Consider the following 230,686-nt stretch of genomic DNA (forward strand, 5'->3'; position numbering starts at 1 on the left):
ACAGCGAGGAGAACGGCGTGTGGAAGCGCACCGACCAGGACCTCACCAGTGCCACCCGTGGCGATGGCGGCATCTATTCCTCGATCGACGACCTGGCGAAGTGGGACGCCGCGCTGTACGACAACCGCCTGCTCAGCAATGCCTCGCGCAAGCTGGCCTTCAGCCCGCACGCGAAAGTGGTCGGCGAGCCCTATGAAGCCAGCTACGGTTTCGGCTGGCGCATCACCGGCGACACGCTGTGGCACTCGGGCGAGAGCATCGGTTTCCGCAACGTGATCGTGCGCTGGCCGAAACAGCATCTCACCATCATCCTGCTCAGCAACCGCAACGACCCGGAACCGTATCGCACGGTGCTGGCGATTGCCGAACCTTTTCTGCATTGATGAAAACATCGACGCCACGGCTTTGTTTTCCCCGGGGACCAGTGCGCTTTCGCGGGAATGATGAGCAATGAGCGGACTCCCCTACCCCGTCATTCCGGCGCAGGCCGGAATCGCTCTTCAACAAACGAAACCGGCTTGTCGCAACTTTCGTCACGCGGGTGGGTGCGATCTCAACGCGTGAAGCCAGTGCGATTCCGGCCTGCGCCGGAATGACGTAGTGAGGAAGGTTCGCGGTTGGCGGATCGTCCGTATACCTTAGCCTGCCCCGGAGTTCATGCTGATGCACTATCCGTTTGACTTGCTGTTCGCAAATCGCCGCCTTGCATGCCGCAGCGCATTGCTGGCGCTGATCCTCCTGCTCGCTGCCTGCGCGCATGCGCCATCGCGCAATCCGCTGGCCACCTGGGTACCGTCGCCGAACCAGGACCTCCGTCGCCCGGTACTGATCGTGGTGCATTTCACCGAGCAGCATTCGGTGCAGGAGAGCCTCGACACGTTGCGCACCAGGAACAGCGGCGGCCCGGTCAGCGCGAACTACCTGATCGGCAGCGACGGCCACATCTACCAGCTGGTGTCGGACGAGCGCCGCGCGTGGCATGCAGGGCCGGGCCACTGGGGCACGATCACCGACCTCAACTCCGCCTCGATCGGCATCGAGCTGGACAACGACGGCCACACGCCGTTCGCGCAACCGCAGATCGACAGCCTGCTGCGGTTGCTGACCGACCTCACCACGCGCCTGCGCATCCCGCCCGCGCAGGTGATCGGGCATCAGGACCTGGCACCCGCGCGCAAGCCCGATCCCGGCCCGCTGTTCCCGTGGAAGCAGCTGGCCGATGCCGGCTTCGGACTATGGCCGCGAGGGACGCTGATCGATCCGCCGCCGGGCTTCGATCCGTGGATGGCGATGGGTCTGGTCGGCTATCCACTGGAAGACCGCCCCGCCGCGGTGCATGCATTCCACAACCACTTCCGCGGCATCGGCGGCGACACGCTCGATGCCGACGACCTGCGCATCCTCTACAACCTGACGCAGCAGATCGAATCCGGCAGCAATACGCGAACCGCTGGCTAGAACGCCAGCACCTGATCCGTATACGTTTCTATCAACGCACTGAATGGCCGGTTGTCTTGCGTGTAGAGCAGTGCGCGATGCTGCAGCACATGCGCAGGCACCACCAATGGCTTGTCGCCGACTGGCGGCAACGGTGCACCACGGTCCCAGCCGTCCGGCAACGGCGACCAGAGCAGTTCGGCGGAAAGTGTCTGGCGGCGAAAATGCAACGCCTGCACCACCTTGCCAAACGGCACATCGGAATGATCCAGCTCTCGGTTCATCGCCGCGGTAAGCCGGGACGGCACATACCAGTTGTCCGCATCGGACAGCACCCGGTCGCCACAGACGAGTTGCACCCGCCTGTAACGCACCGGCTCATCCGCGCCGATGCCGAGCTTGGCACGGAAGCCATCCGGCAGTGGCTTGTCCACGCCCTGCACGCGATGCGCCACGATTTTCGCTTCTGCTGCCAGATGATGCGCGCCGCACCAGCGTTCCAGCGTCAGCGTGGCACTCGGATGGCTCAGCAGATCGGCATTCAAGGTCTGCAGCTCGGCCAGCGCCTGCGTGCGGCTGAGTGGTGTATCCGGCCAGTCTTGCGCGGGCTCACGAGCCGCGACGGGCAACGCGTATAGCCATGACAGCATGATCGCGCCAATGCCTATGATCGACAGTTTCATGACGTTCCTTGTAGCCAAGTGGCCCTTATCGAGTCTGATGGATGAAATTGTCATCAGTGAACAACCCTGACTCAGTTCTTAGCCTCTCGGCGTAGCACGTATTTACCGGCTCTCCGATAGAAACACGCAAGGACAAGCGAATCGCATAAGCCTATTACCCAAACTCGCTGAAATACGGCTTGATCGCAATTGTTGAGAATTACACGAAACTCCTGCCTCCATCCCCAAGGCAAGCTACTGATTGGCGCAGCTCCTTCGTGTAGAACGAGGTCGATACGCAATCCTTGAGCGTAAGTCTTGGATAACTTTTTTCTCAGCGCAGTGACGGGATCGAGCTTGAAATGCGTGAACCCTGATCTTCCACGGCGAACTTTTTCCTCGATAACTGGATCCGTAATCAACGAAAGCTCAAAGCCTTTTCTAATACCCGACACATTGCAGACGACATCTGGGAACGGAGGCTCTAGCTGTTCTATGGATGCAGGCAAAACTGACAGACCGGCAATTCTTATAAATTCATCGAAAACATCACGCTCGAATTGCTTGTCTGTATTAGGCATTAGAGCCCCTTCGCCGCCTGCGCCACCGCGCGGAACAACGCACGACCCTTGTTCATCGTCTCCTCCCACTCGGCCGCGGGATCGGAGTCGTAGACGATGCCGGCGCCGGCCTGCACGTGCAGGCGGCCGTTCTGAATCACCGCGGTGCGGATCGCAATGGCGGTGTCGGCATCGCCCCACCAGCCGATCCAGCCGATCGCGCCGGCGTAGATGTTGCGCTTGTACGGTTCCAGCTCCTGGATGATTTCCAGTGCGCGGATCTTCGGCGCGCCGCTGAGCGTACCGGCGGGGAACGTGGCCTTGAGCACGTCCATGTAGCTGAGGTTCGGCTTCGCCGTGCCCTGCACCTGCGAGACGATGTGCATCACGTGCGAGTAGCGCTCGATCGCGAACGACTCGCTCACCTCGACGCTGCCGGTTTCGCTGATGCGGCCGATGTCGTTGCGGCCCAGGTCGATCAGCATCACGTGCTCGGCACGCTCCTTCGGATCGGCCAGCAGTTCGGCTTCCAGCGCCTGGTCCTCTTCCTCGTTGGCACCGCGCTTGCGCGTGCCGGCCAGTGGGCGCACGACCACCTTGCCGTCCTTCAGGCGCGCGAGGATTTCCGGCGAGGAACCGACGATCTGCGTGTCGCCGAGATCGACGAAATACATGTACGGCGAGGGATTCAGCGCACGCAGTGCACGGTAGACGTCGACAGGACGCGCATTGAAGCCGACGCTCAGGCGCTGCGAGGGCACCACCTGGAAGATGTCGCCGGCGCGGATGTATTCCTTCGCGCGCTCGACCATCGCTTCGAACTCTTCCTTGGTGAACGAGGATTTGAAATCGCCCTCGTCCAGCGCGGTCGACTGCGTGAGCTGCGGATACGAGGCGCCGCCCTGGCGCAGCCGGTAGACCAGTGCATCGAGCCGGCGCTGCGCGCCGGCGTACGCCTGCGGCTCGGACGGATCGGCGTGCACGATCAGGTACAGCCGACCCTTGAGGTTGTCGAATACCGCGACTTCCTCGGCCAGCATCAGCAACACGTCGGGCGTACCCAGCTCGTCGGCACGATCCCACTGCGCCAGGCGCGGCTCGATATAGCCGATCGTCTCGAAACCGAAGTAGCCGACCAGGCCGCCGCTGAATGCGGGCAGCTGCGGCAGGCGCGGCACGTCGTACTGCTGGCGCAGCTTCTCGATCTCGGCCAGCGGATCGTCGAGGTGACGGCGCTCGGTGATCTCGCCCGAATCCTCCACTTCCAGCTCGTGACCGCGCAGGCGGTATACGCGCTTAGCCGGCAGGCCGATGATCGAATAGCGTCCCCAGGTAGCGCCGCCTTCAACCGATTCGAACAGGAAGGTGTACGGGCCATCGGCCAGTTTCAGGTACACCGACAGCGGCGTATCGAGGTCGGAAAACACCTCGCGCACCAACGGAATGCGCGTATGCCCCTGGGCAACCAGCGCGTCGAATTCGTCTCTGGAGATCACGTGGGGAAGTCCGGATGGCCAAACGAGGGAGCGGCCATTGTAGGTGAAGCCGAGGCCTCAGCCACTCAAACGCTGGCGCGGCATGCCGTGCAGCTGCAAGATGAAGGCCACGCCGCTGCCGTCGTCGAGATTGCGGGCCGATGCCACGCCGCCATGGCGCTCGGCCACCAGTCGCACCACGTACAGGCCCAGGCCCAGGTGCGGCGCATCGCCAGGGGTGGCCTTGCCGCGCAGGCTGACCAGCGAATCGAACAGACGGCCCTGCATGGCCTCGGGCAGCAGCGGCCCCTGGTTGGCCAGCTCGATCTCGGCGCCGGCATCGATGACGCGCAGGCTCAGCCGCAGCCAGCCCTGCTCCGGCGTGAACGACAGCGCGTTGTCGAGCAGCTTGTCCAGCGCCTGCGCGATCAGCTCCGGCGCGCAATGCAGGTGCAGCGGCGCATCGGGCAACACGCAGTCGAGCCGGCGCGAACCGATCAATGGACGGTACGCATCGGCGCAGCCACGCACCACGTCGCGCAGGTCGACGTCCTCCGGCTCGGCCGCCATGATCGAACGCTCCATCCGGCTCGACTCGCTCATCGCGCGCACCAGCGCGCCGAGCCGCGCCACGCCGTCGCGGGCACGCGCGAGATAGGGCTGCGCCTCGGGCGGCAACGCCGCATGTTCGAGGTTGTCCAGCGAGGACTTGACGATCGCCAACGGCGTGTTGAGCTCGTGCGAGAGCTTCGAGGCCAGCGTGCGCAGGTAGTCGGTGTAGCCGCCGACGACCTCGAACAGGCGCTCGAAACTGCGCGCGAGGTCGCCGATCTCGTCGGTGGCATCGGTCATCGGAAAACGGCCCTGCTCGAACAGGCCATCCAGACGTCCATCGTTGAGCTGCGCCCGCTCGGCGGCGTTGCGCAGGCGCCCCAGCCGCAGACTGAGCCGGGTGGCGAACGCCAGCAGGATGCCGCCGGCCACCAGCAGCACGCCGAAGCTGGTCAGCAACAGGCCGAGCAGGGCGCGGTTGGCCAGCAGCGGCACGATACGGCTGGCCTGCTCCAGCAGCAGCACGCCGTCGATCTTGCCGGCATGCTCGATCGGCACGGCGGCCGTGAGCACCACGCTGCCGCGCTCTTCGCCGCTGCGCCAGACGCTGACTGGCTTGCCGGTGCTCGCCGTACTGACTTCGCGGGTATCCAGCCGCGGCACATCCTGCGCCCACAGGTTGGCGTCCTCCAGCCGCGTCGCCAGCAGCGAACGATAGATCAGCGAAGCGAACCAGCCCGGCTGGCCATCGCTGCCGGGCGCCGTGTCGAGACGGCCGCTATGCGCCAGCAGCCAGCCCTGCGGCGACAGCACGCGCGCCTGGACTCGATCCGGCGCAAGTTTTGCCAGCTCATCGGAAAGCGTGCCGGAGAATTTCAGCAACGGGCGCGTATCGGAACCCATCGGATCACCACCCACGCTGGCGTCGTATACGCCCACGCCCAGCGCGGACAATGGCAGGCTGCGCGACAGACGCAGCTCGACCCGGTAACCGCTGCCATCCTCCTGCCATTGCGCGGTGATCAGGTCGGGCAGGCCGGCGACCGCCGGATCGAGCGGCCGCGCCGTAAGCGGTCCCGGTGCCGCGCTGGCCAGAAGATAGCGGCGCTGCCCGGCGGCACTCGCCAACGTCAGGATCAGGTGATCGGCCGCCAGCGCATTCGCGTCGTCGCCATCGGCGCGGGTGCGCCGCGTATCCGGCACGTCCACATACAGGTACATCCCATCGTCGTCCTCGGCCAGCAGCAGCTTGCCCCGCTGGTTCGATGATTGAATCAGCGGCTGGCTCCACGGCGTCAGCGGCGCCCAGTCGTCACCGTAGCCATCGACCGTGATCGGGTTCGGCGCCTGCTGCACGTACCAGCCCTTGCCCTGCTCCGGCGCCACCGCCCCGGTCACCACCAGGCTGCGTGCCACTGCGCGCGCCGACGCCAGCAAGGCCTGCGCCTGGCCTTCGCGCAGCAGCGTTTCCATCTGCCGCACATACAACCAGCCCGCGATCGGCAGGGCCAGCGTGCACAGGGCCACCAGCAGCAGTTTGCGGCGCAGGGTCATCGTGCAGCCACGGACATCATCGAGGTATCCGGTCAGTGACCATGCGCGGGCAATGCCGCTGTCGACGCCACATCTCGCAGGTAACGCGAGGCCACCACGACCCGCATGAAGTCGTCGAGCAGCGGACGGCGTGCGGGATCGGCATCATCGAAGGTCATCGACCAGCTCAGGCGGACGCCGCTGTCCTTGCCCGGGTCGCAGAACACCACCACGTCATCGACGTGGTCGCTACCCTGGTAGACCGTTGCCTCGCACGGCATGCCCGGATGCTTCACGGTCAAATCCGTGACCTTCGCGGCCGGATCGGCCTGCAGGAAATGCTTGCGGTCAGCCTGGACTTCCGCCGCCAGCGTGGGCAGCTTGCGCGGCGTCACGTTAAGCACCATCACCCGCTGCGGCTTGCCGGTCCACTCGCCCTGATAGAGCACGGCATCGACGCCGATGGCCTTGGCATACGTGCAGCAGTCACGCGTCCAACCGGCCGGCGATGTGGTGGCAATCGCCCATGCCGGCGCATCACCGTCGCGCGCGCCACGTGCCAGCACGTTGTCGGCCGCAGCAGGTGTGGCCGCCTGCGCCACCACGGCCAGCGCGCACAGCACCAGCATCAGGAATACGCGCGGCATCACCGCGTGCTGCATCACGGCTTCCACCGATAGCCCACGCCATGCACGGTTTCGATCGCGTCGAATTCCGGCGCCACCGCGATGAACTTCTTGCGGATGCGCTTGATGTGCGAGGTGATGGTCGCGTCGTCGACGACGAGTTCGGCCTCGCGCATCAGCTGGTCGCGGTTCTTCACGTGGCCGGGGAAGCGGATCAGCGTGTGCACCATCCAGAATTCGGTGACGGTGAGCGGCACTTCCTCGCCATTCCAGCTGATCCGCATGCGCTCGGATTCCATCTTCAACGGGCCGTGCTCGATCACGGTTTCACTCGAAGCCGGCGCCTTCAACGATTCGATGCGACGAAACAGCGCGGCAATGCGCGCGGCCAGCTGGTGCAGGCTGGTGTCCTTGCTGAGGTAGTCGTCGGCGCCCAGGCGCAGGCCGGAGATCACGTCGAAATCCGAATCGCGCGCAGTGAGGAAGATGATCGGCAAGGTGGCGGATTTCGCGCGCAGTTCGCGACACAGGTCGAAGCCGCCCTCGGGTTCGTCGCCGAGACCGATGTCGATGATCACCAGTTCCGGCAGGCGCATGGCGAACGCGCTGGAGGCCTCCTGCCGCGAGCCGTAACCACGTGCGTCGTAGCCGAAGCGGTTCAACGCCTCGACGTAGTTGGCACGGATCAGCGGCTCGTCCTCGACGATGGCAATGCTGCGGCCCATGGTGTGCTCCCTGATGATGTGCGCGCAGCGTGCTATGCGCAGCGCCACTGCGCAAGCCATACGGCATCGGTGCCCGCGTTTTGCCACAAGCCAGCGGCAAGCCGGCCCGATTGCGCCGGCACCAGCGCCGCAACCGGATGTTTGATGTGAACCATGCACCACGCATGGAGCCGGACGATGTCGAAAGCCGAATCCACCGAACGCGATCCGAACGCGGAACTGCGCAGCTTCGAACCCCTGCGGGTGACGCTGGCGCTGGGCGCCCTGCTGCTCGGCCTGATCCTCGGCATCCACTGAATCGGAGTGGATGCCATGCATACGAACATTTTCAGGTTTTCAGCCGTGGAAGGCTTGGGTGCGTCCGGCGCGAAGGGAATCGCGCCGGACGCGGGGCAGGAAGATCCTGACCCGGATTGGCGGCCCATCTAACCCGTCACGGCACCGGTATTCCGTCCGACATGGTGGTTCCTTTCCCCTCCTTGCGAGGGGATTTTTTTGAATCGGGCGGCATCTGAACATCGATTCAGCATATTCATGAAACCACCGGGAACCAAACCGGGGTACCCCGGTCAGAACTAGTGATTGGTGCAGTTCCATTGCCGTGGAACGTGCCGATACGGTCGTGACCCCTCCCTCCGATGCGGCCGTATCGGCACACACCAATCCATGGTGTTTCCTCTCGCGTCATCCGACGACGTTTATCCCGGCGCAGCCATTCTCCGCGCCGGGATTTTTATGAATGACGTTCAGCCGACCGCCTGGCGCATGACGGCGGGAATGCTCAAGCGATCGCCTGGCGCATGGCGGCGATCTCGGCGCGGTAATCTTTGGCGTGGAAGATCGCCGAGCCGGCGACGAAGGTGTCGGCGCCGGCCGCGGCAATCGCGCCGATATTGTCGGCGGTGACGCCACCATCCACTTCCAACCGGATCGCACGACCGCTGGCCTCGATCCGCTGGCGCGCCTGACGCAGTTTTTCCAGCGTGCCGGGGATGAATTTCTGCCCACCGAAACCGGGATTGACCGACATGATCAGGATCAGGTCGAGCTTGTCCATCACGTAGTCGAGGTAATCCAGTGGCGTGGCCGGATTGAATACCAGCCCGGCCTGGCAGCCCGATTCCTTGATCAGCCCCAACGTGCGGTCGATATGCTCGCTCGCTTCGGGATGGAAACTGATCAGGCTGGCGCCGGCCTTGGCGAAATCCGGCACGATGCGGTCGACCGGCTTGACCATCAGGTGCACGTCGATCGGCGCCGTGATGCCATAACCGCGCAGCGACTGCAGCACCATCGGGCCGATCGTGAGATTCGGCACGTAATGGTTGTCCATCACGTCGAAATGCACCCAATCGGCACCGGCGGCCAAGGCCGCAGCAGTGTCTTCGCCCAGTCGCGCGAAATCGGCGGCGAGGATGGACGGGGCGATGATCGGGGTTTGCTTGGTCATGAGGATGCCTGGATGAGGGTGGCGAGGGCGCGAAAACCAACTTCAAGTCTGCCACGACGAAATATCCGGTGCCGCCGCTTTGCTCCTCCCCTGCGATCAGGGGGAGGTTGGGAGGGGGTGCTTTTGACTTTGGCGCGCGAAGAGCAACCCTTCCCTGACCCTCTCCTGCTTTGCAGGGGCGGGAGAACCTCTTGCCTATTTGAACCCGCGCTGTTCCTTGATGCGGTCATAGGCAGCGTTGATTTCGCTGGCGCGTGACTCGGCCTGCTTGCGCATCGCCTCGGGCAGGTCGCCGAGGCGATCCGGGTGATGTTCGGAAATCAGCTTGCGGTAGGCACGCTTCACCGCGCGGTCGTCCGCACTGCGCTCGATGCCAAGCACGGCATACGGGTCCGGCCCCTGTGTCGCGCGCTGCGGCGGCACATAGCCGCCACCGGCCGAACCATGCCCCTGTCCGTAACCGTATCCGCGTTGGCCGCCGGCATTCCAGGCGTAACCCTTCATGGCCATCAGCGCCATCAGCTCCATGTCGCTGACCCGCAGCGCGAACGCGAGCTGGCGCAGGATCGCCATCTTTTCCGGTGCCGGATTGCCTTCGGCCAGCACGGTCTCGATCACCACGTCGAGCACCGGGAACGCATGGTCGCGGCGCATGCCGACCCACAGGCGCAGCTCATTGATGGTGCGGGTGACATCGAACTCCGGCTGCTTGCCGATGTTGAAGCTGACCGCGGCCTGCTTGCGCTGCTCGGTATCGAGCCCCATCCGCGTCATCAGCCGTTCGGCCACCGCGATCTCCGCCTCCGACACGCGGCCATCGGATTTCGCCACCGCGCCGAGCAGGGTGAACAGCGGCCCCACATAGCCGCCAGCTTCCGGCGTGGCGTTCTTGCGCTGGCTGTGGCGCAGGTTGTCGAAGATGAAACCGATCACCGCACCGGTGACCGCGCCGGGCACGTGGCCGAGGATCAGGCCGAAGAAGGCGAACCACAGCGTGTAGGAGAAGCTCATGGACGTGCCTGGGACTGTGGCGACTGCGCGCTGTACCAGCGCGCCAGCGCGTCGAGATCGGCATCGCTGACCGGGCCGATCGCCGCGCGCATCAGCGGTACGTCGCGGCTGCCGTCCCGATAATGCTTCAAGGCCGCGCGCAGATAGTCCAGCTGCTGGCCGGCCAGGTTCGGCGCACCGGGCATGACGGCATGACCGGTCTCGCCATGGCAGGCCGCGCACAGGCCCAGCCGGCTGGGTCGCGCCGCTGCAACGGTCTGGCTCCACGCAAGGGCTGGCATGGCGGCGGACAGGCACAGCGCCGCTATCAGTAAGGTTCGCATCGGCAACACATGGGGATGAAGGCGGGCAATTCTAGCAGTGCTGGCTCTTGCGGCCGGCCGCTGCGACTTTCCGGCATTCCTGGCCGCAGCGGCTAGAATAGGCAATCTCCCCTCTGCGGAACCCTCGTCGTGCCCACCACCCTGCCGCAATCGCACCTGCCTGGCCTGGAACTGATCCATCGCGGCAAGGTGCGCGATGTCTACGCGTTGTCCGACGATCGGTTGTTGATGGTCGCGACGGACCGGCTGTCGGCATTCGACGTGGTGCTGCCCAACCCGATCCCGGGCAAGGGCGAGATGCTCACGCAGATCTCCAATTTCTGGTTCGGCAAGACCGCGCATCTGGTGCCCAACCACCTGCTCGACGTACCGCTGGCCGACGTGCTGCCACCCGGCACCGATCTGGCGCTGTACGAGAAGCGCGCGGTGGTGACGCGGCGGCTGAAGCCGGTGCCGGTCGAGGCGATCGCGCGCGGCTACCTGATCGGCTCGGGCTGGAAGGATTACCGCGCCACCGGTTCGCTGTGCGGCATCCGCCTGCCCGAAGGCCTGCAGCAGGCGCAGCAACTGCCCACGCCGATCTTCACGCCATCGACCAAGGCCGCCGTCGGCGACCACGACGAGAATGTCAGTTATGACGCCGTGGTCAGCACGGTCGGCGCCGAGCTGGCCGGCCAGGTGCGCGATGCCACCCTGGCGATCTACCAGTGGGCTGCCGCCTATGCGGCCGAACGCGGCATCATCATCGCCGACACCAAGTTCGAGTTCGGTACCGATGCCAGCGGCAAGCTGTACGTGATGGACGAGATGCTGACGCCGGACTCCTCGCGCTTCTGGCCTGCCGACGAATACCGTGTCGGCATCAGCCCGCCCAGCTACGACAAGCAGTTCGTGCGCGACTGGCTGGAAACGCAGGACTGGAACAAGACCGCGCCGGGCCCGGTGATTCCGGACGAAGTGATCGCACGTACCGCCGCCAAATACGCCGAGGCACTGCAGCGGCTTGCCGGCATCCAACTCGACTGACCAACCGGAGTGGGCATCATGCGTGACATGCAGAGCTGGCTCGACAGTTACAGCAGCGACCATCAGAACCCGACCAACAAGCTGTTCCACTGGGTCTGCGTGCCGCTGATCGTATGGTGCGTGATCGCCTTGCTGTGGACGATTCCGGTGCCGGCTTCACTGGCCCGCCCTGGCGCATGGTCCGTGCTGGTAATGGTGCTGGCGTTCTACTGGTACTGGAAACATTCGCACCGACTGGCCGTTGCGTTGCTGATCGCGTTCGCCGTGATGGGCGTGATCACCAATCTGCTGTTCAGCCAGCTGGGTGGTTCATCGCTGCGCTGGCTGGCCGTCGGCGTGTTTGTCGTCGCCTGGATCGGCCAGTTCATCGGGCACATCTTCGAGGGACGCCGGCCGAGCTTCTTCACCGATCTCGCCTACCTGCTGATCGGCCCCGCGTGGCTGATGGCCAAGCTGCTGCGCAAGCTGGGATTCCAGAAAGCCGTATGACGACCCTGCTCACCCTGATCAGCAGCCTGCTCTGGTGGGTGCTGTACAGCAGCATCGGCGCACTGTTCTTCGCCCTGATCGGCTGGTCGGTGCTGCGCTGGACCGAACGCTGTGCGGTGGTGTTCAACCGCATCTACCTGGCCTGCCTGCTGTGGACCATGATCGGCCTGCTGTTGGTCGTCGGCGTGGCCGCGTACGAAGGCCACCTGCATCCACCCTATGCGGCGCTGCTCAATTCAGGCCTGCTGCGCTGCGCGCTGGTGCTGGACATGCTGGTCGGGACGATCCTGCTGTGGCGGCTCACCCCGCGCGTCGATGCGCACCGCATCCGCCCCGGCAGCGCGTGCATGGCGGTAGCCGCGATCATGGCGATCAGCTTCGGCATCGCCACCAGCCTCGCCTGACCGACGCCGAAGCGCCGCCGGCGGATGCCACGGCCACTCAATGCATGCCGTGCATGATGGCGCTGAAGATCATGACCAGCACAAAGCCGGCCACCATGAAGACCAGTTGCACCAGGCCGGCCCTGGTGTAGCCGAGACGACCGCCGGTTCGAGACATCAGCAGACGGTCCACCGCCCAGGCACCGACCATGAAACCCACTGCCACGACGGTCGGCAGGCGATACGTGTCGTCCGGCAGCAGCATGCCCGAGACGACCACCGCTGCCGCCATCGCCACCAAGGTCAACGCGAGCACAGCGATCGAGCGCGTGTACGACGGCACGTAGCCGACCACAATGCGGAACGCCAGGCACAGCAGCAGCGCGCCCAGCAACAGGTCGATGACGCACAGGACGAAACTGCCAAGCATCCCCACATTGGCCAATGCGTCGAACAACGAAGTACCCATAAATCCCCTCCCCCTTGATGCAGCAACGCACCACGCCCCCGCGCGGTACGATGCCGCCAGCCTAGCCGATCCCGATGCGACCGGCAGCAACGCCGTCTCCCCGCGCGAGATCCGGGTGCGCTATATCATCGGACCGCTTACGAGATGTCCCATGAGCCTGCGCAGCCTGTTCGTCGACTTCAACAGCTACTTCGCCTCGGTCGAGCAACACGAGGAGCCGACCTTGCGCGGACGGCCGGTCGGCGTGGCACCGGTGGCCGCCGAAACCACCAGCCTGATCGCCGCCAGCTACGAGGCGAAAATGTTCGGTGTCGGCACAGGCACCCTGGTCCGGGATGCGCGACGGCTGTGCCCCGATATCCAGATCCGCGTCGCACGGCCGGAGCGCTACGTGTACTGGCACCACCGCCTGATCGAGGCGATCGACCACGCCATTCCGATCGCCCGCGTCGGCTCGATCGACGAGGTGGCCTGCGAACTGGTCGGCCGCCAGCGTCGGCGCGATGTCGCCGAAGAGATCGCGCAACAGGTGAAGAACGAAATCGCACTGGCCGCACCCGGCGACGCGATCCGCTGCTCGATCGGCATCGCACCGAACGACTTCCTGGCCAAGACCGCGTCGGACATGCGCAAGCCCGACGGCCTCACCGTGATCGAGCTGGCCGACCTGCCGCACGCCTTGCACGGACTGGAACTGCGCGACCTGTGCGGCATCGGCCACTCGATGGAAGCGCGCCTGCACGAAGCCGGCATCACCACCGTGGCCCAGCTCACCGCCGCCGACAAGCATCGGCTGCGGCATGCCTGGGGCGGCATCGAAGGCGAGCGCATGTGGGGCCTGCTGCGCGGCGCCTGGTTGCCGACCGCGCCCACCGAACGCGGCTCGATCGGCCATTCGCACGTGCTGGGCCCGGAACTGCGCACGGCCGTCGGCGCGCGCGCGGTGCTGAAGAAACTGCTGGTGAAGGCTGCGATGCGTATGCGTCGGGAAGAAATGCTCAGCGGTGCGCTGGCGGTACGCATCCGCTTCATCGGCCATGAGCAACGCTGGGAACGCGACCTCGCCTTCGACCCCACCGACGACAGCCGCGAACTGCTGCGGCTGCTGAACGGCGTGCTGGACAGCGGCAACCGACGACGCCCGCTGCCCGGCCCGGCAAATGCCATACCGCTGTCGGTCAGCGTGACCCTGCTGCGGCTGGTGCCGCGCGCACAGAGCAGCGGCTCGTTGTTCGCACCGGCCGGGGACACTGGCCTTGTTGATGCATTGGTCGACCGCATCAACGCGAAGTTCGGCTACAACAAGGTCTACTTCGGCAGCATGCAGCTGGCGCTGGAACACGATGCCGCGCCGATGCGCATCCCGTTCAACCGCGTTCCCGATACGAAGAGCGAGAACGAGGCCACGCACGAGAGCGATGCCAGCCACAACGCACTGTGGCTGCAGTCACTCAATCGCTACAAGGTGCTGGCCGAGGGCGAGCATCGACGGCGCGATCGCGATCGCAAGGATGGCTGATTCCCGGCCATGGCTATCGCTTGAATCACCGTTGCTCATGCATCCTCTCCTCCGTTGCGGGAGGCGACAGTCTGCGGCCTCACGTTGCGTGAGGGTCAAACGGCATGCGGTCGAGCTGCCACGATACTTACGCCGCGGTGCGCCGGGACTGTTGTCGCGGCTTGCCGCGCGTGGCTGCGGCATCCTCGCGCAGGCATTCCTCCAGCCGCGTCAATACGGGCAAGTGCTTGGTGCGAAGCATGACCAGCGCGGTCTGGATGCGCGCCTGGCGCGCCGGTATTTCGCGGATGGACAATGCATCGCGCTGCGGAAAAACTTCCAGTACCGAGCGCGGCACCAAACTCACTCCCACGCCGGCCGCAGCCGCGGCGAAGATCCCGTGATACGAGGCGAATTCCAGCATCCGCGCGGGCACGATGCGCTGCGCGTCCAGCCATTGCTCCAGCCGGCGCCGGTAGACACAGCCCTGGCTGTGATACACCAGTACGGTACCGTCGGCCATCCGCTTCGGGTTCTGCAGCATTACGCTGTCGCGCGCCGCCACCAGCACCAGCTCCTCCACGTATAGCGGCACGCTGCGGAAACGCTCGTCGTCCACCTCGTCGCCCACGATCGCCGCATCCAGTGCGCCGGCCTGCACCTCCGCCACCAGCCCGCGCGAGGAGGCTGTCTGCAGATTCACCCAGATGTGCGGATGGCGGCGGTGGAACTCGGCCAGCGGATAGGGCAGCCGGCTGGCTGCCACGCTCTCCATCGAACCCAGACGCAGACGACCGCCGGTTTCGCCGCTGCGCACGGCCACGCGCGCCTGCTCGGCCAGCTCCAGCATGCGGCGCGCGTAGTCGACCAGCTCCTCGCCCTGTGCGGTGAGGCGCAGGCGCTGACCTTCACGGTGGAACAATTCCACACCCAGCGATGCTTCCAGCTGGTGGATGCGGCTGGTGATGCTGGATTGCGCACGGTGCAGTCGCGCCGCTGCACGACCGATGCCACCTGACGCCACCACGGCCTGAAAGGTTTCCAGTTCACGCAGGTCCATGATCGTTTTTTCCGATTGGTATATTCTAAATTATTCGCTTTATACGATGAATCGGCAAGCCTAGCATGGGCGCATTCCGTTCGTACCGGAGGCTTTATGCGGCCCCCCATTCATCTCGCCATTGCCGGCATGACCGTACTGGCCCTCGCGCTGGGCATCGGCCGTTTTCTGCTTACGCCGCTGCTGCCCCTGATGCAGGCCGATGCCGGGCTGAGCCTGATCAGCGGAGGCTGGCTGGCCTCGATCAACAACTTCGGCTACCTGCTGGGCGCCCTGTTGTGCACGGCACTGGCGATGCCTCAGCGCGCCATGCTGCGCATCGGCATGCTGATGGTGGCGCTGGGCACGCTGGGCATGGGGTTCGTGCCTTCGCTGCCTGTGTGGCTGCTGTGCCGTTTCGTGGCCGGCATGGCCGCCGCCATGCTGATGGTGCACGGCATCGCCTGGTACATGGCACACCTGCGTGCGCATGGACGTGTCGGGCTGGAAGCGCTGCTGTACAGCGGCCCGGGCATGGGCATCGTGGTCAGCGGCGTACTGGTGGCTGCACTGCACGGGTCAGGCCTGGGTTCGGCCCGCTGGTGGCTGATCTTTGGCGCAGCCAGCGCGCTGGCGACCGCTCTGGTATGGCGCACGCTGGATGCGCCACGTCACGCCACCGCGGCGCCGACCCCGACACCTGCGGGCGGACACGGGCCGGCGTGGCCGCTGGTGGCTATCTACGGCCTGTTCGGCTTCAGCTACGTGATCCCGGCGACCTTCCTGCCGCTGATCGCCGATGCGCAGCTGCACCTGCCCGCGCTACGCGAGTGGTTCTGGCCGCTGTACGGCGTGGCCACCGTGGCGGTGACGATGCTGCTGGGCGCCCTGCCTGCGCCGCGCAGCAACTACTCGGGGCTGGCCGGCTGCTGCCTGTCGATGCTGCTGGGTACCCTGCTGTGCCTGTACTGGCCACAGCTGGGCGGCCTGGTGTTGGGCACCATACTGCTCGGCGCGGCGATCACGCCGGTAGTGATGTTCGCGATGCGCGAGGCGACCCGGCTGGCACCGCGCGACCCCACCCGATTGATCGGTGCACTGACCACCGCTTTCGGCATCGGCCAGATCGTGGGACCCCTGGTGGCCGCCAGTCTGGCGCAGCGGCACGGCTTTGCCATGCCGCTGGAACTGGCTGCCCTTGCCGCGGTGATCGCGCTGCTGCTGGCGTTGACGCGCATGCGGCAGGCCACAGGCATGTCAGCCAGTACGCCGCTGCCGCTCATCGCGACAACAGAACCCGTGCATTCGCCTGACGCACCGCTTCGGCAAAGCCATCGAACGGGATATCGGTAATCCCCACCAACCCGATATGGCTGTTCTCGCCATCGAGCAGGCGGCCGGTCACCGGCTGATCGGTGTACTGGAACCAGTGTGCGCCGACCATATCCGGGTCGCTGGCAGCGGCAGCGACGAAGCGCGCATACGCCTCGCCACGCTGCTGCTCGTTCCACACCGACACCACGCCCTTGCCGAACGGACCGCGGTCGTCCGAGCCGAAGTGGAATTCGCTGATCAGCACCGGCTTGTCGAGCTCGTGCATCGCTGCCGCATCGAAGCCGTGCTGCGGCAGGTCCGCGTACACGTTGAAGCTGACCACATCGCAGTACTGCGCGCAGGCGGCGACAGCTTCCGGCGTGTTCACCGCGAAGCGGCCACCAAGGAACAGATGGTGCGGATCATGGCGGTGGATCGCCTCGGCGACCACGCGGAAATAGGTGTCGGCATATTCGCGTAGCCACGCGCTGTAATCCTCGGCAATCGCCGGATGCGCCTCGTCCGGATTCGGCGGCACAAACCCCGGCGCCTCCAGCGCGTCCCACGACGCCAGCGGAAGATTCCACGCACCACCCAGCTTGATCGGGTCGCTGTATTTTTTCTTCAGCATGGCGATGAACGCCTGTTTGGCCGGGCTGTTCGCATCGCCACGCAAGGTACCGGTCGCCAGTCCCCAGCGACCCTGCGGCCCCTGGCCCGCCCAGGCCAGCTCGTTGTCGGCGAAGTAGCCGAGCAGCCATGGATCGTCACGCACGTTCGCGGTTGCTTTCACCACAGCCTGTTCGGCGGCCTGCACAAAGCGCGGGTCGAACGGGTCGGGCATGCGGCCCCAGTAGTCGTAGCCGCTGGCGACGTTCGCATAGTTGCCCGCGATATTGATCGAGCGCGTATACGGCAGCCGGTGCACCGCTCCCAACGCATCGTCGCTCCAGTTGCCGACAGTGTTGAAGCCCCAGGCACGCAGGCGATCCAGCGTGCGTGTGCGCCATGCGGCCAGCCAGTTTTTGCCGTCGACGCGATACAGATTCGCCGCGTAGAAATCGAACCAGCGCCCGTGGTTGTAGCCGATACCTGTGCTGGCGCCCTGATCGGCCCGGCGGCTATCGCCGCTGCCGTAGAACGGTGCCCACTCGCCGCTGTCCGGCGGCAAGTCCCTGAACATGAACTCGCGACCTTCGACATAGCTGCGGCTGCCGTCGGCGACCACGGCGTTGACGCCAAGCGAGAAGAACGCATGGCCGTCCGGCGTCACCAGCCACCAGCGGCCGCCCAGTTTCTGGGTGTGGAACCAGCCGGTCCGATCCAGGCCGTGGACATCCAGACGTCCGCCATAGCGATCCCGATCCTTCGGCAGTTCACTGACCTGGATCGCGCCAGCCTTCGCCTGTGCCGCACGCAAGGCCTCGTCCGAATCGACTTTCTCCGGCCAGTGCCCACGCGTGTACTGCCCGTAGCGATCGACGATGCCGGCATAGGCATCGTGCAAGGCCGCCTCACCGGCGGCCGTCTCGACGCGCCCCAGCAACACAGTCTGTGCCGCCTGCGGCGCGGGCATGCCAATGCGCACGGCATGCACCTGGTGCAGGTCCAGCGTGCCTTCCACCGTGGTTGCCAGCAAGGTGCTGTGGCCGGCATCGTCGAACGGCATCGGCGGCCCGACCTGCATGCCGAACGCGCGCGGAGACACGGCATGGAGTGGGATCACCAACGCCTGCGGTGATCCGGGCGGCAGGCCGACCGTCGCATGCAGATGCTGGCCCGCGCCGGCACCGTCGATATCGATATCGAGCGTCACCGCCCATGGCATGGCGTTCTGCACGCCAACGCGCAGTTCGCCACGCGATGACCAGTCCCACGTTCCGCTGGCGGGTGTGATGACGATCTGTGGATGCGCCGCCGCCTGGAACGCATACCGTTGCTGCGTCACGCCGATGCTGGCGTGCTCGGCAGAACCGATTCGCTGCACCCGGTCAAGCGTGATACGTGATGCGGCATCGGAACCGGCCAGGTCGATCACCCCGGGTGACGCCGCATGGCAGGCGCTCAGCCCGCAAAGACACAACCAGATCAGTGCAAGACGTCTCATCAGCAACCATCCTTCGTGTCAAACCTGCGGGAGGCCTCAGCCCCGACGACTCCCGTTTTATTGCCGGCCACAGCGTCGCGGCTGAAGCAGCTCCCGCAAAGGCCACCAGCGGGAGCGCCGCCTTTACTCTTCATCAGGCGTGGTTTGAACCATCCATCGAAAGCCCGCACGAGACTTGCATGGGACCATGAACTCCCGCCAGGGATCAGGGATGCCTGCGCGTCCAGCGCTGCCAGCCGTAATAAACCGGCACACCCAGCGCGATGATCGCCAGGCTCATGCCCGCGTCGGCGGGCTTCGCGATCGCGGTGGCGGCAATCACGCACAGCACGGTGACCACGAACACCAGCGGCAGCAGCGGAAACAGCGGCACGCGATACGGTGCCGGCTCGTCTACAAACTTCCAGCGATACCAGAACAGCGTGCCGATGCCGAACGCATGGCCCAGCCATTCGCCCACCGTGGTGTAGTCCACCAGCTGGCCGAAGCTGCCCCACAGCACGAGCACCACGGTCCACACGCCCAGCAGAACCAGCGCGATCTGTGGCGCGCGCGTGCGCGGATCGATGTAGCCCACCGCGCGAAACAGCAGGCCGTCCGCGCCCATCGTCTGCAGCACGCGTGCGCCGCCGGCGATGGCGATACTGCAATAGCCGAAGGTGGAGCAGGCGATTCCCACCGCCATCAACCTGGCGCCACCGGCGCCGAACAGCCGGCTCATCAGGTCCGCCGCTGGTGCCTGGCTGGCGGCCAGCCCGGCATGGCCCAGCCCGGCGAGATAGGCCACGTTGGCCAGCACGTAGCACAGCACGACACCCACCATGCCCAACGCCAGCGCACGCGGCAACGTGCGCTGCGGATTGCGCACCTCGCCAGCCAGGTCGTTGAGGTAGTGGAAGCCGCCGTAGGTGAACAGCACCGGCAGCAGTGCGCCCACAAAAGCGCCGTCAGCCACCGGATGCACCCTATCCACCGCCAGCACACCACCCAGATGCCCATGTGCCAGCACCAGCCCCGCCACGACCAGCAGTGCGATCGCCGCCAGCTTCAGCACCGCGAAAATGTTCTGCATCAACGCGCCGGCACGGATGCCAAACAGGTTCACTCCCACGATGAACACGATCGCGCCCACCGCCGACGGTTTGATCCACAGATCCGGCAAGCCGACCGCGCTGCAGAAGTAATCGGCGAACGTGGTGGCCACCGCCGCCACGCTGCCGGGGTAGTTGATCAGCGCCATCGTCCAGCCGAACAGGAACGCCGGCAACACGCCGAACGCCTCGCGCAGATAGAGGTAGATGCCACCCGCATGCGGTCGACGTGACCCCAGCTCCGCATAGCACAGCACCCCGGCCAGCGTGAGCAGACCGCCCAGCGCCCACAGCACCAGCAGTGGCAGGCCCGAGCTGGTGCGCTCGGCGACGGTGGCTGGCGTGCGGAAGATGCCCGCCCCGATCACACCGCCGATGACGATCATCGCGGCGTCCCAGGTATTCAGGCGACGGGCATAGGCATTGGCGGGTTCGGTCAGCATGGGCACTACCTTGCCATTGTGGGCGGTGGTTCGGCCAGTACCGCATGGCATGCACATGTTTCGCCGATCAGTGCAGGGGAGCGGCTGCCCTCCGGCAAATTGACAATCGCCAGCCACGCCGAAACACTATCGACGGCAGCGCGCCACAGGCTGCCGGTTTGTCGTGCAGCGACCATTCGCTGCGCCATCGTTGTCGAGGGGTGCTGCAGCGGATGCTTATCCGCCACGCTCGGCATGCGACTCCATCGCAAGGGCGCCCTTTCCATTGATTGGAGGTGTCGCCATGTCCACTCACGCCGCCGCTCGCCGGCTCGCCCTTGCCACATCCGCGGATTACCCGTCCGTCCAGCCCGACGATGCCGGTCTTGCCGCATCGCTGGAATACCTCGGCATCCAACCGGTCGTCTGCGTATGGAATGACCCGGACATCGACTGGTCGACGTTCGATGCCGTGCTGATCCGTACCACCTGGGATTACTTCAAACATTACGCGTCGTTCCTGCAGTGGCTGGATCGGCTCGATCAACTGGGCATTCCCACGATCAACGACAGCCAGCTGCTGCGCTGGAACAGCGACAAGCGCTACCTGCTCGAACTGGCACAGCACGGTGTCGGCATCATCCCCACCCGGCTTGCCGGTGGGCGCGAGCTGCGCGACATGCTGGCGGATATGCAAGGCCGGCAGGTGGTGATCAAGCCAACGGTCAGCGGCGGCGCCTGGCATACGCTGCGAGGCATCGTCGGCGACGAGGCCTTCGCCCAGGCCGTGGCGCAGCTGCCGCTCGAATACGACTACCTGGTGCAGCCGTTCGTGCCGGAAATCGTCACCGACGGCGAGTGGTCGCTGCTGTATTTCGCCGGAAAATTCAGCCACGCCGTGATCAAGTACCCGGCATCCGGCGACTACCGCGTGCAGGGCGAATACGGTGGCAGCGCCGAACCGGTCCTGCCGAGCGCAGCGACACTGGCCGCCGCCGAACGTGCGCTGGCCGCGGTCGCCGAGATCGGGCATGGCGATCACGCGTACGTGCGCGTCGACGGCGTGATCTGCGCCGGCCAGTTCCTGATCATGGAACTGGAGCTGATCGAGCCGTTCCTGCATCTCGCCGTGCGGCCAGCGGCGGCCGAAAGCCTTGCGATGCAGATCGCCGTGCGGCTGGCCCGCATCCATGAGCGGCAAACCGAGTCAGGCTGAGGAGTCCATGATGTCCGGCACAGCGCAAGCCAGCGAAAACCTGTTCTCCTACGGCACGCTGCAGGACGAAGCCGTCCAGCTCGCGACGTTCGGACGCCCGCTGCCGGGCAAGCCGGATGAGCTGCGCGGCTACCACTGCACGATGCTGGAGATCCGTGACACGCAGGTGATCGCCACCAGCGGTGCCACGCACCATCCCATCATCCATCACACCGGCGATCCGACCCACACCGTGAAGGGCACGGTGCTGTGCATCACGCCGGACGAACTCGCACACGCCGATGCCTACGAGGTCGACGATTACCGGCGCACCCGCGTCACGCTCGCCTCCGGTCGGCGTGCATGGGTATACGTGCAGACCGACCCAGGCTCCACGTGAATGGCTGGAGCCTGCATGCCTGCCCGCGCAACGCAGGCAGGCGCGCAGGCTCTAGAATCGGAGCCACCCCCTCGATCCACCACGTGCCCGCCTTGTCCCGCAAAATCCTGCATATCGACATGGACGCGTTCTACGCATCGGTGGAGCAGCGCGACGACCCGTCGTTGCGCGGCAAGCCGGTGGCGGTGGCATGGCGTGGCGCACGCTCGGTGGTGTGCGCGGCGAGCTACGAGGCACGCGTGTTCGGCGTGCGTTCGGCGATGCCGGCGATCCGCGCGGAGCGGCTGTGCCCGCAGCTGGTGTTCGTGCCGCCGGATTTCGTGCGCTACAAGGCCGTATCCCGTCAGGTGCGCGAGATCTTCGCGCGGCATACCGAGCTGATCGAGCCACTGTCGCTGGACGAGGCCTATCTCGACGTGACCGTGACGAAGACCGGCCTGCCTTCGGCCACGGCCACCGCCGAGGCGATCCGCGCCGCGATCCGCGAAGAAACGCAACTCACTGCATCGGCCGGGGTGGCGCCCAACAAGTTCCTGGCCAAGATCGCCTCGGACTGGAACAAGCCGAACGGTCTGTTCGTGATCCGCCCGCAGCAGGTCGAGGTGTTCCTCACACCACTGCCGGTCGGCCGCCTGCCCGGCGTCGGCAAAGTGATGGAGGCAAAACTTGCCGTGCTCGGCATCAACACGGTCGGCGAACTGCGCGCGCATGCGCTGGCGGAACTGGAGCAGCGCTTCGGTCGCTGGGGCCGGCGCCTGCATGAACTGGCGCGCGGCATCGACGAACATGCGGTGCAGCCCGAACGACCGACCTTGCAGGTTTCCGCCGAGGACACCTTCGAACACGACCTGCTGCTGGAAGAACTCGAACCGCACATCCGCCGGCTCGCCGAGAAGGCCTGGGCCGGCCACCAGCGCGAGCAGGGTCGTGTGGCACGCACCGTCGTGCTGAAGCTGAAGACATCGGATTTCCACACGCTCACGCGCAGTCTCACTCCCGCCGCACGCCCGCAGTCGGCGACCGAACTGGCCGACATCGCCTGTGCGTTGCGCGAACGCGTGGAACGTCCTGTCGACAGCCGCTACCGGCTTGTGGGCGTGGGGTTGGCCGGCTTCGTGGAGCAGGACAGTTATCAGGCTCAGAGCGATCTCTTCGACATCGCCACGGAATGAGTCCGGCCGCTCGCGGCATGCGTGCACTTCAATTGCCGATCACAAATCCGCTACGCTGCGCCGCGCGCGAACTGCCACCAGTGGAGTACACGATGCACCTCGAATTACCCAATGTCCGCATCCAGTCGATGAAGGACTTCGTCAAGCACTACCTGATGATCGTGCTCAGCATCCTCACCGCGCTGGGACTGGAGGCATGGATCGAGCATGCACACCACACACATGCAGCGGAGGCGGCGAGCCGGCAGATGACGGCCGAGCTGCGCCACAATCTTGCCGAGACACGCGATTCGCTGCGGCGGAACGACGCGACCCTGCAGGCTGTCGGGAAGCTCGACGCCACGGTCATCGCCGACCTGAAAAGCGGCCTGCCGGCTGCCACCATCAACCAGCACATCCGTGCACAAAAAGCGGGTTTCCTGCTCAATCTGAATTGGCCAAGCCTGCCTTCGTCAGCCTGGGATGTGGCTGTGGCGAATCAGTCGGTGAGCTGGATCGAACCGGCCAGCCTGAAGAGGTATTCCGCCGCCTACGCAGCCCAGCGTGAATTGAACGACTGGGTGCAGCACGACAGCATGCTGATGCTGGACATGCCCAGGGTGATCAATTTCAAGACCGACCTCGACCTGGACCACGACGTCGATCCCCAGGCATTTCTCTACACACTGCAGCAGCTGAATACGACCAACACCAGCCTGAAGAACAACCTGCAGGAACTGGAGAAACATCTCGTCGATGCCGTGCCGGACGAAACGGCCGCGGGCCAGTAACCGAACCGCGCCGGGCTGACGCCTCCATGTTCGCTCAGTCCGCAGCGGGCAGCGTGTACTCGAAATCGTAGAAATGCTGGCCGCCGGTGATCGTGATCGCCAGTGTGCCGGCCAGCCCCTGCAGCTCATCGCTGCCCGAATCGGGCACCACCGTGATGATCAATTGCGGCGTACCGCGCGTCATGATGCCGCTGTGCTGCAGCGCGAACGCGCCGCTGCGTCCATGCAGCGTGCCGCTGACCCGCTCCAGCGCGACATAGCCGGCCGAACCCTCGATCGCGGTGCGGGTGGCCAGCATCTGGCCCTTGCCGGTCGCCGCAAGGTCGCCGTGATACTGCTTGTCCAGCGCCATCCGGCCGATGCTGGCATCGCCGACACTCTCTTCGGCCGGCTGCGGGATCATCTTCACTTCGAACGTGCCGCTGGCATGCATGATGGCAACTTCCCGTGGTGTGCAAGGCGACCAGGCGACTCTGACAGGCTCAACCGGTCTCGTTGGCAGCACTATATTCTCCTGCCTGGCAGGCATTCCATGCGCAACCCCTCAGGGGCCTGACACCGTGCTGGTACCGGATGGAGACGCGCTGTTCTGGGCAGCACGAAAACTTGCCGCCATGAAGTGCCTGGGGACGCCGTTTTCGGCCGGGGTTCTCTTCAGAAAGGCTGCCGCGGCAGCATCGTGTTTCAGGTAAGTGTCGAGGAAATTCATCGTGTAGCGCGCGACCCAGGCGTAACTCGTGTTGGCGTCATCCTGTCCGTAGTCGGCCACCTGATCTTCGGCAAAGCGCTGCGCACTCTTCCTGCGTCGAAACATGGAGCTGAATTCCCCGTGCGCCATGCCCACCATGTTGACGGTGAAGAGATCACCGTGCGTCCAGGCGTTCAGAATGTTTGGTCCCACCCTGTCCGCTGGAGGACCGTCATGATATTTCTCGAAATCTTCCAGAAAGTTCGGGTATTCCGACGTGAAGAAAGCAAGCGGAATGTCCATCCGCTCGGCATGAACATCACCGGCTTTCTTCACGAGTCCGGGAAAATAACGCATGCTGCCGTCCATCTCTGCCAGGGCACCGATGCGGGAATCCCGTGCCGCGGCAAACAGGCTCGATATGCCTCCCCAGCTCCAGCTCACCACGGCGACCCGGGATAGATCCGCATCGGGAAGCGTTCTGGCAAACGTAATGAGAAACGAGATATCGCCGGCCTGCGCGTTGATCCCGCCCAGATCGTCCGTCATGTCGCGCGTCGACACGCCCATCGACGGACTCGCCAGAACCACGTAACCGTGACTGGCCAGGTACTCGCACAGATCAGCGTTCTCCCAGGAAACAGAAGAATCGCTGGGCGCATAAATCAGAACCGGATAATGACCTTCTGATACTTTCGCTTCCCATACCGCCAACAGCGGGGTATCGAAGGACGTCTTCAACAGTGAGCGCCACCGATTGTCTTTTTCATCCGGGGCATTGAACTGGATCTCCGTGTCGGCCAGCCGGACATAATCCCCAACAGTCATCGGTTTGGCTTGGCTTTTCAGCGCCGGATACCAGATCAGGGTTTGCAACGGGCGGGCACCATCCTTGATGGACGGCTTTCCCGGGCTCTTGGGCGCCGAAGGGAAGCTGCGGGAGTGATCGTATTGATTCACCACCTTCAGCCCTACCGGATACGGACCCGGCTTTTCCAGGAACCGGAATGAAGACGCCTGGGCAACCGCGGACATGGAAATGAGGCATGCGCACAACGCAAGCAAGATGACCGGGATTTTGGGTTGCACAGTAGCTTTCCTTCCAACGCGGTCGTGGGGGGAGCACCTGCCGAGGGTGGCGAGCCCGACCCGCCGATGCACGGCGCGTCGGACGCAACTCAGCTGAGCCGCCGCGAGATCGCGAAGAACGCCAGGTTGCCCAGGCCGGTGGCGCCAGCCAGCACGGCGACGAGGCCGGGGGTGACTTCCTGCCAGTTGAACCACTGGATCAGGCCGAAGCCGACTGCGACCGAGACCAGCACGATGCCCCAGCGCAACGAGGAGTTGCGCCGACGCAGAGCCTCGTCGCGCAGGATCGAATTGACCAGATCCTCGGAACCGCCGGCATTGACCATGTGCCGGCGCACCATGGCGTCGACGCAGACCTTGATCGAGTAGGCAATGCAGATGAACAGGCTGATCGGGATGAAATCGCCGAAATTCATGGGGCTCTCCTTGGGTTGATGGCGAAATGACTGGCTGTCGAGACCATAGATACGGCCACCCTCGCGACGGTTGCAGCCATCCACTTGCAACCATTGGGGCGATGCGCGTATCCCTTGCGGCATGGAAGACATCCGCAGCAGCCCGGACCGCGAACTGGTCGACGCCGTGCTGGCCAACCGGCCGGGTGCGTTCGAGCGCCTGGTCCGCGAGTATCAGGGCCTGTGCTGGCACATCATCCACCGGATGGTGCGCCACCCCGAGGACGCGCGCGAGCTGTGCCAGGACACCTTTCTGCGGGTACATCAGTGCCTGCACCAGTATCGTTACGAGAGCGCGTTGAAATCGTGGATCGGACGCGTGGCCTACACGATCGCGCTGCGTCATCTGCAGCACAAGCGCATCCCGCTGCTCGAAAACACCGACGACGGCGATGACTATGCGCTGGTGGAAAACATCGGTGACGGCTTCGACCTCGAAGCCGCCTGTGCCGACGAGGAAACCATGCAGCACCTGCATGCCGCCATCGAGACGCTGCCGCCATTGCAGCGCACGGTGCTGACGTTGTATTACCTCGAGGAAATCACGATACCCGAAATTGCCCGGATCACCGGGCTGGCCAGCGGCACCATCAAGAGCCACTTGTTCCGGTCACGACTGCGCCTGCGCGGCGCACTCGAAGCCCGGACCGGAGTTGCAGCATGAACCACGACATCGACGACACCATCCCGCCCTTCGACGACCCGGCCCGCGAACGCGAATGGCTGGCGCAGGAACGCGCCATGCGGCGCGAGCGCCTGCACCTCGATCCCGCAGGCGATGATACAAAAGCCTTGCGCTATCGCATGCTGGCGCGTGCATTGCGGCAACCGCCGCAGGAATCCCTGCCATCCGATTTCGCCCGGCACGTGGCCACCTTGGCCGGCGCAGGCATGACGGCCAAACCGACTTCCGGCACCCGCTTCGAACTTGCCCTGACGATCTCGCTCGTCATCGCCTTCGTGCTGGCCGGCGGCTGGGCGACAGTGATCTACGGCAACGCGTGGCTGCCCTCGATCAGCGCGACACTACCCGCGCCCGATCCATCGGCCATCCGCTGGCTGCTGGCTTTCGCCGGTTGCATCGGCATGTCGTGGCTGCTGGGCTCGTGGCAGCAGCACAGGCATGGGCGCGACTGACACCTGAGATATGCGCCGGCCGATCACTCCACTCAAAGATCCAGCACTGCATCCAGTCCGCGGTGCAAGCCAACCAGCCCCGGCACCTTGCGGATCGCCAGCAACGCGCCGCCGACATAAGGCTTCGCGCTGCTGCCGGCGTTATGGCGCAGGCTCAACGTCTGGTCCGGCATGCCGAAGATCGTCTCGACCCCGATCACGAAACCCGGCAGGCGCAGCGCATGCACCTGGCTGCCGGCCAGCGTGCCGCCACGCGTCTCGCGCACGCCGATGGTCTGCTCCAACGGCACCTCCAGCGTCGGCTGGCGCACCTTGCCCAGCCGCCCGGCCAGTTCGCGCACGGTGCCGCTGGGCGCATCCGGCTTGCCGGCCGAGGCGTAGTCGATGATCTCCCATTGCGGGATCAGCTTCGCCGCCATCTCGGCAAACTTGATCAGCAGCACCGCGGTCAACGCGAAGTTGCCGCAGGCCAGCACGCCACGCTGCCGTTCGCGCGCCAGCGCATCGATCTGCGCGTAATCCTCGTCGGTGAGGCCCGACGTGCCGACCACCACATGCGCGCCGTGTTCCAGTGCGGCAAGGATGTTCGCCTTCGCGCTGTCGGGCCTCGTGTATTCGACGAAGACGTCGCAGGGCTGCGTCAACGCTTCGGCCGCGCTGGCAAAGATTGGCGTCGCCAGTCGCGACTCGACCAGCACCTCGCCGAGCTGCTGCCCGGCGTGCTTGCGTGCCACCGCGGCGACCAGCGTCAGATCATCGGCTGCAGCGATACCGCGGGCCAGTTCGGAGCCGGCCCAGCCGGTGGCGCCGGCGACACATACCATCAGTGACATGACGACCTCGTTCTTCGTGATGTGATCGCGTCAGAGTAATCTGGTGGCGAGGAATTGTCCTGCAAGACAAACCAGCGAATCGAGCATGACCATCAAGAATCAGCCGCTGTCGATTGCCGTCCTGCTCGGCTCGGTGCGTCATGCACGAATGGGCATACGCGCAGCGAAGCTGGTGATGCAGGCGCTAGCAACGCGCGGCCATGAGGCAGTCCTGGTCGATCCGATGGAAGTGCGATTGCCCCTGCTCGACCGCATGTACAAGGAATATGCACCAGGTACGGCACCCGAAATGCTGGAGAACCTGGCCACGCTGTATCGCCGCGTCGACGGCTTCCTGATCGTCAGCGGCGAATACAACCACGGCATCCCGCCGGCGATGAAGAACCTGCTCGATCATTTCCTCGAAGAGTATTTCTGGCGACCGTCCGGCATCGTCTGCTATTCCGCCGGCCAGTTCGGTGGCGTGCGCGCGGCCGTCGCCCTGCGTGCCACGCTGGCCGAACTGGGCATGCCGAGCGTTCCCAGCGAGTGCGCAATTCCGCGTATCGCTTCATCGCTCGACGAAGACGGCCACGCGCAGAACGAACATGTCACGCACACGCTCGATCGCTTCCTCGACGAATTCCTCTGGTATGCCCGTGCCCTGAAGCGCGAACGGCTGGACGGTACGCCGTATTGAATGCGCAGGCACAACCGGTAGAAGCGGACGGCAGCTGGTGCCTGTACCTGATCGAATGCCGCAATGGCAGCTATTACGCCGGCATCACCAATCGCCTCGACGCACGCTACGCCGCACACGTGGCCGGACGCGGCGCTCGCTACACCCGCGCCAACCCGCCGTTGCGGTTGCTGGGCTTTCGCAGCTATCCGGATCGCGCCAGTGCTTCGCGTGCGGAGTGGGCGATCAAGCAGTTGCCGCGAGAGAAGAAGCTGGCGTTTCTATTTGCCCATTCGCCGGAACAGTTGCCGATACCAGCAGTGATCTTTTGATCAAATCCAGTCAAAGGTGGTCCGAATAAGTCTTCGCCGTCATTCCAGCGGAAGCTGGAATCTAGTGTCTTCGGCGAATTGCAGCGGCACTGGATCCCAGCTTTCGCTGGGATGACGAATTATTCAGACCATGCCTAGCCAGCACTTTGCACACGTCACCTCAATACCCGATCACCTCGCCATCCTTGCGCATCTCGGTGGCGCCCCAGTACACGTGCTGTTTGGCGTCGAACATGATCGCCTCGTAACCACCGAAGTTGCCGGTGCCCGGCACGACCTTGTAGCCGCGCCTGGCCAGTTCAGCCTTCACCGCGGGGTCGAAGCCCGACTCCATCTCCACCGTACCGATGCCCTGCGACGCTTCGCCAGTGGGTTCGGCGTTGCCGTAGTGACGCCAGCGCGCGGCATCGCCGGCATCCTGCACGTTCATGCCGTAGTCGATCATGTTGGTCAGCACCTGGATGTGGCCTTGCGGCTGCATGTCGCCGCCCATCAGGCCGAACGCCATGTACGGTACGCCGTCCTTCATCACGAAGCCGGGGATGATGGTGTGGAACGGTCGCTTGCCGGCGGCGTAGACATTCGCCGCGCCGGGCTTGAGCGAATACAGCTCGCCGCGATCCTGGAACATGAAGCCCAGGCCGTCGGCGACCAGGCCCGAACCCATGCCGCGGTAGTTGGACTGGATGATCGACACCATCATGCCGTCCTTGTCGGCGGTGGTGAAATAAGTGGTGTCGCCGTTGAACAGCTTCGGATCGCCGGGTCCGATATCCGGATTGGCGTGCCCGGGATCGATCAGCTTGCGCCGCTGGTCGGCGTAACCCTTGGACAACAGACCCTTCATCGGCACGTCGACGAAGCGCGGATCGGCGTAGTACCTGGCCAGATCTTCGTAGGCGAGGCGCTTGGCTTCCAGCATGGTGGTGAGTGCATCGGCGCTGCCCACGCCCATCTTCTTCAGGTCGAAGCCCTTGAGCAGCTGCAGCATTTCCAGCGCGGCGAAGCCCTGCCCGTTCGGCGGCAGTTCGTAGACGTCGTAGCCGTGGTAGTTCACCGATTGCGGTGTCACCCACTCGCCGTGGAAGCCGGCAAAATCCTCGTAGCGCAGGTCGCCGCCGATGCGCTTGAAGTAGGCGTCCATGGTGTGCGCAATCGCGCCCTTGTAGAACGCATCGCGGCCACCCTGCGCGATCAGCGTCAGCGTGCGGGCCAGGTCGGGATTGCGGAACACCTCGCCTTCGGCTGGCGTGTGGCCGTCGATCAGATAAGTGTGGCGCGCATTCGCGCTTTCCTCGATCAGCCCGTGCCACCGGTCGAACGCCGCCATGTTGCTCTTCCAGTACTTGGCAACCAGCTGGGTGACCGGGAAACCCTTCTGCGCATAGCCGATCGCCGGCGCCAGGTCGTCGGCCAGCGAGAGCTTGCCGAACTTGTCGTGCAGCGCACCCCAGGTATCGACCGTGCCCGGCACGGTGATCGGCAGCGAGCCGACGGCAGGAATGTGATCCTCCGCCGGCAGGCCGGCCTTGAGATAGGCCGCCTTCACCTCGGCCTGCATCTTCGCCAGGTCGCGGCCCTTCGCTGACGGACCGGAACCGTTATAGCCGTAGAGCTTGTGCGTTTTCGGATCCCACACGATCACGAAGCAGTCGCCGCCGATGCCGTTCAACACCGGCTCCATCAGGCCGAGCGCCGCATTCGCCGCGATCGCGGCATCCACCGCGCTGCCGCCCTTCTTGAGGATGTCGATCGCGATCTGCGAGGCCAGCGGCTGCTCGGTCGCCGCCATGCCGTGCTGGGCCAGCACCGGCGAGCGCGAGGCCCAGGGTTTACCTGAGTAGCGATCGCCCCGGCCGACATCCGCACTGACATTCGTCGCGGCCGCCAGCCCCACCAGCAGGGCGGCGGCAGTAGCGATCCGGATCTTCGAAAGACGCATCACGATTCCTCCGGAGCGACCCTGCATTTATTTCACTACGACGGTGCGACTCACTTTTTCTTCGGCAGGTACAGGTCGGTAATCGTGCCTTCGTACACTTCCGCCGCCATGCCGACCGATTCGCTCAGCGTGGGATGCGGATGGATGGTGAGGCCGATGTCGGCCGCTTCGCTGCCCATCTCGATCGCATGCGTGATCTCGGCAATCAGGTCGCCCGCATGCACGCCGACGATGCCGCCGCCGACCACGCGATGGGTTTCCTCGTCGAAGATCAGCTTGGTGAAGCCTTCGGTGCGATCGATGCCGATCGCGCGGCCGCTGGCCACCCACGGGAACTTGCCCACGCCGATCTTCAAGCCCTTTTCCTTCGCCTCGCGCTCGGTCACGCCGACCCATGCCACTTCCGGATCGGTGAAGGCCACGGACGGGATCACCCGCGCATCGAAATAGCTCTTCATGCCGGCCACGACTTCCGCCGCCACGCGCGCCTCATGCGTGGCCTTGTGCGCCAGCATCGGCTGACCGACCAGGTCGCCGATCGCGAAGATGTGCGGCACGTTGGTGCGCATCTGCGCGTCGACGTTGATGAAGCCACGCTCGGTCACCGCAACGCCAGCCTTGTCGGCGCCGATCTTGCCGCCGTTCGGCGAACGACCCACCGACACCAGCACGCGATCAAACAGCGTGCTCGCCGGGATGCTGTCGCCTTCGTAGCTGACCTCGATGCCCTTCTTGGTCGCCTTCGCCTGGACCACCTTGGTCTTCAGGTGCACGCCCTTGAGCTTGCCGCCGAGACGCTTGGCCAGCGGCTTGATCAGGTCGGCATCGGCGCCGGGGATGAGCTGGTCCATGAACTCGACCACGGTCACTTCGCTGCCAAGCGCGCCGTACACCGTCGCCATTTCCAGGCCGATGATGCCGCCGCCCACGACCAGCAAGGTCTTCGGCACGTCCTTCAGTTCCAGCGCACCGGTGGAGTCGACGATGCGCTCGTCGTCCCACGGGAAGGCGGGCAGCTTCACCGACTGCGAACCGGCGGCGATGATCGCGTTTTCGAAACGGATCAGCTTCACGCCATCCCTGGTCTGGACTTCCATTTCGTTCGGCGATACGAACATGCCCGCGCCTTCGAGCGTCCGCACCTTGCGCTGCTTCGCCATCGAGCGGAGGCCGCCCGTGAGCTGGCCGACCACCTTGTCCTTGAAACCGCGAAGCTTGTCGATGTCGATCTTCGGCGCTCCGAAACTGACGCCGTGCGAGGCCATCGCGGCAGCCTCGTCGATCACCGCGGCCGCGTGCAGCAGCGCCTTTGACGGGATGCAGCCCACATTGAGGCAGACGCCGCCGAGCGTGGCATAGCGCTCCACCAGTACGGTGTCGACGCCGAGATCCGCGGCACGGAACGCGGCGGTATAGCCGCCGGGGCCGGAGCCGAGCACGACCAGCTTGCATTCGATATCGGCCTTGCGTCCTGAGGCGCTCGCCGCCGATGGAGCCGGCGCAGGCTTGGCCGGAGCCGGAGCGACAGCAGCAGGCGCAGCAGCCTTGGGCGCTTCCGCTTGCGGAGCCTCGGCCTTGGGCGTTGCGGCATCACCGGCCACTTCCAGCACCGCGATCACCGCACCTTCGGAAACTTCATCGCCCACCTTGAGCTTGAGCTCCTTGATCACGCCGGCGGCGCTGGAAGGAATCTCCATCGTCGCCTTGTCCGACTCCAGCGTGATCAGGCTCTGTTCCTTCGCCACGGTGTCGCCGGCTTTCACCAGTACTTCGATCACCGGCACGTTGTCGTGACCGCCGATGTCGGGAACCTTGATTTCGATCGTGTTGGCCATCGTCGTCTCTCCCGGTCAGAGCAGCAGGCGGCGGATGTCGCCGAGCTGGGTGGCGAGGAAGGACGCGAAGCGCGCGGCGAGCGCGCCGTCGATCACGCGATGGTCATAGGACAGGGACAATGGAAGAACCAGCCGCGGCGCGAATTCCTTGCCGTTCCACACCGGCTTGGTCGCTGCCTTGGAAACACCGAGGATGGCCACTTCGGGCGCGTTGACGATCGGCGTGAACGCGGTACCACCGATACCGCCCAGTGAGCTGATCGAGAAGCAGCCGCCGGACATCTCGGCCGGGCCGAGCTTCTTGTCGCGCGCCTTCTTCGAAATCTCGCCGAGTTCGCGGGCCAGGTCGAGCAGGCCCTTCTTGTCGACGTCGCGGATCACCGGCACCACCAGGCCGTCGGGTGTATCCACCGCGATGCCGATATGGAAATACTTCTTGAGGATCAGCTTCTCGCCGGTCTCGTCGAGCGAGGCGTTGAACTGCGGGAACTGCTTCAGCGCCGCCACCACCGCCTTCATCTGGAACACCAGGGGGGTGACCTTGAGCTCCTTGTTCTCTTCGCCGAGCTTCTTGCGGAACGCCTCCAGCTCGGTGATGTCGGCATCCTCGTGCTGGGTGACGTGCGGGATCATCGCCCAGTTGCGCGCGAGGTTGGCACCGGAAATCTTCTGGATGCGCGAGAGCGGCTTTTCCTCGATCTCGCCGAACTTGGCAAAGTCGACCTTCGGCCATGGCAGCAGATTGAGTCCGCCGACCGAGGCGGATGCGCCGGCGACCGGACGAGCGCCGGAGGCGAGCGCATGCTTCACATACGCGCTGACGTCCTCGCGCTGGATGCGGCCACCGCGACCGCTGCCCTTCACCTGCTGAATGTCCACGCCCAGTTCGCGCGCAAATGCGCGGATCGCCGGGCTGGCATACGGCGCGTCGCCCGGCATCACGATGCTGGCGTCGAGCGGCGGACGCGCCGCGGGGGCCACGTCGCCTTCCGGTGCGTTGCCCGGCTGCACGCCCTGTCCGGCGATCGGCGCAGGCTTCACCTCGACCGGCGGCGGCACGGCAGCCTTTGCAGGCGCTGGAGCCGGTGCGGCGGTTTTCGGTGCCTCGGCGGCAGGTGCAGCGACGGCGCCATCGGTCTCGATGATCGCGATCACCGCGCCCTCGGACACTTCGTCGCCCACCTTGAGCTTCACTTCCTTCACCGTGCCAGCGAACGGCGCGGGAACTTCCATGGTGGCCTTGTCCGACTCCAGCGTGATCAGGCTCTGCTCCTTCTCCACACGGTCGCCGGCTTTCACCAGCACTTCGATGACGGGTACGTCGGCATGACCGATATCGGGGACAAGGGCTTCTTTGAGATCGGCCATGGGGGCTCCTGCGATGACAAGGGCGTACCGCTCGGGGATGGCGGACGCGAACAAGGCTTCAATCATAGCGAAGCTGTACCGATTCGTATTGCACAAAGCGCCGCAAGCCCGTGCCGGCGCCAACCATGCGCACGCGTATGCATGACCTTGAGCGCACGCATGCCCCCTGTCGATCCCCTAATCTGAGGTCCAGCCAACACCGCGCCGGGCGGTACAAGGAAGCCAGCCATGCTGACGATTCGGGACCTGTCGAAAACCTACGCGAACGGAGTGCGGGCATTGCGCGGCGTGTCGCTGGATATTCCCAACGGCATGTTCGGCCTGCTCGGCCCGAACGGTGCCGGCAAGTCGTCGTTGATGCGCACGATCGCCACCTTGCAGGACCCGGACGAAGGCACGATCAAGCTGGACGACATGGACCTGCTTGCCGACAAGCAGGCCACCCGCCGCCTGCTCGGATACCTGCCCCAGGAATTCGGCGTGTACCCGAAAGTGTCGGCCGAGGCGATGCTGGATCACTTCGCCGTGCTCAAGGGCGTCACCGTGAAGCGCGAGCGGCGCGAACTGGTCGAGGCGCTGCTGCGCCAGGTGAACCTGTGGGACGTGCGCAAGCGCAAGCTGGGCACCTACTCCGGCGGCATGCGCCAGCGCTTCGGCATCGCCCAGGCACTGATCGGCGATCCGCGGCTGGTGATCGTCGACGAGCCCACCGCCGGGCTCGATCCGGAGGAACGCAACCGCTTCCTCAATCTGCTGGCCGAGATCGGCGAGCGGGTGGTGGTGATCCTGTCCACGCACATCGTGGAGGACGTCACCGACCTGTGCTCGCGCATGGCGATCATCGGCCAGGGCCAGGTGCTGCTGAGCGGCGAACCCTTGGAAGCCATCCGCAGCATGGACGGCCGCGTGTGGCGGCGCACGATCGACAAGGCTGAACTGGACGGCTACCGCGCCCGCATGAACATCCTGTCCACCCGCCTCGCCGGCGGCCGCACCCTGCTGCATGTGCTGGCCGACGCGCAGCCCGAGGAAGGCTTCGAGGCCGTCGCACCCGATCTGGAAGACGTCTATTTCGGACGCCTGCGCGCGCAGGCCGCCGCCAGGGCTGCCTGACGCCAATCGCCGTTTCGGCAGTCTTCCAATACAGGGACGGGAATACCGATGTTCTTCGAGATACTTCGATTCGAATTGCGCCAGCAGCTGAAGGCGCCGCTGTTCTGGGTCATCGCCGCCGTGTTCGGCGCGCTCGCGTTCACGCTGGTAAGTACCGACGCGGTGATCATCGGTGGATCCAGCGGCAATGTGTTGCGCAATGCGCCGCTGGTGATCGTCAAACTGCTCAGCGTGCTCACCATACTCAGCATGTTTCTGGTGACCGTATTCGTCGCCGGTGCCGCGCTGCGCGATTTCGACCAGCGCACCGCCGAACTGTTCTTCACCACGCCGATGAGCCGTGGTGCCTACCTCGGCGGACGCTTCGCCGCCGGCTATCTGGCTTCGCTGGCGGTCATGCTGGCCTGCGCATTGGGCATCGCCCTCGGCGGCATGATGCCGTGGATCGATACGCTGCGGCTGGGTCCGGCCAGCTGGCATGGTTATGCGTGGGGATTCGGCATCATGGTGGTGCCGGACATGCTGTTCATCGCCGCGCTGCTGTTCCTGCTGGCCAGCACCACGCGTTCGCTGCTGGCCACCTATATAGGGGTGATCGTCTACTTCGTGCTGCAAAGCATTGTCGGCCAGCTGACCAAGGACGTGAACAACCACTTCGTCGCCGCCATGCTCGACCCGTTCGGCGGACGCACCGTGGGGCTGGTCACCCGCTATTGGTCGGCTTATCAGTCCAACCATGAACTGCCCGCGTTGACGGGCGTGCTGCTGTTCAACCGCTTGCTGTGGACCGGCGTGAGCCTGGCCATGTTCGGCGTCACCTTTGCCTTGTTCCGGTCGGATCGCGAGGGCCTGCAACTGCCGCGGCGCAAGAAGCGCGCGGAGCCGCCGATCCTGCGCCCGCAGGCCGGCAGCGCCACGCTGACGCTGCCCAAGGTGCGGCTGGCCGACAACCTGCGAGCCCATCTGCTCCAATTGCGCACGCAATTCGCCTTCGACACGCTCGGCGTGCTGCGCGGCGTGCCGTTCCTGATCATGCTGGCGCTGGGCGTCGCCAACCTGTTCGGTGTCTTGCTGCTGTCCGGACAGATCTATGGCACCGCGACCTGGCCGGTCACCCATCAGGTACTGGAGGGCGTGCGCGGCAGCTTCCAGTGGCTGCTCTTCATCATCATCACGTTCTATGCGGGCGAACTGGTGTGGCGCGAGCGCAGCCAGCGTTCGGCCGAGGTCACCGACGCCTTTCCGCTGCCGGACTGGATTCCGCTGATCGCCAAGCTGGGTGCCCTGCTGGCGGTGATCGTGGTGTTCCAGCTGGTCGGCTCGCTAGTCGGCATCGGCTGGCAGCTGGCGCACGGCTACACCCATCTGGAGCCGGGTCTTTATCTGGAAACGCTGGTGCTGGATACGATCCCGTTCGCGCTGCTGGCGGCACTGGCGCTGTTCCTGCAGGTGCTGTCGAACAACAAGTTCCTCGGCTACCTGCTGACCATCCTGTGGTTCGTCTGCCAGATCGGCTTCGGCCTGCTTCACTGGGAACAGAATCTGTACAACTACGGCAACGTGCCTTCCACGCCGTATTCGGACATGAACGGTTTCGGGCATTTCCTCAAGGCCGCGCTGTGGTTCGATTTCTACTGGGCCAGTTGCGCCATGGTGCTGCTGGTGCTGGCTGCGCTGTTCTGGGTGCGCGGCACCGGTCAGGCGTGGCGCGAGCGGATGCGAGAGGCACGCAAACGGCTGCATGCGCCAGCGAAGATCGTGCTCGGACTCGGCCTGCTCGCCTTCGTAGGCAGCGGCGCGTGGATCTACTACAACACCAACGTGCTCAATCATTACCTGAGCAGCAGCGACAAACTGAAACAGCGCGCCGAGTACGAGAAGAAGTACGCGAAGTACAAGGATCTGCCGCAGCCGCGCATCACCGCGGTGAAGGCGGATGTCGACATCTATCCGTACCAGCGCAGGCTGGAGATCCGCGGCCACTACACCCTGGTCAACAGGCACGACACGCCGATCAGCGAACTGCACGTGAACTACACCGACGGCTTCAGGCTGAAGTCGCTGAACTTCGCACCACATGACACGGTGAGCAACGACAAGGAGCTCGGTTACACCATCTACAAGTTGAAGACGCCGCTGGCACCGGGTACGTCGATGAACTTCGACTTCGATCTGGAATACGCCCCCCAGGGCTTCACCAACAGTCCGGAAGGCACCTTCCTCGCCTACAACGGCACCTTCTTCAACAGCGGCGTGCTACCGCAGTTCGGCTACCAGACGGATGCGCAGATCACCGACCGCAACGACCGTCGCAAGTACGGTCTGAAAGGCGATGCCGAACGCATGCCCAAGCTGGGTGACGAAAAGGCACGCGCAAATACCTATCTCAGCAACGACGCGGACTGGATCAGCTTCGACACCACGGTTTCCACCGCGGCCGACCAGATCGCGGTGGCACCGGGCTATCTGCAGAAGGAATGGACGGCCGACGGCCGGCACTATTTCCACTACTCGATGACTCAGGACGGCATGGACCAGCCCATGCTGCCGTTCTTCTCGTACCTGTCGGCGCGCTATGCCGTGAAGCAGGTGCCGTGGAAAGGGGTGGATATTTCGGTGTACTACAACCCGGCGCACGCATGGAACGTGGACCGGATGATCCAGGGCGCGAAGGACGCGCTGGACTACTACGATGCCCACTACACGCCGTACCAGTTCCGCCAGTTGCGCATCCTGGAGTTCCCGAACTACGCCAGCTTCGCGCAGTCGTTTGCCAACACCATCCCGTTCTCCGAGTCGATCGGTTTCATCGCCGACCTGCGTGACAAATCGAAGATCGACTATGTCTACTACGTCACCGCGCACGAAGTGGCGCACCAGTGGTGGGCACACCGGGTGATCGGCGCCAACATGCAGGGCTCGACCATGCTCAGCGAATCGCTGGCGCAGTATTCCGCGCTGATGGTGATGAAGCAGAAATACGGCGCCGACCAGATGCACAAGTTCCTGAAGTACGAACTGGACAGCTACCTGGCCGGCCGCGCCACCGAGAAGCTGGCCGAGGAGCCGCTGGCGAAGGTGGAGAATCAGCAGTACATCCACTATCGCAAGGGTTCGCTGGTGTTCTATGCGCTGCAGGATTACATCGGCGAGGACAAGCTCGATGCGATGCTCAGGCAATTCCTGATCGACAAGGGTTTCCAGCAACCGCCGTACACCACGTCGCAGGAGTTCATGGATGCACTGGCCAAGGCCGCCGGGCCGAAGTGGCAACCGTTGCTGGATGACCTGTTCTGGAAGATCACCCTGTTCGACAACCGCATGACCGAGGCCACTGCGAAGAAGCTGCCGGATGGCAAGTACGAGGTGACCATGAAGGTGCATGCCGGCAAGGTCTACGTCGACGGCACCGGCAAGGAGACCGATGCCACCCCGGACATCCCGATCGACATCGGCGTGTTTGCCGCACCCGCCGACGGCAAGGACGGCAAACCGCTGTACCTGAAGAAGCAGATGGTGGCGAACGGCGACAGCACGATCACCGTAACGGTCGACGGCAAACCGTTCGATGCCGGCATCGACCCTTACAACGAACTGATCGACCGCGTCTCCAGCGACAACCGACGCCCGGTGACCCTGCAATAGTCGAATGATCCCCGGCAGGCGGCAAACGCCGCCTGCCGGATCACAAGCCGCCCTGGTTCACGGATAGTTTCCGCAAGCGGTGGCCGCGCGGTTCAATGCGCATCCGGGTCGCGCAGCATCTGGCGCACGGTGCGCAGCGAACACACCTCCCATAGCGCCACCAGCACCAGCACGGCCATGGTCGCCATGCCGAGCGATGCGACGGACCAGTGCCCGATGGCCAGGGTCAGTGCCGCCAGCAGACCCAACCCAAGCAGATGCGACAGCGGCAGGTTGGTGTCATTCACTGTCTTTTTGAACCATGCATTGCCGAGCAGATACAGCGCCGGACCGCCGAGCAACACGGCGCCATCGACCATGCCGGCTTGCTGCGCCGGTTCGTGCAAGGTCAGCTTGTCGGCCACCGCGCTCACGATGATGCCGGCGACGATCAGCAGATGCAGATAGGTATACGCGATGCGCGCGGTGCGACCCGGATCGGCCGACTGACGAATCGCCCGGCTGCCGCGCTCCGCACCCAGATCGAAATAGATCCACCACATCGCCACGCTGCCGACGAAGGCACTGACAAACATGAGAAGCGCCTGTGGCTGCGACAAGGCGTCGGCAAAGCTCGACCCGGTCACCAGCACCGATTCGCCCAGCGCGATGATCACGAACTGGCTGCAGCGTTCGGCCAGATGACCACCATCGATATCCCAGTCGGTGGTGCTCGACCGACCCATGCCGGGTACGTAAAACGCCATCGCCGGACCAAGGTATTCCAGCCCCAATGCGGCAATCCACAACAGCCAGCGCAGCTGGCCGTCCTGCCATCCACCTGCCAGCCACAGTGCGCCGGACAGGACGAGCCAGACCGTGATGCGCTGAAAATTGCGCTTGTTCGCCGGCGCGGCATTGCCCAGTGCCCACAACATGAACAGCGTGCGGCCCACCTGCATGAACACGTAGGCGCCGGCAAACAGCAATCCACGCGCACCGAACGCCTCGGGCAGCGCGATCGACAGCAACAGCCCGGCCAGCATCAAGGCCAGCAACAGCAGCCGCACCAGCGGACGTTCCGGATCCAGCCAGTTGGTAACCCAACTAGTGAACACCCACACCCACCACACCGCCAGGAACAGCAGCAACACCTGCAGCGTACCCACCACATTCAGGCCATGCAGCAAGGTGTGCGACAGCTGGGTCACCGCGTAGACGAAGACCAGATCGAAGAACAGCTCGATATTGGTGACTCTGACATGCTCGCTGGCACCACGTGCACGCAGCAGGCCGAGTCCTGGCGAACGGGCTGAAGAGGGAATGCTCACGATGCGGCCTCCGGCATGTCCGCGCATTTATCGCACGGTACGCCGAAGCTCGCCATGCCGGCATGACTCAGCGCCGCTCATCCTCGATGTTGCTGACCTTGCCATCGACAAGGGTCACGATGGTCACATGATCGCCACGCCGGTACTGCCACTTTTCGCCGGTGACCTCCTTGGTCGTCGCCGACGCAGCGCGACTGCGGCGTCCACGACCACTTTTGTGAGTACTGCCGTGCGAACTGCCGTTGCGTGAACCATGACCGCGGGATTTGTACGACGGCTTGCCCAATAGCTCGGTGACCCGCACGGCGCTGTCGCCGACACCCAGCACCTGATTGCCCACACGCAAGCTGCTGGACGCCTGTACCGCGGCGCTGAGCGCGAACAAGGCGATGATGAGACGAATCCGCATGACCTGCTCCCTGTGTCTGGATGAAATCCGGAAAACCCTTTCCGTGGCGCGGCTGTCACCTCAGTTGCGACGTTCCTCGATGCGATCCTCGATCGAGGCAACCTTGCCGGCAATGATCGTCACGGTAACCACATGCCCATCGGCGCGACTGAATTGCCAGCGCTCGCCTGTGAACGCACCGAATTCGTTTTCCATGCGCTCCTTGTAGATCGGCGCACCCAGCAGCTCGATAGTGTGTGCGGCGGTATCACCCACCGACAGCACCTGCTGGCCGATGCGCAGGGTTTCGCTGGCACAGACACCCAGGCTCAGAACCAGCAACGGAATCAACAGCAGACGACGCATACGACACTCCTCGAGTCCCTGGAGACGTTTCAGAAGCCGGCACCCGGCTGGGCCAGATAAAGCACCTCTTCCGGCGTGCTGGCTCGGCCAAGCACGGCATTGCGATGCGGAAAGCGGCCGAAGCGCGCGATCACGTCATGATGGCGCCGAGCATAATCAAGAAATCCTGCGAAACGCACCTGCTCGCGGACCGGTGCATCGCGGCATAGTGCCTCGAACAATTCCACCGAACGCCGCTGCAGGGCCATATCCTCGGCGTGTTCCAGCGGCAGGTAGGAAAACACCCGCTGCAACGGAGGCAGTTGCCGGTCGTCACCACGAGCCAGACCCGACAACGCCACGCGTTGTGCGCTGGCGTCCTGCGCCCACGCGCGCCGCTCACCGCGATAGAGATTGCGCGGAAACTGATCCAGCAGAATCAGCCATGCCAGCCAACCCGACGGCGTGGCTGCCCAGTCACCCAATCGACCAGCCGCTGCGGCTTCTTCCAGACTTCCGAAGCGGGTGCGAATCTGCGCATCGAATGCCTCATCGACATCAAACCAGTGTTTGACGCTCGTTTCGGCGAACCAGAAATCAAGCACATCACGCGCAGCAGGGAGCATGGCTGATCCGTCAGGAACGGGCGCTGCCAGCCAGGCTGTGCATATCCAGATGAATGCCATGCAGGCGCGGCAACTGCCGACGCAGCGCCAGCGCCGACTCGGCAGGCATGCCTGCGATGGCCTGCTCGAACGCGTGCAGCAATGCGCTCTCATGAGACGACAGGACGTGGATCCAGGCACCATCGCGCCGTGCAATGCTGCGTACCAGCCAACCGGCCACATGACGCTGCACGACGCCACGCCAGCTGCCGTGCTCACGGGGGATGCCACCGCTGGCGCGCAGTTGTGCCTGCAGGTCGGTAATCAGCTGCTCCAGCGTATGCACGTTCTCGCCCAGCACCATTCGCAACCCCGGCTCGCAACGCGCGGCGGCGTGCCGATACAGCAGCTGCAGGTCGATGCTGCACCGGAGCAGGGCATTGCAGGTGGCTTGCGGGGGATGCAATGGCATGGCTGCACCCTGGCTGGACGATGGCTGGATCACGACACCATCGTCGTCCATGGTGACTTAGCCGGAGATTAACCCGGGGCGATCAGGCCAATCGCGGTCAGCCGGCAGCGGGCTGTTGCAGCCAGCTTCACTGGCCGATCTGCAGCAGGTCGAGCGGCCGGCCGTTGCTGCCGCGCACGCCCTGTTGCAGCTCGGCCAGGCGCTGGATCGAGGGGCACAGGGCCTCGACCTGCGGGCGCAACGCCTGCATCCGCTGCTGCAGGCGCGGTTGCAGGTCGGTGGCCAGCGTCGCGGCACGGTCACGCAGGCTTGCCGCCGTCTGCATGTCACCGTTCAGAGCCGCATTGATCGCCTGCTGGCCGAGATCGGCCGCCAGCAGCGGCACCAGGTCCGCCGCGATCTGGTTCATGTACTGGTCGATCGCATCACCCTGCCAGTCATGGGTGCTGTGACTGGCTGCGATGCGCTGCTTGAGATCGCTGGCGTGAGCGGCCAGACGGCGTTCGAACTCAGCGCGGGTGGCATCGCTCAGGCCGATGCCGGCAACCTCGGCGTGCAGCGCCTGCACCGCCATGTCCACCCCGTGCTCGCCCACTGTGCGGACCCGCGGCGCCAGCGCGCGCAATTCACGTTCGAACAGCGCCAGGCGATCCTGATCCTCCGCATTCAATGGCACGGCGACGCCATCGGTACGCAAGGCACCCTGCTGCAGCTCGACATGGAACGGTGCCGGCGATGGACGATCGAACAGCAGGCTGTCCGGCTTCAGCGTGACGTCGTAGCTGCTGCTGGCATGGCAGGTGGTTGCAAACTCCTGCGCGTGAAGAGGCAGCATGCCGAACAGGAGTACGCACAAGGCAAACGCAGAGATTGGGCGCATCAGGAAAATTCTCGCCAAACAGGTCGTCCAGCGATAACTGCCCGCTCGCCAACCGACGCTGAATCCCGGGATCCGGTCATGCGAGAACACCGCTGCACATGCGGGTATCTGGTCAACCGTACGGATCGCTCGGATACCAGCCAGGCAAGTGAGCCGATGCCGTTCTTCGTGGCGCACCGGTCAATCCCGTCGCTTGAACTGCGCACGCACCGCCGGCCGACCCAGCTGCCACGCCAGCCACAACAGCAGCGGTATGGCGAGCACTTTCAGTGCCAGTCCGACCTGCCAGGTTCGCTGGGCGCGGTTGATGATCCAGACTGCCATCTCGCCCAGCTGCGGCTGGGCCAGCGCGTGCTGACGGGCAACCTCGAAATCGCCCCAGTGCTGCAGCATCAGCACACCGGTGACCAGGGCCCACAAGGCGAGCAGAACGGCCATCGCGCGCATGGTCGGCCGTGCCCACGTTTGCCGCAGGATGCAACCTGCGCAAACCACGACAACGCCCACTGCGGCCAGCAGGTAGGCGTACTCCGCATGTTGCAGATACTGCACGCAACCCAGCGCAGCGATCAGCAACAATACCCACGGCGCGATGGCCCAGACCGCGAAACGCCGCGCCGGCGAAGGTTCGACACGCACCGGCATCAGGACTTCGCCTGCAGCAAGGTGAATACGAGCAGACAGGGAAGACGGCGCATGACGAAGCTCCAACAAAGGGGGGGAAGCAGAAAGGAAATACAGCCTCCAAGTTTACGCGCACAAAAAACGAAAGGCGCCACGCGGCGCCCTTCGTCATCACATCATGTCTGCCGAGCAACGCTACGGCATCAACGCGGCTCGATGGTGAACTTGCCCACCGAAACACCCAGGTTGACGCCCTCGCCGGTACCGGCCAGCGCCAGCGAGGTGGTGCCCTTGGTCAGCACCTGCGCGGTCGAACTCTTGACCACGCCGGCCTCGGCGCCAGCCTGCGCATAGTCGCCGTAGACTTCGCGAATGCCGTGCACATTGCTGATCTCGCCCTTGCCGTCATTGATGCGGTACTTGCCGGCGGTGAGGCCGCCGCCAACCACGCTGATCTTGACGTTGGCGCTCTGTCCGTTGTCGCAGCGGATGGTGCCGTTGCCTTCGGCATGCTTGTAGATCAGCGACCAACCGGCCAGATTGAACCTGAGATGGCACTTCACCGTGGCCTCGTCAGCATGAGCACTGGAAACCGGCAGCGCCGTCGTCGCTGCCGCACAAGCCAGAACCAGGGCAGCCATTCCAAAAGTACGTTTGATCATTGTCATCTCCTTGAATGAAATTCCCGACGCAGAGTCGAACGTGCCTCCCCTGAGGACCGGCACGCCACTGCGTGGTGGTGGCAGCGTGTGCACCATGGTGTGACAACCGCGTGCAGAAGCATGAGCGCCCGTTCAGGTTTCCAGCCTTGATGCTTCGCTAACAGGTGTCCGTGCAGACTGCCGGCAGTCCCGCAAGGCCGTAGCGCGGCTTGTGGGATGGCGGAAACACTGCCTAGACTCGGCATGGCTCCGGTGCCGTAACACAGCGCAAGGAAAACCATGGTCAAGTATTCACTGGTGGGTTATGACGGTTCCGACGCCTCCCGGCGCGCCTTTCAGTTCGCCATCGATCTGGCTCGCTGCAGCGGCGGCCGGGTGCGTGTGGTGTCGGTGCTGCAGGTTACCGAAGGTGGCGCCGATGCCTCCACCTTGATGATGGCCGACTCCGGCACGCAACGCGTCAAGGAGCTGCTGGAGGAACTGACCGCGATCGTGCCGGATGCCGCCAGCCTGGTGGATGTCGAGATGACTTACGGCAGCCCCGGTGACGTGCTGCTGGGCCAGATCGATCTGCACGGCGTCGATCACATCGTGATCGGCCATACCGAGCGCGGCGCCCTGGCGCGCTGGCTGCTCGGCTCGGTATCCGGCAATGTGCTGGCGCGTGCCCACGTGCCGGTGACGGTGGTGCGCTGACGCAGGCGTTGCCTGAAGCGAGGCCTGCCGGACAGCAAGTCGGCGCGCGTTAATCCCCCACCGGCGCCGGGACCGTATCCTCTGCCATCCACGTCATGGGACGATGTCACACGGGACGCCCGCTTGAGCTATTCCAACGCCCTGCCCTGGACTCTGGAGAGTCTTGATTTCAGCCGCATTGATCTAACGCGTGTGCGCCACAACGAGGACCTGTTCTTCCTGTTGTGCAGTTCGTCGTTCGTCGAGAGCGGCTCCGATCTGTATACGCGGAACCTGATCGAACATTTCGCCGACGATCAGGAGCTGCAGACTTGGCTGCGCCAGCACTGGGAGCATGAGGAACTGCAGCATGGTCGCGCACTGACCACCTATGTGCGCAGTGTGTGGCCGGAGTTCGACTGGGACCGGGGGTTCAAGGCGTTCTGGGACGAGTACGGTGCCGTGTGCACCGCCGAGCAACTCGAATCCTGCCGCGGACTGGAGCTGGCGGCACGCTGCGCGGTGGAAACCGGCACCGCCAGCCTGTACCGCGCACTGCACGAGATCACCGACGAGCCGGTGCTGAAACAACTGACCAACCACATCAAGAGCGACGAAGTGCGCCACTACAAGCACTTCTACCATCACTACCGGCTGTACCGGGAGCGCGAGGGTTTCGGTCGCTACAAGGTGTTCCGCGCGATCCTGCGCAGGCTCAACGAGATCAAGGGCGAGGACAGCAGCATCGCGCTGCGTCACGTGTTCAATCAGTGCTATCCACAGCACCAGAACAACGAGACCGAATTCCGTCGCATCAGCGACCGCGCGCAAGGATTGCTGCGCCGGCACATTCCGGCCGGGATGACGGTGAAGATGTTGCTGAGGCCGCTTGATCTGCCGGGACCGCTGCAGAACCTGCTGGAAAAGCCGCTGGCGCGGATCAGCGGAAAACTGTTCCTGCACTGAAGCCTGCCGGCGCCTTCGCACTGAACGCGCAGCCGAGCTGCTCTCGGCAGGCGGCCTCTTCAGTTGCCGCCTGCCGGCGGCATGTTGTCGCGGGCCATGACATCGGCATGGCGCCGGGCTTCCTTCTCAAGCTTGAAACGCGCCAGATCCAGCGGTCGAATCTGCTTGATTGCGCAAGGTGGATAACCGCGGGTCGTCAGTATCTTGTCGAAGCCCGCCGATACTTCGTCCGCAAAGGAGGTGAACCCGATCCCGTTGGTGACGGTCAGGCCACTGCAGGGCCAGGTGTCCAGCAGGAACGCACGCGTGGGCCGGACATAGACCACCAGCTGGGTATCGCCGAGTGGCTCCCATGAGTAGACCGAGTCCCCCGGTACCAGGCGAAAGCTGCGCACCGGCGCATCGGCAGCGGCCACGTAAGCGGCCTGTCGCTGCTGCATGTCCTGGGCAGACGGCATGCTGGAACAGGCGGTGAGCAGGCCCGCCAGCACACAACCGGTCAATGGCAGGCGCGCCCTGGACTTGACTGCGAAATCCGCCACCCGGGTGCCCATATCACTGCCTGCCAGCCGCCGTCTCGCGCGGCTTTTCGTCGATCTGGCGCTGGGCCTTCTGCGCGTTTCTCAGACGGGCCACATCGATCGGGCGGATCTGCATGATGGTGCAGGGGAAGTAGTTGCGCCCGGTCAGCACGTGATCGAAACGCACCGATACATCATGGAAGCTGGAAGTCAGTCCGATCACGTTCGCAAACGTCAGGTTCGGGCAGTTGTCCACATCGAGCAGCCACGCCTGGTTGGGACGGACATAGACCGCCAGCTGCTGGTTGCTCAGCGCCTCCCACGAATACAGCGGGCTGAAGAAGTGGAAACTGCGCACGGGCGCGCCGGCCGCTGCTGCATATTCGGCTTGGCGCTGAGCCTGGCGCTGCGCATACGGCACGCTGCTGCAGGCAACAAGCAGTCCGGTACCGAGCAACCCTGTCAACAGATGAATGGATTTCATGGCAGGACCCTCTGCGGATCAGGTTGAATGGATCTGATTGATAACGCACCACCCGACCACCGGAATACACCGATTTACTTCTTTTTTCCCTTGCCGACACTGGCCCACTTGGACGGGTCGAAGCCGCCGACTTCGTAGACCAGGGTCTGCTTCTTCTCGCCATCGGCGAAAGTCACATCCATGGTGATCTTCTTCGCTTTCTGCAGCATGGCGATGAAGCCCTTGTCGTCGACCATCATCAGTGCTGGTTCGCCGGTCGATGGCGCGAACACCTTGATGTGCGTCGGCTTGCCATCCACGGTGGCGGCCAGCATGCAGTTGCCGCGACAGACGAAACCGGGCTTGCTGCCATACAGGAAAACGCTCTGGCCCCAGCTGGTGTGCCGGCGCAACACCAGCTGCACCCGATCGTTGCCCGAGGGCTGGCTGCTGACGATGGTGGCAGTGGACTGCGTGCCGCCCGCCATCGGCGACACCTGATACAACCACAACGCGGCCAGCCGGTTCTTTTCGCTCGCCTCGGTGTAACGCTGCTCGATCTCGGGCAGGGTCTGCTGCACTTCCTTCGCCGCAGCGCTGCCCGGATAGCGGCTGACGATATCCTTGCCCATCGTCACCGCCATTTCGTCGTTGTGGATGCGCAGCAGTTGGCGGTAGGTATCGAGGTTGCGTGCCGCGTCGGCTGCCTGGGCCTGGGCCTGTTGCTGCGCCGCGGATGGCGCCGCGGTGCCCCCCTGTTGCGAACAGCCGACGAGCAGCAGGGCGCCACACAAGGTCGCGGCGACGTAATGGATAACGGGCTTCATCAGCGACACACCGATCGGGAACAAGCCGCTAGCTTGGAACGAGGTGGCCGGATAACGCAACCGTCAATCCGGCGACCCGAAGCGCTCACGCAGCGCCGCCCGGTAACGCCGGCTGCACGGAATCTTCACGCTGTCACGCATCTGCAGACGGGCGTCGCCAGTCTCCAGCGGCTCGATCTCGGCGAGGTAGTCGAGATTGATGAAATAGCTGCGGTGCACGCGCACGAAGCGCGCCGGATCCAGCCACTCCTCGATGCCGGCCATGGTCGCGCGCAACGGATAATCTCGACTGCGCACGCGCAGGTTCACATAGTTGCCGGATGCCTGCAGCCATTCGATCTCGCTGGCGGCGAGCAGGAATTCCTTGCCCAGCTTGCGCACCAGGAAACGCTCGGGCCGCTCCACCGGTTCCACCGGCGGGCCTTCGTCAGGTTCGGCCAGCAACTTCGCCTCGCCTTGCTGGCGCAGCAGCCACAACCGCGACAGGCAGATCATCGCGACGATGACGAAATAGCTGCGGATGTCCTTCAGGTATTCGTAGCCGAAGTTCGGCCACCACGCACCGAAACGGTAGTGCCAGCCAACCATCCCGTAAGCCAGCTTGCGCAGCCCGACCATTCCGGCCACGTGCATCAGGCTGAACGCCACGCTGGCCAGCAGATGCCGCGGCAGGCTGTGGCGCCACGTATCGAAGCGGAACGGCCAGCGCCGCTCCACCACCTTCACGAAGGGGATCAGCAGCAGGATCAGCAGCGAGCTGCTCGACTCCCACACCCACGGTTCCCAGGTCGCCGTGCGGGCATGGTCGATCCGCGCAACGATGCCATTGAACACCGTGTTGAGGGTGTACAGCGCCACCCAGAAGGCAACCTCGACCGAGGGGCGCCAACGCTGAAAATCCCTGTATCCGACATCCGCCTGCTCGTTCATGCCGGCGATTCTACGTGGCCGTGGCGAAATCCCCATGCGTCCCGTCCCACACCGTAGTCGGTTCGTCCCTGACTGCCCGCCATCCGTCACCCAACGCTGGGATTGGCGGTGACGCAGGCCCATGCTGTCCGCTGTCCATCCCGTCCGGAGCGATACGATGAAAAGGCGCGACTTGCTGAAGGCTGCCGTCACCCTGCCCCTGCTGCCCTTGCTGATGCGCAGCGGCACGGTCCTGGCGCATGGCGCCGGCACCCTCGCGACCACCTTGCGCTCACGGGTACGCCCGGGCCAACCGGGGTGGCCCACGGTCGCGGAATGGGGGCAGCTGAAACGGCAGGTCGGCGGCCGGCTGCTGAAGCTGGAATCGCCATTCGCCCCTTGCGGCGCGACGCAGCCGGACAGCGCCTGCACACAGGTGCTCAAGCAACTGGACAACCCGTTCGCGGTAGGCGACAACCCGGCACTGACCCAGACCAGCGGCTGGGCCGATGCCTGGGCCTCGCAACCCAGCGCCTGGGCGGTGGCGGCGGAAAGCGCCGCCGACGTGGCCGCAGCCATCAACTTCGCACGCCAGCATCATCTTCGGCTGGTGGTGAAAGGCGGCGGCCACAGCTATCAGGGCACCTCGGACGCGCCGGATTCGCTGCTGGTGTGGACGCGCCACATGAACCAGGTGAGCCTGCACGATGCCTTCGTGCCGCAAGGCTGCGCCGGCCTCGTGCCACCGCAGGCGGCGGTGAGCGTGCAGGCGGGCGCCATGTGGATCGACGCCTACGACGCCGTAACCACCCGCGGCGGCCGTTACGTGCAGGGCGGCGGCTGCACAACGGTCGGCGTGGCCGGGCTGGTGCAGAGCGGTGGCTTCGGCAGCTTCTCGAAGCGCTGGGGCACGGCAGCGTCCAACCTGCTGGAGGCGGAAGTCGTCACCGCCGACGGCCAGGTACGCATCGCCAATGCCCGCACGAATCCGGAGCTGTTCTGGGGCCTCAAGGGCGGCGGTGGCGGCAGCCTGGGCGTGGTCACGCGGCTGACCCTGCGCACCTTCGAACTGCCCGGGTTCTTCGGCGCGGTCAACCTCACCATCAAGTCCGACTCGGACGCAGCCTATCGCGCCCTGATCGCCGAGGCGGTGGGTTTCTACCAGCGCGCTCTGTTCAATCCGCACTGGGGCGAGCAGATGAAATTCTACGGTGGCGACACTTTCGAAATTTCCATGATGTTCCAGGGCCTCACCCGGCAACAGGCCGAACAGACCTGGGCGCCCTTCCTCGACTGGGTACATGCCCGCAAGGATTGTCGCATCACAAAACCGTTCCAGGCGCTGGCGGCGCCGGCCCAACATCTCTGGGACGCCGAATTCCTGCGCAAGTACCTGCCAAGCGCTATCGTGTCGGACGACCGGCCGGGCGCACCCCGCGATCACATCCTCTGGGCCGGCGACCACGACCAGGTCGGCTGGTTCATCCAAGGCTACCAGTCGGCCTGGCTGCCGGCTTCGCTGCTGGAACCTGGACGGCAGGCACAGCTGGCGGAGGCCTTGTTCACCGCGTCGAAGCACCGAGGTTTCGCCCTGCATTTAAACAAGGGACTGGCCGGCGCACCGGCCGACGCGATCGCCCGCGCCCGCGACACCGCCACGCATCCGCAGGTGCTGGACGCCTTCGCTCTCGCCATCAGCGCCAGCGGCGACGACCCCGCCTTTCCCGGCATGCCGGGCGCGAAACCCGACCTGGCCATGGCGCGACGCATGGCGACGGCTATCGACAAGACGATGGATGCGCTGCGCGCCGTGGCGCCGGATGCAGGCTCGTATGTCTCGGAAAGCGACTACTTCCTGCGCGACTGGCAGCAGGGATTCTGGGGCGGCAACTATCCGCGCCTCGCCGCGGCGAAGCGCAAGTACGACCCGGACGGCCTGTTCTTCGTGCACCACGGTGTTGGCAGCGAAGCATGGAGTGCGGACGGCTTCACGCGGATCGCGTGATCCGATGCGATCCTCGGCGGCGGCTCAGGATTCGCTGCCGAGGATCGAGTCCAAATGCTCGATCCGGCTGATCTGGTCGAGCCAGATGCTGTGGTTCCATGTCGGCGCTTGCGGCCGTTCCAGACGCACCTCGGCATTGACGCCCTCGCGGCCGGCATGATCGCGCAACACTTGCATGCTGGGGCGCACACTTACCACGCCTTCGCACACGCTGCCGTCCTTCAGCACGATCGACACGTGGCCGTTGCCCTGCAGATCGGCAACCAGCGACTCGAGGCGGCGGATCTCGGCCGGATCGACATAGACATGTTCGGCATATTGGGCCATCGCAATGACCTCCTCGATAATAATCCTCATCCACTCTGATCGAGGAAAGGGCAAGCGCGAGTGAATTCGGCAGGAGCGCATCCGCCATGCCTTGCCGTCCTTGGGATCATGGCAAGTAGTGAACTGAACCGTGGGACAATGCGCGCCCTGCCCGGATCTCCAGATGTCTTCTCCCTCCGCCCCACGCCAGGATTCGCTGCTGCAGCACCGCGCGTTCGTCGCGTTCTGGTTCGCCCGCATCGCCTCGAGCTTCGGCTTCCAGATGCTGTCGGTCGCGGTGGGCTGGCAGATCTACGCGATTACCGGCCGCGCGTTCGACCTGGGCCTGATCGGACTGGTGCAGTTCGTGCCGTCGGTGTTGCTGGCGCTGCCGGCCGGGCATGTTGCCGACCAGTTCGAACGGCGCCGCATCGTGCTGCTCGGACAGGTCGTGGAATGGATCGCGATCGTCCTGCTGGCTGCGCTCACATTGCTGCACGGCATCCACGAGATCGGCATCCTCGCGCTGGTGTTCGTGATCGGTGTGGCCAAGGCGTTCGAGTTTCCGGCGCTGCAGTCGATGCTGCCCGCGCTGGTGCCGGCGTCGATCCTGCCGCGGGCGATGGCCGTGAATGCCTCGGCCGGCCAGGCGGCGATGATCATGGGCCCGGCGCTTGGCGGCCTCCTGTACGTGGCCGGGCCGGGTGTCGTCTATGTGGTGGCCGCCGTGCTGTACCTGATCGCCGCCACGTTGATGAGCCGGCTGCGTTATGAGCAGGCACCCCCAAGGCGCGAGCCGGCCACGCTGAAGACATTGTTCGCCGGCGTGCATTTCATCCGCGAGCGCAAGGACGTGCTCGGCGTGATCTCGCTGGACCTGTTCGCCGTGCTGCTTGGCGGCGCCACCGCGCTACTGCCGATCTTCGCCAGGGACATCCTGCACACCGGCCCGTGGGGGCTTGGTCTGTTGCGCGCGGCACCGGCGGTGGGTGCATTGCTGATGTCGCTATGGCTGGCGCGGCACAACATGCAGCGGCGGGTAGGCGCGATCATGTTTGCCTCGGTAGCCGGCTTCGGCGTGGCCACCCTGATCTTCGCCGTATCGACCACCTTGTGGCTGTCACTGCTTGCACTGTTTGCGCTGGGTGCATTCGACATGGTCAGCATGGTGATCCGCGGCGCACTGGTGCAACTGGACACGCCCGACGACATGCGCGGACGGGTCAGTGCCGTCAACGCCATCTTCATCAACACCTCCAACCAGCTTGGCGAATTCGAGTCGGGCATGCTGGCCGCCTGGCTGGGCGCGGTGAACGCCACCGTGCTCGGCGGCGGCGGCACGCTGCTGGTGGTGGGTCTGTGGATGGCGATGTTCCCGACCCTGCGCCGGCGGCAGCGGCTGCATGTCGAAAATCCTGCACCGGACCCGTCCGTAGCGGATACTCTCTGACGCTTGAGCCCGGCGGGACGCCTGTCTCCGCAGAGCCCGAGCATCATGGAGCCGTACCGTGATCACCACTTCGCCGACCGAATTCCTCGAAGCCTTCGCCACGCTGGCACCGTTGCCGAACGCCGCGGCAACCGCGCGCGCGGCGTTCCTGGTCGCGCCGGCCGAGTTCGCGCTTGCAGAGGAATCGGCGCGCGACAACCGCTACATGGACCTGAACCTCACGGTCGACCCGTTGAAAGCGCTGGCCCAGCACAGCGCGCTGGCGCAGGCGCTGCGCGCGGATGTCCCGGTAATCACCTTTCCCGGCAACCCGGCCACGCCCGATGCCGTGTTTCCAAACAACGTGTTCGCCACTGCCCCGGGCCGGTTGATCATCGGACGCATGCGTCATGCGGTGCGTCAGCGCGAGGCGGAGCGTCACGACATCCGCAACTTCTTCGGCGAAGTGCTGGGTTACGACGAAGTCGACTTGTCCGGCTGTGACGACCTGGTCGCCGAACTGACCGGCTCGCTGATCATCGATCGCGCGCGCGGGATCGGCTACTGCGGCCTCAGCGAACGCTGCGACATGGCTGGCGCGCAGGCGATGCACAAGGCGTTCGACCTGCGCCTGACATTCTGCTTCGAGCTGGCCGAATCCGAATACCACACCAATGTGGTGCTGACCTTGATGGCTGGCCGTGCCACGATCATCGCCGCCGATGGCTTCCGCGATCCGGCCGTGCCGCAGGCGATCGCCAAGGCCTACGGCAACCGCGCGGTCTGGCTCACCCCGGCGCAGAAGCAGGCGTTTGCCGGGAATGCCATCACCCTGTCCGACGAACGCGTGTGGATGAGCGCCTGCGCCGCTGGCGTGCTGACCGACGACCAGCGCGAGGCCCTGGCCGACTACGGCTTTGCCGTCGGCGCGGTGGAGCTGGGCGAGATCGAGAAGGCCGGCGGCAGCCTGCGCTGCTGTGTGGGCGAGATCTACTAGAACCACATCGCTGCGCCGACGCGCGCCGCGTTGTCGTTGCACGATTTGCATCGGCGATGCATCCTCGCCGGATGCCGTCGATACCCTGTCCATCGACACCGCACCCGCGATGCCTGCGAACGACCCGCTACATCGCGTTCGTGACCGGCGTGCTCGGCTTCTGCACGATAGCCGCCGCGACAGCTGCCGGCGGTCGCACCTGGGCCAACCCGCTCGATATCGACTACCGCTACAACTACGAGCAGATGAACGAGGGCATCTCGTACCGCACCGGCGCGGACCCCGCGATCGTGCGCTACAACGATGCGTACTACCTGTTCCTGACCCTGGCCGATGGCTACTGGCGCTCGAGCGACCTCGTGCACTGGCAGTTCGTGCAGCCGGATCGCTGGCCGTTCGACGGCCCGGTGGCGCCGGCCACCCTGGTCGCCGATGGCAAGTTGTTCCTGATGCAGGCGGCGATGGAGCCGCGGCCGCTGCTGTTTTCGACCGATCCGGCGCATGGCCGCTGGCAGTTCTGGACGCGCCTGCTGCCGCCTGTGCCGGGCGCGGTATGGGCCGGCCACGAAAGCGAAATGAAGCCGGGCGATCTGCCGCCGGGGCCGTGGGATCCGGGCCTGTTCCGGGATCGCGACGGCAAGGTCTACCTTTACTGGGGCTCGTCCAATATCTTTCCACTGTACGGCGCCGGGCTCGACCTCGCGCTCGACCGTGCCGATCAGGGCGAAGGCAAGCGGCTGGCCTTTCTCGGCAAGCCTGCCGCGCTGCTCAAGGCCGACCCGGCCGCGCACGGCTGGGAGCGTTTCGGCCAGGATCACACCGACACCGGCATCGCGCCCTATGTCGAGGGCGCATGGATGAACCGCCACGGCGACCGCTATTACCTGCAGTACGCCGCGCCCGGCACCGAGTACAACGTCTACGCCACCGGCGTTTACATCGGCAGCAACCCGCTGGGCCCGTTCACCTATGCGCCGTACAACCCGGTCGGCTACAAGCCCGGCGGCTTCGCCACCGGCGCCGGTCACGGCTCGACCTTTCAGGATGCCTACGGCAACTACTGGAATACCGGCACGATGTGGGTCGGCCTCAACTGGACCTTCGAGCGGCGCATCGAACTGTTTCCTGCCGGCTTCCATTCGGACGGCCAGATGTGGGTTGACACGCGCTTCGGCGACTTTCCCCAGCGCATGCCCGATCATGCCCTGCGCGAAGGCGAGAGCACGTTCACCGGCTGGATGCTGCTGTCGTATCACAAGGCCGCGAGTGCGTCGTCGCAGTTGCCGGGGCACCCGCCATCCGCCGCCACCGACGAAAATCCGCGCACGTTCTGGGCGGCGGCGAACAACGCAGCCGGGCAGACGCTCACGCTCGACCTCGGCGGCCCGCGCACGGTGCGTGCGGTGCAGGTGGACTACGCCGACTACCAGTCCGGCCGCTACGGCGACGCACCGGACATCGTCACGCAATTCCGCCTCGACGGCTCGCTCGACGGCAAGCAGTGGATCACTCTGGCCGACCTGTCCCACGAAACCCGCGACCGCCCGAACGCCTACCTCGAACTCGACCAGCCCGCGCGCATCCGCTATGTGCGCTACATACACGGCCATGTCGGCGCGCGCACCCTGGCGATTTCCGACCTGCGTGTATTCGGCAACGCCGACGGACGGCCACCGCCGGCGCCGGCGCTAGTCTCCGCACGCCGCCTTGCCGATAGCCGCGACGCCGAGATCGTGTGGAAGCCGGTGCCCGGCGCGGTCGGCTACAACGTGCGCTGGGGACTCGCTCCCGACCGGCTGCACGAGACTTACCAGCGCTTCGCCGACCAGCCGACCCGGCTGGAACTGCGCGCGTTGAACAAGGGCGTACGCTATGCCGTGGCGGTAGAGGCGTTCGACGAACGTGGCGTGTCGAAGCTGTCGCGGATCGCCGTGCTGGAACCCTGAGCTTGCGCGGATCCGTGCACTGCGCTCTGATGCATGGATGATCACCGTCCACCATCTGAACAATTCGCGCTCGCAGCGCATCCTGTGGCTGCTGGAAGAGCTCGGCGTGCCGTACGAGATCAAGCGCTACCAGCGCGATCCGAAGTCCATGCTGGCACCGCCGGAATTGCGTGCGATCCACCCGCTGGGCAAGTCGCCGGTGATCACCGACGACGAAGTCACGCTGGCCGAATCCGGCGCGATCGTCGAATACCTCGCCGACCGCTACGGCACCGGCCTGCTGATCCCTGCACACGGCACGCCGGAACGGCTGCGCTGCAATTACTGGCTGCATTACGCCGAGGGTTCGGCGATGCCGCCTCTGCTGCTCAAACTGGTGTTCCGTCGGGTCGAAACCGCACCGGCGCCATTCTTCGTGAAGCCGATCGCCAAGGGTATCGCGCACAAGGTGATGAGCAGCTTCGTCGATCCACAGCTGAAGCTTCACCTGGATTATCTGGAAAGCGAGCTGGGCAAGAGCGAATGGTTTGCCGGCAACGCATTCAGCGCGGCCGACATCCAGCTGAGTTTTCCACTGGAAGCCTTCGCGGCCCGTGGCGGACTGGACGCCCGCTACCCGCGACTGACGGCATTCCTGCAGCGCATCCATGCACGACCGGCGTACCAGCGCGCGCTGCAGAAAGGCTGCGAATACCAGCTTGGCGGCTGAGTCCGTACTCCATAGCTGAACAGACAACCTCAGCCACGGCCGTTGTCCACACGCTGCTCACGATCTCGCTGGCAACCTGCCATCTCAGATAGCGAGGAGAAGACAGATGCGTAATCACGATATCGAGCGCCATATCCGTGACGCAGGCGAACATGCCGGCGAACGTGTGCGCCAGTATGCCGATGGCGCCGCCGGCACCGCACAGAGCCTGTTCGATCGTGGCCGCAGCCTCGGCGAACGCTTCGGCAGGCGCGGCAGCCGCTACGGCCAGCGACTGACCAACGCCGCCGAGGATTTCGCCGACGAGGCGAACTATCACTATCGCCGCCTGCGCCGCCAGGTGAATCGCCATCCGGCTGCCACCGTGGCGATCGTCGCGGGAACGATCGGCGCGTTCCTGCTGCTGCGCCGTGCATTCCGCAGCAACGACGAGGAATAGCCAGCCTCGGCCTGATCCGCTCCGGACCGAATGACCCAGGTCATCGACAGGAATCCGCCATCGGCGGGTTGCTTGTTTGGACGTCCATATTTCCCTGCAATTGCGGACTGGCCGCCCTTGATCCTGCCGTTTGCGCACGGCACGGGCCAAGTAAACCACTGCTAAGCTGGGCGCTCGTGCCCACCCTTGGCAGCCTCATGCCCTCGAAAGACATCGCGTTCCATCATCCGGTTGCGTTCTGGCTGGGTTGCACCGCGGTGGTTGCCGGTGTGCTGGCGCATCTGCCAATGCTGGTCATGGCTGCCCCGATGCATTACCACCTCGCCGGCATGCCGATGGATGGCATGATGCGGATCGGCATGGCGCTGGTGCCGCTCGGTGTGCTGCTGGCGGGCTACGGACTGATGCCACGGATGGCACAGATGCGACGAGCCCTGCATCCCGACCGCAGCCCGCTGCCCTTCCATGTCGCCGACAGCGTGCCGCTCAATCATGAGCACTGGAAACTGGTGGCGGTGCTGACCATTGCGCTGGCGGTGGACGTGATGAAGCCGGCGACGATCGGTTTCGTGATGCCGGGCATGTCGGCCGAATACGGCATCAGCGCCTCGACCGCCGGATGGCTGGCGCTGTCGGCATTGACCGGCACCGCGGTCGGCTCGATCGTGTGGGGCCGGCTGGGTGACCTGTTCGGCCGTCGCTCGACGATCCTGCTGTCGGCACTGATGTTCATGGGCACTTCGATCTGTGGCGCGATGCCGGCATTCGGCTGGAACCTGCTGATGTGTTTCATGATGGGCGCCGCTGCCGGCGGCATGCTGCCGATCACCTTCACCCTGATGGCCGAGATGATTCCGACGGCGCACCGCGGCTGGCTGCTGGTGGCACTGGGCGGCATCGGCACATCGGCCGGCTATCTGCTGGCCTCGGGCGCCGCGACGCTGTTCGAGCCGAGCTACAGCTGGCGCGCACTCTGGCTGCTCAACTTGCCCACCGGCGCGTTGATCGTCCTGCTCAACCGTTACATTCCCGAATCGCCACGCTTCCTTGCACTGGAAGGTCTCGAGGACCAGGCGCTTTTGGTACTGCAGAAATTTTCGGGTGGTATTGCACCGCTGTATCCGGATGTGCGGCACGCGCTGGAAAGTGCCCGGCTGGAGCAGCAGGTACCGGCGAGAATCAGCCTGCGTCAACTGCTGCGTGGCCGCCACGCATCCATCACCTGGGGCTTGATGCTGTGCGCGATTGCCTGGGGACTGGTGAACTTCGGCTTCCTGCTGTGGCTTCCCGGCAACCTCGGCAAGCTGGGCATCGATGCCCAGGGCAGCAGCGCGCTGCTGGCACGTTCCGCGATACTCGCGCTGCCCGGCGTCGGCGTGGTGGTGGGGCTTTACCAACGCTGGAGCAGCATACGCACGCTGGTACTTTTCATCGGACTGACGGCGCTGGCCCTGCTGTTCTTTTTCGCGATCGACCTGGCCGACACACACTCCGCCACCGTCACCACGGTAGGCACCGTGACGCTGCTGCTGAGCGTCAGCGGCGTGATCGCCACCCTGATTCCGTATGCGGCGGAAATCTATCCGGTGCACCTGCGCAGCACAGGCGCGGGGCTGATCGCCGGAAGCTCGAAGTTCGGCGGCATCCTGGGAGCGGTGCTGGGCGTGCTTGGTCTGTTCGGTCATTTCATGCTGTCCGCCCTGCTGATCGCGCTGCCGATGGCCGCGGCGGCCTGGATGCTTGCGCGCGGCGGCATCGAGACACGCGGCCACGGGCTGGAGGCGATCCAGGATGCGTTGTCCGAATAATTTCGCGAGCGGACGCCAGCGCAACGCCCGGCCAGCCTGGCGATAATCCGGACGGCCGAGGCGTCTAGCGCTCGATCTGCCTCATCGCCACGATGCTGACCGCAACACGACGATTCGGAGCCAGGCAGGCACGCAGCCGATTGCCCGACAGATCCGGGCATGTCACCAGCGGGTCGGCGGCACCACGACCTTCGGTGGTGATCACCTCGTCCGAGACACCGTGCGCGACCAGATAGCCGCGTACGGCCTCGGCACGCCTGCGTGACAGGGCGTCGTTGTAGGCATCGCCACCGATGCGGTCGGTATAGCCGACCAGATGCACGGCACGGATATCCCTGATTCGATGCAGCCGCTTCACCAGCCGGTCGAGCTGGTCGCGCCCTTCGTCGCTGACACTGGCGATATCGGACTTGCCGAACGCAAACACGGCGTCGGCCGAAAGATTCATCCGGCTTGTTTCCAGTGCAGGCGCGGGAGTCGGCGCTGCCTGCAAGGGTTGTGCGGGCGCGGAAGGCTGCATGACCCATCCCCTGGGGCCGCAGCAGGCCGCCAACAACAAGGCTGTCGCGCTGACGCTTGCCAGCACGCACCGACGCATGATTTTTTGCATGGCCTGTGCCCTCGGGCTCGTGATCTTGCCGGCCTTGCCTCCCTGCACCGGAATGGCCTCCAGCCACAGGCCAGCGTAGTCAAAAGCCCGTGAATGGACGGACAAAGTCCAGGCAAAAATCCACCCTGCCGGGCAAAGAAAACCCGCCGGTCAGCGGGTCTTCAGAAAGCTCACACCGTCAGCGGATTGGGCTTGTCCGGATCGAGCTTGTACTCCTTGATCGCCCGGCTGACGTCCTTGGCGTTCATCTTGCCGTCCTTCGCCAGCGCGGCCAGTGCGGCATGGGCGATCCAGTAACGATCAACCTCGAAGAACTCGCGCAGATGCGCGCGGGTGTCCGAGCGGCCGAAGCCGTCGGTGCCGAGCACGGTGTAACGCATGCCGTCGGGCACGAAGGCGCGGATCTGGTCGGCGAATTCGCGCACGTAGTCGGTGGCGGCGATCGCCGGCCCCTGACGGTCACCAAGCAGGCCAGTGACATACGGCACGCGCTGCTCGGCTTCCGGATGCAGCCGGTTCCAGCGTTCGGCATCGAAACCGTCACGGCGCAACTCGATGAAGCTGGGGCACGACCAGATGTCGGACTTCACGCCGAAATCCTTCTCCAGCAGTTCGGCCGCCGCGATCACCTCGCGCAGGATCGTGCCGGAGCCGAGCAGTTGCACGCGCGGCTCGCCCTTCTTCGGCTTGCCACCATCCTTGAACAGATACATGCCCTTGATGATGCCGTCCTCGACGCCTTGCGGCAGGTCCGGATGACTGTAGTTCTCGTTCATCACGGTGATGTAGTAGTAGATGTCCTCCTGCTCCTGCATCATCCGGCGCGTGCCGTCCTGCAGGATCACCGCGACCTCGTACGAAAAAGTGGGGTCGTACGACTTCACGTTCGGGATCGCACCGGACATCAGATGCGAATGGCCGTCCTCATGCTGCAGGCCCTCGCCGTTGAGCGTGGTACGCCCCGCGGTGCCGCCGATCAGGAAGCCGCGCGAACGCATGTCGCCGGCGGCCCAGCACAGGTCGCCGATGCGCTGGAAACCGAACATCGAGTAGTAGATGAAGAACGGCAGCATCGCCTGGTTGCTGATGCTGTAACTGGTTGCCGCGGCCATCCACGACGCCATGCCGCCGGCCTCGCTGATGCCCTGCTGCAGCACCTGGCCCTTCTGGTCCTCGCGGTAGTACAGCAGCTGGTCGGAATCCTGCGGCTTGTATTTCTGGCCGAACGGCGCATAGATGCCGATCTGGCGGAACATGCCTTCCATGCCGAACGTGCGTGCCTCGTCGGCGACGATCGGCACCACGCGCTCTCCCAGCTGCTTGTCGCGCAGCAGCAGGTTGATGCCGCGCACCAGTGCCATCGTGGTGGAGATCTCGCGCTCGCCGGTACCCTTGGTGATCTGCTCGAATGCAGCCAGCTCCGGCGTCTTCAGCTTCGCCTCGGCCTTGCGCCGGCGCTGCGGCAACGCACCTCCGAGTGACTTGCGGCGATCCAGCATGTACTGCACTTCCGGCGAATCCTTGCCCGGGTGGTAGTACGGCACGTCATGCAGCTTGTCGTCGCTGATCGGGATCTGGAAGCGGTCACGGAAATGCCGCACCGAATCGTCGTCCAGCTTCTTCTGCTGATGGGTCGGGTTCTGCGACTCTCCGGCCGCACCCATGCCGTAGCCCTTGACCGTCTTGGCCAGGATCACCGTCGGCCGGCCCTCGGTGTTCGCTGCCGCATGGTAGGCCGCGTAGACCTTGTGCGGATCGTGGCCGCCGCGATTCAACCGCCAGATGTCGTCGTCGCTGAGGTTGGCGACCATCTCGCGCGTCTCCGGGTACTTGCCGAAGAAATGCTCGCGCGTATACGCCCCGCCGAACGCCTTGCACGCCTGGTACTCACCGTCGACGGTTTCCATCATCAGCTTGCGCAGCACGCCGTTCTTGTCGCGCGCCAGGAGCGGATCCCAGTAGCTGCCCCACACCACCTTGAGCGCATTCCAGCCGGCACCACGGAACACGCCTTCCAGCTCCTGGATGATCTTGCCGTTGCCGCGCACCGGACCATCGAGCCGCTGCAGGTTGCAGTTGATCACGAAGATCAGGTTGTCCAGCCCCTCGCGGCCGGCCAACGAGATCGCGCCGAGCGACTCCGGCTCATCGGTCTCGCCGTCCCCAAGGAAGCACCAGATCTTGCGGTCGCTCTTCGGCACCAGGCCGCGGTGCTCCAGATACTTGAAGAACTGTGCCTGGTAGATCGCCTGGATCGGACCCAGGCCCATCGACACGGTCGGCACCTGCCAGTAATCCGGCATCAGCCACGGATGCGGATACGAGGACAGCGCGCGGCCCTTGCCGACCACTTCCATGCGGAACAGGTCGAGCTGGTCCTCGGCCAGACGCCCCTCAAGGAACGAGCGCGCGTAGATGCCTGGGCTGGAATGGCCCTGATGGAATACCAGGTCACCCGGATGATCGGCGCTCGGTGCGCGCCAGAAATGATTGAAGCCGACGTCGTACAGCGTCGCACTCGAGGCGAAACTGGCGATGTGGCCGCCCAGCTCCCCCGGCTTGCGGTTCGCACGCACCACCATCGCCATCGCGTTCCAGCGGATCAGCGAGCGGATGCGCCATTCCATCGCGGCATCACCCGGCATCTTTGCCTCGTTGCCGGGCGCGATCGTGTTGACATACTCGGTGGTCGGATTGAACGGCAGGTAGCCACCCGAACGGCGGGTCGAATCGACCATCCGCTCAAGCAGGAAATGCGCGCGCTCGGTACCGTCGTGATGGATCACCGCATTGAGCGAATCCATCCACTCCCTGGTTTCGGTGGGGTCGATGTCCTGATTGAGGATATCGTCGAGCTGATCCATTGAAGATTCTCCGCGGCGCCGTTGCGGCGCCAAACTTGAGGGGACTCCCGCCGTCGGGGATGCGGCAGGTCAACGTCCGAGTTTAGCCGTCGTGGCACTGGAGCGCCAAATGGATGTCCATTCGCAGGCGCACGGACCGCCATCGCACCCCTTGGCAGAGGCGCGATGGCGTCGGTCAACTACGCCGCTCGACCTGAGCGGCGCGAATCTGCGCATCCACCGCGGCGATCGATGTCATGTTGACCACCCGGCGTGCCGACGACGCCGGGGTCAGGATGTGCGCCGGCTTGTCCAGCCCCATCAGGATCGGGCCGATCGCCACGCCATCGGTCATCACCCGGACCATGTTGTAGGTGATGTTGGCGGCATCGAGGTTGGGTAACACATACAGGTTGGCGCGGCCGGTCAGCGTGGTATTCGGGAACATGCGGTGGCGCAAGGCCTCGTCCCACGCGGTATCGGCCTGCATCTCGCCGTCCATCTCCAGCTTCGGCATGCGCGCCTTGAGGATCTTCCATACCTGGCGCATCTTCGCCGCGCTGGGATTGTCGTGGCTGCCGTAATTGGAGTGCGACAGCAAGGCCACTTTCGGCTCGACGCCAAACAGCTTGAGGCGATACGAAGCCTGCAACGTCGCCTCGGCGATCTGCTCGGCCGTGGGATCGACCTGCACATGGGTGTCGAGGAAGAACCAGGCGCCCTTGTCGTTGATCACGCCGGTCATCGCCGAGGTGCATTGCACGCCCGGATCGAGACCGAACACGCTGCGCAGGTAGCCGAGCTTCTTGTGGAAGCGGCCGACCAGGCCGCAGATCATCGCATCCGCCTCGCCGCGTTCGACCATCAGCGCCGAGATCAGCGTGGGCCGCGAACGCAGCAGGTTCTTCGCCGCTGCCGGCGACACGCCGCGGCGCTCGGTCAGCGCGTGGTACTGCTGCCAGTACTCATTGAAACGCGGATCGTCATTGATATTGGTCAGTTCGAAGTCGACGCCGGCGCGCATGCGCAGGCCGAGCCGCTGGATGCGCGTCTCGATCACGTCCGGGCGACCGACCAGAATCGGAAACGCCAGCCTCTCGTCGATCACCGTCTGCACGGCGCGCAATACGGTCTCTTCCTCGCCCTCGGCGTAGACCACCCGCTTGCGGTCGGCGCGCGCACGCTCGTACACCGGCTTCATCAGCAGGCCGGTGCGATAGATGAACTGGCCGAGTTTCTCCTTGTACACCTCCATGTCGACGATCGGGCGCATGGCGACACCGGAATCCATCGCCGCCTGTGCCACCGCCGGCGCCAGCATCACCAGCAGGCGCGGGTCGAACGGGCGCGGAATCAGGTAGTCGGCACCAAAGGTCGGCACGTCACCGCCGTAGGCGCCGGCCAGATCACCCGCCTCCATCCGCGCCAGCTCGGCAATGGCGCGCACGCAGGCCAGTTTCATCGCCTCGTTGATACCGGTGGCGCCCACATCCAGCGCGCCGCGGAAGATATAGGGGAAGCACAGCGCGTTGTTGACCTGGTTCGGATAGTCCGAACGACCGGTGGCGATGATGCAGTCCGGGCGCACCTTCCTGGCGTCTTCCGGCGAGATTTCCGGATTCGGATTGGCCAGCGCGAGGATGATCGGCCTGGCCGCCATCGTCGCGACCATCTCCGGCTTCAGCACACCGCCGGCAGACAGGCCGAGGAAGATGTCGGTGCCCTCGATGATCTCGGCCAGCGTGCGCTTGGCGGTGTCGCGCGCGTAGCGCTGCTTGTCCGGATCCATATGGTCGCGGCCGGTGTAGAGCACACCCTCGCGATCGTAGGCAAGGATATGCTCCGGCTTCACGCCCAGCGCCACCAGCATGTCGAGGCAGGCGATGCCGGCGGCACCGGCGCCGGCCGTGGCCAGCTTCACGTCCCCGATCTTCTTGCCGACCACTTCCAGCGCATTCAGCACCGCCGCACCGACGATGATCGCAGTGCCATGCTGGTCATCGTGGAATACCGGGATCTTCATCCGCTCGCGCAGCTTGCGCTCGACGATGAAGCACTCCGGCGCCTTGATGTCTTCGAGATTGATGCCGCCGAAGGTCGGCTCCATCGCCGCGATAATGTCGACCAGCTTGTCCGGGTCGCGCTCGTTCAGTTCGATGTCGAACACGTCGATGCCGGCGAACTTCTGGAACAGCACACCCTTGCCTTCCATCACCGGCTTGCCGGCGAGCGGGCCGATGTCGCCCAGTCCCAGCACCGCCGTGCCGTTGGTGATCACCGCCACCAGGTTGCCTCGCGCGGTCATCTCGCTGGCTGCGTTGGGATCCGCGACGATCGCCTCGCAGGCATAGGCCACGCCGGGCGAATAGGCCAGGGCGAGATCGCGCTGGGTCACCATCGGCTTGGTCGCGGTGACCTTGATCTTGCCGGGGCGGGAGTGGCGGTGGTATTCGAGCGCAGCTAGGCGGAGGTCTTCTGGGGTTTCCATGGGGTCGCTGGAAATGAGGGGAGGAGAGGCCACGGCAGGGCGAACCGGCATGTTAGCACCGGCTCCGCCCGCATCACGCCCATCATCGACGTTGCCAGACCACGGCAACAACCTGTTTACAGGCCCTGCGACAACTCGTCAGCCTGCACCCGGTTCATGTGGATGCCGTTGATGAAGACCGAGAAGGCCAGCTTGCCAGCCAGCCCGTGCACGTGCTGCATCCAGGGCGGCAGCCAGCGCGGCGGCAGGATGGCACCGGATTCGAAGTGCGGCTGCAGCGCGATCACGTCGTGCAGGGTCAACTTGCCGGCAAACAGATGGCGCAGCAGATCCATCCGCTGCTGCTTGAATGCCCAGCGGAAGAACGTGTGCACGGTGAGCAGGCCAGACAGGTAGACATTGTCCTTCGCAAAGGCCGCGCCACCGTCCGGTGGCACGCCGCGGAACACCCGCTGGGCCGAGTGGAAGCTGTCCGCCACGTTCTGGCCGCAGGCGCTGAAATACTTGTAGACCTCGACGAAATCGGCACCGTTCAGTGCCATGTCGATCGCCAAGATGCGCAGGCTGATGCGTTTGAGCCGGGCGATGTCGATCGCCCCGGACATCAGCTCCGCGAACACCGCCAGCCCCTCCTGGGTCGCGGTGACACGCGGTGAAGTACGCGCCAGTGAAGCCAGCAACGGCTGCTGGCGGCCATTCAGCGCGGTCAGCGAGTGCACAAACGCCTCGTGGGCGAGCAACTGATGACGATCGTATTCGCTGAAACGGGTGCCACCGCGCAAACGGATGCGGGTGGCGCCGGCCGCCGCCTTGGCGGTGAGCTCCGGATCGACCTCGACGCTGATCATGCCGGCACCGAAGAACGCGTCAAGTGTGGTCGCCAGCTCATTGCGCAGCTCGTCGGCCGGCATCTCCACGCTGCTGTCGTCGGCCAGCAGGTCGGCACCCAGTTCATCGGATAGCTCGACAAAGTAGTGCGCGGCGTCGAGATTGCTGCGCTGACTACCGGGAATCAGGTCACCCGGCTTGCCGTACAGCGCAATCGATGGCGCAGTGACGCCTGACGTACCCACGGCCTCCAGCATCTCGGCCGCGACGCGCCACGATTCGGCGGTGCGCCGCAGGTAGTCGCCGATGGGATCGGCTTCCGACGGGCCACCATCGCCCGCCTCGCGTTCGATCGCCTCCAGTTCGGCACGCGCCGTCCCCAGGTCGGGCCGTTTGTAGGTCACATCCGGCAAGGCGAACTGGCCCCGGCCGTAGGCCGCAATCATGCTGTCCTCCAGCGAGGCCGGCCACGCCACCGTCGGCAGGATGCGAATGCCCTTCACCGCCGCAAGCAGGCGCTGGTCGAGCATGGCGTAACGCTGCAGTTCGGGCGCGATGGCGCTGGCTGGCGTGCTCATCGCGCGACCCCACGCAGGGCGTCCACGCGCTGAATCAGCTCCATGGCGATCGGGTCGGGCCTGAACGCCGCCAGGAAACTGCGCGAACTGGCCGGAATGAAGGTGAGGTTGCGGCCAAAGCGCGAGTCGGTGCGCAGCATCACGGTGACGCGGCGCGGATTGGTCATCGTGGTGGCGTTGACGTTCATCACGTCGCTCAACGCCACGCGGATCTTCCCGCCACGGTTTTTCACCACGAGCCAGTCGCCGTCCAGCCAGACCTCGTCCAGCAGGTCATGCAACAGGGTGCGGTAAAGCACGAACATCACGCCGACCATGAACAGCGGCATCAGCATCAGCGGAAGGAATGGCGGCGACTGTTCGTCCGTACCGGCATGGGCCGCCGCCCAGAACTGCACGCCGAAGATGGTCAGCACAAAGCCGATCCACAACACCGGAAAGACCCGCTTGTAGAAAAACGTGAGCGACGATGACAACCGACGCATGCCTGCACCCCGCAGCAACGATGCCGCGATACTAGATGCTTTGCGGCGCGCCGTGCACAGGCCCGGGAGCCAACGATCATCCGAAGCGGCAATCAGTCCCGCTCGCGCTGCCCGCGATGCCCGTGCGGCCGCTCGCTGGGGCGGCCGCCGCGCTGGCGGCGCAGCCGCGCTTCGAGCGTGGCGGCCTGCTCCTCGCGCTCGTCGTGCAGCTTGAGGTAATTGCGCCAGCGCCCCGGCGCCAGCTCGCCGGTGTCCAGCGCCACCTGCACCGCACAACCCGGTTCGCTGCCATGGCCGCAGTCGGCAAAACGGCAGCGCTCGGCCAGCGCCTCGATGTCGGCGAACAGGTCGAGGTTTTCCTCGCCGGTGAGCTTCAGTTCGCGCATGCCGGGCGTGTCGATCAGGCAGCCGCCGCTGGGCAACTGCAACAGTGCGCGATGGGTGGTGGTGTGGCGACCGCGGCTGTCATGGCTGCGCACCTCGGCGGTGGCCATGCGTGCCGTGCCGAGCAGGGTATTGGTCAAGGTGGACTTGCCGGCACCGGAGGAACCGACCAGCACGGCACTGTCGCCTGGCTGCAGGTACGGCGCCAGCTGGGCCACGCTGGCCGGATCCTTGCCGTTCAATGGATGGATCGGCGTGCCGTCAGGCAGTCGCGCGCGCAGCGCCTCGATCTGCGCGGCCGCGTCGTCGCGAATATCGAGCTTGCTCAGCAACACCACGGGCTGCGCGCCGGAATCCTCGGTCAGCGACAGATAGCGCTCGATCCGCGCCGGGTTGAAGTCGCCGTCCAGCCCGGTCAGTACCAGCACGTAGTCGATATTGGTGGCGATCAGCTGGCGCTCGTAGCGCTCGCCGGCCGCCGCGCGCGACAACACCGTGCGGCGCGGTGCCACGGTGACGATATGCGGTGGCGTGCCGCCCTCCACTTCGACGAAATCACCGACCACCGGTCGTTCGGCCGGGTCGATGCCGCGCTTGAGGAAGCGCCCGTCCGGCTGTGCCCCGAACAAGGTTTCGCCATCATGCAGCTCATAGCCGGCACGATGCTGCGCCACCACCCTGGCCAACCGCAGGCCGGCAGGCGGCAGCACGTCGCCGCGCCAGCCGATGCGCCGCAGGCGTTCGATCGTTTCGGCATCACTCATTCGGGGGAATCGGTGGGCACGGTCCGGCGATTATGCCTTGCCCGCGCATGGCCCGCCGATGAACCGGGATTTGCCACGGATGGCGCTCGCGCTGCACTGCATCACGCTGCTAGCATCGACCTGCCGGTGCTGATGCCGGAGCCAGACTACTGAAGGATGCCGGCGTTGGCCTCGATCACACCCAGTGCGCACCTGGCGGACGTGCGCTATGAAATCCGTGGCGCACTGACCCGGCGCGCGCGCGAGCTGGAGGCTGCCGGCCTCGACATCATCAAGCTCAACATCGGCAACCCCGGCCGCTACGGTTTCGAGGCGCCGGCGCATCTGCGCGAGGCGATCGCCAGCCATCTGCACGAGAGCGAGGCCTACGGCCACGAACAGGGACTGGAAGCCGCCCGCGAGGCGATCGCGGCGCAGCAGCGTGCACGCGGCGCCACGGGCGTCGAACCGGAGCGCATCTTCATCGGCAATGGCGTCAGCGAACTGATCGATCTCAGCCTGCGCGCGCTGCTGCAACCTGGCGATGAAGTGCTGCTGCCGAGCCCGGACTACCCGTTGTGGAGCGCAGCCACCATCCTCAACGGCGGCCAGCCGCGCTACTACCACTGTCTCGCCAGCCACGGCCACCTGCCCGATCCGGACGAGATCGAGGCACTGGTCACCCCGCGCACCCGCGCACTGGTACTGATCAATCCGAACAATCCGACCGGCGCGGTCTATCCGCGCGCACTGCTCGAGCGCCTCGTGGCGATCGCCGCACGGCACCGGCTGCTGCTGCTCGCCGACGAGATCTACGACGAAATCCTCTACGACGGTGCGAGCTTCCAGCCACTGGCCGAGGTGGCCGGCGAGCTGCCCTGCCTCAGCTTCGGCGGCCTGTCCAAGGTGCATCGTGCCTGCGGCTACCGGGTCGGCTGGATGAGCCTGTCCGGCGATCCTGCACGCAGTGCGGCCTACCGCGACGCGTTGCAGTTGCTCGCCGCGCTGCGGCTGTGCGCCAACGTCACCGCACAATGGGCGGTGCTGCCGGCCCTGCATGACGCGCCGACGATCGGCACGCTGACGGCGCCCGGCGGTCGCCTGCACGAGGCACGCCGCGTGGTGCTGCAGGCCGTCGCCGCCAGCGAATACCTGGAACTGGTCGCGCCGGCAGGTGCGCTGTATGCATTCCCGCAGGTGCGCGCCGACCGCTTCGCGGCTTTCAACGACGAAACGTTCGCCCTGCGCCTGCTGGAGGAGGAATCGGTGCTGGTGGTTCCCGGCACCAGCTTCAACGTGCCGCACAGCCGCCACTTCCGCTTGACCTTGCTGCCGCCGCAGGCACAGTTGCGCGAAGTGTTCGTGCGGATCGAGCGGGTACTGACCCGGATGGCGCGCGAACAGTCGCCGCATGCCGCCGCCGCAGTGGCCTGAGCCACACCCGAGCCGACCGCGCATGCTGCCCGCCACCCCGTCACTGCATTACCTCGCCCTGGGCGACTCCTACACCATCGGCGAGGCCGTCGCCGCCGACCAGCGCTGGCCGGCCGTGCTGGTGCAACGTCTGCGCCGGGCCGGAGTGGTGATCGACGATCCGCAGATCGTCGCCGTCACCGGCTGGACCACGGACGAGCTGGCGCAAGGCATGGACGAGGCGCCGCTGACCTCGCCGTACGACCTGGTCACCCTGCAGATCGGCGTCAACAACCAGTACCGCGGCCGGCCGGCGGACGAGTACCGCCAGCAGTTCGCCAGCCTGCTGGCACGCGCCATCGTCCTCGCCGGTCACCGCGCCACGCGCGTCGTCGTCGTGTCGATCCCGGACTGGGGCGTCACCCGTTTCGCGTACGAGCAAGGCCGCGACAGCGCTCGCATCGCCAGCGAACTGGACAGTTACAACGCGATTGCCCGCGACGAGGCCGCGCGCGTCGGCGCGCATTTCGTGGACATCACCGGCATCTCGCGCCAGTCCCCCCTGCTCGTCGCCGACGACGGCCTGCATCCCTCGGCCGCGCAATATGCGTTGTGGGTCGATGCCATCCTGCCGGTGGTGCGCACGGCACTGCGCACGGCACACTGAACCGCTCCACGGCAACCGTCCTGCAACCTGTTCGCCATCCCGCGGTGACCTTGCGCCTGCAAACTGCAGCCCCGGCATCCACCGGGAGTACGCGCCATGACCACCCTCCGCTGCCGCAGCGCCTTCATCTCCGACGTGCATCTGGGCACACCTGACTGCAAATCCGCCTACCTGCTCGATTTCCTGCGCAAGCTTCGATGCGAGAAGCTCTATCTGGTCGGCGACATCATCGACATGGAAGCGCTGGCCCGGCGTGCCTGGTGGCCGGCGGAGCACAGCGCGGTGATCGCCGAGGTGCTCGACCTGGCGCAACGCGGAGTCGAGGTCATCTACATCCCCGGCAACCACGATGCACCGATGCGTGGCCTGCATGGCCAGAGCCTGTGCGGCGTGCGGATCGAACTGGACGCCGTGCATGTCGGCATCGACGGGCGCCGCTACCGGGTCAGCCACGGCGACGAGTTCGATCCCGAACAGATCGGCCGCGGCTGGATGCAGCACGTCGGCGAAGCCATGCATCGCTTCATCTGCTGGAGCAACCGCCGGCTGCACGTGATGCGACAGCGGCTGGAGCTGCCCTACCTGCCGCTGTCGATCATCGTCAAGTCGCACATCGGCAAGGCCCTGGCGTATATCCGCGCCTACGAGGAGCGCGTCGTCAGCGACACCCGCGAACGCGGTTTCGACGGGCATATCTGCGGACACATCCACTTCGGCCATGTGCGCGAACTGGACGGCGTGCTCTACCTCAACGACGGTGACTGGGTGGAACACTGCACCGCCCTGATCGAGGACCACACCGGTGCGATGGAACTGATCCACTGGAGCGAACAACCCGCCGCCCTGGGCCGGGCCAGCCGCGAACTGGTATGGCCCTCTCCGGCGGCCGCCCTGGCACTGGCGCCGCTGGGCGTCTGCCGCCGCGACTTGGGCGAACTGCATCGGGCGGCCTGAACCGCGCCCACCTTGAAGGCCGGCCAGATCACCGCATATCGGGCGGCGTATCATTGTCTTCTTTGCCGGAGCATCCCATGTCCCTCGACAGCACTACCCGCGAACGTATCGAAACCCTGCTCAAGGACCACCGCGTGGTGCTGTTCATGAAGGGCAACCGCCAGCAGCCGATGTGCGGCTTCTCCGCCGCCGCCACCAACACGCTGAACGAACTGCTGCCGGACTACCACACGGTCAACGTGCTGGAGGATCCGGAAATCCGCGAGGGCATCAAGGCCTACGGCGACTGGCCGACGATTCCGCAGCTGTACGTGGAAGGCGAACTGGTCGGCGGCGCGGACATCATCCGCCAGATGTACGGCAGCGGCGAGCTGCACACCCTGTTCGGGGCAGCCGCGCCGGACCGCACGCCGCCGCAGATCACCATCACCGACGCCGCCGCCGAGGCGATCCGCCAGGGCACCGCCAACGCCGAAGGGCTGGCGCTGCATCTGGAAATCGGCCCCGACCACAGCGCCGGCTTCCAGCTCGCCCCGGCCGCCGAGCACGACATCGTCGCCCACGCCAACGGACTGGACGTGCACTTCGACCCGGCCAGCGCGCAGCGCGCGAAAGGCATCGTGATCGACTGGGTCTCCACCGTTCAAGGCGAAGGCCTCAGCCTGAAGTTCCCCGGCGCGCAGGAGATCAAGTCGCTCAGCGTGCAGCAGCTCCAGATGCGCCTTGCCGCCAACGACATCACCCTGATCGACGTGCGCCCCGCCCAGGGCCGTGCCCAGGCTGCTCCGCTGGCGCAGGCACGGGTGCTGGAAGACGAAGGCTTCGAAAGCCTCGCCGCGCTGCCGAAGAACACCCCGCTCGCCTTCATCTGCCACCACGGCATCTCCAGCCGCGGCATGGCCGAGCGCTTCGCCGCCCACGGCTTCAGCGACGTACACAACGTGGAAGGTGGTATGGACGCATGGGCGCGCGAAGTGGATTCGAGCGTGCCGCGTTACTGATCAGGACACCCCTTCCAAAATGAAGAGCGCCCGTGAAGGCGCTCTTCATGATGGTGACGCGGGGCGTATCACGCCCGTTGGACCCTACCCCTTGAGTGTAAACAGCTCACTCTCCCGGTTGAAACACTGTGCGTCCCGGGTCGCAATACCGAAAACAGCATTTCCGGCAAATGTTCGCGGACGCGCACCCAGGGGCAGCACATCGAGCAGCATCACCAAATACTTCGCAGGCCACTGTTTACAACATCGAAGCGGCATGCATTCCTGTACTACAGGGAGTAATCGCGCCGTACCCAACTAATGACAGTCAGTCAGCAGCGGAGAACGCGTGCAGTTCCACGTTCAACCCGTCAGGCCCACCACCCTGCAACAAGTGGCCGTGTCTAAACACCGCAGCCAGTCAGTATCCCGCAGGGACATAGCGGAACCTTTGCATCACTGAGCCGTGATCGAAGATCACCCGCCGAACCTGATCCCGGCTCAGACGTTCGCGCCACTGATTCGCACGGCCGGCGCGGAAGAATGGTGCATCGGCACGAGGCGCCTCGCGAAAACCGGATTGACGCTCCATGCCTTGCAGTTGATTGAAGCCGGCAAAGCGTATGGCGCGATCCAACCTCTCACGATCACGATCCAGGCCAATCAGCCTGGCTACTTTGAGGAAGACCTTAGCCGGCTTCTCGAGCATGTCCTCGTAACGCACGATGAGCACCTTGGGTCCCGCGGCATCCGCCCAGCTGCTCACGTGCCGCGACCAGTTACCGAGCAGCTGGCTGACGAAAAGCGCATCATTTGCCGTGGCTACGTCATCATTGCCAAGCCGCTCGATTGCCTCATCAAGACTGAGGGAAAAATGTGCCGACATGCTGATGGCGACATCCAGTGGGTTACGCACTACATAGATCGCACCCGCTGTGACATCGGGGTTGTGCAGCGGGTAGCCTGAGAAGCTGCCGTTGAGATTGTGGGTCTTGACGAAAGCGGTACCCCTCGCGCGCGCCGCAATCAATGCATGCACCTGCGGGCGCACCTCACTCAGGCGATCGATATCCATCGAGGTGGAGTCGCATCCCGCCACCTCACTGAAACGATATGGCAGTGCCTCGTCATCGCCGTAACGCAGCCACTCGTCGAACGGCAGCGGCGCAGGTGAATTGGCAAGCAGGTTGGCGAGGAACGCACGCAACCACGTGTTGCCGGACTTCGGATAAGAGGCCAACCAGACGATGTTGCCCATGCCGTGCACCTATTAAGACGATCCTCGTGGATCCATGATTCCGCCGCATATGGCCCAGGCAGAACCTACATGCCTGTCTGCCGATGCCGATCGCCTTCGTGTTGCATGCCACGAAGGCTCACCCCTTGGGTGTAAACAGCTCGCACTCACGGTTGAAATCACCGATCGCTCCGACCAGATCAGCCACCGCCGCCCGCTCGGCCTCGCTGAGGTCGGGATTCCAGGTGTCCAGAATCAGCACCACGCGGGTCTCGCTGCTGTCGTTCCAGGCTTCGTGTTCAAACGTGTCATCGAAGGTGACGCAGCGGCCCTCCTGCCAGACATGGGTCTCGCCACCCACGCGCAGGGCGCAGTCGGATGGCACGATCAACGGCAGATGTGTGACCAGTCGGGTATTGGTGACGCCGCGATGCGGCAGGATATGCGTCCCGGGTCGCAATACCGAAAACAGCGTTTCCGGCGAATGTTCGCGGACGCGGGCCAGCGGCAGCGCATCGAGCAGTGCGGCAGTCTGCGGGCAGCGTGCCGCATGCTCGTCGTAGCGTTCGCCATGACGATGGAAGAAATAAGCATCCCAGGCAGCGGCCCCGGTACCGGAGGATCGCAGCAGGTCGGCTGCATCCTGCGGCGAATCCGTCTGCAGGAATGACTCCAGGTCCCGCGGCTGCGCCAGCACCGTACGCAGTTCCTCGCGGATCGCCGCGGTGCTGGCCTCGAGTTCCGCCATCCAGGGAAAGCGTTCGCGCGGGTAGTACGGCTGGCTCGGCACGCCCGGGAAATACAGGAACTTGGGCTGTTGCCGTGCATCGGGCAACGATGCGTCCTGCTCGCCGAGGTAGATGACGAGGCATTGTTCCACTCTGACGAGTTCCGACTTGCCGTAACGCTGACGCAGGGGCTCAAGCACGCTGTCGAACAGGCGACGCCGGCCCGCATCGACATACTGTATGGCCTGCTTCACGGCATCCCGGTATTCGGGTGCCGTTGTCTCGTCGCTGAGCCAGCGCCCCCGCGCCTGTGCCGCGTTGATCGCCATGAAAGAAGCCACCAGGGCTTCGTGGGTCTCGCCCAGTTGATCCAGCAACATGCCCAGGCGCAAACGCGCGACGAACATGTTTGGTGCAAGCGTGAGTCCACGACGCAAGTCGGCAACCGCTCCGGGGAAATCGCCGCCGGTCATTCGCGCCACACCCAACTGGTGCAGCGTGACCGCATCCGCAGGATGCACACGGTCCGCGCTGACCAGCAGCTCGATGGCCTGGTCCACCGCGCCACTGGCAAGCCGGATATTGGCCAGTTGCCGCAGCGCTTCGAGATCATCGGGATGGGTCTCGAGCAGCTGTGCATAGGAACGCTCTGCCTGCCCCACGTCTCCTCGACTCAGCCCCGAGCGGGCTTTCTCACGATGGTCCGCGACGCGCTGATCTGACTCGTTCTTCATTGCTTGATTCACTGCCGGATGGGCCGCGGACCTTGAATACGGCGCCGCGGCGAGCTGAACTAACCGGCATAATACGCGGTGACGCATTTCCCTGCCGTGCCGGGAATGCCCGTTCCGGAACACGGCTTGCGCCCGCTGCATGGACGCCGGGTCGCCACTAGCCGCCTGAGGTCAAAAAGCAGACATGATTCCTCGCCTACAGGGACTGAGCCCCGCCGCCCGCGTGAACATCATGGTCGCCGGCGAAGCGCTCGAGACAGGCCGGGTGGACGAAGCCGAGCGCCGCCTTGCCGACGCTGTCGCGACGGACCCTCAACATCCCGAAGTCCTGCGCATGCAGGCCGGCATCCACAGCCTGCGTGGCCGCCCCCAGCAGGCCATCAGCACAATGCGCCAGGCGCTTGCGCAACGCCCGCAGGATGCGCTGTACCACAACACCCTGGGCACCCTGCTCGGGAGTGCCGGCGACTATGACGCGGCGATCACCTCGTTGCGCCATGGCTGCGAGCTGCAGCCCGACCTGGCCATCGCCTGGTACAACCTCGGCGTGATGCTGACCCGCTCCGTGCGCAATGACGAGGCAGCGAGCGCCTTGCGTCGTGCGGTCGCGCTGGCGCCGGACCACGTCGGCGCGCGCGCGCTCCTGGGCGACATGCTGCGCACCCGCGGCCATACCGGGGAAGCAGAAGCGGAATACCGCAAGGTGCTCGGGGAGCGGCCCTGGACAGGCATCGCGTGGTGGGGCCTCGCCGACTTGCGCACCGTACGCTTCAGCGATGACGACGTCGCCCACATGCAGGCCGCATTGCAACAGCCGCGTGCCAGCGAAGACGACCGCATCGCGACGGGTTTCGCGCTGGCCAAGGCCCTGGACGATGGTGACCGGCATGCCGATTCGCTCACGGCGCTGGCCCAGGCCAATGCGATTGCCAGGCAACGGCAACAGTGGAACGCGGGTGCCTTTTCCGCGGGGATGACGGCCATCCGGCAGGCCTTCACGCCACCGCCTGCGGCCGCCGCGGAGCCACTCGGCAAGGAAGCCATCTTCATCGTCAGCCTGCCGCGATCCGGTTCGACCCTGGTCGAGCAGATCCTCGCCTCGCATTCGTCGGTCGAAGGCGCCGGCGAACTGCCCGACCTGCCGCTGGTCCTGGCCGAGGAATCGCGCCGTCGCGGCGCGCCGTTCTCGCAATGGGTGAGCGCGATGCAGCCGGCCGACTGGCAACGCCTTGGGCAACGCTATCTGGAGCGTACCGGCCACTGGCGTGGGCAACGCCCCGTGTTCACCGACAAGCTGCCGAACAACTGGATGTACATCGGCGCGATCCGCGCCATGTTGCCGGGTGCACGCATCGTCGCCTGCCGGCGCGACCCGCTGGAAACCTGTTTTTCCTGCTACCGCCAACATCTGGCCGGAAGCGAGTACACGCGCACCTTCGACGACGTAGCCGCCTTCTGGCGCGACTTCGACCTCAGCGTCCGCCACTGGCATGCGCTGCATCCGTCGCACGTGTTCGAGCATGAGTACGAGCAACTGCTGGCCGATCCGGAAGCCCACATCCGTCGATTGCTGGATTTCTGCGACCTGCCGTTCGAGCCGACCTGCCTGAACTTCAACGAGAACCGGCGCGAGGTGCGTTCGCCCAGCGCCACCCAGGTGCGCCAGCCACTGCACGACACCAGGCGCGCGCCGCGCTACGGCGCCCTGCTCGATCCGTTGCGTGCGGCGCTCGGGCTGCCGTCATGGCAGCGTGACGACATTCCATGACCATCACTTCTGCACCGGCATCCGATGCAAGCGAGCGCCGTCTGGCCGCCTACGAACGGCAGCGCGCGCAGGGTCGCATGCAAGCCGCCCAGCGCGAGTTGCTGGAGGCTCTCGTCGGTGCGTCCGAAATGGAATGGCTTACTTGCGCACGTGCACTCGTACTGCGCAATGACACCGGTACGGCGCACGCCGTATTGTCTGCCGCGCTCGTTGCGCATCCCGACTCGATTGATCTGCGTTTCGCGCTGGCCGGCATCCTGCAGCAACGCGGTGAACCGGCTGAAGCCGAAGCCCTGCTGCATGAGCTGCTTGTGCGACAGCCGGCGCACGCTGCAGCCACCTTTCTGCTAACGACCCTGCTGAGTCAGCAGGGTCGCATGCACGCCGCGGCTGTTGTCATGCGCAGCCTGTTCGCACACGCGCGACAGGATGTCGACACGGTCATCCGGGCGGTGGAAATGCTCGACGATATTCAGCGGACAGCAGATGCCGCAGCCATCTGCGAGGCGGAGATCGCTGCGGGCTCCGGCGATCCGCGAATCCATGCCTATGCCGGCATGCTGGGTATCCAGCTTGGTCAATTCGAACGCGTGCGCGAGCGATATGCCTTCGCTCTCGCGCACAGCCCGCAAGCCGTGGAATGGAATATTCCGATCGGCCTGTCGAGCCTGCAACGCTACAAGGACGACAGCCATCCAGATTTCGAGCTGTTCCGGGGCGTGCTGCAGCAACCGGGCCTGGGCGAGAAGACACGCATCACGACGCTGTTCGCCCTGGGCAAGGCTCACGACGACATCGCCGACCATGCGCAGGCAGCGCACTATCTGCGCCAGGCCAATGCACTTGCCCATGCGCACTCGACCTGGTCACGCAAGCGCTGGCGACGCCTGGTCGAGGCACGCCTGGCAGCCAGGCCACTTCCATTCCGGCTGACCGCCCCGGGCGAGTGGACGCCGCTGTTCATCGTCGGCGTGCCACGCTCCGGCACCACCTTGCTGGCCGAATTGCTCGCGCGCCATCCGCTGGTCTGCAATCGCGGCGAGCTGGGCTGGCTGGCGACCGTGGCCCGGCGGCTCGAACAGGCCGGCGCCAGGGAACCGGCCGCGTTTGAACAAGCCGCAAATACCTATGCAGCCCAGCTTCGCCAGGACGATTCCGACGCGCGCTGGTTCATCGACAAGCAGCCGCTGAACCTGCTGCACATCGACCTGATCCTCGCGCTGTGGCCAAACGCACGCATCATCCACTGCCGACGCAATCCGCGCGATACGGCGCTGTCGCTCTGGTCGCAGTCGTTCCACGACCCGGCGCACGACTATGCCTACGACTTCGGCGATATCGCCGCGCTCATCCAGGGCTGCGAGCGCCTGCATGCGCAGGCGCTTGTCCGTCATGCCGCGTCGATCCATACCGTGCGTTACGAGGAACTCATCGCTGCCCCCGGCTCCTGCCTGGACGAGCTGGAACGCTGGCTCGGATTGCCTAGACACGACCTGCTCGCCACCCCGAGCCCCGACCATGCGATCAGCACCGCCAGCGCATGGCAGGCACGCCAGCCGATCCATGCGCGCTCCGTGGCGCGCTGGCGTTCCTACGCGCCCCATGTCCCGGAACTGCTGCGCCTCCGGGACAAATGATTGACCGCAGCACTTCATGCCCGCCAGCATGCCATTCCAGCGTCGAAACATGCTGCAACGACGACACCTCTCCCATGACCAAGACCCGACATTCCCCGACGTGACGCCGACGCTCCCTCACCCCGACATGGCCGAGCGCTTTCGCAGCGCGCAGACGCTCTGGCAGCAAGGTCAGACGGGCCCTGCCCGCGCCTTGCTGGATGACATCCTGGCCCATCATCCGATGCATCCTGAAGCCGTGCCGCTGCTCGCCAGGTTGCTGCAGAGCCAGGGGGAGCTCAATGCCGCCAGCCAGCTGATGGCCGACCTGTGTCGCCATTCGGGCCTGGAGGCAGCGACCACCGTGCACTGTGCCCGGTTCATCCAGCAATGCCAGCGCCAGCAACTGGCCGCCACCGTGTGCGAAGAGGCTCTCGCCAGCGGCAACGCCAGCGCCGAGCTTCATGTGCTGGCGGGCAATCTCGCACGGGAGCTGGGTGAGTTCGATCGCGCGCGCACGCACTACATCGCGGCGCTGGAAACCGGCGTCGACCTGGATGCGAACTTCGTGCTCGGCGCGCTTGCCGCCACCCGTCGCTATACCGACCGGGCCGACCCCGACTTCGCGCGCTTCATCACGCAGTTCGAAAACGCCGCCGCCTCCCTGCACGCACGTGCGGTGACCGGCTTCGGTCTTGCCAAGGCCTACGACGATATCGGCGACTATGCCGATGCCGCGCAGACCTTGCGGACGGCCAACCGGCTTTCGCGAGAGGCGCAACCATGGTCGCGCGAGGCGTGGGCGTACTGGCTGGAGGCCCGACTGCAGGCGCGCACGCTCGAAACACCGTTGCCGCCAGCGCCCGATTTCGTACCGGTCTTCATCGTCGGCCTGCCGCGCAGCGGCACCACCCTGGCGGCGACGCGACTTGCCGGGCATCCGGACCTGCGCGACCGCGGCGAACTGCCGATGCTCGACTTCATCGCCCAGCAATTGCAGTCCGGCAACCTGCTGCGCGACCCTGGCGCCCTGCGCCAGGCCGCCGAGCTCTATCGGGTGCACGCCATCCAGGACGATCCCCGCGTGCGCTGGTACATCGACAAGAACCCGAACAACTTCCGCTACCTCGACCTGATCGCCGTGCTGTTCCCGCAGGCCCGGATCATCCATTGCCGGCGCGACCCGCGCGATACCGCGTTGTCGATCTGGTCGCAGAGCTTCGCCCATCCGCAGTACGGCTTCGCCAGCGACCTCGACGACATCGCCGATTTCATCCGCGGCCATGACCGGCTGATGCAGCATTGGCAGCAACGTCTGCAGGTGCCGGTGCACGGCCTCGACTACGAAGCCATGGTCGCCGATCCCGTAGCGGCGCTCGGCGCGCTGCGGGATTTCATCGGTCTACCTGCCTCCGCCGCAAAGACGACGCCTTCCGCGACCACGGCGACTACCGCGATCAGCTCGGCCAGCGTATGGCAGGCACGCCAGCCGATCTACGGCACGTCGGTGGGGCGCTGGAAAAACTATCTTCCCTATGTGCCGGAGCTGGCACGGTTCTGAGTCGGGCCACCAGCGGCCTATCTGTCCCTGACCGCAGCGGCGAACCGTTCGGCACGATCCAGCGTGACCTGCAGACCGGGCAGTACCCGGTTGATCAGATCCTCATGCCGGCGCCACTTGTCCGGAGCGGGCTCGGTCACGGTGTAACGCGAAAGCGGCAACGCACCGTCGAGCGGGCGATCCCAGTCAAATCCAAGCTCGCCGCACAGCCGCGCCACCTCCGCCGCAGGGTCGGCAAGGAACGCGTCATAGCGTGCAACATGGCAACGTTCCGGCGGCAGCGCATCAAGATCATCGAGCAGGATGCGTGTGGTGGTATTCCACTGCGCAGCCACGATCTCGGGCAATGGCCGCCCGATCAGGTCACGCCAACCCGGCACCAGCAAGAGGGACCACGGCAAGCCCGTCCAGCCTGGAAGATTCGGATAAGTACGGAACCCACCGGACTGCCACGCCTCGATCATGCTGCTCAGGGTCTCGTGCGGATCACGGTGCAGGTAGACGAACCGGGCTTCCGGGAAAACCTTCGCCAGGAACGGTATGCGCAATGCGTTCTTGGGTGTTTTCTCGAGCATCCGAACCGGTCGCTGTTCCGGCGCCTTGCCATCCCTGTCGTGCAGATCCGCGAGAAAACGGCGCCGCAATGCCTCGATCAGTTCCGGCGATGCCGCAGCTGCATCGAGCCGGTTGGAGTCATAACCAAGCTCGCTTGCGCCCAGGCCAGGGGTGCCTTCGATCAGCGCGTGACTCTCACGGCCGATCGTGTAAAGCCCCGGGGCTTTCGCCAAGGTCTCGAACAACAGCGTGGAACCGGAACGGGGCGGCGAAACGATGAATACCGGGCGGTCATAGAGTGGGTCGCGGCCGCTTTCACCCGCTCGTGCCCCGGGCATGGCGGAGATGGCATTCTGGCGCAATTCATCACCGCTTGAGTCGCGATTGTTATCGGCAATCGCCACCGACAGGACCATGAGCCGCAGCGCCACCACCAGCGGCGAGTCATTGATCAACCGCAGCGACGCCGCGGAATTTTTCAGCCACTGTTCGTACGAGTTCAACGTTTTGCGATAAGCAGGCAAACCAGCCGGATCGGTGCCATATTCCGACCATAACGCCTGCCATGCGGCAAGAAAGCGCGATGTCACCTGTTTTGCCGGCTCAAGTTGCGGATGCGGACGCACTTCATTCAGCAGAAAGGTGATGTGCTCCCGCATCTCCCAGGGAGTCATGACCGCAGGTAGATTGACCGATTCGTAGCGCAGCACGGGGTGCAGCTCACCGGTCGGTGCAACAGCCTCTGCATGCCAGCCCTCGGGCACGTGGTTGCCCGGCATCTGTCCGTCCCTGACCAGCTCCCCGAACTGGTCGCTGCCGACGGTGTCAGCCACCAGATGAATCCGTTCGTCGTCGGCACCATTGATCACTTGATGCTGCCGCCAGGTATCGAAAATCCAGCACTCGCCCGGCCCCATGTTCACCTCGCCTTCTCCGCATATGAATCGCACGGTCGGTCTGGTCACGATGGGCACATGCACGCGTGCGCGTGCGCGCCAGTAATAGTTGATGTCGAAGTGCGGAGTGACCTCGGCATGGCCCGTAAGCTTCATCAGGCGGGTTCGTCCCCATACAGCGCCAATGCGCGACAACACCTGCATCAGGTATGGGCTCTGCAAAAGATAGGGCGTAGGCCGCATCACACCCGCGAAGGATTCGTTGTCAGGGTCGCCATCGGCTGCAATCAAAGGCAACCACAAATTGCCGGGATACTTCTGCGGATGCTCATGCCAGGCGTCTTCGCCAAACGCTGCAATCTCCTTCGCGAGCATCTCGGCATCGAATTGCAGTGGCAACTGGATAAAGGGAACTGGCAGTTTCACTGATTGTATCCACTCGAGTTGATTGAGCTGTGCGCCATCGGCGCGGAATTGAACGAGCTTTTTGTCGCAGCAGCCGCATGGTAATCGATGATTTCATCACCATGGCTGTGTAACAGGCGTTTCAGCCACCCAGAAATGAAACGGCCATCATGCTTGCATCAAGCAACTACCTGTTGATCGCCTGACGCAACGGCTGCAGCTGTTGTTCGTAATTCCGCCATTCCTCGAAGAAACGCGTATGGATGGGCTCGCGTACCTGCGACAGGCTCAGCGTGGCTACCGCCGCCTTGTTGCGGGTTATGTCGATGCAACCCGCTTCCCATTCCAGTCCGCAGTAGGCAAGCACCCTGCGCGTCATCGTCTCCGGATCACACGTCAGTTCACTGTAAGGCACATCGAAAACCTGCCCGGGCATGGCTGCATGCCAGTGATCAAGCACACGGCGGTACTGCAGATAATGCTCCGCCAGCGCGTGCAGATCGTAGCCCCATGGCAGCAAGTCGCCCATCACCTGTGTGCGGAAGTTGGAGAAGCACACGTCCATCGGATCGCGTACCAGGTTCAGGATGCGTGCCTGTGGCAATGCACGATGGATCAACCCGGCAACCATCCAGTTGCGTGGCAACTTGTCGATGAAGAATCGCGCACCTTGCGCGCGCCATTGGGTCTGCTCCAGATAGCGACGCCCGATCTTGGCATAGTCCAGATCGGGCAATCGTTGCACGATGTGCTCATCCAGGGTTATGCGGTGGTCGGCTACCCAGCGCAGCTGCAGGCTGAACTCGTTGAGCTCGCCGGCGGATGTCACCTGCGAATGATTGCTGAGTACACGCTCCAGCAAGGTAGTCCCCGAGCGTGGCATGCCGATGATGAAAATCGGTTGTGGCCCGTCGTGAATCACGTCGCCGGCTTGCAGGAACTCTGGTGTACAGCGATCGATCAGGCTATCGAACAGACGCCATGCGTGTTCCGGATCGTGTTGCTGGCGCGCATACATGATGGCATTGGCGCGAGCCAATGAGTCCCATGCCTCGTCATAACGGGCAAGATCTTCCAGTTCCTTGTAAAGCGCGAACTCGAGTGCGCCATGATCTTCCGTGCCCTGCTCGACTTCCTGCAGGCGTTGCCTCAGATCGTGCAGGTGATTGTCCTGCAACGTCTGTTTGCGTGCCCGGGACAGCGCCAACGCTGCCTGCCCGTGACATGGCGACAGACGCAGGCAAGTGCGCAGTTCGGCTTCCGCCTCGTCCATGTGCCCATTGAACATCAGCTCCTGCGCGCGCTCGAACCGGAACTCGACCGTACCCATGCCCGCGGCAGCGGCTCGATTGAACAGCGCCAGGGCCTCCGGATGCTCGCCAAGCAACTTGCGCGCGATGGCCATTTCCGTCAGGACGGTGCCATCGTTCGTTTCTGCCAAAGATGGATGATCCAGACAGTGGCGCGCCGCCACCGTTTCGCCGAGCTGTCGCAATGCTTGGGCTGTCTCGACAACCAAGTTGCCGTCATTCGGCAGGTTTCGCGCCACGGTCAGTGCGTACGACGTGGCATCACGAATCCGGCCCTCGGCCTGCGCTACGCCGCTCAGTGCCAACAACGACGGGGTATGTCCTGGATCGCGCTGCAACAGGGATTCCAAGGCAATCCGCGCTGCCGAAATCTGCCCGTCGGCGAGATAGCGTTGCGCCCGGTCCCAACGGCGCACGGTGGAATCATTCATCAGTGGCACATCCGGCGCAGTCTTTCTCTTGGCTTGGTAAACGACACGGTAACTTCGAGCGGCCCGGCAAAAGCAGCGGCGCTGCGGGACCCACACTTGCAGGCGATACTAATCAAGGAGCCGCGTCAGCTGAATACCCCCAATGCTTCAGCATCGGTTCGAGTATCGGCAGCACCGGCTCGAATTCGCGACGGTAGCGGGTCCAGCGGTTCAGGCCCTTCCGGTTCACCGGCTCGATGACCTGGCTGTAACTTGGCGTCGCGATGTAGCCCTTGTCACGTGCATGCCGGTCGAACTGCAACATCGGGGTGGCATCATCCAGTTCGAGAAAATCCGCGATGCGCCGTGTCTGTGCCGGGAAGTCAGTCACGAGTTCCTCGTAGCGCGATACCAGCACTTTCGGCCGGAAGATGTGTTCGTCTTCCAGCCAGCACTCCATCGCCTGCACGTAGGCCGCGGCCAGCCGCTCGAGACTGGCACAGGCCGCCCCCAGGATGCTGGACCGGAAATTCTGCATGTAGCAGCTCAACATCACATCGCACGGATGACGCAAGGCCAGGATGAACTTCGCTTCGGGAAAGAGGCGGTGAATCAAGGGCACCCACATCATGTTCAGCGGGTTCTTGTCGACCAGCTGTGCGCTCCAGCGCCGCTGGATCGTCTCGGAGACCATGATCAGGTAGCGCTTGCGCAACTCGTCGCAATCGCGCTGCTGCAGCAAGTCGAGATTCGACAGGATGCCCGGGTGGTGATTGCGCAGCTTGTCGGCCAGCCGGTTGAAGAACGGATTCTCGTCCATCGACTGCAGGCCCGGATGCGCATCCAGCATCTGCTCGAGCAAGGTCGTGCCGGAGCGCGGGAATCCCACGATGAACACCGGTGAATTGCGCGCATCCGGCGCGATCAGCCGCGCCCAGCGAGCATAACCTTCGGCACTTACCCTGGGAATCGCCGCCGGCAAGGCCTGGGCACCGGCTTCAAAGTGCTCCGGTGAGGCATGCGCGAGCTCCGCCGCCTGGATCGCATGCGCGCTCCGCAGGGACTGCATCGCGAGTCCCGTCTCGCCCAGCTTGTCATACGCCCTGGCCAGGTCGAAATGGTGGGTGTAGTCGTTCGCATGCCGTGGGCCGCCACGCTCCAGCAATGACCGGGCCGCAACCACATCACCGCCACGCAGCGCCAGCGTGGCCCCCAGGTGGTCAACCTCGCCGCGGAGTGTCGCGCCGGATGTCGTCGCACTCACGGCGGCAACCGACTGCAACATGGCCTCGGCATCGGCCACCCGGTTCAATCGTTCATAGATACCACCCAGCAGCAAGCGAGCCTCGAAATGGGACGGGTTCCTGTCGACCAGATCTTCCAGCAACTCTGCCGACGCCGGGGCGTTGCTCAACAGGTTCAGCTGCCTGGCCAATTCCATCTGCAAGGCGTCGTCATTGAGGGGCAGCCAGTTGCGCCATGGCTTCAGCAGATCGTGGGCTCCCTGGAAATCCTGACTCAGACTGCAGGCGCGCGCCGCATGAATGCGTGCCAACGGCAGATGACGATCGAGTTCGAACGCGTCGAGCAGCATCTCCCGAGCCGCCAGATAATCGTGGCGATCCAGCAGCATCAGGCCCAGCTGGATTTTCGGATTGATGTTGTGCGGATCCCGCTGGATCGCGGCCGCATAGGCAGCCTCCGCCTCCGGCAGCGAACCTGTCTGGTGCAGAGCCGTGGCGTAATTGCACAGGTGCAGGCTGCTATCAGGGAACAACTCGGTCAGATGATGGTAGATGGTTGTCGCCTCGGCCAGACGCCCCTGGTGTTGCAGGCTCAGCGCGAGCAATACCAGACCGTTTTCATCATGCGGCTGCCCGCGCAATTGTGCACGGCACAGGCGTTCCGCCTCGAGCGGGTTGCCGGCCGTCATCGAGGCGACGATCAGTTGAGTGGATTCTGGGGTCATGGCATAAAAAGGGCCGCGTGATTGATTCACGCGGCCCTCAAGGTTAACGCAGGTTTCGCTGGTTTAGAACTTGACCGTCACGCGAGCCCAGAAATAACGGCCCATCAGGTCGAAATCGCTCGGATCGGTATTGGCGTTGAGCGTGTTGTTCGCATAGAGCATCGGCGGTTGCTTGTCGAACGCGTTGTTGACGCCGAAGTCGATGCGCGTGTTGATCGGTTCGATGTTGTAGCCGAACGAGAAGTCGTTGTACGTCGTCGAACCGTACTTGTACACGCCACCCTTGATCGTGCAGTAGCTACCCCAGTAGCAGGTGCCGTCCGGGAACACGTCCTGCGATGCCTGCTTCGAACCCATCTGGAAGCGGCCGATGTAACGCAGACGCCACGAAGCGCTCCAGTTGCCCATCTGCCAGTCCACGAAACCCTGGGCACGCCAGCGGGGGAACAGGCAGGTGCCGGCACCCGGGCACGAGGCCTCCGGCGCCGAACCGTACGACAGGAAGTGACCGGCATCGTGGAAGACGACATCGCCATCCGTACCCGGCGCGGTATCCTGGTTGTAGTACTTCAGGTAGGTGGCGTTGAGGCCGACGGTGAACTGGCCGAACGCGAACTGCGGCAGCTTGTAGTTCAGCGACATGTCGACGCCGCCGGTGCTCAAGGTACCGAGGTTGGCCGTGGGCTGCAGGATCGAGATGATCTGACCCTGACTCACACCCGAAGCGGCACGATTGATCAGCGGGCAGTACGCCGTCTGACCCGCACTGCACAGGTTCAGCACTTCCTGCGCGTTGACGCTGGTGATGTCGTCGTTCAGATACAGGTGCCATACGTCGACGGTCGCCGACAGGCCCGGTGCCCAAGACGGGCTGTACACCGCACCCAGGTCGAACGTCTTGCCCTGCTCCGGCTTGATCGGGAAGCCCGCGTACTTGGAGCCGGAAATGATCGCGTTGAGCTGCGTGCCGGTGGCCACGTTGTTGTTCTGGAACGTGCCGTTGGTCGGCACATTCACGCAGGCCGGGTCGACCGGGGAACCGGTGTAGTGATCGCAGGGATCAGAAGCAAGCTTCGGCGCCGAACTGGCCGGTGCGCCATAGACTTCCGAAATGTCCGGGGCACGGAACACCTGCGACACCGTGCCACGCAACAGCAGGTCGTCGATCGGCTTGTACTCCAGCGCGAACTTGAAGTCGTTCGTGCTGCCGAAGGTGCTGAAGCGCGAGTAGCGATCACCGATCGTGATGTTCAGCGACCTCACGCCCGGCAGGTTGGACAGCACCGGGATGAAGGTTTCCGCATACACTTCCTTCACGTTGTAACCGCCCGCCAGGCTGGAAGCGCACTGGCTGCCCAGCACGCAAGTACCGGTGGCCGGGTCGATGTTCAGCAGCGGGTCGACGATCGTGGTGAGATGTTCCTGGCGATAGTCGGCGCCAGCAGCCAGCTGTACGGTACCGGCCGGCAGGTCGAACAACCCACCGTTGACACCGACATGCCAGACCTTTTCCTGGCTATACGAGTCGCTGACCGCGGGCACGCCGGACGCCCGCAATGCCGCTACGGAACCCGGCGAGTTCAGGTCGAACGGGTTGAACTGCAATTGGGTCTGGCCGACACCCTGCGGGCAGGCCGCCGGAGCTGCCGCCGTACCGCAGGCCAGCGTACCGCCAGCCGTCATGTACGACGCACCGGTATAGAGCAGATTGCCGTTGGGCAGGCCACGGGTCGTGGTGACCAGGTCCTTATGGCCGTAGTCGAGACCGGCATCCCAGTTCCAGGACTGGCCGAAGACCGAGAAGCTGCCCTTGAAACCGGTGTTGAACTGGCCGTTGTTGGCGCCGAAAGCCGCGGAGCGGTTGCCCAGCGACGTAAGACGCGCATTCATCGTGGACTGGCCCTGGGCGTATTCCGTGCCGAACTGGTTCCAGTAGTTGCTCGCCGAGATGTCCGCACCATAGGGACTGCCGTACACGGCCGGTGCCAGCTGGAATTCGGACGACGTCTTGTTGAAGTACGCGTTCAAATAGGCCTGGACGTTGTCGCTCAGGTTGTAGGTACCCATCAGGAAGGCATTGGTGCGCTCCTGCGGGGTCATGATCAGGTTGACCGTCGCGTAGTTGTACGTGTCAGCGTTCGCGCCGTGGTTCTGGTAGCAGTGGTAGTTGGCCGTGCTCACCACCTGGCTGTTGGCACCCGGGTTCAACGCCACGTAGCCGCAACCGAACGTCGACTGCAGGCCTGCCGGCAGCTGGATATGGCCATACGGCGAGGAGGACGAGCCACCGATGTTCGCCGTGGGCGGCTGCGGTGCAGACGGGCCGGTGCCGTTGGTGCCGTAGAGCGAAATCGAGTTCTTGGAGAACTTGCGGTTGGCGGCTTCCACACCATCCTGCTTGTTGTACTCGATGCCGCCCATGATGCTTCCCTTGTCGGACGTCTGTCCGAAAGTGAAGGTGTAGCCTGACTGGTCGCCGTCATTGTGGTCGGACTCGCCGACGTTGGCGGTGAACTGGGCGCCCTGATAGTCGTGACGCAAAATGAAGTTCACCACGCCGCCGATCGCATCGGAACCGTAGGTCGCCGAAGCGCCGTCGGTCAGCACTTCGATGCGCTCGATCATGTTGGCGGGGATCGAGTTCGGATCGGTGTTCAGCACGCGCTGACCGTCGACCAGGATCAGGGTGCGAACCGAACCCAGACCGCGCAGGTTGATCGCGGTGCCGCCGGTGCCGCCGCCGTTGTTGACCTGCGGATTGACAGCACCGCCGGTCATTGCCGGCAGCTGCTGGACCAGGTCACCCAGCGTCATCTTGCCGGTGGCCTCGATCTGCGCACGGTCAATGGTGACGACCGGGTTGGAAGTTTCCAGGTCGACGCGGCGGATCAGCGAGCCGGTGACCACGACCGTCTGCAGCGACTTCGCCTTCTGCTGATCGGGCTGACTGCCATTGTTGGTGGTGGACTGGCTGCTCGTGTCCTGGGCAAATGCCGTACCCGACGCGCCAACCGCAATGACAGCACCCAGCGAAAGCGCCAGGCGGACTGCCGAAGAAAGTTTTGTGACCCCAAGTTTCATAAAGACACCCTCCGATTAATTATTGCCATGGGTCAGAAAACGTTCTGCCCAAAAAACTGCAACTTGGCCCGATCTCCCAAGCCGACGAACTTCAGACCCGCGAACTCCTGTCCCATGCCGACAATAACAGGTAAATAACGCTACATGAACACGCAGCATATCTTTCGCCGCCAAGTCATAACTTGTGGCAGTGAACCGCTCGTGGCGTCATGGCTCCCATCAACCTGCGCAATCCAGTTCAAGGACCTCGGTCTTTATCATGCTTGCTTTACGTATTGTCAACAAATTTTGTACAAGCAAGAACTTGCGATACGCCGAGAGTCTAGGCTCATATTTGGTCCACGCTTCAGTCATACCCCCTGCTTAACCATTGAACCAACGTGAAAATGGCGTTACCAACGCCTCACTTTCATTACGCAAAATAATGCGATTTGACTATCTGGTCATGAACTTGTTATCCGTTCAGATCCGACTCAGATCCCCCAACCGATCACTCCGCTTCCGTGTCTTCCTCGAAGCGCAGATGTTTCACGCTGCGTCCGTTGCGGCGCACCAATTTGAGTGCCTCGATGCCGACCCGGATATGTGCCTCGACGTACTGCGAGGTAACGACACGGTCGCTGGCCTCGGTCTTCACGCCTTCCGGGATCATCGGCTGATCCGACACCAGCAGCAGTGCACCGCAGGGAATCCGGTTGGCGAAACCGGCGGCGAAGATGGTGGCGGTCTCCATGTCCACCGCCATGCAGCGGGTGCGCCGCAGATAGTCCTTGAAGGTGTCGTCGTGTTCCCACACACGGCGGTTGGTGGTGTAGACGGTGCCGGTCCAGTAGTCGTGGCCGAGGTCGCGGATCATGGTGGACACCGCGCGCTGCAGCTGGAACGCCGGCAGCGCCGGCACTTCGGGCGGCAGGTAGTCATTGCTGGTGCCCTCGCCGCGAATGGCGGCTATCGGCAGGATCAGATCGCCGAGCTGGTTCTTCTTCTTGAGTCCGCCGCACTTGCCCAGGAACAGCGCGGCCTTCGGCTCGATCGCACTCAGCAAATCCATCACGGTGGCCGCATTGGGGCTGCCCATGCCGAAATTGATCAGGGTGATGCCATCGGCCGTGGCGTTCGGCATCGGTCGGTCACGCCCCTGCACCTCCACTCCGTGCCATTGCGCGAACAGTTCCACGTAGTGACCGAAGTTGGTCAGGAGGATGTGTTCACCGAATTGTCCGAGCGCCGTACCGGTGTAGCGCGGCAGCCAGTTGGAGACGATTTCTTGCTTGCTTTTCATGTGAAGTGCTACCTGTACGCGTTACCGGCGACGCCGCGCCAGCTGGATGCCATATCAAGATCGCCGCATATTAGAGGCTGTTCATGGCCGACGGGATTGCCATCCGGTTCGCCGGACGATCAGACCCGAGCAACTTTCGGCTGACGCCGCAGTCCCTTGTTGCGTGTTATGTTCGGATTGCCATTCATGACGGGGGGACACGTGATGCGGATGGGCTTGGCCATTGATGCTTCCTGCGACTTGTCGCAGGAGTTCCTGCAAAAGCACAACGTCGCGATCATGCCGATCACCGTGAAAGTGGATCGCGAGACCTTCATGGATGACCGCAGGCCCGAGGAGCTTCAGCGCTTCATCGACCGCCGGCTTGGCAGCCGCAGCCACTCCGCGGAAACCGAGCCCTGCCCGGTAGAAGAGATACAGAAATTGTTTCTCGACAGGCTGGTGCTGGAGCAGGACTGCGTGTTCTGCCTGACCATCACCGCCACGCGCAGTCCGATCAACGAACATGTGAACCGCGCCAGCTTCGCGATCCTCAAGAACTATCGCCAGGTACGCGAACAGGCCGGCATCCCCGGCCCGTTCATGATGCGTGTCGTCGATACCCGCAACGTCTTTGCGGGAACCGTGCCGGCCATTTACGAAGCAGCGCGGCTGATCGCCGCCGACCAGCCACCGGCCACGATCCGCGAACGCCTCACCCATATCGCCAACAACAGTTACGGCTACATGCTGCCGCGCGACCTGATCCACCTGCGCAACCGCATCAAGAAGCGGGGCGATCGCAGTGTCAGCCTGTTCAGTGCGATGGTCGGTACGGCGCTGGACATCAAACCGTTGCTGCGCTGTTTCCGCGGCGAGACCGGGCCGGTCGGCAAGGTGCGCGGCTTCGAGCATGGTGCCGAAGTGCTGTTCGGCTATGCCACGCAGCGGGTACGCGCAGGCCTGCTGGTACCGGTGATGTGCGTCAGTTACGGCGGCGACCTGGCCGTGCTTTCGCAGCTGCCAGGCTACGCGGCCCTGCGAACAGCCTGCGAGGAAACCGGGGTCGAGCTGATGGAAGCGCCGATGAGCATCACCGGCATGGTCAACGTGGGCGAAGGCGCCGTGACGCTGGGCTTTGCCGCCGAGGAACACGTCGCCGAGTTCTAACGACAGGCTCAGAATCCGTCGTTGAGAAACCCGCCGTCCACCGCCAACACCTGGCCGGTGATGTAGCTGGCCGCCGGCAGGCACAGGAACGCGATCGCGGCGGCAACCTCCTCCGGCTCGCCGATCCGCTTGAGCGGTGTGTGATCGAGTACTTCATCCAGATAATCGACATCGGCCAGCGCCGGCTCCGAACGCTGCGTGCGGATGTACCACGGCGCCACCGCGTTGACGCGGATGCCGTCCACTGCCCATTCCGCGGCCAGGTTGCGGGTGAGCTGGTGCAAGGCTGCCTTGCTCATGCCATACGGTGAGCCGGTGCGCACATGGGTGATGCCGGAGACCGAACCCACATTCACGATCGCCGCATTCGCATGCTGCACCAGTTGCGGATGCGCCAGCCGGCACATCTCGAACGCGGACAACAGGTTCTGCCCGAAGATATCGATCACCTCGTCCGCGCTGTAGTCGAGAGTGGCTTTCGGTTGATTGCCACCGGCATTGTTGACCAACAAGGACAGCGGCGCACCCAGATCGGCGATCCAGTCGAACACGGCGAGGCGCTCCTCGGCCTCGGTCAGGTCGGCGCCGAACGCCAGCACCTCGACATTGTCGAATTCGTCAGCCAGTTCCACCCGTACCTGTTCGAGGTAGTCTTCGTCGCGCGCCACCAGCAGCAAGTCGGCGCCCAGCCCGGCCAGTTCGCGCGCGGTGGCGTAGCCGATGCCCTTGCTGGCACCGGTGATCAGAGCGGTGTGGCCTTGCAGCTGCCAGGCGTCGATGCGGCTGTTCATCCGTGCAGCTTAAAACGTCGATGCCGGCGCGCCTAGCGCGAGTGCGGCATGTCGACATGATCTCCTTGCCTGCATCCGCACACAGCAGGACACTCCTCGCCTCAGCCACATGCGAGAACCGCCATGAAGACGCTGCCGCTCCTGTTTTGCGTACTTGCTCTGGGCGCATGCTCCGGCAAACCGCCGCAACCCCAGGCCAGACCGGCTGATGTCGCCACCCCGTTCGATGCCTTGAATGCGGACGAGCAGCGTGCCAGGGATGTGCAGAAGGTCGTCGACAAGCAGGCGGAAGAACAGCGCAAGCAGATCGAGGCGCAGGAGCAATAAGGCCACCTGGTTGCGCCCTTCAGACACAGCCAGGAACGGAACGGCCCTGATCACGGCTCAGTGCGGCGTGCACAGGCAGTCCGCATAAATGTTGGGCGTACCGGCCTTGGCGCTGCGCAGCAGCTGCAGTTCCGGCGCCAGTGCTGGCAGTTGGGCGAACCAGTTCGGCAGACGAATGCCCCAGGACTGCATCAGGTGCACGCTCGCGTTGTGATTGAGGTCGATCAGGAAGCGCGCGAAGCCGCCCAGCGGAGCCTCCTGATAACGCACCGGATAGTCCTTGCCCAGCTTGGCCAGGCTGGCTGCATCGGCGACTGCATCACCCAGGCCGCCGAGCTGGTCGACCAGACCGCGGTCGAGTGCCTGCTGCCCGGTCCACACTCGACCCTGCGCAATCGCATCGATCGCGTCGTAGTTCTTGCCGCGCGCCCTGGCCACCTTGCCGACGAAGTCGCGGTAGCCCTTGTCGATGATTGCCTGGATCACCGTGCCGACCTTCGGATCGAGCGGGCGGGTGATGTCGAATGCGCCGGCCATCGGCCCTGTGCTCACACCATCACTCTGGATGCCAAGCTTGGCCAGTGTGTTGGGCACCGTGTAATACATGCCGAAGATGCCGATCGAGCCGGTGATGGTGTTCGGCTCGGCGAAGATGCGGTTCGCATTCATCGAGATCCAGTAGCCGCCACTGGCCGCCACGTTGCCCATCGACACCACCACCGGGATACCGGCGTCGCGCGTCAGTTCCACCTCGCGGCGGACCTGCTCGGCCGCATACACTTCGCCACCAGGAGAGTTGACCCGCAGCACCAGCGCCTTGGTCTTGCGATCCTCGCGTGCCGTGCGGATCAAGGCCGCGGTGGATTCGCCTCCGATCGAACCGGCCGACTGCTTGCCACCGGCAATCTCGCCCTCGGCCACCACGACCGCCACCCCCGGCGCAAACAGCTTGCCGTCGCCCGGGAGACTGGCGGCATAGCGCGCCAGATCCACCTGGCGGAAGCTGTGCCCCTTGTCATCGGCGGGCACGCCTTCCTTGCGCAGCATGGCGATGAGCTCGGCACGCGTGGCCAGGCCATCGACGAGGTGTTCGTTCACGGCGAGCTGGGCCAGATCGCCCTGGGTACTGGCAATGGTCTGCGGCAGGTTGTCGATGTCGGCGCGCAGCGCAGCCGGATCCAGCTTGCGCAACGCGGCCACTTCACCGAGGTAGCTGTCCCACAACCCGCCCATCCAGTAACTGTCGGCCTGCTTGGCCGCGGCCGAGGCATGGTCGAGGATGTACGGCTCGGCCGCGCTCTTGAATTCGCCGACGCGGAACAAGTGCACGTCGACGCCAAGCTTGTCGAGCAGGTCCTTGTAGAACAGGCGGTAGTTGGCCAGCCCGGTGATCATCACGCCGCCCTGCGGATCGACCAGCAGGCGATCGGCATGCGCCGCCAGGTAGTACTGACCCTGGTCCAGATTCACCGCCCACGCGATCACCGGCTTGCCCGCCGCGCGGAAACGATCCAGCGCCGCGCCGACTTCACGCATGGCGGCAAAGCCGTCACCCTGTTGCAGGTCGTCCGGCAGCAGCAGGATGCGGCTGATCCGCTTGTCCTTCGCCGCCGCATCGATCGCGCCGACAAGGTCACGCAGCTGCACCTGCTTCGGATCGTTGCCGGACAGGCCAGTCAGCGCGCGCTGTAGCGGATCGATGCTGTACTGCTCGACCAGTTGCCCTTGCGGCTTGATCACCAGCACGGTGTTGTCCTGTAGCGTGCGCTCGATCCGGCTGCCAGCCGTACCGGCGGCCAGCAACAGCAACAGCACGGACAGCAGGCTGAAAAACACCAGATTGATGATCACCAGCCTGACCACATTGATGCCGCGCCCGAGCTTGCACAGGAAAGCCCAGAAGCCGTTGCGGCGGGGCGGCGGGAGCGGTGGGGTCATGCGTGATCTTCCAAGGGTGATGGCAACTAGCGTAGCCGCTCAGGCGGGCGCCGACATAGTGGCTGCGACGCGGCGCCAGCGTTGCTTCCATGCGCTGCGCCAGAAACGAATGAACAGCATTGCCGCCGCCACGGTCAGGCCAGCGATCAGGCCCATCCACATGCCGCGTGCGCCCATGCCGTGATGAAACGCCAGCCACCAGCCCACCGGCATGCCGACGATCCAGTAGGCAAACAGCGTGATTGCCATCGGTACCCGAGTGTCCTTGAGGCCGCGCAGCGCGCCGTTGGCAGCGACCTGGATACCGTCGGAAAACTGGAACAATCCCGCCAGCATGATCAACTGCGCGGCCAGCGCGATCACCTTCGGGTCGTGCGTATACAGCGTGGCGATGGCATGCGGCAGGCCCAGCATCAACGCCGCCGACAGCAGCTGGCTCAGCAGGGTCAGGCCGATCCCGCAGAAGCCGGCGTAGCGCACGCCGCGCTCGTCGCCGCGGCCGACCGCGTTGCCGACCCGCACGGTGATCGCCATGGCCAGGCCTAGCGGAATCATGAAGAACAGCGAGGCGATATTGATCGCCACCTGATGGCTGGCAATCACGTCCTCGCCCAGCGTGGCGATGATCAGCGCGGTCGCCACGAACAGTCCGGCCTCGGCCAGCAGGGTCACCGCCATCGGCAGACCGATATGCACCAGCGCACCGATCCGCCGCAGATCCGGCCATTCGAAATGATCGAACAGGCCGAGCCCACGATAGTTGCGCCGAATGATCACATAGATGCCGAACGCCAGCATCTCCAGCCACAGCACCGTAGCCGTGGCGACACCGCAACCGTGTGCACCCTGCGGTGGGATACCCAGCTTGCCGAACATCAGCACATAGCCCAGCGGCACCAGCAGCACCAGACCGCCGAGGCTGAAGTACATCGACGGCCGGGTCAGCGACAGGCCTTCGGACAGCCCGCGCAGCGCGAAATAGCAGGTCAGCGCCGGCGCACCCCAGCTGATCGCCTGCAGGAACCGCTGCACGTCATCACGCAGGCTCGGTGTCACCCCGATCAGGTCGATCAGCGGCGCCGCGTGGCGTACCGCGAACCACAGCAGCACGCCCATCCCCAGTGCCAGCCACAGCGCCTGCCGGAACACCGCACCGACTTCATGCCGGCGCCCGGCGCCATCGAGCTGCGCCACCGATGGCGGCACCGCCATCATCATGCCGATGCCGCTGACGATCGCCAGCGACCAGATGCTGGCACCCACCGCGACCGCGCCGAGCACATGCGCGCTGACGTGCCCGGCCAGCACAGCATCGATCACATTGCTGCCGATCGCCGCCAGCTGGGCGCAGATCAACGGCAAGGCGAGACGCACGGTAGCGCGCATCTCGTGCGCCAGGCGGGCGCGTTCGGGACGGAAGGGTTTCATCGGCACAGCAGACTCCAGGGCCGGTCATTCTACCTGAGCCATTCGTCACGCTCGTCCGGTCGCCTCCGTGTGCGAAGATCGCTCGCTGTAAATAACGGGGACCGCCATGAAGCAGCTGACCAGTTACGAAGGACTGCACTGCGCCAACTGCGGCGCCTCGATGCAGGGCGAGTTCTGCCACGAATGCGGCCAGTCGATCCACAGCGTGCTCAAGCCGATGCACGGGATGATCGAGGAGACGGTGGAGACCGTGCTGCACATCGACGGCCGCATCGTCCACACGCTGCCACCGCTGCTGACCAAGCCCGGCTTTCTCACCCAGGAATATTTCAGTGGGCGCCGGGTGCGCTACATCGCGCCGTTCCGGCTGATGTTCGTGCTCTGCCTGCTATCGTTCTTCGTGTTCCACCTGGCGATCGACCAGATCAGTGACAAGGTCGGCGCCCACGGCTTTCCACTGGTGAACGTGAATAACGCGGCGATCGAACATGCCACCACCCCGGCGAAAGTGCGCAAGGCACTGCAAGAGCAATTGGACGGACTGCAGAGCGCCCGGGCAACCGGCGTGCTGTCACCGACCATGCTGGATCAGACCAACGTCGCGGCGCGGGATCTGCGCCAGAAGGCCAGTCGACGCCTGGTCGAGCTCGGTGCCTCCCCGATATCGGCCGCATCCATCGCCGCTCCCCTTCCCGCCGTGGTGGCGAAGCCCTTGGACAACGTGGAGGCTACTGCTGCCCCATCGGATGATGCCCACAAGCCCGTCAGGCAGGAATCGAGTCCGGTTCGGATTGCCTGGCTGCCGGACGTGGCCAATGCGCGCCTGACCGAGCTGGGCAAGCACGTCCAGGACAACATGCGCGCGCTCAGGGGGAACGACCCGGCAGCACGCCAGGACGCCCTGCAGCGGATGATCGGCGGAGTCTTCAGTGCATTGCCGCCGACGATGTTCGTGCTGATCCCGGTGTTCGCGATCCTGCTCAAGTTGTTCTACGTGTTCCGTCGGCGGTTGTACATGGAGCACCTGATCGTGGCCCTGCACAGCCACGCGTTCATGTTCCTCAGCCTGCTGCTGATCACCCTGACCGGCATGCTGTCGACCTGGCTGCGGCCGCACGCCGCCTGGACCGGCTATGCACTGGGCTGGATACAGGCACTGCTCATGCTATGGGTGCCGACCTACCTGCTGATCATGCAGAAACGGGTTTACCGCCAGGGATGGCCGATGACCGTGCTGAAATTCTGGTTCGTCGGGTGGTGCTACTTCTGGCTGCTGATGTTCGCACTGGTGGTCGCCGGTGCCTTGGGCATGGCCCACTGAAGCCACTTTCCCGCTACGACATGGCGGGTTTTGCACAGCGTCATCGGCCTGTCAAGGCGACCGGGTGCAGTTTGTCAATTACGTGAACAGCAGCTGGACGATATTTACATATCATTGAATATAAACGTGTTTTTTGCCTGACCAAAACTTCGTCAGGGTGTCGCAAAAGGCTTCAGGACGCCCTTTGAAGCCCCCCCTCCCCGCCCCATCCACAGACTTATCCACAGCTCTTGTGGATAAGCGCAAAAATCTCCCGAAGTGAGCCACTTACCCCCGGTTTCTCGATTGCCGGGCAGAAAGTGCGCGCAAGCCCCGTACAAGACTTTATCTGGCCGCGCAGAGGCGCTGCAGGCGGCCCGGTTACACTGGCCCGCCCACGAGGTAGCCATGCCCGCCGTCCTTCGCGTTGCCCTGCCGGTACCCCTGCCGACCCTGTTCGACTACCTGCCGCCCGCAACCGGTGAGGCGCGCGCGGGATGCCGGGTGCTGGTGCCGTTCGGCCGCGGCAAGCAGGTCGGCGTGGTGGTGGCGATCGAGGCCGAGGCTGCGGTCGGCAGCAGCCGGTTGAAACAGGTCATTCGCCTGCTCGACGACACGCCACTGCTCGATGCCGAGCTGATGCAGACACTGGCCTGGGCCGCCGACTACTGGCTGGGCGCGCCAGGCGAAGCGTATGCGAATGCATTGCCATTGGCTCTGCGCGAGGCGAAACCGCTGCCGGCGCTGGGCGACGAATACTGGTCGTTGAGCGTGGCTGGCCATAGCGCCCACGACGCCGGCAGCCGGCGCGGCGGCAGCAAGGCGCTGCTGGCGCTCCTGGCCACCGGTCCAATGAGCGCACAGGAGCTGACCGAATGCCTGCCCGGCTGGCGCGCGACGGCGCGCCGCCTGGCCGACACCGGCCTGCTCGAACGTAGCGAGCGACCACCACTCAACCCACGTTTGCCTGCATCGTTGGCACCGCAACTGAGCGAGGAACAACAGCAGGCCGTCGCGGCCGTCGCCGCCAGCCTCGGCCAATACCAGCCGTTCCTGCTTGATGGCGTCACCGGCAGCGGCAAGACCGAGGTGTATCTGGCGCTGATCGAACAGGTACTGGCGCAGGGCAAGCAGGCGTTGCTGCTGGTGCCGGAAATCGGGCTCGCACCACAGACCGTACGGCGCCTGCGCGAGCGGCTCGGGGTGGCGGTCGAAGTGCTGCACTCCAACCTGTCCGAAGGCGATCGCGCGCGTGCCTGGCTGCGCGCCCGCAACGGCAGCGCGCGGGTGATCCTCGGCACCCGTTCGGCGGTGTTCACGCCGCTGCCGCGGGCCGGGCTGATCATCGTCGACGAGGAACACGACAGCGCCTACAAACAGCAGGATGGCTTCCGCTACCACGCCCGCGACCTGGCCCTGGTGCGCGCACGCACGCTGGGCGTACCGGTGCTGCTGGGTTCCGGTACGCCGTCGCTGGAATCGCTGGCGAACGCCACGGCCGGCCGTTATCGCCACTTGCACCTGCGCGCGCGACCCGGCGCGATCCGGCCACCGCAGGTGCAGATCATCGACATGCGCGCACAACGTCTGGAGCACGGCATGTCGCCGGCACTGCTGACGGCGATCGCCGAAACGATCGCGCGCGGCGAGCAGGCGCTGGTGTTCCGCAATCGCCGCGGCTACGCCCCGGTACTGCTCTGCCACAGCTGCGGCTGGCATGCCGACTGCCCACGCTGCGATCGGCCGTTGACCCTGCATGCGAGCCGCCGCCAGCTGCGCTGCCATCACTGCGATTACCAGAGCCGCATGCCGGCCGCCTGTCCCAGCTGTGGTGCCGGCGAGCTGAAGCCGCAAGGTCAAGGCACCGAGCGGCTGGAGGAAGCGCTGATCGCACAGTTCCCTCAGGTACCGGTACTGCGCGTCGACCGCGAGACCACCCGCCGCCGCGATGCGTTCGAACAACTGCTGGCCACGCTGCAGGACGATCAGCCGGCGATCCTGGTCGGCACCCAGATGCTGGCCAAGGGCCACGACCTGCCCAACCTCACCCTGGTGGCGATTGTCGGCGTGGACGAGGGCCTGCACAGCGTGGATTTCCGCGCCGGCGAGCGGCTGGCACAACTGGTCGTGCAGGTGGCCGGACGTGCCGGGCGGGCGCGCAAGCCGGGCCGCGTGCTACTGCAGACCCACCAGCCGGAACATCCGTTGCTGCGCAGTCTGTTGGCACAGGGCTACGCCGCCGCCGCACGTGAACTGCTGGCCGAGCGCCGGCAGATCCAGCTGCCGCCTTACAGTCACCAGGTGCTGCTGCGCGCCGACGCGGTGCAGCGCGAGCATGTCGACGCCTTCCTGGCCGATGCCCATGCCGCGTTGCCGCTCAACCATCCATTGCAGGTCGCCGGCCCGATGCCGGCGCCGATGCCCTTGCGTGCGGGCCGCCAGCGCGGTCAGTTGCTGCTCGAGGCGGCCAGTCGTCAGACGCTGCACGCGATGCTGCGGTCATGGCAGCTGGCCCTGATGACCTTGCCGTCGGCACGACGCGTGCGCTGGTCGCTGGACGTCGATCCGATCGATCTGTATTGACGCCTTGCTTTACTCCACGCCGGGTTTCAACGAACCGGGCTTCACCAGCCAGCGCACCGCCAGCACACCCAGTTCGTAGAGCAGGCACATCGGTATGCCCAGCATCAGCATCGAGGTGATGTCCGGTGGCGTGAGCACTGCCGCGATCGCAAACGCACCGACGATCGCGTAACGCCTGCCGCTGCGCAGCTTCTGCAGGTCGACCACACCGATCGCAGCCAGGATTACCACCGCCACCGGCACCTCGAAGCACAGGCCGAACGCGAAAAACATCAGCATCACGAAGTCGAGATACTGAGTGATGTCGGTCATCATCTCGACGCCATGCGGCGTTACCGCGATGAGGAAGCGGAACGCCGCCGGCAACACCAGGAAATAGGCGAACGCGCAGCCGACATAGAACAGGCCCATCGCGGCCACCAGCAAGGGCCGCGCCAGCCGTTTCTCGTGCTTGTACAGGCCGGGACTGACGAACGCCCACAGCTGGTACAGGACCACCGGCATGCTGATGAACAGCGCGGCATAGAAGGCCAACTTGAGCGGCGTGATGAAGGGGCTGGTCACACCGGTGGCGATCAGGTGCGCGCCCTGCGGCAGACGCGCCACCAGCGGCGCGGCCAGTTCGCTGTAAAGGCGGTTGGCGAACGGCACCAGCGCCAGCAGTACGAGCAGCACCGCGGCCACCGACTTGAGCAGGCGCGTGCGTAGTTCCAGCAGATGCGAGAACAACCCCTGCTGCAGATCTTCGGTGACCGTCGACTCGGATTCAGGTGCCGCCATGCGGAACTCCACTGCTGGCTGACGGCGTGGTCGACGGCTCACCAAACGGCAGTTCCGCCTGCACCTCGCGAGCCGTTTCAACCTGGCCTGCATCGACCGGTTCCGTCGCTCGCGGCGCATCCTTGACCGGCTCGTCCTTGAGCATCGCGGCGGCATCGGCGAGCGGCTCGTGTGCCTGCTGCAAGGTGTCCTTCATGGCGTGCTGCGCTGCCTCCGCCTGCGCAGCGGCCTCGCGCGCGGTGCGCCGGATCTCCTCGATCTCCAGTTCGCGCTCGACCTCGGCGCGCACATTGTCCCAGCCGCTACGCACACGCCGCAGCAGGGCACCGGCAGTACGTGCGGCACCGGGCAGCTTTTCGGGACCGAGCACGATCAACGCGATCAGGGCGAGCAGCACCAGTTTGCCGAGACTGATCTCGATCATCGCCGCGCTCCGCCCGCCGCGCGCTTACTTGGTTTCGCTGGAGTCGCGCTGACTCTGCGTGGTGCCAGCGCTGTCGGCCGCTGGCGGATCGGCACGCAGTTGCTCCGCCGCCTTGCGTGCGGCCTCTTCCTTCTGCTTGGCCTCGTCGTCACCGCTGAGGCCTTTCTTGAAGTCACGGATCGCGGCACCGAGATCCGGCCCAAGGTTGCGGATCTTCTTGGTACCGAAAATCAGCAGCACGACCACCAGCAGGATGAGCCAATGCCAAATACTGTCAAAACCCATGATCAACCTCGTGGCAGATTCCAGCCAGACCATCTCGGCGCGCATCGCGCCGACACTTCCCGCCAATTATCGCGAAGTGTACTCCTCAAGGCGATCGCGGAAATCGACCACCGGTCCGGGCACGTTGCTTACACCGCCCTCGAAGATGCGTCGCGGTGTGATGCCGGCACCATAGACCGCCTCATTCGCGTCGTAGTCGATGCGCAGCGCGGCACCATCGATCGCCACGCCGGCAAACAGGCCGCGCGCACGCGAATAGGAGTAGATCTCGGCCTTCATCTGCTCGTCGGTGGAGGCGCTGGTGGTGCGGCCGACCGGGCCGGCTGCCGCCGAGGCGTCGGCACCGAGCGTGAACTTGCCGCGCACGATCGAATCCACGCCGCGCTGGGTACGGAACACCAGGATCACGTCGGTCGACGACACGCCAGCCTGGAAGCCCACGCTGCCGCCGGTCATGCTGATGAAGCTGGGATTGGACCAGGTGCCGTCCGGGCTCTTCACGGAGATCAGGCCCTCGCCACGGCGGCCTCCGAAGATGAAACCGACCTTGAGCATGTCGGGAATCACCGCGATCGCCTTGGCATCGCGCAGCAGATCCTGCGGAATCGCCTTGTCCGGCGCCTGCATGATGTCGTTGAGCACGCGCACGGCATTCTTCGCACGCACCAGCGGCGGATCCTCGGCATGCACGGCCATCGCCGGCAGCAGCAGGATCAGACCGGTCAGCAACAGACGGTGCAAGGGTGTCTTGAACATGGCTAGCTCCACGGATTCGGAATGGGGAAGCGCGCCGCGGCGCGCCAGGGCTTGTGGCAGACTCCACGGCTGATCCAGCCATGACTGCCACGATGCCACGCAGCAACCACTATACCGACGTTGCCGGCCATTCCCACCCGCCGGCCGTTCCGTCCGTTCAGGCAGGCGTGCTGCTGGTCAATCTGGGCACGCCGACCGCACCGACGGCGCAGGCGTTGCGCCCGTATCTGGCCGAGTTTCTTGGCGACTCGCGCGTGATCGATTATCCGCGCTGGCTGTGGTGGCTGATCCTGCACGGAGTGATCCTGCGGACCCGTCCGCGGCGTTCGGCACACGCATATGCACGAATCTGGACGGACCAGGGTTCGCCACTGCGATACGGCAGCGAGGCCCTTGCCGCCAATCTGCAGGCCGAGCTGGACCGGCAGCATCCCGGCAAACTGCGCGTGGCGCTGGCGATGCGCTATGGCGAACCATCGGTGGCGCACACGATCGAGCAGTTGCAGCGCGAAGGCGTGCGCCGGCTGCTGGTGCTGCCGCTGTATCCGCAGTATTCGGCCACCTCCACCGGTTCGGTGATCGACGCCGTCGCCGACACGTTCAAGACGCTGCGCTGGCCGCCGGAACTGCGTGTCGTCAACGACTATCACGACGATCCCATGCATATCGACGCCCTCGCCACCCGTATCGAACGCTGGTGGGCGACGCATGGCCGTGGCGAGAAGCTACTGCTGTCGTTCCACGGCATCCCAGAGCGTTATGTACGACTGGGCGACCCGTATGCCGAGCAATGCCAGCGCACCGCGAAACTGCTGCGCGAACGACTGCAGCTGAGCGAGGAACAGCTGATCGTCAGCTTCCAGTCGCGCGTGGGCCGCGAGCGCTGGCTGCAGCCGTACACCGATGCCCGCGTACGCGAACTTGCTGCCGCCGGCGTGAGGAAACTCGACGTCGCCTGTCCCGGCTTCGCCGTGGACTGCCTGGAAACGCTGGAGGAGATCGCGATGCAGAACCGCGACTTCTTCATCGCCGCTGGCGGCGCGACGCTGCGCTATATTCCCGCACTCAACGACAGCAAGGAACAGGTGCACAGCCTGGCTGCACTGGTACAGCGGCATACTCTCGGCTGGCCCGAAGGTTCGGCAGCGTCGTGATCGTCCCCACAGAACGCCGCATCACCCTGCCCCATCTCGAACTCGGTGCGCAGACATGGGGCGAGGCAACGCTGCCCCCGTTGCTGGCCCTGCACGGCTGGCTGGACAATGCCGGCAGCTTCGCCCTGCTGGCACCGCTGCTGGCCACACGCTACCGCGTGATCGCCCTGGACCTGCCCGGTCATGGCCACTCCGGTCATCTGGGCACCGGCGCCGGCTATCACTACCTCGATTACGTGCAGACCGTGCTGGCCGCCGCCGATGCCCTGCAGCTGGATCGATACAGCCTGCTCGGCCACTCGCTGGGCGCAGGGGTGGCTGCCCTGGTCGCCGCTGCCATGCCGGGGCGGATCGAACGGCTGCTGCTGATCGAGGGCCTCGGTCCGCTCGGTGACGATGGCTCGCATACCCTGCAGCGCTTCCGCGACGCGCTCACGCCTCGTGGCGACAACGGCAAACCGCTGCGGGTATTCCGCAGCATCGAGCAGGCAGCCAGCGCACGCAGCATGGTCAGCGGCCTGCCGGCTGAATTGGCCCGCCCCATCGTCGAACGCGGGCTGATCGAAACCGAAGGCGGCTGGCGCTGGCGCAGCGATTCGCGACTGACCCGGCCCAGCCCCGTGCGACTCGCCGAGACGCAGATTCATGCGCTGCTGCGCGGCATCGAGGCACCTGCCGCGCTGCTGCTGGCGCAACCGGCAACGTCCTACCTGCCCAACGCACCGATGCAGGCGCGTGCCGATTGCGTGGCGGACATCGGCGTCAGCCACATGGCCGGCGGCCACCACCTGCATCTGGAACATCCCGCCGCCGTCGCCGACTGGATCGACGCAGCAACATGACGCAGCATCCGCACATGTAGTGCCGCCGCCATTCGGCTATCGTGCATCTCCCACCGCCCTGCAATGCCCCATGGATCAGTCACCCGCCCTCGCCGCCCCGCGCCACCGCGCCGCCCTCAATTTCATCTTCGTCACCGTGATGCTGGACATGCTGGCGTTCGGCATCATCATCCCGGTGTTGCCGCACCTGATCGTGCAGCTGATTGGCGGCAATATCTCGCAGGCGGCGGTATGGGCAGGCGCGTTCGCCACCTTGTTCATGCTGATGCAGTTCGTGTTCTCGCCGGTGCAGGGCGCGCTGTCGGACCGTTTCGGCCGGCGCACGGTGATCCTGATTTCCAGCTTCGGCCTCGGCATCGACTTCATCGTGATGGCGCTGGCGCCGGTGTTGTGGCTGCTGTTCGTTGGCCGTGCGGTATCCGGCATCTGTGCGGCAAGCTTCTCGACCGCGAATGCCTACATCGCCGATATCACACCGAAGGAAAAGCGTGCCGCCGCGTTCGGCATGCTGGGCGCCGCGTTCGGCATCGGCTTCATCATCGGCCCGGCGCTCGGAGGCTTTCTTGGCCACCTGCATATCCGCTTGCCGTTCTGGGTGGCGGCGGTGCTGTCGCTGATCAATTTCTGCTATGGCTACTTCGTGCTGCCCGAATCGCTGCCGAAGGAAAAGCGCAGCGCGCGTTTCGACTGGCGCCATGCCAATCCGTTCGGCGCGGTGGTGTTGCTGCGCCGCTATCCGCAGGTGTTCGGGCTGGCCACGGTGTTCTTCCTGATCAACCTGGCGCAGTTCTCGCTGAACTCCACCTACGTGCTGTACACCGATTATCGCTACGGCTGGGGGCCGCAGGCGGTGGGCTACACGCTGGGCCTGGTCGGTCTGTGCAGCGGCTTGGTGCAGGCGGTACTGGTGCGCCGGCTGATGCCGAAACTGGGCGAGCGGCGGATGATCCTGGCCGGACTCGTGTTGTGCGTCGTCGGCTACGTGTTCTTCGGCCTCGCCTCGGTGGCATGGCTGTTCCTGCTCGGCATTCCGTTCCTGTGTCTCGGCGGGCTGTCCGGGCCACCGGCGCAGGCGATGATGACGCATCAGGTCGATCCGCATGAGCAGGGCCGCCTGCAAGGTGCGCTGACCAGCCTGGCCAGCCTGGCCGGCATCTTCGGCCCCGCACTGTTCGCCAACCTGTTTGCACTGTTCATCAGCGACCACGCGCCGGTGCAGCATCTGCCCGGCGCGGCATTCGTGCTGGCCGCGGCCCTGCTCTTTGCCGCGGCACTGATCGCCATGAAGGTGACCCGTCACGTACCTGGCGCCGCATCCTTGGAGGCCGGCGAGATCGTCCCCACTCTGCCCTTCAACGAATTTTCGTCCGAACCGCTTCCCCACGTACCACCGGAGCAATCCCCATGACACTGTCCATGTATCAGGCCGCCGTCCCCGTCTTCATCCGCGCGCTCGGCAATCTCAAGCACGTGCTGCAGAAAGGCGCGGAACACGCGAAGGCGAAGAGCGTCACCGACGAAGTGCTGCTGCAGACCCGGCTGATCCCCGACATGCTGCCGCTGGTCAAGCAGGTGCAGATCGCCGCCGACATGGCCACGCGCGGCACCGCCCGCCTGGCCGGCGTCGAGCCGAAGTCGTTCGAGGACAACGAGACCACGCTGGAGCAGCTCTACTCGCGCATCGACAACGCGATCGAGTACGTCAAGACGTTCAAGCCCGAGCAGATCGACGGCAGCGAAGGCCGCACGATCGTGCTCAAGATGCGCAGCGGCGAGATGACGTTCGAGGGCCAGGCCTACCTGCTGGGCTTCGTTCTTCCGAACGTGTTCTTCCACTGCACCACCGCGTACAACATCCTGCGCGAGGCCGGCACCGAGATCGGCAAGATGGATTTCATCGGCCAGGCCTGATTCGAACAGGCTGCTCCGACGCGGGTGCCACGGCCATGGCCGTGGCACCCGTTCCAACCGTCACTGCAACGCGATATCTGCGAAAATCCCGCGGCTGATTTCAGTTTCCGGATTCCCAGGCCCATGTTGCGACTGACCGACCTCAAGCTGCCGCTCGATCACACCGAGGGCATGCTGACCAGCGCGATCCTCGAGCGGCTGGATATCGAGGCCGCAGCGCTGACCCGCTACACCGTCGCCCGACGCGGCTACGACGCACGCAAGCGTGGCGCGATCGCGCTGATCTACGCGCTGGACATCGAGACGTCACGCGAAGCGGAGCTGCTGCGACGGTTCGCCAGCGATCAACACGTCCAGCCCACGCCGGACACCAATTACCACGTTGTCGCCCAGGCACCGTCTCGGCTGGAACATCGCCCGCTGGTGATCGGCTTCGGGCCCTGCGGCCTGTTCGCCGGGCTGATCCTGGCGCAGATGGGTTTCCGCCCGATCATCCTCGACCGCGGCAAGGAAGTGCGCGAGCGCACCAGGGACACCTGGGACCTGTGGCGCAAGCGCAACCTGCATCCGGAATCCAACGTGCAGTTCGGCGAGGGCGGCGCCGGTACGTTCTCCGACGGCAAGCTGCACAGCCAGATCCGCGATCCGCTGCATCACGGCCGCAAGGTGCTCACCGAGTTCGTCAAGGCCGGCGCGCCGGAGGAAATCCTCTACGTCAGCAAGCCGCATATCGGCACGTTCCGGCTGGTGACGATGGTGGAGAACATGCGCGCCACGATCGAATCGCTGGGTGGCGAGATCCGTTTCAGCCAGCGTGTCGACGACCTGCTGCTCGAGCCCGGCGCGGACGGCCAGCAGCAGATCCGTGGCGTGACGCTGGCCAGCGGCGAGCAGATCCGTACCGACCACGTGGTGCTGGCGGTCGGCCACAGCGCGCGCGACACTTTCGAGATGCTGCACGCACGCGGTGTCTATCTGGAAGCCAAGCCCTTCTCGATCGGCTTCCGCATCGAGCATCCGCAATCCGTCATCGACAGTGCACGTTTCGGCCCGCAGGCCGGCCATCCGATCCTCGGCGCCGCCGACTACAAGCTGGTGCATCACTGCAAGGGCAGTCACGAGGGCAACGGGCGTTCGGTGTACAGCTTCTGCATGTGCCCCGGCGGCACCGTGGTCGCCGCCGCCTCCGAGCCGGGCCGCGTGGTCACCAACGGCATGAGCCAGTACTCGCGCAACGAGCGCAACGCGAACGCGGCGGTGGTGGTCGGCATCGATCCCGCCGACTTTGCGCCATTCGACCCCGCATTTAATGAAAGCGGCGGCAGCCCGCTCGCCGGCATCGCCTTGCAGCGCGCGCTGGAAAGCCATGCCTATACCCTTGGCGGCGAAAACTACAGCGCGCCGGGCCAGCTGGTCGGCGACTTCCTCGCCGGCCGTGCCTCGCAGGAGTTTGGTGACGTGCAGCCGTCGTACAAACCCGGCGTGACCCTGGGCAGTCTCGACAGCGCCCTGCCCGGTTATGCGATCGCCGCGATCCGCGAGGCATTGCCCGCGTTCGAGCGCCAGATCCGCGGCTACGCGATGCACGACGCCATCCTCACCGGCGTCGAGACGCGTACCTCCTCGCCGGTGCGGATCAAGCGCGACGACAGCCTGCAGAGCCTCAATACCCGCGGCCTCTATCCCGCCGGCGAGGGCGCCGGCTACGCCGGCGGCATCCTGTCCGCCGCTGTCGATGGAATCAAGATTGCCGAGGCAGTGGCACTGAGCATGACGGGCATATCGAAATCATGACGTTGTCATGCATTCGCAATTGAGGATGCCAAACAACGATTGATTGCAGCGCCAGGTGACCCTATCTAAGGCGAATCCCCAGTCACCGCTGCCTGCGGCGGTCACGTTTCCCGAAGGTGCTCCCATGTCCACGCAAGCCACTCCTGTACCGGTCCGCATCGATTTCGTCTCGGATGTCTCGTGCCCGTGGTGCGCGATCGGGCTCGCCTCGCTGCAGCAGGCGCTGGCGAAACTGGATGGCGCGGTCACCGCGGAAATCCACTTCCAGCCGTTCGAGCTGAACCCGCAGATGGCACCGGAAGGCGAGGATGCCACCGAGCACCTGGTGCACAAGTACGGCAGCACGGCGGCGCAGATCGACGCCAATCGCGCGGCGATCCGCGACCGCGGCGCGGCATTGGGTTTCACCTTCAACATGGACCGGCGCAGCCGCATCTACAACACCTTCGATGCGCACCGGTTGCTGCACTGGGCCGAACTGGAAGGTCGCCACCTCGCATTGAAGCAGGTGCTGTTGCGCGCCTATTTCACCGATGGCGAGGACGTCAGCGCGCATGACACGCTGGCGCGACTGGCCGGCGAGGCGGGCCTGGATACCGGGCGTGCGCAGCAGATTCTTGCCAGTGACACCTATGCCGACGAAGTGCGTGCACAGGAGCAGTTCTTCCAGAGTCGTGGCATCCACTCGGTGCCGGCCACCATCATCAACGGCCAGCACCTGATTTCCGGCGGCCAGCCGCCGGAGGCGTTCGAGCAGGCGTTGCGTCAGATCACGGCAGACGCATCACACTGACCGGCCCATTGGCTCATTTGTCGTCGACGCGGATTTCCAGCCATTGCCCGATCGGCGCCGGATATCCCAGCAGATAGCCTTGACCCATCTCGCAACCCATCGCCAGCAGGGCGCTGCGCTGGGCCTGGGTTTCGATGCCTTCGGCGATTACCTGGATGTTCAACGCGCGTGCCAGTGCGAGGATCGCCGCCACGACGGTGGTGCTGTTGGTATTGTGATCCTTGTCCAGTTGCTGCACGAACGCGCGGTCGATTTTCAGCACGCGCAGCGGCAGCGAATGCAGATAGCTCAGTGACGAATAACCGGTACCGAAATCATCGAGCGCGGCTCCCACGCCGACCGTCCGCAATCGATCGAGCGTGGCACGAACGCGCTCGGGGTTGTCGAGCAGTGCGCCTTCGGTGACCTCGAAGATCAGGCGCGTGGGAGGCAGGCCGGTGCGTTCAAGCAACCGGATCAGCCGCGCATCGAAATCCATGTGGCGCAAATGCAGTGCCGAGACATTCAAGGTCATGAACGTGTCGCCCCGGCCGTGCTGCATCAGATGGCGGCAGCTGAGTTCGAACATGTGCCAGTCGATCGTCTCGATCAGCCCGCTGTCCTCGGCAATCTTCATGAAATCAGCCGGCCTGAGCAGGCCTTGCCGCGGATGGTTCCAGCGGATCAGCGCCTCGTAGCCCACCACCTCGCCGCCGTCGAGCCGGCAGATCGGCTGGAAATACGGCTCGAACTGATCCTGCTGCAATGCCTGGCGCAGTTCGGCCTCCAGCGCCAGCACATCGACCACATTTTTCGCGAGTGTCTCGTCAAACATCTCGAAGCGTTTGCGACCGAGTTCCTTGGCCCGATACAGCGCAATGTCGGCATCACGCAGCAGTTCGTCGGCTGCATGGTAATGATCATCGCCGATCGCGATACCCACGCTGGCGGTAGGCTGCAGCTCCTTGCCGACAACCAGCATCGGAGCCCCGAGTGCGTCCAGCACGCGTTGCGCCACGGCTGCGGCTACCGACGGAATCTCGACCTCCTCCAGCAGGATGGCGAACTCGTCACCGGCCAGCCGGGCCACCAGGTCGGGGTGGCGTACGCAGCCGGCGAGGCGCATCGCGACCTCCTTCAGCACCTCGTCACCGGCCAGATGCCCGAGACTGTCGTTGATGATCTTGAAGCGGTCGACATCCAGATACAGCAGCGCACAGCGGCGATGCGGATCGTGCCTGATGCTGCCCAGTACGCGATCGATGCGATCGCGCAGGTAGCCGCGGTTGGGCAACCCGGTCAACGAATCGTGCATCACCTGATGCCTCAGCTGATCCTGGATGCGTTCGCGCTCGCTGATTTCCTTGCGCAGTGCCTGCGTGCGCTCTTCCACCCGATGCTCCAGCTGCTCGTAGGCGCGCCGCAGCGATTCCGCGGAGCGGCGGCGCATCAGGCTGTTGGCGACCTGCGAGGCCACGAAGCTCAGCAATTCCTGATCCGCGGGCCCGTAGACGATCGAGGGACTGTAGCTCTGCACCGTCACCAGCCCGATCACCTCGTCGCCGACGATCAGCGGTACGCCCAGCCACGACATCGCAGGCGCGCCCGAACGCCCCGGCGCCACTTCACCCTTGCGCACGAGTTCCTCGATGTCCGCATTGTTGGCCCACAGGGCGGTGCCACACCGCAACACGTATTCGCTCAGGCCACGCCCCAGCGGCCGCTCCTCAGGCGGCGCCATGACCGCATCCACCGAGTAGGGAAACGTCAGCCGCTGGCGGTCGTCGGAAAGCAGGGCAATGAAGAAGTTTTCCGCGTTCAGCAGCTCGCCGACCACGGCATGCACGCGCCGATAGAACTCGCCCTGGTCGATATCCGCCGTGGCCAGCTGGGCGATCTGAAACAAGGCCGACTGCAGATGCTCGGCGCGCTGCCGCTCGACAATTTCCAGTTGCAACCCGCGATTGGCATCAGCCAGCTCCAGGGTGCGCAGCTGCACCTGCTGCTCCAGATCCGCCTTGGTCTGTTTGCGTTCCAGCGCGGTGAGGATGTGACTGCCGACAAACTGCAGCAGCGTCAGATCCTCGTCTGAAAAACCGATGTCCTCGCGATAGCTTTGCACCACCAGCGCACCGCGTGGCCGACCGTCACGCAACATCGGCACACCCAGCCAGTCGTAGCTGTCCGACCCGATCAGTGCGACCGGCCCGGATACCTGGGCGAGCAGTTCCTCGGTATCACCCATGCGCGCATTGCCATCCCGAATCACGTACCAGGTCAATGTGTGCTCGATCGTGCTCAGCGGCAGATCCTCACCAACCTTGAACACGGATGGGGACTCGACATCGACGAAATACAGGAAGCGGATCGTGTCCTGCTCGGCGTTGTACAGCACGATGAAGAAATTTTCCGCGTACATCAGCGTGCTGACGATCGCATGGATGCCGCGCAGCATGTCCGGCATGTCGCGCGCGGAGCCGGCCAGATCGGAGATCGCGAACAACGCACGTTGCAGCGCCTCGGAACGTTCCAGCTGTTGATGCGAATGCTGCAGGTCGGACCATTCCAGCGCCCGACGCAGATGCTGGCCGGCAAGCTGCAGCGCCGCCACCAGCTCGCCGAGAAAACTCGCGGCATCATGCCCGGGCCAAAGGGTGAGCATCAGCAGCGCCGGCTCGGGTTGCTGGCACAGGCGAATCGCGACGCGATGCTGGTCCGGATTCCAGCAGGGCTGCCCGGACTGGCTGGCGTCGTGCAGCCACGACCAGTCGGCTGGATCCATGCGGGTAGGAGGAACACTGTGATGACTGGTTGGCTGATCCAGTCCCCACAACACGCAGGCAGCTTTGCAACCCGACCCGGCCTGCGCCAGACCCGCAATCACCCCGGCCACTTCATCCGGAGTATGGGCCGCCGTGAGGCGAGCCAGCCATGTCAGCTGCAATGAGCCTTCGGACAACGTCGACTCAACAGCATCCGCGTGCTTCATCGATAGAGTTCCCCCAACCCGGCCCCCAGCACCCGGTGATCAGCATACCCTTCAATCCGCACGACAAGGCCGGCATCGAGGCAGGCATCAGCGTGCCTCGATGCCCGGGGACAGGCAATACCGATAAACTGTCCTATTGCATTCGGCAAAATGTGTTCCTGCACTACGCGCACGCTGCTGCTACCTGCCGGCGCGCTCCGGCGGCCGACCGCATTCCTGCCGGTTCCACGCATAACCCGCACCACAGGTTCCACCCATGCTTGCCGACACCACCAAAGACGCCATCCGCGCCGCCTATGCACGCCTGAAGGACGGGCTGCCGGGTTTTCGCGCGCGCGCGTCGCAGGGCAGGATGATCGCCGAGGTAGCCAAGGCGTTCGGCCAGACCGGCGGGGTCGCCGTGATCGAGGCGCCGACCGGCACCGGCAAGTCGATGGCTTACCTGATCGCCGGCGTGGAAGTGGCGCGCTTCCAGAAGAAGAAGCTGCTGATCGCCACCGCCACGGTGGCATTGCAGGAACAGCTGGTGCAACGGGACATTCCGTTGTATCTCAAGCTCAACAACATCGAGGCAAAGGTCGCGCTGGCCAAGGGGCGCGGCCGCTACCTGTGTCCGCGCAACCTGGCGATGGCGACGAACAGCCTCAATGATTCCGGACAGATGGGCCTGGCCGGTTTCGATGCCGATCTCGCGCTGTGGGCGAAGCCGCCACAGCCGCGCGACAAGCAGGCACTGGGCAAGTTGAGCACCGCTTTCGACAAGGGCGCGTGGAACGGCGACATGGACAGCGCCCCGGATGTCGTCAGCGATCTGCTGCGCCCGATGGTGACCACCAGTGCCGGCGGCTGCACCGGACGCAAGTGCGGGCAGTTCATGGCCTGCCCGTTCTTCGCCGCGCGCCGCGCGGTGGACGACGCCGAGATCATCGTGGCCAACCAGGATCTGGTGCTGGCCGACCTCACCATGCCAGGCGAAGACGAAGCCAGCGGTGTTCAGGCATGGGGCGGCGTGATCTTGCCGCGGCCGGACGAGACGCTGTACATCTTCGATGAAGGCCACCACGTGCCCGGCAAGGCGATCGACCGCGGCGCGTCCGAGGTCTACATGAATGTGACGGTACGCCAGCTGAGCCGTCTCGGCCGGCAGGTGCACGCGGCGTACTCGCTCACCGACAAGGAAACCCTCGGCAAGCTCAGCCTCGACAAGGGCGACGAGAAACTGCAGGAACTGAGCAACGCGCTGGAGGAACTGGAAAAGGAGATCCGTCTCGGTTGGCTGCCCGATCCAGCCGAGACCGAGCCGATGTATCGCGGCTCGCTGGGCCAGTTGCCGGAACGCTGGGTGGAACACGCGCGAGTGCTCAGCCTGCTCACCGGCGAAGTGCAGCGCTGGCTCACTGCGGTGCGCCGCGCCGTGGTCGAGATGACCGACGGCGGCCCGACCCAGGAGGCGTTGTCGCGTGAGTTGGGCATTGCGCTGGAACGCATCGGCAAGCAGGCCAGCTGCTGGCGCGCGTGGGCCAGCGACGATCCCGGCGATGCGCCGCCACTGGCGCGCTGGGTCACCCTGGGTGGCGATCAGCAACTGGTCTGCCACGCCTCGGCCGTGTCCGCCGGCGGCCTGCTGCGCAGCGTGCTGTGGGGCAACGCCAGCGGCGTGGTGATGACCTCGGCCACGCTCAGTGCAGGCGGCAACTTCCGCGGCTTCGCCGATGCGGTGGGTCTGCCAGACGATGCGGTGACACTGAGCCTGCCTTCGCCCTTCGACCTCGCCGCGCAGGCGCGACTGGAGGTGCCGACGATGCGTACCCTGCCCGATGCACGCGAGGCGCATGCCGAGGAAATCAGCGAATGGCTGGCCGACAACCTCGACTGGGAGGGCGGCAACCTGGTGCTGTTCACCTCACGCGTGAAACTCGATCGCGTGCTGCAGAAGCTGCCGATCGCCCAGGTGCGCAAGGTGCGCGCGCAGGGCTCGCTGGGCAAATCGCAATTGATCGCGGAGCATTGTGCCGACGTCGAGGCAGGCAAGGGCAGCACGCTGTTCGGTCTGGCCTCGTTCGGCGAAGGCCTCGACCTGCCTGGCAAGCTGTGCGAAACGGTGGTGATCACCCAGCTGCCGTTCGCGGTGCCGACCGACCCGGTCGGGGCGACCTATGCGGAGTGGCTGGAATCGCGCGGGCGCAATCCGTTCATCGAAGTGAGCATTCCCGAAGCCACGCGCCTGCTCACCCAATATTGCGGCCGCCTGATCCGCAACGAAACCGATCGCGGCCGTATTGTATTGCTCGATCGCCGCGTGGTGACCAAGCACTACGGCAGCAGCATGCTGAAGGCACTGCCACCCTTTCAACGCATCATCGAGCGAACCCCATGATCATCCGTCTGCAGGATTGTCCGCCACAGCCGTGGAAGAACGGTCTCGGCAGCACACGCGAAATAGCCGTCCAGCCGTCCGGTACTGGCAGCAACGATTTCCTGTGGCGGGTGAGCATCGCCGAAGTCGACAGCGCCGCGCCGTTCTCCAGCTTCCCCGGCATCGACCGGCAGATCGTGCTGCTCGACGGCCACGGTTTCACGATGACGCTGGACGATGGCCACACCCATGCGCTGACCACGCCGTTTGTTCCTTTCGCGTTTGCCGGTGAAGCCAGGGTAGCCGTGTCCCTGATCGATGGCCCCACCCGCGATTTCAACCTGATGGTGCGGCGTGAGCAGGCGCGCGGCGACGTGCAGGCGTGGCAGCAGCCGGGTGAACAGCGGCCCGATCCGTCGACCGTGCTGATCTATTGCGCCCGCGGCGTGATCGAGACGGCTGAAGGCCTGTTGCACGCCGGCGATGCGTGGCGACCTTTGCCGGCGAGTCCGGTCACGCTGCGCGACGGTGCGCTGGTACTGGCGATCCGGATCGAACGGCACGCCGATTGACGGATAGCGCGAGACGCTCGCCTATACTCGGGCAACCCCTTCCGCGAGGTACCTGTCATGTCCGTGCTGATTCTCGGCCTGCTGATCTTTCTCGGGATGCACTCCCTGCGCATTTTCGCCAACGACTGGCGCAACCGGCAGATCGCCCGGCTGGGCGAGAAGCGCTGGAAGGGTCTGTTCGCGCTGGTCTCTATCGTCGGCTTCGTGCTGATCTGCTGGGGCTTCGGACTGGCGCGGCAACACCCGGTAGTGCTGTATGTGCCGCCGCCGGCACTGCGCCACCTCAATGCATTGTTCACCCTGATCGCGTTCGTGCTGTTCTTCGCTGCCCGCGTGCCGCGCAACCATCTCAAAGCAAAACTCCACCATCCCCAGGTACTGGCGGTAAAGGTATGGGCCTTCGGCCACCTGCTGGCCACCGGCATGCTGCACGACGTGGTGCTGTTCGGCGCGTTCCTGTTGTGGGCAATCGTGTTGTTCGCCGTATCGCGGCGACGCGACCGCGTGGCCGGCACGGTCTATCCGGCCGGCTCCGTGCAGGGTGACGTGCTGACCGTGGTCATTGGCATCGTGGTCTGGGTCGTTTTCGCTCTGTGGCTGCATCTGTGGCTGATCGGCGTGAATCCCATGGCCTGATCCGATGGCCCGACCCACCGGCATGTCCCGATGAGCCGACTCGCAGCATGAACGGCGAGGGTGGCAAGAGTCATCTGTGCACCCGGTGCCAGCTGCGCTAGAGTCCGCTCATCCAACCTGCGCGAGGTCGTGTCATGGCCGCTTTCCTGCTCTGGCTGTTGCTGCTGGTGTTCTGCTGGCCGATCGCGCTGCTGGCGCTCGTGCTGTATCCGATCGTGTGGTTGCTGTTGCTGCCGTTCCGATTGGTAGGTATCACCGTGGGCGCCGTGTTCGCCTTCCTCGGCGCGCTGATGCTGCTGCCGGCACGTGTGCTGCGCGGCCGACCGGCCTGATCGCAGCGGTTTCGATCCGATCGAAACATGGAAAAACCTTTCTCGCCTTCGTGCGAGCGCAACCGCGAACCGATCCTCGACGTATTGCGCCGGCATTTTGCCGATCGCCGGCAGGTGCTGGAGATCGGCAGCGGCACCGGCCAGCATGCGGTGCACTTCGCCGCGGCATTGCCGCAGCTGGACTGGCAGAGCTCGGACCGCGCCGAGAACCTGCCAGGTATCCGCGCATGGCTGGACGAGGCGGCGCTGCCGAACACACCGGCACCCCTGGAGCTCGATGTCATCGGCACGTGGCCAGCTGGGCACTACGATGCGGTATTCAGTGCCAACACCCTGCACATCATGGCGTGGCCTGAAGTGGAACGAATGTTCGCGCAACTGCCCGATATCACGACGCCCGATGCCACGCTGATTTTCTATGGCCCGTTCAACCATGCAGGTCGCTACAGCAGCGACAGCAATGCCGCCTTCGATCAATGGCTCAAGGCGCGCGGCGAGCACATGGCGATACGCGATGCCGAAGCCATTGACGCCCTGGCAGGCAGGGCCGGCTTCAACCTGATCGACGATGTCGCGATGCCGGCCAACAACCGCTGCCGCGTGTGGCGGCGCCAGCGCGGGTAAGCACCCGCCTGCACAACGTGCCTGCATGAATTCGCCGAACCGGGTACAAAGGCGGCATGAAGTCAATCGACACCTTGACCCCCTGCCCCTGCGGCAACCCGGCCGGCTACACCGAATGCTGCGGCCCCTTGCACGATGGCATCACCGCCGCCGGCACGGCCGAGCAGCTGATGCGCTCGCGCTACAGCGCCTACGTGTTGCGGCGCGAGGATTACCTGCTGGCGACCTGGCATCCCGATACACGCCCGGCGTCCCTGCGGCTGGCCGCACAGCAACCGGCACCGACCTGGCTGGGGCTGGAGATCCGCCACCGGCAGGCCATCGACGACGATCACGCCACGGTGGAGTTTGTCGCCCGCTATCGGCTCGGCGGCGGCCGTGCACAACGACAGCACGAGATCAGCCGCTTCGTGCATGAGCACGGTCACTGGTTCTACCTCGATGGCGAGCTCGGAAACTGAAGCGGCAGACGAAGCGACTCAAAATCCCCGCACCCCTGCCTGATGCAACCGCTGCGCCTGCGCACGCACGTCGGGATGCGCGAAGAATTCGGCCAGCCGATCGGCACGGCCTGGACCGATGCCATCGAGTGACTGCCAGTCGCTCGCGTCACGGACGCTCAGCGTGGCCCAGTCCGGCAACGCCGCGCCCGCGCTGGGTGGCATGCCGAGTGCGCGCAGCCAGAGTGCGAACGGACGCTGGCGGGCAGCAGCGAAGGTCTGTGCCAGTGCACTGGCACGCGTCGGGCCAAGGCCGGGGACGCTGGCGAGACGGGCCGGAGTCAGGCTCATCCAGTCGAGCAGGCCGTGGATCAGCCCGGCATCAATCAGCGACTGCCAGGTGTCGGCACCAAGACCATCCAGTTGCAGGCCCTGCCTGCCGCCCAGCCACAGCAGCCGCGCGCGGAACTGCTGCTCGCAGCCTGGCGCGGCCTTCCAGCAACTCAACGGATCGTATGCCTGCGGATCAGGTGGCGTGACTGGCGCACGCTGCTGCGCACGCCACACCACCGATTGCAGGCGTGGAATGGTCAGACCGGCCAGCACCACCTCGACCTGGTCGCCAGGGCGGATATCCAGCTCCCGCCAGTGTGCCATCGAACCCACGCTGACACGTTGCACACGATGGTCGTCCAGCTGCACCGGCTTCAGCTCCAGTACCGGCGTGATGCGGCCACTGCGACCCACCGTGAAGTTCACAGCACGCACCTCGGCCAGTGCCGACGCCGCCGGATATTTCCAGGCCACCGCCCACGTCGGCGGCGTGGCCGGCCAGGTTGATGCCGGTGGCCGATGGCCCTGGCGCACCACCGTGCCATCGGCGGCAAACGGCATCGCGTGGCGATACCACGGTTCGCGCCACTGCCTGACCTCATCCAGCGTCTTGACCGGATGGGTGTACGCCGCGCTGTCGACCAACCCCATCGCCGACATGCCGGCCAGCCGTGCCGGCATGTCGGCCGGCCCTGTGGGCCAGTCCCAGACGAACAGGCCGATCTTCGCGGCAGTCTGCGCATCCAGCGTGTCGCGCGCGAGCGCGCCGGCCACCATCGAGCGGGCATTGCTACCCCCATCGTTCACTTGCACATGGCCGGGAAGGCGCCAGTAGAGTTCGCCCTGCAGCACCACGCGCGCCGGTGCGGGCGGCAGGTGTTTCGGAATCGCGTCGATGCGATGCGCGAACGCCGTCCAGTCCGAGCCATGCAGGCCATCGCCGCGGCTGGTCGCCTGCTGCAACCGGCCATCCAGATACAGCAGGGTGACCGCCACGCCATCGACCTTCGGCTGCACCCACAGATCGCTCCCGTCGCGTGCCTGCATCCATGCCGCCAACGCCACGGCATCCGGCAACTTGGCCAGCCCGGTCTGCGCCACCGGTGCACGCACACGACCGCTGGCATCGGCCAGATGGGCCAGTGGCGTCGGTGCCTGCGCCGGAAAGCAGCCTCGCCAGTGCGCCAGGCGCTGCAGCGCCTGATCGTAGACGGCATCATCGACCGGCGACTGGCCGTCGGCCCGGTACGCGTGGTTCCAGCCGTCGAGCCGGTCGCGCAGCGCCGTCATCTCCTGCCGTGCCTGCGCCGGCGACCAGTCGGGGCAATCGGCCGCTCGGGCGATGCCAGTGGCAAACAACGCGAGGCCGATCATCGGCAACAGCCTTTCCATGCGCATGCATCACTCCGATACGTGGACATTGCAAGCAGGCTAGCCAGCTGCCAGCCGCACAGGCAGCCGACGATGCCGATGGCGCGCGTAGGCATCGACCTTTGGCGGGATGCTATGTCGGAGACGAACCTGCAAAGTGCAGCATCGTCTCACCCGTGAAGTGGCCATTCGGTCCAAACCGGCGCTCCACCATCACGCCGCGACCGTCGTGACCGATCGCCACCACGGTGCTGGCACGCGTACCGTATGTCTCGCCGCGAATGAACGCGGCCGACAACCATCGCTCACGTTCCAGCCCGATGCCGGTATCCGGCAGCTGCACGTCCGGCGCGACCTGCTCGTCGGCAAGCGCGGCGAACAGCGGTGCGAAATTCATCTCGTCGCCCGTGCCGATCCAGTGCTGCAGGCGTTGCATCAAGGCACGCGTCTTCGGCCACGGCGTGTTGAAGTCGGCGTTCGACAGGCCGTGCACGCCGGGCGTGATCGGCTGCGCACGCGGCTCGGGTCGGTTACCGATATAGAACGCCGCGTCACTGTCGAAGGTGAGCAGGTTGAACGGGCGGTAATCGCCGGCACTACGCAGCAGTTGCCGCGCGTGCGCCGGCGCGTCCGCATGGCCATTGAGGTAGTCGGTCGCCAGCAGGCCACGTGAAACACCCAGCTGCGGATCGCGCGGATCGCGTACGTTGGTCACCACGCAGCAGCGCCCGCTGTCGGTGACGCCGAGCCAGGTACCGCCGGCTTCGAGATCGCGTCCGCCGGTGATCGGTGCGTCATCCCAGCGCGCCAGCGCCGCGCTCGGGCGTGCATGGAATTCGTCGCGATTGCCCGCCAGCAACAGGCGCCAGCGCGGGTGCGCATTCCAGGCAAATGCAATCAGGCACATCCAGGAAACTTACGCCACACGGGCCACCTCGGCCAGAGCCGACTCACTGAGCATCTTCGCGATCGAGCCAGCGGCCTCACGCCCGTCATGCACGGCGCGCACCACCAGGTCGGCGCCGCGCATGTTGTCGCCGCCAGCGAACACCTGCGGGTGGCCGGTCTGGAAGGGCAGCCGGCCAGCGCCGCCGGCGCGGATGCGGCCGCTGGCATCCAGATCGATGCCGTATTCGGCGCACCATGCCGGCGGACTTGGGCGGAAACCGAACGCCTGGATCACCACGTCGGCGCGCAGTTCGGTTTCGCTGCCCTCGACATGGCGCGGGCGCGGCCGTCCATCGCCGTGGTCGACCAGCTCAGTGGTCACCACACGCACGCTGCGCACCCTGCCCTGCTCGCCGAGCAACGCCAGCGGCTGGCGATGGAACAGGAAGTTGACGCCCTCCTCGCGGCTGTAGGCCACCTCGCGACGCGAGCCGGGCATGCTGGCTTCGTCGCGCCGGTACACGCAGGTCACCGAGGCGGCGCCAAGGCGCACCGAAGTGCGGTTGCAATCCATGCCGGTGTCGCCGCCGCCGAGCACCACCACATGCTTGCCGTTGAGGTCGAGCGCAGGCGGTGCCGGCTGGTCGTCGAGCAGGCGGTTGGCGTTGGCGATCAGGAACGGCAGCGCGTCATGCACGCCATCGAGTTCACGGCCGGGCAATTCGCCATCGACAAAAGTATAGGCACCGGTACCGATGAACACCGCGTCATAGTCGGCGAGCAGGCTGTCGAACGCGATGTCGCGACCGATTTCCACGTTGAGATGAAAGCGCACGCCCATGCCTTCGAGCACCTCGCGACGGGTACGCACCACGGACTTGTCCAGCTTGAACGGCGGGATGCCGAAAGTGAGCAGGCCGCCGATTTCGCGCTGGCGATCGAACACATCCACCGCGATGCCGGCGCGACGCAACCGATCCGCGCACGACAGGCCGGCCGGTCCGGCGCCGACCACCGCCACGCGGCGGCCGGTTTCGGTCACGCCCGACAGATCCGGGCGCCAGCCCTGGCGGAAGGCCTCGTCGGTGATCGAGCGTTCGATGCTGCCGATGGTGACCGAGCCGAAGTCGGTCTGCTCCAGCGTGCAGGCGCCTTCGCACAGGCGATCCTGCGGGCATACGCGGCCGCAGATTTCCGGCAGCGGATTGGTTTCGTGCATAAGCGTCGCCGCCTCGAACAGGCGTCCCTCCTGCACCAGCTTCAGCCAATCGGGAATGTAGTTGTGCACCGGGCATGCATGTTCGCAATACGGGTTGCCGCAATCGAGGCAACGCTCGGCCTGACCCACCGCTGCGGCCGGCGCGAAATCGCTGCTGATCTCGCCGTAGCCAAGCACGCGGATCGCGACGGGCACGGCCTTCGGCGGCTGTCGCGGCAGATCGAGGAAGCGGAACAGCTTGTCGCTCATGCATTCTCCCTGTTGCAGCAGGCTTGTGCCCCCTCCCCTGCTTGCAGGGGAGGGTTGGGGTGGGGTTCGCTTTTGATCTTCCCGCCAACCCGAGCAACCCCCTCCCGACCTCCTCCTGCGAGCAGGGGGAGGAGCAAGGGCAGAGCAGCGCAGGCGCTCATGCCGCCCTCCGCAATTCGTCGGCCAGCGCGGCCAGGCTCGCCGCCTTCGGTTTGACCAGCCAGAAACGCTGGAGCAATCCCCGGAAATCGTTCTGCAGATGCCGCGCCCAGGCGCTGCCGGTGAGTTCGGCATGGCGCGCAATCAGGCCGCGCAGATGCTGCATGTAATGCTCCATGCCTTCCGGCGTGATGCGCACGATGTCGACCAGTTCGTGGTTGTAGCAGTCGACGAAATCACGCTGCAGGTCGAGCACGTAGGCGAAGCCGCCGGTCATGCCCGCACCGAAGTTCAGTCCGCACGAGCCGAGCACGGCGACCACGCCGCCGGTCATGTACTCGCAGCAGTGGTCGCCGGCGCCCTCGATCACCGCCAGCGCGCCGGAGTTGCGCACCGCGAAGCGTTCGCCGGCGCGACCCGCGGCAAACAGCTCGCCACCGGTGGCGCCATACAGGCAGGTGTTGCCGAGAATGGAAGCATCCTGGCTGGCGAACGGCGACTCCGGTGACGGCCGCACCAGGATGCGGCCACCGGTCATGCCCTTGCCGACGCCGTCGTTCGCCTCGCCGGTCAGGTCGATATGCACGCCGCCGGCATTCCACGCACCGAGGCTCTGCCCCGCACTGCCTTCCAGCTGCAGGGTGATCGGCTCAAGCATGCCGTGATCGCCCCAGCGCCGCGCCACGTCGCCGGACAGGCGCGCCCCGATCGCGCGATCGGTGTTGGCGATCGCATAACGGAATGTGCCACCACTGCCCAGTTCGACCAGCGGTGCAGCATCGACCGAGATGCGCGAGGCCAGTGCAGCTTCGTCGCGCATGGGGTTGCGTGCCTGCGTGCAGGCATTGTCCACGTCCGCGCTCAGGCCATCGCTGGCGATCAGCCGCGACAGGTCGACCTGCCGCTGCACCGGCGTGCTGCCTTCGGTCTGGCTCAGCAGGTCGCTGCGGCCGACCAGCTCGCCCAGGCTGCGCACGCCGAGTTGCGCGAGATGACCACGCACGTCTTCGGCGACGAAGCGGAAATAGTTCATCACCATCTCGGGCAGGCCGATGAAATGCTCCTTGCGCAGCACCTCGTTCTGCGTGGCCACGCCGGTGGCGCAGTTGTTGAGGTGGCAGATGCGCAGGTACTTGCAACCCAGCGCCACCATCGGGCCGGTGCCGAAGCCGAAACTCTCGGCACCGAGCAGCGCCGCCTTGATCACGTCGAGGCCGGTCTTCAGGCCACCATCGGTCTGCAGCCGCACGCGGCCGCGCAGACCGTTGCGGCGCAAGGTCTGCTGCGCCTCGGCCACGCCGAGCTCCCATGGCGTGCCGGCGTACTTGATCGAGGTGAGCGGGCTGGCACCGGTGCCACCGTCGTGGCCGGAGATGGTGATCAGGTCCGCGCCGGCCTTGACCACGCCGGCGGCGACCGTGCCGACACCCGCATGCGAGACCAGCTTCACCGAGATCAACGCAGTCGGGTTGATCTCCTTCAGGTCGTGGATCAGCTGGGCCAGGTCTTCGATTGAATAGATGTCGTGATGCGGCGGCGGCGAGATCAGGCCGATGCCCGGCTTCGCATAGCGCAGCCGCGCGATCGTCGCGTCCACCTTGTGGCCGGGCAGCTGGCCGCCTTCGCCGGGTTTCGCGCCCTGCGCGATCTTGATCTGCAGCACTTCGGCATTGATCAGGTATTCGGCGGTGACACCGAAGCGACCGGAGGAGACCTGCTTGATCTTCGAGGTCTTCTCGGTGCCGTAGCGCGCCGGATCCTCGCCGCCTTCGCCGGAATTGCTGCGGCCGCCGAGCCGGTTCATCGCGATCGCCAGCGCTTCGTGCGCTTCCGGCGACAGCGCACCGAGCGACATGCCGGCCGAATCGAAACGCTTGAGGATCGCCTCGACCGGTTCCACCTCGTCCAGCGCAATCGCCGCGCCGGCGGCATGCGGCAGCAGCAGGTCGCGCAAGGCGGACGGCGGTCGCGCATCGACATGCTGCGCATAGCGGCGATAGTCGGCCATCGCGCCGGTACGCACGGCGGTCTGCAAGGTGTCGATCACGTCCGGGTTGTACATGTGGTACTCGCCGCCGTGCACGAACTTGTAGATGCCGCCGGCACGCAGCGGCTGCGCCTCGTTCCACGCATCGGCCGCGAGCAGGCGGGCATCGTGCTCGAGCTCGGCGAAGCCGGCGCCACCGATCCGCGACGGCGTGCCGGCGAAGCACAGCGCGACGACTTCCGGCGCCAAGCCGACGATCTCGAACAACTGGGCGCCGCGATAGCCGGCGATGGTGGAAATGCCCATCTTCGACAGGATCTTCAGCAGACCCTTGCGGATGCCGCGACGGTAGCTGCGGCCGATCTCGCGCGGCGCGCCATCGCCACGCTTGATGTAGCCGTCGCGCCCCAACTCGAACAGGCTCTGGTAGGCCAGCCACGGATAGATCGCGGTGGCGCCGAAACCGATCAGGCAGGCGAACTGGTGCGCGTCGCGCGCGGTGGCGGTTTCCACCAGCAGATTGCACTGGCAACGCAGACCGTTTTCCACCAGATGCGCGTGGATTGCACCCACCGCCAGCAGCGCATGCGCCGGCAGCGTGTCCTTGCCCGGATAACGGTCGGTGATGAACACCATGCCGGCGCCGGCGCGCACGCCCTGCTCCGCCTCGCGACAAAAGCGGCGCAGCGCCGCTTCCAGCCCTTCATTCGGCGGATAGCACAGGTCGACCTGCACCGTCGCATCGACGAACTGCGGCAATGCCAGCAATTGGCGCAACTTGCGCTGCGAACAGATCGGTGAGTTCAGCAGGATCTGTTTCGCATTCTCCGCCGACAGCTCGAACAGGTTGCCCTCGCGGCCGAACTGGGTGACCAGCGACATCACCAGCCGCTCGCGCAGCGGATCGATCGGTGGATTGGTGACCTGGGCAAAGCCTTCGCGGAAGCGGTCGAACAGCGGCCGGATCTGCCGTGACAGCACCGCCATCGGCGTGTCGTCGCCCATCGCGCCGGTGGCCTCGGCTTCGGTCTCGGCGAGCACCTTCAGCACACTCTCGCGTTCCTCGCGGCTGAGTCCGTAGAGCTTCTGGTAACGACGCAATTCGATTGCCGGCAACGGTTCGGCCGCCAGGCTGGGGTCGATCAGATCCGATTCCAGATAGCTGACGCCGGCGCGCAGCCAGTCGCGGAACGGCGCGCGACTGCGGTTGATCGCGTCGATGTCGGCATCGTGCAGCAGGCGCTTGCCGGCGAAGTCTACCGCCAGCATCTGGCCAGGCCCGAGCCGGCCCTTGGCCACCACGCGCGAAGGCGGCATGTCCCACAGGCCGGCCTCGGAGGCCACGATAAGATGGTTGTCGTCCGACAGCGCCCAGCGCGCCGGGCGCAGGCCGTTGCGATCGAGCGTGCACACCGCGTAGCGGCCATCGCACATCACCAGCCCGGCCGGGCCGTCCCACGGCTCGCTGTGCAGCGCGTAATACTCGTAGAAGCCGGTGAGGTCCTCGTCCAGATCCTCGCGCGCCGCGTACGCCGGTGGCACCAGTACGCGCATCGCGGTGAGCATGTCCAGGCCGCCGGCGAGCAGCACTTCCAGCGCGTTGTCCAGGCTCTCGGAATCCGAACCGTCCTGGCGCACCAGCGGGCCGATGTCGGCGAGATCGACCAGCGGCGAGCGCAGCACCGCCTCGCGCGCCTGCATCCAGCGGCGGTTGCCGCGAATCGTGTTGATCTCGCCGTTGTGCGCGAGCAGGCGAAATGGTTGTGCCAGCCGCCACTGCGGCGTGGTGTTGGTGGAGAAGCGCTGATGGAACACCACCGCATCGCTGGCCAGCGCCGGATGCCGCAGGTCCGCAAACACCTCGCGCAACTGGCCCGGTGCCGCCATCGCCTTGTAGCCGATTACCTGCGCGGACAGGCTCACCACATAGAATTGCGGATCATCCACGAGCGCTGTTTCGGCACGCCGCCGTGCACGGAACAGCGCGCGCTCGAATGTATCGTCATCCATCCCTGCCGCGGCATTCACGAAGACCTGGCGCACCCTTGGGCAAGTGGCGCTGGCCAGAGGGCCGCATGCTTCTGCATTGACCGCCAGCTCGCGCCAGCCAGCCACCGTCAATCCAGCTTCGGCGAGATGCTGCTCGAATACCGCCACTGCCGTGGTGCCGTCGGCTGGATCAAGGAATACCAGCCCGGCGGCAAAACGTTCGGCCGGCGCAAAGCCGGCTTCCGTCGCCATGGCACGCAACCACGACGCCGGTCGATGGACCAGCACGCCGCAACCATCGCCGCTGATGCCGTCGGCATTCACGCCACCGCGATGGGAAAGTCTGGCCAGCGCAGCAAACGCGGTGTCGACCACCCAGGCGCTGGCGCGCCCATCGATCTGCGCAACCAGCCCGAAGCCGCAGCTGTCGTGCTCGAAAGCCGGGTCGTACAACGTCTTGTTGTCTGGCTGAGCCATCTTGCCCCCGCGGCGAATGGATGTGCTGGGCATGCGCAGCCTGCAGTGCCATGGGCACCGTCGCTGCACACGTGGTGTGACCCGACTAAAACACATTTGCTGCGTCGCGTCAAAACAATTTGGACGGCTATACGTTTTTGCGTCTCTTCGTTCATTCAGGCAATGCTTGACCGGCCCGGGCGGACCGACGGCGGCACTCGCCTCAACTCTCGTCACTCGGCAGCAACGAAGGCAGCCGCCATCGACCGGCAGCCCATGGGACTTCTCGCTTGCTCGCTCCCATCGCCCGGCTCGGTGATAATCGCGGCATGCCCAACCCTGTCCGCTCCTTCCCTGCGTTCATTCCCAGCCTGCTGGCCAGCGTCGCCCTCGCCAGCGCCGTCATGGCTCCACCGGCGCTGGCACGCCAGGACAGCCAGAGCAAGGCCGAGCAAGCCCAGGCGAAGCAGAAGCTGGCCGACCTGCGCAACAAGATGGAGGCGCTGGCGAAGCAGCAGGCCGACACCGCCGCGAAGCGTGACAATGCCAATGCGGAGCTCGCCAGGCAGGCCAATGCGCTGGCCAGTGCGGCGCGGGCGGTGCACCAGACCGACACTGAACTGGCCGCCAAGCAGCAGCAGCTGGATCAACTGGAACAGCAGCGCACGGCCTTGAAGCAGAACCTGGACCGCCAGCATGCGGCGATCGCCGACCTGTTGCGTGCCACCTACGCACTCGGCCAGGGCTCCGACCTGCGCCTGCTGCTGGGCGACGAGGACGTTGCCCGCATCTCGCGGGCGCTGGTGTATTCGAAATACTTCCAGCAGGACCGCGTGCAGCGCGTACAGCAACTGATGACCGACCTGGCCAAACTGCAGGATCTGGAAAGCGCGATCACCACGGAACAGCAGGCGCTGCAGGCGACCAAGGCACAGCGCGAGCAGCAGGCGAGGACGCTGGCGCAGCAGCGCGCCGCCCAGCAAAAGCTGGCGGCCGAGACCGATGCGCAATACAAGGATCAGGCTGAACGGCTGGCCGCCCTGAAACAGAACGCGCAATCGCTGAACAACCTGGTCGACAAGCTGCAGAAGGCGATCGACGAAGCCGCGCGCGAGGCGGCGGCCCGCGAGGCCGCAGCGCGCGAGGCCGCTGCCAGGAAGCATCCCGGACACAAGCTGCCGCCACCGCCGGTAGAGGTCGGCAATGCCAGCGCGAACATCCGCGGCAACCTGCCCTGGCCGGCCAGCGGCGTGGTCAACAGCTATGGCAGCGGCGTGCTGATCAAGGCCAATGGCGGCAGCGAGATCCACGCCGTGGCCCGCGGCCGGGTGATCTACGCCGGCTTCCTGCGTGGCTACGGCATGCTGGTCATCATCGACCACGGCAACGGCTGGATGAGCATGTACGGCAACAACGAGACCATGCTGCACGGCGTCGGCGACCAGGTCGAGGCCGGTACGGCCATCGGCACGGCCAGCCCGCCCACCGGCGTCAACACCGGCGTCTATTTCGAGCTGCGCAAGGGCGGCCAGCCGGTCGATCCGCGCAGCTGGCTGAGCCAGCGCCGTTGACGCCACCGCCGCGGCGCCGCAGGCTAGCGCCATGCCATACACGAACGGTGGCGGGATGAATTACGCCACCGTTCGGTTGTCCAAGGCTATGGTCCACCTCTTCCGCCGCGCCGCCGTGCGGCACCCGCTTTTCGTACGGAGTCACCCGCATGCGTCTTTCCCACCGTAGCCCGATCGCCTTGCTGGTGGCCATGCCACTGCTGCTGACGGTGCCGCGTGCGTTCGCGCAGACCGCGCCGGCCAGCGCCACCAGCCTGGCCGCGCCGCCGGTCGATCTGCCGGCTACCCACAGCAGCGCTGCTGCCCCGGCCCGCGCCAGTTCCGTTGCCGATCAGGCTGCCAACCAGGTTGATCTGGAGGACATTCGCAATTTCAGCCGCGTCTACGAGGTGGTGCGCCAGGCCTATGTCGAGAAAGTCGACAACAAGACCCTGATGAAGGCGGCGATCACCGGCATGCTCAGCGGGCTCGATCCGCACAGCGAATACCTGGACAAGGACGGCCTGGCCCAGCTCAACGAGGACACCACCGGCCAGTACAGCGGCCTCGGTATCGAGGTGATGCAGGAGGATGGCGGCCTGCGCATCGTCTCGCCGATCGACGATACCCCCGCGGCACGCGCCGGCATCAAGGCGGGCGACAGCATCGTCAAGATCAACGGCACGCTGATCGACCCGCAAAACGTCGACGAAATGTTCAAGCAACTGCGCGGCAAGCCCGGCAGCAAGATCAGCCTGACCATCGCGCACCAGAACAGCGACAAGCTGATCGACCTGAACCTGGTCCGCGAGAACATCGCCATCAGCAGCGTCAAGGTGCGCGAGCTGGAACCTGGCTATGCCTATATCCGGATCAGTCAGTTCCAGGACGATACCACCAGCGATCTGGACAAGAAGCTGGGCGCGTTGATTGCAAAAAACGGGGCGCCGAAGGGCGCGGTTCTGGACCTGCGCAACAATCCCGGCGGCCTGCTCAACGCAGCGGTGGGTGTCAGCGACGACTTCCTCAACTCCGGCGTCATCGTCACCACCCGCGGCCGGCTGCAGGACGCCAACCTGAGCTTCAGCGCGCATCCCGGCGACCTGCTCAACGGCGCACCGATGATCGTGCTGACCAACAACGGCACCGCTTCGGCCGCCGAGATCGTCTCCGGCGCGCTGAAGGACAACCATCGCGCGCTGATCATGGGCCAGCGCACGTTCGGCAAGGGCGTAGTGCAGACCGTGCTGCCGCTCGACGCCGACCATGCGGTGAAGATCACCACGGCGCGCTACTACACGCCGAACGGCACCTCGATCCAGGCCGAAGGCATCAAGCCCGACATTCCGCTGGCCGACCTGACCGTGAGCAAGGCGGACAGCGCTCCGGTGCTGATCAGCTCCGAAGCCGACCTGCCGAACCACCTGGCCAACGAGAACGCCAAGGCCGGCAACGACATCAACGACGACGGCAGCAGCGCCGATGGCAAGCTGGCGACCAGCGATTACGCCTTGTCGCAGGCACTCAATGTGCTGAAGGGCATGGCGCTGGGCAAGACGGCCACGAACCGCTGATGCTCGGTCAACGGGCGCTGCCAGCCGGAACAGTTGCACTCCGGCTGGCCAGCTGATCGGCCGACCAGCCGCCGCCGAGCGCGCGGATCAGCTGCACGCTCGCGCGCAACTGCTGGGTATCCAGGCTGAGCAGGCTGATCTTCGCGTCCAGCGCCGCGGTCTGCGCCTGGGTCACGTCGAGATAGCTCACCGCGCCGGCCTTGTACTGCACCATCGCCATGTCGAGCGAATGCTGCGCGGCATTCGCCGCATCACGCTGGTCGCCTCGTGCCACGCCGAGGTGGTCGATCTGCGCCAGGTTGTCCTCGACCTGGGCGAACGCATTCAGCACCACGCCCCGGTAGGTCGCGCCGGCTTCGTCGGTGGCCGCCCTCGCAGCGCGGACCTGCGCCTTGCGATAACCACCGTCGAACAGGGTCTCGAGCAGGGTCGGGCCGATCGCCCAGAAATGGTTCGGCGCGTTGAACAGTCCAGGATAGGCGGCACTCTGGAAACCGCCCTGCATGCTCAGGCCTAGCGAGGGGAAGTAGGCGGCCCGGGCGATGCCGATCTGCGCGTTGGCGGCGGCGGTCCGCCGTTCGGCCGCGGCAATGTCCGGCCGGCGCTGCAGCAGCAGCGAGGGCACGCTGGCGGGAACCTGCGGCAGCTCGATCGGTGTGGTTTCCGGCGCCAGGGTGAACTGGCTGGCCGAGGCACCGACCAGCACCGCGATCGCATCCTGGATCAGCGCGCGTTGCGCCAGGGTCTGCGACCACAGCGACTTGGCGCTCGAGAGCTGGGTCTGCGCGCGTGCCACGTCCAGCCCCGAGACGATGCCGCCACTGTGCAGACTCTCGGTCAGCTGCAGGGCCTTCTTGAAGGCGTCGGTACTCTGCCTGAGCAGGTCGATCTGCTGGTCCAGCCCGCGCAGCTGCATGTAGTCGTCGGCGAGCTGCGCCTGCAGGCTCAACTGCGCCGAAGCCAGGTCGGCAGCCGCGGCCTGCGCGGTGTCCTTGCCTGCTTCGACTGTGTTGCGTACGCGGCCCCACAGGTCGAACTCGTAGTCGACTTCGGCGCCCACGGTGAAGGAGTTGTAGTTCGCCGGCGAGGCATTGGGTCCGGTCAACGGGCCGCGCAGGGGCTTGGTATCCGACTGGTGGTCACGCTGGCCATTGGCGCTGGCGCCAATCTGCGGGAACAGTTCGGAACGTGCCTGGCGCGCGAAGGCCTGCGCCTGCTGGTAATGCGCCAGCGCGGCGGCGAGATCGGCATTGCTGGCCAGCAACTGCTGCTCCAGCTGGTCCAGCCGCGCATCGTGGTAGAGCTGCCACCAGTGGTCGCGGGGCAGTTGATCGGATGGCTGCGCCTGCTGCCACGGACCGCTGCTCCGATCGGTGGTGTCCTGGTAACTTGCCGCCACCGGCACCTGCGGCACCTTGTAGGCAGGCGCGAAGTTGCAGCCTGCCAGTGTCAGCGCGAGTGCTGCAGCAAGGAGACGGCGGTCAGGCTTTGGCATGGTCATTCGCCGCTTTCGGCTGGTTGTCATGCTGGCTGTCGGCGATCTTCACGGCGTCGCCGTCGTTGAGCCCGTCCGGCGGACTGTCGATCACCTTGTCCTGCGCGCCCAGGCCGGAGCCGATCTCCACCGTCTTGCCGTAGTCACGCAGGATGGTGACCTGCCTGAGCGCCACGCGATCGCCGGCGCCCACGGTCGCCACGTGCAACCCGCTGGCGTCGAAGATCAGCGCGCTGGCCGGAATGCGCAACGACTGGCGGTCGCCGCTGAAGCCGAGGCGGACGCTGGCGAAACTGCCGGGCATCAGCTTGCCGTCGGCATTGTCCACGGCGAGCTGGACCAGGGTGCTGCCGGAACTGGCATTGACCGCCTGGGCGGACGCATCGAAACGGGCGGCGAAGGTGCGGCCGGGATATTCCGGCACGGCGAGCGTGGCGTCGACGCCATGCGCGACCGACGGCGCGAAGTTCTGCGGCACCTGCACGTAGACGCGCAGCTTGCTCACGTCGGACACCACGAACAGTGCCTGCCCGCTGCTGCTGCCGGGATTGATCAGCGCGCCGACGTCGGTGTTGCGCGCGGTGACCACGCCGTCGAACGGCGCCACGATGCGTGCGTAGCCCTTCATCGCCTCGATGCGATCGACGTTGGCCTGCGCGGCATTGGCCATTGCGCGCTTCGCGTCGTAGTCGCCGGTACGCTGGTCGACGTCCTGTTTGGATACCGAATCGGAATCCAGCATGGCCTGCCAGCGCTTGGCCGTGGTCGCCGCCAGTGCCTCGTTGGCCTTGGCGCTGGCCAGGTCGGCCCGGGCCTGCAGCAACTGCTGGTCCAGGTCGGGTGTGTCGATCTCGGCCAGCAGTTGGCCGGCCTTGACGTGCGTGCCGATGTCCGCTTTCCACGATTTCAGGTAACCGCCCACGCGTGCATAGATCGGCGCCTGGGTGTAGGCCTCGATGCGGCCGGGCAGCTCCAGCGGCATCGAACCGGCGCTGGCGTCGGGCATGATCGCGTTCACGGTGGGCGTCGCGTGGGCGTCGGTCCAGGTTCTCAGCTCGCGCGCCTGGCTCAGCCGCGAGATGACGCCGAAGGCAACGACCACGACGATCACGATCAGCGCGATCAGGCCGGCGAGGCGCAGGCGCCCCGGCGCGGGCAGCGTGGGAGCGGGATGATTCAAATCAGACATGGACGGGCTCTCCCGAGGGAGTAGGAACGGTGGCGTGGCCGTCGCGCGCATGGATGATGCGGAAGACCACGGGAACGAAAATGAGGGTGGCGCAGGTAGCGAAGATCAGGCCGCCGATCACCGCGCGGCCGAGCGGGGCGTTCTGCTCGCCGCCCTCGCCCAGGCCCAGCGCCATCGGTGCCATGCCGATGATCATCGCCAGCGCGGTCATGCAGACCGGACGGAAGCGCACGAAACCTCCTTCCAGCGCCGCCAGATGCGCATCGCCGGTCGCGGCGAGCCGCTCGCGGCAGAAGCTCACCACCAGGATCGAATTGGCCGTCGCCACACCCATGCACATGATCGCGCCGGTGAGTGCCGGCACCGACAGCGGTGTATGCGTGGCGAACAGTATCCAGACGATCCCGGCCAGTGCGGCGGGCAGCGCGGTGATGATCACGAACGGATCGGCCCAGGACTGGAAGTTGACCACGATAAGCAGGTAGATCAGCACCAGTGCACCGAGCAGGCCGAACAGCAGGCCGGAGAAGGAGTTGTTCATCGTCTGCACCTGGCCGAGCAGATCGACGTGCGCGCCCTTGGGCAACTGCTCCTTGGTCTGGTCGAGCAGCTGCTGGATGTCCGACGACACGCCGCCCAGGTCGCGGCCCTGGGTGCTGGCAAAGATCTGCACCACCGGCTGGATGTTGTACTGGTCGACCACCGCATTGGTGTTGTGCCGGCTGATCGTGGCCAAGCCGCCGAGTACCTGCGGCTGGCCGTTCTTGCCGGTGATCGAGAGGTTGTTGAGAGCCGCCAGCGAATCGAGCTTGTACTGCGGCGTCTGCATCACGATCGGATAGGAGATGCGGTTCTGCGGGTTCAGCCAGTAGGTGGGGGCGACCTGGCTGGAACCGGCCAGATTCACCACCAGGCTGTTGGTCACGTCACCTTCGGTGATGCCGAGCAGCTGCGCCTGGGTGCGGTCCACGTCGATGTTGAAACCGGGGTTGGCCTGCGACTCCTGGATGCGCGCATCGACCACGCCGGGAATGCGGCGGATCTTCGACAGCAGGCTGTCGGCATAGGCGAAGTTGGCCGGCAGGCTGGGTCCGCGGATCTGCACATCGACCGGCGCCGGCGAGCCGAAATTGAGGATCTGGCTCACGATGTCGGCCGGCGGGAAGGAGAAGCTGACGCCGGGGAACTGGTGCGGCAACTGCTCGCGCATCGTCTTCACGTATCCGGCCGTCGGGCTATGCCCTTCGTTGAGCGCGATCTGGATGTCGCCGTCGGCCGAACTGATCGTGCCGGTATTGTTGTAGGTGTTGTTGATGCTGCTGCTGGACAGGCCGATGTTGTCCACCAGGGTGCCCAGCTCGGCGGCCGGGATGATCCGCTTGACGCTCTGCTGGATCTGCGCGAACAGCTTCGCGCTCTGCTCCAGCCGTGTGCCCACCGGGGCACGCACGTGCATCAGGATCTGGCCGGCGTCGACGTCGGGGAAGAAGTTGCGCCCGAGCATCGGCACCAGCGCGAACGACAGCACCACGAAGGCGAGGAAGCCGGTGACGAACACGCGCTGATGTTGCAGCGCCAGCGCCAGCAGGCCGTGGTAGCCGCCGCGGATCTTCTCGAAGCGGCGCTCGAAGCCCTGCTGGAAGCGCGCCAGCGGATGGGTCGAGCGCTGCTCCTGCAGGTGGTTGCCCTGCTCGTCCATATGCGGATGCAGCAGATACTTCGCCATCGTCGGCACCAGCGTGCGCGAGAGGATGAACGAGGCGATCATCGCGAACATCACCGCTTCGGCCATCGGCACGAACAGGAAGCGCGCCACGCCCTCGAGGAAGAACATCGGCACGAACACGATGCAGATGCACAGCAGCGAGACGAAGGCCGGCGTGACGATCTGCGCGGCGCCGTCGAGAATCGCCGGTTCCACCTGCTTGCCGTTCTCCAGATGCCAGTTGATGTTCTCGATGGTCACCGTGGCATCGTCGACCAGGATGCCGACCGCCAGCGCCAGGCCGCCCAGGGTCATGATGTTGAGCGTCTCGCCGATCGCCGACAACGCGGCGATCGAGGCGAGGATCGCCAGCGGAATCGACACCGCGATGATCACCGTGGAGCGCCAGCTGCCGAGAAAGAGCAGGATCATCAGGCTGGTCAGTGCAGCCGCGATGACACCTTCGCGCGCCACGCCGGTGATCGCCGCGCGTACGAAGATCGACTGGTCGCCGATCGGCGCGATCTGCAGGTTGTCCGGCAGGGTCGCCTTCGCGTCCTGCAGGCGCTGCTTGATGCCCGCCACGATCGCCAGGGTGGATGCCGAGCCGTTCTTCAGCACGCTCATCAGCACCGAGCGCCCGCCGTTCACGTGCACGATATTGGTCTGCGGCGGGCTTCCGTCCAGCACGTGGGCCACGTCGCGGATGTAGATGGTGGTGCCGTTGACCGTCTTGACCGGCAGGTTGCCGAGGTCGGCCAGATCGTTGGGCGAGTTGTTGAGCAGCAGGGTGTATTCGAACGTGCCGATCTTCTCGGTGCCGACCGGCACGATCAGGTTCTGCGCCGCCAGCGCGGTGGCGACGTCCGCCGCCGACAGGCCGCGCGCCTGCAACGCAGCCGGATCCACGTCGATCTGCACCTGGCGCGTCTTGCCGCCATAGGGGTACGGGACCGCGGCACCGGCCACCGTGACCAGCTGCGGGCGCAGGATGTTCAGGGCCTGGTCGCCCAGGTTCTGCTCGCTCAGCCCCTTGCCGGACAGCGCCAGCTGGATGATCGGCACGGTCGAGGCGTTGTAGTTGAGGATCAGCGGTGGCGTGATGCCGGCCGGCAACTGCTTGAGCAGGGTCTGCGAGACTGCGGTGACCTGCGCGTTGGCGGTGGCGACGTTCACGCCCGGCTGGAAGAAGATCTTCACGATGCCGAAGCCGGCGATCGATTTCGCCTCGATGTGCTCGACGTCATTGACCGTGGTGGTCAGCACGCGCTCGTACGGCGAGGTGATGCGGCCTTCCATCTGGTCCGGCGACAGGCCGGTGTACTGCCACACCACGGCGATCACCGGAATGTTGATGTCCGGAAAGATGTCGGTCGGTGTTCGCAGAGCGGAGAGCGGTCCGATGATCAGGATCAGCAGCGCGAGAACGATGAAGGTATAGGGTCGCGATAACGCGATCCGCACGATGCCCAGCATGGAGTGTCCAGCGAGAATGTTGCGTAGCGTCAAATTTTGACACGCCGCACCTCGCCGGTACCGATTCGACGCATGAAGATATTTTCATATTCGGCAGGCGCGCAGCGCAGAGCACGCAACGATTCGGTGGAATCGAAATAGCCACGCACTGTTTTCGCTATATCGCCTAGACGCCTGCGACGCGGCAATGCAGGCTCAGCCGCGCGCCATGTTCGCTGTCGGCGATCTCGAGCGTGTAGCCATGCAGGCGGGCGATGGCACTGACGATGCTCAGGCCCAGTCCGGAACCCGGCGTGCTGCGGCAGCTCTCCACGCGGTAGAAGCGACGCGTTACGGCAACACGCTGGCCGACCGGAATGCCCGGCCCGCTGTCGCTCACATCCACCCATGGACCATCTTCGGCAGCTCGCGCGCGGATATCCACGCGACCGCCGGGTGGCGTGAACTTGATCGCGTTGCCGACCAGGTTGCTGAAGGCTTCCAGCAGCAGGTGACGGTCTGCCCGGACCGGTGGCAACTGCGGCAACTCCAGCTCCAGTTGCTGACCGCGATCTTCGGCCAGCGGCAGATACAGCGCATGCACTTCCTGCAGAACTTCGACCAGGTCGATCTGGTCGAATCCGGCGCGACGCTGCTGGTTCTCCAGTTCCGAAATGCGCAGCAGCGCACGGAAGCGGTCGAGCAGCGCGTCGGTGTCGACCAGGCACGCCTCCAGCATCGAGCTTTCGCTGCTGTCGTCGCCAAACTGCTGCTGCAGGCGATAGATCCGCGCACGCAACCGGGTCAGCGGCGTACGCAGGTCATGCGCGATGTTGTCGCATACGCCCTTCACTTCACCGAGCAGGCGCTCGATCTCGTCGAGCATCGCATTGACGATGCCGGCCAGCATGTCCAGCTCGTCGCCACGCCGACTCACCGGCAGGCGTCGGGCCAGATCGCCCTGCATGATGGGCAGCGTGGCTTCGCGAATGGCATGGATGCGGCGCAACGGCCCGCGACTGAGCAGCCAGCCGCCGAGCACACCGGGCACCACGGTCAGCGAGATGCCCCACAGCAGTGCCTGCAGGATGATCGTGCCGATCCGGTCGACGATGCTGGTGTCCCGCGACACCAGCAGGATGCGACCGTCACCCAGGCGCACGGCGGCCGCACGCACACTCACATTCGAACGACCATCGGTGCGTGCCAGGCCTTGCGGCACGATGACCACCGGGCCATTGACCACCACGCTGGGCGGCAGCGCCGTGATGATGCCTGCCAGCGGTTTTCCGTGGGCATCGAACAGTCCCCACGCATTGAGCCGCCGTGTCTCCAGCGAGACATAGTCATTCAGCGCATGCTGTCGCGTGGGCTCGTCGAGCATCGAGAAATAATCCGCCTGGCGCCCGATCAGCTCGTTGGAAACGCGAGTCAGGTAACTGGCTGCCTGCCAGTGGATAAGACCGATCACCACGATGCCCCACAGCGCGAAGAACGCGCCGTAGATCAGGATCAGGCGCGCGGTGGTGGAACGCCAGTTGTCAGTCAGTCTGCGCAAGGCTGTATCCCGAACCTCGGACGGTATGGATCAGTGGTGCATGGCCCGCGGCATCGATCTTCTTGCGCAGGCGGCCGATATGCACGTCGATCAGGTTGGTGCCGGGATCGAAATGGAAACCCCATACGGTCTCGAAGATCATCGTGCGGGTCAGCACCTGTCCCGCATGGCGCATCAGGAACTCCAGCAGCTTGAACTCGGTGGGCAGCAGCGACAACTCCGTGTCACCTCGACGTGCCACATGCCGCATCAGGTCAAGCTCGAGATCGGCCACACGCAGCAAGGTCTGCTGCGCCTGCTGGCGATGCCGCCGCAGCAGCACATCCACGCGCGCCACCATCTCGTTGGGGGCAAACGGCTTGGTCAGATAGTCGTCGCCGCCGGCACGCAGACCGCGTACGCGCTCATCCACATCGCTGAGCGCGCTGATCATCAGCACCGGCGTGGCAATGCCCTGCGCTCGCAGCTGGGTGATGACGCTGAGACCATCGAGACCGGGCAACATCAGGTCCAGCGTGATCGCGTCGTAGCAGGGGTCCGCCGCACGCGCCAGACCTGCATGCCCTTCCGCCACGCGGTCGGTATCGATGCCATGGCCGGCCAGTTCCGCCGCGATCTCGCGCGCCGTGACGTCGTCGTCTTCGATGACCAGGATGCGCGGCATCGATCACTTACCAAAGTGCAGTACTGAGAGCGAGCATAACGACAAATCGGCAGGATGGCCGATTTGCACGGCGACAGCCGCCCATGGGGTGAGGCACATGGATGTGCCGAATGAAACGGCCTCCCGAGGGAGGCCGTTCGACGTGACGCTCGGAGGGACCGCTCAGGCTGTGAACAGCCCGCGCATCTTCTTCATCGCATTCGCCTCGACCTGACGGATGCGCTCGGCGGAGACACCGTATTCGTCGGCCAGATCCTGCAGGGTCGCCTTGTCGTCGTCGAGCCAGCGGCGCTGGATGATGTTGCGCGAACGCTCATCCAGATTCTTCAATGCGCTCGACAGCGTCGACATCTGGTTGTCGGCATCGTCGGCATCGGCCACGTTCTCGTACGGGTCGGCACCTTCGTCGATCAGGAACGCCGCCGGTGCCGGCTTCGCATCGTCGTCGGCGTCGGCCGGCGCCTCGAAGCCGATGTCGCGGCCGGACAGGCGCGATTCCATCTCGCGCACGGTCGCCTCGGGCACGCCCAGATCCAGCGCCACCGTGCGCACCTCGGCCGCGTTCATCCAGCCCAGGCGCTTCTTGCTCTTGCGCAGGTTGAAGAACAGCTTGCGCTGCGCCTTGGTGGTGGCGACCTTCACGATGCGCCAGTTCTTGAGGATGAACTCGTGCATCTCGGCACGGATCCAGTGCACCGCAAAGCTGACCAGACGCACGCCCTGATCCGGGTCGAAACGCTTGACCGCCTTCATCAGGCCGATATTGCCTTCCTGGATCAGATCGGCCAGCTGCAGGCCATAGCCGCTGTAGCCGCGCGCCACATGCACCACGAAACGCAGGTGCGACATCACCAGCTTCTTCGCCGAAGCCAGGTTGGCCTCTTCGAGGAAGTCGCGCGACAGCTCCTGCTCCTCTTCGGAACTGAGGACCGGAATCCGGTGCACCGCGGAGATATAGGCGTCCAGGCTGCCCACGACGCTCGGCAGCGGAAAGTTGGCGGTCACCAAGGCTTGTGACATGGGTGGAACCTCCTGAATGACGTCGAAGTTTAGCACTCGGGTAGTTGGAGTGCTAAAGCCTCGATTGGTTCAGCCCGGAAGATTCCGAGCTATAATGAACCGTATAGTATATATATTTACACCCATTGTCCAGCCCTTCAGTCACCCCGACATGTGGGCCCCGCAAGGCCATTCAAGCGGGCGGGAAACCGCCCTGCAATACCGATCGCGGCGGAAGAGACCAGTCGATCGGTGTCTGGCCGTTGGCTTCGAGATAGCGATTCGCGGCGGAGAAGTGGCCGCAGCCGAGAAAGCCGCGATGCGCCGACAGCGGCGACGGGTGCACCGAGCTCAGCACGCAGTGCCGGCGGGTATCGATCAATTGTCCCTTGCGCTGGGCATAGGAGCCCCACAGCAGGAACACCAGGCCTTCGCGTTCGCGGTTGAGCGCATCGATCGCCGCATCGGTGAAGCCTTCCCAGCCCTTGCCCTGATGCGAACCTGCCCGGCCATCCTCGACCGTCAGCACGCTGTTGAGCAGCAGCACGCCACGATCGGCCCATGGCGTGAGGCAACCGTGGTCGGGCCGCGCGATGCCGAGATCGCGCTGGATTTCCTTGAAGATGTTTTCCAGCGACGGCGGCACCCGCACTCCTGGCCGCACCGAGAAGCACAGGCCATGCGCCTGGCCCGGACCGTGATACGGATCCTGGCCGAGAATCACCACCCGCACCGCATCGAACGGGGTGTGCTCGAATGCCGCAAAAATCTCCGGACCGGGTGGATAGATCCGCTTGCCGGCCTGCTTCTCCGCGCGCAGGAACGTCGACAGCGCCTGCATCTCCGGACGCAGCAGATAGTCGCCCAGCCGCGACTTCCATGATGGTTCCAGCCTGATCTTCTCCGGCATGATCCGCTCGTCGCTCATGCGCTGTTCGCGTGCTCACGCAGGTGTTTCGCCACACGCAGCTGGAACAGCAGCTTGGTGATCAACAGCTTTTCCTCGACCGGTTTCTCGACCAGGTCGTTGGCACCGGCCTGAATCAGGGCGGCCTGATTGGCCGGATTCTCGTCGCCGGTCATCACCAGCACCGGCAGCCGGCCCTTGCCATAACCGAACTCGCCGCGGATGTGCTTGAGCAGGTCGCCGCCGGTCAGCTCACCCTTCAGGCTGACGTCGGTCAGCACCACATCGGCACCGACCCAACCCAATGCGCGATCGGTCTCCAGCATCGCCAGCGCATCCTCCACGCTGACCACGTGGCGCACGGTGAGGCCGATCTTCTCCAGCATGCGCCGGGTTGCCAGAGCCACCACGCGGCTGTCTTCGACGTAGAGCACGGTGCCCTCTGCCGTGGTCTGCGGGCCGACATAGCCGCGGATGAATGCGGCCAGCGCCTGGAAACCCAGCGCCTTGTCGAAATAATCGGTGACGTGCTCGCCCAGCGAACGCCGGTGCAGGCGATCCTCGACGTCCCCCGAGACCACCACGATCGGCACATAGGCCTGCGGCGCCGACTCGCGCACGAAGCGCGCCAGCTCCAGCCCGTCCATGTCGGGCAGGCGCAAGGCGATGGTGATGAAGTCGAACACGCCTTCGCCGAGCACCTGCTGCGCATCGGCGCCACTGCCGCAACCGACCACCTCGACGCCGGGCAATTCGGCCTGCAGTACCCGGGTGATCAATTGCCGCACTACACGCGAGCCGTCGACCACCAACACGCGCGGCGCCTCGGTGAGCAGACGGCTGCTGATATTTGTACTCATTACCCTGCTCATTCACCTGACCCGTGGCGATCCTTGCGATGAACCTGCGACCGCACCCCCTGCGACCGCTTCCACACAGATAGTGCACGGACCGCAACAGCAATGGCTGCGATTCACATCACCTTCGGCAGTACCCATCATCCCAACTTGCGCAACTGCCATGCGCTGACCAGTCGCGCGCCCAGCCAGCCGAGCGCGGCGGCCGTCAGCGGAACCGCGAGCAGCAGCCACAACGGCAGGCCACCGACCTGCAGCTTGCCATCATAGGCCCGGCTCAACTGCGCCACCGGACCGGCCAGCGCGAACTCGATCAGCACCGCCAGCAAGGCTGCCAGGATGCCGCTGAACAGGCCATACCAGATGCCGGCGTACAGATACGGCCGGCGCACGAACGCACTGCTGGCACCGACCAGCAGCAGCACACTGATCTCTTCGCTGCGACTGGCGATGTCCACTCGCACCGTATTGCCGACCACCAGCAACGCGGCCAGTGCCAGCAGCGAAGCCAGTACCAGCACCACGCGGTTGCCGACGCCTAGCAGCGCGTCCAGCCGCTGCCGCCAGCTGCCGCTGTCCTGCACCAGCTCGACGCTGTGCATGCTGCGCACATCGGCGACCAGCTGCTCGATCGCGTTGGCAGTCGTCCCGGCCTTGGGCTGCAGTTGCAGCACGTAAGGCAGCGGATTGTCGTCGAGCGTCTGCAGCGCGCCGGAGAAACCCTGCATCTTCGCCAGCTCGTCCATGCCCTGCTGCGGCGTTTTCACCGTCACCGAAGCCACCTCGGCACGGTCGCCCAGTTGCCTGGCCAGCATCTGCGCCTGCTGCGCATTCTGACCAGGCTGCATGAACACGCTGATCGCCTGGCTCTGGCCCAGTGCCTCGCCCAGCTTCTGCACATTGCCCAGCAGCAGGTAGAACGCCAGCGGCAAGGCCAGCGCCAGGCCCATCACCGCCATCGTCAACAGGCTGCCGAGCGGACGTGAGGCGAGCCGGCGCAGACTCGACGCCGCGCTCCAGCCGTGATGCTCCTGCCAGCTGCCGAGCCGACGACCATGACTGTGCTCGTTGCGCGGTGGCGCGTCGGAGGCCGAGGCGCGGACAGTCGCGTGGATGTCTTCGGGCGGCGTGTTCACAGCACCTCCTGCGCAGCCAGATCGGCCACCAGCCGACCGTGGTCGAGCACGATCACGCGTTTCTTCATGCGCTTGATCAGTGGCAGGTCGTGACTGGCGATCAGCACGGTGGTGCCCACCTGCTGGAACTCGCCGAACAGGCCCATGATCTCCACCGCCAGTTGCGGATCGAGATTGCCGGTCGGTTCGTCGGCAATCAGCAGGGATGGCCGCGCCACGATGGCACGGGCAATGCCGACGCGCTGCTGCTCGCCGGCGGACAAGGTATCCGGCAGCTGACGCTCGTAGGCAAGCAGACCGACCTTTTCCAACGCCGCGCGAACCCGCCGGGCGCGCTCGGGCCTGGCAATGCCACCGATCACCAGCGGCAGCTCGACATTGGCGAACACCGTGCGCTCCATCAGCAGACGGTGATCCTGGAATACCATGCCGATTTGCCGGCGCCATTTCGGGATGCCACTGCGGCGAATCCTGGAGAGATTCTTGCCGTCCATGCTGATCGTGCCGTGCGAAGGCCGCTCGATCAGGCCAAGCAACTTGAGCAGGGTGCTCTTGCCGGCACCGGAATGACCGGTGACGAACGCCATCTCGCCCGTCGGCACCTCGAACGAAAGCTGCGAGAGTGCTTCGTGCCCGCCCTCGTAGCGCTTGCTGACTTGATCGAAATGGATCACCGCGTATCCCCGCACCTGCGTGGCGTCATACCAGCTGCAAGGATAAGGGAAGCCGATGCCAAGATGCGGACTTCGCACCATCGTCGATCGCCGTGGATTCAGCCCACGACGATCGTTGCGCTCAACGGCCGGTGAACAGCCTGGTCAGCCGGCGGAACAGGCCCGGCTTCTTCGGGTGAGCGTGGCCAGCGGTGATGCCGGCGGTGACCGCCACCTGCCGTGACGGCCGGTTGCCGGATTCGCCCGCATTGCGCTCGCGCGGCGGACGACGCTCGCCACGCGGGGCGCGGTTACCTTCCGCGACGGCAGCGGTGTGCCCCGTCGTCTCGACACCGTCGGTCGGCGCGCCTTCACGGCGGCGGTTACGTCCGCCACGACGACGACGCGGCTTGCGTACGCCATCGGCGGCCGGAGTCGCTTCGGTCGCATGCACTGCTGCCGCCACCGGCTGTTCGGTCACAGCCTCGACACTGCGGTCGGCGACGGCGGGCTTGCGCTCGCGCGGCGGACGCGAACCGGTACGGCCGGCACCGCTGCGCTCGCCACTGCGGCTCGCACCACCCGTACGGCGCGGCTTCTCGCCCGGACGCGGCGGCACCACGTCGCCGAACGCGGCGCTGTCGGCCGCGGCATTCGCGGCGAATTCGGCGTCAACCTCACGCGGCTTCGGCATCACCAGCAACGCGGGATCCATGCTGGCAACCGGGATGCTCTGGCCGATATACGTCTCGATCTCCGGCAGCGACATCGCATACAGGTCGCAGGCAAAGCTGATCGCGTCGCCCTCGGCACCCAGACGGGCCGTGCGGCCGATGCGATGCACGTAATCCTCGGCGTCGTGCGGCAGGTCGTAGTTGAACACGTGGCTGACCGCGGGAATGTGCAGGCCGCGCGCGGCCACGTCGGTGGCCACCAGGATGTCCAGCTGGCCGTCCTGGAAACGCTGCAGCAGCTTCTGCCGCTTCAGCTGCGGCACGTCGCCGGAAATCGCGCCGACACGGCAGCCATGGCGCTTGACCCGCTCGGTGATGCGTTCGGCAGCCGCCTTGGTGTTGACGAAGATGATGCTGCGGCTCGGCTTGGCGCGGTCGATCAGGTTCAGCAGCAGCGGCATCTTCTCTTCCTTGGCCGGGAAGTAGACCAGCTGGCGCACGCGATCGGCGGTGACGTTGTCGCTCTCCACCACCAGCTTCTCGGCCTCGTGCATGTGCTCGTAGGCCAGCTCCAGCACGCGATGGCTCAGCGTGGCGGAGAACAGCAGCACCTGACGCTGCTCGCGCGGCGGCAGCTTGCGGAAAATGAAGCGCACATCCTTGATGAAACCGAGGTCGAACATGCGGTCGGCCTCGTCGATCACCATCACCTCGACGCTGTTGAGGCTGAAAACCCCCTGCTTGTGGTAGTCGAGCAGGCGGCCGGGCGTGGCGATGATGATGTCGCAGCCATCCTTCAATTGCTGGCGCTGCTTGTCGTAATCGACGCCGCCGTAGATCAGCGCGGTGCGCAGGCCGGTGTGACGGCCGATCGCCTTGGCGTCCTTCTCGATCTGGATGGCCAGCTCGCGGGTCGGTGCGATCACCAGCGCGCGCGGGTCGCTGTCCTTGCGGTCGGCCACGGCCGGCGTGGTCAGCAGACGGTTCATCAGCGCGACCAGGAAGGCGCAGGTCTTGCCGGTGCCGGTCTGGGCCTGGCCGGCGACATCGCGGCCGGCCAGCGCCAGCGGCAGGGTCATTTCCTGGATCGGCGTGCAGCGGGTGAAGCCGCTGTCGTCCAGGCCCTGCTGCAGCAGCGGTTGCAAATCGAAATTGGCGAAGAAAGTGTCGGTGAGTACGGTTTGTGACATAGGGGAGTGGAAACCTTGCCTGACGGCGGCGTGATGTGCTGTGCCGCTTCAGACGCCGGACGTCGGCGGAGGGCGGTGCAGGACGGGTGCGCGATGCGCAGCGAAGCGGCTCAATGTCAGGGTCAACAAGGTCGCGCCGCGGCTGGCGACGCCGTATTTGCCGGCGGTCTGACGGGCAGCTTTGCAAGCTGCCCTTGAATCGTGCCCGGAGTTGCGCTGGAATGAAGACCTGCCGCCATGGCACCCCTTCTTTCCTGCCCAACCCGCGCTTCATGGGCGCCTGAGTGTAGCTGATGAGGGCACCCGGCGTCTGTACGGGCGGGAATCGACGGCCTGCCAGCCGCTTCCATTTATCTTGTTTTTTCGCCCTTGCCCCCCATCTGTCATCCACGCATTTGTGCCCCCAGCCACGGAGATCCCCGGTGAGCGACCTGATTACCCATGTGAACGACGACGCCTTCGAGCAGCAGGTGCTCAAGTCCGAAACCCCGGTGCTGCTGGATTTCTGGGCGGAATGGTGCGGCCCGTGCAAGGCCATTGCGCCGATGCTGGACGAACTGGCCCAGCAGTACGAAGGCAAGCTGCGCATCGTCAAGGTCAACATCGACCAGAACCAGCAGACCCCCCGCACCTATGGCGTGCGCGGCATCCCGACCCTGATGGTGTTCAAGAACGGCAAGGTCGAGGCGACCCAGATCGGCGCCGTCAGCAAGGGCCAGCTGACCCAGATGATCGACAAGGCCATCTGACCCACTCGTTGCAAACCCGCTGTGTGGAGCCGGCCCGGCTGAGTACGACCGACTCACGAGGCTTTACGCCGATACGCGGCGGGTGCTAGATTCATCGCGTCCGTCGGGACAGTCCTGTCCCCTTGCGCCCTCCGCGCGACGCACACCCTCCCTCCTGTAATTCAACGGCGCCCCGCGAGGATTGCCCGTGTCCGATACCGAAAACACCATGTCGAACGACGCCAAGAGCGCCGATACCAAGCCTGTTGCCGAAGGCAAGCCCGAGCCGCGCCCACGCGCGCCGCGCCGCACGGCCGCAGCGATCGCGGCGGCGAATGCCGAAAAGGCAGCGCATGCCGATAAACCCGCCGCACCCGTACCAGCCCCGGCGGCAGCCGAGCGTCCGGTGCCGGCGCCTGTCCCGGTGCAGGCCAGTATTCCCGTGACCGCGGCGACGCAGGGCAACGAATCGTCGCCTCCGCGTGCCGCACAGGAACAGCGTGAACCCGGCGCCCAGCCCGGCCGCAACCCGGATCAGGCGCCGAGCCAGCAGCAGGGCCAGGGCCAGGGCCAGAACCCGAGCCAGGGCCAGAACCCGAATCAGAGTCAAGGCCAGGGCCAGAATCAGGGCCAGAACCAGAACAACGCTGGCCGCGAAGGACGCGATGGCCGCGGCCGGCGCCGGCGCAACGAGCGCGGCGGCAATCCGCAACAGCCGCGCCCGCAGGGCGGCAACCAACGCCCCAACCCGAACGGCCTGCCGGTGGATGACGACAACGCCGATCCGGGCAGCAACGACCGGGTGATCAACCTCACTGAGCTCAAGCGCAAGAACGCGATCCAGTTGCTGGAATTCGCCGAGTCGCTGGGCGTGCATGAAGGCGTCGCCCGCGCGCGCAAACAGGACGTGATCTTCAACGTGCTCAAGGCGCACGCACGCTCCGGTGGCGGCATCTGGGCCGAAGGCGTGCTGGAGATCCTGCAGGACGGTTTCGGCTTCCTGCGCTCGGCCGACGAGAGCTACCTGGCCGGCCCGGACGACATCTACGTGTCGCCCAGCCAGATCCGCCGCTTCAACCTGCGCACCGGTGACTACATCACCGGGCGCGTGCGCCATCCGAAGGAAGGCGAGCGTTACTTCGCCATGCTGCGCGTCGACGACATCAACGGCGATCCGCCGGAGGCGTCGAAGAACAAGATGCTGTTCGAGAACCTCACCCCCCTGTTTCCGCGCAAGGCCTTCAAGCTGGAGCGCGGCAACGGGTCGAGCGAGGACATCACCGGCCGCATCCTCGACCTGATCGCACCGATCGGCAAGGGCCAGCGCGGCCTGATCGTCTCCCAGCCGAAGTCCGGCAAGACGATGATGTTGCAGAACATCGCCCAGGCAATCACCTACAACCACCCCGAAGCGCACCTGATCATGCTGCTGATCGACGAGCGCCCGGAGGAAGTGACCGAGATCGCCCGCACCGTGCGCGCCGAAGTGATCTCCTCGACCTTCGACGAGCCGGCCGTGCGCCACGTGCAGGTCGCCGAGATGGTGATCGAGCGCGCCAAGCGCCTGGTCGAGCACAAGAAGGACGTGGTGATCCTGCTCGACTCGATCACCCGCCTCGCCCGCGCCTACAACACCGTGGTGCCCAGCTCCGGCAAGGTGCTCACCGGCGGTGTCGACGCCAACGCGCTGCAGCGCCCGAAGCGTTTCTTCGGCGCCGCGCGCAACGTCGAGGAAGGCGGCAGCCTGACCATCATCGCCACCGCGCTGACCGAAACCGGCAGCAAGATGGACGAGGTGATCTACGAGGAGTTCAAGGGCACCGGCAACATGGAAGTGCACCTGTCCCGCCGCATCTCCGAGAAGCGTGTCTACCCGGCGATCGACATCAACCGCTCCGGCACCCGCCGCGAAGACCTGCTGATCGAGCCGGACATGCTTTCCAAGATCTGGATCCTGCGCAAGCTGCTGCATCCGATGGACGAGCTGGCCGCGATGGAGTTCATGCTCGACAAGATGAAGAACACCAAGTCCAACGACGAGTTCTTCAACTCGATGAAGCGCTGAGCTCATCCGTTCGTATCAAGCAGAAAGGCCGGCGCATGCCGGCCTTTCTGCTTTCACGCACTTGCGGAACCTCCCTGCTTCGGCTGGAATCGACCAGCTCTTTAGGGGGAAACATCCAATGCTTTCGCGTATCGCATTGCTTGCACTTGGGTTGTTGTTTGCTAAGCAGGCCATCGCCGACGGTAGTCAACAATTCCAGCCACCGATGGCTTGCCAATATCAAACCGTATTGATGCACAGGCTTGCGTTGCAAAGCGCCTTCGACGTGCCACCCGAAATCAATGCGCTGATGGTGAACGTGATCGACGGCAAGCTGCCACAGGTCCGTCAACAACTGAGCACGATGTCAACGGCCGATGCCGCGCGATGGAAGCAGTCCGCCCTGATCATCGCAGCCTATGCCAACAACTCCACGATCGTGAAAGGTCTTCTGAACGACGGTGCCGCAGTAGATGGCAGCGGATGGATGCCCGACCTCAAACAAAGCTTCCACGATCAAGCTGTCGAGGAGATCCGGAAGGACCCAAACTGGGAGACGAACCCGAGGCCCGACACGGGTTTTAAGGAAGCGGCCGTATTGTCGTTCCCGGTCAAAGCCGGCCTCGACGGCACTGCGCTGATTATCGCGGCCAGATGCAACGACATCGCAACACTCGACGTGCTGCTGCACCACCATGCCGATGTTGACGTGAATCCATTTCCAAATGGGATGAATGCATTGGAAGTAGCTGTATCCCTCGGGAATACGGCTACCGTGCAGCGCCTGCTTGAACACGGTGCCGACGTCTGCATCGAGGATCGCTTGATCCACCAGCGCCAGCTGGAGCGAAAAATGAATCACTTCTCCACAATTGCTGATTGGGGGCGTCGGAGAAAACTTCCTGGCAATGTGGTTGCCAGTCTGACTTGCCCGGCATTTGACTCGGGCCACGGCGAAAACCGTCGGTGATTTCTGCCACGCAGGCCGGCTACCGCCTTGCGGATCAAACGGGGGAGCCATCTGTACCGCCCCGTCCAATTATTTGCCGCTACCCCCTTTTCGTTGTCACGCAACACCCCCATAGTGACTCGCTCATCCAGCGAGGCTTTGCCCGTGTCCATACCCAGTGCCGTCAAGAGCACCCCGATCCGGGACCGCCAGCAACTCACCGACTATCTCGCCGCGGGCGAGAAGCCACGCGAGGCATGGCGCATCGGGACCGAGCACGAGAAGTTCGGCTTCCTCACCGACACCCCCGAATCAAGTCCGGGGCAGGCTCTGCGGCCACCCACCTTCGAGGGTGACCGCGGCATCAAGCTGCTGCTGGAAACCCTGGCCACCCGCTACGGCTGGGATGTGGCCCGCGAGGGCGAGAACCCGGTGGCGCTGTCGCGCGACAAGGCCTCGATCACGCTGGAACCGGCCGGCCAGCTGGAGCTGTCCGGCGCGCCGCTGGAGACCATCCACCAGACCTGCTGCGAGGTGAACTCGCACCTGGAAGAAGTCCGCTCGATCGCCGACGGCATGGGCCTCGGCTTCCTCGGCATGGGCTTCCAGCCGAAGTGGCGCCGCGACGAGATGCCGTGGATGCCGAAGGGCCGCTACAAGATCATGCGCGAATACATGCCCAAGGTCGGCTCGCTCGGCCTGGACATGATGACTCGCACCTGCACCGTGCAGGTGAATCTGGACTTCTCGTCCGAAGCGGACATGGTCAAGAAGTTCCGCACCAGCCTCGCGCTGCAGCCGATCGCCACGGCGTTGTTCGCCGACTCGCCGTTCACCGAAGGACGTCCAAACGGCTATCTGTCGTATCGCTCGCATATCTGGACCGATACCGACCCGCACCGCACCGGGATGCTGGACTTCGTGTTCGCCGACGGCTTCGGTTACGAGCGCTACGTCGACTACATCCTCGACGTGCCGATGTACTTCAGTTTCCAGGACGGCAAGTACATCGATCTGGCCGGACAGGATTTCAAGCAGTTCATGGCCGGCGAGCTGCCGATGCTGCCGGGCACGCGCGCCAGCATGAAGGACTTCGCCGACCACCTCACCACCGCGTTCCCCGAGGTACGGCTGAAGCAGTACCTGGAAATGCGCGGCGCCGATGGTGGACCGTGGAATCGCCTGTGTGCGTTGCCCGCATTCTGGGTCGGCCTGCTGTACGACGACGAGGCGCTGAACGCCGCGTGGGATCTGGTCAAGGACTTCAGTCGCGAGGAACGCCACGCGCTGCGCGACGGCGTGCCGAAGCATGCGTTGAAGCTGCCGTTCCGCAATGGCACGGTGCGCGACCTCGCCGCGGAAGCGTTGAAGATCGCCGGCCACGGCCTCAAGCGCCGCGCTCGCCTCAACAAGCACGGTGCCGACGAGAGCATCTTCCTCGAACCGATGATCGAGATCGTGCAGGCCAACCAGACTCCGGCCGAACGCAAGCTGGAACTGTTTCATGGCGCGTGGAACGGCAGCGTCGACCCGGTGTTCCGCGAGTTTGCGTACTGAAAGCACCGGCACCACTGCGCCGAAAACTCCCCCATAACGTCATTCCGGCGTAGGCCGGAGGAGCTTCACAACAGCGCAGCTGGTAATCGCATTTAGCTTAGCTGGCCGCATACGGCCCCGTGACGAAATGCGATAACCGGTTTCGTGCTGAAGCGATTCCGGCCTGCGCCGGAATGACGGCATGTGAGGCTCTTACGCTTGAGCCAATGCCACCCGAATCAGGAAGCGGTCGCCTCCACGAGCGTCCATGCGACGGACTCGCCGGCTCGCATCGGCTTGCAGGTGGATCCGGCCAGCGGATATTCATCCGGCACGATCCACGGCGTGCGTTCGAGTGCAATGCGATCCTGATTGCGCGGCAGACGGTAGAAGTCCGGGCCATGGAAGCTGGCAAACGCTTCGAGCCGATCCAGCCGGCCGGCCTGCTCGAATGCTTCGGCATACAGTTCCAGCGCTGCATGCGCCGTATAGAGCCCCGCGCAGCCGCAAGCCGACTCCTTCGCCTCGCGCGGATGCGGCGCGCTGTCCGTGCCGAGGAAAAAATGCGAATCCCCACTGGTTGCCGCTTGCAGCAGGGCAGCGCGATGCGTCTCCCGCTTGAGGATAGGCGCGCAGTAATTGTGCGGACGGATGCCGCCCTCGAACAGCGCGTTGCGGTTGAGCAACAGGTGATGCGCGGTGATGGTGGCGCCGATGTTGGCTGGCGCGCCGCTGATGAAATCCACTGCGTCGCGGGTGGTGATGTGTTCCAGCACCATGCGCAAGCCCGGGAACCGCGCCTGCAGCGGCAGCAGGTGGCGCTCGATGAAAACGCGTTCGCGATCGAAGATGTCGATGTCCGGATCGGTGACCTCGCCATGCAGCAGCAAGGGCAAGCCGTGCCGCTCCATCGCTTCAAGTACGGGATACACCCGCGACAGCTCGCGCACGCCGGACTGTGAATTGGTGGTGGCACCCGCCGGGTAATACTTCACCGCAAAGACGCTGCCGCTTTTTTTTGCGCGACCGATCTCCTCGGCCGGAGTGTCCTCGGTGAGGTACAGCGTCATCAGCGGCTGGAAGCGCATGCCCGCCGGCAAACTCGCCAGAATCCGCCGGCGATAGTCTTCCGCCTGTGCGACTGTCGTCACCGGCGGCTTCAGGTTCGGCATCACGATGGCCCGCGCAAACCGCTGTGCGGTATGACCGATCACCGAAGCCAGTGTCTCGCCATCGCGAAGATGCAGATGCCAGTCATCGGGACGGGTGATTTCAAGACGCGTGGGGGTCATGGCTTGCAAACTCAGGATGGCAGATATGGAGAAAGGGCACAGCGAATATCACGGTGGTGCGCGTGACGGGCGCATGCCGGGTAGCCTTGGCATGGCGCCAACATCATGCACGGGATACCTATGGTATCGCGCCCACCCTGATTTGTTTCGACCACGATCCACGGTCTCGACACGCATCGTGCTCGGAAGTTGCTGTCGTGCCTTCACCATCATCATGTCGAGACAAAGGCTGACGCCTGGGCGCCAATGCAACCATCTCTGACTCGTGCCGCGCACTGCTGTCAGAAGCTGTCAGCAATGGCGACGGAATGACGGTCGGACTGCTGGGCTTCGCTCGGCTCTGCGGGCATCATGATCTGACTGTTCTCCCGCCGTGGTTGCAGTCATGTCATCACGTTCCACCGTTGCTCCGGTCGCGCTCGCGGTCGCCATGCTGCTGATCAGCATGGTCTCGTACCAATGTGGCGCGTCGCTGGCCAAGCATCTGTTCCCGCAGGTCGGCGCGCAGGGCGCTACCGCCTATCGGCTGGGGCTCAGCGCGCTGATCCTGCTGCTGTGGCGACGGCCATGGCGTCGGTCGGGTAGCGGACGCGACTGGCGAGCACTATGGGGCTACGGCCTCTCGATGGGCGCGATGAACCTGGTGTTCTACATGTCGCTGCGCACGATCCCGCTGGGCATCGCGGTGGCGCTGGAATTCACCGGACCACTGGCGCTGGCGCTGTTCGGCTCGCGGCGACTGCTCGACTTCGTCTGGATCGCACTGGTGGTGGCCGGGCTGGCCCTGCTGCTGCCGCTGCGCGGGCAGGTGCGGGCGCTCGATCCGGTGGGCGTGATGTACGCGCTGGCCGCCGGCGTGGGCTGGGTGCTGTACATCGTGCTGGGGAGGAAGGCAGGGGCGGCCTGGGGCGCGGACGCGGTGACGCTGGGCACCTCGATCGGTGCCTTGCTGGCGATTCCGTTCGGTGTCGCGCATGCAGGCAGCGCACTGCTGTCGCCGGCGCTGTTGCCGTATGCGCTCGGTGTGGCGGTGCTCAGCTCGGCCCTGCCGTATTCGCTGGAGATGATCGCGCTGACCCGGTTGCCGGCGCGCACGTTCAGCACCTTGTTGAGCCTGGAGCCGGCCGTCGCGGCGGTGGCCGGCGTGGCATTGCTGGGCGAACGGCTCAGCCTGCTGCAATGGCTGGCCATCGTGGCGATCATCGTGGCAGCGGCGGGTACCGCGTTGAGCGTGCAACGACCCACGTTGACCGAGCCGCTGGCGAACTGAAAACCACCCAACCCGGCAACGCTGCCAGTGAGCGCAGTCGGCATCCGGGATCTGCCCGTGCGTGCCGGGCTCTGCATTCCACCTGCATTCCCTGCGACTTGTTAGGCTTGGATGGCGCCTTTTGCGCCTACCCCATCTACCCTGCTTCATCCTCGTGGAGAGTCCCCATGCCACTGGTTCGCATCTCGCTTCGCCGCGGCAAGTCGCCCGCTCACATCGCCGCCCTGCGCAACGGCATCTATCAGGCCATGCGCGAAACCTTCAACGTGCCGGAGCACGACCGCTTCATCCTGGTCAGCCAGCACGACGCCGACGAATTCGACTACGACCCGAATTACCTCGACATCGCCCGCAGCGACGATCTGGTGATCGTGCAGATCACCTGCAACAGCGGCCGCACGGTGGAACAGAAGCAGGCGCTGTACCGGGGTATCGCCGAAAATTTTTCCACCGACCCCGGCCTGCGCTCCGAAGACGTGTTCATCAATCTGGTCGAGGTGGCGAAGGAGAACTGGTCGTTCGGCAACGGTGTCGCCCAGTACGCATAAGCACCAAGGGTGACGATTGCTCCCGGCGATAAATGGACCTCGTGGCGTCATTGCGCCTGCGCTTTACATGACAGTGCTCGGATCCCGCGCATGTCGATCTTTCACGTGTCGTTTACGCTCGAATCAGCATAAAAACACGAGCAGCGCAAAAACATGCACTCCGATGTGTGGTTCGCCGCGTCAGGGACATGCCAAACGATCCACTGTAGCCGTCGCTCCACCTCACGCCGGGGAAGTGCATGCCACGCCGCGATTGTACAAACCGGAACCCGGGAACAAGGCGCATCAGGCCACTCTACGTATTCGCCACGACACCAGCACTATGGCTGTCGATGCTGCCGGCAAGCGCCGTCTACGCCACATGCACCAGCAATGCACCGACGAGCGGAAGCACGATCACCTGTAGTGGTACAGGCATTGCGCCGGTGATTGCGCAAACAGGTAGCAGCAATGTCACCATCAACATCAGCCAGGGCGTGAATTTCGCCGACACGCGCACTCTCAGCCCGGTGGCCTTCAGCGTCGATCATGCAAGCCGGATCACCAACAACGGCGCCCTCGCCCTCACCGGTGGCGGCGGCACCGGCACCAATCGCGGCGCCGTGCTGCTGGGCGTCGGCGACAACAACAACCTCACCAACGCCAGCCAGGCAAGCATCACGACGACTGGCACCTACAACGACGGCATGGCCGCGAATGGCAACTTCAACACGCTGACCAACAACGGCACGATCAGCACGACAGGCCCCAATGCCTATGGCATGACGGCCGCCTGGGGCCAGACGATCTTGGGCCAGGCGAACAACACCCTGATCAACAACGGGTCGGTGAGTACCTCCGGCAGCAATGCGCGGGCGATGTCCATCCTTGGGCAAAACGGGGTGATCACCAATACCGGTTCCTTGCTGACCACCGGCGCGAACAGCCCCACCGCCTACCTGCAGGGCAACAACGACAGCCTGGTCAACAGCGGCACGATCCAGGCGCAAGGAACAGGGTCGGACGCGGTTTTTTCCAATACCGTCGGATCGAGCTTCACGGCCAATATCCAGAACCTCGCCGGCGGGAAAATCATCAGCCAGCAAGGCGCCGCGATACGCACACTCAACGGCGCAAGCACCATCGTCAACGCTGGCCTGTTGCAAAGCACCGGTGTCGCGGTGCAGATGGGAAACGGAGTCAATACGCTGATCCTGCAAACCGGGTCGGTGATCACCGGTTCCGCCGATGGCGGCAGCGGCAGCGCTCCCAGCACGGTCATCCTGCAAGGCACCGGGAGTGCCACCAACGCGTTCACCCATTTCGAGACACTGCTGGCACAAGGCACCGACTGGAACTGGAGCGGCACCGGCGCATTCAACACGGCGCTGGTGCAAGGCGGCACGTTCAATCTCAGCGGCACCGTCAGCGGCGCGGGGTCAGCATCGGACACACTCACGTTCGACAACGCCAGCGTGACCGGTGTCGGCGGATTCACGCATTGGGAATCGGTCGCCGTCACCCACGGCACCCAGCTCACCATGGATGGAACCCTGGTGGTCGGTGATGCCACCTCCGGCACGGGAAACGTCACGATCGACGCCGGCAGTACGCTTCTGGCCGGCAACGGCGCCAACGGCGGCATACAACCCTTCGCGGCAGGCCAGCTCGTGAATGTAGCCAATGCCGGCACCATCGACCTGACCAACGGTGGCATGCCTGCGGCCAACACGTTCACCATCGTGGGCAACTACACCGGCAATCAGGCCAATCTGCTGCTCAACACGGCGCTCGGTGCCGACAATTCGCCTTCCGACAAGCTGGTGCTCAGCGGCGGCACGGCCGGCGGAAGCACTGATATCCATGTCACGAACGCGGGCGGCTCCGGTGGATTCACCGCCACCGACGGCATCCTCCTGGTGGAAGCCACCCATGGCACAACGATCGCGCCGACCGCCTTCGCACTCAACGGCGGACAAGTGCAAGCCGGCGCCTATACGTATTACCTGTTTGAGGGCGGCGTAAGCGCGGGAACATCGCAGAACTGGTACTTGCGCTCGAGTGCACCGCCTGCACCGCCGCCACCGCCTGCTGCCCCTGCCCCTGCCCCTGCCCCTGCCCCTGCCCCTGCTCCTGCTCCTGCTCCTGCTCCGGCTCCTGCTCCGGCTCCGGCTCCGGCTCCGGCTCCAGCTCCGGCTCCAGCCCCCGCTCCGAGCACGCCAATTGCCGCCATGGGTACGCCGGCACTGCCGAGTCCCGTACCTGCCGGCGATCCGCCAACGCCGCTGTTCCGTCCCGAAACCGCGCTGGATTCGAATATCCCTGCCTTGACCAGACAAGTGGGCCTCACCCAACTCGGCACCTTCGACGAACGGCAGGGCGGACAACTGCTCGTTGCCGGCGACGGTCTGCTGCCTGCCGCATGGGTACGCGTCATCGGATTGCACAATGACCAGGCACAGGAAGGCGCGACAGCATCGCGCTTCGACGGCAACCTCGATGGCATCCAGGCCGGCCACGACCTATACGCACACGCAGGCGATGCCGGAGATCGCGACCATGTCGGCGTGTTCATCGGCCACACCCATGCCGATGGTCGCGTCGACGGGGATGTCGGTGGCTTCCCGAATACCCGCGCCGGTGATCTGAGCATGGATGCCAACAGCGTGGGTGCGTATTGGACACACATCGGCCCGGCAAACGGCTATATCGACGCCGTGCTCATGCAAACCTGGCTGCATACCTCGATCGATTCGGTCCAGGGATTCCACAACGACACGCACGGCAAACTGTTCACTGCCTCACTGGAGGGCGGCAAACCACTGCAAATGGGCCAACAACTGACCCTTGAACCCCAGATGCAAGTCATCTGGCAACACATCAACACCGATGCGTTCCAGGATCCGGTATCCACCGTTGCATTCACGCCCATGAACGCGATCACCGGGCGTATCGGCCTACGATTGCAGGGCAACATCGTGCACGACGAGCAGGTATGGCAGCCGTACGTGAAGGCCAACCTATGGCGCGATTTCCATCGCACCTACAACACCGTCTTCGCCGGCGTGGATGCCATCCCCACCAACCTGGCAAGCACCGCCTTCGAATTCGGCGGTGGCGTCAGTGCACATCTGACGCGCCATATCAGCCTGTTCGGCGAAGTGAGTTACCTGACCAACCTTGACACCGTGCATCGCCGCAGCGTCGAGGGAAACCTCGGCTTTCGCGTCATATGGGGAGGTGCCGACGTGTCGCGTTGATTCCGCGAACGCCCCATAGCCAGCGTTGAAACCGACATGGGACCGAGTCGACCGCGTGTCCATGATGGGCTGAAAGCAAGTGGCATAAATTGCCTGTACCTACTCCCCGCACAGCCACCGCGCCGCGTCGATCGCGTAATACGTGAGGATCGCATCGGCACCGGCTCGTTTCATCGCCATGAGCGACTCCAGCACCACCGCCTTCTCGTCCAGCCATCCATTCTGCGACGCGGCCTTCAGCATCGCGTACTCGCCGCTGACCTGGTACACGAAGGTCGGTACGCCGAACGCATCCTTCACCCGGCGCACGATGTCGAGGTACGGCAGGCCGGGCTTCACCATCACCGCGTCTGCTCCTTCTTGGATATCGAGTTCGACTTCGTGCAGTGCCTCGTCGCTGTTGGCGACGTCCATCTGGTAGGTGTGCTTGTTGCCCTTGCCGAGGTTCGCCGACGAACCCACCGCATCGCGGAACGGGCCGTAGAACGCGGAGGCGTATTTCGCCGAGTAGGCGAGGATGCGGGTGTGGATGTAACCGACTTCTTCCAGCGCGTCGCGGATCGCGCCGATGCGGCCGTCCATCATGTCCGACGGCGCCACGAAATCCATGCCGGCCTCAGCCTGCGCCAGCGACATCTTGATCAGCGCCTCGACGGTGGGCTCGTTCATCACGTAGCCGGTGTCGTCGATCAGGCCGTCCTGGCCGTGCGTGGTGTACGGATCGAGCGCGACGTCGCCGATCAGGCCCAGCTCGGGATACTCCGCCTTCAGCGCGCGGGTGGCGCGCTGCATCAGCCCGTTCGGATTCCACGCCTCGGCGGCGTCCTCGCTCTTCACTGCCGAACCCGGCGAAGGGAACAGCGCCAGCGCCGGAATGCCGAGCCGCACGCACTCGGCGGCCAGCTTCAGCAACTCGTCGATCGACAGCCGGTCCACGCCCGGCATCGACGGCACCGGCTCGCGCTGTCCCTCTCCTTCGATCACGAACGCCACCATGATCAGGTCGCTCGCCAGCAAGGTGTGCTCACGCATCAGCGCGCGGGAGAAGGCGTCGCGTCGCATGCGTCGCATGCGGATGGCGGGGAAGCTCATGGCAGATCCTGACGGGTGATATCCCGTGCATTTTAGGCCACAACCCCTGCCTGCGACCGCGCTGCGGCATCGCCTGCAACCTTGCGTTCGTCGATTCGATCGACCACGACACTTTATCGTCACGTTTTCGGGTGCACCCTCGGCGTCCAGGCCGCCGTTCCCCACCGGAGGAAGCATCATGAGCAAGACCACCACACCTGCCGCCCCGACTGCCCACTGGCGCCAGCCGTCCAGCGCCCGCTACCTGGGGCGGCATGCACCGGATGCGTCGCTCGACGTGACCCTGGTACTGCGGCGCAAGAACCCGCTGGGCACGATGGCTCCGCCTTCATCACCCGCCACCCGGCATGCCGATTTCGAAACGCATTACGGTGCCGATCCGGCCGATGTGGACCGCGTGCGCAACTTCAGCCGCCAGCATGGCCTGCAGGAACTGGCCTGCGAGCCGGGACGGCGCACGCTGCATCTGCGCGGCACGGTGCAATCCCTGCAGCAGGCGTTCGGTGTGCAGTTGGGCCGTTACCAGCTGACGCCCGGCGGCACGTCCTATGTGGGCTGCACGCAGGCGCCGACCCTGCCGGACCCGTCCATCATCGCCGTGCTGGGCCTCGATCAGCGCCCGGTCGCACAACCGCATTTCCGCATCGCGCAGGCGCAGCCTTCCACGACCTACACCCCGCTGCAGGTCGGCCAGCTGTACAACTTCCCTGCCGGCACCGATGGCAGCGGCCAGACCATCGCGATCATCGAGCTCGGCGGCGGTTATGTGCAGGCCGACCTGGATGCCTATTTCAGCGGACTCGGCCTGGCGACACCGTCCATCAGCGCGGTTTCCGTCGATGGCGGCAACAACCAGCCCGGCGGCGACGCGGATGCGGAGGTGATGCTGGACATCGAAGTCTCCGGCGCGTTGGCACCAAAAGCCGCGCTGGTCGTCTACTTCGCTGCGAATACCGACCAGGGTTTCTACAACGCGATCTCGCAGGCTGCGCACAGCACCACCCAGCCGGCCACGGTGATGTCGATCAGCTGGGGCGGTCCCGAGGACAGCTGGAGCACGGCGTCGCGCAATGCGATGGAAACCGCGCTGGAGGATGCCGCCTCACTTGGCGTGACGGTGACCGCGGCGGCCGGCGACAGCGGCTCCGGCGACGGTGAGAGCGATGGCCAGCCGCATGTGGATTTCCCCGCCTCCAGTCCGTCGGTGCTGGCCTGCGGCGGTACCGAGCTGCTCGGCAGCGGCAGCACGATCAGCAGCGAAGTGGTGTGGAACGAGACGGCCGGCAACGAGGGCGCCACTGGCGGTGGCGTGAGCACGGTGTTCGCACTGCCCACATGGCAGGCGACATCGAAGGTACCCACGGCAACGGGGGGCTTCGCCGGACGCGGCGTGCCCGATGTCGCCGGCAACGCGGACCCGCTCACCGGCTACGCCGTGCGCGTCGACGGCCAGGACGAGGTCATCGGCGGTACCAGTGCGGTCGCACCGTTGTGGGCCGCGCTGGTGGCACGCCTCAACCAGCAACTCGGCCACGCGCTGGGCGCGGCCAATGCCGCCCTGTACGGGGTCGGCGGCAACGCATTCCGTGACATCACCCAAGGCAACAATGGCAGCTACTTGGCCGGTTCCGGCTGGGATGCCTGCACCGGACTGGGCAGCCCGGACGGACAGGCCCTGCTCGGTGCGTTGCAAGCCGGGTCGGCCAGCCCCGCACCGGCACCCGTGCCTCCCAGCCACAAACCCAAACCCGGTGGCAGCAAACCACCCGCCTCCGGCGGCAAGAAGCACAAGGGCAAATCGTAGGATCGCCCGGCAGCGAACGGGGCAACCGGCATCCCGGATGCAGCGGGTGCTGGACGCTGGCCGGCATTCACGGCAGGCTTGCTGTTTTCCGCGTCGTCCCCTGGAGTCCCGATGCACGTTCCCGCCGCCCCCACCCTGCTCGTCGATCTCGGCGGCACCAATGTCCGTTTCGGGGTGGCCGATCCATCACGCGACAAGCCGCTGCTGACCGACAGCATCCGGCGCTACCGCGTGGCCGAGCATGATTCACTGGTCTCCACCGCAAAACAGTACCTTGCCGACACCGGCCTGCACGTCAGCCGCGCGATCGTGGCTGCCGCCGGACGCATCGTCGACGGCGAGACGGTCAAGGTCACCAACAATCCCTGGGCGATCTCCGCCCACCAGACCGCCGCCGCGCTGGGTCTGGAATACGTGCACCTGGTCAACGATTTCGCCGCGCAGAGCATGGCGGTGACCCTGCTGCAGGGCGACGACCTGGTCGACGTCGGCACGGTACCGCGCCCGGTGATCGGTGCCGAGGACGAGCAGACCTTCGCCATCGTCGGTCCGGGCACCGGTCTCGGCGTCGGCGGCCTGCTGGTACGCGGCGGTCATTGCAGCGTGCTGCAGACCGAAGGCGGCCACGCCGGTTTCGCAGCACATTCGCCGGAAGACATCGCGATCCTCAACTATCTCAACCAGAAGTACGGGCGCGTCTCGAATGAACGGCTGATCTGTGGCCAGGGCCTGGTGAATCTCTACGACGCGATCTGCCACATCGTCGGCGCGCGGCCCGACGACCTCAAGCCCGAGGACATCACCGCGCGCGCCAAGGAGGACGGCTGCCCGCTGTGCACCCGTACCGTGGAAACCTTTGCCGGCATCTTCGGCAGCGTCGCCGGCGACCTGGTGCTCACGCTCGGCGCGTGGGACGGCGTCTACCTCACCGGTGGGCTGATCCCGGTCCTGCTGCCCTGGCTGGAGCGCGGTCGCTTCCGCGAACGCTTCGAGGCCAAGGGCCGCTTCCGCGACATCATGGAGAAGGTACCGACCCAGGCGATCATGAATCCCGAACCGGGCCTGCTCGGCGCGGCCGCGCTGAGTGTGATGGAATCGGGACGGTCGCTGCTGCCGCGCCGCTGAAACGCACACCGACGGACGCCCTCATGCCGCGCAACGACACCGCGTTCCTGTTCGACCTCGACGGCACCCTCGTCGACAGCGTCTACCAGCACGTGCTGGCGTGGAAGGAAGCGCTGGATCGTGAAGGCGTGGAGCTGTCGGTGTGGCGCATCCATCGCAAGATCGGCATGAGCGGCGGCCTGTTCGCCAACATCCTGTTGCGCGAGACCGGGCTGGAAATCACCGAAGATCGCCTCGAACGCCTGCGCCAATGGCATGCGGAGGCATTCAACCGCCAGCACACGCAGGGATCGGTACGGCCACTACCCGGCGCACGCGAATTGCTGGCCTACCTCACCGAGCAGCAGATCCCATGGGCGATCGCCACCAGCGGACGCATGGAAACCGCCGCGCACAACCTGGAAGCACTCGGCGTCGACCCGTCGAAAGTGCCGGTGGTGACGCGCGACCAGGTGCGTCACGCCAAGCCTGATCCTGACCTGTTCCTCGCCGCCGCGGCGCGCCTCGGCGTGGACATCCATCAATCACTGGTGGTCGGCGACAGCGTGTGGGACATGCTCGCCGCGCAGCGCGCCCGCGCGCTTGGCGTGGGCCTGCTGAGCGGAGGCTACGGCCACGCCGAACTGCAGCAGTCCGGCGCGTTCCGCGTCTACGACGACCCGGCCGACCTGCTATGGCATATCGACGAGGTTGCCGCGCGCGACTGACGTCGTTTGCGCTGTCGCGACGCAGAAGCGTGGATCAGCCCGGCGCCAGCAACGCGTCCAGATCGCCCTGGTCGAAGCTGAGCTTCTCGCGACTGCCGCCACCTTCGAGCACGGCGGCAGCCAGCTCGGCCTTGCGCAGCTTCAGCTCCTCGATGCGCTCCTCCACTGTGCCGGAGGTGATCAGGCGGAACACGAACACCGGCTTGTCCTGGCCGATGCGGTGCGCACGATCACTGGCCTGCGCTTCGGCAGCCGGGTTCCACCACGGGTCGTAATGGATCACGGTGTCGGCGGCGGTGAGGTTGAGTCCCACGCCGCCGGCCTTCAGCGACAGCAGGAACAACGACACCTCGCCACTCTGGAAGCGCTGCACCGGCTCGGCGCGGTCGCGGGTGTCGCCGGTGAGGGTGACATAGCGGATGCGTCGGCGATCGAGTTCGGCGGCAATCAGCTTGAGCATGCCGGTGAACTGCGAGAACAGCAGTACCTTGCGACCTTCATCGAGCAGGGCCGGCAGCATGTCCATCAGCAACTCGAACTTGGCTGACTCGTGCACGCCGCGCGCGGCCTCCAGTTTCACCAGGCGCGGATCGCAGCAGACCTGGCGCAGCTTGAGCAGCGCATCGAGCACCACGATGCCCGAGTGTGCGATACCGCGCTGGGCGATCACCTCGCGCAGTTCCTCCGCCAGCGACAGGCGCAGGCCTTCGTACAACTCGCGCTGGCGACCCTCCAGTACCACGCGACGGGTGATCTCGGTCTTCGGCGGCAGTTCCTTCGCGACCTGGGCCTTGGTCCGGCGCAGAATGAACGGCGCCAGGCGCAGGTTCAACCGCTGCTGGCAATCCTCGTCGTGCTGCTTCTCGATCGGTACGCGGTAGAAACGGCGGAAGGCGCCCTCGTCGCCGAGCAGCCCGGGCACGGCCAGATCGATCTGCGACCACAGCTCGCCCAGATGATTTTCCAGTGGCGTGCCGGTGAGGCAGACATAGCGCGAGGTGCGCAGGCTGAGCAGCGCGCGGCGTGCCTGAGTGCGCGGATTCTTCACCTGCTGTGCCTCGTCCAGCACGATCAGCGCAAAGGGCTGTTTTCTCAAGGTGACCACGTCGCGCGGCAGCAGCGCATAGCTGGTCAGCACGATATCCTGCGCACCGAGCTGGATGAATTCCTCGGCGCGTTGCGGCCCGTGCAGGGTCAGCACATGCAGGCCTGGCGCGAAGCGGGCGATCTCCGACTGCCAGTTCGGAATCAGGCTGGTCGGCACCACGATCAGCGCCGGCTGACTGAGCGCACCGCCCTGCTTCAACGACAGCAGGTGGGTAATCAGCTGCAAGGTCTTGCCCAAGCCCATGTCGTCGGCCAGCACACCACCCACACCGGCCTCGGCCAGGGCGTTCAACCAGCGCAGGCCCTCGCGCTGGTACGGGCGCAACTCCACGGTGAGCCCGTCCGGCACCACGTCGCTGGCGCGCTCGGCGGCATCGCGCAGGCGCGCCGCGAAACCACGCAGCGAGTCCGACGCCTCCAGCGTACCGCTGCCCGGCATCGCCTCGACCAGTTCCTCCAGTCGCCCGGCCTGTACGCGTGGCAGATGCAGTTTCTTGCGCGGTTTCTCCAGATATTCGGCCAGCGGCGCCAATAGGCCGCGCAGCTCCTTCAGACGCACCGGCACACGACGACGTGCGTCGACCGGCGCGTACCACACGGCGTCTTCCGGCTCGTTCGGCGCCGGGCTCAGGTTCAACTGATGCTCGGCCAGCGCCTGCGCCACGGCGGACAGCAGGTTGTGCCGCTGCCCGTCCAGCTCGATGCCGATTTCCAGATCGAACGCGTGGTCATCGGCGTCCTCCACCGCATGGCCGTACCAGCGCACCGGACCTTCCAGCACCTCGAACGGGAAGCTCGGCGCGTACTCGACCTGGAAATTCTCCGCCTCGAGTTTCGGTCGCAACGCCAGCCAGCGCGCCGGCGTGTTGACCTCCAGCGCACCGGCATAACCGGTACCGGGGAACAGCCACGCATCGTCGGGCAAGGTGTCGGCCACATCCCAGGGCAAGCCCTCGGTGTCCACGCCCGGCGTGAGGCCCGTGCGTTCGAGCTGCTCCATCGCGGACAACTCCTCGGCGCGACGACGGGTGATCTCGACCAGTTGGCCGTTGCGCACGCGACGTACCAGCGGCTCGCCGCCACGACCAGGCAGGCGCTCGCCGGCATAGTCGAACGCCAGCCGCGCATAGCCCAGCGGCGGCGTGCCGGCAGCCAGCCGGGCGTGCCGGGTCAGCGCATGCAGGACCAGCACCGGTTTCGGCGCCAGTTGCGAGCGACGCAATTCGCCGAATACCTGCGGCAACGGCACCCGCGTCGCCAGCCGACTGCCCGGCAGACGATTGCGCAGCCGGCGACCATGCTCGTGCTTGAGCGGCGGCAGTTCCAGCCAATGGGTTTCCTCGGCCGCCGCATCGAACAGACCCACGGTGGCGCGTTCGGCATCGAGGTACCACAGGCCATCGAGGCGCAACAGACGCTGGCTGTGCGGCAGGACCGGCAGCAGACGCTGGCTGCCGTCCGGCTCCATCTGCCAGTGCCAGTTGAGCTGGTGCGACTTGCCACGCGACAGCCGCAACCCGGCCAGACCGCCGAGGAAACACGGTGCAGTGTCGAGGATCTCGGCCAGCAGGGTGTCACCGACATGCCCACTGAGCCGTGCATAGCTGCGGCCCTTGCGCACATTCTGCGGCAACCCGAGCATGGTGGCGGCAAGCCGCTGCTCGTGCGGCTGCAAGGGCGACTGTGCAAGATGCCGGCTGTCCAGCGGCACCGGCCGCGCGTAGCGACCATGCTCGGCCACACTGAGAAGCACCGGCGCCACGTCCAGCCTGGCGAAAGCGGCCCCCTCCTCCGGCATCACTTCCAGAAAGAAACCGAGTACGCCGCGATCCTCGACCACCACCGGTTTCGGCGCGGCCAGCAACCGTCGCCATGCCTGCGGCAAGGCTTCGTCGTCGCCGGCTGGCGATGTATCGGCGTGCTGCTTCTCGTCCGGTTGCTGCATGCGCATGCGATCCGTGGCGACAACCAAAACATTGAGCTTAGCAGTGCCTGAGCTCCGTGCGACATCGTCTGGCGGGCAATATCGTCAGCTCGTGCTGCCGCTCGCCGGAAGAATCAGGCGGTGCCGAACAGGCCGCGCGGATATTCCGGTTTCTGCTCGCGCGCCATCAGCGCCTTGAGCCCGTTGACCGGGGTGACCTCGCCGTGCAGCACGGCGCGTACACCGGCGCTGATCGGCAGATCCAGCCCGTGCTTGTCGGCCAGTCGCGCCACTTCGTCGGCGGTGAGGATGCTCTCCACCACCTGGCCGATCCGGCGCACGGCCTCGTCGATCGCGATGCCTTGTCCCAGTGCAAGACCGAGCCGGCGATTGCGTGAAAGATCGCCGGTGCAGGTCAGCACCAGGTCGCCCAGGCCGGACAGGCCAATCAGGGTTTCCGGCCGTGCACCGAGCGCCACGCCAAGGCGCAGCATCTCGTTCATGCCCCGGGTGATCAGGCCGGCGCGGGCGTTCAGGCCAAGCTCCATGCCGTCGGCGATGCCGGTGGCGACGGCCAGCACGTTCTTCATCGCGCCGCCCAGTTCGGCACCGAGCATGTCGCCACCGGAATACGCGCGCAGGTTCGGCGCATGCAGCAAGCCGGCCAGTTCGTGCGCGAACGCACTGTCGTCCGAATGCACGGTGACCGCACTGGGCAAGCCAGCGGCCACCTCGCGCGCGAACGACGGGCCGGTGATCACGGCCGCGGCACGGCCAGGCAACCGGGCGGCAACCAGTTCATGCAGGAAGCGTCCGGTGCCCGGCTCGAAACCCTTGGTCGCCCACGCAATTGACGTACCCGCGTCCAGCAGCGGTGCCAGCTCACCCAGCATCGAGGCGAAAGCATGGCTGGGCACCACGATCAGTACGATTCCGGCACCGCGCACGGCGGCAGCCAGGTCACCGACGTAATCCAGCTCTGCCGGCAGCTCGATATCGGGCAGGTAGCGCTGATTGCAACGGCTTGCCGCCATCACCGCCAGCGCAGCGCCATCGCGCCCCCACAGTCGGGTCGGCACCCCGTTGCGCGCCGCCAGGGCCGCCAGCGCGGTGCCCCAGGAACCGGCACCGAGGACGGCCAGAGTCGGACGTTCAGCCATGTCGGATCGATCAGCTGTTGAGCGTGGCCGGGGGCTGCTCGCCACCCATCATGCGGCGCTGCTGTTCGGCAAACAGCGCGTCGAAGTTGATCGGCTGCAGCAGGAACGGCGGGAAACCACCTTCGATCACCATCGAGGAGATCACCTGACGTGCATACGGAAACAGCAGGTTCGGGCAGTAGCTGCCGATGATCCCGGCATGGTCCATCGCGTTGAAACCGGAGACGCCGAACAGGCCGGCCTGTTCGACCTCCGCCAGATAGGCGGTGCGCTGGCCAACCGTGCAGGTCAGCGTGAGGCTCAGCACCACTTCGTACAGACTGTTGCCCAGATCGGTCGCCTTCTGGGACAGGTTCAGCTGCACCTGCGGCTGCTCCCGCTCGTCGATTTCCTGGAAGATCTGCGGCGCATTCGGCGCCTCGAAGGAAACATCCTTCACATAGATCTTCTGCAGCACCAGCTGCGGCTGGTCGTCCTGGCCGTTGGCCAGGTCATTGGTGCCTACTTCTGCCATCGGGAATCCCTCGAGTTCGGTCGGTCAAAAGAGGTCGATTGTTCCATACATCCCCACGCGGCGCACGCCGGGCGGAATCCTGTATCCCCGGAAAGATTGCGCACAGCCTTGTTTTTCTGCGAGAATACGCGGCTCGCCTCGATCGGCCCGGAGCTTCCGGGTAGTCCGCCACGCGGTACGGACCTCACGATCATGCGTGGCAACACTCTCCAGCATCGCGTGGCGCACAGCGCCGCTGGGCCGATGTCACCCTGGCTAACGGGTGCTAAACCGACTTTCAAAGCCACGGCTTCTGAAGTCATTCAACGGAGGCAAGTCATGGCCCGTGTATGTCAAGTCACCGGTAAGGGTGTGCAGAGCGGCAACAACGTCTCGCATGCCAACAACCGTACCCGTCGCCGCTGGTTGCCGAACCTGCATGAGCGTCGTTTCTGGGTGGCCAGCGAAAACCGCTGGATCAAGCTGCGTGTGTCCAACAACGCCCTGCGCACGATCGACAAGAATGGCATCGAAGCCGTGATTGCCGAGATGCGCGCCCGCGGCGAAAAGGTCTGAGGATCAAACCATGGCTAACAAGACCCAAGACAAGATCCGCCTGATCTCCTCGGCCGGCACCGGCCACTTCTACACCACGCAGAAGAACAAGAAGAACACGCCGGAAAAGTTCGAGTTCAAGAAGTACGATCCGGTCGTGCGCAAGCACGTGATCTACAAGGAAGGCAAGATCAAGTGACCAAATGGCCCACGCGCGCAGCGCGTGGCTAGCCATTTGGTCATCCCTGCGAAGGCAGGGATCGCTTTTGCTTTTGCTCCCGCATCTGCATCAGCGACACTGATGCCCAAGAAAACCCGCCCACGTGGCGGGTTTTCTTTTTCACGCTTGCCGCCAGCGCGACGCAGCCGGCATCATCCTGCGATGACCTCGAACCCGGCCTTGTTCCCCAGCCTACTTGGCGAGCATTGGCACCAGCTAGCCACGCCCGTACAGCAGATGCATGGCAACGCATCGCATGTGCTGGCGCGCGGCGCAGCTGACGTGGAAGGCTCCAGGACGCTGCCCATCCGCTGGCTGCGGCACCTGCTGGGGCTGCCGGAGCCCGGCCTGCAGCAACCACTGGAAGTGACCATCGAGCGCCATGGCACACGCGAAATCTGGACGCGCCGCTTCGCCTGCAAGCACATGCGCTCGGTACTCGATCGCGTGACCGACTCGCCGCTGCTGAGCGAACGACTCGGTCTGATCACTCTGCGTTTCGAACTGCTACGCGATGACAAAGTCATCGACTGGCAACTGCGCGGTGTGCAAATGTTCGGCCTGCCGCTGCCGCGTGCGCTGTTCGGCAAGGTGCTGTCACGCAGCGGTGCAGAGGACGGTCGCTACGCCTTCCACATCGATACCCGGTTGCCATTGCTCGGCCGTCTGGTCGCCTATCAAGGCTGGCTGGAGATCATCGATGGCGACTGAAGATGGGCCGGTCATCGTGTTCGACGGCGTCTGCCTGCTGTGCAGCCGCTGGGTCGACTTCATCCTGCGGCATGACCGTGATGGTCGCTTCCGGCTTGCCGCGATGCAGGGTCGTCACGGCAGCCATCTGCTGCAGTCGCATGGCCTGTCCCCGGACGATCCGTCGTCGTTCCTGCTGGTGCAGGACGGCCGTGGCTATACCGATACGGATGCGATCGCACACGTGCTGCGCCAACTGGGCAGTGGCTGGACGTTTGTCAGCGGCTTGTTGCGCGCCGTGCCGCGGTTCCTGCGCGACCCGGCCTATCGCTGGATTGCGCGGCACCGCTATCGACTGTTCGGGCGACGCGAGCAATGTCGTTTGCCTGACGCCGCGCATGCCGCACGGTTTCTGGACTGATTCCACTCAATCCAGCACCTCCAGCCCGGTACGCAGCGCATAGCCAGCGAAACCGTCGGTCAGCTGATCCAGGGTGAGCAGACCCATGCATGGCTGCGCACCTTTCGCCGTGACCAGACCATCGGCCAGCCGCCGCGCCAGCACCACGGCAGGTGTCACCGGTACCTGTGGGCCATCGCCCGCCGCCGCATCCAGCCACCAGCGCAGCCGCAACGGCACGCCATCGATACCGGAGCCGGTGACTTCCACCACCATGCCGCCGACATCCGAGCCGAAACGGATGAAGCGTTCACTGAAGCGGCGCAAGCGTGGCGCGTAGGCGGCGAGATTGCGGATCAGCCCCAGCCGCACCAGCCACGCCGCACACCAGGTGCCGCCCTGCAGCAGCGGCAATTCCAGCCCGGCGCGGAACAACACCGTGCGCGCCTGCGCGTAACGCACCGGAAACAGCTCCAGATCCGGGACCTCGCAAACGCCGACGCGACGACGCCCGAACGGAAACAGCTGCCGCTTGCCGGACATCCAGCCATGGACATGCTGCCAGCGACCATCGCGCCAGACCCGGATCGGCCGCCCGCAATAGCCGAGGATCGAGGCCACCGTGGCATCACCACGCGGTGTGCGATTGCCGGGATTGATCGCGTGCTCGATCGACTGCAAGGCACGGAAACGCGGCAGCAACGCATCGACCACGGCACTGCTCAGCGCCGGCACGCTCGACGCACCGCTCACCAGCAATCGGCCGGCTTCGCGGGCACGCTGGTCCAGGCGCCCGATGCCGCTGACGAAATCGCGGCCATCGGCCAGGTCGATATAGTCGCTGCTGCAGGCCAGACAGGCCTCGGCGACCCGATAGTCCTGGCCCTGGAACGGGCCGGCGGTATGAATCACCAACTGCGGCGCCAACCGCGCCAACGCTGCCGGCAGGTCGAGACTGGTGGCGTCGAGTGTGGCGACCTCTGCTGAGGTATCCCCGAGCTCTTCGCACAACGCTTCCAATGCCGGCCGCTGCCGTCCGGTCAGTACCAGCCTGAAACGCGTATCGCCCGCCAGCCGTCGCGCGATACGCGAGCCGAATACACCCGTAGCGCCAATCAAGACTACTCGTAAAGCCATACCCGTTCCCTGAGAAATACTCGACACGCGTTGCCTGTTGGCTATTTCCCCCAACTCTCGCACGCCTGCAGCTCCGCGCAAAAGAAAAGCCCGCCATGCGGCGGGCTTGTTCCGATTGCTTAGGTGGTTGCGCGATCAGGCTGTTGCGACTGCGTAACCCTTCAGCCGCTGGGCGAAGTCCTGCAGCGCGCGAATGCCACTTTCCTCGGCTTCGTGAATCCACTGCTGCAAGCCCTTCAGCGCCTGCTCGGCGCCGCGCTGCTCCATCAGGGCGGCGAGGCGGTTGCGGAAATCGCACACGATGCTCAGGGTGGGGCGCTTGGCCAGTACGGCCTGCATGCGCTCGCGACCCTCGCTGTCCAGCCAGCGGCCACCGTCGGCCATGGCCAGGCGGATGCGACGCGGCATCGACTTCAGGCTTTCACCGGCATGCAATGCTTCGTCACTGAGGGTCGGCACGATCACGCCACGATAGAAGTCGGTCATCGCCTGGAAGCGGTGGGTCAGCACGGCCTTCAATGTCTCGGCATCGGGCAGGCGCACGTTCGGGCGCACGTCGAGCGACGGCGCCACGCGCAGCACCTTGGCCAGACCGATCGCGCGCAGACCGCAGATCGCCGCCCAGCCGATGTCGAACTCCCACTTGCGCAGGGCGAACTTGGCCGAGCTTGGGAAGGCGTGGTGGTTGTTGTGCAGCTCCTCACCGCCGATCCAGAAACCCCAGGGGATCAGGTTGCGTGCGGTGTCGGCGCTCTCGAAATTGCGGTAGCCGGCCCAGTGGCCGATGCCGTTGACGAAGCCGGCGGCCCAGAACGGAATCCACACCATCTGGATCGCCCAGAGCAGTGCACCGATCACGCCGAACAAGGCCAGGTTGATCAGCAACATCAGGGTCGGCCCCCAGTACGGGTGCCCCCCGTAGACCTTGTGTTCGACCCAGTCATCCGGTGTGCCGCGACCGTACTGCTCCATGTCCTGCTTCGACTCGCAGGCGTCGCGGTACAGCGAAACGCCGTCCCAGAACACCTTCTTGATGCCGTAGATCATCGGGCTGTGCGGATCTTCCTCGGTCTCGACCTTGGCGTGGTGCTTGCGATGCACCGCCACCCACTCGCGGGTGACCATGCCGGTGGTCAGCCAGCCCCAGAAACGGAAGAAATGCGCCAGCACCGGATGAAAATCCACGCCGCGATGCGTCTGGCTGCGATGCAGATAGAGCGTCACGGTGAAGATGGTGAGCTGGGTCACGATCAGCAGGTAGACGACCATCTGCACCCAGCTTGCGCCGGTGAGGCCGTTGTTCAGGAAATTGAGCACTGCATCGAGCATGGAAAGCACCGGGTAAGGGACAGATTCAGTCTAGTCGAGGGGTTTCCATACCCGCCAGCATGGCCTAGCCCACAATAGTAGCAGCCCGTCAAGGGGGAGAAGCTAATACGTCGTTAGTTCACGCACCCGACAATCGCCTGTTGTCTAAACAGTGGGGGCGCCGTGACAATCACGCAATGATCTTGCCAACCGACGTGTCCGCAGCACCAATGCTGCATCTGGACCAGCTCAGCCGCCGCCGCGCCGGCCGACCCGCCGTGCAGAACCTGAGCCTGACGTTGCCGCGCGGCCAGGTGCTGGGCCTGCTGGGCGTCAACGGTGCCGGCAAGTCGACTACCTTGTCGATGATTGCCGGCGCGCTGCGTCCGGACAGCGGCAACATCCAGCTGAACGGCATGGATTTCCTGGAGCAGCCGGAACTGGCGCGCGAGCTGATCGGCTGGCTGCCCGAACGTGCCCCGCTGTGGCCGGAACTGACGGTGAGCGAGCATCTCGACGCACATGGTCACCTGCGCGGCCTGCGTGGTGCCGTGTTGAAGCAGGCCCGTGCGGCGATCATCGAACGACTGGAACTGCAGCCACTGGCCCGGCGCCTCGCCGGCGTACTGTCGCAGGGCCAGCGCCAGCGCCTCGGGCTGGCCTGCGCACTGCTGCACAAACCGGCTCTGCTGGTGCTTGATGAACCGGCCAATGCGCTCGATCCGGTGCAGGTTGCGGCACTACGCAGCCTGATCCGCGAACAGGCCGCCGCAGGCACCACGGTCATCCTGTCCACCCACCTGCTGACCGAAGTCACCGCCGTGTGCGATCGCGTGGCGATCCTGCACGACGGCACGCTGCGTCACGATGGCCCGGTGCACAGCGACGATCACGCGGCACTGGAACGCAGCTTCTTCGAGATAGCGATGAACAGCCACGCCCAATCGGCGCACGCCGCATGAGCCATGCCCTGACGAACACGGTCGCCGTGACACGACTGGAATGGCGCCGGTTGCTCGTGCGACCACTGGCCTGGGTGCTGGCGGGGCTGACCCTGGCCTGGCTGGCATGGAATTTCACGCTGATGCTTGGCAGCTTCCTTTCCTCGCAAATCCAGCGCGCCGCGCAACCGGATGGCCCGGGCTTTGTCGATCTGGTCGGCGTCCCGCTGCTGGGCCAGCTCGCCCAGCTGGCGTTCCTGGTGGTGCCGTTGATCACCATGTCGGTGATTGCCGGCGAACGTCGCAATGGCACATTGCCGCTGCTGTTCGCCGCCGGCGTGCCCGCCTGGCGCATCGTGCTGGGCAAGTATCTTGCCGTGCTGGGCTGGCTGCTGCTGTGGCTGCTGCTGACATTGGCGATGCCGCTGGTGCTGTTGCATACCACCCATTTCGACTGGGGCAAGCTGGGCGCCGCCACGCTGGGTCTGGCGCTGATGCTGGCGGCCCTGGGGGCAGTAGGCGTCGCCTGTTCCGCGTTCGCCTCGCATCCCGCCCTCGCCGCCGCCGCCGCGCTGGTCATCGCGCTGGCGCTGTGGAGCGTGAACCTCGGCGCACAGATGGCCGGCATCAACGGTGGCGCCATCAACTGGCTGGCCATGAGCAGCCACCTGCAGCCGCTGTTGCGCGGACTGGTATCGACCACCGACATCGTGTGGTTCGTACTGCTGATCGGGCTGGCGCTGGCCCTGGCCTCACGCCGACTGGCCGCCGACAGGGAGCGTGGCTGATGCGCAACCTGTTCAGACGTCTGGATGGCTGGCTGTTCGCGTTGCTGCTGTTGCTGGCAGCGGCCGCCATCGGCTACCTCAGCACGCGTTATGCGCACGAGGCCGACTGGACCGCCAACGGCCGCACCAGCCTGTCGGCCGAAAGCCGTGCCGTGCTGGCGCAGCTGCGCGGGCCGGTGGAGATCGTCAGCTATGCGAACCCGCAGGGCAACCTGCGCCAGACCGTGGCCGGCTTCCTGCAGCGCTATCAGGCGGTGAAGCCGGACCTCAGTCTGCGCTTCGTCGATCCGCAGCTGGACCCGGCCAAGATGCGCGAACTGGGCATCACCGTCGATGGCGCGCTGATCCTGCATTACCAGGACCGCGAGCAACGACTGGACGAGCTGTCCGAACGCAGCCTCACCAATGCGCTGGAACGGCTGATCCGCGGCAGCGACCGTATCGTCGCCTTCGTTACCGGTGATGGCGAGCGTCGCGCCGACGGCCAGGCGAACGCCGACCTTGGTACCTTCGTGACCCAGCTGGAAGGACGCGGCATGCGTGCGGTGCCGCTGAACTTCACCCAGGTCGCCGACGTGCCGCAGCACACCGACCTGGTGGTGCTGGCCAGCCCTGCACTGGCACTGCCATCGGGCGCGGTACAGGCACTGGTCCGCTACGTGCAAGGTGGCGGCAACCTGCTGTGGCTGACCGAACCGACGAATGACGACCTCGGCCTCGCTTCGCTGGCCACGGCACTAGGCGTGCGCGTGCTGCCGGGCGTGCTGGTCGACGGCTCCGGCGCGGCACTGGGCCTGCACGACCCGCGCCTGATCGCGCTGGGTGATTACCCGCCGCAGGCGATCACGCGCGGCTTCACGCTGACCACCCTGTTCCCGCAGGTGTCCGCGCTGGCGCAGGTGACGCAGGCTGGCTGGGCGGTCAAACCGTTCCTGCGTTCCAGCGCGCAGAGCTGGACCGAGTTCCACCCGATCGACAATGCCAAGCCCTCGGACATCCGTTTCGACGCGACCGCGGGCGAACTGAAGGGACCGCTGGATTTCGGCTTCGCGCTGAGTCGGCTTTCACCCAGCCCCGACAAGAGCGAGCAGCGCGCGGTGGTGATCGGCGACGGCGACTTCCTGTCCAATACCTTCCTCGGCAATGGCGGCAACCATGCACTGGGCGAGCGCGTGTTCGACTGGCTGCTCGGCGACGACAAGCTGGTCGACCTGCCGCCGCGCGGTGCGCCGGACCGTCTGATCGAGATCTCGCAGGCCGGGCTGAACACGATCAGCCTCGGCTTCCTGCTCGTGCTGCCGCTGCTGCTGCTGCTCATCGGCGGTCTGATCGTGTGGCGTCGGCGCCGGCGCTGAGCCATGAAGCGTGCCACGCGCCAGCGCCTGTTCCTGCTGCTTGTTGTGGCCGCGCTGCTGGCGCTGGCCGGCTGGCAGCTGCGGCGCGATGCGCAGACTGACCCCGGCACTCTGCTCACGCTTGATCCGGCCAGCATCGACCACGTCACTCTGACTCTGCGCGGTTCGCCGCCCATGCATTATGAAAAGCGTGACGGCCATTGGTGGCGCGTCGATGGCACGCCAGCGCGGGCCATCGACGGGCGTCTGAATGAACTGACCGACACCGCTGCGGCACACGTGCTCAGCTGGCGCCCGGCCAGCGACTTCGATCCCGCGAAGATCGGCCTTGCACCCCCGCAGGCCGTACTCGAGCTGGATGGACATCCGCTGGAGTTCGGCGAATCCTCGGTCACCGGACCACAGCATTACGTGCGTGTCGGCCAGCGCGTTGCGCTGATATCGACGCGCTACATGCCGCGGTCGCCGGCCCTCCAGACCACCGAGCTGCACTGAGCCGCGGAACCGTCCTTGCCTGAACTGCCCGAAGTCGAAACCACCCGCCGCGGCATCGCGCCGTACCTGATCGGTCGACGCGTCACCGGCGTGATCCTGCGCCGACCCGATCTGCGCTGGCCGATCCCGACCGAGATCAGCACGCTGCTGCCCGGCCAGCGCATCGATGCCGTGGAGCGGCGCGCGAAATACCTCCTGCTGCACACCGAAGCCGGCAGTGCGCTGCTGCATCTGGGCATGTCCGGCGTGCTGCGCGTGCTGCCGCCGGATGCACCGGTCGGCAGGCATGACCATGTCGACATTGCGCTGGAACGTACGCCGACACAGGCGCCGCGCATCCTGCGTTTCACCGATCCACGGCGCTTCGGCTGCCTGCTGTGGCAGGCGCCTGGCGAGGTCCACACCCTGCTTGCGAACCTCGGCCCGGAGCCGCTCACCGATGCTTTCGATGGCGACCTGCTGTGGCACCTCTCGCGCGGTCGCACGGCGTCGGTGAAACTGTTCCTGATGGACAACGCCATTGTCGTCGGCGTGGGCAACATCTACGCCAGCGAAGCGCTGTTCGCCGCCGGCATCGATCCGCGCCGCGCCGCCGGCTCCATCTCGCGTGCGCGCTATGCGCGACTCGCCGCCGAAGTGAAGCGCATCCTGGGCTGGGCGATCGAGCGCGGCGGCACCACCTTGCGCGATTTCCTCAATCCCGACGGCGCGCCCGGCTACTTCTTCCGCGAGCTGAACGTCTACGGCCGTGCCGGCGAACCGTGCCATGTGTGCGGCACGCCAATCAGGCAAGTCGTGCTGGGACAACGCTCGACGTTCTGGTGCCCGCGCTGCCAACGCTAGGCGACGCGACGGACTTTCATTTCGGCCAGTTGAACTCGACGTAGGTGTTGTTGAAGTCCGGATGCTCCAGTCCACCGCCGAGATGCACGGTGACGCCACCGGGAACGCCCTCGATGTCCAGCGACTGGCCTTCGCTGAAGTGCGCACCGAGCGCTTCCAGCTCGACCAGCCGCTCGCACAGCAGACCGGCACGGTCGATCGCGCGATCGGGCACCTGACGGATGCTGATGTCGGGGCGGCCGAACTTGCGCATGCCGCGCGTGTGGATCCATGAATGATCCGGCGTATCCTCGTTGTCACGGAGGATCAGCAGATGGTTGCGGATCGGCGCGCCGTCCCGAATCAGATACTGCCTGCGCCAGGCATCGGCATCGAGCAGACTGAGGGTCTGCGGATCGAGAATCGCCACGCCACCCATGTCGAGCAAGCCGGCAAGTACGCCCAGGGTATCGCGCAGATAACCCGTGTCCGCGCTGTCCTTGAGCCTGCCGCGCACGATCAGCACTTCAGGCGCATCGAGTGCGCGCCGGTAGGCTTCCGGTGCATCGTCCTTGAACATGCGGCCCATCGCACCTTTCAGCGGATAGCCATCCCACTGGCGCAGCGCGCTATGGTAGTGGTTGTTCGACTCGATGCCCGCCGGCAGGCCGGGACTGCCGTATGGCTCGGATGGCACGCGCACCGCATCGAACTTGCCGAACACGTAGAACTGCAAAAAGATTTCCTCGGCGCTGGGCTGCCAATGCGGACGTTGCCAGGCGGGAAGGGGAGTTGGAGCGTTCATGGGGTTCCTTGATGATGGGCGCCGCTCAACGGTTTTCGCCAAGCGGCAGTACCGACTGCTGCAGTTCGATACGGCCGCTGCCTTCGCTGATCTTCTTGAACTCGGCGCGACTGACCGAGACGTAACGATCGTTGCCGCCGATCTCGACCTGCGGTCCCTCGGTCACCGCGCGCCCCTGTTCGTCCACCCGCACTACCATAGTGGCTTTGCGGCCGGTGTGGCAGATCGTCTTGATCTCCTCCAGGTTGTCGGCCCAAGCCAGCAGATAGCGGCTGCCCTCGAACAGCTCGCCGCGGAAATCGGTGCGCAAGCCGAATGCCAGCACAGGGATGCTGAGCTTGTCGACCACGTCGCTGATCTGCCACACCTGCGCCTTGGTCAGAAACTGTGCCTCGTCGACGAACACGCAGTGCAGCGCACCGTGTGCAGCGATGTCGGCCTCGACCAGCGACAACAGGTTTTCGTCAGTGCCGAACCGCCGCGCGTTCGCCTTCAGGCCGATCCGCGAGGCGACCACGCCCTCACCGTAGCGATTGTCCAGTGCCGGAGTGAGGATGAGCGTGCGCATGCCGCGCTCGTGATAGTTGTAAGCGCTCTGCAGCAGCGTGGTGGTCTTGCCGGCATTCATTGCCGAGTAATAGAAGTACAACTTGGCCATGACGCCTCCAGGAGCAAGCGTGACATGGTACTGCGGTCACCACCGCATAAACGCAGCGGATGACCCGAATCATGCGATCACGGCCGAATGCCGCGTCGCTGCACGCGCAATGCAGGCTAGTTGCTAACCACCAGAATCCGAATCGCGCTCGGGTTTCTGCACCACTTCCGGGTCACCCACCACCACATGCCCATGCAAGGGTCTTTTCAGCTCCCATTGCAGATCTTTCAACCGCGCGTATTGCTCCGGATTCCACAGCATCGGATCATACATCCTGCCAAAATCGACATGTGTGCCACCCATCAGGTCCTGCAGGCTTCCGGCGCCCCCGTCCTTGAGTATGCTGTATCCGTTCCCGGCAAAGCCGGTGCGGCTGCCGGTGACACTGAGCATGCCCCTGCTCAATTTCAGCCTCAAGCGATCCAATCCCTGCTCATCGGAATATTCGTCATAGATCTCGCGTCCTATGACGAGTGCCTGTTCGCGCTCCGTCTGGCTGAGCAAATGCCAATACAGTTCTCGCTGCACCAGCAGATCGCGGTAGTTCCGATCCGAGGCCAAGTCCATCCATGCATAGGCACGCGGCCGATCCGCGCCGATACCGTCGCCACTCCAATACATCATCGCCACCATGGCCTGCGATACCTTGTCGGCATAGCTTGCTGCCTTGATGAAGAGACGCAGGGCCAGTGCCTTGTCACCGTGCTTGTAAGCCACGATGCCTGCATTGCGATAGCGCTGATCGGGATGGCTGTCACGGACACTGAACAATGCATCCTCGAGTGCATTCACTCTTGCCAGTTCGACGCGCGTAGGCTTCACCGCCGAATCGGCATTCGCTTGCCCCATGGCCACACCGGTCCACGACAGCATCAGCCACGCGCCGATGACGCAAGAAACTTCCAGCTTCCCCATGATTTCCTCCTTGAGCCACGTTGATAGCGAACCCCGTTCGCAAACAGTCGCTCCCTTGGTAATGGGGAGTGCATGGTTTGTCGTACCGGCAGAATATTGCCGCCGGCGGTGACGCCGTGCAATAAATCAGACTTTGTCCAGTGGCGTGTTGCCGCCCGTGAACTGCGCGTGCGCCTGCGCCAGCCGGTACTTGTGCTCGGCACGCCAACGCCGCCAGTCGCGAAGACCGCAGATCGCGTAAACCAGCTTGAACAGTTGCAGGCGCCACAACACCTTCGGCGTGTCGAACAGGTCGCCGGCGAGCATCGAGATCACGCCCTGCTCCAGCTGCCAGGTGTTGCGCGGCTGACGAAACATCTGCTGCATCACCGGCCCGTTGAAGCGGTAGATGAAGAACGAGAAACGCGCCATGCCGGCGCGTTGACGCTTCTCCAGCTTGCGCAGCAAAGTCATCTCGCGTTTCGGCTTACGCAAGGCCTGATCGACCACGGCGACCGCCTGCTCCGCGCCACTCATAGCCAGATAGACGCCGGAGGAGAACACCGGGTCGAGGAAGGCAAACGCATCGCCGACCAGCACCCAACCCGGACCACCCATCTGCGTGGAATCGTAGGAATAGTTGCCGGTGACGCGCACTTCGTTGCCGATCAGCTCGGCGTGCTGCACGCGCCGCCACAACGCCGGGTTGAGTTTTAGCGTGTCGAGCAGGAACTCGACCGTGCGCCCCTTGCGCTGCTTGAGGTAATCCGGCCTACATACCGCGCCCACGCTCATCACGCCGTCCGGCAGCGGGATCATCCACATCCAGCCATGATCGAAGCTGTAGATGCTGATGTTGCCGGCGTCTTCGCCGGGCCGGTAGTCGGCACCGCGGAAATGGCCGAAGATCGCCGCGCTCTGGTGCTGATCGTTCTTGCGCCGCAACTTGTTCCTTGTCGACAGCAGCGCATCGCGGCCACTGGCATCGACCACGTAACGCGCCTCGATACCGTAGCTGCGACCATCGTCGGTCTTCACGTCCAGCCAGGTCTCGCGCGGGCCACGCTGCTCGACCCGTATCACCTCGTGCCCCTCGCGCGCATCTGCACCGCATTCGCGCGCGTGCTCGTACAGCATCTGGTCAAAGTCCTGTCGCCACACCTGATACGCATGCGGCGGACTCTGCCCGATCGCGCGGGCAAACGCATAGGTGTTGTAGCCGCGTTCGTTGTCCGCCTCGAAATCCGCGCCAGGTTTGAATACGCCCAGCGCACGCACCTTGTCCAGCACGCCGAGCCGCTCGAACACCGGCAAGTTCATCGGCAGCAGCGATTCGCCGATATGAAAGCGCGGATGACGCGCCTTTTCCAACGCGATCACCTTGTAACCGCGGCGTGCCAGCAGCGCGGCTGCCGTGCTTCCGCCGGGGCCACCGCCGATCACCGCCACATCGCACTGTTCGACTGTCTGATCTGTCATGCCCGCTCCGCCCGGCGCCGTCACCCCGACAGCGTCTCCCGCGCTCAATTATGACGCAAGCGGTCGGCCAGCCAGCAGGGCTCTGCTACCATCGACCGCCGCCTCACGTATCGCCTCGATCCATGCTCAATCCGCAACAACTGGCCGCCGTCGAACACTGCGACAGCCCCCTGCTGGTGCTGGCCGGCGCTGGTTCCGGCAAGACTTCGGTGATCACGCAGAAGATCGCGTACCTGATCGCGCGCAAGAAGCTCAGCGCCTCGAAGATCGCCGCGATCACCTTCACCAACAAGGCCGCGAAGGAGATGCGCGAGCGCGTGGGCAAGCTGGTCAGCGCCGAGGACGCCGCCGCGCTCACGGTCTGCACCTTCCACGCGCTGGGGCTGAAGTTCCTGCAGATCGAGCATGCGCGCGCCGGTTTGCGCCGCGGCTTCTCGGTGCTGGACGCGGACGACAGCGAGGGCATCGTCAAGGAACTGTCCCCGAAGGGCGTGAAGCCGGACGTGCTGTTCGGCATCCGCAATCTGTTGAGCCGCGCCAAGAACGGCGGCCTGTCGCCGGAGGAGGCTCTGGCCGCCGCACGCAGCCCGCGCGAGCTGGAAGCGGCGACGATCTACGATCTGTACCAGCAGCGCCTCGCCGCGTTCAACGCGGTCGATTTCGACGACCTGATCCGGCTGCCGCTGCGCATCCTGGAAAGCGACGCCGAATGCCGCAGCGCCTGGCGCGAGCGCCTGCGCTACCTGCTGGTGGACGAGTACCAGGATACCAACGACGCGCAGTACCGTCTGCTCAAGGCGCTGACCGGCGAGCGCGGCGGGATCACCTGCGTGGGTGACGACGACCAGTCGATCTACGCCTGGCGTGGTGCGAACCCGGAGAACATCGACCAGCTCGGCCGCGACTGGCCGAGCCTGCGTGTGATCAAGCTGGAGCAGAACTACCGCTGCGGCAAGCGCATCCTGCGCGCGGCGAACCAGCTGATCGCGAACAACCCGCACCTGCATGACAAGAAGCTGTGGAGCGAGCACCCGGAAGGCGCGCCGATCCGCGTGCTGGAATGCAAGGAGGCCGAGCACGAGGCCGAACGCGTCGCCGCGATCGCCACCACGCTGGCGGAGAAGCACAAGGCGCGCTGGCATGACATCGCGATCCTGTATCGCGGCAACTTCCAGGCGCGGCCGCTGGAGAAGGCGCTACGGCTCGCACGGATTCCCTACCACCTCACCGGCGCGCTCTCCTTCCTCGATCGCGTCGAGGTGAAGGACCTGCTGTGCTACCTGCGCCTGCTGACCAATCCCAGCGACGATGCCGCCTTCCTGCGCGTGGTCAACGTGCCGAAGCGCGAGATCGGCTCGACCACGCTGGAGAAGCTCGGCCAGATCGCACAATCGCGGCATTCATCATTGCTCGATGCCACTCGTAGCGACGGCGTGCTGCGCCAGCTCACCCCGCGCCCGGCCGCAGCACTGGCCTCGTTCGCGAACCTGCTCGACGAACTGCGCAGCGCCTCGTTGCACGAGAGCGCCGCCGACCTGGTCGAACTGATCCTCAAGCGCACCGGCTACGCCGCGCAGATCGCCGCCAGCACGCCCGATGCCAGCGTGCGCGAGCGCAAGCTCGGCAACCTGAAGGAACTCGCCGACTGGTTCCGCGCGATGCAGAAGGGCGGCAATTCAGCCGGCGACCTCGCCTCGCAACTCGCCCTTTTGAGTCACGCCGACCGCGACGAACCCGGCAACGCGGTGCGCATGATGACCCTGCACTCGGCCAAGGGCCTGGAGTTCCGCTTCGTCTTCATCGTCGGTTGCGAGGACGGCACCCTGCCGCACGAAGGCGCGATCGACGAGGGCCGCATCGACGAGGAACGCCGCCTGATGTACGTCGGCATTACCCGCGCCAAGGAATTGCTGACCCTGTCATGGTCGGCGAAAACCAAACGCTACGGCGAGATCCACAACAACCAGCCCAGCCGCTTCCTGCACGAACTGCCACAGGCCGATCTGCACTGGCAGGGCAAGGACCCGGAGGCGGACAAGGAAGCCGTGCGCGAGACCGCTGAATCGCATATGGCGAAGATTGCCGCCATGCTGGCAAGCAACTGAGTTGACGATAGCCAGACATCCTTAACTCTTCCCCGTACTTGCAGTAGCCAGGCATATATCGCATCGCAGGCGTGGTCGGCCTGAAATTGCAACACCTGGCTCAGCCGATGGAGTGTCTGCGCAACTGGATCCCAGGCGCACCGACGTTGCAACGCTGCTGCAAAACCAGATGCATTCGAAAACCAACCTGGCGGGCGAAGCAGTACTCGCCACAGATCGTGCTTGTCTTGTCGTCGGGCTATTTCATGACACCGAGACCGTCATCGGCAAGTTGTCCGGGAACTGAGAGGAGCCTGTATCAGATTCGTGCAGTCATACCGCAATTCAGCAGGCACGTAACACATGCGTACAAAAAACCGGGGCTCCTCGCGGAGCCCCGGTTGCTTACACCTTCAGGCTATACAGCTTAGAACTTCTGGGTGTACTGGACGTAGATGTAACGATCGATGTCCAGCAGCGGATCCACGGCGGATGCGCTGTTGGCTCCCTCCAGGTACGCTTCGTAGGAAGTCGGCGGCTTCTTGTCGAAAATGTTTTTCACGCCAACCGAAAGCCTGCCGTTCCACGGGAAGCTGTAACGCACCTGCGCATCGTTGAATACGATCGCGCCCTTGCGGTTCGCACCCACATCACCCCAGCTCTTGCCCTCGTAGTTCGGCTGGTTGCACTCGACATCGGATTCCCAGCACACATCGCGGTAGGCACCGAAGTAGCGCATGCCCCAGGTCGCGCCCCAGTTGCCGAGCGACCAGTCAAACCCGAGGTTCGCACGCCAGCGCGGCAGACCGAACTGGCCCACATAACCCAGCACCTCGGCACCCGTCGTGCTCTGCGTGTCATAGGCCTTCAGGTAGTTGGAGTCCAGGCGAACGCTGAACTTGCCGAAGCCGAATTCCGGCAACCGGTAATTCACACCGAAATCGTAACCCTCGGTCCGCAGCATACCCAGATTGATGTTGCCGCGGCTCAGGTTTTCCACCTGATAAGTCGCGGCATTGCGGCTGAAATCATCGCAGTACGAAGCGACGTTCTGCACATAGCACTGACCCAAGACGTAGTTGGCGCTGAGAGCCGTGATCTTGTTGTCGATGCGGATGTTGTACCAATCCACGCTCACATCCAGCCCCGGCACCCACTGCGGGCTGAATACCAGACCGGCAGTACGCGTGGTGCTGAACTCCGGCTGCAGCTTGTCGTTACCCACACCGGCGTTGAACGGCGAGGTGCTCTGCGTGTTCGGCGCAGTAATTGGCAGACCCGTCGTGGCCAGCTGGCGGAAACCGGCCGGTACGCCAGCGGCAGCGCAGCTGGCTGCCACGGCGGGGTTGGTCGCCGCCGCACCGAAGCGGGCATCGCACGGATCGGTGTACTGGTCGAACGTCTGCGAACCACCACCGAACGTATCGTCCAGCGTCGGCGCACGGAAGCCCTTGGCGTAGGTACCCCGTACCAGCAGGTCGTCGATCGGCTTCCAGACCAGGCTGTACTTGTTGTTGGTGGTGCTGCCGAAATTGCTGTACTTCGAATAGCGGCTGGCGACGTCAAACGACAGTTCCTTCGCGCCCGGCAGATCCTTCAGCACCGGCACATTGAACTCGACGTAGAACTCGTTGGTGTGGTACTTGGCATTGGTGCCGCCACCTGCCAGATCCGTGCTCCAGCCGGAAGAGGACAGCTGATCGGGGCGATCGTAACCGGAGATCTGGCGGTGTTCGAAGCCCGCCGCGGCACCGAGCGGGCCGGCTGGCAGATCGAACAGGCTACCGGTGATGTTGGCTGTGTAGTCCTGCGACAGGCTCTGCTGGGTGCTCTGACCCATGGTATTGACATACTTCAGGGCTGCCGGTGTCGAGTTGCTCGGACCGCCAAGAATGTCGAACGGCACGCACGTGTCGAGCGAAATCGGGCTCGCGGCCGTACCGCACTGCACCACGCCAGCACCATTGAGGAAGGACGGCCCAAGCGCCTGGGTCAGGTTGAGCAGGTTGAGGTTACCGGTGGTGGTCTCGGTCACATCGTACTTGTTGTAGTCGAAGCCGACGTCCCAGTTCCAGGTGCGCTGGGCGACTTCGAACACGCCTTCGAGAGCGCCGTCAAAGTGATACGACTTCACGTTGCTGTCGGTGACGCGCGGCAGCTCGATGGTGCGACGATAGAAGAACAGATCCTCGCCCGGCAGCGGATTGTAGTAGCTGTCGCCGCTGATATAGACCGGGTGGACGGGCTGGCTCTGGCTGTTCAGCGGGTAGCCGGCGACCTGGCGGCGATTGTCGCGCTCGGCATACATCGCATTGGACTTGAACGAGACATTTTCGTTGAAATCGTAACGCCCCGAGGTGAAGATCGACTTCAGCTCATTGGGCGGCGTGAACATCATCTGCTGGGTCGGATTGAAGTAATCGTCCTCGGTCAGACCGTTGTGGTAGCTCGTCAGCTGGTTCGAGGGGCCTTCGGCCACACCGACGCCGTTCCACGTACCCGTGTGATTACGCACAAGGTTGACACCAGTCGGACCGCCGGTAGCCGTAACCTGACGGATGCGGCCCCACGGGCCAGTTCCGCTCAAGCCATCTTCAGCATGGTTCGGGCCATAGGTGTAGGCGGTGAGATCGCGGCTCTTCGACCAGACCACACCACCCTTGGTCATGTTGGCACCGAACATCAGCGAGGACTTCTCGCTGGAGGTGCCCAGGGTAAGGGCGTAAGACTGCTGGGTACCGTCGCCACTCTCGTTCTCGCCGACGTAGGCGGAAACCTCAGCACCGTCGTAGTGATCCTTCAGGATGATATTGACCACACCCGCAATGGCATCGGAACCGTATACCGCCGATGCGCCGTCCTTCAGGATGTCGATGCGCTCGATCAGCGATGCCGGAATGGTCGACATGTCGGTGTAACCCGCCAGGCTGCTCGCCCAACGCTTGCCGTTCACAAGAACCAGCGTGCGGTTTTCGCCGAGATTGCGCAGGTTGATGTACTGGCCACCCTGCTCCGAGTTGGAGATCAGCACGGCAGCCTTGCTGAACGTCGGAGTGCCCGCGATCGAGAGGTTCTGCAGGATGTCGCCGACATTGACCAGGCCTGTCTTCTGGATGTCAGTCTGGGTCATGGTGAACACCGGCTGCGCGGTCTCCACATCGACACTGCGAATGCGCGAACCGGTGACCGTCACGGTCTCCAGCCTCTTGGCTTTCTCCGGGCTGGCCTGATCGCCACTGTTGTCCTGGGCGAACACCGAACCGGCCGCCATGAAGGTGCCGACGGCAAGCGCAATGCGCACGGCAGACGTAAGCTTGTTATCGAGCAAATACATAAAGAAACTCCCCGAACTGCAATTAGCAAAACCTCCGAAGTCGTCCCTGCAGGGACTGGCAAACGGAGAACTTGGTGATACCAACCAACATCCTTCGTTGGATCTTGCGAAAGACGGTCCGAACTCGTCATCCGCCTGGCTTTGTGCCGCTCAAAACGTAAATACTTTCGATTCTGAGCTATGCGAAATCCTGCTCCTTCCGGAGCATGCTTAACTGGAATCAAATATTGATTTAACTTCCGAGCGACTGGACTAAATCGGCTCCCTTGCCGCCTTCAACTTCCTCGCATTGACCGCTTCTGCCTGTTTTCCCTGCAGAATATTCCTGCGTGCGGCCAATGCTAGCGCCCATGAATCAGCAGGCGCCTGGCACACAAATCGGCATCCATGATGCAAAAACCAGCAGTTCCACGCCGCTGGTCGACTCATGACGGGGTAGTTTTAACATGCGATCGAAAGATCTTGCAACATTTTCTTCACACGCACGTAAGATTGTGGCCGGTCCGTTCCTGCAGGCCGCGAAAAGACCGTCAGTTCGAGGGACGCTCAGATCAGCCTTTCTGCTACCAACTCACTCTTCAGATAGGCGTAGTAAACCGGTGCAGCGATCAGGCCGGGCAGGCCGAAGGCGGCCTCCATCAGCAACATGGCGATCAGCAGCTCCCACGCGCTGGCGTTGATCTGGGTGCCGACGATGCGCGCGTTGAGGAAGTACTCCAGCTTGTGGATCAGGATCAGGAAGCCGAGCGCGGCGACGGCAACCCCAAGCGATACCGACAGGGCGGCGACGGTGACGGCCGTGTTGGACAGCAGGTTGCCGACCACCGGCAGCAGGCCGACGATGAAGGTCAGCACCACCAGCGTCTTCGCCAGCGGTACGTGGATGCCCAGCAACGGCAGTGCACCGAGCAGGAAGATCGCGGTGAACGCGGTATTGATCAACGAAATCTTGATTTGCGCGAACACGATGTTGTGGAACGCCTCGGCCAGCCGCTGGCAGCGCTGACCCAGTGCTGCGGCCAGCGGACCGACCTGGTGTGCCGGGCGGGTGCGGCCAAGCGCGATGATCGCGCCGAGCACCAGTCCGATGAGGATGTGCACGAACACCCGCACTGCGCCCTTGCCGGCCAGCTGCAACGTCGCCGCATGTTTGCGGGCCAGCTCGACCGCGCCCTCGCGCAAGTCATCGACGCTGTCCGGCAGATGATCGACCACGATCGATGGCAATTGCTGACGGGCCTTTTCCACCAGCGGCATAAGCTGCTGCTGCCAGAGCAGCTCGGGATTGCCAATCTCGCTGCGGAAAAAGCTGATCGCGCCGAGAATCAGCAGGATCAACAAGCCCACCACGATCGCCCCCAGTGCCGCGACCACCAGCACCCGCGCACGCTCGCCGGAGATGCGCTTGCCCAACAACGGTGCCACCGCCTGCACCAGTTCGTAGACCAGCAGGCCGGACAGCAACGCCGACAGCAGGTGCAGTTCGATGACGGACAGCAACGCCGCCGCCGCCAGCAAGTAGCTCGCGTAGCGGATCACCGATGATTGCTCGCGCGATGCAGTCGTAGGGGAATTCATGCAGGTCGCAACCGTGAGTGGCAGGAGCACCAGTCTGTCAGCAGGCCACGAAAGCCGCCAACTCCGCACGACCAGCCCTGACATGCGGCTGTCGTAAACTCCGCGCATTGTCACGGCCTTTCACTCAAGGATTCCCGCATGTTCGTTCGTTTGCCCTCGGCCCTGGTCGTATGCGCCCTGCTCGTCGGCTGTGCCACCGCGCCATCGCACCCCGCCACGACGACGCCACAGACTCAGCCACCGACGACAATCCCCGCGATCGCTGCCAACGACAATCTGAATGCGGTGGCATGGACCCAGACCGCGATCGAGCACGACCTGATCTACCTGCAGACCTACCGTGACGCCGAATCGCGCCTGCTGGCCGCGCTGCACGACAGGCAGTGGGATGCCTTGGGCAAGGCCGATCGAACCACACCAATCAAGGGTCTGAAGCCGGCCGTGGTGCTGGATATCGACGAAACCGTGCTGGACAACTCGCCGTATCAGGCACGCGTGATCAGGAGCGGCGGCGAGTTCAACGAGGCCGACTGGGCAGCCTGGTGCAAGGAGGAGCAGGCCCGCGCCATGCCCGGCGCGGTCGAGTTCACCCAGTTCGCCGCAAAGCACGGCATCGCGGTGATCTACATTTCCAACCGAGCCAAGGATCTGGATCAGGCCACACTGGCCAACCTGCGCAAGGCAGGATTTCCGGTGAGCGGCCCGGAGGCCTTTCTCGGCCTCGGCACGGTGCTCGACGGTTGCGAACAGGTCGGCACCGAGAAGGGCTGCCGCCGCCAGCTGATCGGCCAGCATTACCGCGTGCTGATGCAGTTCGGCGACCAGATCGGTGACTTCGTCGACGTGCTCGCCAACACCGCCGACGGCCGCCGCAAGGCGGTCGCCGACTACCTGCCGTGGATCGGCACCCGCTGGTTCGTGCTGCCGAATCCCACTTATGGCTCCTGGGAGCCGGCGCTGTTCAACAACGACTGGAGCGCCCCGGCGCAGCAGCGGCGGCAAGAGAAGATCGACGCGCTGCGCTATCAGTGATCATGTGCGAAATATATTTGTTGTATATCATGTACTTACATAAATAAACAAAAGCGTTGCCTTAACTTTAACGAACAAATAATATCTGCCTGCCAACACCTGCTGACCAAAAACTTTGCAGGCAAGGCCATTTCCCTTCCGGCTCAGCCGGATTTCCCCGTGAGGCCTGTGCCCGCGGGGTTTTCTTTATGTGCCGCAGCAACTTTCGGCGTGAAATCCTGCGCCCGGTCTTGTTCCCTGTTGCCACGACCCTTACCCTGCCCGCTCACCGCGCCACATCGGCGCCTTCCCTGCCCGTCGCCCTATCGCGAGAGCCTTCCATGCGTCTGCCCACTCTTCGTCATGCCCTGTTGCCGCTGTTTGCCGCGCTGCTGCTGAGCGCCTGCCACGGCAAGGACGATGCCTCGCAACCAGGCGGCAGCACGCCGGAAGCCGCCCTGCAAGGCTCGATCGACCTGCTCAAGGCCAACGATCTCAATGGCCTGTGGAAGCACGCCCTGCCGCCGGCCGACTACGCCAACCTGCGCGCGGACTGGAGCAAGCAGCGGCAGAACGCGGAACCCATCACCGCGGAGGATCGCGCCAAGTTCGCCGAGACGATGCAGCAATTCACCGCGCCCGACGCCGAAAACAAACTGTATAGCGAGCTGCAGCCGAAGCTGACGGCGATGGAACAGCAATACAAGGACCAGTTGCCGGTGCTGATCAGCGTCGGCGAAGCCTTCGTGAAAAACGGTATCGCGCAGAACAAGAGCCTCACCGACGCACAGAAGGCCCAGACCAGCAGCGCGCTCGATGTGCTCACGCCATGGGCACAACAGACGCCATGGTTCGACCAGGCCAAGGCCAAACAGGCCGTCGGGGTGGCCGTGACCACGGCGCGCAAACTGGACCTCAAGAACCCGGACCAGCTGCGCAGCATGAATTTCGACACCGCGATGGCCAAGTATTCGACCGGCTTCAGCGGTGCCAAGCAGTTGTTGGCGATCTACGGTCTGTCGCTGGACGACACGCTGAACTCGGTCAAGCTCACCCCGGTATCCAGCAGCAACGGCCATGCCGTGGTGAAGATCGACTACACCCTGCTGGGCAAGCCGCTGTCGACCGAATCGACGCTGGTACAGGAGAACGGCCGCTGGTACAGCGAGGACATGCTGAACAACGTACGCAAATCGCACCAGCAGGTGAGCCAACTGCCGGCCGGCAGCGCCAGCGCACCGGCTGCTGCCGGCACCGCGCCCACTAAAGACTGAACATCGCAGCCGTTAGAATAGACGGATGCAGAATATCCATACCGCGGACTCCCCCGTACGCCAGCGCGCCCCCTGGTGGTTCAACCTGGCCGGGCAACTGTTGCAGCCCTGGGTGCGCATCCGCCGCGACCCGGCCGAGCCGGCCGCCCTGCTGCAGGCCGGCGTGCCGGTCTGCTATGTGATCGAGCGCGACGGCTTCTCCGACGCGCTGATCCTCCAGCGCGCCTGCCGCGAAGCCGGCCTGCCCAACCCGATGCAGGCACTGTCCGGCACTCGCCGTCGGCGCTCGGTGTTTGCACTGACGCGGCGCGACGGCTGGATCTTCGGCCGCAACCGCAAGCGCGCGCCAAACGAACCGTTGCGACAGCTGGTGCGCTCGCTGGAAGGCATGCCGGAACGCGACATCCAGATCGTGCCGGTGTCGATCTACGTCGGCCGCGCGCCGAGCCGTGACAGCGGCTGGTTCCGTGTGCTGTTCTCGGAAAACTGGGTGATGGTCGGCCGCTTCCGCCGGATGCTGGCCTTGTTGCTGAACGGACGCGACACCGTCGTGCATTTCTCCGCACCGGTATCGTTGCGCAGCGTACTGGCCGAATCCGGCGAACTCGCGCCGGAACGCTTCACACGCAAGATCGCGCGGGTGCTGCGCACCCACTTTCACCGCATCCGTGCCGCGGTGATCGGACCGGATCTGTCGCACCGGCGCACCGTGGTCGATGCCGTGCTGAATGCCGAACCGGTGCGTGCCGCGATCACCGCCAGCGCGGCCAAGGAAAAAATCAGCTACGCCAAGGCCTGGCGCAAGGCGCACAAGCTGGTCATGGAAATCGCCGCCGACTATTCGCACCCGGTGGTGCGCTCGGTGTCGTTCCTGCTGTCGAATTTCTGGAACAAGCTGTACGACGGCATTGCCATGCACCACTTCGACAAGGCCCGTGCCGCCGCGCCCGGTTACGAAGTGGTCTACGTACCCAGCCACCGCAGCCACGCCGACTACCTGCTGATGAGTTACCAGCTGCACGTGTCCGGCGTGGTGGTGCCGCATATCGCCGCCGGCGTGAACCTCAACCTGCCGGCGATCGGACCGATCCTGCGTCGCGGCGGTGCGTTCTTCATGCGCCGCAGCTTCACCGGCAATCCGCTGTATTCGGTGGTGTTCAAGGAGTACATGGCCCAGCTGATCGACCGCGGCGTACCGATCGAATACTTCACCGAAGGCACCCGCTCACGCACCGGCCGCCTGCTGGCGCCACGCGGCGGCCTGCTGTCGATGACCGTACGCGCCTTCCTGCGCGCGCCGCGCCGACCCGTGCTGTTCCAGCCGGTATACATCGGCTACGAGAAACTGATGGAGGGCAAGAGCTACATCGGCGAGCTCAGCGGCAAGCCGAAGGAAAAAGAATCCCTGCTCGGCCTGTTGCGCGGGCTGAAGGTGCTGCGTCAACGCTATGGTCATGTCGCGCTGAACTTCGGCGAGCCGATCGAACTGACCCCGCTACTGGACGCCGCCAGCACCGACTGGCGCGCCGCCAGTGCCGACCCGGATGCCAAGCCCGAATGGCTCAACGGCGTGGTCGACCAGCTCGCCGAAAAGATCCAGATCAACATCAATCGCGCCGCCGACGTCAATCCGATCAACCTGCTCGCGCTCGCCCTGCTGGCTACGCCCAAGCACGCGATGGCCGAGAGCGACCTGCTGGCCCAGCTTGAGCTGAGCAAGGCGCTGCTGGAGGAATTGCCGTATTCCGATCGCGTCACGCTGACCCCGATGAACCCGGCCGGGATCATCGCCTACGGCGAGCAGATGGGCTGGATCCAACGCGTGCAGCACCCGCTGGGCGACGTGCTGACCGCCAACGGCGAGCAGGCCGTGCTGCTCAGCTACTTCCGCAACAACGTGCTGCACCTCACCGCCGCCGCCGCATGGGTGGCGTGCTGCTTCCTCAACAACCGGCGCATGTCACGTGCCTCGGTGCTGCGGCTGGGCCGGATCATCTACCCGTTCATCCAGGGCGAGCTGTTCCTGGCGTGGGACGATGATGGCTTCGGCACGCAGCTGCAGGCCACGATCGACTTCTTCGTGCGCCGCGGTCTGCTCGAATCCACCGGTGATGGCCGCGTGCTGGAACGCGCGCCGGGCCAGGACGACAGCGCCTTCCAGCTGAAGGTGATTGCACGCAGCCTGATCCAGGCATTCGAGCGCTACTACATCACCATCGCCGCGCTTGCCAAGAACGGCCCGCACACGATGACCGGCGCCGAACTCGAGAACGCCTGCGCGCTCACCGCACAACGATTGAGCCTGCTCAACGAACTGTCGGCACCGGAATTCTTCGACAAGGCGCTGTTCCGCGGCTTCATCCAGAAGCTGCGCGAGCGCCGCGTGGTGTGGACCGACGACGCCGGAAAGCTCGACTACGACAGCGCACTGGACGGCATCGTACGCGACGCCCGGGTGATCCTGTCGCGCGAGGTGCGCCATTCGATCCTCAAGATCACGCCTGGCGGCAACGAGAAGGATATGTCGCAGGGCAACGTCGAAGAAGCGCGTCTGCAATCGGGGCTTGCTGAGACAGCAAACATCAGTGAAGAGCTGCACGAGCGACATGTAATCGCCGAACAGCAGGAACATGCGCCGATGGATAGCGAGAAATCCTGAGCGTGCTATGCATGGGATCTGGATTCCTTCTACTTGCCGAATCTCATCGACCGCACACAACAAGTACCCATTTCCAGCATCCTTCAGAAACCATCGCCTGCTGGTTGCATGGCATCGACATGGACCGACACCATGCAACCAGCAGTTGATCAGAAGCTGTATTGCGCACCCGCACTAAGCACACTGGCCCTGGTGCCCCCTCCCGCGATCTGGCCGTCCAGATTGGCGAACCACGACCAGTGGTTATCCAGCATGGTGCTGAGGCCTATGCCGATCCAGCCTGAATTCCGCGGCGAATTCACGCCTTCCAGTTGAAACGTTGCATCCGGCGCACCGGCATAGGCGGCGGTGAAGCCAAGATCGCTACCGGCCAGGATGTGCTGGTACAAGGCAAAGCCCTTGATCGACATCTGGCCGCCATTCCAGATCCAGTGATAGGCGATACGTGCACCGATCTGGGCATTGCTCTGATTGAAGTCTTTACTACCTGCCGCTATGCCAAAGCCACCCGCACCCTGCTCGGCAATCGTGCCACGCGAAAGATATCCATCACCCAATGACACGAATGGCGTAGTCGTCCACGCGTCCGATCGGGCGTTGTAACCTGCCTCCAGATAGGCCGAGTCCATGCGGTCATGGCGCGTGCTGTAGATAGCCGCTGGCGTGGTGCCGAGATCTGCCCACCGACTGACGGTACTGGAAATCGAGTCCTGACCAAGCCGACCGGAGAGGTACACGTTGTTCTGCGCCCACTTGCCGTACAACATCCCGCCCGTACTGCGCGAACTGCTGGTACCGCCCTGCATGGTGTAGGTGGAACCAAGGCGGTTCCAATCCAGCCCGGCACCGAGGTTGAAAGAGTCGGAAAGAGCAACATCGTAGCCAATGACGGCCCCACCACCCGTGTAGCTGCCCGTGGCGTAACCGCTGCGCGCGATATCGCCACTCGCACCGGTACCCTGGAACCACGCACCCTGCTGCGAACCGCCATTACCGATATCGGTCAGGCGGTCGGCCACTGTGCGATTCACGATGCCGGCCTGTTCGAACGTCAAGCCTTGCGACGATGCCAGCAGCTGACCGGACAGGCTGTTGATCGATGCTGCCGCTTCCGCAATCGAATCCACACGCAGGAAGTCGCCAGCGGCGTTGAGGAACGCCTGATGTGCCACAGGATCGGACACCGCCCAAGTATTCGCCTGGGCCAATGCCGTCTGGATGTGGTGTGCTGTCTGCTGTGTCGTGGCGACATTCGGCATCGATGCTTTTGCTACATCAGAAACCGATTGATTCGTAAGAGTTACATCGACATTTAATGGTGTATAGCTCAAGCTGCCAGTGGTGAATACCCCACCCTCAACTGTCAGCGATCCGAACTGACCGAACACGCCGAATTCGGTCTCCAATAACGACCCATTGCTAGTCGGATACATGCTGGGCAAAACAACCACCGTGGCGCTTGAGTTGTTTAGAGTCGCTCGTCCTTGGACTTGTACACTCCCCCCGTTTCCCCCCATCTGAAAGATGGTGTTTGCCGTTGAAGACGTCGTGTAGTTACCGCTGATCTGCAGCATTGAAGCGTTCGATGGCGGCCGGGTATCGACGATTCCGCTACTCGTGATGTTTCCCATGACGAAACCCGACGCTTGCAACGTTGCGCCTTGAGCTACTGATATAGCTGATGTACTCAGCATACTCACCATATTCTGCGTGATAAATGTCCCGCCGTTAACCTGTATGCCGCCAGTGAAACCATCGCTCCCGGTAATCTTGAGCGTGCCACCATTCACCGTAAGATTGCCAAAACCATCCGATCCGGTCAGCGTGAGTGAACCACTACCGTCCAGCTGAAGGCTGCCGGTGCCGCTCATATTGTTGGAGAACGTCGCCGATTGGCCAACAGGAATGTTCACGTCGAATACGCCCCAATTGAGCTGACCGGGACCATTGACCGCCGCAGCCGCATTCACGAGTCCATAGCCGTACAGCGCGGGGGTGTTCTGTAAGAGTGGGGTGGCTGTCCCCAACAATGTTTCCTGCACGTTCGTCGCCGTGAAGAACGGGAAACGCTGCCACACCAGCGCCGCCACGCCGGTGACCACCGCAGCAGCGCCTGAGGTACCGTCCCCGGCTCCCGTCGAGAACACCGTACCGGTTACAGGTGTGAAGTAGGTGTAGCCAGGAGCCGCCAGGCACCATGATGCCGCCACGCCGCAGGCGTTGGACGTGGAATCAAGGCCCGTCACCTGCCCGCTGGAATTCAATGCCACGTTGACTACGGTGAGCCAGTTCTGTTGGAGACTTGTCTCGTAATAGGGCAACGCCGATTCCACACTGGGCTGCGCGTTGCCATTGTTGCCGGCCGCCCAGACCATCAGCTGGCCATTGCCGGCAGTCGAGGAGAAGGTCGAGTAGTCCTGCGTGACATGGGAATCCGTGGCAGTGACACTGGTGATCGGCGTACTGCTGCCATAGGAGTTGTTGATCAGCTTGACGCCCTGTGCGGTCAGATCGGACAGTGCCTGCGGTACCAGATTGAGGTCGACGTTGCCTGAGCCGTCGCCCACCCGCGCCATATACAGCGAGGACTGCGGCGCCACGCCACCGTAGTTGTAGGACCCGCCGGAACCGTCCGCGTTCGCCGTGCCGCCGATGATCTCGGCCATGACCGTACCGTGGCCATAGGGGTCCTGCGGCGTCGTATTGGTGGGATCGACGTAGTCCTTGAACCAAGTGATGCGATTTACGAGTGCGGGATTGTCTGCTTGCACACCCGAATCGAGAATGCCTACTTCCACGCCCTGCCCCTGATTACTGGTCGGACTACCGCCGATCGCCCACGCCTGCGGAACGTTTTCCGGATCAAGCTGGCTGGGGTTGTAGTAAGACGGCGGCTGCGCGGGCGGTGGTGCGGGCGGTGGTGCGGGCGGTGGTGCAGGCGGTGGTGCGGGCGGTGGTGCAGGCGGTGGTGCAGGCGGTGGTGCAGGCGGTGGTGCAGGTGCGGCGGGAGTCGGCCGGACATTGCTGCCGCCTCCGCCTCCGCCTCCGCAAGCTGTCAATGTACTTGCCAACGCAATTGCCACTGCGAAAGCGACTGTATTGTGACGGTCAAGCAAGCTCATCGATACAGCTCCATGCTTTGAATGTGTGGATGCAGAACGTCGCAAGACGTGCAGGCTTTGTGCGGTATCGACAACAGGCGAAATCGGGATACGCGCACTCCTCAGCGCCCGATTGCTGTTCGCTGTTGGTGATATGCACTTTGCAGTTAGTGGACGGAATTGACGCAGCGGTTTCAGCGCAAGACAGTTGCCAGGAAGTGCCCCCGCAAGACTGAAGTCGACTTTCTTGCCCGACGACGTGTATCCCGGCGCTGGCATGAGTAGTGCGAGGCTGAAGCATCAGCAGTCGATCCTTCGAAATCCCGGAATGAAATAAACAGACGGAAGTGGCCCGTTTATCCGATCTAATTCGTTTCCCTAGGTACTCATCGCCCGTCACACCGCGCAATCGACCCGACTGGTTCACCTGGAGGGCAAACCAGCGAGGTCAAAACTGGGTGAACTCATGCCGTAAGTCCCGCACTCTCGTGCTCGTGCAGTGCTTACGTATACCGCCCTGTTTCCTGCGATACAGCGCAAATTTAATGCGCCAATCGAGGCCCCTGTTTGATCCAATATGCTACACGGTTACATGATCCGGCAATATCCGCGACGAGGCCATAACTAAGTCGCAAATAAATGCGAATTACAGTGAATTCCGCATTATTTTTCGATACACCCGGAATGCCAACCCAAAGACATAAGCAGATACTGCCTGCTGCCTGCCCAGCGCGAAAATGAAAACAGGTTCTGATTGCACTACCGCTCCGCATCAAGCAGCGTTGCTCGCGCAATAAATATATCGGCCAAAAAACGTTCCCGACAAACCCGAGGCACTCTTCATCCTCAGGGTCACTTCTGGCCGCAGCAAGAACGAATCGAGCACGGCGATATACCCACCGCGCAAGATGCAATGCGACTGCCAATGGACGGATCGCCGTCCTGAATGTCGGGGTGACGCAGATCGCCAAGCATGCTTAAGATGGTTGCCTATCCTACGGAAAGACCATCCATGACCATGCGCCGTGCACTCGTCTTTGCTGCCATCGCCCTGTCGCTACCAGCCACTGCGATGGCCACCGACGCTACGATCCATCGCGACGTGAGCGTGCTGCACTGCGCGCGCCTGCTCGACACTGCCGCCGGCAGGATGCTTGGCGAGACGAGCGTGATCGTCGACAACGGTCGCATCAAGGAGCTGCATGCCGGCGCGGTGGACATCGAGCCGTATCGGAAAGATGCCGTCGCGGCCGGTGGCTCGTTTCAGTACATCAACCTGCCCGACTCGACCTGCCTGCCCGGCCTGATCGACAGCCACGTCCATCTGACCATGCAGTTCAGCCGCTCCACCTACAGCGACAAGTTCCGCCTCAATCCCGCCGACTATGCGATCCTGAGCACGGTCTACGCCAAACGCACGCTGATGGCCGGCTTCACCACGGTGCGCAATCTCGGCGACGAGCACAACGAATCCATCGCGCTGCGCAATGCGATCAATGCCGGCACCGTGCCCGGACCGCACATCTTCAGCGCCGGCCAGTTCATCGGCACCACCGGCGGCCACGCCGATCCTACCAACGGTTTCCGCATGGATCTGGCCGGCGATCCCGGCCCGAAGGACGGCATCATCAATTCGCCCGAAGATGCCTGGAAGGCGGTGCGTCAGCACTACAAGGACGGCGCCGACCTGATCAAGATCATGCCCTCCGGCGGCGTGCTCGATGAAAGCAGCAGCGCCGACAATGCGCAGATGACGATCCCGGAGATCCAGGCCGTCGTCGCCGCGGCGCACGACTATGGCTTCACCGTGGCAGCGCACGCGCATGGCGCCGAGGCGATCCGCCGCGCCATCATCGGCGGGGTGGATTCGATCGAGCACGGCACCTTCATGGACGACGCCGACATGAAGCTGATGAAGGAACACGGCACCTGGTATGTGCCGACCATCATCGCCGGCAAGTTCGCCGAGGAAAAAGCAAAGGAAGGCTGGTATCCGCCGCAGGTCACCGCCAAGGCGGAACAGGTCGGGCCGATCATCCAGGCTACCGCCGGCAAGGCCTACAAGGCCGGTGTCAAGATCGCGTTCGGCACCGATGCCGGCGTCTATCCGCACGGCGAGAACGCGAAGGAGTTCGAGTACATGGTGCAGGCCGGCATGCCACCGATGTTCGTGCTGCAGGCCGCCACCATGCATGCCGCCGAACTGCTGCACAAGCAGGACCAGTTGGGTCGGATCGCGGTTGGCCGCGGCGCCGATGTGATCGCGGTGCCGGGCAATCCGCTCGATGACATCACCACCATGCAGCATGTCAGCTTCGTGATGAAAGACGGCGTGATCTACAAGGAAGCGGGCAAACCGGTAGTCGAGTAACCCATGCATCGACGGCTCCCGTTGCAGGTTGGGGCAACACGCCACTGGAGAAGGTCGGTTTACAGAGGAAACCGGCCCGATCCTGTAGCATTACGCCCATGAACGAACAGCCCAAAACCACCCATTTCGGCTTCCGCGATGTGCCGGTCGGCGACAAGCAGAAGCTGGTCGGCCAGGTATTCACCTCAGTCGCACGCAGTTACGACCTGATGAACGACCTGATGTCGTTTGGCGTCCATCGGCTGTGGAAGCGCCACTTCGTGGCCGTCAGCGGCGTACGCCGCGGCGATCGCGTGCTGGACCTGGCCGGCGGCACCGGCGACATCGCCGCCCTGCTGAAACCCGTCGTCGGCGACGAGGGCGAAGTCGTGGTCGGCGACATCAACGCGGCGATGCTCGGCGTCGGCCGCGACCGCATGACCGACCGCGGCCTGGTCTCCGGGCTGCGCTGGGCGCAACTCAATGCCGAAGTATTGCCGTTTCCGGACAACTCGTTCGATGCGGTGACGATGGCGTTCGGCCTGCGCAACGTCACCGACAAGGACAAGGCGCTGGCCGACATCTGCCGCGTGCTCAAGCCCGGCGGCCGCCTGCTGGTGCTGGAATTCTCGAAGGTACAGAGCGAACTGTTCGGCAAGCTCTACGATTTCCACTCGTTCAAGGTATTGCCGAAGCTCGGCCAGCTGTTCGCCGGCGACGCCGACAGTTACCAGTACCTGGCCGAGTCGATTCGCAAGCATCCGGATCAGGAAACGCTCAAGGGCATGATGGAGCGTGCCGGCTTCGGCCGCGTCGAAGTGCGCAACCTCAGCAACGGCATCGTGGCGATCCACCGGGCGTACAAGCTCTGACACAACCGGTTCGCGCACCGACCTCATCAAAATCGACCGAGTCGAAGTCCATGCCGAACCGCTACCGCCTGCTTGCCGCCACTGCCGCCGCCATCGGCTGGCTGGCACTCGCGCTGCAATTGCTGCTGTCGATCCAGCTGACCAGCGCCAGCGGGCAAGGCGCGCTGACCGGCGTGTGGCTTTATCTCGGCTACTTCACCATCCTGACCAATGTACTGGCGGCAATGGCGCTGACGGCAGCTGCGCGCGGATTGCACGGGGCAGTCACCCGCTTCTTCGGGCGCGCCGATGTGCATACCGCGATCGCGATGAGCATCGTCATCGTCGCGGCGATCTACAACCTGTTGCTGCGCCAGCTGTGGCACCCGCACGGCTGGCAGATCGTTGCCGACAACACCTTGCACGTCGTGATGCCGGCGTTGTTCCTGCTGCACTGGTGGCTGGCGATTCCAAAGGCAACGTTGCGCTGGTCGCAGGTCATCGTCTGGCAGGCGTACCCGGCCGTGTATTTCGCCTATGTGCTGATACGCGGCGCGGTGAACGGCTGGTATCCGTATCCATTTCTCGACGTCACCACGCTCGGTTACCTGCACGTGCTGATCAATGCGTGCGCGGTGCTGCTGGTGTTCGTCGTGGTGGCATTGCTGCTGGTCTCACTGGGGCGCCGACAGGTGCAGCGATCCATCAAGGTCGCTGCATTGCCGCCACAGCCCTGACACGACGAGCGTATCAGCCTGCCGGTGCGCGTAGATCCTGCAGCACCGTGCCGCCGGACTTCCTCACCTCGTCCTCGTGCTCCGGGTCGCGCCAGGTCTCCTGCAACGCATCCGCGTACCAGCGACGCATAGCCGGCAGCTCGCGCAGGCGCTGCGCGTAAGCGGCGGCCGCATCGTCCATCACCAGATGGTAGGTCTGGATGCGAAAAGCCACCGGCGCGAAGAAGGCATCGACGGCGCCGAATGCACGGCCCGCCAGAAACTGTCCGCCGAAGCGAGTGAGCCCTTCGCCCCATAACTCGTTGACACGCGCGATATCGGCGCGCAGCGCCGTCGGCCAATCATCCGGCAGCCGCATGCGCAGGCCGCAGTTCATCGCGCAATGCGTGCGCAGGCCATCAAAGCCCGAGTGCATCTCGGCGACGGCGCAGCGCGCCCAGGCGCGCGCCTGGGGATCGGCCGGCCACACGCCCGGATGCCGTTCGGCCAGGTATTCGGCGATCGCCAATGAATCCCATACCACCGTATCGCCATCATGCAGGCATGGCACCTTGCCATTCGGCGAGAATGCGCGGAAGGCGCTCCAGCTCGATCCCGTACCGGGCGCGAATTGCACCAGCCGCTCGTGAAACGGAATGCCTAGTTCGCTCAGCAGCACCCATGACCGCAACGACCACGACGAATAGTTCTTGTTGGCGATATGAAGCTCGTACATCCGCGGTCCTCTGCTGTATCGCTCAGGGATTCAACCAGGCTTGCGCACCTCGGCGGCCCCCACCGACGGTACCACCGTTGCAGAACGCCTGCGCGCATTCGCGAGCACCACACCGGCCACGGTGACCACGCCGCCAACGAGGGTCAGCACACCGGGACGCTCGCCCAGCCATACCCAGCCGATCAGCACCGCGATCGGCGGCGAGAAATAGATGAAGCTGGACACCTGCGAAACAGGGGCACGACGCAGTGCCGCGTTCCACGCCAGGTAACCGACGAAGGTGGGCGCGATGCCCAGCCACAGCAACGCGGCGATATGCGACCACGGCGCGCTCGTCAGCGCATGCGGCAAACCAGTGCCGAACGGCAGCGCGCCGAGCGTGCCGGCGAAGAACGTGAACGCGGTGACGCCGATCATGCTGTTGCGCGCGAACAACGGCTTCTGGCCCACAAAATAGATCGCGCACGCGAGCACGCTGACCAGCACCAGCGCGGCCATCGGCTCGAACTTCACGTCCTTGCCGCTGGCCAGCACCACCAGTACCACACCGACAAAGGCCACGCCGAGACCGGCCAGCGTACGCGGCGGCAGGCGTTCGCGCAGCCAGACCGCCGAGACCGCCGCGGTGGCCGCGGGCACCAGCGAGATCAGGATCGCCGCGGTGCCGCTGGCGATGCGCGTTTCCGCGTAGTTGAGGCACAGGTGGTAGACGGTCAGCCCGATCACGCCGAGCAGGGCCAGCTGCGGCCAGTCGCGCCGTGCCGGCAGTGGCACCCGCTTCACCACCAGCAGCGCCGCGAAACACAGCGAACCGATCGCCAGCCGCGCGAGCGCCACTTCGCCCGGCGTGAACGAGGCCAGCGCATAGGCAATCGCGGCATAGGCCGACGACCAGGTCAGCAACGCGATGCCGATGTAAAAAAGTGCACGCCCGTCAAGGCGCTCCGAGGTGTCCATGCAGGCGAATTCCGGTGTGGGGAAGTGCGCATCCTAGTCTTGGCGATGGCGCCGAGGAATAATGCATCGAATCGCTTTCCCGATGTTTCGCCGTCGAACGAATCAACCAGCAAGCAACCCTGCCTTGGAATCGAAAGTCATGGACACAAAGCCGGAACTGGACAGCAAGGACTGGCAATTGCTGGAGGCGCTGCAGCTGGACGCCCGCCTGGGCTATGCCGAGCTGGGTCGCAAGGTACGGCTGTCCGCGCCGGCGGTGGCCGAGCGGGTGAAACAGCTGGAGGAAGCCGGCGTGATCAGCGGCTATCGCGCCACAGTCAATCCGAAACGGCTGGGTTACGGGATCAGCGCGATGATCCGACTGCGCTGTGATGGCATCACCTGCGCGCGCATCGGCAGCCTGGTGGCCGACATCCCCGAGGTACTCGAGTGTCGGCGCCTGGCCGGCGAAGACTCCGCCCTGCTACATGTGGTGGCGATGTCGATCAACCACCTCGAATCGGTGCTCGACCGCCTGCTGAAAACCGGTGCCAGTACCAGCACCACTACCCTGATCGTGCTGCAGACGCCGCACGAGAACCGCCCGCTGACGCACGCGATGTGGAATGCCGCGCACGCGATGTCGAGCATGTGATGCCATCCTCAGGTGCCACGTACGCCTGCGAATTTGGACGTCCGGCCAACCACCCAGTACTTTTGTCACGGTCGCCGTCGTAGTCAGGCACGCATACTCCGTCACTGGTTCGTTGAGATGGGGTTCCCATGCGCCACCTGATTTCCCTGCTGCTGGCCGGCGCGCTTGCGCTTGTGCCGTTGACTCCCAGCCATGCCGACGAGGCGCCTGCGGCAACCAAGGCCAGCACAGACAAGCACCATGGCGCCGGTGACGCCAAGGGTGACGCCAAGCCCGCCGATACCGAAAGCGCCATCCGTACGCAGCACAGCGTCAGTATCGGTGGCCATACGATCAAGTACACCGCCACGGCGGGCACGCTGATCATCCGCGACGACAAGAACGAACCGCAGGCCAGCGTGTTCTACGTGGCGTACACCGTCGATACCGGCAAGCCCGGGAAGCGCCCCGTGACCTTCCTCTACAACGGCGGCCCCGGCTCCTCCAGCGTATGGCTGCACATGGGTTCGTTCGGCCCGATGCGGATCGAGACCGGCAGCCCGGAGGCAACCGCGCCGCCGCCGTACCACCTGGTGCCGAACAACGACAGCCTGCTCGACAAGACCGATCTGGTCTTCATCGACGCCGTCGGCGCAGGCTATTCGCGCCCGCTCGGCAAGGCCACCGGCAAGGACTTCTGGGGTGTCGATCAGGACATCTCCGCGTTCAGCCGCGCGATCCAGCGCTACGTCAGCATCAACCAGCGCTGGAACTCGCCGAAGTTCCTGTACGGCGAAAGCTACGGCACCACCCGCTCCGCCGCACTGGTCGATGCGCTGCAGGACAAGGGCATGGCGTTCAATGGCGTGATCCTGATGTCGTCGATCCTCAACTACGGCATCCGCATCCCCGGTTACGACGAAAGCTACGTCGGCTACCTGCCGAGTTTCGCCGCGGCCGCGTGGTATCACGACAAGATTCCAAACAAGCCGGCCGACCTGAAAACCTTCCTCGACCAGGTGCGCGCCTGGGCCGCAGGCCCGTATGCCTCCGCGCTGGCGCAGGGACAGAACCTCCCGGCCAGCCAGGTCGATGCGATCGCGACCCAGATGGCCGCGTATACCGGCCTGTCGGTGCAGTACGTCAAGGAGGCCAACTTGCGCGTCGACCCCAGCCGCTTCCGCAAGGAACTGCTGCGCGACCAGCGCCTCACCCTGGGCCGCTACGACAGCCGCTTCACCGGCACCGACCCCGATGCGGCCGGTGAGACACCGGACTACGACGCCTCCGACGCCGGCATCAGCGGTGCCTTCGTCAGCGCGTTCCACGATTACCTGGACCAGCAGCTGCACTACCACAGCGATCTGGATTACCGCCCCACCTACGGCGAGATCATCAAGACCTGGGACTGGAAGCACAAAGCCGCCGACATGCGACGCCCATTGCCGCTGGCGTATGTGGCCGGCGATCTCGCCCATGCGATGCGCACCAATCCCAACCTCAAGGTGCTGTCGGTCAACGGCTACTACGACTTTGCCACGCCGTTCTTCATCACCGAATACGACCTGGCGCACATGAACCTCGACCCGTCGCTGCGCGGCAACCTGCAATTCCTGTACTACCCCTCGGGACACATGATCTATCTCAACACCGACGCGCTGAAGCAGCTCAAGACCGATCTCGTCCCCTTCTACGACCACGCCGCTCCGCAGCGCTGATACGGAACTACCTACCATGCGCCTATCCCGTTTCTCTCCGTTCGCCCTCGCGCTGCTGCTGATCTTCGGCAGCCCTGCCCACGCCGACGATGACGCGCCGAAGGATGCCGCCAAGACGGCGCAGGCCGACAAGGACGGCAAGAAGGACGAGCTGCCGGTTCCGCCCGAACGCAGCGTGGTCAGCAAGCACAGCGTGCGCATCGGCAACCGCACGGTCAGCTACAAGGCCACCGCCGGCACCCTGCTGATCAAGGACGACAAGGACAAGCCGGCTGTCAGCATGTTCTATGTGGCCTACACGGTCGACGGTGGCAAGCCGGGCAAGCGGCCGGTGACCTTCATGTACAACGGCGGCCCCGGCTCCTCCAGCATGTGGCTGCACATGGGCTCGTTCGGTCCGGTGCGTGTGGCCAACCGCGGCGACCAGCCGATTCCGCCGCCGCCGTATGAAACCGTGCCGAACGACTACAGCCTGCTCGACAAGACCGACCTGGTCTTCATCGACGCGCCGGGCACCGGCTACTCGCAACTGGTTGGTGCCGCCAAGGGCAAGGATTACTACGGCGTGGACCAGGACGCCGACGCGTTCGCGAAGTTCATCACCCGTTACGTCAGCGACAACCATCGCTGGAACTCGCCGAAGTACCTGTTCGGCGAGAGCTACGGCACCACCCGCTCGGCCGTGCTGGTGAAGGTGTTGCAGGAACAGGGCATGGAATTCAACGGCGTCGTGCTGATGTCCTCGATCCTCGATTTCAACGTGTGGTCCAGCACCGGTGTCGACCACGCCTACATCGTCAACCTGCCCAGCGAAGCGGCGATCGCCTGGTACCACAACAAGGTGCCCAACAAGCCTGCCGACCTCGCCAGCTTCCTCGCCGGGGTGCGCCATTTCGCCAGCACCGACTACACGCTGGCGCTGGCCAAGGGCGATGCGCTCGAACCGGCCGAGGCCGACCGTATCGCCAACCAGTTGAGCCAGTACATCGGCCTGTCGCCGACCTACATCAAGGAAGCGAACCTGCGCATCGATCCCAGCCGCTTCCGCAAGGAGCTGCTGCGCGACCAGCGCCGCACGGTCGGCCGTCTGGACGGCCGTTTCGAAGGCATCGACCCGGATGCCGCCGGCGAGACGCCGGATGGCGATGCCGCCAGCGACGCTGCCACCGGCGCCTATCTGGCCGCGTTCAACCAGTACGCCGCCACCGAACTGAAATACACCACCGACCACACCTACCTGCCCAACAACTACGGCGTGATCAACCGCGGCTGGGACTGGAAGCGCAAGGAAGGTCACGGCTTCACCCAGGCACCGTACGTCGGCACCGACCTGGCCGCCGCGATGCGTCGCAATCCGCACCTGAAGGTGTTTTCGGCCAATGGCTACTACGATCTCGCCACGCCGTTCTATGCCACCGAGTTCGACCTCGGCCATCTCGGTCTCGACCCGGCCATCAGCAAGAACATCGAATTCGGCTTCTACCCGTCCGGGCACATGATCTATTTCGACGTGGATGCACTGAAGCAGGTCAAGGCGGATCTGGCGCGCTTCTACGACGAGACTGCGCCACAATCCTGACTAGTCTCCACCAACTCGCTCGATGACGCACAAGCCCACCGACCCGCAACCGCCGGTGCCCGACGAGGCACCGGCCAATCCCGAACGCCGACGCCTGCTCGGCAGCATCGCGCTGGCCGGCGCGGCGCTGACCCTGGGTAGCTGCCGGCTCGACGGCAGCCGTGCGACGGCGTCCGGCAGCAGCGAACCCTCGGCCGATGCACTCGACGCCCTGCTGCGCCGGCACATCGGGCATGTAGTGGTGCTGTACGCCGAGAACCGCAGCTTCAACAACCTGTTCGCGCACTACCCGGGACTTGCGCAGCCGCTGAAGGATCTCGGCTCGCCCGAATATCGCCAGCGCGACCGCGATGGCAGCCTGCTCGATACCCTGCCACCGATCTGGGGCGGCCTGGCGCCGCATGCGCAGACCGTCGATGGCAGGCACTACCAGATCGACGAACACGCCATCACCGGCCTGCCCAACCGCCCGTTTGCACTGCGCACGCCGGAGGGCGCATCGCTACCGCAAGGTGTGATCACCCGCGACCTGGTGCATCGCTTCTACGAGAACCAGCTGCAGATCAACGGCGGCAGGAACGACGGCTTCGTCGCCTGGGGCAACACCGGCGCGATGGTGATGGGCCATTACGCCGACAGTGCAGCCAACCTGCGGCTGTGGCAGCTCGCGCGGCAATACACCTTGTGCGACAACTTCTTCATGGGCGCCTTCGGCGGCTCGTTCCTCAACCATCAGTACCTGGTCGCCGCGCAGCCGCCGTTCTACCCGAACGCGGACCAGCGGCCCGGAAAATTCCAGCTCGCCCAGATAGAAGGTGACGATCCCACCGGGATCCGTCCGGTACTGACAGAGAACTCGCCGCTCAGCGCGATGCAGGGCCGCGCGAAATTCGCCTCGCCCGACGCGCTGACACCGGACTTCTGGGCGGTGAACACGATGGGTCCGGCCTACGCGCCAGCCCATACCCACGCCAGGGACAATCCGCTGCTGGCCGATCCCGACAGCCCGACCACCCTGCCGCCGCAGGTGCACCGGACCATCGGTGATGCCCTGTCGGAAGCCGGCATCGACTGGGCCTGGTACGCCGGCGCCTGGCAGCTCGCGCTGGACGGCCATGGCGACGGCGACCACCACGTGTTTCCGGAGGTCCCGAATTTCCAGATCCACCACCAGCCGCTCAACTACTTCCGGCAGTTCGCACCCGGCACGCCGGCGCGGCAGCAGCACCTGCGCGATGCCGGCATCGGCGAGAGCGCCGACAGCAATCACTTCATCGCCGCGATCGAGGCCGGCACGCTGCCGCCGGTGTCGTTCTACAAACCGCAGGGTGACCTGAACATGCACGCCGGCTATTCCAGCGTGGAGGCGGGCGACCGCCACCTCGCCCAGGTGATCGAGGCGCTGCAGAAAAGTCCGCAATGGCCACACATGCTGGTGGTAGTCACGGTGGACGAGAATGGCGGATGGTGGGATCACGTGGCGCCGCCCAGGGGCGATCGCTGGGGACCGGGCTCGCGCATCCCGGCGCTGATCGTGTCGCCGTTCGCGAAGAAGGGCTTCGTCGATCACACCATCTACGATACCGGCTCGATCCTGCGCTTCATCACCCGCCGCTTCGGCCTGCGGCAGCTGCCCGGCCTCAAGCTGCGCGACGAGGCGATGATCGCCGCCGGCGGACCGCCGCCCGGCGATCTCACCGCGGCGCTGCAATTCGACGCTGGCTGATCGCGTCTCCTCAGCTCCATCGCCTTACCGGAACCATCACGATGCGCGAGATGTACCCCGAGATCGAGCCGTACCGGACCCATCGCATCGCGGTCGATTCGCTCCACACGCTGTACGTGGAGGAATGCGGCAATCCCGCCGGCCTGCCGGTGATCTTCCTGCACGGCGGCCCCGGCGCGGGACTGGCGGCCTATCACCGACGCTTCTTCGACCCGACGCGCTACCGCATCGTGCTGTTCGACCAGCGTGGTGCCGGGCGCTCCACGCCATTTGCCGATCTCACCGACAACACCACCTGGCACCTGGTCGCCGACATCGAGGCGATCCGCGAGCAGCTCGGCATCGAACGCTGGGTGGTGTTCGGCGGATCGTGGGGTTCCACGCTGGGACTGGCCTATGCGCAGGCGCACCCCGAGCGCGTGCTCGGCCTGGTGCTGCGCGGCATCTTTCTGTCCCGGCCGGCAGAGATCGGCTGGTACTTCGAGGAAGGCGGCGCGTCATGGATCCTGCCGGAGAAATGGCAACGTTACGCCGCGGCGGTCCCGCCGGAGGAACGCGGCGAGATGGTGGAAGCCTACTGGCACCGGCTCAACTCGGACGACGAAGCGGTACGACTCGCCGCGGCACAGGCCTGGGGCGCGTGGGAAGGCGGCGGCATCACGCTGGAAGAAAGTCCGGAAACCGAGGCGAGCTTTGCCGCGCCCGACGTGGCACTGAGCCTGGCGCGCATCGAGGCGCACTATTTCCGCCATCACGGCTGGCTCGAACCCGGCCAGCTGCTGCGCGACGTGGCGAAGATCCGCCACATCCCCGCCACCATCGTGCACGGCCGCTACGACATCATCTGCCCGGCGAAGAGTGCGTGTGAACTCGCTGCCGCGTGGCCGGAAGCCGACTTCCACATCGTGCTGGCCGGACATGCCGCGTCGGAACCGGCGATCGTCGATCAACTCGTGCAGGCCACTGACAAGCTGGCCGATCGCTACTGCTGACCTTAAATTTGCCTGTACCGACCTTGCGAAATAAGTGGGCACATCTATGAGTTGCGAGGCACCCTGACTGGATTCGGCCTGCCTAGGCGAAGGCATACGAGCAACCCCATACGGCTGGCTCATCATCGGATTGCCCAGTACCACCACTACAGCCAGTGCGTTTCACCGCACTGGCCTTGCGACGCTCACGACGGCCACGCCTCAGCAAGGTCGACGCCAAACGCTGCAAGCTGTTGTGACCTACTTGTGCGGCAACATTCATTGCCCGGCGCACGTGCCCTCGCGTCGCGACAATCACAACCGCCGAAGCGATTTCAAAGTAAAACATCATGTCGCCCGCAAACACAAAAGCGAAATCAATCGAAGCAATTTGCGCAAAGGCAATCGTGAGGATCAACAATCCGGCGAAAAGGACAACGCGCCTGAAAGTGAGCTGCCCAAGAAAAATCGCAACCGCCACGACCAGGTTCAACCATAGCCAGTCACCCAGCGCACATGGCCAATCAATCGTCAGTTTTCGCCACAAATCCATCTACATCTCCTTAGATCTTCGCCACATCAGCGGCATCAACCCTAAAGCCCAAACGTTCATGCAGCCCTTATAGACGACCGGAAACACTCACGCTACAGCCGCGTTCGATCGGCAACTGAGAATCGGGATATTGCCTGGACATATTCAGCACAGGCGGCCACGGACACGTCGATGGCATACTCAGCGCTTTCGGTTTCCCCTTTGTGCCGGAGTTTTCCATGCGCCTGCTTTCCACCGTTGCCCTCAGCGCGTTCGTGCTGCCGCTGGCCGCCCATGCCGCCGACCCGCACTCCTATGCCCAGCCCGAACAGGTGGTCGTGACCCATCTGGATCTCGATCTCAAGCTGGACTTCCCGCACCGGCAGCTGGACGGCCAGGCCACCCTGAAGCTGGACTGGAAGAACCCGGAGGCACCATCGCTGGTGCTGGACACCCGCGACCTGAAGATCGCGAAGATCGAGGCGCTTGCAGCCGACGGCAAGACCACGCCGCTGAAATACGCGCTGGCGCCGTGCGACAAGCAGCTCGGCAGCAAGCTGACCATCGCCACACCGAATCACCCGGCACAGGTGCGCATCGTCTACACCACCTCGCCGGATGCTTCCGGCCTGCAATGGCTGACCCCGGCGCAAACGGCTGACAAGAAGCTGCCCTTCATGTTCTCGCAGTCCGAGTCGATCCATGCGCGCTCGTGGGTGCCGCTGCAGGATTCACCGGCGATCCGCTTCACCTATGACGCCCACGTCAGCGCGCCGAAAGACGTGCGCGTGGTGATGAGTGCACTCAACGACGCGAAGCATCCGTTGAATGGCGACTTTTCGTTCGACCAGCCGCATCCGATTCCGTCCTACCTGCTGGCTATCGGCGCCGGCGACATCGCGGCGAAGGAAACCGGCCCGCGTTCGGCCGTCTATGCGGAACCCTCCGTGGTCGACAAGGCTGCGCACGAGTTCGAGGACACCGAGAAGATGATCGCCACGGCGGAGCAGCTGTACGGTCCGTACCGCTGGGGCCGCTACGACATCCTGGTGCTGCCGCCGTCGTTCCCGTACGGCGGCATGGAAAATCCGAACATGACGTTCGCCACGCCAACCGTGCTGGTCGGCGACAAGAGCCTGGTCTCGCTGGTCGCTCATGAGCTGGCGCACTCGTGGTCGGGCAACCTGGTCACCGCCGCATCGTGGCGCGACATCTGGCTCAACGAAGGCGTGACCACCTACGTGCAGGGCCGCATCACCGAAGCCTTATACGGCAAGTCGCTGGCCGACGAAGAGGCGCTGCTGTCCGCCCGCTCGCTGCAGAAGGAGATTGGCGGGATGCCGGCCAATTCGCAGAAGCTGGCACCGGATCCACGCGGCATCGGCGCCGACGATTCGTTGTCCGACGTCGCCTACGACAAGGGCTCGTGGTTCCTGCGCACGCTGGAACAGCGCTTCGGCCGCGCCACGTTCGACAACTATCTCAAGGGCTATTTCGACCACTTCGCTTTCCGGAGCATCACCACCGAGCAGATGCTCGACTACATGAAGCCGAACCTGATCGAGAAGTACCCGGGCAAGATGAGCTGGGACGAGGTGAAGGCGTGGGTCTACAGCGCAGGCATCCCGAAGGATGCACCGCTGCCCGATTCGCCGCGCTTTGACGCCATCGACCACGAGCGCACCGCCTTCCTCGGCGGCCAGCTGGCCGCCGGCAAGCTCGATGCGAAAGGCTGGAACACCCAGGAATGGATGTACTTCCTCGACCGCCTGCCGGACGCACCGCCGCTCGCCAGAATGCAGCAGCTCGACGCTGCCTGGCACCTCACCGGCACGCCGAACGCCGAGATCGGCATGCGCTGGTACAGCCACGCGATCGCTGCCGGCGACAAGGCCGTCTGGCCGGCCGCCGCCGAGCACATGACGCGCATCGGCCGGCTCTACCTCACCCTGCCGCTCTACCAGGCGCTGGTGAAAACGCCGCAGGGCCTGGATTACGCCGAACAGGTATACGCCAAGGCCAAGTCCGGCTACCACCCGCTGACCCAGCAGGCAGTGGAAACGCTCTTCGGCAAGGCGAAGAAAGCCGCCAGGTAGGATGTCCATCGTGCGCCAGCCCTGCAGGGCTGGCGCACTGCCCGTCCGATCCACTCAAGACATCAAATTCAAGGCATCCGTCATGCTCTCGTCCGCAACCCCCTCTGCCACGCCATTGTGGAAACGCATGCTGCTGCGCCGGCTGAAATTCCTGGCGTGGCTGGCCGCGATCCTCGCCATCGTGCTGGGCGGCAGCTACCTGTTCGCGCCACAGTTGCTGATGCGCGCGAACTTCGCGCGCGAGGCGATGGCCGCGCATCTGGAGAAGCATTCGGTGCAGGCCGGCGACACGCGCTGGGTGTACTACGAAGGCGGCGACGGCCCGACCATCGTGTTGCTGCACGGCTTTGCCGCGAACAAGGAGGTCTGGCTGCAGACGGCCAAGCTGCTGACGCCGCATTTCCATCTGATCATCCCCGACCTGCCCGGCTGGGGCGAGTCATCACGCAATCCCGATGCCAGCTACAACGTCGACGCCCAGGCCTCGCGGCTGCAGGCCTTTGTGCAGACACTGGGGGTGCAGGGCTTCGTGCTGGTCGGCCATTCGCTGGGCGGCGCCGTGGCCGGCGTCTATGCGACCGAACACCCGGAGCATGTCCGCGAACTGGCGCTGCTCGATGCATACGGCTTGAAGTTCAAGGAGAACGCATTTGCCCGCGAGGCGATGGCCGGCAGGGACCCGTTCCTGTTCGACGACCGTGCCGGCTTCGAACGCGCCACCGCGCTGGCCTTCGAAAAGCCACTCGACCTCCCCGGCCGCTTTGTCGATGTGCTGATCAAGCGCAACCAGCGAGACCGCAGCTTCATCGAACGCAATTTCAACGAACTGCGCGACCCCTCCCAATACCTCGCGCTGCAGAACCGGCTGGGCCAGCTGAGCATGCCGGTGCTGGGCCTGTGGTGCCACGACGACAAGATCGTCGACATCTCGGCGCTGGACAGCCTGCGCAACGGCCTGACCCATGCCCCTGCCATCAGCACCAGTACCCTGAACGGTTGCAATCACATGCCGATGCTGGAAAAGCCCGAGGAAACCGCGCAGATCCTCACCGGATTCACGCTATCGCATTGAATCAGCCCGTATAACCGGGCGCCCGGCACACGCCTGGTTATATGGGAGTCAGCTTTCCGATGCAGATCATTGTGAATTGCTGATGACAACATGGGAGAATGACGGCATGGCCCCGAGAGTTGGCGTGCTTTCATGCAAGAAAACGAAATCATGCAGCAACCCATGAAACGAAACCTGGTGCGTACGGGCGTGGATGCCATCGTGCGGATGTCCGCCACCCGTGCCAATTACTGGACCGAAGTGGGCCTGGATATCGCACTGTGCCTGCTGCTGCTGACGGAAGGCTGGCGCCTGCATGACGGCACCCCGCTGGGGGCGCTGCTGGCGTTCGGGCTCGGCCTGCTGGCTTTCAGCTTCATCGAATACTTCTTCCACCGCTGGATGTTCCATACACGCATCCCGCTGTTCGAACAGGGTCACCGCATGCACCATGCGCAACCGCTCGGCTACGACTCGCTGCCGTTCTTCCTGCCATCGGCGGTGCTGCTGTGCCTGACCGGCCTGCTCGCGTTGATCATGCCGACTGCTCTTGCGTTGCTGATGGCCGGTGCGATGACGCTGGGCTACATCGCCTACGGACTGAGCCATTTCACCATCCACCACGTGCGCTTCAAGCAACCGCTGCTGCGGCGCTGGGCGGCCGCCCATCACGTTCATCACTACCACCCGGACAGCAATTTCGGTGTCACCACGCCGCTGTGGGACGTGCTGCTGGGCACGCGTTACGTGCGCCAGCCGCGCAAGGTCTGAGGCGACTTGTCATTCCCTGCGGGAGCAAACCGCTCCCGCCATCGTCCTTCAGAGAATCCCGGGGATCAGCGCCTTCACCCGGTGCATGTAGTCGGCGTAGGCCGCGCCGAAGTGCTCGCCCAGCCAGGTTTCCTCCAGCCGCAGCTTGCGCCAGAACGACATGAACATGATGGCGAACCCCAGCAGGGCACGCCATTCGCCGATCAGCACCACGGTCCCCAGCAGGGCGAGCAGGATGCCGGTGTAGATCGGGTGGCGCACGTATCGGTAAGGCCCGCGCTCGATCAGTTCGTGGTCCTGCTTCAGCTGCACCTCGCTGCTCCAGTTGCTGCCCAGGATGTAGCGCGCCCAACAGGCAAACAGCACGCCGGCCACGATCAGCAGCAGGCCGGCCAACGCGATCGTGTACGTATCCGGCAGCAGGCGATGGCCCAGCACGGTATGGTCAAGCCACGGCGTGGGCCACATCAGCAGGATCGCCACGATGATCGGCAACCAGTACTTGAAAAAGCGCGGCAGTGCCGGCTCCGCACGCGTTGGCCGCTTCAGCCGCCGTGCACTCCATAGCCAATAGGCCAGAAAGAACAGCCACGCTGCCACGGCCATCGTGGTAAACGAGATATGCATGGGTCAGCCCTGGGTGACGGTGTCGTGTGACATGCTTGCTTTCCGTACTTGACGATGCTGCACAGCCCGTCGCGATCGACCGCCAGCAGCCAAGACCCTGTCCGCACTTTCTCAATCGGCGACGTCGTCGATCAGCCGGTCGAGTTCCGCCTTCAACACGGCGCCATGCTGGCGCAGCCAGTCGCGCTGTTCGCGCCAGTCGGGGAACAGATTGCCGACCTGTGCCCAGAAGCGCGGCGAGTGGTTACGCACCTTGAGATGACACAGCTCGTGCACCAGCACGTAGCGCAACGCGGCCGGGGGCGCCAGAGCCAGCGCGAGGTCGAGATTGATGCGGTCGCGGGTATCCAGGCTGCCCCACAGACTCTTCATCGGACGGATCTTCAGCGCAGTCGGCGCCAGCCCCAGCTGTGGCACGTAACCGGCCAGCCAGCGCGAAACATCCCGGCGGATGAGCGACTCCAGATGGGATGCGAGCAGGCCGCGCGCGATCGGCAGTGCGCGGGTATGCGGCCGCGGAATCACCAGGGTCAGCCCGGTCGCATGGGGCTCGATCTTCGGATAAGCCCCCTCTGCCCAATCCAGCTCGGCTGTCTCGCCACGCAGCGGAAAATTGCAGGGATAGCCCAGACGCAGCGGCGGCAGCGGCTTCACGATCAGGTGCAGTTCGTCGAGCTTCTGCTCCAGCCAGTCGGCGTGGCTGCGCAGGAACGCACTGACCTGAGCCGGGTGCGTGCCGTACGGATAAGTCACCCGCGCACCCTTGGGCGTGACGGTGAGTCGCAGCCGGCGCGCGCGCGGATGGGCGGCCTTCAGCACCCGGATGATGCTGCCGCCTGCCGTCGCCAGTTCCAGCCAATCGCCTTCCAGATGCTGCGCCATAAGCCTGCCGTTCGTACCTCGGCCTGTCTGGGTGTCAGTGGGGAGTCCGCACGCACGCAAGCGGGCGGACGCCCAGTATGGCGCGGTGACGGGTCAAACGGGAATGGATTTTTCGTTCAGCTATCGGCAGGACGCGGCAGCCCGAACCACTCCTCCAGCTTGCCCAGCAGCCGCTCCAGCTCCAGCGTCAGCAGGGCGAAACTGGCGTCCATCTCGGCGTGGGCGTCCTGCTGGCTGTCGCCCAGCTCGTCCATCACCACATCGAGGAATTTCAGTTTGCGGATGATCAGGTCCTCGCCCAGCACGAAGCTGAGCCGCTCATCGAACGTGAGACCGAGCAGGAAGACCTGCTTGCCGTTGCGCAGATGTTCCTTGACCTCCTCCGCATCCAGATCCTGCCGGCGGCAACGGGCGATGGCGCCAGTGGCGGTGGCCGGATCGCGCAATTCGCACTCGTCACCCAGGGCGAGCCCAGCCGGCAGGTTGCCGTTGGCCAGCCAGTCGGTCATCAGCACCCGCGGGCCTTCCTCCGGTGCCAGCGGCACCGCCGGGAAACTGCCAAGCGCCTCGCGCACCTGGGTCAGCGCGTTCTCGGCCGACTTGCGGCTGGAGGTATCCAGCACCAGCCAGCCGTTCTTCTTGTCGACATAGGCGGACATGCGCGACTGCCGCACGAAGGCACGCGGCAGCAGCTCGGTCAGCAGGTCCTCCTTGATCCGTTTGCGTTCGCGGCCACCGACCTTGCGGCCTTCTTCCTCGGCGATCTTCTGCACCTTGCGATGCAGTTCGTCGTTGATCACCGCGGCCGGCAGCAGTTTGTCCTCGCCGCCGACAGTGAGCAAAGTGCACTGTTTCACCGCATGGGTCAGCGGCATGTCCTCGCCGCGCCCGGCCGGCGGCACGAAGCCCTTGGTGAACATTTCCAGCGGCCCGCACGGACGCAGGCGGTGTTCGGCCAGCACCTCGTCGAGGCGGTTCAGATCGGTGGCTACAGCGGGGGAAAAACGGAACAGCGTGAGATTGCGAAAGAACATTCAAGATCCGGATGAGTGCTGCCAGGAGGCAGGTGGTTTCGCCGTCATTCCGGCGAAGGCCGGAATCCAGTGCCTTGATAAAGACCAAAGACGCTGGATCCCGGCCTTCGCCGGGATGACGGCCGTGAGGATGTCAGGAGCTAACGGCAGCGACTGCCATAGCCACGGTATCGAGATTGGCACGGTTCAGTGCGGCAACGCAGATGCGGCCGCTGTCGAGTGCATAGATCGCGTACTCGTCGCGCAACCGGCGCACCTGCGCCTTGCTCAGGCCCGAGTAGGAGAACATGCCGGCCTGCCGGTTGATGAAGCTGAAATCCGGCGCGCCGAGCGCGGCCAGCTTGTCGACGAATCCCGCACGCATCGCATGGATGCGTGAACGCATCTCGCCCAGCTCCTGCTCCCAGCGTATGCGCAGCTCGGCACTGCCGAGTACGCCAGCGACCAGGCTGGCGCCGTGCGTAGCCGGACTGGAATAGTTGGCGCGAATGGTCTGCTTGATCTTCGACAGCAGCCGCGCCGCCTCGTCGCGATCGGCACCGACCATCGTCAACGCACCGACGCGCTCGCCATACAACGAGAACGACTTGGAGTACGAATTGGCGACTACGAACGCCTCGATCCCAGACGCCGCGAGCAGGCGCACGGCGGTGGCGTCGGCATCGGTACCCTGATCAAAGCCCTGGTAGGCCATGTCGACGAATGGCAACAACCGGCGCTCCTTGAGCAGTGCAATCACCTGCTGCCATTGCGCCGCATCCAGGTCCACGCCGGTGGGGTTGTGGCAGCACGCATGCAGCAGCACCACGGTACCCGGCTCCAGCTTGCCGAGATCCTCCAGCATGCCGGTGAAGTCCAGGCCATGGCTGGTCGCATCGTAATAGCGGTACTCGAGCAGCTCGAAGCCGGCGGTGCGGAACACCACGTGATGATTGCCCCAGCTCGGGTTGCTGATCGCGATCTTCGCGCCGGTGCCGGCCACCTGCTTCAGCAAGTCAGCTGCCACCCGCAGCGCTCCACTGCCTCCGACGGTCTGCGCAGTGACTGCCCGGCCAGCGGCCAGCAGCGGTGACCCGACACCGAACAGCAGTTGCTGGGTGAGCTGGTTGTACGCCGGCAGGCCGTCGATCGGCAGATAGCCGCGCGGTTTTGCGGCGGCAACCAGCGCCTGTTCCACCTCACGTACCGACGGCAGCAGCGGAATGCGGCCCTGTTCGTCGATGTAGATACCCACGCCCAGATTGATCTTGCCCGGACGGGGATCGGCCAGATAGGTCTCGGTCAGGCCCAGGATCGGATCGCCCGGGGCCATTTCAACGGATGCAAAGAAGGACACGGCGGGTACTCAATGGGTGGGGTGGAGGGGAGACGGAATGTTCAAGCTTGCGTGGCTACGGTCTCATCGACTGCGTCGGCAGGCCATGAGGGTGCTACGCCGGGCTGCGCACCCAGTGTGGCGAAATCGAACAGGGTACGGTCTACCAGCTGCGAAGGTGACACATGACCGAGCGCGCGGAAGACGTTCTCGCTGCGCCCAGGCTGCACCTGCTCCCATTCGGCCAGCATGCGCTGCACCGCCTTGCGCTGCAGGTTGTCCTGCGAGCCGCACAGGTTGCACGGAATGATCGGAAACCTCCGCTGCGCCGCGTACTCGGCGATATCGGCCTCCCTGCAATATGCCAGCGGGCGGATCACTACATGGCGGCCGTCGTCCGAGCGCAGTTTCGGCGGCATCGCCTTCAGTTGTGCCTGATAGAACAGGTTGAGGAAGAACGTGGCGAGGATGTCGTCGCGATGATGGCCGAGCGCGATCTTCGTGATGCCGTTGGCGGCCGCCCAGCTGTACAGCGCGCCGCGGCGCAGCCGCGAGCACAGGCTGCACATGGTCTTGCCGGTCGGGATCACCCGCGTCACCGTGCTGTAGGTGTCCTGCTCGATGATGTGGAACGGGACGCCGCGCGCCGTCAGGTACCCAGGCAATACGTGTTCGGGAAAATCCGGCTGCTTCTGGTCCAGGTTCACCGCGATCAGCTCGAAGCGTACCGGCGCCTTCGCCTGCAGCTGCAGCAGCATATCCAGCAAGGTGTAGGAATCCTTGCCGCCGGACAGGCATACCATCACCTTGTCGCCGTTCTCGATCATGCGGAAATCCGTGATCGCCTGCCCCACCTGGTGGCGCAGGCGCCGGGTCAGCCTGTCGGCCTCGGCAGCTGGCGTGCGGGAGTGATCGGGATGGGCGGACATGACGGTCAATCGGGCGGAGAGAACTCCCATTGTAGCCGGCTGGCCGGCCGACTTCCGGCGACGCCAATCGGCGCTAGACTAGGGTAGTTCTCCCTAGCCGTCGCGACACGCCACACAGGTTCAGGCCATGCAGGTTCAGGATCACGCCGAAATCGTCCATCTGCTCGCCGAGCTGAAGATGGAGCACCGCGATCTCGATGCGGCGATCGAGCAGTTGGCCAGCGCGATCGGCCGTGACGAATTGCAGCTGACCCGGCTGAAGAAACGCAAGCTGCTGCTGAAGGACCATATCGCCCGGCTCGAAAGCAAGCTGATTCCCGACCTCGACGCCTGAGCACCGCCCGCCCATCCCGCCACCAGAATCCCGATGAGCCGACTCATTCCCATCCGCCTGCATGACGAACATGTCGTGCTGGAACCGCTTGGTCTCGATCACGTACCCGCACTGGAGGCCGCTGCCGCCGATGGTGCATTGTGGAATCTGTGGTTCACCAGCGTTCCGGCGCCGGGCCACGCACGCAGCTATGTCGAGAAAGCGCTGCAGGGACAGGCCAGCGGCCTGATGCTGCCATTCGCCGTGCGCGAGAAATCCAGCGACACCATCGTCGGCACGACCCGCTATTACGACTTCGTACCGGAACTGCCGCGCGTCGCCATCGGCTACACCTGGTATGCGAAGCGCTGGCAGAAAAGCCATGTCAACACGGCATGCAAGCGCCTGCTGCTGCAACACGCGTTCGAATCGCTGGACTGCGTGGCAGTGGAAATCCATACCGACAGCCGCAACCTCGACTCGCAACGCGCCATCGAGCGCCTCGGTGCGCGCCGCGAAGGCGTGCTGCGCGCCCACAAGCGCCGGCCTGACGGCTCATTGCGTGACACGGTCTGCTTCAGCGTCATCGCCGGCGAATGGCCGGACGTGAGCCGCTGGCTCGACATGCGGCTGAGTCGACTCGTCTCGCCGATACCGGCACCGCACTCTCCCGTCAAAGCAGCCGATTGACCAGGCGGTCGAGGCGGGTGCGGTTCAATCGCTTCAACTGCTTGCGCACCTCCGCCGGGTAATGCCGCGGACTTTCCAGCGCGAGATGATCCGATAGCCGGGTGGCATGCCGCTTCAACGCGGCCCATTCGGCCTGATGTTTCGCGTGCAGCAGGCGCGCGGGGTCGCGCAGCAACAGGCCGTTTTCCAGGTCCAGCGCCCAGGCACGCGGGTTGAGGTTGTTGCCGGTCAGCACGGCCATGTCGTCATCGACGAACAGGCCTTTCAGGTGATAGCTGTTGTCGCCGTCATGCCACAGGTGCAGGTTGAGCTGGCCACTGGCGATCTGCCGTCGATGCGTTCGCGCGTAGCGCCGCAGGTTGTTCTCGTACAGGTACGGCAGCAGGCCGATCGTCTTGAACGGCTGCCCCGGCGGAATGTAGAAATCGTTGGCGGTCTTGTCGCCGACCATGATGTCGATCGTGCAGCCGCGCCGCAACAACTGGCCGAGCACGACGCGCACCGGCCTGGGCAAGTTGAAATACGGCGTCAGCAGGATCACGCGCTCGCGCGTACTGCGCAGCAAGGCCAGCAAGGTGTCATTGAGTTCGTTGTCGTTACGGCCGAAACCAAGCAGCGGTGTCACCGCCACCTCGGTCGATCCCGTTGCGTCGCGCACCACGTCATAACGGGCCTGCTGCAGGGCCTGGCGGAATTCGCGGATCGGCGCCTGCAGCGTCCGCGTGGCAGGAACATCCGGCACATTCAGCCGGCGCACCGCGTCGCTCTCGACGAAGCAATGCTGCACGAAACCGGCCATCGCATCGGCCAGCCCGGGATGGCGCAACAGGTGATAACGATCGAGCCGATAACGCCCGTGCCGCTGCAGATATACATCATTGATGCTCGCGCCGCTGTACAGCACGGCATCGTCGATCACGAAGCCTTTCAGGTGCAGCACGCCGAAGAGTTCGCGGTTCTGCACCGGCACGCCGTAGATGTCGACGCCGGGGCCGAGCCGCGTGGCGTACTCGCGGTACATCCCCGCGTTGCCTTCGCTCTTCTGCTTGCCGATCAGTCCGCGCTGCGCACGATGCCAGTCCACGAAGACGGAAACCTGCAGCGCCGGATGACGCGCCTTCGCAGCGTACAGCGCGTCCAGCACCTCGCGGCCACCTTCATCATCCTGCAGGTACAGCGTCACGACCACGATGCGGCGCGTGGCCCGTGCGATGAGTTGCAACAGGGTCTGCCGGAACGCCGCCGGCTCGGGCAGCACCTCGATCGCGGTGGCCGACACCGCAAACGCCGGCAACGCTTCCAGCCATGCCTGTGCCTTGGGCTTGCGCAGCGGTGAAAGGAGGCGCTGCGCCAGGCGGCGGGGGGTGGTCATCAGCTTGTTCATGGGTGGCATGGCATCCGCAACGACACCCATCATCGCAAACCGTCGCGCATGCGCCTACCCGTAGTCGTCCGGCGGCCAGCTAATGCGGCTTTACCTCGATCGTCGCGGTCATGCCGGCGGCGAGTACCAGGTCGGGCGGCAGATGATCGTCGTCGATCGCGATGCGCACCGGCACGCGTTGCGCCAGCCGCACCCAGTTGAAGGTGGGATTAACATTGGAGAGCAGGTCGCTCCCGGTGGGGTTGTCGCGGTCGCCGATACCGCGGGCGATGCCGGTGATGGTCCCCTTGAGATGCACGCCGCCGCTCATCAGGCGGATGTCGACCGGATCGCCGATGCGCAGCTGGGGCAGCTTGGTTTCCTCGAAATAGCCATAGATGTAGTAGCTGTGGCTGTCGATCAGCGCCAGCCGCGGGCTACCGACCGCAGCGTAATCGCCCGTACGGACATCGAGATTGGTGACATAACCGTCCACCGGTGCGCGCACCTCGGTGCGGGCGAGGTTGAGCCTGGCGGTGTCCAACGCAACCTGCGCCTGCTGCACGGCGGCCAGCGCCTGTTCGCGTGCCGCGTTGGCCTGGTTGCCGCCGGCCTGTGCCTGCTGCCAGCTGGCACGGGCGGCTTCGGCGGCGGCAGCGGCGTCGGTACGTGTTTCCTTGGCAATCACGTCACTGAGCTGCTGGCGCCGCGCAGCCTGCTGCTGGCGCATCTCGAACTCGGTCTTGCGCGCGGCGGCGGCGGCCTGCGCGGCATTGATATTGGCCCCGGCGGCACGTGCACTGGCCTCGGCAGCGGCGAGGTTCGCCGCTGCCTGCGCCACGGCGTACTTGTAACGGTCAGGGTCGATCACAAACAGCACGTCGCCCTTGTGCACGGCCTGGTTGTCGATCACCGACACCCTGGTCACCAGCCCGGATACATCCGGCGCGATGCGCACCACTTCCGCGCGCACACGGCCGTCGCGTGTCCATGGCGCATACAGGTAGTGCTTCCACAGTGCATGGCCGAGCAGCAGCGCGATGACGACGACAGCGGCGGTGATCAGGAAGCGCAACAGCGATTGGGTTTTCATGGAATGACTCAGCGGATCAGCAACAGTCCGGCAACGCCGAACAGACAGACGAACAGGGCAAGACGGAACAATGACGGATGCCAGACATGGCGGTACAGACCGAAACGGCCGACCACCATGTCGAGCAGCACCATCAGCAGCAGGCAGCCGATGAACACCGGCAGCAGGCCGGGCATCAGCACGCCGTAGATCGCGACTTCATGCGGCATCGGCAGGCTCCGGCGAAGGTGACGGGATGTAAGCGGCGAGTGGCGACTCGTCATCGCGCAACGCACTGCGCAGCTGATACAGATGCTGGCGAACCACCTGCGCGGTGACCGCGACGGCGATCGCCTCGCGCACCGCATCATCGGCTTCACGCCAGCGCGCTGCATCAGGCTGGCGATACAGCCGGGCGACAGCCTGCAACGCCTTGTTCGCGGCGACGCGCACCATCGAAGTGATGTCGTGATCGTCAGCCAGATCCTGGCGCAGCTCCAGCACGGCGCGACCACTTTCCTGCACCGCCAGTCCCCACGCCAGCAGGCTGCGCGACTCCGCGCTGCCCGGCCGCGTGTACATCACCACCTGCTGAAACAGGTCGCGGCTGACGCTTTCGAAGCGCCATGCCAGACCTTCCAGCGGCGCGGTCGCGGCCAGCGCCACCTGTTCGCGCAGCCGGCGCACCTGGCGCGTACGCTGCCAGCCGGTACCGGTCACCTTCGGTACGAACACGAAGGCGAGACCCGACAGCGCGAGGCCGGCAACCTGCGCGATCGCGTCGTTGAAGAAGTGCTCGGGGTCGTACACCATCGGATTCTTCAGCGCGAGGATATAGACGAAGCCGAGCGTGTAGCCGGCACCGACGCCAGGCAAGGTATCGCGCGTGCTCAGGTACGGGCCGATCAGCAGGAATGCGGCGCTGGCAGCGATCAACGTGATGAATCCGTCGCTGCCCGGCAGCAGCCCGAATACCACCACGAACGCGGCGAGCATGCCGGCCGCATAGCCATACAGTGTGTGCGTGGCGGCGCTGACCGGGTTCGGCGAGGCCGCCAGCAGTCCGCTGAAGATCGTCGCCAGCAGCATCGCGCTGGCACCGAATGCCCAGCCACTGGCCAGCCAGAACGCACTGAGTGCCGCCATGGTGAGGAAGGTGCGCAGCACGGCGATCGCCGCGCCCGGAATGTCGTTGCCACGCTGGAAGTGCACCCGCTCCACGCTGCCGCGCGTCTGCGTGCCTCGCAGCGAGCCCTCCAGCGCGGCGAAATCGCGCAGCTCGACCGCGAAGCGCTGCGTCAGCGCGGCACCGGTGTCGAATTCCAGCTGCGCCGCTGGTTCGGTCAACGGCGTGCGCAGGGTCGCGGCCAGTGCCGGCAACTGCGCCATGCACTCGGTCAGGCGTACCGCCAGTACTACCGTTTCGTGCTGTAGTGCCGGTTCGGGCGAGAGCGCACTGCCGATCGGCCGATACAGCATGATCAGGGCATCCGCGACGGCATGGCTGCCGCTGCGTTGCAGTCGGTTGATCAGGTGGTGCAACGACTGGAAGCTGGTCGCGGCCGACATGTAGCGCTGGTTGAGCAGTCGCATGCGGGTGCTTCGCGCGTGCACCTCCGGATCTTCGAAGATCACCGACGCGCGCATGTCTTCCAGCCGTACCGCGCTGCGCACGAACGCCAGATGTGCCTGTTCCATCTGTGCACGCGGGATGCTGCCGCCGGTGCTGCCGCGCACGAAGTCGATGAACTGCGCGAACTGCGTGCGCGCGCTCTGGCGCAACAGCAGGCGAAGTCGCTCGGGAAACACCAGGTCGCTGACCACGGCAGCCACCAGGATGCCGAGCAATACTTCGCTGACGCGCATCACCGCCGAGTCGAACACATTGAGCGGATTGTTGATCACCGGCAGGGTGACGATCGCAGCCGTGTAGCCAGCCAGCACGAAGCCGTAGGACATGAAGTTGCGGTACAGCGTCGCGCCGCCCGCACACAGCGCCACCCACAGCGACAGGCTCAGCAGGAACAGCTCGCGCTGCTGCGGAAACAGCGACATCAGCGCCAGGCCGAACAGGCTGCCGGCGAGCGTACCGATCGCGCGGTAGAAACTCTTTGCCAGCACCATGCCGCTATGCGGATGCATCACGATCGAGACCGTGATCATGGTGGTCGAGGGCTGTTCCAGCTGCAGCCACATCGCCAGCCACGCCGCGATGTAGATCGCCAGCAGGGACTTGCCGACAAAGATCCATGCCCCCCGCTCGCCGGCCAGGAAATCCGCCAGCCATGGCCAGCGCGCCGATGCCGGCACGGATTCGCTGGCAGGAACGGTCGACATCGCTCAGGCCTGCTCGAGCTGGTCCAGGAACTTCTTCAACAGCTTTTCCAGTTGCACCAGCTCGCGCGGTTGCAGACCGGCAGTCTGGCGCTCCAGCAAGTTGCAGATGTCCGGCAGAAAGCCCTCGATCATCGCGATGCCTGCCTTGCTCAGGGTGAGTGCAATCTTGCGACGATCCTCGTCGCTGGCGGTACGTTCGATCAGCCCCTTGTCACACAACTCATTCGTCAGTCGCGTGATGTTGGCGGACTTCTCACCTGCCGCCTCCGCCAGCTGCGATGGGTTCAGCGTATACCCGTCGGTGCCGTACAGCATCATCAGCAGGTTGTATTCCGGGTGATTGATTCCCCACGGCTTCAGCAGCGCGTTGGCGTCATCATGCACGCGCTTGTGGATGTGCTTGATCAGTCGCACCAGCACCGCGGGTTCGCGCGGGAACGCCGGGTGCTGTCGGCAAGTGATCGCCAGGCGCTGCTCGGTGGAAAGAAAACTGCTCATGGGAATGCCCGGTTGTTGTTATTTAATACATAAATGTAATATCTACATGTGTATATTATGCCGATCCACGGACAGGTACAAGTTCGTCCTCGGCAGACACGAAAAAGGCGCCTCGGGGGCGCCTTTCGATTTCGCATGCTGTTCAGTTCAGCCGCTATGTATCGGGAAAGTCTGTGTGTTGCCGGGAGCAGAACCGGAGTTGGCCGGCGCGTTTGGCGGACGGCCCGGATTGATCGTGTGCGCACCGCACTGATAGGCACCCCACGGTTGCGAGCCGTCGCTCGGCTCGGCCAGCGGCTTGATGGTATCGGCATGCATCTTGGCGGCCTCGTTGCGCGCCATCACTTCGAGTTCGTCGCGCACGGTGATGGTGTTGCGGTCGACCGGACCGACATGGTCCATCACTGAGACAGTGACCTTGCCCAGATCGCGGCAAGCGGATACGTCACCGCTCCATGCCGTGCGGACATTCCTGGCGGCATCGTCCAGGGTGATGCCCCAGCTGCAGGCACCAAGCAACAACGTGGGGACGAGCAACAACAGGGTCTTGCGCATGGGTAACTCCGCAGCAGGGGACTTGGATATGACAGAGACCGGGTCTTGCCGACCCAGCCTCCATCCTAACGCGAGGATGTGCCGGCGTGCTGTACGCCGGCTTACTTCCTCATTTCACCAGCTTGCCGTCGGCATCGATCACCTGGACGTCGCCAAGGTTCAGTGCACGCACCGGCGCCTCGATCTTCTTGAGGTCGCCGATGATCACCCAGGTCATCGCTTCGGGCTTGACGATCTCCTTGATGGCGGCTTCAGCAGCAGCCGGAGTGACCTCCTCCAGATGCGACTTCATGGTCTGCACATAATCGTCCGGACGGTCGTACTGCACGATGCCGCCGATCGCACCGAGCACGGCGCTGGTGGTTTCGTAGCTGCCCGGCAGCGCACGCACGCGCTGGTCCTTGATCTTGGCGATCTCGGCGGCGGTCAGCGGCTTGTCGCCGATCACCGCACGCGCTTCCTTCAACACCTCGGCCGCCGACTCGGCGGTCTTGTCGGTCTGCACCGGCGCGAAGAACAGGAATGGCCGCTGGCCCTGCGCATCCATCAGCATGCTGTTTGCGCCATACGCCCAGCGCTTGTCCTCGCGCAGGTTCATGTTCAGACGCGAAGTGAACGTGCCACCGAACGCACCGTTGGCCGCCTGGATCGCCAGGTTGTTGTCGGCGCGGGTGGAAGGCGCCAGCAGGCCGGCAAGGATCAGCGATTGCGGTGCGTCGGCACGGTTGATCAGGAACACCCGCGGCTGGGCCTGGGCCGCCACCTTGGCGATGTTCTTCTCAGGCACCGCCGTGGCGGGAGCCTTCCAGTCGCCGAACACGGCATCGAGCTGCGGGATGATCTGCGCCAGCGTGGTATCACCGGCGACCAGGATCTTCACGTTGTCCGGGCGCAGCCAGTCGTGCTGGAACGCGACCAGATCCGCATCGGTCAACACCTTGATCTCGTTCTCGGTACCCGAGCCGGTGAACGGGATGCCATAGGCGTGATGCTCGCCATACAACAACGGCGGCAACGTGCGCAGAGCCAGTCCGGTGGGCTGGGTTTTCTCCTGCGCAATACCGGCCAGCCACTGGCCGCGCACACGGTCGATGTCTGCCGCCTTGAATGCCGGGTTGCGCACGATGTCGGCAAAAAGGCTCAGCGAAGGCTGCAACTGATCGTTCAATGCATTGAGCGAGGCGACGCAGCTATCCAGGCTGCAACCCACGTTGGCGATCGCACCCAGCCGCTGCTTGCGCTTGGCCACTTCCACCGAATCGAGATCCGTCGTGCTCTCGTTCATCAGGCGGGAGGTGAAGCTGGCGGTGCCGAGCTTGCGGCCCTGATCGGCGGCGTAGCCGGCATCGAACAGCAACTGCACCTGGGTCACCGGAATGGTGTGGCGCTCGGCCAGGATCACCTCGATGCCGTTCTTCAACTTGCCGCGTTCGAGCTTGGGAAAGCTCAACTCGGGGAACTGGCTGACCTGCGGCACGCCGGCGCTGCGATCGAGATCGCTCTTGCCCACGCTGTAGGCATGCTTCGCCGGCAGCTTCGGCTGCGGACGACCGCTGGCCGCGCCCAAGGCAACGACCTTGGCGGCTTCGGCGGCCGGATCGAAACCCTTGTCGGCAGGCAGCACGGTAAGCAGGTAATCGCCCTTGCTCAGCCACTTGTCGGACGCTGCCTTGACGCTGGCGATGCTGGCTGCTTCGGAACGCACGAGATCCTTCTTGTAGGCCCCCGGATCGCCACGGTAGACCTGCCCCTCGGCCAGGATCACTGCCTTGCCACCAAAGCCACCGACCTTCTCCAGACCGCGCACGAAGCCGGCGCGATTGGCCACTTTGGCGCGATCCAGTTCATCCCGGGTCGGACCGTTGGCGAGGAACTGCTTCAGCTCCTCATTGATCACCGCCTCGACCTTGGCCGGGTCGACACCCTGCTTCACGTCGACCTGGATCTGGAACTGGCTGGCCAGTGCAAATTCGCTGATACCGGCGGAAACGTCATCGACCAGCTTGTCCTGATAGACCAGGCGCTGGTACAGCCGCGAGGTCTTGCCACCGCCCAGTGCTGAGGCGGCGAGATCGAGCTGGATCGCATCGTCGGTACCCAGCTGCGGCACCACCCAGGTACGGATGATGCGCGGCTGCGACACATGATCGTGCTGCACGCCACGAGTGGATTTGGCGAGCGGCGTGATCCACGCCTGCTGACGCGCCACCGCGGGACCAGCCGGAATGTCGCCGAAATACTTCGCGGCCTTTTCCTTCGCTTCTGCCAAGGTGATGTCGCCGGCCAGGATCAGGGTGGTGTTGGCCGCACCGTAATTGCTGTGGAACCACGACTTCACGTCGTCCAGCGAGGCAGCGTTGAGATCGGCCATCGAGCCGATCGTGTCGTGCTGGTATGGGTGGTTGGCCGGATAGGTGTTGGCCAGGATGTTCTCGTCGACGCGGCCATACGGGCGGTTTTCGCCCTGGCGCTTTTCGTTCTGCACCACGCCACGCTGGGTGTCGAGTTCCTTCTGACCGATCGCGCCGAGTAGATGGCCCATGCGGTCCGACTCCATCCACAGCGCCATGTCCAGCGCCGTGGTCGGCACGGTCTCGAAATAGTTGGTGCGGTCGAACCAGGTGGTGCCGTTCATGTCGGTGGCGCCGGCCTTCTCGAACGGCTCGAAATAGGTGCCCTTGTGGTTCTCCGAGCCGGAGAACATCAGGTGCTCGAACAGATGCGCAAACCCGGTCTTGCCCTTCGGCTCGTCGGCGGAACCGATGTGGTACCAGATGCTCACCGCCACCACCGGCGCCTTGTGGTCTTCATGCACCACCACGGTCAGGCCATTGGGCAGGGTGAAACGGGTGTAGGCGATATCCGGAATCTGGTTGGATGCCGTGGCCGCTGGAGCTGCCAGCGCCGGCAGCACAGCGGCCGTAAGGGTAAGCAGTCCCGCCAATAGCAGGACCATGGGTTTCCTCGTCACGATGAACCTCCTGTTTCACGGATGTGACCCTTGAGGCTAGCGGCGCGAAGGATCAACCGCAATAACTTGCGGCAAGGCTCTGCCCGTTGATTGTCCGGCTGTCCGGGCATGCCTGTCCGGCTGTCCGCGGACAGTGAAGTCATCCCGACAGACGAGAATATATTATTTATTATCAATTACTTATGATAACTTCGGACTTGGCACGGTGATTGCTCTCCATGACTACAGGGACCTACCCCTTCATCGGAGAATGACCATGAAATTCGAAACCTTGATGTTGCGCACGCTGTTCGTTGCCTGCATGGCCGTCTGCTCGCTGATCATGGGCGCCATGCTGACCACTACCCCGTCCGCCGTGCAGCTGGCAGCCAGCCGCAGTGTCAGTTCCGTCCTGCTGTCGGCACCGAGCAGCTGTGCGCTGCCGCCGGACGGCGTGGTCTGCCCGCGTCTGAATGGCTGAATTCGCTGCGCGAATCACCGCCAGGCGCTGCGGGCACGCGATAATGACCGGATGTTGCATGTCATCCTGTTCCATCCCGAGATCCCGCCGAACACCGGCAACGTGATTCGCCTGTGCGCGAACACCGGCGCCGCGCTGCACCTGATCCGACCGCTCGGTTTCGAGCTTGATGATGCGCGGTTGCGCCGCGCCGGACTGGACTACCACGAGTACGCCCGCGTCACGGTGCATGATGACCTGGCCGGCTGTCTCGATGTGATCGGCACGCCTCGTGTGTTCGCCTTCACCACCCGCGGTCGGGTCGCCCACATCGATGCGCAATTTGCCGACGGTGATGCCTTGCTGTTCGGTTGCGAAACCGCCGGCTTGCCGAAGGAGATGCTGGAGACGATCCCCGCCGAACAACGCCTGCGTCTGCCGATGCGTGCGGACAGCCGCAGCCTGAACCTGTCGAACACGGTCGCCGTGGCAGTGTACGAAGCCTGGCGCCAGCTCGGCTTTGTCGGTGCCGCAGACGTCCAGCAGGGCTAGTACGCGGCCGCCGGGCTACAATCGCCGGATGAATTCCGTCACTCCCAATTCCTGGTTGCCGCAACCGCTGCGCAAGCTCGCCGGCCGCGCGCTGGAAACCGCGCTGAACCACACCTTGTCGCTGGATCCGGACACGCAGCAGCGGCTTGCCGCGCTGAACGGCCGCAGCGTGCAGCTGCATCTGCGTGGACCGGAAATCGCCCTGGCGGTGACTGTCGAGGACGCACGTCTGCGCGTCGGGCCGCCGCAGGACGACAGCCAGCTGCGCGTCGCCGCCACACCGGGCAGCCTGCTGGCGATGATGTTCCGGCGCGATGACGACGGCATCGCGCCGGGCAAGGTGGAGATCGCCGGTGACGCCGAGCTGGCGCGCCGGCTGGAGAAACTCGTCAGCAAGTTCGCCCCGGATTTCGAGGAGGCGTTCGCCCGCACCTTCGGCGACGTGCTCGGCGTGCCGCTGGCGAAGGCCGTGCGCAAAGGCTTGGCCCACGCCCGCGAAACCGCCACGCATCTCACCGAAGACAGCGCCGACTGGCTGCGCGACGAGGCGTACATCGCGCTGGCGCCCGGCGAAGTCGAGGGCTTCCTCGATAGCGTGGACCACCTGCGCGAACGCAGCGAGCGGCTGGAGTCGCGCGTGCAACGATTGATCCAGCGCCTGCAAGGCAACGCCGCGTGACGCCGCTGAGGGTGGTGCCGCGGCTGCTGCGGGTCGCCTCGGTCCTGCTGGCGTACCGCCTCGACGAGCTGGTCGACGCTGCGCATCTATACCGTCCGCTGAAACTGCTGCGCCCGCTGCTGGCGCGTCCGCGCGCGAACGTGGCGCTGCTGCCACGCGGCGAACGCTTGCGGCTGGCGCTGACCGAACTGGGGCCGATCTTCGTCAAGGCCGGCCAGGTGCTGTCGACCCGCCGCGATCTGGTCCCGGCCGACATCGCCGACGAACTCGCCCTGCTGCAGGATCAGGTCACGCCGTTCCCCGGCAGCGAGGCACGCGCGATCGTCGAGCTTGAACTGAAATCGCCGATCGGTTTGCTGTATGCGTCGTTCGACGAAACCCCGCTGGCCTCGGCCTCGATCGCCCAGGTGCACGCGGCCACGCTGCACGATGGCCGCGAGGTAGTGGTGAAGGTGCTGCGACCCGGCATCGACGCGCAGATCGCGCGCGACGTGAAGCTGCTGCGCTCGCTCGGCGAGCTGGCCCAGCGCTGGCATCCGAACGCCGACAAGATCCGCCCGCTCGATGTCGTGGCCGAAGTCGAGAAGATGCTTGAGAACGAGCTGGACCTGCAGCGCGAAGGCGCCAGCGCCAGCCTGCTCAAGCGCAACTTCGACAGCGGCGTGGATCTGTACGTGCCGGCCGTGCACTGGGAGCTGACCGCACAGCGCGTGCTGACACTGGAACGCGTGCACGGCATCAGCAGCGACGACATCGCGGCGATCGACGACGCCGGCCTCGACCGCAAGGCTCTCGCCGCGAAAGGCGTGCGGGTGTTCTACGAGCAGGTGTTCCGCGACAACTTCTTCCACGCCGACGCGCACCCCGGCAATATCTGGGTCGACCCCACGCATACCGGCGAACCGCGTTTCATCGCGCTGGATTTCGGCATCATGGGTTCGCTGCCCGAAGCCGACCAGTACTGGCTGGCGCAGAACTTCATCGCGCTGTTCGAGCGCGACTACGCGCGCATCGCGCAGCTGCATGTCGCCGCCGGCTGGATGCCCGCCGATGTACGAATGGATGAACTGGAAGCCGCGGTGCGCACCGTATGCGAGCCGTACTTCACCCGCCCGCTGTCGCAGATCTCGCTAGCTGAACTGGTCGTCAAACTTTTTCAGACCGCGCGCCGCTTCGAGCTGACCCTGCAGCCGCAGTTGATCCTGCTGCAGAAGACCCTGCTCAACATCGAAGGCGTCGGCCGCATGCTCGATCCGGAGATCGACATCTGGGCGGTGGCGCATCCGGTGCTCAAGCGCATCCTGCGCGAGCGCTACAGCCCGCGGCGCACTCTGCGCGAGGTGCGTAAACGCCTGCCCGAATGGCTGCACGAGGCGCCTCAATTTCCCGAACTGGTGCGCGACGCACTGCGCCAGATCGCCCGCGGCGAACAGCGCAGCATCAGCGATCCGCAGGCGCTCGAGCTGGCGCGCGAGAATGCCAGGCGTCTGCACAAGTTGCTTGCCTGCAGCCTGCTCGGCAGCGCGCTGCTGATCGCCGCCGCACTGCTGTGGACGATGGCGCCGCAACACGGCAACTGGCCACCGCTGCTTGCCGGTGTCGCCGGCCTGCTGACCTTCGCCATCGGCTGGCCACGCCGCTAACTTTTTGCTCCTCCCCTTGCCTACAGGGGAGGCCGGGAGGGGGCGGCCCGGGCTTGCCGGCAACATCAAAAGCATCCCGCCCCAACCCTCCCCTGCCTGCAGCAGGGGAGGGAATAAATACGACACCACCATGACCCCGATTGAAATTCTCTACCAGGACGACGCGCTGATCGCGGTGAACAAGCCGGCGAACCTCGCCGTGCATCGCTCGAAGATGGTCGGCAACGCCGAGGAATTCCTGATCGACCAGTTGCGTGAGCAGATCGGCGACAGCGTGTATCTGGCGCATCGACTCGACCGCGCGACCAGCGGCGCGCTGCTGGTCGCGCGCAACAAGGACATCGCCGCCGCGTTGGGCGAGCAGTTCATGGGCCGCTCGGTGCACAAAGAATATCTGGCGGTGGTGCGCGGCTGGCCCGACCCGCTGGAAGGTGTGATCGACTATCCGCTGCCCGGCTCACGCGAGACCGGTCCGCGACGCGAGGCACGTACGCAATATCAGCGACTGGCCACGATCGAGGTGCCGATCGAGCTGGGCCGCTATCCGCAGCAGCGTTATGCGCTGGTGCTGACCGAACCGGAGAGCGGCCGCTTCCGGCAGATCCGCAAGCACCTGGCGCACATCCACCACCCGGTTATCGGCGACTGCCAGCATGGCCGTGGCGACCACAACCGGCTGTACAAGCAGCACTTCGGCTGCCACCGGATGCTGCTGCATGCGTGGCGCATTCGCTTCGCGCATCCTCTGACCGGCGCCGCGATGGAAATCGAGGCTCCGCTGGACGCCGCGTATGCCGGGTTGCTTGATCGCTTCGGCTGGGTATTGCCAGGAGTGAGTGAAGAGGAGTGAGAAGTGAGAGAAAGCAGGGGCGGGACGCACGGCCGCTTTTCTCTCACTTCTCACTCCTCGCTTCACCTACTCACTTCTTGCCCCCTACACTCTCTGCATGTTGATCGTCAGCCCCAGCATCACCTTGCCCGAGTCCGAACTGGTCGAGCGCTTCCTGCGCGCGGACGGTCCCGGCGGGCAGCATGTGAACCGTACCGAGAGTGCGGTCGAGCTGCGTTTCGATGCGATCAACTCGCCGTCGCTGCCGGAGGAGATCCGTGCACGGCTGCTGGCGCGACGTGATCGCCGGCTGACCAGTGACGGCGTGCTGGTAATCCAGGCCCGCCGCTTCCGCGACCAGGCACGCAACCGCGATGACGCGCGCGAGCGGCTGGTCGAAGTCATCCGTGGCGTCCTGCTGCCACCGAAAAAGCGCGTCGCGACCAAGCCGACCCGAGCCTCGAAAGAGCGCCGGCTGGTCGGCAAGCAGCAACGCGGCAGGATCAAGCAGACCCGCTCGCGCAAACCGGATTTCGAATGAAGGGACAGATTTTTCGCCCCGCGCAATTGCCACCGCAGATGCCACGATTGCGCGACGGGCTGCGGCGGCGCACCTGCCGAGGCATCCTGCGACTGTGTGGCTGGAGCCTGCTTGGCGAATTTCCCGACGTGCCGCGACTGGTCCTGATCGCCGCACCGCATTCGTCATGGTGGGACGGTGTCTGGGGGCTGTTGATCAAGGTGGCGATCGGTGCCGACGTGCACTTCATGGCCAAGCAGGAGCTGTTCCGCGGGCCGCTCGGCGGGCTGCTGCGCCGGCTGGGTGGCATGGCCATCGACCGCGGCGCCGCCAAGGGCGTGGTCGAGCAGATGATCGACCAGTTCCGCCGGCGCGACCGTCTGTGGCTGGGCATTGCACCGGAAGGCACGCGCAAGCCCGTGACGCGCTGGAAGAGCGGCTTCTGGCATATCGCCCGCGATGCCGGCGTGCCGATCTTCCCGGTGGCATTCCACTATCCCGAAAAGGCCATCCAGCTCGGCCCGCTGTTCGACACCACGACCGACATGAACGCCGACATCGCCCGTCTGCGTGAGTTTTACGCGCCGTTCAAGGGCAAGTACCGGAACGTGTGAACCGTTTGTCACCGCGCATCAGCGCTGTGAATGCCCCGACTCGTCGTAATCGCGATGGGTCAGCAGGCCGGGGCGGATCAGATCGATGAAGGCGCGCGCTTCGGCGCTGAGGAACTTGCCCTTGCGCATCACCACGCCGTAGCTGCGCTGCGGGAAATATTGCTTCATGTTGTGCACGGCCAGGCGGCCGTGGTCGGCCTCGGTGATGCAGATGCCGGTGACGATCGATATGCCCATCCCCATCGCCACGTATTCCTTGATCACGTCCCAGCCGCCCACCTCGATCGCCACGTGGTACGGCACCTGGCGCTGCTGGAAAACCAGGTCGACCAGTCGGTAGGTGGACAGCCGCTGCGGTGGCAGGATCAGGCCATACGGTGACAGATCCTCCAGCGTGATCTTGTCCTTCGCCGCCAACGGATGATCCGGCGGCATGATCAGCATCGGGTCGTAATGGTGCACCGGCGCCCAGGCGATGTCGTTCGGTACGTCCAGCATCGAACCGACCGCGAAGTCGGCATCGTCCGCGCGCAGCAGCGCCAGGCCGTCCTTGCCGGTGACGTTGGCCAGTTGCAGTTGCACGGCGGGAAAGCGTTCGCGATAGCGGCGAACCAGATCAGGTAGCAGGTACTGGATGGTCGAGGTGCCGGCTGCGATGGTCAGCCGGCCACCCTGCAGGCCCTGCACCCGCGCCTGGAAGTCGCGGTCCAGCGTCTCCCAGCCCTCGACCAGCGGTCGCGCCAGTTCATACAGCGCCTCACCGGCATCGGTGAGATTGATGCGGCGACGGCGACGTTCGAGCAGGCTCACGCCCAGCTCGCGCTCCAGTGCCTGCAACTGCAGGCTGATCGTGGGTTGCGACAGGTACAGCGCCTCGGCGGCGCGGGTCAGCGTGCCCAGCTTCACCACGCTGACGAACGCGCGCAACTGCTTGTGGCGGTTGCCCTTGTAGTAGTAACGACCGCCAGCCTCACCCACCAGATCGCGCTTCGCAGGCTTTTTTGATGCACTGCGGCGCAGCTTTTTGGGTTTATTCAGCGAATCACCGGGCAGCTTCATGCTATTTTTCAATGGCTTAAATTTAATATTGGCATTGCTCATAATATTGATTGAAACATTCACTTTGTCAAATACACGATTCCTGCCCTAGCTTCGAGCCTCCAACGAGAACGGAGCAAGCTCATGGCAGTACCGCGGGAACGACTTGATATCGGCGCCATCGAAGTCCATGCCGACGACGCCGGCTACGAAAGCATCCTGACCTCCGAAGCCCTGGCTTTCCTGGCCCGGCTGCACCGCCGTCACGAGGCTACGCGGCAGCGCCTGCTGCAGGCCCGGCGCAAGCGCCAGCTGGGATACGACGCCGGCGCATTACCGGACTTCCGTTCCGATACGGCGGTGATCCGCGCATCCGACTGGACCGTGGCACCGATTCCGGCCGCGCTGCAGGATCGCCGCGTCGAAATCACCGGCCCGGTCGAGCGCAAGATGATCATCAACGCGCTGAATTCCGGTGCGAAGGTGTTCATGGCCGATTTCGAGGATTCGTCCGCACCCACCTTCGCCAACCAGCTCGGTGGCCAGATCAACCTGCGCGACGCGGTGAACGGCACGATCGAATTCCGCTCGCCCGAAGGCAAGGCCTACCGCGTCAACGACAATCCGGCGGTACTGGTGGTGCGCCCGCGTGGCTGGCACCTGATCGACAAGCACATCAGCGTGGATGGCGAGCCGATGGCGGGCGCGCTGGTCGACTTCGGCTTGTTCGTGTTCCACAACGCACGCGCACTGCACCGCCGCGACCGTGGTCCGTACTTCTACCTGCCCAAGCTCGAGGCGATGGAGGAGGCCGCGTTGTGGGACGAGGTGATGGCCACCGCCGAGGACGAACTGCAACTGCCGATCGGCACGATGAAGGCCACCGTGCTGATCGAGACGCTGCCGGCGGCGTTCCAGATGCACGAGATCCTGCACGCGTTGCGTGGCCGTATCGTGGGCCTCAACTGCGGCCGCTGGGACTACATCTTCTCCTACCTGAAGACGTTGCGCGGCCACCGCGACCGGCTGCTGCCGGAACGTGCCCAGGTGCTGATGACCGTGCCGTTCCTGAAGGCGTATTCGGAGCTGCTGATCCAGACTTGCCACCGTCGCGGCGCGTTCGCGATGGGTGGCATGGCAGCGCAGATCCCGATCAAGGGTGACGAGGCCGCCAACGAGGCCGCCATGGCCAAGGTGCGTACCGACAAGCTGCGTGAAGTGCAGGCTGGCCATGACGGCACCTGGGTGGCACACCCGGCGCTGGTGCCGGTCGCGCAGCAGGTCTTCGACGAGTACATGCCGGCGCCGAACCAGCTCGGCGTGCTGCGCGAGGACGTCCAGGTCACCCGCGAACAGCTGCTGGCCACGCCGAACGGCACGATCAGCCGCGCCGGTTTCGACAACAACGTGGAAGTCTGCCTGCGTTATACCGCCGCGTGGCTGGACGGCCAGGGCTGCGTGCCGATCCATCACCTGATGGAGGACGCCGCCACCGCCGAGATTGCCCGCGCACAATTATGGCAATGGGTGCATCACGGCGAACTGGAGTTCCCCGACCACGCGCCGATCGATCTGGCGCTGTTCGACCACGCCCTCGCCACGCACAGCCACCGCCTGCGCCACAGCGACGCACTTGGCGCCCGGCGCGTCGATGCAGCCGCAGCCCTGCTGTCCGCCCTGATCCATGCCGACCAGCTTGGTGATTTCCTCACCCTGCCCGCCTACGACCAGCTCGCCTGAGCGCGCGCCACGTCCTCGTTTTCCATCTGGAGCCACTCATCATGAAGAACACCCTGCCCACCGCCGAACAGATCTCGCTGGACTGGAAGAACAACACCCGCTGGTCCGGCATCCAGCGCAACTACAGCGCCGAAGACGTGGTGCGCCTGCGCGGCACGGTGGCGATCGAGCACTCGCTCGCCCGCCGTGGCGCCGAGCGGTTGTGGAAGTCGCTGCACAAGGAAGACTTCGTCAATGCACTCGGCGCGCTCACCGGCAACCAGGCGATGCAGCAGGTCAAGGCCGGGCTGCAGGCAATCTATCTCAGTGGCTGGCAGGTGGCGGCCGATGCGAACGTCGCCGGCGAGATGTATCCCGACCAGTCGCTGTATCCGGCCAACTCGGTGCCGCTGGTGGTCAAGCGCATCAACAACACCTTGCTGCGCGCCGACCAGCTGCATCACGCCGAAGGCAAGGACGATACCGACTGGCTGGTGCCGATCGTGGCCGACGCCGAGGCCGGTTTCGGCGGCGTGCTGAACGCATTCGAGCTGATGAAGGCGATGATCGAAGCCGGTGCCGCCGGTGTGCATTTCGAGGATCAGCTGGCCTCGGTGAAGAAGTGCGGCCATATGGGCGGCAAGGTGCTGGTGCCGACTCGCGAAGCGGTGGATAAGCTCAACGCCGCGCGCCTCGCCGCCGACGTCGTCGGCGTGCCAACCCTGCTGGTGGCACGTACCGATGCCGATGCCGCCGATTTGCTTACCTCCGACATCGACGCGAACGACAAGGCCTTCATCACCGGCGAGCGCACCGTCGAAGGCTTCTATCGCGTGCGTCCGGGCCTGGACCAGGCGATCAGCCGCGGCCTCGCCTACGCGCCATACGCCGATCTGATCTGGTGCGAGACGAGCAAGCCGAACCTGGAGGACGCACGCAAGTTCGCCGAGGCGATCCACGCGAAGTTCCCCGGCAAGCTGCTGGCCTACAACTGCTCGCCCAGCTTCAACTGGAAGAAGAACCTGGACGACGCCACCATCGCGAAGTTCCAGAAGGAACTGGGCGCGATGGGTTACAAGTTCCAGTTCATCACCCTGGCCGGCTTCCACAGCCTCAACTACGGCATGTTCGATCTGGCGCACGGTTATGCGCGTCGCCAGATGAGCGCCTTCGTCGAACTGCAGGAGAAGGAATTCGCCGCCGCCGAACGCGGCTTCACCGCGGTGAAGCATCAGCGCGAGGTGGGCACCGGGTACTTCGATCAGGTGACCCAGGCGATCCAGCAGGGCCAGTCCTCGACCACCGCGCTGACCGGTTCGACCGAGGAAGCGCAGTTCGCGCCGCGTCACGCGGTTGGCTGACACCACGCGTGCCGCCCTGCTCGCGCAGGGCGGCACGCTCAGGAGGAAGCGGGCGTAACCACGCTCGCTTCCGGCAATGCTGGTGGCACCAACGCAATCACCGTCCAGCCCGGCTTAGGTTCCAGCTCGCGCTTGGTCGAGGCCACGCGCAACGCGCCCTTTTCCTCCACCCCGAACATCAGCACGGTATTCGAACCGTATTGCTCGATGAAGTGCGGCCAGTCGAACGTGGCGCTGAGCCGGGTCGTTTTGATGCGCCAGCCGTGGCCGAGCATTTCGGCAAAACGGCCGTGGGTCATCTCCTCGTCGAACAGCGGCGGCGCCAGCAGGGTGCCGGACAAGGCCGCGCGATCCGTGC

General features: G+C 64.8%; 197 protein-coding genes and 1 riboswitch (2 of these 198 only partly in view). Of the genes, 97 read left to right on the plus strand and 100 right to left on the minus strand.

Going from position 1 to position 230,686, the window contains the following annotated elements:
- Together ACYVKM_RS02455 and ACYVKM_RS02460 are read left to right on the plus strand one after the other, a co-directional pair.
- Positions 1-383 carry the 3' portion of a serine hydrolase domain-containing protein gene (locus ACYVKM_RS02455; RefSeq protein ID WP_460875466.1) on the plus strand. 670 nt of this gene lie to the left of the window's left edge, so only the last 383 of its 1,053 coding nucleotides appear in the window; its start codon lies beyond the left edge, outside the window; the stop codon is at positions 381-383.
- Between the two features lie 280 nt (positions 384-663).
- Entirely contained in the window at positions 664-1,458 is a 795-nt protein-coding gene (locus tag ACYVKM_RS02460; protein WP_460875468.1) for an N-acetylmuramoyl-L-alanine amidase, read from the plus strand.
- On the opposite strand, the gene ACYVKM_RS02465 is transcribed toward ACYVKM_RS02460, so the two are convergent.
- The 9 genes from ACYVKM_RS02465 to ACYVKM_RS02505 form a co-directional block, all read right to left on the minus strand.
- On the minus strand, positions 1,455-2,120 hold the full coding sequence (locus tag ACYVKM_RS02465) for a hypothetical protein (RefSeq protein ID WP_460875470.1): 666 nt from the start codon (positions 2,118-2,120) through the stop codon (positions 1,455-1,457). The two genes, ACYVKM_RS02460 and ACYVKM_RS02465, sit on opposite strands and share 4 nt — an antisense overlap.
- 71 nt (positions 2,121-2,191) lie before the next feature.
- Positions 2,192-2,680: a hypothetical protein gene (locus ACYVKM_RS02470; RefSeq protein ID WP_460875472.1), complete on the minus strand. Its 489-nt coding sequence runs from the start codon at positions 2,678-2,680 to the stop codon at positions 2,192-2,194.
- Complete coding sequence (gene trpE / locus ACYVKM_RS02475; RefSeq protein ID WP_460875474.1) at positions 2,680-4,155, minus strand: anthranilate synthase component I; 1,476 nt, start codon at positions 4,153-4,155, stop codon at positions 2,680-2,682. The genes ACYVKM_RS02470 and trpE overlap by 1 nt, the downstream gene beginning before the upstream one ends.
- 57 nt (positions 4,156-4,212) lie before the next feature.
- Positions 4,213-6,240: an ATP-binding protein gene (locus tag ACYVKM_RS02480; protein WP_460875475.1), complete on the minus strand. Its 2,028-nt coding sequence runs from the start codon at positions 6,238-6,240 to the stop codon at positions 4,213-4,215.
- 32 nt (positions 6,241-6,272) lie between these two features.
- The gene (locus ACYVKM_RS02485; protein ID WP_460875477.1) at positions 6,273-6,881 is read right to left on the minus strand and encodes a hypothetical protein; all 609 of its coding nucleotides are present in this window, start codon (positions 6,879-6,881) and stop codon (positions 6,273-6,275) included.
- The gene (gene pdsR, locus ACYVKM_RS02490; RefSeq protein WP_449427403.1) at positions 6,881-7,570 is read right to left on the minus strand and encodes a proteobacterial dedicated sortase system response regulator; all 690 of its coding nucleotides are present in this window, start codon (positions 7,568-7,570) and stop codon (positions 6,881-6,883) included. Before pdsR ends, ACYVKM_RS02485 begins: the two co-directional genes overlap by 1 nt.
- Before the next feature lie 781 nt (positions 7,571-8,351).
- On the minus strand, positions 8,352-9,020 hold the full coding sequence (gene rpe, locus ACYVKM_RS02495) for a ribulose-phosphate 3-epimerase (protein ID WP_460875479.1): 669 nt from the start codon (positions 9,018-9,020) through the stop codon (positions 8,352-8,354).
- 195 nt (positions 9,021-9,215) lie between these two features.
- Positions 9,216-10,031 carry a co-chaperone DjlA gene (gene djlA / locus ACYVKM_RS02500; RefSeq protein ID WP_460875481.1) on the minus strand — a complete coding sequence of 272 codons (816 nt, stop codon included), beginning with the start codon at positions 10,029-10,031 and terminating at the stop codon, positions 9,216-9,218.
- Positions 10,028-10,354: a c-type cytochrome gene (locus tag ACYVKM_RS02505; RefSeq protein ID WP_460875483.1), complete on the minus strand. Its 327-nt coding sequence runs from the start codon at positions 10,352-10,354 to the stop codon at positions 10,028-10,030. The genes djlA and ACYVKM_RS02505 overlap by 4 nt, the downstream gene beginning before the upstream one ends.
- A 129-nt stretch (positions 10,355-10,483) precedes the next feature.
- On the opposite strand from ACYVKM_RS02505, the gene ACYVKM_RS02510 reads away from it, so the two are divergent.
- Genes ACYVKM_RS02510 through ACYVKM_RS02520 form a run of 3 tightly spaced genes read left to right on the plus strand, consistent with a single transcriptional unit; the run spans position 10,484 to position 12,273 of the window.
- Entirely contained in the window at positions 10,484-11,380 is an 897-nt protein-coding gene (locus ACYVKM_RS02510; protein WP_460875484.1) for a phosphoribosylaminoimidazolesuccinocarboxamide synthase, read from the plus strand.
- Between the two features lie 18 nt (positions 11,381-11,398).
- A complete protein-coding gene (locus ACYVKM_RS02515; protein WP_460875485.1) occupies positions 11,399-11,869 on the plus strand; it encodes an Mpo1 family 2-hydroxy fatty acid dioxygenase in 471 nt (156 codons plus the stop codon).
- The gene (locus tag ACYVKM_RS02520; protein WP_460875487.1) at positions 11,866-12,273 is read left to right on the plus strand and encodes a hypothetical protein; all 408 of its coding nucleotides are present in this window, start codon (positions 11,866-11,868) and stop codon (positions 12,271-12,273) included. Before ACYVKM_RS02515 ends, ACYVKM_RS02520 begins: the two co-directional genes overlap by 4 nt.
- 37 nt (positions 12,274-12,310) lie before the next feature.
- Here ACYVKM_RS02520 and ACYVKM_RS02525 read toward each other — a convergent pair whose 3' ends face one another.
- The gene (locus ACYVKM_RS02525) at positions 12,311-12,721 is read right to left on the minus strand and encodes a hypothetical protein (RefSeq protein ID WP_460875489.1); all 411 of its coding nucleotides are present in this window, start codon (positions 12,719-12,721) and stop codon (positions 12,311-12,313) included.
- Positions 12,722-12,872: 151 nt separating this feature from the next.
- On the opposite strand from ACYVKM_RS02525, the gene ACYVKM_RS02530 reads away from it, so the two are divergent.
- Positions 12,873-14,240 (plus strand): DNA polymerase Y family protein, encoded by a 1,368-nt coding sequence (locus ACYVKM_RS02530; RefSeq protein WP_460875491.1) that lies wholly within the window; start codon positions 12,873-12,875, stop codon positions 14,238-14,240.
- Between the two features lie 127 nt (positions 14,241-14,367).
- Here ACYVKM_RS02530 and ACYVKM_RS02535 read toward each other — a convergent pair whose 3' ends face one another.
- Complete coding sequence (locus ACYVKM_RS02535; protein ID WP_460875493.1) at positions 14,368-15,279, minus strand: LysR substrate-binding domain-containing protein; 912 nt, start codon at positions 15,277-15,279, stop codon at positions 14,368-14,370.
- A 96-nt stretch (positions 15,280-15,375) separates the two neighbouring features.
- On the opposite strand from ACYVKM_RS02535, the gene ACYVKM_RS02540 reads away from it, so the two are divergent.
- The gene (locus ACYVKM_RS02540) at positions 15,376-16,611 is read left to right on the plus strand and encodes a YbfB/YjiJ family MFS transporter (RefSeq protein ID WP_460875494.1); all 1,236 of its coding nucleotides are present in this window, start codon (positions 15,376-15,378) and stop codon (positions 16,609-16,611) included.
- Here the strand turns inward: ACYVKM_RS02540 and ACYVKM_RS02545 are convergent.
- Positions 16,538-18,679, minus strand: coding sequence for a beta-agarase (locus ACYVKM_RS02545; RefSeq protein ID WP_460875496.1), 2,142 nt, complete (start codon positions 18,677-18,679; stop codon positions 16,538-16,540). The two genes, ACYVKM_RS02540 and ACYVKM_RS02545, sit on opposite strands and share 74 nt — an antisense overlap.
- 205 nt (positions 18,680-18,884) lie before the next feature.
- A complete protein-coding gene (locus ACYVKM_RS02550) occupies positions 18,885-20,213 on the minus strand; it encodes an APC family permease (RefSeq protein WP_460875498.1) in 1,329 nt (442 codons plus the stop codon).
- 189 nt (positions 20,214-20,402) lie between these two features.
- Positions 20,403-20,479, plus strand: a riboswitch (S-adenosyl-L-homocysteine riboswitch).
- A gap of 17 nt (positions 20,480-20,496) precedes the next feature.
- On the opposite strand from ACYVKM_RS02550, the gene ACYVKM_RS02555 reads away from it, so the two are divergent.
- The 4 genes from ACYVKM_RS02555 (at position 20,497) to ACYVKM_RS02570 (ending at position 23,729) form a co-directional block, all read left to right on the plus strand.
- Positions 20,497-21,408 carry an ATP-grasp domain-containing protein gene (locus tag ACYVKM_RS02555; protein WP_460875499.1) on the plus strand — a complete coding sequence of 304 codons (912 nt, stop codon included), beginning with the start codon at positions 20,497-20,499 and terminating at the stop codon, positions 21,406-21,408.
- Positions 21,409-21,418: 10 nt separating this feature from the next.
- Complete coding sequence (locus ACYVKM_RS02560) at positions 21,419-21,787, plus strand: gamma-glutamylcyclotransferase family protein (protein ID WP_460875501.1); 369 nt, start codon at positions 21,419-21,421, stop codon at positions 21,785-21,787.
- Positions 21,788-21,870: 83 nt separating this feature from the next.
- Positions 21,871-22,959, plus strand: a complete 1,089-nt coding sequence (gene dinB / locus ACYVKM_RS02565; RefSeq protein WP_460875503.1) for a DNA polymerase IV — start codon at positions 21,871-21,873, stop codon at positions 22,957-22,959.
- Positions 22,960-23,051: 92 nt separating this feature from the next.
- Complete coding sequence (locus tag ACYVKM_RS02570) at positions 23,052-23,729, plus strand: hypothetical protein (RefSeq protein ID WP_460875504.1); 678 nt, start codon at positions 23,052-23,054, stop codon at positions 23,727-23,729.
- Positions 23,730-23,763: 34 nt separating this feature from the next.
- Here the strand turns inward: ACYVKM_RS02570 and ACYVKM_RS02575 are convergent, their stop codons facing one another.
- From ACYVKM_RS02575 to ACYVKM_RS02585, 3 genes are all read right to left on the minus strand, one after another.
- Positions 23,764-24,162, minus strand: a complete 399-nt coding sequence (locus tag ACYVKM_RS02575) for a DUF3224 domain-containing protein (protein ID WP_460875506.1) — start codon at positions 24,160-24,162, stop codon at positions 23,764-23,766.
- Positions 24,163-24,273: 111 nt separating this feature from the next.
- Entirely contained in the window at positions 24,274-25,506 is a 1,233-nt protein-coding gene (locus ACYVKM_RS02580; RefSeq protein WP_460875507.1) for a hypothetical protein, read from the minus strand.
- 89 nt (positions 25,507-25,595) lie between these two features.
- Positions 25,596-25,922, minus strand: a complete 327-nt coding sequence (locus tag ACYVKM_RS02585) for a hypothetical protein (RefSeq protein WP_077442826.1) — start codon at positions 25,920-25,922, stop codon at positions 25,596-25,598.
- Between the two features lie 121 nt (positions 25,923-26,043).
- On the opposite strand from ACYVKM_RS02585, the gene ACYVKM_RS02590 reads away from it, so the two are divergent.
- Both ACYVKM_RS02590 and ACYVKM_RS02595 read left to right on the plus strand, forming a co-directional pair.
- Positions 26,044-26,625 (plus strand): RNA polymerase sigma factor, encoded by a 582-nt coding sequence (locus ACYVKM_RS02590; RefSeq protein WP_460875508.1) that lies wholly within the window; start codon positions 26,044-26,046, stop codon positions 26,623-26,625.
- Positions 26,622-27,098, plus strand: a complete 477-nt coding sequence (locus ACYVKM_RS02595; protein ID WP_460875510.1) for a hypothetical protein — start codon at positions 26,622-26,624, stop codon at positions 27,096-27,098. Before ACYVKM_RS02590 ends, ACYVKM_RS02595 begins: the two co-directional genes overlap by 4 nt.
- Positions 27,099-27,130: 32 nt before the next feature.
- Here the strand turns inward: ACYVKM_RS02595 and dapB are convergent, their stop codons facing one another.
- Complete coding sequence (gene dapB, locus ACYVKM_RS02600) at positions 27,131-27,931, minus strand: 4-hydroxy-tetrahydrodipicolinate reductase (protein WP_460875512.1); 801 nt, start codon at positions 27,929-27,931, stop codon at positions 27,131-27,133.
- A gap of 85 nt (positions 27,932-28,016) precedes the next feature.
- Between dapB and ACYVKM_RS02605 the strand changes: the two genes are divergently transcribed.
- Positions 28,017-28,610, plus strand: coding sequence for an NADPH-dependent FMN reductase (locus ACYVKM_RS02605; RefSeq protein WP_460875513.1), 594 nt, complete (start codon positions 28,017-28,019; stop codon positions 28,608-28,610).
- Positions 28,607-28,921, plus strand: coding sequence for a GIY-YIG nuclease family protein (locus ACYVKM_RS02610; RefSeq protein ID WP_460875515.1), 315 nt, complete (start codon positions 28,607-28,609; stop codon positions 28,919-28,921). Before ACYVKM_RS02605 ends, ACYVKM_RS02610 begins: the two co-directional genes overlap by 4 nt.
- A gap of 160 nt (positions 28,922-29,081) precedes the next feature.
- Here ACYVKM_RS02610 and ACYVKM_RS02615 read toward each other — a convergent pair whose 3' ends face one another.
- Genes ACYVKM_RS02615 through aceF form a run of 3 tightly spaced genes read right to left on the minus strand, consistent with a single transcriptional unit; the run spans position 29,082 to position 34,240 of the window.
- Positions 29,082-30,863 (minus strand): gamma-glutamyltransferase family protein, encoded by a 1,782-nt coding sequence (locus tag ACYVKM_RS02615; protein ID WP_460875517.1) that lies wholly within the window; start codon positions 30,861-30,863, stop codon positions 29,082-29,084.
- Between the two features lie 50 nt (positions 30,864-30,913).
- Positions 30,914-32,698, minus strand: a complete 1,785-nt coding sequence (lpdA, locus tag ACYVKM_RS02620; protein ID WP_460875518.1) for a dihydrolipoyl dehydrogenase — start codon at positions 32,696-32,698, stop codon at positions 30,914-30,916.
- 15 nt (positions 32,699-32,713) lie between these two features.
- A complete protein-coding gene (gene aceF / locus ACYVKM_RS02625; RefSeq protein WP_460876500.1) occupies positions 32,714-34,240 on the minus strand; it encodes a dihydrolipoyllysine-residue acetyltransferase in 1,527 nt (508 codons plus the stop codon).
- A 54-nt stretch (positions 34,241-34,294) separates the two neighbouring features.
- Here aceF and ACYVKM_RS02630 point away from each other — a divergent pair, with 54 nt between their 5' ends.
- Together ACYVKM_RS02630 and ACYVKM_RS02635 are read left to right on the plus strand one after the other, a co-directional pair.
- Positions 34,295-35,179, plus strand: coding sequence for an ABC transporter ATP-binding protein (locus ACYVKM_RS02630; RefSeq protein WP_460875520.1), 885 nt, complete (start codon positions 34,295-34,297; stop codon positions 35,177-35,179).
- A gap of 48 nt (positions 35,180-35,227) precedes the next feature.
- Complete coding sequence (locus tag ACYVKM_RS02635; protein WP_460875521.1) at positions 35,228-38,824, plus strand: ABC transporter permease/M1 family aminopeptidase; 3,597 nt, start codon at positions 35,228-35,230, stop codon at positions 38,822-38,824.
- 92 nt (positions 38,825-38,916) lie between these two features.
- Here the strand turns inward: ACYVKM_RS02635 and ACYVKM_RS02640 are convergent, their stop codons facing one another.
- The 8 genes from ACYVKM_RS02640 to ACYVKM_RS02675 form a co-directional block, all read right to left on the minus strand.
- The gene (locus ACYVKM_RS02640) at positions 38,917-40,134 is read right to left on the minus strand and encodes a low temperature requirement protein A (protein WP_460875522.1); all 1,218 of its coding nucleotides are present in this window, start codon (positions 40,132-40,134) and stop codon (positions 38,917-38,919) included.
- Between the two features lie 67 nt (positions 40,135-40,201).
- The gene (locus tag ACYVKM_RS02645) at positions 40,202-40,543 is read right to left on the minus strand and encodes a DUF2845 domain-containing protein (protein ID WP_460875524.1); all 342 of its coding nucleotides are present in this window, start codon (positions 40,541-40,543) and stop codon (positions 40,202-40,204) included.
- A gap of 60 nt (positions 40,544-40,603) precedes the next feature.
- Positions 40,604-40,888 (minus strand): DUF2845 domain-containing protein, encoded by a 285-nt coding sequence (locus ACYVKM_RS02650; RefSeq protein ID WP_460875525.1) that lies wholly within the window; start codon positions 40,886-40,888, stop codon positions 40,604-40,606.
- Between the two features lie 29 nt (positions 40,889-40,917).
- Positions 40,918-41,493, minus strand: coding sequence for a DUF924 family protein (locus tag ACYVKM_RS02655; protein ID WP_460875527.1), 576 nt, complete (start codon positions 41,491-41,493; stop codon positions 40,918-40,920).
- A gap of 10 nt (positions 41,494-41,503) precedes the next feature.
- On the minus strand, positions 41,504-41,944 hold the full coding sequence (locus ACYVKM_RS02660; protein WP_460875529.1) for a ferritin family protein: 441 nt from the start codon (positions 41,942-41,944) through the stop codon (positions 41,504-41,506).
- Positions 41,945-42,071: 127 nt separating this feature from the next.
- Entirely contained in the window at positions 42,072-42,824 is a 753-nt protein-coding gene (locus tag ACYVKM_RS02665) for a DUF2884 family protein (RefSeq protein ID WP_460875530.1), read from the minus strand.
- 180 nt (positions 42,825-43,004) lie between these two features.
- On the minus strand, positions 43,005-43,469 hold the full coding sequence (locus ACYVKM_RS02670) for a hypothetical protein (RefSeq protein ID WP_460875532.1): 465 nt from the start codon (positions 43,467-43,469) through the stop codon (positions 43,005-43,007).
- Between the two features lie 182 nt (positions 43,470-43,651).
- Entirely contained in the window at positions 43,652-44,110 is a 459-nt protein-coding gene (locus ACYVKM_RS02675) for a hypothetical protein (protein ID WP_460875533.1), read from the minus strand.
- A gap of 279 nt (positions 44,111-44,389) precedes the next feature.
- Between ACYVKM_RS02675 and ACYVKM_RS02680 the strand changes: the two genes are divergently transcribed.
- Both ACYVKM_RS02680 and ACYVKM_RS02685 read left to right on the plus strand, forming a co-directional pair.
- Positions 44,390-44,806: a universal stress protein gene (locus tag ACYVKM_RS02680; RefSeq protein WP_460875534.1), complete on the plus strand. Its 417-nt coding sequence runs from the start codon at positions 44,390-44,392 to the stop codon at positions 44,804-44,806.
- A gap of 123 nt (positions 44,807-44,929) precedes the next feature.
- Entirely contained in the window at positions 44,930-45,751 is an 822-nt protein-coding gene (locus tag ACYVKM_RS02685) for a ferritin-like domain-containing protein (RefSeq protein ID WP_460875536.1), read from the plus strand.
- Positions 45,752-45,810: 59 nt separating this feature from the next.
- Here ACYVKM_RS02685 and ACYVKM_RS02690 read toward each other — a convergent pair whose 3' ends face one another.
- The 4 genes from ACYVKM_RS02690 to ACYVKM_RS02705 form a co-directional block, all read right to left on the minus strand.
- Entirely contained in the window at positions 45,811-46,305 is a 495-nt protein-coding gene (locus ACYVKM_RS02690; protein ID WP_460875537.1) for a DUF6491 family protein, read from the minus strand.
- A 1-nt stretch (position 46,306) separates the two neighbouring features.
- Complete coding sequence (locus ACYVKM_RS02695; RefSeq protein ID WP_460875538.1) at positions 46,307-46,756, minus strand: DUF6491 family protein; 450 nt, start codon at positions 46,754-46,756, stop codon at positions 46,307-46,309.
- Positions 46,757-46,830: 74 nt separating this feature from the next.
- Positions 46,831-47,562, minus strand: a complete 732-nt coding sequence (locus ACYVKM_RS02700; protein ID WP_460875540.1) for a hypothetical protein — start codon at positions 47,560-47,562, stop codon at positions 46,831-46,833.
- A 63-nt stretch (positions 47,563-47,625) separates the two neighbouring features.
- Positions 47,626-48,492, minus strand: coding sequence for a LytTR family DNA-binding domain-containing protein (locus tag ACYVKM_RS02705; protein WP_460875541.1), 867 nt, complete (start codon positions 48,490-48,492; stop codon positions 47,626-47,628).
- Between the two features lie 157 nt (positions 48,493-48,649).
- Here ACYVKM_RS02705 and ACYVKM_RS02710 point away from each other — a divergent pair, with 157 nt between their 5' ends.
- Positions 48,650-50,476 carry an FAD-binding protein gene (locus ACYVKM_RS02710; protein ID WP_460875542.1) on the plus strand — a complete coding sequence of 609 codons (1,827 nt, stop codon included), beginning with the start codon at positions 48,650-48,652 and terminating at the stop codon, positions 50,474-50,476.
- Positions 50,477-50,500: 24 nt separating this feature from the next.
- Here the strand turns inward: ACYVKM_RS02710 and ACYVKM_RS02715 are convergent, their stop codons facing one another.
- Positions 50,501-50,803 (minus strand): DUF3247 family protein, encoded by a 303-nt coding sequence (locus tag ACYVKM_RS02715; protein ID WP_460875544.1) that lies wholly within the window; start codon positions 50,801-50,803, stop codon positions 50,501-50,503.
- Positions 50,804-50,966: 163 nt separating this feature from the next.
- Here ACYVKM_RS02715 and ACYVKM_RS02720 point away from each other — a divergent pair, with 163 nt between their 5' ends.
- The 6 genes from ACYVKM_RS02720 (at position 50,967) to ACYVKM_RS02745 (ending at position 58,110) form a co-directional block, all read left to right on the plus strand.
- Positions 50,967-52,232: an MFS transporter gene (locus ACYVKM_RS02720; RefSeq protein ID WP_460875545.1), complete on the plus strand. Its 1,266-nt coding sequence runs from the start codon at positions 50,967-50,969 to the stop codon at positions 52,230-52,232.
- 58 nt (positions 52,233-52,290) lie between these two features.
- Positions 52,291-53,208 carry an arginine deiminase-related protein gene (locus ACYVKM_RS02725; RefSeq protein WP_460875547.1) on the plus strand — a complete coding sequence of 306 codons (918 nt, stop codon included), beginning with the start codon at positions 52,291-52,293 and terminating at the stop codon, positions 53,206-53,208.
- Positions 53,209-53,348: 140 nt separating this feature from the next.
- Positions 53,349-55,154, plus strand: coding sequence for a family 43 glycosylhydrolase (locus ACYVKM_RS02730; protein ID WP_460875549.1), 1,806 nt, complete (start codon positions 53,349-53,351; stop codon positions 55,152-55,154).
- Between the two features lie 37 nt (positions 55,155-55,191).
- Positions 55,192-55,863: a glutathione S-transferase family protein gene (locus ACYVKM_RS02735; protein ID WP_460875550.1), complete on the plus strand. Its 672-nt coding sequence runs from the start codon at positions 55,192-55,194 to the stop codon at positions 55,861-55,863.
- Between the two features lie 106 nt (positions 55,864-55,969).
- The gene (locus ACYVKM_RS02740) at positions 55,970-56,302 is read left to right on the plus strand and encodes a hypothetical protein (protein WP_460875552.1); all 333 of its coding nucleotides are present in this window, start codon (positions 55,970-55,972) and stop codon (positions 56,300-56,302) included.
- Between the two features lie 197 nt (positions 56,303-56,499).
- Positions 56,500-58,110 carry an MFS transporter gene (locus ACYVKM_RS02745; RefSeq protein ID WP_460875553.1) on the plus strand — a complete coding sequence of 537 codons (1,611 nt, stop codon included), beginning with the start codon at positions 56,500-56,502 and terminating at the stop codon, positions 58,108-58,110.
- A 64-nt stretch (positions 58,111-58,174) separates the two neighbouring features.
- Here ACYVKM_RS02745 and ACYVKM_RS02750 read toward each other — a convergent pair whose 3' ends face one another.
- From ACYVKM_RS02750 to rsgA, 6 genes are all read right to left on the minus strand, one after another.
- Positions 58,175-58,558, minus strand: a complete 384-nt coding sequence (locus ACYVKM_RS02750) for an OmpA family protein (protein WP_460875555.1) — start codon at positions 58,556-58,558, stop codon at positions 58,175-58,177.
- Positions 58,559-58,890: 332 nt separating this feature from the next.
- The gene (aceE, locus tag ACYVKM_RS02755; protein WP_460875557.1) at positions 58,891-61,584 is read right to left on the minus strand and encodes a pyruvate dehydrogenase (acetyl-transferring), homodimeric type; all 2,694 of its coding nucleotides are present in this window, start codon (positions 61,582-61,584) and stop codon (positions 58,891-58,893) included.
- A 175-nt stretch (positions 61,585-61,759) separates the two neighbouring features.
- Positions 61,760-64,051, minus strand: coding sequence for an NADP-dependent malic enzyme (locus ACYVKM_RS02760; protein ID WP_460875559.1), 2,292 nt, complete (start codon positions 64,049-64,051; stop codon positions 61,760-61,762).
- Between the two features lie 116 nt (positions 64,052-64,167).
- A complete protein-coding gene (locus ACYVKM_RS02765) occupies positions 64,168-65,457 on the minus strand; it encodes a flavohemoglobin expression-modulating QEGLA motif protein (RefSeq protein WP_460875561.1) in 1,290 nt (429 codons plus the stop codon).
- Positions 65,454-65,942 carry a hypothetical protein gene (locus ACYVKM_RS02770; RefSeq protein ID WP_460875562.1) on the minus strand — a complete coding sequence of 163 codons (489 nt, stop codon included), beginning with the start codon at positions 65,940-65,942 and terminating at the stop codon, positions 65,454-65,456. Before ACYVKM_RS02770 ends, ACYVKM_RS02765 begins: the two co-directional genes overlap by 4 nt.
- 92 nt (positions 65,943-66,034) lie before the next feature.
- Positions 66,035-67,090: a ribosome small subunit-dependent GTPase A gene (rsgA, locus tag ACYVKM_RS02775; protein WP_460875564.1), complete on the minus strand. Its 1,056-nt coding sequence runs from the start codon at positions 67,088-67,090 to the stop codon at positions 66,035-66,037.
- A 165-nt stretch (positions 67,091-67,255) separates the two neighbouring features.
- Here rsgA and ACYVKM_RS02780 point away from each other — a divergent pair, with 165 nt between their 5' ends.
- The 4 genes from ACYVKM_RS02780 (at position 67,256) to grxD (ending at position 71,104) form a co-directional block, all read left to right on the plus strand.
- Complete coding sequence (locus ACYVKM_RS02780) at positions 67,256-68,503, plus strand: aminotransferase class I/II-fold pyridoxal phosphate-dependent enzyme (protein ID WP_460875565.1); 1,248 nt, start codon at positions 67,256-67,258, stop codon at positions 68,501-68,503.
- Between the two features lie 22 nt (positions 68,504-68,525).
- Positions 68,526-69,149: an SGNH/GDSL hydrolase family protein gene (locus ACYVKM_RS02785; RefSeq protein WP_460875566.1), complete on the plus strand. Its 624-nt coding sequence runs from the start codon at positions 68,526-68,528 to the stop codon at positions 69,147-69,149.
- 96 nt (positions 69,150-69,245) lie between these two features.
- On the plus strand, positions 69,246-70,103 hold the full coding sequence (locus tag ACYVKM_RS02790; RefSeq protein WP_460875568.1) for a UDP-2,3-diacylglucosamine diphosphatase: 858 nt from the start codon (positions 69,246-69,248) through the stop codon (positions 70,101-70,103).
- 77 nt (positions 70,104-70,180) lie between these two features.
- A complete protein-coding gene (gene grxD / locus ACYVKM_RS02795; RefSeq protein ID WP_460875570.1) occupies positions 70,181-71,104 on the plus strand; it encodes a Grx4 family monothiol glutaredoxin in 924 nt (307 codons plus the stop codon).
- Between the two features lie 400 nt (positions 71,105-71,504).
- Here the strand turns inward: grxD and ACYVKM_RS02800 are convergent, their stop codons facing one another.
- Positions 71,505-72,341, minus strand: coding sequence for a sulfotransferase domain-containing protein (locus tag ACYVKM_RS02800; RefSeq protein ID WP_460875572.1), 837 nt, complete (start codon positions 72,339-72,341; stop codon positions 71,505-71,507).
- Positions 72,342-72,459: 118 nt separating this feature from the next.
- On the minus strand, positions 72,460-73,782 hold the full coding sequence (locus ACYVKM_RS02805; protein ID WP_460875574.1) for an aspartyl/asparaginyl beta-hydroxylase domain-containing protein: 1,323 nt from the start codon (positions 73,780-73,782) through the stop codon (positions 72,460-72,462).
- A gap of 184 nt (positions 73,783-73,966) precedes the next feature.
- On the opposite strand from ACYVKM_RS02805, the gene ACYVKM_RS02810 reads away from it, so the two are divergent.
- The 3 genes from ACYVKM_RS02810 to ACYVKM_RS02820 all read left to right on the plus strand — a co-directional run bounded on the left by ACYVKM_RS02810 (position 73,967) and on the right by ACYVKM_RS02820 (position 78,727).
- Positions 73,967-75,550, plus strand: coding sequence for a tetratricopeptide repeat-containing sulfotransferase family protein (locus tag ACYVKM_RS02810; protein WP_460875576.1), 1,584 nt, complete (start codon positions 73,967-73,969; stop codon positions 75,548-75,550).
- Complete coding sequence (locus tag ACYVKM_RS02815) at positions 75,547-77,187, plus strand: tetratricopeptide repeat-containing sulfotransferase family protein (RefSeq protein WP_460875578.1); 1,641 nt, start codon at positions 75,547-75,549, stop codon at positions 77,185-77,187. The genes ACYVKM_RS02810 and ACYVKM_RS02815 overlap by 4 nt, the downstream gene beginning before the upstream one ends.
- Before the next feature lie 127 nt (positions 77,188-77,314).
- Positions 77,315-78,727 carry a tetratricopeptide repeat-containing sulfotransferase family protein gene (locus tag ACYVKM_RS02820; protein ID WP_460875580.1) on the plus strand — a complete coding sequence of 471 codons (1,413 nt, stop codon included), beginning with the start codon at positions 77,315-77,317 and terminating at the stop codon, positions 78,725-78,727.
- A gap of 17 nt (positions 78,728-78,744) precedes the next feature.
- Here ACYVKM_RS02820 and ACYVKM_RS02825 read toward each other — a convergent pair whose 3' ends face one another.
- The gene (locus ACYVKM_RS02825; protein ID WP_460876501.1) at positions 78,745-80,421 is read right to left on the minus strand and encodes a sulfotransferase; all 1,677 of its coding nucleotides are present in this window, start codon (positions 80,419-80,421) and stop codon (positions 78,745-78,747) included.
- On the opposite strand from ACYVKM_RS02825, the gene ACYVKM_RS02830 reads away from it, so the two are divergent.
- The gene (locus tag ACYVKM_RS02830; protein WP_460876550.1) at positions 80,317-80,607 is read left to right on the plus strand and encodes a hypothetical protein; all 291 of its coding nucleotides are present in this window, start codon (positions 80,317-80,319) and stop codon (positions 80,605-80,607) included. The genes ACYVKM_RS02825 and ACYVKM_RS02830 overlap by 105 nt on opposite strands.
- Before the next feature lie 163 nt (positions 80,608-80,770).
- On the opposite strand, the gene ACYVKM_RS02835 is transcribed toward ACYVKM_RS02830, so the two are convergent.
- From ACYVKM_RS02835 to ACYVKM_RS02850, 4 genes are all read right to left on the minus strand, one after another.
- Entirely contained in the window at positions 80,771-82,324 is a 1,554-nt protein-coding gene (locus ACYVKM_RS02835; RefSeq protein ID WP_460875582.1) for a tetratricopeptide repeat-containing sulfotransferase family protein, read from the minus strand.
- Between the two features lie 112 nt (positions 82,325-82,436).
- On the minus strand, positions 82,437-84,272 hold the full coding sequence (locus tag ACYVKM_RS02840) for a tetratricopeptide repeat-containing sulfotransferase family protein (RefSeq protein ID WP_460875584.1): 1,836 nt from the start codon (positions 84,270-84,272) through the stop codon (positions 82,437-82,439).
- Positions 84,273-84,335: 63 nt separating this feature from the next.
- Positions 84,336-87,353, minus strand: a complete 3,018-nt coding sequence (locus tag ACYVKM_RS02845) for a TonB-dependent receptor plug domain-containing protein (RefSeq protein WP_460875586.1) — start codon at positions 87,351-87,353, stop codon at positions 84,336-84,338.
- 490 nt (positions 87,354-87,843) lie between these two features.
- Entirely contained in the window at positions 87,844-88,635 is a 792-nt protein-coding gene (locus ACYVKM_RS02850; protein ID WP_460875587.1) for an AMP nucleosidase, read from the minus strand.
- A gap of 204 nt (positions 88,636-88,839) precedes the next feature.
- Here ACYVKM_RS02850 and ACYVKM_RS02855 point away from each other — a divergent pair, with 204 nt between their 5' ends.
- A complete protein-coding gene (locus ACYVKM_RS02855) occupies positions 88,840-89,784 on the plus strand; it encodes a DegV family protein (protein ID WP_460876503.1) in 945 nt (314 codons plus the stop codon).
- Between the two features lie 8 nt (positions 89,785-89,792).
- Here the strand turns inward: ACYVKM_RS02855 and ACYVKM_RS02860 are convergent, their stop codons facing one another.
- Positions 89,793-90,575: an SDR family oxidoreductase gene (locus tag ACYVKM_RS02860; protein WP_460875588.1), complete on the minus strand. Its 783-nt coding sequence runs from the start codon at positions 90,573-90,575 to the stop codon at positions 89,793-89,795.
- A gap of 123 nt (positions 90,576-90,698) precedes the next feature.
- Here ACYVKM_RS02860 and ACYVKM_RS02865 point away from each other — a divergent pair, with 123 nt between their 5' ends.
- The gene (locus ACYVKM_RS02865) at positions 90,699-90,902 is read left to right on the plus strand and encodes a hypothetical protein (RefSeq protein ID WP_460875590.1); all 204 of its coding nucleotides are present in this window, start codon (positions 90,699-90,701) and stop codon (positions 90,900-90,902) included.
- 57 nt (positions 90,903-90,959) lie between these two features.
- Here ACYVKM_RS02865 and sppA read toward each other — a convergent pair whose 3' ends face one another.
- Both sppA and ACYVKM_RS02875 read right to left on the minus strand, forming a co-directional pair.
- Positions 90,960-92,840 (minus strand): signal peptide peptidase SppA, encoded by a 1,881-nt coding sequence (sppA, locus tag ACYVKM_RS02870; RefSeq protein ID WP_460875591.1) that lies wholly within the window; start codon positions 92,838-92,840, stop codon positions 90,960-90,962.
- Between the two features lie 39 nt (positions 92,841-92,879).
- Positions 92,880-94,268, minus strand: coding sequence for an MATE family efflux transporter (locus ACYVKM_RS02875; RefSeq protein WP_460875592.1), 1,389 nt, complete (start codon positions 94,266-94,268; stop codon positions 92,880-92,882).
- 106 nt (positions 94,269-94,374) lie between these two features.
- Between ACYVKM_RS02875 and ACYVKM_RS02880 the strand changes: the two genes are divergently transcribed.
- On the plus strand, positions 94,375-95,589 hold the full coding sequence (locus tag ACYVKM_RS02880; protein WP_460875594.1) for a DUF3667 domain-containing protein: 1,215 nt from the start codon (positions 94,375-94,377) through the stop codon (positions 95,587-95,589).
- A gap of 387 nt (positions 95,590-95,976) precedes the next feature.
- Positions 95,977-98,151: a primosomal protein N' gene (locus ACYVKM_RS02885; RefSeq protein ID WP_460875596.1), complete on the plus strand. Its 2,175-nt coding sequence runs from the start codon at positions 95,977-95,979 to the stop codon at positions 98,149-98,151.
- Positions 98,152-98,160: 9 nt separating this feature from the next.
- Here the strand turns inward: ACYVKM_RS02885 and tatC are convergent, their stop codons facing one another.
- The 4 genes from tatC to ACYVKM_RS02905 all read right to left on the minus strand — a co-directional run bounded on the left by tatC (position 98,161) and on the right by ACYVKM_RS02905 (position 100,396).
- On the minus strand, positions 98,161-98,931 hold the full coding sequence (tatC, locus tag ACYVKM_RS02890; RefSeq protein WP_460875597.1) for a twin-arginine translocase subunit TatC: 771 nt from the start codon (positions 98,929-98,931) through the stop codon (positions 98,161-98,163).
- Entirely contained in the window at positions 98,918-99,355 is a 438-nt protein-coding gene (gene tatB / locus ACYVKM_RS02895; RefSeq protein ID WP_460875599.1) for a Sec-independent protein translocase protein TatB, read from the minus strand. Before tatB ends, tatC begins: the two co-directional genes overlap by 14 nt.
- Positions 99,356-99,379: 24 nt before the next feature.
- Positions 99,380-99,640: a Sec-independent protein translocase subunit TatA gene (tatA, locus tag ACYVKM_RS02900; RefSeq protein ID WP_460875601.1), complete on the minus strand. Its 261-nt coding sequence runs from the start codon at positions 99,638-99,640 to the stop codon at positions 99,380-99,382.
- 66 nt (positions 99,641-99,706) lie between these two features.
- The gene (locus ACYVKM_RS02905) at positions 99,707-100,396 is read right to left on the minus strand and encodes a lipid-binding SYLF domain-containing protein (protein WP_460875603.1); all 690 of its coding nucleotides are present in this window, start codon (positions 100,394-100,396) and stop codon (positions 99,707-99,709) included.
- Between the two features lie 92 nt (positions 100,397-100,488).
- On the opposite strand from ACYVKM_RS02905, the gene hemH reads away from it, so the two are divergent.
- From hemH to ACYVKM_RS02935, 6 genes are all read left to right on the plus strand, one after another.
- Positions 100,489-101,550 (plus strand): ferrochelatase, encoded by a 1,062-nt coding sequence (gene hemH / locus ACYVKM_RS02910; RefSeq protein WP_460876504.1) that lies wholly within the window; start codon positions 100,489-100,491, stop codon positions 101,548-101,550.
- Positions 101,547-102,392, plus strand: a complete 846-nt coding sequence (locus ACYVKM_RS02915) for an alpha/beta fold hydrolase (protein ID WP_460875605.1) — start codon at positions 101,547-101,549, stop codon at positions 102,390-102,392. Before hemH ends, ACYVKM_RS02915 begins: the two co-directional genes overlap by 4 nt.
- A 70-nt stretch (positions 102,393-102,462) precedes the next feature.
- Positions 102,463-103,800, plus strand: a complete 1,338-nt coding sequence (locus ACYVKM_RS02920) for a TCR/Tet family MFS transporter (RefSeq protein ID WP_460875606.1) — start codon at positions 102,463-102,465, stop codon at positions 103,798-103,800.
- On the plus strand, positions 103,797-104,303 hold the full coding sequence (locus ACYVKM_RS02925) for a DUF1993 domain-containing protein (RefSeq protein ID WP_460875608.1): 507 nt from the start codon (positions 103,797-103,799) through the stop codon (positions 104,301-104,303). Before ACYVKM_RS02920 ends, ACYVKM_RS02925 begins: the two co-directional genes overlap by 4 nt.
- A gap of 123 nt (positions 104,304-104,426) precedes the next feature.
- A complete protein-coding gene (locus ACYVKM_RS02930; RefSeq protein WP_460875610.1) occupies positions 104,427-106,097 on the plus strand; it encodes an NAD(P)/FAD-dependent oxidoreductase in 1,671 nt (556 codons plus the stop codon).
- Positions 106,098-106,221: 124 nt separating this feature from the next.
- Positions 106,222-106,890 carry a DsbA family oxidoreductase gene (locus ACYVKM_RS02935; RefSeq protein WP_460875612.1) on the plus strand — a complete coding sequence of 223 codons (669 nt, stop codon included), beginning with the start codon at positions 106,222-106,224 and terminating at the stop codon, positions 106,888-106,890.
- Between the two features lie 13 nt (positions 106,891-106,903).
- Here the strand turns inward: ACYVKM_RS02935 and ACYVKM_RS02940 are convergent, their stop codons facing one another.
- Complete coding sequence (locus ACYVKM_RS02940; protein ID WP_460875614.1) at positions 106,904-109,858, minus strand: bifunctional diguanylate cyclase/phosphodiesterase; 2,955 nt, start codon at positions 109,856-109,858, stop codon at positions 106,904-106,906.
- Between the two features lie 256 nt (positions 109,859-110,114).
- Here ACYVKM_RS02940 and dinG point away from each other — a divergent pair, with 256 nt between their 5' ends.
- The 6 genes from dinG (at position 110,115) to ACYVKM_RS02970 (ending at position 114,839) form a co-directional block, all read left to right on the plus strand.
- The gene (gene dinG / locus ACYVKM_RS02945; RefSeq protein ID WP_460875617.1) at positions 110,115-112,235 is read left to right on the plus strand and encodes an ATP-dependent DNA helicase DinG; all 2,121 of its coding nucleotides are present in this window, start codon (positions 110,115-110,117) and stop codon (positions 112,233-112,235) included.
- Positions 112,232-112,786 (plus strand): HutD/Ves family protein, encoded by a 555-nt coding sequence (locus ACYVKM_RS02950; protein WP_460875619.1) that lies wholly within the window; start codon positions 112,232-112,234, stop codon positions 112,784-112,786. Before dinG ends, ACYVKM_RS02950 begins: the two co-directional genes overlap by 4 nt.
- Before the next feature lie 57 nt (positions 112,787-112,843).
- Positions 112,844-113,422 carry an NnrU family protein gene (locus tag ACYVKM_RS02955; RefSeq protein ID WP_460875620.1) on the plus strand — a complete coding sequence of 193 codons (579 nt, stop codon included), beginning with the start codon at positions 112,844-112,846 and terminating at the stop codon, positions 113,420-113,422.
- Between the two features lie 134 nt (positions 113,423-113,556).
- Positions 113,557-113,754 carry a hypothetical protein gene (locus ACYVKM_RS02960; protein WP_460875622.1) on the plus strand — a complete coding sequence of 66 codons (198 nt, stop codon included), beginning with the start codon at positions 113,557-113,559 and terminating at the stop codon, positions 113,752-113,754.
- 27 nt (positions 113,755-113,781) lie between these two features.
- Positions 113,782-114,378, plus strand: coding sequence for a DUF938 domain-containing protein (locus ACYVKM_RS02965; RefSeq protein ID WP_460875624.1), 597 nt, complete (start codon positions 113,782-113,784; stop codon positions 114,376-114,378).
- Between the two features lie 56 nt (positions 114,379-114,434).
- Entirely contained in the window at positions 114,435-114,839 is a 405-nt protein-coding gene (locus tag ACYVKM_RS02970; protein WP_460875625.1) for a YchJ family protein, read from the plus strand.
- Between the two features lie 18 nt (positions 114,840-114,857).
- Here ACYVKM_RS02970 and ligB read toward each other — a convergent pair whose 3' ends face one another.
- The 4 genes from ligB to gltB form a co-directional block, all read right to left on the minus strand.
- Positions 114,858-116,543, minus strand: a complete 1,686-nt coding sequence (ligB, locus tag ACYVKM_RS02975) for an NAD-dependent DNA ligase LigB (RefSeq protein ID WP_460876506.1) — start codon at positions 116,541-116,543, stop codon at positions 114,858-114,860.
- A gap of 112 nt (positions 116,544-116,655) precedes the next feature.
- Positions 116,656-117,429 carry an NRDE family protein gene (locus ACYVKM_RS02980; protein ID WP_460875626.1) on the minus strand — a complete coding sequence of 258 codons (774 nt, stop codon included), beginning with the start codon at positions 117,427-117,429 and terminating at the stop codon, positions 116,656-116,658.
- A 9-nt stretch (positions 117,430-117,438) separates the two neighbouring features.
- Positions 117,439-118,878 (minus strand): FAD-dependent oxidoreductase, encoded by a 1,440-nt coding sequence (locus tag ACYVKM_RS02985; RefSeq protein ID WP_460875628.1) that lies wholly within the window; start codon positions 118,876-118,878, stop codon positions 117,439-117,441.
- A gap of 157 nt (positions 118,879-119,035) precedes the next feature.
- Entirely contained in the window at positions 119,036-123,490 is a 4,455-nt protein-coding gene (gene gltB / locus ACYVKM_RS02990; RefSeq protein WP_460876507.1) for a glutamate synthase large subunit, read from the minus strand.
- 308 nt (positions 123,491-123,798) lie between these two features.
- On the opposite strand from gltB, the gene ACYVKM_RS02995 reads away from it, so the two are divergent.
- A complete protein-coding gene (locus ACYVKM_RS02995; protein ID WP_460875630.1) occupies positions 123,799-125,040 on the plus strand; it encodes a murein hydrolase activator EnvC family protein in 1,242 nt (413 codons plus the stop codon).
- A 149-nt stretch (positions 125,041-125,189) separates the two neighbouring features.
- Positions 125,190-126,593 (plus strand): S41 family peptidase, encoded by a 1,404-nt coding sequence (locus ACYVKM_RS03000; RefSeq protein WP_460875632.1) that lies wholly within the window; start codon positions 125,190-125,192, stop codon positions 126,591-126,593.
- 7 nt (positions 126,594-126,600) lie between these two features.
- On the opposite strand, the gene ACYVKM_RS03005 is transcribed toward ACYVKM_RS03000, so the two are convergent.
- The 11 genes from ACYVKM_RS03005 to ACYVKM_RS03055 all read right to left on the minus strand — a co-directional run bounded on the left by ACYVKM_RS03005 (position 126,601) and on the right by ACYVKM_RS03055 (position 141,075).
- Positions 126,601-128,088, minus strand: coding sequence for an efflux transporter outer membrane subunit (locus ACYVKM_RS03005; RefSeq protein WP_460875634.1), 1,488 nt, complete (start codon positions 128,086-128,088; stop codon positions 126,601-126,603).
- Entirely contained in the window at positions 128,075-129,277 is a 1,203-nt protein-coding gene (locus ACYVKM_RS03010) for an efflux RND transporter periplasmic adaptor subunit (RefSeq protein ID WP_460875635.1), read from the minus strand. The genes ACYVKM_RS03005 and ACYVKM_RS03010 overlap by 14 nt, the downstream gene beginning before the upstream one ends.
- Positions 129,270-132,458 (minus strand): efflux RND transporter permease subunit, encoded by a 3,189-nt coding sequence (locus ACYVKM_RS03015; protein WP_460875637.1) that lies wholly within the window; start codon positions 132,456-132,458, stop codon positions 129,270-129,272. Before ACYVKM_RS03015 ends, ACYVKM_RS03010 begins: the two co-directional genes overlap by 8 nt.
- A gap of 166 nt (positions 132,459-132,624) precedes the next feature.
- Positions 132,625-133,995: a sensor histidine kinase gene (locus ACYVKM_RS03020; RefSeq protein WP_460875639.1), complete on the minus strand. Its 1,371-nt coding sequence runs from the start codon at positions 133,993-133,995 to the stop codon at positions 132,625-132,627.
- Positions 133,979-134,659, minus strand: coding sequence for a response regulator transcription factor (locus tag ACYVKM_RS03025; RefSeq protein ID WP_460875641.1), 681 nt, complete (start codon positions 134,657-134,659; stop codon positions 133,979-133,981). The genes ACYVKM_RS03020 and ACYVKM_RS03025 overlap by 17 nt, the downstream gene beginning before the upstream one ends.
- 162 nt (positions 134,660-134,821) lie before the next feature.
- A complete protein-coding gene (rpoH, locus tag ACYVKM_RS03030) occupies positions 134,822-135,679 on the minus strand; it encodes an RNA polymerase sigma factor RpoH (protein WP_460875643.1) in 858 nt (285 codons plus the stop codon).
- A gap of 172 nt (positions 135,680-135,851) precedes the next feature.
- Positions 135,852-136,586, minus strand: a complete 735-nt coding sequence (ung, locus tag ACYVKM_RS03035; RefSeq protein ID WP_460875645.1) for a uracil-DNA glycosylase — start codon at positions 136,584-136,586, stop codon at positions 135,852-135,854.
- Positions 136,583-137,425, minus strand: a complete 843-nt coding sequence (locus ACYVKM_RS03040; protein ID WP_460875647.1) for a response regulator — start codon at positions 137,423-137,425, stop codon at positions 136,583-136,585. Before ACYVKM_RS03040 ends, ung begins: the two co-directional genes overlap by 4 nt.
- A 137-nt stretch (positions 137,426-137,562) precedes the next feature.
- Positions 137,563-138,558 carry a permease-like cell division protein FtsX gene (gene ftsX / locus ACYVKM_RS03045; protein WP_460875649.1) on the minus strand — a complete coding sequence of 332 codons (996 nt, stop codon included), beginning with the start codon at positions 138,556-138,558 and terminating at the stop codon, positions 137,563-137,565.
- Positions 138,555-139,232 carry a cell division ATP-binding protein FtsE gene (gene ftsE, locus ACYVKM_RS03050; RefSeq protein ID WP_460875651.1) on the minus strand — a complete coding sequence of 226 codons (678 nt, stop codon included), beginning with the start codon at positions 139,230-139,232 and terminating at the stop codon, positions 138,555-138,557. The genes ftsX and ftsE overlap by 4 nt, the downstream gene beginning before the upstream one ends.
- 121 nt (positions 139,233-139,353) lie before the next feature.
- Positions 139,354-141,075, minus strand: a complete 1,722-nt coding sequence (locus ACYVKM_RS03055; protein ID WP_460875653.1) for a DEAD/DEAH box helicase — start codon at positions 141,073-141,075, stop codon at positions 139,354-139,356.
- Between the two features lie 422 nt (positions 141,076-141,497).
- Here ACYVKM_RS03055 and trxA point away from each other — a divergent pair, with 422 nt between their 5' ends.
- From trxA to ACYVKM_RS03075, 4 genes are all read left to right on the plus strand, one after another.
- Complete coding sequence (gene trxA, locus ACYVKM_RS03060; protein WP_460875654.1) at positions 141,498-141,824, plus strand: thioredoxin TrxA; 327 nt, start codon at positions 141,498-141,500, stop codon at positions 141,822-141,824.
- Between the two features lie 208 nt (positions 141,825-142,032).
- Complete coding sequence (rho, locus tag ACYVKM_RS03065) at positions 142,033-143,868, plus strand: transcription termination factor Rho (RefSeq protein WP_460876509.1); 1,836 nt, start codon at positions 142,033-142,035, stop codon at positions 143,866-143,868.
- Between the two features lie 118 nt (positions 143,869-143,986).
- The gene (locus tag ACYVKM_RS03070) at positions 143,987-144,817 is read left to right on the plus strand and encodes an ankyrin repeat domain-containing protein (RefSeq protein WP_460875655.1); all 831 of its coding nucleotides are present in this window, start codon (positions 143,987-143,989) and stop codon (positions 144,815-144,817) included.
- A gap of 144 nt (positions 144,818-144,961) precedes the next feature.
- Entirely contained in the window at positions 144,962-146,353 is a 1,392-nt protein-coding gene (locus ACYVKM_RS03075; protein ID WP_460875657.1) for a glutamate--cysteine ligase, read from the plus strand.
- A 218-nt stretch (positions 146,354-146,571) separates the two neighbouring features.
- Here the strand turns inward: ACYVKM_RS03075 and pyrC are convergent, their stop codons facing one another.
- A complete protein-coding gene (gene pyrC, locus ACYVKM_RS03080; protein WP_460875658.1) occupies positions 146,572-147,624 on the minus strand; it encodes a dihydroorotase in 1,053 nt (350 codons plus the stop codon).
- A 385-nt stretch (positions 147,625-148,009) separates the two neighbouring features.
- Here pyrC and ACYVKM_RS03085 point away from each other — a divergent pair, with 385 nt between their 5' ends.
- The 3 genes from ACYVKM_RS03085 (at position 148,010) to ACYVKM_RS03095 (ending at position 152,681) form a co-directional block, all read left to right on the plus strand.
- Positions 148,010-148,894, plus strand: coding sequence for an EamA family transporter (locus ACYVKM_RS03085; protein WP_460875660.1), 885 nt, complete (start codon positions 148,010-148,012; stop codon positions 148,892-148,894).
- A gap of 167 nt (positions 148,895-149,061) precedes the next feature.
- Positions 149,062-149,442: a tautomerase family protein gene (locus ACYVKM_RS03090; protein ID WP_460875662.1), complete on the plus strand. Its 381-nt coding sequence runs from the start codon at positions 149,062-149,064 to the stop codon at positions 149,440-149,442.
- Positions 149,443-149,867: 425 nt separating this feature from the next.
- Positions 149,868-152,681 (plus strand): autotransporter family protein, encoded by a 2,814-nt coding sequence (locus ACYVKM_RS03095; RefSeq protein ID WP_460875664.1) that lies wholly within the window; start codon positions 149,868-149,870, stop codon positions 152,679-152,681.
- Positions 152,682-152,780: 99 nt separating this feature from the next.
- Here the strand turns inward: ACYVKM_RS03095 and hemB are convergent, their stop codons facing one another.
- Entirely contained in the window at positions 152,781-153,773 is a 993-nt protein-coding gene (hemB, locus tag ACYVKM_RS03100; protein WP_460875666.1) for a porphobilinogen synthase, read from the minus strand.
- 178 nt (positions 153,774-153,951) lie between these two features.
- Between hemB and ACYVKM_RS03105 the strand changes: the two genes are divergently transcribed.
- The 3 genes from ACYVKM_RS03105 (at position 153,952) to ACYVKM_RS03115 (ending at position 157,409) form a co-directional block, all read left to right on the plus strand.
- Positions 153,952-155,577 (plus strand): S53 family peptidase, encoded by a 1,626-nt coding sequence (locus tag ACYVKM_RS03105; RefSeq protein ID WP_460875667.1) that lies wholly within the window; start codon positions 153,952-153,954, stop codon positions 155,575-155,577.
- 81 nt (positions 155,578-155,658) lie between these two features.
- Entirely contained in the window at positions 155,659-156,702 is a 1,044-nt protein-coding gene (glk, locus tag ACYVKM_RS03110; protein WP_460876510.1) for a glucokinase, read from the plus strand.
- A 23-nt stretch (positions 156,703-156,725) separates the two neighbouring features.
- Complete coding sequence (locus ACYVKM_RS03115; RefSeq protein ID WP_460875669.1) at positions 156,726-157,409, plus strand: HAD family hydrolase; 684 nt, start codon at positions 156,726-156,728, stop codon at positions 157,407-157,409.
- 34 nt (positions 157,410-157,443) lie between these two features.
- Here ACYVKM_RS03115 and ACYVKM_RS03120 read toward each other — a convergent pair whose 3' ends face one another.
- From ACYVKM_RS03120 to secB, 3 genes are all read right to left on the minus strand, one after another.
- Positions 157,444-160,461, minus strand: coding sequence for a DEAD/DEAH box helicase (locus ACYVKM_RS03120; protein ID WP_460875671.1), 3,018 nt, complete (start codon positions 160,459-160,461; stop codon positions 157,444-157,446).
- Positions 160,462-160,574: 113 nt separating this feature from the next.
- Entirely contained in the window at positions 160,575-161,600 is a 1,026-nt protein-coding gene (locus ACYVKM_RS03125) for an NAD(P)H-dependent glycerol-3-phosphate dehydrogenase (RefSeq protein WP_460875673.1), read from the minus strand.
- Positions 161,601-161,610: 10 nt separating this feature from the next.
- Positions 161,611-162,114, minus strand: coding sequence for a protein-export chaperone SecB (secB, locus tag ACYVKM_RS03130; protein WP_460875675.1), 504 nt, complete (start codon positions 162,112-162,114; stop codon positions 161,611-161,613).
- A gap of 318 nt (positions 162,115-162,432) precedes the next feature.
- Here secB and rpmB point away from each other — a divergent pair, with 318 nt between their 5' ends.
- The 4 genes from rpmB (at position 162,433) to ACYVKM_RS03150 (ending at position 163,979) form a co-directional block, all read left to right on the plus strand.
- Positions 162,433-162,669 (plus strand): 50S ribosomal protein L28, encoded by a 237-nt coding sequence (gene rpmB, locus ACYVKM_RS03135; RefSeq protein WP_460875676.1) that lies wholly within the window; start codon positions 162,433-162,435, stop codon positions 162,667-162,669.
- 10 nt (positions 162,670-162,679) lie between these two features.
- The gene (gene rpmG, locus ACYVKM_RS03140) at positions 162,680-162,847 is read left to right on the plus strand and encodes a 50S ribosomal protein L33 (RefSeq protein ID WP_017463578.1); all 168 of its coding nucleotides are present in this window, start codon (positions 162,680-162,682) and stop codon (positions 162,845-162,847) included.
- A gap of 183 nt (positions 162,848-163,030) precedes the next feature.
- Positions 163,031-163,579 (plus strand): DUF4166 domain-containing protein, encoded by a 549-nt coding sequence (locus tag ACYVKM_RS03145; protein ID WP_460875678.1) that lies wholly within the window; start codon positions 163,031-163,033, stop codon positions 163,577-163,579.
- A complete protein-coding gene (locus ACYVKM_RS03150) occupies positions 163,569-163,979 on the plus strand; it encodes a thiol-disulfide oxidoreductase DCC family protein (RefSeq protein WP_460875679.1) in 411 nt (136 codons plus the stop codon). Before ACYVKM_RS03145 ends, ACYVKM_RS03150 begins: the two co-directional genes overlap by 11 nt.
- A 6-nt stretch (positions 163,980-163,985) precedes the next feature.
- Here the strand turns inward: ACYVKM_RS03150 and ACYVKM_RS03155 are convergent, their stop codons facing one another.
- Positions 163,986-165,095: a saccharopine dehydrogenase family protein gene (locus ACYVKM_RS03155; protein ID WP_460875681.1), complete on the minus strand. Its 1,110-nt coding sequence runs from the start codon at positions 165,093-165,095 to the stop codon at positions 163,986-163,988.
- A 135-nt stretch (positions 165,096-165,230) separates the two neighbouring features.
- On the minus strand, positions 165,231-166,424 hold the full coding sequence (locus tag ACYVKM_RS03160) for a DesA family fatty acid desaturase (RefSeq protein ID WP_460875683.1): 1,194 nt from the start codon (positions 166,422-166,424) through the stop codon (positions 165,231-165,233).
- Positions 166,425-166,600: 176 nt separating this feature from the next.
- Between ACYVKM_RS03160 and ACYVKM_RS03165 the strand changes: the two genes are divergently transcribed.
- Genes ACYVKM_RS03165 through mutM form a run of 5 tightly spaced genes read left to right on the plus strand, consistent with a single transcriptional unit; the run spans position 166,601 to position 170,825 of the window.
- Positions 166,601-167,365 (plus strand): ABC transporter ATP-binding protein, encoded by a 765-nt coding sequence (locus tag ACYVKM_RS03165; protein WP_460875685.1) that lies wholly within the window; start codon positions 166,601-166,603, stop codon positions 167,363-167,365.
- A complete protein-coding gene (locus tag ACYVKM_RS03170; RefSeq protein ID WP_460875687.1) occupies positions 167,362-168,132 on the plus strand; it encodes an ABC transporter permease in 771 nt (256 codons plus the stop codon). The genes ACYVKM_RS03165 and ACYVKM_RS03170 overlap by 4 nt, the downstream gene beginning before the upstream one ends.
- Entirely contained in the window at positions 168,132-169,487 is a 1,356-nt protein-coding gene (locus ACYVKM_RS03175) for a GldG family protein (RefSeq protein ID WP_460875688.1), read from the plus strand. Before ACYVKM_RS03170 ends, ACYVKM_RS03175 begins: the two co-directional genes overlap by 1 nt.
- A 3-nt stretch (positions 169,488-169,490) precedes the next feature.
- Positions 169,491-169,982 (plus strand): hypothetical protein, encoded by a 492-nt coding sequence (locus tag ACYVKM_RS03180; protein ID WP_460875690.1) that lies wholly within the window; start codon positions 169,491-169,493, stop codon positions 169,980-169,982.
- 15 nt (positions 169,983-169,997) lie between these two features.
- Positions 169,998-170,825 (plus strand): bifunctional DNA-formamidopyrimidine glycosylase/DNA-(apurinic or apyrimidinic site) lyase, encoded by an 828-nt coding sequence (gene mutM, locus ACYVKM_RS03185; protein ID WP_460875692.1) that lies wholly within the window; start codon positions 169,998-170,000, stop codon positions 170,823-170,825.
- Between the two features lie 16 nt (positions 170,826-170,841).
- On the opposite strand, the gene ACYVKM_RS03190 is transcribed toward mutM, so the two are convergent.
- The 4 genes from ACYVKM_RS03190 to ACYVKM_RS03205 all read right to left on the minus strand — a co-directional run bounded on the left by ACYVKM_RS03190 (position 170,842) and on the right by ACYVKM_RS03205 (position 174,640).
- Positions 170,842-171,609, minus strand: coding sequence for a hypothetical protein (locus ACYVKM_RS03190; RefSeq protein ID WP_460875694.1), 768 nt, complete (start codon positions 171,607-171,609; stop codon positions 170,842-170,844).
- Positions 171,610-171,634: 25 nt separating this feature from the next.
- A complete protein-coding gene (locus ACYVKM_RS03195) occupies positions 171,635-172,267 on the minus strand; it encodes a thymidine kinase (RefSeq protein WP_460875696.1) in 633 nt (210 codons plus the stop codon).
- A gap of 123 nt (positions 172,268-172,390) precedes the next feature.
- Entirely contained in the window at positions 172,391-172,984 is a 594-nt protein-coding gene (locus ACYVKM_RS03200; protein WP_460875698.1) for a hypothetical protein, read from the minus strand.
- A gap of 324 nt (positions 172,985-173,308) precedes the next feature.
- Positions 173,309-174,640, minus strand: a complete 1,332-nt coding sequence (locus ACYVKM_RS03205; RefSeq protein WP_460875700.1) for an NAD(P)/FAD-dependent oxidoreductase — start codon at positions 174,638-174,640, stop codon at positions 173,309-173,311.
- A 122-nt stretch (positions 174,641-174,762) separates the two neighbouring features.
- Here ACYVKM_RS03205 and ACYVKM_RS03210 point away from each other — a divergent pair, with 122 nt between their 5' ends.
- The gene (locus tag ACYVKM_RS03210) at positions 174,763-176,745 is read left to right on the plus strand and encodes a UvrD-helicase domain-containing protein (protein WP_460875701.1); all 1,983 of its coding nucleotides are present in this window, start codon (positions 174,763-174,765) and stop codon (positions 176,743-176,745) included.
- Positions 176,746-177,151: 406 nt separating this feature from the next.
- Here the strand turns inward: ACYVKM_RS03210 and ACYVKM_RS03215 are convergent, their stop codons facing one another.
- Together ACYVKM_RS03215 and ACYVKM_RS03220 are read right to left on the minus strand one after the other, a co-directional pair.
- Positions 177,152-180,058 (minus strand): TonB-dependent receptor plug domain-containing protein, encoded by a 2,907-nt coding sequence (locus ACYVKM_RS03215; protein WP_460875703.1) that lies wholly within the window; start codon positions 180,056-180,058, stop codon positions 177,152-177,154.
- Between the two features lie 546 nt (positions 180,059-180,604).
- On the minus strand, positions 180,605-181,636 hold the full coding sequence (locus ACYVKM_RS03220; protein ID WP_460875705.1) for an AI-2E family transporter: 1,032 nt from the start codon (positions 181,634-181,636) through the stop codon (positions 180,605-180,607).
- Between the two features lie 138 nt (positions 181,637-181,774).
- On the opposite strand from ACYVKM_RS03220, the gene ACYVKM_RS03225 reads away from it, so the two are divergent.
- The 3 genes from ACYVKM_RS03225 to plsB all read left to right on the plus strand — a co-directional run bounded on the left by ACYVKM_RS03225 (position 181,775) and on the right by plsB (position 186,580).
- A complete protein-coding gene (locus tag ACYVKM_RS03225; protein ID WP_460875706.1) occupies positions 181,775-182,668 on the plus strand; it encodes a 5'-nucleotidase, lipoprotein e(P4) family in 894 nt (297 codons plus the stop codon).
- A 320-nt stretch (positions 182,669-182,988) separates the two neighbouring features.
- Positions 182,989-183,921 carry a hypothetical protein gene (locus ACYVKM_RS03230; RefSeq protein WP_460875708.1) on the plus strand — a complete coding sequence of 311 codons (933 nt, stop codon included), beginning with the start codon at positions 182,989-182,991 and terminating at the stop codon, positions 183,919-183,921.
- Positions 183,922-183,946: 25 nt separating this feature from the next.
- Positions 183,947-186,580, plus strand: coding sequence for a glycerol-3-phosphate 1-O-acyltransferase PlsB (plsB, locus tag ACYVKM_RS03235; protein WP_460875710.1), 2,634 nt, complete (start codon positions 183,947-183,949; stop codon positions 186,578-186,580).
- Positions 186,581-186,729: 149 nt separating this feature from the next.
- Here plsB and ACYVKM_RS03240 read toward each other — a convergent pair whose 3' ends face one another.
- Positions 186,730-189,378 (minus strand): S8 family serine peptidase, encoded by a 2,649-nt coding sequence (locus ACYVKM_RS03240; RefSeq protein ID WP_460875712.1) that lies wholly within the window; start codon positions 189,376-189,378, stop codon positions 186,730-186,732.
- A 1,315-nt stretch (positions 189,379-190,693) separates the two neighbouring features.
- On the opposite strand from ACYVKM_RS03240, the gene ACYVKM_RS03245 reads away from it, so the two are divergent.
- From ACYVKM_RS03245 to ACYVKM_RS03255, 3 genes are all read left to right on the plus strand, one after another.
- The gene (locus tag ACYVKM_RS03245) at positions 190,694-192,052 is read left to right on the plus strand and encodes a metal-dependent hydrolase family protein (RefSeq protein WP_460875714.1); all 1,359 of its coding nucleotides are present in this window, start codon (positions 190,694-190,696) and stop codon (positions 192,050-192,052) included.
- Positions 192,053-192,150: 98 nt separating this feature from the next.
- Positions 192,151-192,903: a bifunctional demethylmenaquinone methyltransferase/2-methoxy-6-polyprenyl-1,4-benzoquinol methylase UbiE gene (ubiE, locus tag ACYVKM_RS03250; RefSeq protein WP_460875716.1), complete on the plus strand. Its 753-nt coding sequence runs from the start codon at positions 192,151-192,153 to the stop codon at positions 192,901-192,903.
- 50 nt (positions 192,904-192,953) lie between these two features.
- Entirely contained in the window at positions 192,954-193,619 is a 666-nt protein-coding gene (locus tag ACYVKM_RS03255; protein ID WP_460875718.1) for a Pr6Pr family membrane protein, read from the plus strand.
- A gap of 13 nt (positions 193,620-193,632) precedes the next feature.
- Here the strand turns inward: ACYVKM_RS03255 and ACYVKM_RS03260 are convergent, their stop codons facing one another.
- On the minus strand, positions 193,633-194,334 hold the full coding sequence (locus ACYVKM_RS03260) for a glutathione S-transferase family protein (RefSeq protein ID WP_460875719.1): 702 nt from the start codon (positions 194,332-194,334) through the stop codon (positions 193,633-193,635).
- Between the two features lie 30 nt (positions 194,335-194,364).
- Positions 194,365-195,291, minus strand: coding sequence for a DMT family transporter (locus ACYVKM_RS03265; RefSeq protein WP_460875721.1), 927 nt, complete (start codon positions 195,289-195,291; stop codon positions 194,365-194,367).
- 139 nt (positions 195,292-195,430) lie between these two features.
- Between ACYVKM_RS03265 and ACYVKM_RS03270 the strand changes: the two genes are divergently transcribed.
- The 5 genes from ACYVKM_RS03270 to pip all read left to right on the plus strand — a co-directional run bounded on the left by ACYVKM_RS03270 (position 195,431) and on the right by pip (position 201,919).
- A complete protein-coding gene (locus ACYVKM_RS03270; RefSeq protein ID WP_460875723.1) occupies positions 195,431-195,925 on the plus strand; it encodes an Lrp/AsnC family transcriptional regulator in 495 nt (164 codons plus the stop codon).
- 128 nt (positions 195,926-196,053) lie between these two features.
- Positions 196,054-197,622 (plus strand): S10 family peptidase, encoded by a 1,569-nt coding sequence (locus tag ACYVKM_RS03275; protein WP_460875725.1) that lies wholly within the window; start codon positions 196,054-196,056, stop codon positions 197,620-197,622.
- A gap of 16 nt (positions 197,623-197,638) precedes the next feature.
- On the plus strand, positions 197,639-199,201 hold the full coding sequence (locus ACYVKM_RS03280; protein WP_460875727.1) for a S10 family peptidase: 1,563 nt from the start codon (positions 197,639-197,641) through the stop codon (positions 199,199-199,201).
- A gap of 22 nt (positions 199,202-199,223) precedes the next feature.
- Positions 199,224-200,927 carry an acid phosphatase gene (acpA, locus tag ACYVKM_RS03285; RefSeq protein ID WP_460875729.1) on the plus strand — a complete coding sequence of 568 codons (1,704 nt, stop codon included), beginning with the start codon at positions 199,224-199,226 and terminating at the stop codon, positions 200,925-200,927.
- Positions 200,928-200,968: 41 nt separating this feature from the next.
- A complete protein-coding gene (gene pip, locus ACYVKM_RS03290; protein ID WP_460875731.1) occupies positions 200,969-201,919 on the plus strand; it encodes a prolyl aminopeptidase in 951 nt (316 codons plus the stop codon).
- Between the two features lie 82 nt (positions 201,920-202,001).
- On the opposite strand, the gene ACYVKM_RS03295 is transcribed toward pip, so the two are convergent.
- A complete protein-coding gene (locus ACYVKM_RS03295) occupies positions 202,002-202,451 on the minus strand; it encodes a hypothetical protein (protein WP_460875733.1) in 450 nt (149 codons plus the stop codon).
- 218 nt (positions 202,452-202,669) lie between these two features.
- Here ACYVKM_RS03295 and ACYVKM_RS03300 point away from each other — a divergent pair, with 218 nt between their 5' ends.
- From ACYVKM_RS03300 to ACYVKM_RS03310, 3 genes are all read left to right on the plus strand, one after another.
- A complete protein-coding gene (locus ACYVKM_RS03300) occupies positions 202,670-204,526 on the plus strand; it encodes a M1 family metallopeptidase (RefSeq protein WP_460875735.1) in 1,857 nt (618 codons plus the stop codon).
- 127 nt (positions 204,527-204,653) lie between these two features.
- Positions 204,654-205,598: an alpha/beta fold hydrolase gene (locus tag ACYVKM_RS03305; protein WP_460876512.1), complete on the plus strand. Its 945-nt coding sequence runs from the start codon at positions 204,654-204,656 to the stop codon at positions 205,596-205,598.
- Between the two features lie 162 nt (positions 205,599-205,760).
- Complete coding sequence (locus ACYVKM_RS03310) at positions 205,761-206,348, plus strand: sterol desaturase family protein (protein ID WP_460875737.1); 588 nt, start codon at positions 205,761-205,763, stop codon at positions 206,346-206,348.
- A 48-nt stretch (positions 206,349-206,396) separates the two neighbouring features.
- Here the strand turns inward: ACYVKM_RS03310 and ACYVKM_RS03315 are convergent, their stop codons facing one another.
- From ACYVKM_RS03315 to ttcA, 5 genes are all read right to left on the minus strand, one after another.
- Positions 206,397-206,975, minus strand: coding sequence for a methyltransferase family protein (locus tag ACYVKM_RS03315; RefSeq protein WP_460875739.1), 579 nt, complete (start codon positions 206,973-206,975; stop codon positions 206,397-206,399).
- A gap of 111 nt (positions 206,976-207,086) precedes the next feature.
- Positions 207,087-207,857 carry a M48 family metallopeptidase gene (locus tag ACYVKM_RS03320; RefSeq protein ID WP_460875741.1) on the minus strand — a complete coding sequence of 257 codons (771 nt, stop codon included), beginning with the start codon at positions 207,855-207,857 and terminating at the stop codon, positions 207,087-207,089.
- 116 nt (positions 207,858-207,973) lie between these two features.
- A complete protein-coding gene (locus ACYVKM_RS03325) occupies positions 207,974-208,891 on the minus strand; it encodes a recombination-associated protein RdgC (RefSeq protein WP_460875743.1) in 918 nt (305 codons plus the stop codon).
- A gap of 133 nt (positions 208,892-209,024) precedes the next feature.
- The gene (locus tag ACYVKM_RS03330; RefSeq protein WP_460875745.1) at positions 209,025-210,227 is read right to left on the minus strand and encodes an amino acid aminotransferase; all 1,203 of its coding nucleotides are present in this window, start codon (positions 210,225-210,227) and stop codon (positions 209,025-209,027) included.
- A 41-nt stretch (positions 210,228-210,268) separates the two neighbouring features.
- Positions 210,269-211,135 (minus strand): tRNA 2-thiocytidine(32) synthetase TtcA, encoded by an 867-nt coding sequence (ttcA, locus tag ACYVKM_RS03335; protein WP_460875746.1) that lies wholly within the window; start codon positions 211,133-211,135, stop codon positions 210,269-210,271.
- Positions 211,136-211,262: 127 nt separating this feature from the next.
- Between ttcA and ACYVKM_RS03340 the strand changes: the two genes are divergently transcribed.
- Together ACYVKM_RS03340 and ACYVKM_RS03345 are read left to right on the plus strand one after the other, a co-directional pair.
- Positions 211,263-211,469, plus strand: coding sequence for a YdcH family protein (locus ACYVKM_RS03340; protein ID WP_077440623.1), 207 nt, complete (start codon positions 211,263-211,265; stop codon positions 211,467-211,469).
- Between the two features lie 33 nt (positions 211,470-211,502).
- Entirely contained in the window at positions 211,503-212,138 is a 636-nt protein-coding gene (locus tag ACYVKM_RS03345; protein WP_460875749.1) for a GNAT family N-acetyltransferase, read from the plus strand.
- Here ACYVKM_RS03345 and pssA read toward each other — a convergent pair.
- The 7 genes from pssA to ACYVKM_RS03380 form a co-directional block, all read right to left on the minus strand.
- A complete protein-coding gene (gene pssA / locus ACYVKM_RS03350) occupies positions 212,122-213,510 on the minus strand; it encodes a CDP-diacylglycerol--serine O-phosphatidyltransferase (protein WP_460875751.1) in 1,389 nt (462 codons plus the stop codon). The genes ACYVKM_RS03345 and pssA overlap by 17 nt on opposite strands.
- 91 nt (positions 213,511-213,601) lie before the next feature.
- Positions 213,602-214,594 carry a biotin/lipoyl-binding protein gene (locus tag ACYVKM_RS03355; protein WP_460875752.1) on the minus strand — a complete coding sequence of 331 codons (993 nt, stop codon included), beginning with the start codon at positions 214,592-214,594 and terminating at the stop codon, positions 213,602-213,604.
- 8 nt (positions 214,595-214,602) lie between these two features.
- Entirely contained in the window at positions 214,603-214,803 is a 201-nt protein-coding gene (locus ACYVKM_RS03360; RefSeq protein WP_460875753.1) for a DUF1656 domain-containing protein, read from the minus strand.
- Positions 214,793-216,910 (minus strand): FUSC family protein, encoded by a 2,118-nt coding sequence (locus ACYVKM_RS03365; protein WP_460875755.1) that lies wholly within the window; start codon positions 216,908-216,910, stop codon positions 214,793-214,795. The genes ACYVKM_RS03360 and ACYVKM_RS03365 overlap by 11 nt, the downstream gene beginning before the upstream one ends.
- A 3-nt stretch (positions 216,911-216,913) precedes the next feature.
- Positions 216,914-217,408, minus strand: a complete 495-nt coding sequence (locus tag ACYVKM_RS03370) for a MarR family transcriptional regulator (protein ID WP_460875757.1) — start codon at positions 217,406-217,408, stop codon at positions 216,914-216,916.
- A 147-nt stretch (positions 217,409-217,555) separates the two neighbouring features.
- Positions 217,556-217,963, minus strand: a complete 408-nt coding sequence (locus tag ACYVKM_RS03375) for a DUF4156 domain-containing protein (RefSeq protein ID WP_460875759.1) — start codon at positions 217,961-217,963, stop codon at positions 217,556-217,558.
- A gap of 109 nt (positions 217,964-218,072) precedes the next feature.
- Complete coding sequence (locus ACYVKM_RS03380; RefSeq protein WP_460875760.1) at positions 218,073-220,919, minus strand: M16 family metallopeptidase; 2,847 nt, start codon at positions 220,917-220,919, stop codon at positions 218,073-218,075.
- A 271-nt stretch (positions 220,920-221,190) separates the two neighbouring features.
- On the opposite strand from ACYVKM_RS03380, the gene ACYVKM_RS03385 reads away from it, so the two are divergent.
- From ACYVKM_RS03385 to ACYVKM_RS03415, 7 genes are all read left to right on the plus strand, one after another.
- Positions 221,191-221,394 (plus strand): hypothetical protein, encoded by a 204-nt coding sequence (locus ACYVKM_RS03385; RefSeq protein ID WP_460875762.1) that lies wholly within the window; start codon positions 221,191-221,193, stop codon positions 221,392-221,394.
- Between the two features lie 51 nt (positions 221,395-221,445).
- On the plus strand, positions 221,446-221,925 hold the full coding sequence (gene trmL / locus ACYVKM_RS03390) for a tRNA (uridine(34)/cytosine(34)/5-carboxymethylaminomethyluridine(34)-2'-O)-methyltransferase TrmL (protein ID WP_460875764.1): 480 nt from the start codon (positions 221,446-221,448) through the stop codon (positions 221,923-221,925).
- 28 nt (positions 221,926-221,953) lie between these two features.
- Positions 221,954-222,604 carry a ubiquinone biosynthesis accessory factor UbiJ gene (locus tag ACYVKM_RS03395; RefSeq protein WP_460875766.1) on the plus strand — a complete coding sequence of 217 codons (651 nt, stop codon included), beginning with the start codon at positions 221,954-221,956 and terminating at the stop codon, positions 222,602-222,604.
- Positions 222,601-224,247 (plus strand): ubiquinone biosynthesis regulatory protein kinase UbiB, encoded by a 1,647-nt coding sequence (gene ubiB, locus ACYVKM_RS03400; protein WP_460875767.1) that lies wholly within the window; start codon positions 222,601-222,603, stop codon positions 224,245-224,247. The genes ACYVKM_RS03395 and ubiB overlap by 4 nt, the downstream gene beginning before the upstream one ends.
- A gap of 130 nt (positions 224,248-224,377) precedes the next feature.
- Positions 224,378-225,097 (plus strand): pseudouridine synthase, encoded by a 720-nt coding sequence (locus ACYVKM_RS03405; RefSeq protein WP_460875769.1) that lies wholly within the window; start codon positions 224,378-224,380, stop codon positions 225,095-225,097.
- A gap of 97 nt (positions 225,098-225,194) precedes the next feature.
- Positions 225,195-225,617, plus strand: a complete 423-nt coding sequence (gene arfB / locus ACYVKM_RS03410; RefSeq protein ID WP_460875771.1) for an alternative ribosome rescue aminoacyl-tRNA hydrolase ArfB — start codon at positions 225,195-225,197, stop codon at positions 225,615-225,617.
- Positions 225,614-226,210, plus strand: coding sequence for a 1-acyl-sn-glycerol-3-phosphate acyltransferase (locus tag ACYVKM_RS03415; RefSeq protein WP_460875772.1), 597 nt, complete (start codon positions 225,614-225,616; stop codon positions 226,208-226,210). The genes arfB and ACYVKM_RS03415 overlap by 4 nt, the downstream gene beginning before the upstream one ends.
- 18 nt (positions 226,211-226,228) lie before the next feature.
- On the opposite strand, the gene ACYVKM_RS03420 is transcribed toward ACYVKM_RS03415, so the two are convergent.
- Complete coding sequence (locus tag ACYVKM_RS03420; RefSeq protein WP_460875774.1) at positions 226,229-227,269, minus strand: LysR family transcriptional regulator; 1,041 nt, start codon at positions 227,267-227,269, stop codon at positions 226,229-226,231.
- 123 nt (positions 227,270-227,392) lie between these two features.
- Between ACYVKM_RS03420 and aceB the strand changes: the two genes are divergently transcribed.
- On the plus strand, positions 227,393-228,988 hold the full coding sequence (aceB, locus tag ACYVKM_RS03425) for a malate synthase A (RefSeq protein WP_460875776.1): 1,596 nt from the start codon (positions 227,393-227,395) through the stop codon (positions 228,986-228,988).
- A 41-nt stretch (positions 228,989-229,029) separates the two neighbouring features.
- Positions 229,030-230,328, plus strand: coding sequence for an isocitrate lyase (gene aceA / locus ACYVKM_RS03430; RefSeq protein ID WP_460875778.1), 1,299 nt, complete (start codon positions 229,030-229,032; stop codon positions 230,326-230,328).
- 38 nt (positions 230,329-230,366) lie between these two features.
- On the opposite strand, the gene ACYVKM_RS03435 is transcribed toward aceA, so the two are convergent.
- Positions 230,367-230,686, minus strand: the final stretch of a protein-coding gene (locus ACYVKM_RS03435) for a cation:proton antiporter (protein ID WP_460875779.1). 1,498 nt of this gene lie beyond the right edge of the window; 320 of the gene's 1,818 nt are visible here — the last part of the coding sequence; the start codon falls outside the window, past its right edge; it ends in the stop codon at positions 230,367-230,369.

The sequence above is a fragment of the Rhodanobacter koreensis genome (assembly GCF_054782855.1).

Coding starts and splice junctions, on each gene's coding strand:
- ACYVKM_RS02460 (WP_460875468.1), top strand. CDS start 664: ATGCACTATCCGTTTGACTTGCTGTTCGCAAATCGCCGCCTTGCATGC.
- ACYVKM_RS02465 (WP_460875470.1), bottom strand. CDS start 2,120: ATGAAACTGTCGATCATAGGCATTGGCGCGATCATGCTGTCATGGCTA.
- ACYVKM_RS02470 (WP_460875472.1), bottom strand. CDS start 2,680: ATGCCTAATACAGACAAGCAATTCGAGCGTGATGTTTTCGATGAATTT.
- ACYVKM_RS02480 (WP_460875475.1), bottom strand. CDS start 6,240: ATGACCCTGCGCCGCAAACTGCTGCTGGTGGCCCTGTGCACGCTGGCC.
- ACYVKM_RS02485 (WP_460875477.1), bottom strand. CDS start 6,881: ATGCAGCACGCGGTGATGCCGCGCGTATTCCTGATGCTGGTGCTGTGC.
- pdsR (WP_449427403.1), bottom strand. CDS start 7,570: ATGGGCCGCAGCATTGCCATCGTCGAGGACGAGCCGCTGATCCGTGCC.
- rpe (WP_460875479.1), bottom strand. CDS start 9,020: ATGACCAAGCAAACCCCGATCATCGCCCCGTCCATCCTCGCCGCCGAT.
- djlA (WP_460875481.1), bottom strand. CDS start 10,031: ATGAGCTTCTCCTACACGCTGTGGTTCGCCTTCTTCGGCCTGATCCTC.
- ACYVKM_RS02505 (WP_460875483.1), bottom strand. CDS start 10,354: ATGCGAACCTTACTGATAGCGGCGCTGTGCCTGTCCGCCGCCATGCCA.
- ACYVKM_RS02515 (WP_460875485.1), top strand. CDS start 11,399: ATGCGTGACATGCAGAGCTGGCTCGACAGTTACAGCAGCGACCATCAG.
- ACYVKM_RS02520 (WP_460875487.1), top strand. CDS start 11,866: ATGACGACCCTGCTCACCCTGATCAGCAGCCTGCTCTGGTGGGTGCTG.
- ACYVKM_RS02525 (WP_460875489.1), bottom strand. CDS start 12,721: ATGGGTACTTCGTTGTTCGACGCATTGGCCAATGTGGGGATGCTTGGC.
- ACYVKM_RS02530 (WP_460875491.1), top strand. CDS start 12,873: ATGAGCCTGCGCAGCCTGTTCGTCGACTTCAACAGCTACTTCGCCTCG.
- ACYVKM_RS02535 (WP_460875493.1), bottom strand. CDS start 15,279: ATGGACCTGCGTGAACTGGAAACCTTTCAGGCCGTGGTGGCGTCAGGT.
- ACYVKM_RS02540 (WP_460875494.1), top strand. CDS start 15,376: ATGCGGCCCCCCATTCATCTCGCCATTGCCGGCATGACCGTACTGGCC.
- ACYVKM_RS02545 (WP_460875496.1), bottom strand. CDS start 18,679: ATGAGACGTCTTGCACTGATCTGGTTGTGTCTTTGCGGGCTGAGCGCC.
- ACYVKM_RS02550 (WP_460875498.1), bottom strand. CDS start 20,213: ATGCTGACCGAACCCGCCAATGCCTATGCCCGTCGCCTGAATACCTGG.
- ACYVKM_RS02555 (WP_460875499.1), top strand. CDS start 20,497: ATGTCCACTCACGCCGCCGCTCGCCGGCTCGCCCTTGCCACATCCGCG.
- ACYVKM_RS02560 (WP_460875501.1), top strand. CDS start 21,419: ATGTCCGGCACAGCGCAAGCCAGCGAAAACCTGTTCTCCTACGGCACG.
- ACYVKM_RS02570 (WP_460875504.1), top strand. CDS start 23,052: ATGCACCTCGAATTACCCAATGTCCGCATCCAGTCGATGAAGGACTTC.
- ACYVKM_RS02575 (WP_460875506.1), bottom strand. CDS start 24,162: ATGCATGCCAGCGGCACGTTCGAAGTGAAGATGATCCCGCAGCCGGCC.
- ACYVKM_RS02585 (WP_077442826.1), bottom strand. CDS start 25,922: ATGAATTTCGGCGATTTCATCCCGATCAGCCTGTTCATCTGCATTGCC.
- ACYVKM_RS02590 (WP_460875508.1), top strand. CDS start 26,044: ATGGAAGACATCCGCAGCAGCCCGGACCGCGAACTGGTCGACGCCGTG.
- ACYVKM_RS02595 (WP_460875510.1), top strand. CDS start 26,622: ATGAACCACGACATCGACGACACCATCCCGCCCTTCGACGACCCGGCC.
- dapB (WP_460875512.1), bottom strand. CDS start 27,931: ATGTCACTGATGGTATGTGTCGCCGGCGCCACCGGCTGGGCCGGCTCC.
- ACYVKM_RS02605 (WP_460875513.1), top strand. CDS start 28,017: ATGACCATCAAGAATCAGCCGCTGTCGATTGCCGTCCTGCTCGGCTCG.
- ACYVKM_RS02615 (WP_460875517.1), bottom strand. CDS start 30,863: ATGCGTCTTTCGAAGATCCGGATCGCTACTGCCGCCGCCCTGCTGGTG.
- lpdA (WP_460875518.1), bottom strand. CDS start 32,698: ATGGCCAACACGATCGAAATCAAGGTTCCCGACATCGGCGGTCACGAC.
- ACYVKM_RS02630 (WP_460875520.1), top strand. CDS start 34,295: ATGCTGACGATTCGGGACCTGTCGAAAACCTACGCGAACGGAGTGCGG.
- ACYVKM_RS02635 (WP_460875521.1), top strand. CDS start 35,228: ATGTTCTTCGAGATACTTCGATTCGAATTGCGCCAGCAGCTGAAGGCG.
- ACYVKM_RS02645 (WP_460875524.1), bottom strand. CDS start 40,543: ATGCGGATTCGTCTCATCATCGCCTTGTTCGCGCTCAGCGCCGCGGTA.
- ACYVKM_RS02650 (WP_460875525.1), bottom strand. CDS start 40,888: ATGCGTCGTCTGCTGTTGATTCCGTTGCTGGTTCTGAGCCTGGGTGTC.
- ACYVKM_RS02655 (WP_460875527.1), bottom strand. CDS start 41,493: ATGCTCCCTGCTGCGCGTGATGTGCTTGATTTCTGGTTCGCCGAAACG.
- ACYVKM_RS02660 (WP_460875529.1), bottom strand. CDS start 41,944: ATGCCATTGCATCCCCCGCAAGCCACCTGCAATGCCCTGCTCCGGTGC.
- ACYVKM_RS02665 (WP_460875530.1), bottom strand. CDS start 42,824: ATGCGCCCAATCTCTGCGTTTGCCTTGTGCGTACTCCTGTTCGGCATG.
- ACYVKM_RS02670 (WP_460875532.1), bottom strand. CDS start 43,469: ATGCCGGTGCGTGTCGAACCTTCGCCGGCGCGGCGTTTCGCGGTCTGG.
- ACYVKM_RS02675 (WP_460875533.1), bottom strand. CDS start 44,110: ATGATCAAACGTACTTTTGGAATGGCTGCCCTGGTTCTGGCTTGTGCG.
- ACYVKM_RS02680 (WP_460875534.1), top strand. CDS start 44,390: ATGGTCAAGTATTCACTGGTGGGTTATGACGGTTCCGACGCCTCCCGG.
- ACYVKM_RS02690 (WP_460875537.1), bottom strand. CDS start 46,305: ATGGGCACCCGGGTGGCGGATTTCGCAGTCAAGTCCAGGGCGCGCCTG.
- ACYVKM_RS02695 (WP_460875538.1), bottom strand. CDS start 46,756: ATGAAATCCATTCATCTGTTGACAGGGTTGCTCGGTACCGGACTGCTT.
- ACYVKM_RS02700 (WP_460875540.1), bottom strand. CDS start 47,562: ATGAAGCCCGTTATCCATTACGTCGCCGCGACCTTGTGTGGCGCCCTG.
- ACYVKM_RS02705 (WP_460875541.1), bottom strand. CDS start 48,492: ATGAACGAGCAGGCGGATGTCGGATACAGGGATTTTCAGCGTTGGCGC.
- ACYVKM_RS02710 (WP_460875542.1), top strand. CDS start 48,650: ATGAAAAGGCGCGACTTGCTGAAGGCTGCCGTCACCCTGCCCCTGCTG.
- ACYVKM_RS02715 (WP_460875544.1), bottom strand. CDS start 50,803: ATGGCCCAATATGCCGAACATGTCTATGTCGATCCGGCCGAGATCCGC.
- ACYVKM_RS02720 (WP_460875545.1), top strand. CDS start 50,967: ATGTCTTCTCCCTCCGCCCCACGCCAGGATTCGCTGCTGCAGCACCGC.
- ACYVKM_RS02735 (WP_460875550.1), top strand. CDS start 55,192: ATGATCACCGTCCACCATCTGAACAATTCGCGCTCGCAGCGCATCCTG.
- ACYVKM_RS02740 (WP_460875552.1), top strand. CDS start 55,970: ATGCGTAATCACGATATCGAGCGCCATATCCGTGACGCAGGCGAACAT.
- ACYVKM_RS02745 (WP_460875553.1), top strand. CDS start 56,500: ATGCCCTCGAAAGACATCGCGTTCCATCATCCGGTTGCGTTCTGGCTG.
- ACYVKM_RS02750 (WP_460875555.1), bottom strand. CDS start 58,558: ATGAATCTTTCGGCCGACGCCGTGTTTGCGTTCGGCAAGTCCGATATC.
- aceE (WP_460875557.1), bottom strand. CDS start 61,584: ATGGATCAGCTCGACGATATCCTCAATCAGGACATCGACCCCACCGAA.
- ACYVKM_RS02760 (WP_460875559.1), bottom strand. CDS start 64,051: ATGGAAACCCCAGAAGACCTCCGCCTAGCTGCGCTCGAATACCACCGC.
- ACYVKM_RS02765 (WP_460875561.1), bottom strand. CDS start 65,457: ATGAGCACGCCAGCCAGCGCCATCGCGCCCGAACTGCAGCGTTACGCC.
- ACYVKM_RS02770 (WP_460875562.1), bottom strand. CDS start 65,942: ATGCGTCGGTTGTCATCGTCGCTCACGTTTTTCTACAAGCGGGTCTTT.
- rsgA (WP_460875564.1), bottom strand. CDS start 67,090: ATGAGTGATGCCGAAACGATCGAACGCCTGCGGCGCATCGGCTGGCGC.
- ACYVKM_RS02785 (WP_460875566.1), top strand. CDS start 68,526: ATGCTGCCCGCCACCCCGTCACTGCATTACCTCGCCCTGGGCGACTCC.
- ACYVKM_RS02790 (WP_460875568.1), top strand. CDS start 69,246: ATGACCACCCTCCGCTGCCGCAGCGCCTTCATCTCCGACGTGCATCTG.
- grxD (WP_460875570.1), top strand. CDS start 70,181: ATGTCCCTCGACAGCACTACCCGCGAACGTATCGAAACCCTGCTCAAG.
- ACYVKM_RS02800 (WP_460875572.1), bottom strand. CDS start 72,341: ATGGGCAACATCGTCTGGTTGGCCTCTTATCCGAAGTCCGGCAACACG.
- ACYVKM_RS02805 (WP_460875574.1), bottom strand. CDS start 73,782: ATGAAGAACGAGTCAGATCAGCGCGTCGCGGACCATCGTGAGAAAGCC.
- ACYVKM_RS02810 (WP_460875576.1), top strand. CDS start 73,967: ATGATTCCTCGCCTACAGGGACTGAGCCCCGCCGCCCGCGTGAACATC.
- ACYVKM_RS02815 (WP_460875578.1), top strand. CDS start 75,547: ATGACCATCACTTCTGCACCGGCATCCGATGCAAGCGAGCGCCGTCTG.
- ACYVKM_RS02820 (WP_460875580.1), top strand. CDS start 77,315: ATGGCCGAGCGCTTTCGCAGCGCGCAGACGCTCTGGCAGCAAGGTCAG.
- ACYVKM_RS02830 (WP_460876550.1), top strand. CDS start 80,317: ATGGCCCGTAAGCTTCATCAGGCGGGTTCGTCCCCATACAGCGCCAAT.
- ACYVKM_RS02825 (WP_460876501.1), bottom strand. CDS start 80,421: ATGCGGCCTACGCCCTATCTTTTGCAGAGCCCATACCTGATGCAGGTG.
- ACYVKM_RS02835 (WP_460875582.1), bottom strand. CDS start 82,324: ATGAATGATTCCACCGTGCGCCGTTGGGACCGGGCGCAACGCTATCTC.
- ACYVKM_RS02840 (WP_460875584.1), bottom strand. CDS start 84,272: ATGACCCCAGAATCCACTCAACTGATCGTCGCCTCGATGACGGCCGGC.
- ACYVKM_RS02845 (WP_460875586.1), bottom strand. CDS start 87,353: ATGAAACTTGGGGTCACAAAACTTTCTTCGGCAGTCCGCCTGGCGCTT.
- ACYVKM_RS02850 (WP_460875587.1), bottom strand. CDS start 88,635: ATGAAAAGCAAGCAAGAAATCGTCTCCAACTGGCTGCCGCGCTACACC.
- ACYVKM_RS02855 (WP_460876503.1), top strand. CDS start 88,840: ATGCGGATGGGCTTGGCCATTGATGCTTCCTGCGACTTGTCGCAGGAG.
- ACYVKM_RS02860 (WP_460875588.1), bottom strand. CDS start 90,575: ATGAACAGCCGCATCGACGCCTGGCAGCTGCAAGGCCACACCGCTCTG.
- ACYVKM_RS02865 (WP_460875590.1), top strand. CDS start 90,699: ATGAAGACGCTGCCGCTCCTGTTTTGCGTACTTGCTCTGGGCGCATGC.
- sppA (WP_460875591.1), bottom strand. CDS start 92,840: ATGACCCCACCGCTCCCGCCGCCCCGCCGCAACGGCTTCTGGGCTTTC.
- ACYVKM_RS02875 (WP_460875592.1), bottom strand. CDS start 94,268: ATGAAACCCTTCCGTCCCGAACGCGCCCGCCTGGCGCACGAGATGCGC.
- ACYVKM_RS02880 (WP_460875594.1), top strand. CDS start 94,375: ATGAAGCAGCTGACCAGTTACGAAGGACTGCACTGCGCCAACTGCGGC.
- ACYVKM_RS02885 (WP_460875596.1), top strand. CDS start 95,977: ATGCCCGCCGTCCTTCGCGTTGCCCTGCCGGTACCCCTGCCGACCCTG.
- tatC (WP_460875597.1), bottom strand. CDS start 98,931: ATGGCGGCACCTGAATCCGAGTCGACGGTCACCGAAGATCTGCAGCAG.
- tatB (WP_460875599.1), bottom strand. CDS start 99,355: ATGATCGAGATCAGTCTCGGCAAACTGGTGCTGCTCGCCCTGATCGCG.
- tatA (WP_460875601.1), bottom strand. CDS start 99,640: ATGGGTTTTGACAGTATTTGGCATTGGCTCATCCTGCTGGTGGTCGTG.
- ACYVKM_RS02905 (WP_460875603.1), bottom strand. CDS start 100,396: ATGTTCAAGACACCCTTGCACCGTCTGTTGCTGACCGGTCTGATCCTG.
- hemH (WP_460876504.1), top strand. CDS start 100,489: ATGCCACGCAGCAACCACTATACCGACGTTGCCGGCCATTCCCACCCG.
- ACYVKM_RS02920 (WP_460875606.1), top strand. CDS start 102,463: ATGGATCAGTCACCCGCCCTCGCCGCCCCGCGCCACCGCGCCGCCCTC.
- ACYVKM_RS02925 (WP_460875608.1), top strand. CDS start 103,797: ATGACACTGTCCATGTATCAGGCCGCCGTCCCCGTCTTCATCCGCGCG.
- ACYVKM_RS02930 (WP_460875610.1), top strand. CDS start 104,427: ATGTTGCGACTGACCGACCTCAAGCTGCCGCTCGATCACACCGAGGGC.
- ACYVKM_RS02935 (WP_460875612.1), top strand. CDS start 106,222: ATGTCCACGCAAGCCACTCCTGTACCGGTCCGCATCGATTTCGTCTCG.
- ACYVKM_RS02940 (WP_460875614.1), bottom strand. CDS start 109,858: ATGAAGCACGCGGATGCTGTTGAGTCGACGTTGTCCGAAGGCTCATTG.
- dinG (WP_460875617.1), top strand. CDS start 110,115: ATGCTTGCCGACACCACCAAAGACGCCATCCGCGCCGCCTATGCACGC.
- ACYVKM_RS02950 (WP_460875619.1), top strand. CDS start 112,232: ATGATCATCCGTCTGCAGGATTGTCCGCCACAGCCGTGGAAGAACGGT.
- ACYVKM_RS02955 (WP_460875620.1), top strand. CDS start 112,844: ATGTCCGTGCTGATTCTCGGCCTGCTGATCTTTCTCGGGATGCACTCC.
- ACYVKM_RS02960 (WP_460875622.1), top strand. CDS start 113,557: ATGGCCGCTTTCCTGCTCTGGCTGTTGCTGCTGGTGTTCTGCTGGCCG.
- ACYVKM_RS02965 (WP_460875624.1), top strand. CDS start 113,782: ATGGAAAAACCTTTCTCGCCTTCGTGCGAGCGCAACCGCGAACCGATC.
- ACYVKM_RS02970 (WP_460875625.1), top strand. CDS start 114,435: ATGAAGTCAATCGACACCTTGACCCCCTGCCCCTGCGGCAACCCGGCC.
- ligB (WP_460876506.1), bottom strand. CDS start 116,543: ATGGAAAGGCTGTTGCCGATGATCGGCCTCGCGTTGTTTGCCACTGGC.
- ACYVKM_RS02980 (WP_460875626.1), bottom strand. CDS start 117,429: ATGTGCCTGATTGCATTTGCCTGGAATGCGCACCCGCGCTGGCGCCTG.
- ACYVKM_RS02985 (WP_460875628.1), bottom strand. CDS start 118,878: ATGAGCGACAAGCTGTTCCGCTTCCTCGATCTGCCGCGACAGCCGCCG.
- gltB (WP_460876507.1), bottom strand. CDS start 123,490: ATGGCTCAGCCAGACAACAAGACGTTGTACGACCCGGCTTTCGAGCAC.
- ACYVKM_RS02995 (WP_460875630.1), top strand. CDS start 123,799: ATGCCCAACCCTGTCCGCTCCTTCCCTGCGTTCATTCCCAGCCTGCTG.
- ACYVKM_RS03000 (WP_460875632.1), top strand. CDS start 125,190: ATGCGTCTTTCCCACCGTAGCCCGATCGCCTTGCTGGTGGCCATGCCA.
- ACYVKM_RS03005 (WP_460875634.1), bottom strand. CDS start 128,088: ATGCCAAAGCCTGACCGCCGTCTCCTTGCTGCAGCACTCGCGCTGACA.
- ACYVKM_RS03010 (WP_460875635.1), bottom strand. CDS start 129,277: ATGTCTGATTTGAATCATCCCGCTCCCACGCTGCCCGCGCCGGGGCGC.
- ACYVKM_RS03015 (WP_460875637.1), bottom strand. CDS start 132,458: ATGCTGGGCATCGTGCGGATCGCGTTATCGCGACCCTATACCTTCATC.
- ACYVKM_RS03025 (WP_460875641.1), bottom strand. CDS start 134,659: ATGCCGCGCATCCTGGTCATCGAAGACGACGACGTCACGGCGCGCGAG.
- rpoH (WP_460875643.1), bottom strand. CDS start 135,679: ATGTCACAAGCCTTGGTGACCGCCAACTTTCCGCTGCCGAGCGTCGTG.
- ung (WP_460875645.1), bottom strand. CDS start 136,586: ATGAGCGACGAGCGGATCATGCCGGAGAAGATCAGGCTGGAACCATCA.
- ACYVKM_RS03040 (WP_460875647.1), bottom strand. CDS start 137,425: ATGAGTACAAATATCAGCAGCCGTCTGCTCACCGAGGCGCCGCGCGTG.
- ACYVKM_RS03055 (WP_460875653.1), bottom strand. CDS start 141,075: ATGTCACAAACCGTACTCACCGACACTTTCTTCGCCAATTTCGATTTG.
- rho (WP_460876509.1), top strand. CDS start 142,033: ATGTCGAACGACGCCAAGAGCGCCGATACCAAGCCTGTTGCCGAAGGC.
- ACYVKM_RS03070 (WP_460875655.1), top strand. CDS start 143,987: ATGCTTTCGCGTATCGCATTGCTTGCACTTGGGTTGTTGTTTGCTAAG.
- pyrC (WP_460875658.1), bottom strand. CDS start 147,624: ATGACCCCCACGCGTCTTGAAATCACCCGTCCCGATGACTGGCATCTG.
- ACYVKM_RS03085 (WP_460875660.1), top strand. CDS start 148,010: ATGTCATCACGTTCCACCGTTGCTCCGGTCGCGCTCGCGGTCGCCATG.
- ACYVKM_RS03090 (WP_460875662.1), top strand. CDS start 149,062: ATGCCACTGGTTCGCATCTCGCTTCGCCGCGGCAAGTCGCCCGCTCAC.
- hemB (WP_460875666.1), bottom strand. CDS start 153,773: ATGAGCTTCCCCGCCATCCGCATGCGACGCATGCGACGCGACGCCTTC.
- ACYVKM_RS03105 (WP_460875667.1), top strand. CDS start 153,952: ATGAGCAAGACCACCACACCTGCCGCCCCGACTGCCCACTGGCGCCAG.
- ACYVKM_RS03115 (WP_460875669.1), top strand. CDS start 156,726: ATGCCGCGCAACGACACCGCGTTCCTGTTCGACCTCGACGGCACCCTC.
- ACYVKM_RS03120 (WP_460875671.1), bottom strand. CDS start 160,461: ATGCAGCAACCGGACGAGAAGCAGCACGCCGATACATCGCCAGCCGGC.
- ACYVKM_RS03125 (WP_460875673.1), bottom strand. CDS start 161,600: ATGGCTGAACGTCCGACTCTGGCCGTCCTCGGTGCCGGTTCCTGGGGC.
- secB (WP_460875675.1), bottom strand. CDS start 162,114: ATGGCAGAAGTAGGCACCAATGACCTGGCCAACGGCCAGGACGACCAG.
- rpmB (WP_460875676.1), top strand. CDS start 162,433: ATGGCCCGTGTATGTCAAGTCACCGGTAAGGGTGTGCAGAGCGGCAAC.
- rpmG (WP_017463578.1), top strand. CDS start 162,680: ATGGCTAACAAGACCCAAGACAAGATCCGCCTGATCTCCTCGGCCGGC.
- ACYVKM_RS03145 (WP_460875678.1), top strand. CDS start 163,031: ATGACCTCGAACCCGGCCTTGTTCCCCAGCCTACTTGGCGAGCATTGG.
- ACYVKM_RS03150 (WP_460875679.1), top strand. CDS start 163,569: ATGGCGACTGAAGATGGGCCGGTCATCGTGTTCGACGGCGTCTGCCTG.
- ACYVKM_RS03155 (WP_460875681.1), bottom strand. CDS start 165,095: ATGGCTTTACGAGTAGTCTTGATTGGCGCTACGGGTGTATTCGGCTCG.
- ACYVKM_RS03160 (WP_460875683.1), bottom strand. CDS start 166,424: ATGCTCGATGCAGTGCTCAATTTCCTGAACAACGGCCTCACCGGCGCA.
- ACYVKM_RS03165 (WP_460875685.1), top strand. CDS start 166,601: ATGATCTTGCCAACCGACGTGTCCGCAGCACCAATGCTGCATCTGGAC.
- ACYVKM_RS03170 (WP_460875687.1), top strand. CDS start 167,362: ATGAGCCATGCCCTGACGAACACGGTCGCCGTGACACGACTGGAATGG.
- ACYVKM_RS03175 (WP_460875688.1), top strand. CDS start 168,132: ATGCGCAACCTGTTCAGACGTCTGGATGGCTGGCTGTTCGCGTTGCTG.
- ACYVKM_RS03180 (WP_460875690.1), top strand. CDS start 169,491: ATGAAGCGTGCCACGCGCCAGCGCCTGTTCCTGCTGCTTGTTGTGGCC.
- ACYVKM_RS03190 (WP_460875694.1), bottom strand. CDS start 171,609: ATGAACGCTCCAACTCCCCTTCCCGCCTGGCAACGTCCGCATTGGCAG.
- ACYVKM_RS03195 (WP_460875696.1), bottom strand. CDS start 172,267: ATGGCCAAGTTGTACTTCTATTACTCGGCAATGAATGCCGGCAAGACC.
- ACYVKM_RS03205 (WP_460875700.1), bottom strand. CDS start 174,640: ATGACAGATCAGACAGTCGAACAGTGCGATGTGGCGGTGATCGGCGGT.
- ACYVKM_RS03210 (WP_460875701.1), top strand. CDS start 174,763: ATGCTCAATCCGCAACAACTGGCCGCCGTCGAACACTGCGACAGCCCC.
- ACYVKM_RS03215 (WP_460875703.1), bottom strand. CDS start 180,058: ATGTATTTGCTCGATAACAAGCTTACGTCTGCCGTGCGCATTGCGCTT.
- ACYVKM_RS03220 (WP_460875705.1), bottom strand. CDS start 181,636: ATGAATTCCCCTACGACTGCATCGCGCGAGCAATCATCGGTGATCCGC.
- ACYVKM_RS03225 (WP_460875706.1), top strand. CDS start 181,775: ATGTTCGTTCGTTTGCCCTCGGCCCTGGTCGTATGCGCCCTGCTCGTC.
- ACYVKM_RS03230 (WP_460875708.1), top strand. CDS start 182,989: ATGCGTCTGCCCACTCTTCGTCATGCCCTGTTGCCGCTGTTTGCCGCG.
- plsB (WP_460875710.1), top strand. CDS start 183,947: ATGCAGAATATCCATACCGCGGACTCCCCCGTACGCCAGCGCGCCCCC.
- ACYVKM_RS03245 (WP_460875714.1), top strand. CDS start 190,694: ATGACCATGCGCCGTGCACTCGTCTTTGCTGCCATCGCCCTGTCGCTA.
- ubiE (WP_460875716.1), top strand. CDS start 192,151: ATGAACGAACAGCCCAAAACCACCCATTTCGGCTTCCGCGATGTGCCG.
- ACYVKM_RS03255 (WP_460875718.1), top strand. CDS start 192,954: ATGCCGAACCGCTACCGCCTGCTTGCCGCCACTGCCGCCGCCATCGGC.
- ACYVKM_RS03260 (WP_460875719.1), bottom strand. CDS start 194,334: ATGTACGAGCTTCATATCGCCAACAAGAACTATTCGTCGTGGTCGTTG.
- ACYVKM_RS03265 (WP_460875721.1), bottom strand. CDS start 195,291: ATGGACACCTCGGAGCGCCTTGACGGGCGTGCACTTTTTTACATCGGC.
- ACYVKM_RS03270 (WP_460875723.1), top strand. CDS start 195,431: ATGGACACAAAGCCGGAACTGGACAGCAAGGACTGGCAATTGCTGGAG.
- ACYVKM_RS03275 (WP_460875725.1), top strand. CDS start 196,054: ATGCGCCACCTGATTTCCCTGCTGCTGGCCGGCGCGCTTGCGCTTGTG.
- ACYVKM_RS03280 (WP_460875727.1), top strand. CDS start 197,639: ATGCGCCTATCCCGTTTCTCTCCGTTCGCCCTCGCGCTGCTGCTGATC.
- acpA (WP_460875729.1), top strand. CDS start 199,224: ATGACGCACAAGCCCACCGACCCGCAACCGCCGGTGCCCGACGAGGCA.
- pip (WP_460875731.1), top strand. CDS start 200,969: ATGCGCGAGATGTACCCCGAGATCGAGCCGTACCGGACCCATCGCATC.
- ACYVKM_RS03295 (WP_460875733.1), bottom strand. CDS start 202,451: ATGGATTTGTGGCGAAAACTGACGATTGATTGGCCATGTGCGCTGGGT.
- ACYVKM_RS03300 (WP_460875735.1), top strand. CDS start 202,670: ATGCGCCTGCTTTCCACCGTTGCCCTCAGCGCGTTCGTGCTGCCGCTG.
- ACYVKM_RS03305 (WP_460876512.1), top strand. CDS start 204,654: ATGCTGCTGCGCCGGCTGAAATTCCTGGCGTGGCTGGCCGCGATCCTC.
- ACYVKM_RS03310 (WP_460875737.1), top strand. CDS start 205,761: ATGAAACGAAACCTGGTGCGTACGGGCGTGGATGCCATCGTGCGGATG.
- ACYVKM_RS03315 (WP_460875739.1), bottom strand. CDS start 206,975: ATGCATATCTCGTTTACCACGATGGCCGTGGCAGCGTGGCTGTTCTTT.
- ACYVKM_RS03320 (WP_460875741.1), bottom strand. CDS start 207,857: ATGGCGCAGCATCTGGAAGGCGATTGGCTGGAACTGGCGACGGCAGGC.
- ACYVKM_RS03325 (WP_460875743.1), bottom strand. CDS start 208,891: ATGTTCTTTCGCAATCTCACGCTGTTCCGTTTTTCCCCCGCTGTAGCC.
- ttcA (WP_460875746.1), bottom strand. CDS start 211,135: ATGTCCGCCCATCCCGATCACTCCCGCACGCCAGCTGCCGAGGCCGAC.
- ACYVKM_RS03340 (WP_077440623.1), top strand. CDS start 211,263: ATGCAGGTTCAGGATCACGCCGAAATCGTCCATCTGCTCGCCGAGCTG.
- ACYVKM_RS03345 (WP_460875749.1), top strand. CDS start 211,503: ATGAGCCGACTCATTCCCATCCGCCTGCATGACGAACATGTCGTGCTG.
- pssA (WP_460875751.1), bottom strand. CDS start 213,510: ATGACCACCCCCCGCCGCCTGGCGCAGCGCCTCCTTTCACCGCTGCGC.
- ACYVKM_RS03355 (WP_460875752.1), bottom strand. CDS start 214,594: ATGAAAACCCAATCGCTGTTGCGCTTCCTGATCACCGCCGCTGTCGTC.
- ACYVKM_RS03360 (WP_460875753.1), bottom strand. CDS start 214,803: ATGCCGCATGAAGTCGCGATCTACGGCGTGCTGATGCCCGGCCTGCTG.
- ACYVKM_RS03365 (WP_460875755.1), bottom strand. CDS start 216,910: ATGTCGACCGTTCCTGCCAGCGAATCCGTGCCGGCATCGGCGCGCTGG.
- ACYVKM_RS03370 (WP_460875757.1), bottom strand. CDS start 217,408: ATGAGCAGTTTTCTTTCCACCGAGCAGCGCCTGGCGATCACTTGCCGA.
- ACYVKM_RS03375 (WP_460875759.1), bottom strand. CDS start 217,963: ATGCGCAAGACCCTGTTGTTGCTCGTCCCCACGTTGTTGCTTGGTGCC.
- ACYVKM_RS03380 (WP_460875760.1), bottom strand. CDS start 220,919: ATGGTCCTGCTATTGGCGGGACTGCTTACCCTTACGGCCGCTGTGCTG.
- ACYVKM_RS03385 (WP_460875762.1), top strand. CDS start 221,191: ATGAAATTCGAAACCTTGATGTTGCGCACGCTGTTCGTTGCCTGCATG.
- trmL (WP_460875764.1), top strand. CDS start 221,446: ATGTTGCATGTCATCCTGTTCCATCCCGAGATCCCGCCGAACACCGGC.
- ACYVKM_RS03395 (WP_460875766.1), top strand. CDS start 221,954: ATGAATTCCGTCACTCCCAATTCCTGGTTGCCGCAACCGCTGCGCAAG.
- ACYVKM_RS03405 (WP_460875769.1), top strand. CDS start 224,378: ATGACCCCGATTGAAATTCTCTACCAGGACGACGCGCTGATCGCGGTG.
- arfB (WP_460875771.1), top strand. CDS start 225,195: ATGTTGATCGTCAGCCCCAGCATCACCTTGCCCGAGTCCGAACTGGTC.
- ACYVKM_RS03415 (WP_460875772.1), top strand. CDS start 225,614: ATGAAGGGACAGATTTTTCGCCCCGCGCAATTGCCACCGCAGATGCCA.
- ACYVKM_RS03420 (WP_460875774.1), bottom strand. CDS start 227,269: ATGAAGCTGCCCGGTGATTCGCTGAATAAACCCAAAAAGCTGCGCCGC.
- aceB (WP_460875776.1), top strand. CDS start 227,393: ATGGCAGTACCGCGGGAACGACTTGATATCGGCGCCATCGAAGTCCAT.
- aceA (WP_460875778.1), top strand. CDS start 229,030: ATGAAGAACACCCTGCCCACCGCCGAACAGATCTCGCTGGACTGGAAG.